Raw genomic sequence first — 230,686 nt, 5'->3', positions numbered from 1 at the left:
TAGCATCCTGAAATTCATTACAGTTTCAGGATACTACATACTTAATGGGTGGATGGTGTGATGAGATAATTCGTGAAGCACTCAATGAAGCTACTGGAAGGTAGTTTTCAATACTCTGGTCGTGATTAGAAGATACAAGTACCCGAACAACAGCCATCTAAACTGCTTTCTTAGTACAGCTTTGCGTAAAATCGTGGCGAATTCAGAGGTGAAATTTAAATGCAAAGTAGCGCAGAGGTAAGCGCATATCTATATGGGTTTGAGGCTTTTTTATGCCTCAAGGTCAAACTATTAAGCATAAAATTGGGAGTGGATCATTCACCACTCCCTAATTTTTTTACGCTTCGATAACTACCCGAAGATTGCCCCGTTTTTTTGCAACGCGACAAGCAGTCGTAGTACCAGAACGCTCGAATTCTAAATCGAGGATGGTGGGGCCGACTCGCAAATTATGAAATGACAAGCGATTAATCGATTCTGGCAAAGCAGGGTCGATTATTCGCAGGCAGTTATTTTGAGCATCAGGTACCAAGTTAACCATCATTTGCAGTAGTTGGAAGACACTACCAGTAGCCCAAGCTTGGGGAGTACAAGCAACTGGATACTGCACGGGGGCATTATCACCGTTCCGTTCGTAGCCGCAGAATAGTTCTGGAGGACGTTGATAAGGCTGCTGACTAGTCATGTCGAATAAACCTTGGAAAATTTCTAGGGCTTGATCGATAAGACCCAGCGATCGCAATCCCATTGCAATCAGAGCGTTATCATGAGGCCAAACCGAACCAGTATGATACCCCATTGGATTATAAGCAGGTGACAAACTACTCAGGGTACGAATGCCCCAACCATTAAACATATCTGGTGCCCGCAATCGTTCTGCTACACTATAGGCTCTTTCGTGGGTGAAAAGACCCAAATGTAGACAATGACCAGGATTTGAGGTGATACTGTCTACTGGTTTGCCATCTCCATCCAAAGCCAAAGCGCAGAAATCTAGGTCTTCTACCCAAAAATCTCGATTAAAACGAACCTTGAGACTTCTAGCCTCTTCTTGCCAACGATCTGCCAAATCAAGCCGCTTTTTCATCCTAGCGATTTCTGCTAGACGCATTTTTGCAGCATAAACATAAGCTTGCACTTCACACAAGGCAATTGGGCCGTTGGCTAATTCTCCCTTGTGATTTACGATACAGTCATCAGAATCTTTCCAACCTTGGTTAGGAAGACCACGTTTGGATTTACGGAAGTAACTGAGGTAGCTGGTTTCTTTCGTATTGCGATCGATCCACTCCATTGCTGCTAGAGCATTTGGCCAAAGTTGCTCTAGGAGTTCGTGATCGTGAGTCCAAGCATAATGTTCGGCATACAGCATCAGCCACAGGGGAGTGGCATCAACTGTACCGTAGTAGGGTGTATGGGGAATTTCTTGACAACGAGCCATTTCTCCCAAACGTAACTCGTGCAAAATCTTACCCGGTTCTTCTTCGCGCCATTCGTCGTCGATTTTACCTTGGTATGCCGCAAGTAATATCAGGGTTTCTTTGGCGATTTGCGAGTTTAACATCAGGGTTTGAGAAGCTGTAATCAGCGAATCCCGCCCAAATAGTGTCGAAAACCACGGCACTCCAGCCGAAACTGTCTTATGCTTACCAAAAGACTGGCGCAACAAATACATATCCTGCTCGGCCCGCTCAATGACTCGATTGAAGGTGTTCTTATCTGAGCTAATGCGTGTAATTTGCTGTACCCAGTTTTGCTCCTCCATCAACTCAGCAGCTTTCGCCTGTCCTAAAGTGAAGGCGGCGCTGACGGTTGAACTGGACTGATTGTTTTTCAACATGTTCAGCCGATAGCCCAGCTTGTGGGTTTCGTGAGAAGCCAACTCTAGCTGCCAAACCGCAGTGTAACCCTTGAAATAGTCTGGTTGGCGATGCTGGAATAAAATCCGGGATTCCATTACTGAGCCATCCAGACCTTGATAGGCGAGTGTTAAGGATTCTTCTCTAAAAGTTGGTGGTTCTTTGGATATAGGCGAAACACCATCGGCTAGAGAAATTCCTTCTTCAGCCGTTGGTTCTACTAGACGTAAAAGCCTACCTCGCTTTTCTCTGTCATAGCCCCGGACTTCAAATAAATCAACAAAATCCGCATCAAAGCTGATGGTTAGTTCAAAATTGACAGTGGTTGTGCTGTAATTAGATACTTCTATTTCTTCAAATAGTGCCCCATTCAGCACCATTTCCCGGCGAATTCCCACAGTTTCGGCTCTTAGGCGTTCGTCGATTCTGGGGTTGGTACACAAAGCTGAGAGTGAAAACCCTTTTTCAGCAGTACTACTGAGAAGTACAGGCGATCGCCCTTCAATTTGCAACTCCAAGCGATTGAGAAATCTCGTATCACAACAAAACAATCCCATGCTGGGATTGCCATCGTTGAGGGAACAGCCAGAAATATTCCCGATAGTATCCGTCACGAAAAATAAATCATCATCTTTAACCGTCAGTGTCGGTTGTGGTCTTTCACTCACAACACAAGGCCACTCCGGGATAGGTAATTGTTCGGCAGGAATAAAAGTTTTTCCATCTAGGAAAATTTTTTCCGTGGTCATTAGCGTATCCGGTGTCATTAGCAAAAGTTCCGTGTACAGGTCTTCTGAGTTGAGATTTCCGAACCCTCACAACTTTCAAAAAAAAAAGACGCTTTCTAAAACTTGCTTGAGCCATTGGAGCCAAAATAATACTTACCTACTGCTGACAACATAGCAGCGCTCAAACTTGTATAAGTAGATATCTATAAACTTATATTTTATAACTCTAAAGTCAAGGCTGAAAACTGAGGATTTTTAGATAATTGATCTAAAGCTCCCATTCCTCCCGCCACTATATCGATATTCCGATTATTGGCGGGAGGAATGGGAGAGAAATTAAGAAACGTTTCCTGAACATTTTTCTGTATAGCAGAAACCGTGAGGGAATTTGCTCTCTACTTTTATACGATTTTGTCTTAAATAGCTATGATATTTGATTAGACTAATTTATGATAATTAATTGATTATATTATGTGAATGTATCAGTAATGGTTTTTGGGTAAGAAAATTTATTTAGTCGGCATAAATCAACGTCAGCGATGTCTATTGAGAGGCTACACCAATGCCTAGACTATCAATCACTGATCAGTGGTTATTAGTAAATATGACAATCAAAACTATACAGCGCTTAGTTATTTGGTACTTAGTCTGGAAATATTTTAGTTGTGCAAGCATATTTCAAAGTTGGTCGAGAATGTATATTGGGCGTAGTAGGTTGTCAATCAACAAATCAAGTTGTACTCCTCCTAATTGGTAACGAAGTGTTGCGCCTGCTTTGGCAGAAAGTGCTTAAGCGCGTTCTTTACATATTGCAACTCTCTATTTAACTTGAGAGTCCCTTGGAATTTGTACAATGCAGCTGTGACTTTTGATCTTGTCGAGGTTGAGCGTTTAACAATAATTCATGAGCATTTCGACTTCTGTGCTGAGTGATCTGCTAAAGTCCCTAGCATACTTGCGGCCCCAGCTATATTTTAAGGCTTCACTAACGGCGCTCTCCCATGCGATGGAAGATCAAGTTTTGGCTGCGACTTTAGCACAACCCCTTGTAATTGCTAGTTTCCAGCGAGAGCGATTCTACCGCCAAGAAGCTCATCGCTACCAGCGACTTGCGTTGCGGAGTAACCAAATATACGTATTAGCTGCCCCTGAAACGGATTTCGTCAACAGTTCAGAATACTACGAAAAGGTCGCTTTTGAGCCAACGGATGGCTTAAGTCAAGAGTGGCATTTGGTAGTGATTGCAGACAATTATGCTACTTGTCTAGTTTGCCGGGAAAACCTTGGTTCTATTGCCAAAAACAAGCAAGTACCGGAACTAAGCCCTAATCTGGATATAGACACAGCGCGAAGATTTGAGGGAGTTTGGACATCGGAAAGGGGAGTTAGTCTCAAAGCAGCCGAATTGCTGTTAGACAGGATTTTAGTTTACAGACCAGAACTGGCAAGTAAAATTGAGGAGGCACGTCAGAGGTTTGGTATAGGAGAGCCGCGAAGCCACTCTGGAGCAGAACAAATCAACGAATATGCTTGTGACATCGATACAGATCCCTTTGTGCAGCGCTTAGTAACTTACTTGCAAGCTAGTCAGTACAAATTGCACAAAGCCTACCGTTCAATTGCTGCCAAAGCACGAAAAGAACGATTAGTCAACTCCATTAGCACAGCCATTCGGCGATCGCTCGATCCACACGAAGTTCTCCAGGTGGCAGCACAAGAATTAGGGCAACACCTAGAAGCTTGTCGCTGTCTAATTTACCGCGCTCAAGCCACAGATAGCCAAGCCATAATTGAACACGAGTTTTTGAATCCCGGCATTTTATCGCTTCGTGGGCAAACCTGGGAGTTAGAGAAAAATTCTCTATTTCGGGACATAGTGCAACAACGCGAAGGGGTTTGTATTAGCGATACGTTAAATGACCCTCGTATTAATAATTCGCCAGCCCTCTCCTTGATCGCCAAAAAGTTTGCCATTCGTTCTTGGTTGATGGAACCAGTATTCTATCAGGGGCGATTATTGGGCATCGTAGAGTTGCACTATTGCCGAATGCCACCACACGAGTGCCAACCTGGGGAATTGGATTTGGTAGAAGCGATCGCCACCCAAGTGGGAGCAGCTCTCATCCAAGCGGAAGCTTACGCCAACCTAGAAGAACTTAACCAGCAGTTAGAAGCCCTAGACCGCACCCGCAGCAACCTCATAGCCATCACGGGGCATGAACTGCGTACCCCCCTATCTACCATTCAAGTGTGCCTAGAAAGCCTTGCGAGTGAGCCTGATATGCCTTTAGAGTTGCAGCAAATCATGCTCAACACTGCTCTTTCCGACTCAGAACGGATGCGAAAATTGGTACAAGATTTCCTCACACTTTCCAACTTGGAAAGCGGTCGGGTGGAATGGCATCCAGAATCCCTCACCTTACAAGAGTGTATAGATTTATCACTCAGCCGCAATCGCACGCGTTCTTCAACGGAAAAGCCGCCGAAAATCAAGACCGAAATTGCCGAAAACCTACCTTTGGTTAGAGCTGACGGTGATTGGCTAGTAGAGGTACTGGCAAAACTGATGGACAACGCCTATAAATTTACGCCACCCCAAGGAGAAATCACCATTAAAGCGATTTACAACAGCCATCAAATGGTCGAGGTTACCGTGGCTGACACTGGACGCGGCATTGAACCAAATCGTTTAGAAGTAGTTTTTGACCGCTTCTATCAAGAAGAGGGAGCGCTGCGCCGCACCACCGGCGGGACTGGACTTGGTTTAGCAATTTGCCGTCAAATTGTTAATGGCTGGGGTGGGGAAATTTGGGCAGAGTCAACTGGCAAAGACCAGGGTAGTCAGTTTCACTTCACCATCCCGATTGTTCAAGGTAGCCAAGAGGAAAAGCGGACAAAAGTCAAGAGTAAATAGGTATTAGTCCTTTGTCATCAGTCATTAGACATTGAGCATGGGGCATTGGTTTTTAACAAATGACAAAGAACAAAGGACAAATGACTAAAAACTGTTACAGTCTATGACGCGATCGCAATATGATCCTGGTTGCGGTGTTAGGATTCCCTAAAAACGTTGAGAGAACAACCTATGGCAGAAACACTCTCTGGACAAACCCCACTATACGGTGGCAGCACCGGTGGCTTGCTCACAAAAGCAAACGTAGAAGAAAAGTACGCTATTACTTGGACTAGCCCGAAAGAGCAAGTTTTTGAATTGCCTACAGGTGGTGCTGCTACTATGCGGCAAGGTGAAAACCTGCTGTATATAGCTCGTAAAGAATATGGAATCTTTTTGGGCGGTCAGCAACTCCGGAAACTCAAAATTACAGATTACAAAGTTTACCGGATTCTACCCAACGGAGAAACTACTTTACTTCACCCAGCTGATGGTGTATTCCCTGAAAAGGTTAACCCAGGTCGTGACAAAGTGCGTTATGTAGACCGTCGTATCGGACAAAACCCCAGCCCCTCTAAAGTTAAGTTTAGCGGTGTTACTACCTACGACGCTCCGTAACTAGCTTTTAGTAGCTAATGGGTAATTAGTAATGGGTAATTGGTAACTAAAAACCCATTACCCATTACCAATTACCAATTACTTTTAAAAAATAATGATGTTTCCGGATTTCTCCCAGTTTTCCACCCTAGCGCAACAAGGCAATTTCGTCCCGGTATATCAAGAATGGGTGGCAGACCTAGATACGCCCGTATCTGCTTGGTATAAAGTCTGTGCAGATCAGCCCTATAGCTTTTTGTTGGAATCGATCGAAGGTGGGGAAAAACTGGGACGCTATAGTTTAGTAGGTTGCGATCCTCTGTGGGTTTTGGAAGCAAGGGGCGATCGCACAACCCAAAAAAACCGTGATGGTTCACAGGTAGTTTTTGCAGGCGACCCTTTTACAGCTTTAGCCGAATGTTTATCACCTTTTCAGCCAGTTAAATTACCACAGCTACCGCCAGGAATTGGCGGTTTGTTTGGGTTTTGGGGCTATGAATTAATTCGCTGGATTGAGCCGCGTGTACCAATTTATCCACCAGATGAGCGAAATATCCCTGATGGGTTGTGGATGCAGGTAGACCACCTATTGATTTTTGACCAAGTGAAGCGGAAAATTTGGGCGATCGCTTATGCTGATTTACGTAATGTAGAGACGTTAGATGTAACGTCTTTACACGCAGCATATCAACAAGCGTGCGATCGCGTCACCCAAATGCTCGAAAAGCTATCTCTGCCTCTATCGCCAGAAAAAACTCGCTTGGAATGGAAACCGCCAGGGAGCAGGGGAGCAGAGGAGCCAGGCCGCAAAGCAGCAGAGGAGTATCAGAGTAACTTTACCCGCCCTGATTTTTGTGCCAGCGTCCAAAAGGCCAAAGACTACATCAAAGCAGGCGATATCTTCCAAGTAGTAATTTCCCAGCGACTATCAACAGCATACACAGGCGACCCCTTTGCCCTTTATCGCTCCCTACGTCAGATAAATCCTTCGCCTTACATGGCTTACTTTAACTTCCAAAATTGGCAAATCATCGGTTCCAGCCCTGAAGTGATGGTGAAAGCCGAAACCGATTCAGATGGTGGAGTCATAGCAACAGTACGCCCAATTGCCGGGACGCGTCCACGGGGTAAAACTACTCAAGAAGATGCAGCTTATGCGAAAGATTTACTTGAAGATCCCAAAGAAGTTGCCGAACATGTGATGCTTGTAGATTTAGGGCGCAATGATTTGGGGCGTGTTTGTGAAAATGGTAGCGTCAAAGTTGATGAATTAATGGTAGTTGAGCGCTACTCTCATGTGATGCACATAGTCAGCAATGTTGTAGGTAAATTAGCACTTGGTAAAACAGCATGGGATTTATTGAAAGCTAGCTTCCCAGCAGGTACGGTAAGCGGCGCACCCAAAATTCGGGCGATGGAAATTATCCACGAGTTAGAGTCTAGCCGTCGGGGTGTTTATTCTGGTGTGTATGGATATTACGATTTTGAAGGGCAATTAAATACTGCGATCGCAATTCGTACAATGGTAGTACATGATAATACGGTAAGCGTGCAAGCCGGTGCAGGTATGGTGGCTGATTCTGAGCCAGAAAAAGAATACGAAGAGACGCTGAATAAAGCTAGAGGTCTATTAGAGGCGATTCGTTGTTTGCGTTGAACTCGGCCTTGAAGACTAATAGCCCAATTCAGTTATTCTGCAAGAACCTCTCCCCCAACCCGACAACGGTTGGGGTCTGGAAACTACTGGTCTGTCCCATTAATTTTGCTGGGTTGTAGAGACGCGAAATTTCGCGTCTTTACAGGGTTTTGGTAACAAACTAATCAATCAGAATTAATGAGACAGAGCACTAGTAGTCTGTCCCATTAATTTTGCTGGGTTGTAGAGACGCAAAATTTCGCGTCTTTACAGGGTTTTGGTAACAAACTAATCAATCAGAATTAATGAGACAGAGCACTAGTGGTCTGTCCCATTAATTTTGCTGGGTAATACTAAATCGTGATTAAATAGCAATGTTAGTATATCCGTACCCACAAGCTTACAGGCGATCGCGTGCATAATGGGATTTCGCCCCTTGTCTGCCTGTATAGTTACTTTCGCTAATTAATTGCACACTGGTTTTTATTCGTTAATTGTAAAACCGGGCTTGATATAAGTACAGTAACAGTTCGACTTGCTGTATGAGAATCTAGACCAGACTTTAAAAGTTGATTTATCAATATCCTTCTATTTTGGATTACATAGGTTTTACTTTGAACTGCAAGATGTTTAGAAACAATTTGTGCTACTTCTAAACCTACATATCCACAATACCGTGACAAATTAGGAAGCTTCATAAATCCAATCAACATCAAACTTTTTCCAAAGCTAAAGAAAGTTTTTTATACGTATCGAAAATAAGTCCTGGTATTCAAATCCAAGACCCCAGTTTAAGTTACTACACACTAAAAATAAACAAACTTGATCGTCCCAATTGGCTGAGTAAATCGCCCAAAGAATTCCAGTTACCGCAATAGCGATTCAGAGGTTAGTGAAAACCAGCCCTTTGTCGTCTTGATCGGCAGTGAGAAACAATGACCAGGCTTGATTTCCATTAATGGTATCAAAGTTGTTTAAATCAGGTCTAAAAACGACTAATCCAATCAAATTTTTTCTGGGGTAATCAAAATCAGTTTTCATAAGTTTGCCTCTAAATTGTTTTATTTGTCAACTGAAGAAAATTCGTAAATCTAAAGTGTCTCTCTACAGGCTGGTTAGCCATCCAATCAAACCCTGTCCGGTGAAAACTTCCAAAGCTATAAATGAGACAAAACCAATCATTATTGCCAAACGCCCATTGAGTTTTTCGGTCTATTCGGTGAAGCCTGTCCGTGGGGTTTGATCAACAGAAACCTTGTATCATTTTTTATTATTTTTAAATTGATAAAAATTATTGTAAATAATTATTACAAATAATTGACATAAAAAAAGTAGTGATATCCGTACTAAGCAAGTAGGGTATTTTGGGTTTGTGCGAGAAGTAGGCAATGTCTAAGGGACTTCCAAGTAAAAAAATATTCCATTGCTATTGTTCACTGTTGACCGTTGACGGTTCACGAGTTTTCAGTCAACAGTCAACAGTCATCAGTCAACGACTTTAAGTGGAATAATTTATTTTTTGGAGTTCCCTAAAAAGGGCTGTGATGCTCGAACACGCACAGGGGCGATCGCACAAGAAGACTAGATTTAGCTTCTCCAAAAGACGCGATCGCTTCAGTTAAGGGACTTCCAAGTAAAAAAATATTCCATTGCTATTGTTCACTGTTGACCGTTGACGGTTCACGAGTTTTCAGTCAACAGTCAACGACTTTAATGTGGAATAATTTATTTTTTGGAGTTCCCTAAAGATTGTTTATCAAAATTTCATGCATCTAGAGACGTGCAATGTCTACGACGGGCTACGCCTACACTTTTGGAAGTGAATATGCACAATTGCTGGCTTTGTGCATATTCTGTTTTAAGCAAAACTTATATTTCTATAAGCAGAATTTATTAACTTATAACTGAGGAAGTCTTGCTTATTTGTAACGAACTTGTTATGTTTCTTTACATATAGATACAAAAGCAACCTAAATGCGTTAAACCACTGTTGATCAAGGTTTTCTAGATAACTATGCAGTTGAGCCTGCAATCTGCTTTGCTGAGTATCTAAACTCATAGGCAAGATGAATCGCTATGCCTTTGGTAAAGCGATGTCTACGCCAAGACTGCTGAGTGCCTTTGTTAACAGCTAAACGCATTTCGCTTCCGTATTTGCACATTTGATTTTCACATACGATAGAACTGTAATTTTCTTTTGGGAACATCTGCTATGTCTTTTACCATCCAGTCGGCTCAAAGTATTTTTCCAGGCACCCTAGTTGCTGACATTGTTCCAACTGTTGTCGAATCATTCTCTCAGCTCAATGCTGAAGATCAACTAGCATTACTCTGGTTTGCCTATACCGAGATGGGTAGAAGTATTACGGTTGCTGCTCCAGGCGCAGCTAACATGATCCTTGCACAAGGCTTACTTGAACAAATAAAGCAGATGCCTTTTGAGGCTCAAACGCAAGTCATGTACGATCTGGCTAACCGTGCTGACACTCCCCTTTGCCGTTCCTATGCATCCTTCACCGTAAACATCAAATTGGGCTTCTGGTATCAGTTAGGAGAATGGATGGCGCAGGGAATCGTTGCTCCGATCCCAGAAGGCTACAAGCTTTCTTCTAAGGCTGCTGATGTGTTGCAAGCCATCCGAAATGCTGATTCAGGTCAACAAATCACAATTTTACGCAATACCGTAATTAGCATGGGATTTGACCCGAACGCTCCCGGTAGTTACAAAAAAGTCTCAGAACCTGTGGCTCCTCCCACTGCACCAGCATTTCGGACTAAAGTCACCATTGAGGGTATCAACAACGCTACGGTGTTGGGCTATATCAACAACATGAATGCCAATGACTTTGATGCTGCGGTTGCTCTGTTTCGCTCTGAAGGTGCCTTGCAACCCCCCTTTGAAAGACCGATTGTTGGTCAAGATGCAATCCGCGCTTATATGCGTGAAGAATGCCAGGGATTGAAAATGATACCAGAGCGTGGTATATCTGAGCCAGTAGAAGATGGCTATACACAAGTTAAAGTCACAGGTAAAGTCCAAACCCCTTGGTTCGGTGCCAGTGTTGGGATGAATATTGCATGGCGGTTTTTGATAGATCCCCAAGGCAAAATCTTTTTTGTAGCAATTGACTTGCTCGCTTCTCCGAAAGAACTGCTCAACCTAGTACGTAAATAAACCACTCTTTTAAGGGCACGGCACTGCCGTGCCCCTACGAAAAACTGTGATTCAATTAACTGAAAATAGCTGTGAACGTGGATGAGGGAAGGAGCGACGCCGAATAGCGCATCGTAGACATCGCCACCTGGGTATGCTTAAACAAAAGAAACTTATTGACACTCTCCGACCTAAAGGTACGGAGATTATTAAGAGATTGCGCTCTTAATATCCTGTTTACACAGGTTCCCAGGCTCACCACGTTTGCACACAAGGTGCGTAGTGATATCTCCTCAAGGAATTTCTAGCGTAGACTTTCCCCCAGTCCGGGGGTAGGTTTTTAAATCTTGTACTGATTAGACTATTTTAACATGACTTAAGCCTAAAGCTTTCATCCCTTGCCTGAAGTACGGAATACGGCGCTATGCGCCTGTTCCTCAAGGGTTTTCAGCATTTTCCTTATAAGGGCTTATTTGGTATTTTCATTGTGCGATCGCTGTTGAAAGCAACCGATTCATTGGCAATATTGTAAAAGATTGTTAAATAGTTTTAAGGTTGGCGCAGAGTTTTTAAAAGTCTCTGAATTAGAGCTATTTACAGCAATTATCGATTAGATACTGTAATTTTCAAATGATAAATGGAGATTTGGGAGGCGGGCTGTATGGATGCTGATGAACTTCTCAAACGCTATTGTGCAGGAGAGAGAAATTTCCCTCAAGTAAGCCTGCACTTAGTTAACCTCAGCGAGATGTGTTTAGCTAGAATCAATTTGAATCGAGCTAACTTGGCTAATGCGACTTTATCACAGTCCAACCTAAGCAAAGCAAACCTGAGCGAAGCAAATTTGACTGCGGCGGTTCTCTGGAGAACTGACTTCAGTGAAGCAAATCTAATTTTGGCAAACCTCAAGGCTGCTAATCTGATACGGGCAACTCTTAGGAAGGTGGACTTGCGTAAGGCTTCCCTAATAAAATCAGACCTACGTTTAGCAGACTTGCATGATGCTGACCTCAGTAATGCAAACTTGGCTGGGGCAGATTTGCGCTATGCTAACCTTAGTGGTGCTTTTTTGACTGGGGCAAATCTCAATGGTGCAAACCTGACTGGCGCAAAGTTGAGCAATACAGACCTGAGTCATGCTAGTCTTGTCAAAGCTATTTTGTACAAAACTGATCTAAGTTACGTTGATTTGACGGAAGTAGATTTAACTGGGGTCGATTTGCACCACTGCTTAATTAACGGAGTCACCCTACCTGAACGAAGCTTAATTGAAGTGGGTTGAGCGTCGCTGCGGTCTAATTGAAAATTCAGTCTTTAATTTAGAATCACAACTTGAGATATTAGCAAAGAGCGATCGCAGATGAATAATATCTGTTGAAAGCTTCGGTCGAAGGAAGGGTTTTGAAATCTGCCAAACTTTCAGTTACTCTAAATAGGGTGTATTTAAATCTGTAACAAATATTTATGCCTCCTCGTTGGCCTCGCAAACCCGATCGCAAAGACCCTGATTACCGCAAGATCGATGACAGAATGAATTTTGCTGTGCATGTAGCGATCGCTGCTACGATTAATTCTGGCTTGTGGTTTTTCCACATCTTGAAAGGCACTACCTGGGAGTGGCTGCCTTTGGTGACTTTAAGTTGGACAGGAATAGTGTTGGTGCATCTGATTTATATTAGTGCGATCGCTAACTACACCGAAACTCCACCAAAATCCACCTGAAGATGGATTACTCATGCTGGGGCGATTGTAACCTCTGGTAGTAGGATTAGGCTGTTAATTGAGCCATAATGTAAAAAAGGCTGAAATTTAGCACTTTTTCTTCTTAATGTAGGGTTATTTTTATGGCTAAGACTAACACCACAGAACTACTAGAAGCCCTAGCAGCTGAAATTGGCGAGAGCGTCTACATAGACGTTGCCAAATGGCATCTTTATTTATCTAATGCCAAACTGCATACAGTTGTTGCCGAGCAACTGTATCCCCTAATTACTTCCAACGCTGTAAATGAAGACCGAGTTTTACAAGTCTTGGGATCGATTCCAATAAAAATTGGCGGCGGGAAACGTGAAGTTCCTTTAATCGATTTTCTACCCCTGCAATGCCAAGTGAATTTAGTACATATTTTGGAAAAATATCAACGTGATTTCTAATCGCTAAAACTAAAATTATCTTAGTTGGACAATTTTATTAATCAGCATTACCTGATTCTATTTTAGCTTCTGGATTAGGTATCTATTTGCAGTGCCTATTTTATAAAAATGAACTCCACAGATACACACAAATCAATCTCGTGTAACTTATGTGTGGATATCTGATAAAAATTTCCTTTAACAATTAAGGAATCTCCGCGTTCAAAATCGGTTTAGATTTGAGCGAGTTTATCTTGAAACTCGCTTTGAACTTCCATGCAAACTCATTGAGGCAATTTCTATGCTTTTACAAGTCAAAGATAGTGGCGAATTGGTAAAGATTGTTGAAATTCAAGAACTACTTGATCCGAATAGTGATGTTGTTCACGGAAAAGACCAAGAAGGTCAAGAAGAACAGCAACCTGAAAGTTTTAAAAAAGAAAATCTCGTTTTTCCTTCAGGTGAAGTTCTACCACGCTGTTGGTTAGATGCTGACTATAGACACGACAACGGTTAATTATTTTCAAGTCACTTGAGTTCGACGGTTCATGTAGTAATTTTCAGAGTGATTTGTTTGTAGCAAGCGGCTCCAGCCCTGCTTTTGTGCAACTTGAATGCTAATTAGCTTAAAAGCAAACTGATTTCCTAATTATCAATCTACAGATCCCCGGCTTCTTTAATAAGCCGGGGATCTGGCTTTTCACAAAGAATTTATGATTGCTATATATAACTCAATACAGTTCAGTTAAGGATAATTGTAGGTTGGGTTGAACTTTAGTGTTACCCAACAAATGCCCGAAAATGTTGGGTTTTGTTCCTCAACCCAACCTACGCAAATTTATTTTTCTGGCTTAACCCAAGCGTATTGATATATAACTATGTTCCAGATGATGATGCAGCTTTTTCTCCTACCGTCACCGTTTCATTCTGCTGAAATTGAGGGAAAAATGTCTTAGTAATCCAGTCAGTCAAGATGTGAGACAGTAATCCCATAGGGCCAGCAAACAAACACAGTGCAAGGGAGTGAATTGTCCAAATACCTGTTTTTTGTCCTTCCCAATAAATCCATCGCCCGACGAATAAATCCATCACTAAAAAATGAATCCAACCCGTTGCAGCAGCCGTTTCATCTGTAAAAAATTTAGCGATATCGGCTAATTGGGGATTCGATAAAGCTTGGGCATTTTCTGGTGTAATGCTGTTGATAAACAAATACACATACGCCCCAGCTAAAATCACAAAGGGCAGATATGATGACATAATCTGCCGTGTAACTTTCCAATTTGGCAATAAAATCATCAACGCCCAAAAAGGCAATACGAAAAGATTGGCAACGTTAAATAGTTGAGAGATGGTCATAGTTTTATCAAATGAAGATTGAGGGTTTAAGGAGAGACGCGATTAATCGCGTCTGTACAATAGAGAGGCGATTAATGGCGTCTGTACAATAGTTAGGAGTTATTAAAAGTAAAAAATTAGGAACTTTAAGTTATTAGTATTGTTTTTATTTTAAATCAACTAATACATAATAGGGGAATAAATTTACCATTATAAGTTGCTCTAAGCCTCGTAATAATCGATAGATAGGCAAAGGGCAAAATTCCCTTGTTAAAGGTAGGCAAACTTCCCCCACAGTGTACTAATTATTCCTAACTCCTAACTCCTAACTCCTAACTCATAAAGCTACAAGTTGTGATTCGATTTCTGAAGACTTCAAATCACGTCCTATGAAAACTAAACGCGTTTGTCGGGACTCTTCGGGTTTCCAGGGGCGATCGTAAAATTTATCAAATCGGGTTCCCACGCCTTGCATCACTAGGCGCATGGATTTATTTGGCACTGCCACAAAGCCTTTAATCCGGTAAATTTCTTGTTGTTGTGCTAATTTCTCTAACTGCTGTTGCAGCTTTTCTGGGTCAAAGGTACGATCCAAAATTAAATTAGTTGAGGTAATTTCTTCGTCGTGATTGTGGTCTTCTTCGGTATCGTGATGACTAGGACGAGAATCTAAATTATCTTCGACTGCGGCTTGGAATCCTAATAATATAGATGCGTCTAGTTGAGAACCATTGCTCTCAACAATCTTCACCACTCTGGGCAATTCTTGCTTAATCAATTCCTCAACTCTGGCTTTTGTCTCGGCATCTACCAAATCAATTTTATTTAACACCACTAAGTCTGCACAAGCAAGTTGGTCTTCAAACAGTTCTTGTAAAGGTGTTTCGTGTTCTAGACTATCATCTGCTTGGCGCTGGGCTGCGATCGCCTCTAGATCACTAGCAAATGTCCCCGCCGCTACCGCCGCACAATCTACCACGGTAATTACAGCATCCACAGTAGCCGCATTGCGAATTTCTTGCCAACGAAAAGCCTTTATTAGTGGTTTTGGCAAGGCTAAACCAGAGGTTTCAATCAAAATGCAGTCGATGCTATCCCGCCGCTTGATTAACTCTTGCATCATCGGGTAAAACTCTTCCTGCACGGTGCAGCATAAGCAGCCGTTAGTTAATTCAAAGATATTAGTGTCGCCCTCGCCATCTTCGGGACAAATTTGACAGGATTTTAACAATTCGCCATCAATACCGAGTTCGCCAAATTCATTGACTAAAACGGCAATGCGGCGTCCTTGATTGTTTTGTAGCAGGTGGCGAATTAGGCTGGTTTTTCCACTACCTAAGAAGCCTGTAATTACTGTGACAGGAATTTTCGTAGCCATATTTTTGCCTGATTTACTCAGTATGGTAAGTTTTACGGGTTACAAACTTAAATACTGAGATTAAGCTTGGTTTGAAGATTGACTTAGTTATTTTACAGCTATTTTCAGGTAAATAGACCCGCGGCGTAGGGGCACAGCAATAGCCTATTTGATACAGCAATTTAATCCGGTACAACAAGGGTTTGAAGTCCTTAAATTTCAAGAACTTCAATTGATATAGTTCCAATTAGTCAGAATTTGCTTGACCGAGGAAGGGCGAGTGTGGAAAAGACATGACGGGCAAAATTTAACCCATCTCATCAGAGATGGGTTAAGAAGATAGGTGATGCTGAATTATGCCTACATTGCATCCACCAATTCAAAACGTATCCGTTTACCAACCACTCTGGCAGCACGATCAATGGTGTCTAAGGATACAGATGAGTTATTGGGGTCTAACAGCCGATTCAAGAGATGATCTGCTAGTATTCATCTCTTTTGCCATTGCTGCCTTATTCAACTTTTTTTCTTCCATTGCTTTGCTAATCTGCCATGCAATAACACGTTTAGCAGCAATCAGGTTAATTTCTTCAAGTGTCCCTTCTTCTTCAAGAAGGTCATCAAGAGAAGAACCAATATGTGGATTTTTGTTCATCTTTGCGCCTCCAGTTTTTGCTTGCGTTCTAAGGCTAACTCCAATTCTTTTTGTGGAGTTTTCTGAGTTTTTTTGATAAACCCATTGAGAAGAATCATTTTTTCGTCATAAATGCAAAACAACACACGAGCTTTTCGACCTTGAGGTAAATTTGTACGTACCTCAAATAGACCTTTACCCATTGGACGGCAAGTTGGCATCCCAATTGGCCATCCAATTTCTACTGTTTTAATATCAGCACCAATTAATTTTCGGTCTTCTTTGTCTAAGTCCTTTAACCAATCACGAACAGGTTCTGTACCATTTTCGTTTTGATAGAACTGTGCAGGAATTCGTTTTTCTTCCATCTATATCAAATTTCTCTAAAAACACATAAACCTGCAAAAGCACATATTGTAGCTTTACAGAGCTATGTTTAATTAGATCAATTTGATATTAATTTGACATCACATTACTTTTGTACCTTTTTTGGTACTAATAGTCAACAGTAGACATAAGTTACTTTTCACCTATTTACTCTAAGGGCGATCGCCCCAATCCCCAACACCCAATGCGGTCAAGCCAGGGTCGATGGAGTCAGCAGTGGGAAAGTAGGAAAGATCACTCAGTTGCCTACCTCAGATAAACCCATAAGTGCGATCGCGTGCATTCGCCCTCTTTAACTCTGCTGTAAGTTAAAAATTTATGCAAAACCTCAAAACATTGATATTAATAACTAACTGCTAACTATTAACAATAATTGAGGGGCAATCTCCCCATGCTTGCTTTCACGAATAAAAAGCAGTCACAAGGCTATTGCCCCTAAATATTTTGAGCATCAATCGCTCTTTCCCCAGAAACAGCTATGAATTATCCTTCATCAGCCTATCTGAACTTATGACTCCACACACCATACTCCGCAATCCAATACAGTTCAGTTAAGCAATTTTTTCCTTCTCTTTCTTCTCTCTGCGTCCTCTGCGTCTTGGCGGTTCGTTAAAAAATTGACTTGGATAACAGAGTTTTAGCCTTAACCCAAGCGTATTGCTCCGCAATCTCAACACAGTTACTCAGCAGTAACGAGTTCAGTACTGCCGCGTGTCCGTCGGCGTGTGAGGCTGTTGAACACCATTACCCCGATCGCCTTGATCAAATTGCCTTCCAATTCCTGAAACATCTTCATATTTACGCCAAAAGCAGCGTTAGCTTCATCAACGATGCGATCGCTGGTAGCATCATCAAGAGGTAATTCATCCACAATTTGCCGATATTTGGCTTTGAATGCCTTCTCATCAGGAATCTCAGGAAACTCATAAAAGGCTGTTCCTTGCCCATCAGACAAATTCATTGCCGTTACAGCAATATTTTTGAGAATTTGTCCCCCAGATAAGTCACCCAAGTAACGAGTATATGAATGAGCGATTAACAGTTCCGGTTCTGTGGCAGATATTTCTCGGATGCGCTGTACATAAGCTTCACCTGCGGGAGATAGCTTGATTTGCTCTCTCCAGTTAGCACCAAAGTAATAACTCAGGTCTTGCTCTAAGGTATACTTGCGGTTTAGCTGCGGAAAGTTAATTTTAGAAACAATTGGGTGCTGGCGATGTTTTTCGATTTCCTCTTCCATCGCTGAGTAAACGAAGTAGAAATTAGCAACAAGTTTCCGGTAAGAGTTTTTCTCGACTACTCCTCTTAAAAAGCACTTGACAAAACCTACATTTTCTGCCATCGTGTGGGCTTTCTTAGTGCCTACACGTAATTTGGTTGCTAAATTGCTGCTCATGCTAAATTTCTCAACTTTTAATAAAGTTAACTGCCGAAGTTTTAATTCACTAACGGCTAAAAAAGCCATTAAAACGTTACCTTAAAACTATTTGATGAGAATTTATATTAAAATTTTTTAAGCTATGAGAATTTTGTAATTTTTTACACAAAAAACATAGTCAGTAAATATAATTTTATATTCTAGCATTTTGAGATTTTTGTTCGTATTAGCTAAATTTCGCTTTCATCCTCAGCTTTCCTGAAAAAGAATTTTCATAAAATACGGGTAGTATTTATTATAAGTAGTTCTTGGTTAGTAGCATTGCAAAGTGTGAACTAATACAGATAAAAATCAAACCTAAAGTTAAAGGCATAAAAGGAATAATCAGCTAAAATATGGAGACTTTACTGATAACGTAAAAATCAATACTGACTTCATGAAAGATTTACAATAACAGAGGCATAAATTACGTAATACTACGTAATAGGAGCTTGATTTAGAATGAATTTCTAAAGATAAAAAGCATGTCGAAATTGCTTAATAAAGTCTTAAGTGCTATTTTTCTGTGTGATTGTGTGGAGTGTTTAAAAATATGGTTTCATCTATAACTCGGACACCAGGCATTCCTGGCGGTTCTGCTTCGGAAGTTGATGCATTGGGCAAAGGGATTGAGAGCAGTTTTGCACTGAATTTAATTCCATTACCAGCAAATCCCTTATTTGGTACAGATGGGATTCGCGGACGAGTCGGAGAATTACTAAGTGCGCCCCTAGCATTACAAGTTGGTTTTTGGACGGGGATTGTTTTACGTAACCATGCTACTCAAGTCGGGCCAATCATTCTCGGACAGGACTCTAGAAACTCCAGTGATATGCTGGCAATGGCTTTGAGTGCAGGGTTAACAGCAGCAGGATTAGAGGTTTGGTATTTGGGATTATGTCCCACTCCTTGCATAGCCTATCTCACCAGCATCAGTGATGCCATCGGTGGAGTGATGATTTCTGCCAGCCACAATCCCCCAGAAGACAACGGGATTAAGATTTTTGGTGCCAATGGTGGCAAGTTACCGCAAATATTGCAGGCAGAAATTGAAGCGGGACTGCGTGGCAAGATATCACCGATCGCTAAAGTTAGTAATTGTGGACGGCATTACTCACGTTTGGAGTTAGTGGGGCATTATGGCGAGGCGCTGAAAAAACCCTTAAACGGTGCCCTCAATCTTCAGGGAATGAAGATTGTTTTAGACTTGGCATGGGGAGCAGCAGTAGGATTAGCACCATCAGTATTTACAGAAATGGGGGCAGAGGTAATCTGCTTACATAATGAAGCAGATGGCGATCGCATTAACGTTAATTGCGGTTCCACCCACCTAGATATTCTTGCCGCCACAGTCCAAGAACACAACGCCGACATTGGCTTTGCCTTCGATGGTGATGCCGATCGCGTCTTAGCAGTAGACAATACAGGCAGGCAAGTTAACGGCGATTACATTCTCTACCTATGGGGACGCCACTTACAACAAAACCACCAACTGCCAGACAACCTGATTGTATCTACAGTCATGGCTAACTTAGGCTTTGAGAAAGCTTGGCAAAAAATTGGGGGTAACTTAATTCGTACCGCAGTCGGCGACCAATATGTGCAAGCCGAAATGCAGCGAACTGGGGGAATGCTAGGCGGCGAACAATCAGGTCATATCCTTTGCCGTCATTATGCTGTTACTGGAGATGGCTTGTTAACAGCATTACATATAGCAGCTTTGGTGAGAGAGGCGGGTGTTTCCCTTAGCGAATTAGTAGATCAAAGCTTCCAGACCTATCCACAATTATTGCGGAACGTGCGAGTTGTAGATCGCGATCGCCGTTTAGGATGGCAAGATTGCCAACCTGTGCAACAAGCGAATCGCTCTTGCTGAAGCTGCAATGGGTGATTCCGGCAGAATTTTGGTTCGCGCCTCTGGTACAGAACCAGTGATCAGGGTTATGGTAGAAGCTGCCAATGCTGAACTCACCAGCTACTGGACAAATGAATTAGTTTCAAAAGTCCAGCAACACATAGCAGTCTAAGTTACTCTCCTCACCGTGTAAGATTACTTAATTTTCTGTTCTTCGTGTCTTCATGGTTCATTAAATTAAGTAGTCTTTGCCAGAAAGGGATTAGCTACTATCTCACCTTTCAAAAGTGCAACTTTTTCGTCATCACAGCTTCTGCAAATTAACCAGCCTTGGCCATTTGCGGAAAATTTAGTATTTGCAATTGCACTTTTAGGTACTATTGTAAACCTCCTTATATAGCAATACGGTTCAGCTAAGGATTTTTGGTACTAATTTTAGACCTGTAGAGACGCGAAATTTCGCGTCTTTACCAAGGTTTTTGGGCTTAACTGAACTGTATTGCCTTATATAGCAGTCCTATTTGATTGGTGAAAAATATAAAATTTTAAAACGAACGCAAAGTACGCTAAGGGCGCAAAGGGAAGAAAAAAAAGAGGTATATAATTTTCAGTTATCAGTTATCACGGTTTCAGTGCGGGGATTTAAAATCAGTGAACAGTGAACAGTGAACAGTGAACAGTTATGAATTTTTAACTGATAACTGATAACTGTTAAATCTTACTCCCCTTCCCTTGCAGGGAAGGGGCTGGGGGTTAGGTCTGTATTACACTCAACAGAGAAGCACTATATCTTCTATAAGGTAATAAAATGCTTGTTTTTGTTATCCCACTGAAAAGTCCGCAAGTTTCCAACTCCTGGGAGCGTGTCACCCAATCATTTGAAAGATGCATCAAATCAATTTGCAATCAAATCTCTCCTGATTTTCACGCTATTGTCGTTTGCCATGAACAGCCAAAAATAGAATTTAATCATCCCCAAATTACGTACATTACAGTTGATTTTCCTCCCCCCAACGAGACAAACCCTATAGCTAGAGGAGACACAGATAAAGGGCGAAAAATATTGAAGGGATTAATGTATGCTCATCAATTTTCTCCAACTCACACTATGGCAGTTGATGCAGATGATTGCATCAGTAAAAACTTAGCCGCATTTATTAAGCAACATCCTAACTCTAATGGATGGTTTATCAATAAAGGTTATAAATATAAAGAAGGTAGTAAATATATATATATTAAAAGAAAAAATTTCTATTCAATGTGCGGCACATCCAATATTATCCGATATGACTTAAATTTCTTACCAGAAAACGCCGAATATAATCGGGGCTATGGATACTACAAATATTATATAGACCACGGTAAAGTTAGAGGCGTATTAGAAAACAAAGCTAAACCTATTGAACCATTACCATTTCCCGGAGCAGTTTACATTGTAGAAACAGGAGAAAATCTTTTTTACGGTTCAATGAAGTTAAACTTTAATATTTTTGATCGAAAATCTCTAACTCAATCAGTTAAAGATGAATTTGGCTTGTACACGCTATAGCCATTTTAATCCATTTGTATGTAAGCTATAGATTGTTTTTTAAGGCTGATAGGCTACAGCGCCACTATGCCGAAATCCAAGTCAAAAAATAAAAAATCAAAAAAACAGGCTGAAAAAGAAACTCCTACTCTTAGCCTCAAAGAACAGTTAGCCCAAAAGCGCAAAGCAGCCCAAGCACGTAAAGAACTCATTAGCTTACTTACCACCGCCACCTTTGGTAGTGTTTTAGTCGGCATTATACTTTTTTTCGTAGGTGGAATTAAAGTAGCAGTCCCTGGCGTCTTAGGGATATTCATCATATCCCTTTCCTACAAATACCCGCGCCAAGCGCTATATGCCTTCATCATCTACGTACCTATTGGGGGTACTATCACTTACTACTTGGGCAATAGTCCCATACTCCAATTAGCTAAAGATGCCTTTTATGTTCCAGCCCTAATTGGACTTTGGCAGACTTGCCGTAAACAGGGGCTACCTATAATTATCCCCCAAGGCATTAAAACCCCACTTTATATTGTCTTGGGTTGTAGTCTGCTAACGCTGTTATTTATTAATGGTGGACAGCAGTTTAACCCGCCTAGCGTCGGATTATTGGAAAAAGCAACCAAAGAAATACCATTAGCTATGGGAATTCTGGGACTGAAAGTATTTTTAGGCTATGTCCCCTTGATTGGTTGTGCCTACTATCTAATTCGAGATAAGCGAGATTTTCTATTTTTATCGCGCCTCCAGATTGTCCTAATACTGATTTGCTGTGTGCTGGGATTTATTCAATACCTGTTACTACTAACTGGTGTATGTCAAGGCACCAGAGGTCTTGAAGGAAATGCCCTATTTGTCACATCACTAGAAGCCCGGTGTTATTTTGGTGGAGCGCTCTTATATAGTCCCGAAGAAGGAGTCATTCGGCTACCAGGGACATTTGTAGCCCCTTGGCAGTGGGCATGGTTCTTAATTTCCAGCACCTTTTTTACCTTTGCCACCGGCTTCACTGATCCTTCCCCAATATGGCGACTCATCGGTTTAGGTTCTTTAGTAACAGTCTTTATCAATGCTGTCATCTCTGGACAAAGAATCGCCTTAGCTTTGGTACCAACCTGCTTCGGAATTTTGCTATTGCTTACTGGTCAAATTGGCAACCTGAAACGATTTATTCCCATAGGGATAGGACTTGCCCTAGTTCTGGGAATAGCAATGGTGACTAACCCAGATGTCGTGCAACAGAGAACCGAGAGTTTTACAGGTCGATGGGAGGCTTCACCACCTCAAGATTTTATCGTCCAGCAATTTGAAGAAAATTGGAAAAACGTAGACGGCCCACTGGGAAGTGGCTTAGGTCGAGCAACTAACTCTGCCCGCGTCATGGGTAAAACTAAGCTGGTGGAAACCTACTACCCCAAAGTACTTTTTGAAGTTGGAATTTTTGGAGTGCTAGCTTTTCTGGCTTTGGTAACAAGTTTAACAATTATTGGCTTTAAAACCTATCGCTCCATAAAGAACCGTAATTTCCGCAGTTACGGAGCAGCTTTGTGGGTGTTTATATTGTTTATTAGCTATAACACCTACTACTATCCTTTGGATGTTGATCCAGTTGCTGTCTATTATTGGTTTTATGCAGGAGTTCTTTTTAAATTGCCAGAACTGGAGAAACAAGATATAGAAGATGCCAATCCTCAGCTAAAAAACCAGAAAAAACGTCTAAAAACAATTTAAATGAAATAAAAATGGCAAAAGTTATCATAGGAGGTCAAAAACACCTCAGCATTCCAAACCTACCTCGAAATTCACGGCATACACTTATCCGCCCCAAGCCTTTCCCCGCAGGTAGATATCCTATAGAAAAAATTTGGTATCCTTTAGGCAGCTTTATGGCCTGGCAACCTATATGGGGAGGATACCAAGCTATTCATTCTTTCAACAAAATTTTATATACAAACAAACCTTGGTTTATCACCTTTGAGGATCATCGTGTTTTATATAGAAATCCTCAAAATCAAGGTGAAGCTGCAATTTTTGATTTATTAAATAATCGTTTAGCCCTAGATAATTGCCAAAAAATTATTGCTATTTCTGATTATGCAAAATTGAGATTAATTAACCGGATCAAAGGTTGGCATATAGAACCACAATTAAGTAAGAAATTAGATGTAATTCATCCAAATTTTCCAGTCAGGGTTAACCAATCAAAGCTTTATCAGCAACAGCAAAATCTCCAGCTTGTATTTATAGGAAATCACATTGCCCGCAAAGGCGGAATTGTTGCTTTAAGACTCGCTAAAAAAGCCGAAAAATTAGGTTTACCTATTACTTTACATATAATTTCAGAACTGGCGCATGGTTCAGGAGTTCCGACTGATTTCCCCGATCGCACCAACTATATAGAGGATTTAAAGTTATTGAATTTAAATAACGTTGTCTTTCATAAAAGTATTCCTAATGAAAAAGTGATTGAGTTATTATCGCAAAGTCATTTTCAATTAATGGCGACATTACATGATACTTATGGCTATAGTATCATCGAAGGTTTTTCAGTTGCAACTCCTGCAATTACAACAAATGTATGCGCCTTACCAGAGTTTATTCGTCATGGCGAAAATGGCTATATTTTAGAGTTACCAATTAATGAAGTTAGACACTGGAGTAATTGGTTGCATGGAGAGAAAACTAAAACTAATGAATATTGGAAAATTTTAAATAGCACTTATGATGATTTGGCAGAGCAAGCATTGCAACAAATCATTCAATTTCTTGATAGAAGTGATAAACGAGAACATTACGAATTTTTAAGTGCAGGAGCGTTAGCTCAAGCGCAAATTGTGCATAACTCTGAAAAGCAAAATGAGTTATTTGATGATCTTTATGCAGCAGCTGCGGGAGTTTGAAGAAAAATTCAGAAGTCAGAAGTCAAAATTTGAGGACTAAAGTCCTCACTACGAACCTTTAATTATTTACGCTGCTCTACTTAAATCTGCATATTTAGTGGGGGTGCAAAAACGCCGCTTATTCATCCGCCAGCGATGCACTGAGCCTGTCGAAGTGTCATACAGAATATCGAACTCTATTGTGACTACTGACTTCTGAATTCTGTTTCGATAAGGTTATTATCGAAGTAGCAAAATTACTTAATAAAAATCATGAATAATTGGCCATTAATTACTGTGGTTATCCCGACCTATGGTCGAGAGGAAGCCCTACGGGATAGCATTGTAGATATCCTGAAACAAGACTATCCAAATTTTGAAGTTTTAGTGGTAGACCAAACCCCAAAACACCAACCAGAAATTCAAGCCTACTTAGAAGAGATGGCGGGGGCAGGTAAAATTAAATGGTTGCGCTTGGATTGGGCAAGTTTGCCAGGGGCGCGAAATTATGCTGTGCGGCGGTCATCTGGTGAAATAATATTATTTATTGATGATGATGTTCAGCTAACCCCAGAATTGTTAACAGCCCATGCGAAAAATTATTTACAAAACCCAGAAGTGGGGGCTGTAGCCGGTCGGGTATTTGACAGAATGAAATTAGGTGATTCTGGAGGAGATTTACAGATTGAATATTTGCCTCCCCAAGCTATGGATCCAGGAATTGCTTGGTATCATATTGATTTAGTACATACCATCAAACCTCAGCAAGTACTGACAGCGAGGGGTTGCAATATGTCATTTCGCCGCGAAATTTTTACTAAGTACGGACTGAGGTTTGATGAGAGGTTTCGCGGTAGTGCTGTGCGCGAAGAGTCAGATTTTTGTTTGCGGGTGCGACAGACGGGGTATAAAATTTGGTACGACCCAGAGGCCCATTTAGTGCATTTAGGCGAAGAAACAGGGGGTTGTCATGATATTAGTATGCGATCGCTCAAATATCAACTCACCTTCTACCACAACCATTTCCTACTAGGGCTGAAAAACCTCACTGCTACTCAAGCTTTACGCTTATACGCCCGTTTATTTGACTGTCACGTTCTCGGACACCCACCTTGTAACAAAAGTGGTTCCCCTATCAAAATTGCTACTCGCGCTATTTTCTACACTTTGGGTTTTTTCAAAGCCTTGGGTACTGTCATTCAATCACTTTGGAACGATGGTCAAATTTACAGCCGATTGGATGAACTGGTTTAGTTATTAGTCATTTGTCATTGGTCATTAGTCATTAGTGAATAACAAAGGATAGATGAAAATCTTAGTTGCTAGTCACACTTATATCGTAGACCTCAACTGTGAAAAACTACGTGCTTTATCTCAACTAGAAGCCGACATTGAAGTGACAGTTGTAGTCCCAAAGCGTTGGAAACCAGGCGGTGTACAAAATAGAATTATTGAAACTGAATACCGCGATGAAGGCAGATTTAGAATAGTTCCAGTTTCTAATTTCAGTCAAAATCATCAGGGACTCCTTACTTTTGGTGCTGATTTGATATCTTTGTTAAAAGAATTTCGTCCCCAAATCATCCAAGTGGAACAAGGGTCTAGGGGGCTAGCTTATACTCAGATGATTGCCTTAAATCAGCTATTAGGACTCAAGGCAAAAAATGTATTTTTTACCTGGTGGAATTTACCATATCATCTGAAATTACCAGTTGCTTTATTAGAAACATATAACCTCAATCACAGCCACGGCATTATTTCTGGCAATCAAGATGGAGCAGAAGTTTTACGGCAACGGGGATATAAAGGAGCAATTAAAGTTATGCCGCAACTGGGTGTAGATGAAAGTTTATTTACTCCCAAAGCCCAACCAGAGTTAGCGGCTAAGTTGGATCTTAAAAAAGAAGATTTTGTTGTAGGTTTTGTTGGACGATTTGTGCCAGAAAAAGGTTTATTAACGCTTTTGCAAGCCTTAATCACTTTGAAAGATAAACCTTGGAAATTACTGCTGCTGGGACGAGGAGAGTTGCAAAGTCAATTAATCAAAATCGCGGCAGAAAACAATATTGAAGAACGATTAATTTTGGTAGAGAGTGTTCCCCATAACGAAGTTGCAAACTATATCAATTTAATGAGTACCTTAGTACTGCCTTCAGAAACAACTTACAAATTTAAAACTTTAACTTCTGTAGGCTGGAAAGAACAATTTGGTCATGTGCTAATTGAGGCGATGGCCTGCCAAGTACCTGTGATTGGTTCTGATTCTGGTGAAATTCCCTATGTAATTGGCGATGCTGGTTTAGTATTTCCTGAAGGTGATGTTCCAGCCCTTGCTAATTGCTTAGTCCAATTAATGGATAAACCAGATTTTGCTCATACTTTGGGTGAAATGGGTTATCAAAAAGCAATGATTAAATATACAAATAAAGCTTTGGCTAAAGAGCAATTAGAGTTTTATCAAGAATTGCTTAAGAGTCATTAGTCATTAGTCATTGGTCATTAGTGAGTAACAAAAAAAATGACAAGAAAATGAAAATATTACAAATAGTTCCCTCAATTTCTCTGATTTACGGCGGCCCCAGTCAAATGGTACTAGGATTAGCTCCAGCTTTGGTAAAAGAGGGAGTGGAAGTTACAATTCTCACAACTGATAGTAATGGTGATAATGGTCAAACACCTCTGGATGTTCCTTTAAATCGCCCAATTAAACAAGATGGCTATGAAATAATTTACTTTCGGTGCGCCCCATTTCGTCGCTACAAATTTTCTCTAGATTTATTAAACTGGCTAAAACGTCATGCTCATGAGTTTGACATAGCACATATTCATGCTCTATTCTCTCCCATAAGTAGTGCTGCTGCTATTGTGTGTCGTCAGCAAAAACTACCTTATATTTTCCGTCCTTTGGGTACTCTCGATCCGGCTGATTTACAGAAGAAAAAACAATTAAAACAGCTTTATGTCGCAATTATAGAACGTCAAAATTTAGCTGGTGCAGCAGCAATTCATTTCACCAGCAATCAAGAAGCTAAAGTATCAGAACGATTTGGAGTATCTACGCCAGATTTGGTAATTCCGTTGGGTGTGATTCCCCCTCAATCCCCCCTTAAAAATGGATGTAGTCAGTTAGGAATACCAGAGGATGTACCTTTAATATTGTTTATGTCACGAATTGACCCGAAAAAGGGGTTAAATTTGTTGATTCCGGCGTTAGAGAAGCTGTTAGCGGTTGGTTATAAGTTTCATTTTGTCTTAGCTGGGACAAATCCCCAAGATCCAGATTACGAAAAAAAGATAATATCCCAAATTCAAAATTCACCACTGCGATCGCACACTACAATTACTGGCTTTGTCACTGGTGAACTCAAAGTTAGTTTACTACAAGCTGCTGATTTATTTGTCTTGCCTTCTTACTACGAAAATTTTGGGATTGCTGTAGCTGAAGCAATGGTAGCAGGTGTACCCGTAGTAATTTCTGACCAAGTGCATATTTGGCAACAGATACGTGATAGTCTGTCGGGTTGGGTGGGTGCAACAGATGTTCAAGAACTGTTAGAGTTACTGCAAGAAGCTTTGCAAAATCCCGCAGAACGCCAACGACGGGGATTAAACGCCCAAAAATATGCATTGGAAAATTTTAGCTGGGATGCGATCGCAAAGCAAACAATCCAAGCCTACCAAAAAATTCTGGCAAACAAATGAATTTAACCCAACGCAGACAACAGCAGTTTTTGCCAAATAGGTGCTAGAACCGCTTTGACAACGATATCCGCAATCACAAAACCAATCCCAATCAACATATAAGTTTTTGGAAAGGGAGACTTAGGAACTTCGCCTCTGATGCGAGTTACTAGATTTAATCCTAAAGCTGCTAAAGCCACCCCAGTTGCAATAAACCCGATTATCCGCATAAGTGACCAAGGATACCACCCCAGAATAGCTGCTAACCAAGGTTTAGCACTAACTTTCACTAATTCTGCAACATAAAAATTCATGTAATTCAGCATCCAAGTGCCGAATATTAATGCCATGCTACTAATAGTTACAACGCAGAGAATACAAAAAATCCCGTAGTGCAATAAATGGTCTGGTAAAAATAAATTGAGTGAACCTTCCATACCTTCTCCCGTGCGAATCCAGTGCAACATCTCTGTAGTGTATGACTGTCCACGGAGGATGAGTTTTGCTGCTGTTTCTGGTGCGATCGCAGTTGCTACAATTACGGCAATACTCTGCAACACTCCCCACAATAACATCCACCAAAAAGCACTTTTATACTGTTGACGACGTACTTGTAAAAAGAAAATGGGATAAGGGACAGCAGCACCTAAAATCGGCATCAACCAGGGAACTCCAAAAATAAAACTCGCAGTTGTGCTGAGGATAACACCAATAACTAAAAAGATTAATATCATCATTAGTAAAAGGGGCTGGGGAATGGGGAATGGGGAAGGAAAAAAGTTTTATAAATATCTAATATGCGATTTTCAATACCTGATATTTAGTCTTTTTTACTAATTTTTACCTCCCGCATAAGTAGGACGGCGTAAATAATTTGCATGTTTCTAGTGAGGGCTTTAGCCCTACTTTGAGGGCTAAAGCCCTTACTACAAACTAATTCCCAAATTTTTTACATTAATTAATATAGTTTGAATTATTCTCACCGACTTACTTACTTATATCCGAGAGTACTGACAACCTAAAATTTTGTTTCAAACCGCTAAACTCCGATTGGGGAATAGGGGTTTTATGTCATGATGGCAAAGTATAATACGTATGATCTTCTAACTACAGGGAATCTCTCATGGCTCTCCGTCTAGGTGACACAGTACCCAATTTTACGCAAGCCTCAACACACGGCGACATTGATTTTTACGAATGGGCAGGTGACAGCTGGGTTGTGCTGTTTTCTCACCCTGCTGATTTTACACCTGTTTGCACAACAGAACTTGGCACAGTTGCCAAGCTAAAACCAGAATTTGACAAGCGCAATGTCAAAGCGATCGCACTCAGCGTTGATGATGTAGAATCTCACAAAGGCTGGGTGGGAGACATTGAAGAAACTCAAAGCACCACTCTCAACTACCCAATTTTGGCAGATGGCGATCGCAAGGTTTCTGAGCTTTACGACATGATCCACCCCAATGCTAATGCGACTGTGACAGTGCGATCGGTGTTCGTGATTGATCCTAATAAAAAACTCCGCCTAAGTTTCACCTATCCTCCCAGCACGGGACGTAACTTTGATGAAATTTTGCGGGTGATTGATTCTCTGCAATTGACTGATAATTACAGCGTGGCGACACCAGCTGATTGGAAAGATGGAGAGGATGTTGTAATTGTCCCCTCACTGAAAGATCCAGAAGTACTCAAAGAAAAATTCCCCAAAGGTTACGAGGAAATCAAACCCTATCTGCGGATAACTCCTCAGCCTAATAAGTAAATCTGAAAATGATTTCAGATAAAAAAGCAAAGACGCAAAGATATAACTTAGCGTCTTTGCTTTTTTGCGTGAGAATATAGTCAGTGAGCTAGGCATCATAACCTGGAGGAAATCTCGATGTTTTCATCCCCTTTGCTTTTACAAATTCCGTCATCAATGCAAATGACAGACGAACAATTTTTTGAGTTCTGTCAGGTGAATCGTGATTTACGCATTGAGCGAAATAAATTCGGAGAATTGCTAATTATGCCTCCTACTGGTTCAGAGACAGGAAACCGAGCAGGTAATATCTCAGGACAGCTATGGGTGTGGTCGCAATACTGCTCGGATAAGCAGGGGAGGCAGGGGAAGCTCTTGAGGCAGGGGAGGCAAAAACTCAACGCCAGCCTCCATTTCTCCCCCAGCTATTGAACAGCTTGCCTCAACCAAGAAATTCCTTAACCGAGCAGTATTGGGTGTGGTCGGAACAAGACGGTACAGGTATAACTTTTAGCTCTAGTACCGGATTTAAGTTATCAACAGGTGCAGAGCGATCGCCTGACGCTTCCTGGATTAAACTAGAACGGTGGAATGCTCTATCTCCAGAACAACAGCGAAAGTTTGCTCCCATTTGTCCAGATTTTGTAGTCGAACTCAAATCTCCTAGTGACAACCTCCAGACTTTGAAGGAAAAAATGGAGGAATATATGAATGAACCAGGAATACAGTTAGGCTGGTTAATTGACCGTAAGCTGCGTAAAGTTTATATTTATCGTCCTGGATTGCCAGAAGAATGTTTAGATAATCCTGATAGTGTAAGCGGCGAGTTGGTATTGCCTGGGTTTATTTTAAATATGAGTAAAGTTTGGTAAGAAAATTTTATTTAAATTTAGGCTGGCGACGATACAGCAATTTAAACTGGGAAATTGGTGTGACATCTAAAGGTAATTGAATAGTAAAAGTGCTACCTTTATCTAATTGGCTCTGCACATTTAAACTACCTTGGTGTGACTGAATAATTGCCTTAGCGATCGCTAATCCTAATCCAGAACCGCCAGTTTTACGAGAGCGATCGCTATTCACTCGGTAAAAGCGATCAAAAATTCGAGTCAGTTCCTGGTGGGGAATGCCAATACCTGTATCTTGAACCTGAATCACAGCATAATTTTCATTGCGATCTAAGACAACAATCACCTTTCCCGATTGTGGCGTGTATTGAATTGCATTGATAATTAAATTAGAAACCAGACGATAGAGTTGGTCAGAATCTCCTACGATCTTTAGAGGTTGCTCGACTCGGATTGCAGATGTCAGCGTTACTTTAGCAGAAAATGCGATCGCTGCAAATTCCTCTATTAAGTCATTGACAATATCATTTAAGCAACATACTTCATGTCGTAATGGCATGGGTTGCCGATCTAGACGAGCTAAGAGGAGTAAATCAACAACTAAAGAAGTAAGTCGATGATTCTGACGGTTTATAGTTTGTAGAATGTCCCGCGCTTCGATTTCATCCAATTTCGGCATCAACAACGCTGATTCCACCGTTGCTTGTGTTGCAGCTAAAGGGGTTCGCAATTCATGTGCGACATCTGCTGTAAATTGTTGGATTTGTCTATAAGATTGATAAATAGGTTGCATTGCTAATCCTGCTAACCACCAGCTAGCAACACTAACCACAATCATCGTTGTAGGCAATCCTACGACTAAAATTAATTTCACAGCATCCAGATAACTGTTGAAATCTTCCAGACTTCGCCCCACTTGGATGTATCCCCAATCATGATTTTCTTGAGTGTGCAGTACAAAGGAAATTTGGTGGTATGGGTTGCCTTTGCTGTCTTTGAGAGTTTGCCAAAGTTCCTTGTTAAAGACTAAAGAAAGTCCCTCTGGATGAGAACCTGCGATCGCAATCAAGCGTCCTGAATTATCAAAAAAACGTACATAGTAGTAGCCTTGATGGATGGCGCTGAGAATATGCCGTTTAGAACTTGACTGCTGTTGAATACATCTTTCCCCAAGTACACAAATATTTGGTAAAAGCTGTTGTACAACTGGTTCAATGCGTCCAGGTTGCTTTAGTTTCAGTTCGATACTGTCGTGTATCGTTCCGGCGACAGATTCCAATTCTCGGTCTAATGCTACCCAATGAGCATGGGATACGGCTTTGTATACGCCGAATCCGCACAGGCTTAAAATCACAGCCATGACAAGCGCATACCATAGCGCCAAACGTACCCGCGTTAAGTTAAAGAGTTTATTTTGATTCATAATCCACGTAGTTGATAGCCATGCAGCTTGAGCCTGACAAGGAAAACAGTTAGATGGAATTTATAGCGGTGTGCAGTTCAGTGAGATACAAAAAAAATGCTGGAATGATTTGACAGCAAGGATTTTGGTGTTCTCATCCAATCGATAACCGCTATATAAATCCTAAAAATGGTCGAGTCAAGATATTGCTGCGTGGTCGAAGGCGCGACCCTAGCGGATGGATAAACTCATACTGGGTCGAGATATTAAGCGAAATAGCCTACTAACTACAATAAGCCAGACTACTGAATCTAGGAGTATTTACTAAGTCGGTATTGGCTATCCAACCATTACCGGATAACTCTCCAGGGAAACTTCTGGAAAGGTCAATTTCTACCCAAATGTAATTTTCAGATTTGTATGATTTAACTACATTACCTGTAACCAAGTTCACAAACACGATTGCATTTGGATAAAGTGTTGTAATATAATCTCCTTTTAGACTTGGTTGGCGACGTAGAGTTTCAGTTTGCACAATTTGCCGACATACACTGCCAATAATAGGCTTACTCCACAGATTTTGAGTGTTGTTATTTGTCTGACAAAATTTCAGCGTAGCAGTTTGAATAAACCCTGAACTCGGAGATTTAATTCTGACAAATTTATCTCCACTAACTGGTATATATGCTAAAGTAATTCTTGTTTGTGCCGACAATATTCTGATAGCATTGGATGATGTTGAAGGTTCTTTAAAAATTGGAGTATCTACTTTAGTTGCACGACAACTCGACTGTGAAGAATTAGAGGGAATCTGGGTGATTTGAGCAAATACAGGTACACTCAGAGCGAACGTAGCAATCTTTACTAAAGTAAAAATAGACAATAACTTCTGAAATTCCACGTTTTTTCCTCAATATCACTTACGTGAAGACTGTACATTATATTCGGTAGCCAGAATTGTTATAGCACGTATAAAGGTCGCTAGAGTTCACGAAGAAATTAGTGACGCTCGAAAAGATTTCCTTCACAAGTTGACAACTCGGTTGGTGAGAGAAAACCAAACCATCGCCGTAGAAGATTTGGCTGTGAAGAATATGATTAAGAACCAGAAACTCTCTCTTGCTATCAGTGATGCTAGTTGGGGTGAATTGGTGAGGCAGCTTGAATACAAGTGCGGATGGTATGGTCGCACTCTGGTCAAGATTGACCGATGGTTTCCGAGTTCTAAACGATGTGGTAATTGTGGACATATCGTTGATAAATTGCCGTTAAATGTACGAGAGTGGGATTGCCCTGAGTGTGGCGCACACCACGACCGGGACATCAACGCAAGTAAGAATATTTTGGCTGCGGGACTCGCAGTTTCAGTCTGTGGAGCGAACATAAGACCCGAAAGAAATATTTCTGAAGGGCAGTTGCGAAAACCCATTAGTGGGAAGAAACAGAAACCTAAGTCGTGAGTCTTAGGAATCCCCGCCGTTCACGGTGGGGAGGATGTCAACGGTGAGATTGAGACGATATCCCACACCATGCATAGTTTCAATGGGGTTTCCACAACCACTACTGGCTAATCTGCGGCGCAGCAAACGTATTTGAGCCGCCACCACATTACTAACGGGTTCTGCACTCACCTCCCAAAGCTGATTGCGAATCTGTTCAGTTGTGACAATTTGGTGCGGATGCTTCATAAAATACTCCAGTAGTTGGAATTCTTTATTAGTTAAAGAAATTATCTGTTTATCCCCTTGATGGTTCTGACTGACAACCATACTGTTGCTGTAATCGAGAGTCAGGTTGCCAACAGTTAACTCCTTGGATTGAAATTGGGGCGATCGCCTCTGCAAAGCACGTAACCGCGCCAACAATTCCGCCATACCAAAGGGCTTCACTAAATAATCATCAGCACCTGCATCCAACCCACCAACTTTATCTTCCATCCGATCTTTGGCTGTCAACATCAAAATTGGTAGAGGATTACGTCGTGTTCGTAGCCGACTACAGAGTTCTAACCCAGACAATCCTGGCAACATCCAATCGATAATAGCCAAAGTGTACTGCGTCCACTGGTTTTCTAGATAATCCCATGCCTCATTACCATCTAAAACCCAGTCAACTATATACTTTTCCAGGTTCAAGGTACGCTTAATTGCCGAACCCAAATCTGGCTCATCTTCGACTAGTAACACTCTCATATTATTTATTAAAGCTAAAACGACCATCTACTTTTTTGCCATCAACATCTACAAGCATCTTCACTTGATATTGACCAGAAGATTTTTCTGGGAGCAAAACAGTATAGTGTTTACCTTCTTTATCGTAAGCTAGGTTTAAAGTTTTCTGCCTTCCATCAGGTGTCTGAACTTGAGCCTTTACTTTGGCATTAGATATTGCCTCGTGATTGTCCCCTTTTTGTAAGTAAAAATCTATATGAGTTCCATTAGCTTCTTTCTCAGCTACAAACTCTAAATGATAAGCTCCTGTTTCTACAACTTGACCTCCTTTAGATTCACCATGCTGGCTAGATGTTTTGGCAGCAGGTGAGGCTGGAGTTGAGGTAGAAATAGCTGGGCTTTTTTCGTTAGTGGCTACTTGATTACTGTTACTACAAGCTCCTAAAAAAAGCAGACCTACACTTCCTATAACAATCAAACTTGATTTTAGTGAAATCATTAATTTACTCCAACTCATAAATAATAAACAAATCTAAAAGCCAAATTATAATACTGGATTTTTGGCAATATCAATATTTTGTAAGAATATAGTATTTTTAGGAGCCAAAAACTTCCTAAACTGAGAATATAAAGCTGGAATAACTAATAGGGTTAATGCTGTAGAGGTAAACAAGCCACCCAACACTACTATTGAAAGGGGTTGCAAAATTTCTTTACCAGGCCCACTGTTAACTACTAATGGTGCTAACCCTAAAGCTGAAGTAAAAGCTGTCATCAAAATAGCGTTAAGCCGTTCCATTGAGCCTTTAATAAGCACTTCTTTAAGAGGCATCCCTTGAGCAAATTTGGTGTTGTAATTATCTACTAATAGCAAACCGTTACGAGTGGCAACTCCAAAGAGAGTGATAAAGCCAACTAAGGAAGCAATAGAAATAACGCCGTTTGTTAAAGCTACTGAAAATACTCCTCCCACCAATGCTAAAGGTAAGTTAATCATAATCATGATGGTAGAAGGAATAGATTTGACTGAGAGATACATAATTACTGTGATGACGACAAAGGCGATCGCACTGGAAATTAAGATATTCTGAGTGGCTCTTTCTTGCGCCTCAAATTGCCCTGCATATTGAATATAGTAACCAGAGGGAGGATGCACTTGTTGGTTAACTTTGTCCCGAATTTCATTGACAATAGAACGCAAATCTCTACCGCTAGCGTTAGCAGAAACAACAATCAAGCGGGAAACATTTTCCCGGTTAATCGTATTTGGCCCTGTACCATTGTTAATTATGGCAACTTGTGATAAGGGAATTTTTTGACCGTCAGAAGTATCAACTAATAAATTGCCAATGGTATCCAAATTTTGACGTGCATCTGGTTTTAACCACACAACTAAGTCAAAAGTTTGTTGTTTCTCCAAAACTTGGGAAACTACTTTACCATTGAGAGCGGTTTCAACAATTTTAGAAAGTTTTCCTGCTGTTAAACCATATCGAGAAGCAGCTTGACGGTTGAATTTAATTTGTATCTGTTCGACTGGTACTTGAGGCTCAAGTTGTAAATCAACAATCCCATTAACGGTTTTCATTACTTCATTTACTTGGCTTCCAATGATGCGGAGTTCTTCTAATTCTGAACCAAAGATTTTGATAGCGATCGCACTTCTCACACCAGACAAAACCTCATCCATCCGATGAGAGATAAAACCACCAATATTTGGTGCTACCCCTGGTAATTTAGCAAACTCTTCCCGCAGCTTTTTAATACTCTCTTCTCTGTCTTCCATCGCCGCTTTACTCAACTCAATATCCAAATGTCCCAAATTCACCCCAGCTGCATCTGCATCACCAGGCGCACGTCCAGAACGCAACTGTACATAAGGAAATCTAGAGTCTCCCTTCAGCGCGTCTTGAAGTGCTTCTCCAGCTACATTAGTAGCTTCCAAAGATACACCAGGATAAAGAGTGAGGGTATTCACCAAAGTTTGCTCTTGAAATTCTGGTAAAAAGACTCTCCCAAAGGAGGGAGCAATCACAGCAGATGCTACTAAACTAGCAGCAGCTAATATTAAAATAATTCCAGAATGCCGCAGAGAAAATCCTAATAGAGGATGATAAAGCTTCTTAAAAAATCTTGCTATCCAAGGCTCGGTTTCTGGCAAATTACCGTAAGGTAATAAGATTGCACATAATGCCGGAGTCACCGTCAAAGCTGTAATACTAGAAGCGATAACTGCCGCCATATAGCCTAATCCCATTGGGATAAAAATACTACCTTCTACACCAGCCAAAGCAAAAACTGGAGAGAAGACAACTATGGTAATTATAGTGGCTCCAAATACTGAATCGCGTACCTCTTGACAACCATCAAATACTATATCTAAAACTGGGAGCGGATTGGGAGAGTATTTATTTTCTCGCAGGTTACGATAGACGTTTTCAGCATCCACAATTGCATCATCAACTGCTGAACCAATCGCTACTGCTAACCCTCCCAAGGTCATAGTATTTAAACCTTGTCCTAGCAAATTTAGTAATAGTACTCCTATTAGTAAGGATAATGGGAGAGCCGTTAGACAAATAGCTAAATTACGCCAATTCATCAAAAACGGAATCAGGATAAGTGCAACAATAATACTGCCTTCAATTAAAGCTTCTCTAACATTGGCAATAGAAGAATCAATATAGTTTTCTTGGCGGAAGGTAGGAGTTATATTAATATCTTTGGGTAAAGCAGCTTTTATTTCCGACATTGCCGCTTCTATGGCACGGGTAACAGTAGGAGTATCGGCTTGAGGCTGTTTATTAATCATCACAATAATTGCCTTTTGACCGTTAAAACTGCCATCACCTCGTTTAATAGCTGCACCAATTTTTACATCAGCGACATCGGATATTTTTACAGGTGTACCGTTACGGGCAGTTATTACTGACTGCTGTAAGTCTTCAATAGATTCAATCCGTCCAATACCTCGAATTAATTTTTCGCGATCGCGGGTAATTAAATAACCGCCCGGTGCATTAACATTGGCAGCAGATACAGCTTCCTGCACATCTGCTAAAGTGACATTAAATGCTTGTAACTTCTCTGGGTCAATTAATACTTGATATTGGCGAGTATCACCGCCATACGCTATAACCTGACTAACACCTGGAACAGCTAAAAGGCGATTTGTTACTTGCCAATCGACAATGCGTCGCACTTCCATCAAAGGAGTATTTTTAGAAGTAAAAGCGTATTGCAGTACAGTACCGATGGGGGAAGTGGTGGGGGAAATTTGTGGCGTTTCCACTCCTTCAGGAAGCTTACTAGAACTCTGTTGTAATCGCTCTGTTACCAATTGGCGAGCTTGATAAATATCGCTTCCCCAGTTAAAAATTACTTTGACAACGGAGACTCCCGACGCGCTAGAAGAACGTACTGCTGTGACTCCTGGAGTACCGTTAATCGCACTTTCAATTGGCAAAGTTACCAGAGATTCAACTTCTTCTGGTGCTAGTCCTGGTGCTTCAGTTTGAATTTCAATTTGGGGTGGTGCAAAGCTGGGCAAAACATCCAACGGCATTTGGATAATTGTCCGAAATATCCAAAGCGTTACGACAATTGTACCCAGGATAACTAACCAACGGCGGGCGATCGCCCATTTAATAATCGCACTCAGCATTATTTGTAATTCGTAATTCGTAATTCGTAATTAAGATGGTGTAAGGGTTTTAGACATTTCAAATGGGTGGTTTATTTACGTTGTGGTGTGCTAGTTGAAGTTGATTGGTGCGACGATTAGACCAAAAAGCACCTGCAATGAAAGCGATCGGAGCTAATGCTACTCCCAGTAACCACAGTGGTGCTGGCTCTCTTGTAGTCTGTATAGGGGTTTCCGGGTGTTCGTCTACTTTTGGCTTCGTATCACCACGCAAAGACTGAGCATAAAGCTGAGGCGATCGCACAGTAACTATCAAATCCTCCTCGAATAAGCCAGTTTTGACTTCAACCATATCCCCAGAGGTTCGACCTAAAGTAACTTCAACAGGCTGATAGGCGTTACCATTTTTTACATAAACCTGTTTTTTGCCATTGCCTTCAACTACAGCCGCGCTCTTAATTGCTAATATGGCTGGTAATGTTTGGTTTGTAACAACTTCTAATTCTGCAAACATCCCTGGTTTTAGCACTCCACCAGAATTTTCCAGTTCAGCTTGCACTGGTACTACTCGCGTTTCTCCTTCCACAACAGAACCCATGCGGGTAATTCGTCCAATAAAGGTACGCTTAGATATAGAAGCAACTTTGACTCTTACTTGTTGACCACTTCTTACCTGATTCAAATCTTTTTCATAAATATTTGCGGTGGCAAAAACGCGACTGTCATTGATAATTGTCATCAACTTCCCACCCGCATCCTCGAATGATTGACCAAGGGTAACTTCCCTGTCGGCAACTTTGCCAGAAATTGGAGATGTCACGGTAACAAGTCCTTGAGCATTGGCGCGGGTTCCCAATTGAGAAAGCCGAGTTTGATAAATCCTATTACTTAGTTGGATACGAGACTTTGCTACCTGAACGGCGGAATCAGCGCGTTTTAGCTGATTTTCTGCCTCAATAACGTCCCGACGACTGGCGGCTTTCGCAAGTTCGGCTTTGGCTTGAGCTAACTGAGTTTCAGATTCTAGAGCATTACGACGTGGTAAAGCGCCAGCATCAACTAACCGTTGATCTTGGTTAAACTTTTCTTGAGCAAAAGCCACCTGGCTCTGTGCTTGAGCTATTTCAGCTGCGGCTATTTGTTGATAGCGATCGCGGTTTTGTTGAGCTAGTCTTAAATCAGCCTGTGCTTGCTGTAAATCAGCTTGACCTTGAGCAAGCTTTTCCTGAGAATTAACCCGCATTTCCACCAGTTCAGGACTGAATAAAACGGCAACTGGTTGACCTTTTTTCACCATGACACCAGGTTCCACCAATAACTCAACCACTTTTGCTTTAGAAATGGGAGTATTTACTTCCACTTTTTGGCTGGGTAGAGTTTCAATCTGTCCAGTAGTTTTAATCCCTACACCTAGCCTCTGGCGTTTGACAGGTTCAACTTTAATTCCTAGCCGTTTGGCTGTTTGGGCATCAACTTGAATAGAACCAGTTGTTTCACTTCCCCCTTGAAATTCATTTCCGTGTCCAGCGTGAGCTAAAACAACTGCGGGACTAGTAAGTAACAAAAGGTTGAAAAGTGTCCCATAAACACAGCGAACAATTGTAAGTGATTGGGAATAGGATTTAGGCATCGCTATCAAAAGTCTTTGGATACAGAGGCAGAGAAAATACAGTGATTCAGTCTCACTACCCAGTCTTCCATTGAGAAATGAAATTAGGATGAAATTGGGCTGCATAGGCGTAACCCATTGTAGACAGCGCTCCTGAAATAACCAAACACCCACCCCAAATTCTCAACTGCAAATACATATAGCAGTCCTAAATAATTTGCGAAAATTATCCATTTATTTCTTCTTTCTTCCCTTTGCGTCCTTGGCGTTCTTGGCGGTTCGTTTCCTTGTCTATATTTTTCACGAATCAAATAAGACTGCTATATTACTTGTTCGCATATCCACGCAAAGACTTAGATTTACTTGTTGTACCAAGCTTTTCGCCACTGCTGCATTTCTTTAATCTCTATCTCTTGGGCTTTAACAATTTCTTGGGCTAATTTCTTGATTTCAGGGCGCTTAGACTTACTCAAGGCATCTTGCCCCATTGTTACAGCCCCTTCATGGTGAGGAATCATCGCATTGATAAAGCGCAGATCAAATTCAGCATCGGCTGCACCTAAATCCTGACTCATCATCATGCTTTTCATTTGATCAGACGACATTTCCATCATGTGGCCCATTTGGCTGTTGTAAGCCATTGGTTTATCTCCCGCCTTGGGATACCAAGCTTGTCGCCACTGCTTCATCTGAGTGATTTCTTGGTTTTGCGATTTAATGATATTATCTGCTAACTTTTTGATTTCAGGACGTTTTGATTTCTGCTGCGCAACTTTCGCCATTTCTACAGCGCCTTGATGGTGCGGTATCATCGCGTCGATAAATCGTAAATCAAAATTAGCATCGGCTGGGCCTAAATCCATTCCCATGCTGTGGTTCATCATGCCACCACCGTGATTCATCATCTGCTTGTCGTTAGCATTGGTGGCGGTTGCATTTGGCGCTTGGCTTTGGTTCTGGGAAGCAGTACCAGCACAACCTGTGATTAACCCACCAGCAGAAGCGATCGCACTGAAGGTTAACGCCAAAAACCCATTCCTCAAAGATAGCATCTGCATAAGTCTCACCTCATAGTTTCCTAATTTTATATTTACTTATTAGCTTGGCAGGCAGAAATGAAATTAGGATGAAATGTAACTTATTAAACAAGTCCAGTATATTGTTGTTTATTTATCACTCAAAATTGTGTAAGCTTCATTAACTAAGTGCATTTTCTCTTGTGCTTGTTTTAGCATTTGTGGCTGATTAACAAATAAATCTGGATGCCATTTTTTTACTAAAGTTCGATAAGCCTGCTTTACCTCAGCCAAAGAAGCATTTGCTTGCAATCCTAAAATGCTGTAGGCGCGAGTAATCTTATCTTTTTCCGTCTGGGTTTTGGGTTGATTGGGTGCTTTGTTGCTTTGAGTTGTATTTTGCTGTTTGTTAGTTTGAGAACCAGGCGATGTCTGACGACAAGCCTTAGGGCTACGCATTTCTGCTTTCATTCGCGCTATTTCCTCATTGAGTTCCCAATCACGAAATTTCGCCTCCACTTCTTCTTTCCGTGGAGAGGGAGAAACTTTTGGCGGTGGTGGAGAAACAGATTTTACCCTTGTCTGAGTATTCTTCGCAGTATTTTCCTGTTGTTGCTTAACACCAATATCTTTTTTAGGATAAGTTTGAACTCTCTCTGGCTGTGGCGAATATTTTCTATTAGTGTTATTGGGTTTGGGTATTTCTTTATAAGGTTGATGATTTGAGGATATTTTGACTTTTTCTAACTCTCGTAGCAACTGATTAAAACCGTTTTGTAACTGCTGCAAACTTTCACGTTTTTTAGTAACTTCTAGTGGTTCTTGACTAACTTCAAAACAAATTACTTTTTCGGCTTGCTGTTCATATTCAGCCAAAATAGATAACCCTTGACTACTGAAGCCAGATAAATAATCTTCAATTGCAGTTATACAAAGTTTAGCAACTTCCTGATGATAAGATTCCTTTGCTAATTGATCGTCTTGTTTTTGGATATTCTTGTTTAGCAAATAAGAAATACTCCCGACGACAGCAGCACCAACTGGGCCACCTAACAACCAACCAATACCACCACCAACAGCAATAGAACCAGGTTCACTCAAATCATCAGTATTGCTTGGCTTTGAGGGTAATATTACTTGTGGTTCGCTAGGAAAGGGAATTATTAAATCTTGCGGTCGTTCTTCTTGAAAAAATTCGTAAGCTTGATAAAGCCATTTTATCACAGCAAATTGTAACTGAGTCAGGTCTTTTTTAAAAGTATTTGTTTGCCAATCTTTAAAGTTATTTTCAGCCAATGCAACTGCTGCATCAGCTTGATATTTTGTAAGTAGCTTGGGTAATACTAGCCAATCGCGTAACTCTCCTACGCTAGTAGTAAAACCTTTATAAATTAAGTCGGCTGCTTTTCGTTTAATTTCAATTTTGCTATTTTCTTTCTCATCAAAGGATTTGATTTCAATAGCAATCGGGTCAATTTTAGCTTTTAATGAGTATTGGATTTGAGAAGCGATCGCTTGCACTCTTGGCAAACGCACACTACCACGATCTGGTTGCAAAATCCCCACAATATTTTGCAAAGCTGTTTCAAAAGCTGCTAACCCGCTACTATTGGCAGCAGCAACATCGCCTTTTAACCTGGCTCTTAAAGCAGGTAAAGCATCAACGCGATATAAATTACTAAAACCTGGAGGTAATTCGGCTCGAAAGCTTTCTGCAACAAACCGCAAGCGATTTTGGACTTGTTTTTGCTCGTCGGGTTCGAGTAAATTAATAAAATTAGCAACAAATATAACTGTTTTAATACCGCGATCTAATAGCCAATCTCGTAAGTTTTCTCGCTCACCTAAAGTCATTAACTTACGTGCATCTAATAATTGGATAACTAAATCTGCACTTAAAAGTTGTTCTCGGATTAAATTATCTTGTTCATCTCTATCATTTGTTCCCGGTAAATCGAGAAATTCTACACCCGTTTCTAAAAATGGATGGGGACAAAAAACTTCCACAGATGCTACATCTTTTCGCATCTGCCTATTACCATCAAGAATTGCAAATTGTTGTAAAACTTCTGTGCCACTGCGATAGATTTCTGTCCCATCTACCAACATGATGCGAGTTCGCACATCAGAACCATAGCTGACAGTAATCGCTGCGCCTGTAGTAGGAATTAAATCAATTGGTAAAGTACGATTCCCTAACATGGCATTTAGTAAGGTAGATTTGCCATGATTAAAGGGGCCAAATACCGCAATCCGAAAGCTAGGATTAACTAAATGATTGCAAATAGTAATTATATCTTGATGCAGTTGCGATTTACGTTCTAAATTCAGTAACGCAGATGCAGATTTAAGAGAATCTGCTAAATCTTTATAACCTTCATACTGTTGTTGCATAATTCCCCTATCTTCCTCGTTCCCAGGCTCCGCCTGGGAATGCAATTCATTGAGGCTCCGCCTAGGCTGTTGACTCTGTACCCTTTAGCCCACAAGACTTCATGCAAAAACTGTGTTTTTTATTTTGGCGTAAAGATGGCTGTTACAGGCGCTTTCACACAAGCAAAAACCAGCACAAATAATTTTTCGGGAAATTACCGAAAAATAGCCAAAGTCAACAGCCTAGGCTCCGCCTCACATTTTTATAGTTATGGGAGGCGGCAGCCCTCCAAGTAGGCATTCCCAGCTAGAAGCTGGGAACGAGAGTAATGAGATTTATCAACTATAATAAGCTAATAAATTGCTATACGCCGCCTCAATTTTTTGCAACTGAGCTATTACATCTTCCTGTAATTTTTTTAATCGGTTGAACTCACCCTCACGATTTATTTCGCGGGTTTGTTTCTGCTTGACTAGATTATCTAATTCAGATTTACGAGATACAATATCATCGTTAATCCGCTTACTTACTTCTCTTTCATAAGAGTCAAAACACTCTTTCACAGCATTGTATACAACCTGAGATTGCTCGTATGCCACTTGGGGTAGATGTTTAACTAACTCTTTCTTCGCTGTTTTAACTAACTCTTTACGCGCTTGATCTGCTTGCAAAAATCCGACTCCTAAACCTAGCAGTGCAAACCCGATGGGGCCAAGAAAAATACCTGTCACTGCTGTAATTATCCCGCCAATGCCAATTACAGTAAAGTAGTTTAACAAGATATTTTTCCAATCAAATCCGGCTCCAGCTAGTGCGAAACCAGCAAGATTTCCCTTAGACAGTGATAACAAGCCCATTGCCCATTTTGCCCAAGCGGGAGAGTTATCTTCTTCAGGTGTAGTAGTATTTACCTTTACATCTTGCCCAGTTAGCTTTTCTGTAATTTCCTCTGTGACTTGATTATAAGACGCACCATATTGTGCAGCACTGTGAGAAAGTTCTTTAAAAGCGGCATTGATATCTTTTTCAGCAGTTAATGTCCAAGCAGCAGATTTGTCAGTGATATATTGCTCAAAAGCTTTTTGCAATGCGGTGTTAAATGCTTCTCGTTTACCACTACTGAGAAAATCAAACAAATTTAATTCCGGCTGATAGCGCAAGAAATCGGTTTCAAAAGTATCACCTAAATTTAAAACGTAGCTGCGAAAAGATTCGGAAATTGTTCTTGCTTGAGTGTCTCTGGTATTGATAATTTCTTTTTGAAATTTATCTCGAATACTTGTGAGTTTGTTAAACTCTGGTTCTACTGAATCAATTCGTTTTTTTAATTCATTTACATCTTGATCAAGTAATGGTATACGTCTAGCAACTGCTTCGCGGGTATGATTGCAGGCAAGTCTAGCCAAGGTTCTGACTTGACGGAGTTCTGCGATCGCACGTTCTCTGGTAAGAAAAGTATTAAGCGAATCCATAAACTTCGGAAAGCCAGTCCCCTCTAAATCAGCTTGGGGATTTTTTAACCGTCGTCTAAGTGCTTGAATTGACGAAAGCTCAAACACTCTTTCGTCATAAATATTTTGACCTTCTATAGTACAATATTCTGCTAAATTTGCGTTAAATACTTGCCGTAATCTATTCTCAGATGCTTGTAATTCTTCGACATCATCAGGATCAATCAATGATTCCCGCACCTGATCCCAAGCATTAACTAAGAAGAAAACTGTCAATCCTCTACCTTTGATATAATTTTCTAGATAGCGACGCTCACCCAAGGTACAAGGTTGAGAAGCTCTCATCACAAACAAAATTGCATGGCAGTTGTTTACATAACCCAAAGATAATTCGTTTCGCGCTTCTGTATCATTCAATCCTGGGCTATCAACAATTTCAATTCCCTTTTCTAGTAGCGTTAAGGGATACTCAACTACTGCATAATCAACATCGGGAAAGGCTTGTTTTTTCTCCTGCTCTAGTTTTTTCGCTTCAGCCGGATCAATGGTATATTTATATTTAAAGTTCTGAAAGTCTAGCTGTTGCGGGTTTTTTCCATCATTAAAATGAATGGTAACTTTCTTTTCTGGCCCATAGCGTAAAACTGTTAACACTGCGGTACAAGGGTTAACATCGCTCGGTAATAAGTTTTCTCCAATTAAGGCGTTGAGAAAAGTACTTTTTCCGCGTTTCATATCGCCCAATACCAAAAGGCGAAATACACCTTGGCGGAGGTTTTTACTAGCTACTGTAATATCTTCAATGTCTCGCTCTAAACTGAGTTTTCCTGATGAAGAGTCTCCAGCTAACTCAGCTTGATTAATTGTTTCGGCAAGTTTACTCAAACATACAGACATCTGCGATCGCACTTGAGCAACACGCTCTAAATCTTGGATAAATCTGTCAGTTGCTACCTGATCACTCATCATAATTACACCTTAATTAAAGATTGGTTTTTTTAGATTCCAAAAATAATTTGTAAGACATCCACCCCAGTGCAGCAACAATAATAAACCCAGCCAGCACTGAGGCTATTCTCACCGCAACCAGCGCTACCACACCAAGAACAAAGAGCTTCCCACCGAGAATTACTTTTTTCATCCAAGGTTTCTGGGAATTTTCTGGTTGATGCTTCACAGTTTGGTGAAAAGCCGCATCGGTAGCATGGATGTTACTTTCCATTTCTCGGAGTCGCAATTCAACTTCTCGTTCTCGTAATATACGTTCTCGCTGTTCAAGTTCTTTTTCGCGATCGCTTTCAGATGTCATCGGTATCTATCCCGTCTAAGACAATGAAAAGATGTCAGCATTTACTCGTCAATCATACTGTATTTTAACTTACGTAAATATTTAAAAACCCCAGTAAAATTACTATTTAAATTTTGATTATACTGGTCACCATTCAGATACGGTACAATGTTACATCACGATTGTAGGGGCACGGCAATGCCCATTGGTGTCAACTTAAGCTAGAAATCGCTTGTTGACTTCCACGCCCGCCCAGAAATAAATTTCAGGGCTAATAGCCCAAGTCTACTGAAGTAGACTAAAGATTTTTCAGATTATTTAGTCATCTTCAGATGACTTTAGCTATTATTCTTGGAACTTCAGTTCCTTGCGGGACATGGCTTTTACGTTAAGTTGACACGTATGGGCAATGCCGTGCCCCTACGGGTGTACAACTATAGGACTTACGCAAAATATAATTTTTGCCAGTTACGCCGTCTGTTTAGAAGTTGCTTTTAAGTCTGCGGTCGATTTTAACCGGGTGATGGTGGCTTTACGAATGCGATCGCTTTTGCGTACTCCGCCTATCATCTCGTATTCCCGGCTGTCTTTGCCATACTTCAATACTACACCACTGACTAAGCGTTCTGAAGTTTCCCGAATGGTCTTTTCCAGGGTTTCTATTTCTGCCTTTGCCGAGTCAAGGGCAGTTAGCATCATATTATAGTGGTCAATCTGGTTGCGGAGTTGCCCGATTAACTGGGTTAAATTCTTTAAACTGATAGAATCACCAAAGTCAAGGCCCGAATCAATCGATTTAAATCCGATTACTCTCTGTTCAGTTTTTTCTAGCACAGGAGAGGTTCTTTTTTGGCGTGGCATCAATGCATACCTTTTACTAAACTTTACCTTTCTAGAGTGGCTCAATAGAAGAATGTAGTGGTTCAGTAAAGCTTGCAAAAAAAAGGTATTTTTTTTAATAAGATTGGATTAGTAGCTCAGTAATTACACGAGAACAGACAACAAATTGTTGAGAAAAGACTTGTGTTCTGAACGAACGGACTTGTGTTCTGAACGAACGGACTTGTGTTCTGAACGAACGGACTTGTGTTCTGAACGAACGGACTTGTGTTCTGAACGAACGGACTTGTGTTCTGAATGAACGGACTTGTGTTCTGAACGAACGGACTTGTGTTCTGAACGAATGGGCTTGTGTTCTGAACGAATGGGCTTGTGTTCTGAACTAATATCAAGTCTGGGTAATTAGCTGAAACAGCAAGAAGCCTCTCACCTACCCGCAAGGGAGGTGATGAGATGAATTGCGCGTGAAAGCTCAGTTAATGTCCGACGGGATACCGGGAGTCCCTGAGAAGCCCACACTGTACGCTTGCGTCAGTGTGGGAGTATGTCACTTATTATAATTCCCACAGTCATTGCACCCCTCCTCAAAGCATCGGCTACGGTGTACACACAAGTTTTGCCGCAGCCATATCTTTATTGATAAATCTCGCACTGCATTTCTATCCCGCCTCGGAATGAATTCCGAGTCTCATATAGGACGAATGGCACACTCTACGAATTCTTCTCTACGAGACGCTACGCGATGGCGTCAACTCTTGGAGACGCGAAGCGCGATAGCGAAGCGGTAGCGAGTCATCGAGTGTCTGGCGGTTCGATAAATTAAGCTTTTCGGCAATTTTTGCGTAAGTCCTAGCGATCGCCCCTAATAAAACAGATATTGTAAACAGTATGGATATGCGTAGGCGTAGCCCGCCGCAGGCATCGTTTTTTTGATCGCCCCTTGTAGAGACGCGATTCATCGCGTCTTTAATCTTTAATTATTTTATTTTCCCTCAGAGGAAAGCGATCGCATATTGGATTTTAGGCTAATCAGTTTTAAATTATGCGATCGCTTCGCTATAAGCCAAAATTTTTATAGATACTCACACAGGTACAATCAAAATGGATATTAAGAATGGCTTCGTCGGCGCTGTTGGCAACACGCCCCTAATTCGCTTAAACAGTTTCAGTGAAGAAACAGGATGTGAAATCCTCGCTAAAGCGGAATTCCTCAATCCTGGCGGTTCCGTCAAAGACCGCGCCGCACTGTATATTATCAAAGACGCAGAAGAGAAAGGTTTACTCAAACCCGGTGGCACAGTTGTAGAAGGAACTGCTGGTAATACTGGCATTGGGCTGGCGCATATTTGCAACGCCAAAGGCTACAAATGCTTAATTATTATTCCCGATACTCAGTCACAAGAAAAAATAGACGCACTAACAGCACTAGGCGCAGAAGTTCGTCCCATCCCTGCTGTACCCTACAAAGACCCAAATAACTACGTCAAACTATCTGGCAGAGTTGCTGCTGAGTTGGAAAACGCTATTTGGGCGAATCAGTTCGATAACTTAGCCAACCGTCGCGCCCACTACGAAACCACAGGGCCGGAAATTTGGAAACAGACAGATGGTAAAATAGATGCATGGACAACTGCAACTGGTACTGGTGGTACTTATGCTGGTGTGGCGTTGTACTTGAAAGAACAAAATCCGGCAATTAAATGCGTTGTTGCCGATCCTTTGGGTAGCGCACTTTATAGCTATGTCAAAACCGGCGAACTCAATACAGAAGGAAGTTCTATCACCGAAGGCATCGGTAACGGTCGTGTCACAGCCAATATGGCAGGCGCACCTGCTGATGATGCCATTCAAATCGATGACGAAGAAGCTTTACGGGTAGTTTACCAACTCCTGAGGAAAGATGGGCTGTTAATGGGCGGCTCAACGGGTATTAATGTGGGCGCAGCTGTTGCCCTAGCGAAGCAGTTGGGGCCAGGACATACCATTGTTACCATCTTATGTGATAGTGGTTCCCGCTATCAGTCGCGGATATTTAACCCTGAATGGCTAGCCTCAAAAGGACTTTCAATAGATTAGGTAGGAGTTAATAGTTAGGAGTTAGGAGTTAGGAGTTAGGAATTAGGAGTTAGGAGTTATTTCTTTCCTATCTTCCTGATTTCTTCTTCTGTGTCCTCTGCGTTTGGAGCGGTTCGTTAAAAAATGTCAAACATAACTCAACCATCAAACTTCCCTACAATAGACCAACCTTCTCCTAAATGTGTGCGGGTTTGTCAAAATCGCACTTGCAAAAAGCAAGGCGCAGTTAAGGTTTTAGCAGCTTTTGCAGCTTTGCCAATCCCTGGTGTAACGGTAACGGCTAGCAGCTGTTTAGGACAATGCGGCAATGGGCCGATGGTGCTGGTATTACCCGATATGGTCTGGTATAGCGGCGTTCAACCCAATGAAGTATCTCTACTGATAGAAAATCATTTGCTAGGTGGTGAAAGAGTTAAACAGATGCTCTATTATCGGTTTCATCCCCAGAAATAAAGCTAAATTTTCAATATCAATGTCTGCAATATTGTTGACTGAAGTGAGGCATCCCATGAATATCCAACAGCTGCGTCAATCCTTAAAACAAAAATGGCTGAGTTACTATAAGCAAAATATTTCGTGGCTGGTCAAAATGCGAATTTGGGGCACTTATGATGGTCTGCGTCGTCCTTTGTCCGGTTTTATTTTGGGAACACTCTCTGTTTTAGAACCCCAATTTGATGAAATACTTGCTTTTATGCTGGATCTGAATAACGATCCAGATAAAATAGTCGCCGCTTTAGGACTTAACTTCAATCCTGATGAAGAGTTACGTTTAATAAAATTAGACTATTCCATGCCTATAAGCCAAGTTGAAAGCGAGTTGCCAGATGAGAAACATTCTGAAGATAAACATCTGTCATCTGCTGTAACTGCCAGCAAGATAGCGCTTCATTCTCTTGCCAAGACTCTAGATTCCAACTTGTCACACGGCGATGAAGTTGTGCCATTAATTACAGCTATATCTGAGGTAGTTCGCACACGCAAACCTGAATTGATAGTAGCAAATGCAACTAAAATTGCTCCAGATACTCCGGTAAAAATGCCATCCTCCGATTTGCTAAGGGAATATCAACCAGTACGCTGGCACTCTGGTCAGTTACCTTCACGAGGATCGGCGACAATCACCAGTGAGGTTAACAGTAAAGCCAAAACTATGCCATCTGTGGCATTAGCTACTGAGGTTAAGAGCAACGCGCCATCTAGTCGAATCCCTGTGGCCACATCATTGGCTGAGATTAACAGTAATGGTAAACCAGTGCGATCGCCCCTTGGGCGGCTCCCTTCAGGAGCATCGCTAGCAATTACTACTGAGGTTAAAAGCAACGGCAAACATCCGAATATTCAACCACAAGATATTAAAAGCAAAGTGAATTTACCAACCACTAATGCCCGTAGTCTAGCTTCTTGGGTAGATGAATTTTGTTACGGCGCTAGGGATAAAGAAGATGTTTTGACTTGAATTAGGGATTTCCAAGAAATAAATTATCCAAATAAACGAACCACAGAGACGCAGAGAACACAGAGAGAGGAGAAATAGAGAGGTTTTGTGCCCGTTTTGGGATATTTTTTTATTTGGAAGTCCCTTACTTATGGGTAATCGTGAGAAACAAACGGGATTTCTATGACTTCACCCTCAGTTTCTCCCACTTTGACTTTCAACCCCACGCCACCAGCTTTAGTGCGAATGTAACCTAGTCCAAAGTAACCATCAGTGGTTTGGGTGTAGCTGGTAAGTTTGCCGACCTTTTCATCTCCAACTGCGATCGCACTTCCAACTTCAGCAGGGGCACTGAGTCTTATACCCAAAAGGTGTTGTTTTACACCTTTGTATGTATTTAACCGAGCAATAGTTTCTTGCCCAATATAGCAACCTTTAGTAAAAGAAATTGTTTGCCACAAACCAACTTCCAGAGGATTGTAATCATCTGTGAGTTCGGCATCTGGGGCGGGGCGGCCTTGTAAGATTCGCAAAGCATCCCAGGCGCGATCGCTCATTTCTACCGCCCCAGCTTCTAACAATTTATTCCACACCGAATATTTATCAGTATAGGGGAAAGTAAAGGTGTATCCGGGAGCAGCTAACCCACTACCCACAGCAATCCGCACACCCTCGGCAGAAGCAATTGTGTATACTTTGTGACTTCCGTAAGCTTGTCCAATGAGTTCGCCAATACCCAACTTTTCTAAAACAGCGTCACTTCCTGGGCCAATAAGGCTGAAAGTGTTGGTGTATTGGGTGATATCAGATAATTCCACCTTATCGGCATAGAAAATATATTTATCGAGCCATTCCATGAGATATTGGCGGCGGTTGGGTGAAACTAGCAAGATTACCGCATCTTCTCTAACGTAGGCGGTTGCTAAATCAATTGTTCTGGCTGTGGAAGTGACAAAAACTGTATCACAACCTTGTCCTGGCTTGAGTATTTGGAAATTGTTAGTACTTTGGTTGTGTAAGAAATTGAGGCGATCGTCGCCAGCTACTTTGATGCGTCCCCAGGCGGTGCGATCGCATATTGCAACCCCAACTCTGGCTGCTTGGATAGCTGCTGCGTCTTGATCGTCAAGTGTAGATGTTGGCATGGTGATGAGAAGTTGCCCTGTTTCAATGTTGTCGCACTGGAAATCTTAGCAAATAAGCGTTTGCGGCTTCAATGCATCTCCGATTCCACCTCAGCTTGTTTACATCACTTAATCATGAAATTAGCGATCGCCATAATGGTATCGCGCCTGAATAAACTCAACTCGGTCATCACTTACTACGTAAACAATCCGGTCAGTTTGAGTGATTCGGCGCGACCATATATTTGCATCATAGTATCTCAATCTTTCAGGATTGCCTGTCCCTTGAAAGGGATTCCGCCTAATCTCTTCAACTAAAGATAAGACGCGGAGTGCAGTTTTTCTATTTGTCTCTACCCAGTAGGTAAGGTCTTCCAGAAATCTCCGGTCAAAAACGAGGTTACGTTCTAAATTATCCTCTTGAGAAACTTCAGATTGGGGAAGTGCTTCTGGTTCTAAATTATCCGACATTGAATTTATTTACTCTTCTTCGTAGAGCGAGAACTCTTTACGCAACTCGTCTATAGTTTGGGGCACATTAGTCTTAGCCTTAACACGTTGTAAAGCATCTAAAAGACGTGCTGCATTCTCAGGTGATTGAAATAAGTATGCTGTCTCTATGATACTGTTAAGTTCCGCAGTAGGTATGACAGATACACTTTCTGCACCTTCACGATTAACAACTACAGGTTCACGAGTGCTAATTGCCTCTTCGTAAATTTTTTCAAAATTATTGCAAGCTTCGGTGTAGTTTGTTTTATTAGACATTTTTTGTTCCTCAATATATTTGGTACTTTTTGCTGGCAGATAACTAAAGAGTTGCTTCAGCTTGAATTTTTTGAATTATGGTTAAATTTTTCTCTTTCAATTCGATGTGCCTTGCTAGAACTTGAGCAGTTTATTCCAGTACCTACTCAGATCATAACTTGGCTAAATCTTGCCGCAAACCCTGCCCAATATATAACTTGAGCAAGGCTTCAGGTGATATATCTCGACTAGCTGCTACTTTTTCGAGTGATCGCAATGTATCTGTTGGTATCTTTATTGATACTGTTTCTGTAGTACGGGGTCTTAAGTGTAATTCTTCTTGAGGCTTGTTCATATAACTTTCTTTCTGTGCGAGTAGTGTGATGATTGGTTGATTAGGATGGGGTGCGATCGCCTTTAGTGTGACAGTGCAATTATTGAGACGAATATTTTCATTAGTAATTTAAGCTGTACGTACTTTAGCTAAACTTTCCTTCACATAATTAATTATGTCCTCTGAACAGTTCCAAGCAGCACACGACAGGATATACAACACTGGCACACGCCTTTTACAGTACCTTCAAGAAATTCGCCAAGGTCGCCTCAGCGAAGGAGACGATACCAAAGGTTTGCAGAGTGTTGAGGATGAGATCAACAAAGCCCTACACGCATTGAAAGAGCAGAAGTATCAGGTGGCTGTAATTGCAGCGATGAAAGCTGGCAAAAGTACCTTTTTGAATGCCGTGATTGGTGCTGATGTTCTGGCAAGTGAGACAGCAGCATGTACAATTTGCCGTACAGACGTTCGACATATTCCATCTGGGCAAATCCCCAGACTTTTGGAATATCGAGATGGACAAAGACGACCTATTGTTCTTGCTGAAGGTGATGCTGGAGAAATTCAACAGAAATTTCTGGTACGTACCCGTGAGATTCGGGAGAAAGGCAATCCTGATAAAACTATACGCTTTGAGATAGAACATTCTATCGAAGCTATTAGCAAACTTTCTTCCTTAGCTGGTTTTACTTTGGTTGACACTCCTGGCCCGAATGAATGGGAGTCTGGCAATTTCAACACAGCACTGAAACAAACTGCTCTGGAGGCGCTACGAACTTGCAATGCAATTCTATTTGTTTTAAATTACGCCTCTTACAAAGATAATGCTATTTCAGATATGTTTAAGGACATTATAGAAAATCGTAAGGAAATTTTATCCGAAAATACAGGTAAAATTTACTTCATACTTAATAAAGTAGATCAGAAAACAGAAAAAGACAGAGAAATTCCTGATGTTATAGAAGACTTGAAACGAGAGTTAACTAGCTTTGGTTTCTCAAATCCAATTATCTATCCTGCGAGTTCTAGACAAGGAGTTTTAGCGAAATTAATTCAACAAGGTAAGGCAACAGACAGCCAAATCAAAGACTTCAAAAAGTTTTTCAGTGCCAGGTATGCTATAGAAGATGAAGAAGGTAATCAAATTATACCTGCACCACATAAAATTGCGCCGCAAGCGTTAGAAGACAGTGGCTTACTTACTATTCAAGAAACAGTGATTCAAACCATTACTCAAAATTCAGGTTGGAATCTTTTGAGTGATGTTTTGCTAAAAATTGAGAAAATGGCTAAAGCATCTGAAGATTCTCTTAACTTACAAATTAATGGTTGGGAACTTGAAATCCATTTACTTAAAAATAAGGTCGAAGAATATCATATTAGGGCAGAATCATCTAAAAAAAAGGTTGAAAAGGTAAATGAATCAGTAAAAGCACAAGAAAAAATATTAACCACTCAATTTAGCCAAGCAATGATCTCATTTGCTAGTGGTGCAAAAAATAAGATACAAGAGGAAATTGATCGAATTGCCAAGTCTAGTTCTACTGAATACTCGAAACCTAAGACTCAGGATATTACTGAAGTGCTTCCAAAGGCAGAGATTCCCAGTAATAATATAAGTATGGGGCTTACTTTACCTAATGCTATTCCTATCTTTGGTGGTTTGGCGTTATCTTTTGGAGTGCAGCGTCCTTTAGTAGAAGTATTAAGTAAAGTTAATCCACCACCATTTAATAACAACCGTTATACTCAGGTGAAAAATGCTGATCCATACAAAATTAGAGTAGATACTGAAAAAGAGGCTCAAGAGATTGGTCGTACTATCAATGAGTTTTGTAGTCCACTTATTCAAAATTGGTGGATAGATACACAAGATCAGCTTGTCAGAAACGGAACTTTAATTAGAGAAAAGTTAGTTAGGGAAATTCAAGCAGATATTCAGCAAATATCTAATGAACTATCTAAATATGTTGGAGAGTCCTTACAGGTTAAGCTAAATATCAATCCTATTCAGTTTCCCGCATTTGAATTTAAAGGAATAGATGCACAAGTTAAACATCAGATTGAAGTATTTACAAGGAGTGAAACGGAAACTAAGTTCCGCTCAGAATCTAAAACCGAAAAATCAGGTAGCCTATGTAAAAGTGATAAAAGTTACACAGAGCAAGTTCCATATCAAGCTACTATTCAAGTTGAAGATAAACTTTCCTTTTACGAAGTTGATTTGCACGAAACAACCAAACTAATCAAGCATAAAATAGACACTCAGGTATCAGGAAGTCAAGTAGCTTTACAAAAAATCATTCACAAGCAAGTTCGAGACGACTTTAAGAATGCGGAGCAACAGATTAATGCCTACATCAAAAGGTTTCAAGATGAGTTTGACCGCTTGTTGAAAGAACGGGAGATGAGAGAAGCCGAAGCTGAACAAATTCGTGAAACTCTTAATGTTCAAAAAGTAAAGTTGAATAAATACTTGGATGAACTAACTGCTATTCGAGCATCCTTGGATAATTGGAAGCCATTGTAAAAAATCAGATAAGTGATAGACCATTCACGCATTCCAGATAGGTTGAAAAAGCGATCGCATTACCCCATAAGCCCACCCGCGTGGGCTTTATTCGTGTATTCTATTTTGAGGGATTTAACCTTCTGGTAATTTAGCAAACGCTTGCTCAACTAACTCCTTTGCTTTAGCATCCAAACGCAGCCAATCTACTTCACCGAATTCATCGATTAAACCAGTATCAATATCAGCAACTTCCAACTCTTGGCTGTATTCAATAAAACACACTTCGTAACACAGTTCCCACAAATCGATACTCGCTTCTTGCTGTTGACGCTGCAAACGTAGATGATATCCTGGATGGGGCATCGGCAGACGAGCCAGAGTCTCTCTGATTTCATCTGCTTCTTCGGGTGTTGCAGTTTCCATTGCTTGCAACAGTTCAGTCACCAATGCTTTTATTTCATCAGTGGTGCTAGGGGGCCAAATCAAGACATCGTGGTAAGTTCCCGTCCAGGAAGATTCATCAAGCTGCTTGCGGATATTGTCGATAACGCGAATGAAAGCAGGTTGCATGAGGATTTCAGCCTGCTGCCATGCAGCTGAGTTTGTTATTTTAGGTGGCATTGGTAATAAACAGGGGCACTAAAAGAAAAATAAACAGTCTGCGTTTATTAAAAAGCTGCGTTTTTAATCTAAATCTTTTCTCAAGATAGCGGATTTCATTGAAGAAAATTTGGAGATATTTATTACCAGCTGGAAAATTAGGTAATAACTCTGGGGAGGGAATATGATAGGCAAGCTACTAGACCATCGTTACCAAGTAATTCGAGTCCTCGCAATGGGAGGATTTGGTCAAACCTACATTGCCCAAGATACTAGGCGGCCCGGTAACCCCATTTGCGTTGTCAAGCACCTCAAACCCGGAACTGACCCCAGAGTTTTTGATACTGCTAAACGCCTGTTTAACAGCGAAGCCGAAACTTTAGAAAAACTGGGCAATCATGACCAAATACCCAGGCTGTTAGCGTATTTTGACGAAAACCAAGAATTTTATTTAGTACAAGAATATATTGAAGGACATACCCTAGCTGAGGAACTTATACCTGGTAAGGGCTGGAGTGAAAGCCAAGTAATTCAACTATTGCAAGAAGTTCTACAAATTCTCGAATTTGTCCACCGCCAAGGCGTGATTCACCGCGACATCAAACCGGATAATATCATCCGCCGTGCCTCAGATAATAAGTTAGTTTTAGTGGACTTTGGGGCAGTGAAACAACTGCGTACACAACTGGTAACAGTGGGCAGACAACCCTCTGCCACAGTAGTTATTGGTACTCCTGGCTATATGCCGACAGAACAAGGACAAGGTAAACCCCGCCCCAACAGTGATATCTATTCCCTTGGCATTATCGCCATTCAAGCATTAACAGGATTACAGGCAACAGAATTGCAAGAGAACCCGGATACGGGTGAAATCATCTGGCAGCAATCAGTAACCGTGAACTCTCGACTGGCGGCGGTATTATCTAAAATGGTGAGTTATCACTTCAAAGACCGCTACCAAAACGCCACCGAAGCCCTGCAAGCATGTTTTGAGGCGATTAATCCAGTACCAGCACTTTCCAAACCTCAAGAATCTGCCAAAAATTCTAGTTACCAAGCAGCCAAATCCCAGCCTCAAGTATCTCGGCTGCAAACTGTTGCAGTTGCACCAGCAAATCCTGTTCCCGCAAAACCTGCCCGTAAAAATTCTGACAAATCCGACCCATGGCCGATATTAATTGGCATATTATTGGCGGGTGGTACGGCTGCTTTGGTAGCAAATATATCTCCAAATGTGAAAAATTTAGCTTTTAACCTTACAGGTAAGGATACTGCCTTAGCAAACAAATGCTCGGCTGTTGTCGTCGGAAATTCTAATATTCGTTCTGAACCTAGTTCGATAAATTCTGGTAATGTTGTGCAAACAGTTGCCGATAACACCAATTTCGAGGTGACTGGCAAACGGACAAAACGAGGTTGGATAGAAGTTAAACTTAAATCTGGCCGTTTGGCTTGGGCACACTCGGATGTGATAACCAATAATCAAGAATGGGGTTCTTGCCTGCGTGAAAAAGGCATTGCAACTAAGATTGTAGATGATAGTAGCTTGATTGCAACTCGACCGACTCCCAAGCCACAATCAAAATCTAGGGATGTAGTAACTCCATTACCAGAAAAGCCGAAGGGGTCTACTGATGACGCTGGGAAAACAGAGCGATCGCAGCCTACTGATAACAGTACCAATATTATAGAACAAGCCAAAAAGAAGTATGATTCAGGGGATATAGTTGGAGCGATCGCACTCTTAAAATCGGTTCCGGCAAATGCTGCTTCTGGTATCCAAGAGACAGGTAAAATGATTGCTCAGTGGCAGGAAGATTGGGCGAAAGCTGAGGCGTTATCTAATGAAATCAACAAAGCAATAGATGATGGTAAATGGGATAAAGTTTTAGATTACAGAAACCATCCAGAAAAGTTACCTAATACTAAATATTGGCGAAACAGAATAGAACCATTATTTAAACAAGCAGCCGAAAATCTGGCAAAACAGGCACTAACTAAACTAGGAAATCAAGGGAATCAAAAGACTACCCAACAGAAACTTCCCAATACTAACCAACCTGCTACTACAGAGAGTCCTAATGCTACAGAAACTCCGCAAGGCGGTTTGTAATATCAAGGTTGATTAAGGGAAATCCAAGAAATAAATTATCCAATATTGTGGGGTGGGCAAGATGAGCGCCATATAAACTGGGCGCTCATCTTGCCCACCCCACAAGAGTTAATTGAATATTTTTTTATTTGGAAGTCCCTAACCATCCAGTTTAAGCATCTATTGATAATGAATAATAGATAATTTTATTACCTTTATTTATTACCAATAGACACGAAGATAAGGAAACTGTGAAAGCTATACTAACGTTGTTGGTTTACACTTTCGCTCTGACTTTGTACTGCTGTTTGCGCTTGAGTAGTGAACCGGCACCTAAAGCGCCAAACGCTAATAAACCTAATCCAGAAGCAGGTTCAGGTATAGTTCGTCCCTTAGATATAGCCCCAGTCACGTTATCCAATCCGAAACCTTCTCCTCTTTCTCCTAAATCCTCAATTCGTGATATGAAAGTCACCTTACGAATGTCTTCTACAGGATTAGTAACAAACCCAAAGAAGCCATCGTTGACTGTTACTGGAATGGTGTCTAAAACTCCACCTATATCCAACACAAGGTCTAAATTCAGCCCTTCTCCACTATTTGCTTCAAAGAAATCTGCTCCCCATCCAAAAACTGGAGTATTTAAAGTTAAGTCTACATTGGTAGCCCCAAAATCAGTGAATACTGAGGCATGATTTGTACCATTATTGTCGTCGTACTCGAAAGGTGACACCTCAATCAAGTTACGAAACGCACGAGCATTTCCTACTTGAAGGAGTGTGAACTCTCCAACGTCAACAGGGGTGGTTCGGAATTCTGTATCAGAAGTAAAACTTTCAAAATCTTCACTGAATGTGTCACTTCCTGATACAGCAGTGTTCCAATCAGTACGTGAGGTGAAAATTGTAATAGCCTTTGCCTGTTGCGTGTCAAGGCTTAACAAAGCAAGGATTGCTGCTGTGGCAGCAGCCAGATGTAATCTTTTCATACAAACTAAGTGTTGTTACCAACGTAGATTTCCATCGATATATTAGTAACTTTTGCAACATTTATATCTACTCTTCATACAAACCATAAAAATTTTCCAAAAAATTCATCCCAGCTTTAAGATTGACAATTTTGGTAATCTCTCTGAACTTAAAACGACTGTTTTTGAATAATTATAGGACTTACGCATTGACAGAAAAGCCAAAATAGCAGGTATAATTTTCAAGGCTTATAGCTAGATTTTTCAATGATATTTTGGCGATCGCGCCCAATCAAGGGTGATAGACAAAAGCCTGAAACAACGTATTTACGTTGGTACACAAGATAGTTATTTTGTACAGTGCGTAAGTCCTGAATTAATAATTTACATAAAAGCAAAATAAAACATCTAGGTAAGAATTTAACAGTGCTACCCTGTATACTTTTCACCTAAATGCTTTTGTCCAACATTTTTTACTTACACTTACTCACGATTGTAGTAGTTGCTACTTCTACTAACAAATATTTCCCTGTTACTGCATTTCGTCGTATTCTGGGGCTTCAACTCGTCTTGTTTCCATCCGCGAAGCAGGCAAAAACTCAGCGCGACGGACTGGAACCAAAGGCGGTGTATTTCCTTGGTAAGGGTGAATCACTTGTACAGTCCGGGCTGGACGCTGCCGTGGTGAGAATAAAGCTAATACCCCAGCGACGACAACACCACCACCAATAGTCAGAGTTGCGCCTCCTACAGCCCAAAGCACGGGTGAAGACCACCAAGAACTTTGCGGCTGGAGTGCTGTTACTTTTTGTTGGTTATACTGCTGGGCTTGTTGCCACTGCTGCTGAGTATTGAAATTTTGAACTTGGCCTTGGAGTTGTTGATTTTGCAACTTCAGCTGTTCATTGTCGTTTTTTAAACGCTCCAACTGCATCTGCGTGTTCAGTTTCTCCATCTCCAAACGCTGGTCAGCATTGGCCGCAGTGGGTGGCTGAACCTGACCGGGATAAATTGGTTGCCCATAAGGGCCATAAGGATACATTTGTGGCTGTATTCCCGGCGCTACTACAGTCCCTGGCATTTGCGGAGCAACAGCAAAGTTAGGCTGTAGGGGGGTATTTGTCCCTTTGAGCAATACGAGAGCCGCCAGCCCAGCTACAGCAACCCCACCGATAAACGCCATACTCTCACTCATCGCCTTTGCTCCTCAATTGCGACCTAATTATAACAATTTGTGACTGACTCACTCTCACACTCATAAATTATGCCTATTTGACTTCACATAATACTCAAACTATAAGCGACCGGATCAGCTAGTTTTTTTACATCATAATATCTGATGTTAATATTCAAAACCATAACGGTCAAATTGTCTACCAAACAAGCATAGAAAAACTGCGCTGTTATACTTTTTTTAATCTACTTTCCCCGTCTAATCAAGAGGAGTATTTGTGCTGGTGCTGTTGGTCTTGATGGCAGCCTTGAGACTTTGGCAGAATTGGGCGATCGCCGAAAGTCCTTCCTCTGGGGTGCCTTGGGCTAACCGTTTCACAAAAGCACTACCCACGATCGCAGCATCCGCGCCCCATTCCTTTACCTGACGGGCTTGTGCAGGTTCGGAGATGCCAAAGCCTACACCGATGGGTTTATCAGTAACACTACGAATTTGTTGGAGTAAATCGGATACGCGGTTTTCCAGTTGCGATCGCACTCCTGTAACCCCTGTGACGCTGACTAAATAAATAAATCCAAGAGATGAACGAGCGAATCGCTTCTATCCGTTGGGCAGAACTGGTGGGCGCTACCAACAAGATTACGTCAATTCCCATCTCACTAGCTGCTTGGAGCAATCCTGCTGCTTCTTCTAACGGTAAGTCTGGTACTACCAATCCCGCTACGCCAGCCGCCGCAATTTCCTGGAGAAATTTGTCAATTCCCCGGTGCAGAATTGGGTTGTAATAGGTAAATAGGATAATAGGCGATCGCAATTTGGGAGTAATCCCTTGCAACATTTCTAGCACCTGCTCTAATTTCGTACCCCTTTGCAAGGCGCGGGTAGCAGCAGCTTGAATTACTGGCCCATCAGCCAGAGGATCGGAATAGGGTATACCCAGTTCTATAATGTCGGCTCCACTACGATCTAGAACCTGCAAGGCTTTTGCTGTTGTTTCTAAATCTGGATCGCCAGCAGTAATAAACGGAATTAGAGCGCACTCACCATTTTGCCCAAGGGTTTTAAAGCAATCAGAAATCGCAGTCATTTTTAGTCAAGTGTTAATAGCCAGTGGTCATCGGTCATTGGTCATTGGTCATTAGTCATTGGTCATTAGTAAAGGACAAATGACTAATGACAAAGGACAAATGAGACAACTGACCAATGATAACTTTACACCTGAGATTGTTCTTCTTGTTCTATTTCGGCTTGAATTCGTGCTATTTCTTCGGGAGTAAGCTCATCTAACCGCTTTTGCAGAAAGTCTTGCTCGTACTGTTCCCGTTGTTGGTGGTAGGTCATTTTTTGTCCCACCGCGCGGAAAAAATAGGTGGCTAACCAGCCAACTAACCCACTGATTAGTAAGACTTGGCTCCATATACCAGCTTTTTGATTATCCAAACCGACTAGCTGCAATCCTACATAAGCCAAGCCGCCAGCAATAAAAACACCCAAGCCAATTCCAATAGCGTCAATCCGTCGCATGAGAGTTATGACCTACCAATTTAGTTAAACTTCAATTTGTCGCCGTTGGGGTCGAAAATTTAGAAACGGCGATAAAACCAACAAACCTGGAAAGAAGAAGAACACCAAAAAGTACATAAAGGTACGCTCAATGGAGGTAGCTACATACCAACGCTGCTTCAGGTACAGCAAAATAGCAATTGGGATTACCAGAAGGTAAGCTCCAGCCAAAATCAGATACAGCAGGGCGACAATCATAAACTTTCAAGTCTTAAGCTTCTGTTTTCCATCATAGGCTGAAGAGCGAAACTGAGGAAACTATAGTCATGACCCTTTCAACATAACCACCCCAGAATTCCTGCTTTATGTCCAGATTGATTGACAATAGGTATTATTATGCTATTGTAGTAAATCTGCTAACAAAAAAGGCTCTAGTCAGACAAGATGAAAAACTCATCCAGATTGATTACGAGGAAACAAGGAAAACTTGCAACTCTAGAAAGCGATCGCCCAATCTGGAAAAAATATTTTCAATCTAGTTGGACAAAAGACACAATTGATGGTGGAATAGATGAGGAGGTATTTGCTGCCTCGAAAGAATAACTAGTTATGCTAGTTGCAAAACACCTGCGGGGGTGTGGCGGAATGGTAGACGCTACGGACTTAGATAACTGAGCCTTGAAGGAGAAATCCCTCAAGTGGAAGCTCTCAAACTCAGGGAAACCTAAATCTGGTGACAGACATGGCAATCCTGAGCCAAGCCGAAAAAAGTCCTGAGTCATGAGTGTTGAGTGGTGAGTAAATTTAAAACTCTTAACTCCTAACTCTTAACTCATAACTGTTCGGAAGGTGCAGAGACCCGACGGGAGCTACCCTAACGTTAAGTCGAGGGTAAAGGGAGAGTCCAATTCTCAAAACTTGATGCTAAAGCCATCAGGTAGCAGTGAAAACTGCGGGAGGATGAAAATCCGTTGACCGTAATAGGTCGTGTGGGTTCAAGTCCCTCCACCCCCATTAGATATGTAAAAAGACTCCTATACAAGGTATGGGGGTCTTTTCGCATTATGTATAGATGAACACGGTAATGCCCATTGGTGTCAAAACAATTCAAAATTCAAAATTATTAATTCAAAATTGCAATCAGTGGGGGCTTGAAACCCACCACTGATTGTAGACCACTGATTTTAAAAATCAGTGGGGGCTTGTACCCAGAATTAATTAATTCAAAATTATTCTTATTCTTCATTTTGAATTTTAAATTTTGAATTTTGAATTCAAAAAACGGTCAACTTAAGGTAAAAGTCATATCCAGCAAAGGAACTTCAGTTCCTTGCTAATAGCAAAAGTCTTCTGTTGATGACTAAGTATATACCTAAGAATCTTTAGTCTAGTTCAGTAGACTAGGAGGATGTTTTAAAAGTCCTCTAATCAGTAGCAAAACGTTTTAGATCCCCCTAAATCCCCCGATGAATTGGGGGACTTTGATTCCGGTTCCCCCCAATTTATCGGGGGGTTAGGGGGGATCAATAAGTGCAAAGATACAGCCAACCACTTTTAAAACATCCTCTAAAGCTTGTAGCCTTGAACTTTCTCGTTTATCTCGTTATCTCGTTCCCAGTCTCCGACTGGGAATGCCAATTAGAGGCTCCGCCTCAAAACTAGCGATACCGCAATCATTCGTGACAGGTTAAGACTAAATTACTTTTGTCAATTAGTAGTTACGCTGAAAAATAACTTAAATATAGGGTATTAAACTAACTTATGTACTGACTTTTTCGGACAATAATGAGTGATCCATTTAGAGATTAAGCGTAGGCGCAGCCCGCCGTAGGCATCGCATCCCCAAAAATAATGTTTTTTACCCCTATTTTGGCAAAATTTTAAGCACTATTACTTATTGACAAATTGTTTAAAACCTTAACCTGTCAAGAATGCACCGCAATAGAATAGCATTTCCAGTCAGAGCCTAAAAACTAGGTTTGAAAAGGGTTTGGGCAAAAGTAGACACCTATGGGCGAATGGCACTAAGAAAAGCCCAAAGGCTTGTTTAGCCTCGTTCCCAGCCTCAGGCTGGGAATGTATTCTCATGGGCTGCTACCTCTGGTCAAGCTACTGGAGGCGGAGCCTAAGAGAATGGGTTCCCAGCCTAAAGCCTGGGAACCATTCAGGGTAAGGGCTGTATCTTTTCTTAGTGCCATTCACCTATGGGCAATGCCCTATTCCTACCCGTATGGCTTATGTAAACGATAATTCCTATAAGACTAAGCAATTCCACTGGAGCATTTGATAAAGGATTAGACAATTTATGTTTAATCCTTTATCTATAGCCGGAGTTTATCAAATTTGTGTAAAAAAATTACTGAATCTCTGAACAATAGATTGATACTACTCTTCACCAAGGTTAAGCTGGTAATAATATGAACATTAAACCTTTTTATCCTGATAACTCAAATGACCGCTAATAGTTTGTCAATTAGTCAGGAATATCCCCATTGTATTACGTCCAACTCTAGACAGGTAAATGTGCAAATTGCACAAGAAGAGGTTTATACCTTCTTCATAGGAATTGTCAATACAATGTCGCCAGGGGAAGTTTTACGCGAATTTAAAACTTTTTTTATAGACGGTCTTGATTTACAATATTCTCATTTTATACCTGGGATATATAAGATTTTTTTAAATGATAAAGAAGATGATTTTCATAATACACTTAAGCGATGTGTATATATAATAATTAATACTTGGAAAACTCAGAGAAAAGATAAATATATCCAAGAGCTAGTTGAACTATTTGCTATTAAAAATCTACAAGTAAAAGCCAATTATTTCCCAGCGATAAATATCTGTAAAAGCTGGCTAGAGAATTTTATAAACAGCAAAGACTATCAAGAGATAAAACTATTTGCTGCTAAACATGACGAATTACATAAAGGTCATTGGGCTAATCGCTATACTTCCTATTTATTAGTTGCTCAATCTGTTAATGAGAATAATCCAAGAGAGCAACAAGAGGCTGCGAAAAAGCTTTATAGACAGATAAAAGAGAAATATAAGTTTGAACTGGCAATATATATTGCTCGTTCTCAATCTGCCGTTTCAAGCACAACACGCTACAAAAATCCCAGTGGATTGGGAGATAATGTTCTGCGTTTAATAAAAGCAATTGTTTTAAAAAAGGGTGCGTTTAGCCATGAGAATATTGCCAATATATTTATCAAGCAAACTCAAGGGCAAACCCTTGAAGAATTTAAAATAAGTATAGAAAAATATCTATTTTTTTCTGTAGATAATCAAGAATTAGTTAAGACCTTGCGGCAGCAGTTCGCAGAAATTTTATCTTTATGGAAGAAAGATTATAATCAAGAAATTCTCACGAAAGAATTATTCTTGAGAACCTGTAATCGAGTCATTGATTGTTTCACAACAGAAAATGGAAAAGAACCTTCGTTATTATTTATACTATTGCTTACCCAAGGTCACTCTTTAACGTTGGTTATTATCCTCTTAAAGACTATTTTGATTTCTAGAAATTCCCGTAAGCATTTAGAGATTAAAATTGCTCATCTGATTCGCTATTACGAAAAATATCCTGAAGATGAGTGTCAGTGGGTAATCAATTTTATGGAAATTTTTAATATAACTTTTGCAATTTACGCAGAAAATGTAGAATACAACTTGATTAAGATGGAAGAAGACCAAAGCAGTAATCCGCAGTTAAATCTGGATGCTTATCGGGTGTTTTCACAGATGAAGGTAGATAGACAAAAATGAGTGTCGTCTGATTCATGATTTAGCAAGACGTTCGTCTAACCAAGCCAAAGCAGCACCCGCAGTTTCAGCTAGAATACTAATGAGGCGATATAAAGCGATCGCACTAAATACTAAAGCAGAGGGAAAGTGGTGGCGTAAAAGTTCATACGCAGTCGCTTCAAATACACCTAACCCACCAGGCGCACCCGGAATCACAAGCCCCAATAACCAAGCGCAGCTAAAAGCCCCTAATAACAAAGGAATTTGATTCACATTCAACGAACCCAAGGCGAACATAGTTAATATAAACCCAGTGGCGCGTAGTCCCATAAAGCCCAATTCTCCTAACAAAGGGCGTAGGGGATAGCTTTTAAGACTGAAAGGAACAGTTGTCTCAGTGGTGACAGCAGACTTTTTTGCTTTCAATTTGTCCAAAAAGCGAATAACTGGGTTTAAAAACCAAGGATGAATCGCACAAAGGACTACAGCTAAACTCAGCAATTGGAGTATTTGCAGAACAAAAGTACTATTAGCCGCTGCAAATTGGCTACTGCATAAAACAATGATAATTAAAGCAGCCGCTAGCATGAGTAGGGGTTCTAGTAAAACGCTTAAAGTGGCTGCACCAGCAGAAACATTGGCATTTTTGGCGGCGACAATTCGCCCGTAGTAATGCCAGATATTACCTGGTAAATACTTAGCGATGTTCGTTTTTAGGTAAACCTGGATGAACTGGCGAGGCGATACAGGTTGATTTAACTCTTGCAAAATCCAAGTCCAGATCCAGCCAGCCCAAGTATGTGCTAGTAAAGTGACACCTGTAGCGATCGCTATAATTGCCCATCCTACCCCATCAATGCGGATAGCAGTCACTCCAATCCAATTATCCTTCAGAGCTTTCGCTAAAAAAAACAGCGTTCCGCCCAAAATTATCCAACGTAAAAATTGCTTCATGAATTTAGTAATTTAACGGTTAGAGCAGGGCCCAATGCCTCAACTATTACAGTACATCAGCTCCCTATCCAAAGCTTTTCAAGTATCAAATAGATTGATGTAGTTCTTTTTACGGAAATTATATTACTTTATTTTATATCTCTCTAGAGTTAGATAAAAATCTGATTTTTGTAGTAATTAAAATGTAGCCTGCGCTAGAGGTAAAGAGCATTTTATTATTCATATCCTTAAAAGAGGTTATCAAAGCAGTAGGCAGATGAAACTTTTATTTTTTCGGAATGCTTTGGATGTAAAATTAATTCCAAATGCCATTTTGGTTGAAGTTTAACTTAGTCACAAAAATGCAAGGAGTATAAGTATGAAAAAAGCAATGAATTGGCTCAGAAGCATTCGTCCTTTGAAAGTTTTAACTGTTTTTTTTGCAGGAATATTCTTATTTCTGACACAAGCTTGTGGTGATCCAGGAGTAGCATCACAGCCACCACAGCCTAAAGATCAACCACCTTATTCTAAACGATACGATTCCACAAAAGATTATCCACTCTCCTCTCCGGCTGGTGGGATAAATAACTTTAGTGATGTAGATCCAAGAGGGAAATTAGATGAAAAGGGAGCTAATGACAGAGCTGATGCACTGGTGAAAAATGCTCAAAAAAATATTGACCAGAAGGGAATTGACAGCCCAGAACAATATGGTCAAAATTTCAAACAAGGTACACCCTTGGGTGAAAGAGTGAAGAACTTTGGTGAAGATATCGGCAGTTCAGCTAATGAATTGGGAGAAGGCGTAGTTAAGGGTACTCAGCGAGGAATTGAAAATCTCAAGGGAAATACCCAAAATGCAGCCGAAGACCTGGCAAAGAATGTTCAGCGTGGGGCTGAAGATGCTAGTAAAAATGTTCAGCGCACAGCTGAGGATGCTGGTAATGCAGTGAAGGGAGCAGTTGATTGAAATTAGTTGTTCAATCTGCTGCAAAAATATGAAAGCGCCCACAGAGCTTTAGTCTGGGGTTATCTAAACAAAGCCTGCATAAGCAGGCTTGTTTGATGTGCGCTTGATTGCTTATTAAACCCTTCCTTGCAAGCGGGACTACGGTGTACATACAAGTCTGAAATAGCTGAAAAACCCAAGGTTTTACCCCACCCTAACCCTCCCCTTATAAAGGGGAGGGAACAAGATTTCTTATTTTCCGCCTTTATAAGGGGGGATTACAAGATTTCTTTTTCCCCCCTTTATAAGGGGGGATTACAAGATTTCTTTTTCCCCCCTTTATAAGGGGGGATTAAGGGGGGTAATTTGACTCGTGTGTACACCGTAGCTTATAAAGGGGAGGGAACTAGATTTGACATTGGTCTACGATCGCACCCTTGAACTAACAGGCGATCGCTATTTAACGTGAGTTCGATGAACCTCTGGCTGACTGGATGATTTGCTCCTCTTGCCTCCTTCAACGATTTGGTAGAGTTTATCTTCAAGTTTTTGCATACATGCCGACCAATCAAATTCGAGTATGGAGGGGCGAGCGTGCCGAGTCATATCTGCTTTCAAATCGGGATTTTCTAGAATCGCAATCACCCTTTGAGCGAAGTCTGTAGGGTTGTTGGGTTGGGCAAGAAAGCCGTTACGACCAGGAAATACCTGTTCTGAGGTTGAGGGTGCAATAACTGCAACCAGAGGGGTTCCAGACGCTAGTGCTTCGTTATTTGTAGTGCAGAAGTTTTCCGTAATGGAGGGATTGACAAAGACATCCGCTCTGGCAAACCAGCCTAAAAGTTCTGTACCGTGAGACTCGCCCCATACAGTAATACCCGATCCAAATTTTTCGGCACGCTGACGAATTTCCTCATCTAGTGGGCCACTACCAACAATCACCAGATGAACATCAGGGATTTTGGCAGCGATGAGCGGAAATATATCAAGTAGTTGGTTGACATTCTTTTCCGGGGTGATGCGTCCGACAAATAAGAGAGTTGGTCGGTTGTCGTTAGGAATTGGGTTATAACAAATGTTTCGCGGGTGAAATTTTTCGCAATCGATGCCTTGATAAGGAACGTATTCGGCGCGTTGACATTTCAGTTCTTCGTATTTAGTGAGTTGTTCTTTAGAAGAAAAGTAATTGAAGTCATAAGACTCACTAAATTGCTTGACTAAAATGGGAATTATCGGACGAACCAAGTTAAAGAACCTATCACCAAAGTAATATTTGATATATGCAACGATATCTGTATGGAAGAGTGATATTATTGGTGTGCCTGTTCGTCTTGCGTATTCGATGCCAATCGGGCGACCATAACCTTGCAAGAAAAATGAGTATAAACCTCTCATTTGCGCGGCTTCTTCAACTATGATAATATCGGGCTGGAATTTCTCCAGCAACTTGGTATCGCTCCAATATCGATAGTTCAATGGTTGAGGAAGAGACTTATAAAATAGCAGTGGTTGTGTGGGGAATGCGTAAGCAGAGAAGTTGGGGAAAGACTGGATTTCATTTAAACCGGGCATGGGGCGATCGCCAACATTTTTGGGGTAGCGATCGTTGATTTGCGGATGGACTAGAAAAACCTCATGTCCCTGCTCTAGCAACCACCGAACCCGTTGGTGAACTGCGACGGAAACTCCAGTTAAGAAAGGAGCGTACAATCCTGTAAACAGTGCAATCCGAAGTGATTTCTTAGTCATAAAAAAGGGGAATATTTCACGAAAATGCTGGTTTTGAATTTAGGACTTACGCAGCAAATGTTTCATGAACATCCTGATTCTTTGGCTCAGAAATTCCCGCTAATATAGTTAGACTAAGGATTTACGCATTTTCAAATAGTTGAAATTGTCGATTGTGAAGCGGATGTTTATAGGGAGCATCCCAATCTTGCTTAAATCTTTTCCCTCACCCCCAGCCCCTCTCCCAAAGATGGGAGAGGGGAGACATAATTCTAGTTCCCCTTCTCCCATTTTTGGGAGAAGGGGTTAGGGGATGAGGGCGATCAAGGTTTTTGCACATTTGGGATGCTCCCTGTTTATAAACCTGGATTAAAAACTATCAAAACATCCAAAATACTAAGTCAAAATTCCCCTTAATATATTTGTCTAAACCCTTGCCATTAATGCAAATACATTTTGGTAATTCACAACCAAAAACGGGTATTTTGACAAGGATTATAGCTAATATAGTTCTACTAAATATAAGATAATATAATTTGAAGACTAGGGAATGTTTAGTGTAATAACTTTCATGCCCTAGTTCATATTTAGCGATTTAATTCAAAGAGAAACCTTGCTATCAATAGGCTGATCCAACCATTGATAAGGGCGATATTCCACTAGTCGAACATTCCAGGGGCCTTGAACGCGATAGGAAACACCGCGCCAAGTAACTGTTGAAACCCACAAGGTTGATAGCATCGCTAACCCATAAACCCACTGTGTTAAGGGAATCGCAATCAACATTTTGATGATTGTAGCAGCTGATAATTTTGCGATCGCCTGGTCATTAGAGCGAACCACTCGCTGTATCTCTAATTCCAACACGAGCATTATCAAGAGTAATCCAACAGTATAGACTCCATAGCAGCCTAATAAGAGAGCCGCAGCTTCCCATTTTGCCTCTAAGAACGACTCAAGAATTAAAATAATCAGTGCAGTAGGAAACAAAATGCTAGAAACAGCTTCACTAACTAAAGCTAACCAACGTGGGTGATACAGTCGAGAAAAAAGGATAAGGCGCTTGAGATAATCTATTAAGTTGAATAAATTAGTCTCTTCACGATTTACAATCATCAGCGAAGGCACAAACTTTACCTGCAACCCCTGTTTTTTGAGGATGTCGTGCATCATAAAATCTTCGCCTAAAGCTTGTCCCCACTTATCAAGTAGTTCTGTTTGGCGAAGTACTTCTGTTTTCACAGCCAAAGTCCCGCCCCAAGGAATTTGGAAGAGAAACATTTGCACAACTGTGGCTACATTGCCGGCGTAGCGCACTAAAGATCCCCAATATTTACCTGTAGGTACATACCAACGATTACCTGTTGTTGCTCCTACTTTCGCATCCCCCAAAGGGCTGACTAATTCTCGCAGCCAATTTACATGCACTATCGTATCAGCATCTACTAAAGCAACCACTTTGTAGGAATCATCCAACTCACGGACAGCTTGGATTAAAGAACTGCATTTGAGACTACAATTGTTGCGTACTATTCTTAAAGGGCTGATTTGAACATTAGTCGCTTCTTGCTCTGTGATAGTTTCACTAGCAATTTTCCAAGCGGGATCTTCATGGCTATCAACAATCAATTTTAAATCATACTGGGGATAGTTTTGATTTAGGAGCGATCGCAAACATCTAGGCAAAAACGGATCGGCTCCGCGTAAGCAAAGAATCACTGCTGTTTTGGGTAACTGATCATCTGGTAATAATTTTTTTTTAGATGAGCGCAGATACCATATAAAGACAAGCGTTAAACACACCTGAATAACCAGCCAACCTGTCAAAGACTTAGACAGAAATATCGCCAAATCTTCCATTAAATTTTTAGTCTCCGACAGAATAAGGGATTGGGGATTAGGGATTAGGGATTAGGGATTAGGGATTGGGGATTAGGGATTGGGAATCAGAAATATCTTTCTTGTAGAGAGTCAGTCCCCAGTTCCGAGTCCCCAGTCCCCAGTCCCCAGTTCCGAGTCCCCAGTTCCGAGTCCCCAGTCCCCAGTCCCAGTTCCGAGTCCCCAGTCCCCAGTCCCAGTTCCGAGTCCCCACTCCCCACTCCCTTTACGAATCCAGCGAATATTTCATGATGATGTTGACAGTTGTATTTTTGTTGACAACAAAGCTAGCATCACGAAACTTTGGCGAACCTGTTTGGATGGACACAGTTGGATTTTTGGAAATCCCAAAACCTTCTTTGGGAATACCGAAAAAGTCTTTATTGAGTTTGCGATCGCCATTCTGATCGTCAACTACGGCGACAGCATAAGTTCCAGGTTTCAAACCGGTAAATTGTTTTTTTACAGAATTGCCAGTAATCTTAGCGCAGCCACTTTGAGATCCACTAGAATTACTCATCGGAAATCCTTGTTCACTTGCGTAAACTCTGAAGCAAATTTCACCTTTTTGGTGATGTATTCCATTTACCACAACATTTAGTGTTGCAGTTGGTTCTGCATTCACTGTTTTAGCAAAGCTGATGCTCACTAAAGTAGCAAGCAAAACATGACAAACTTGAGATAGTTTCAACATAGTTTTGTAGCGAATAATAGGTGATTTGTTCAAAGTCTGACTGGCTGTTTTTTAGTTAATGCACCTTGCCAACGTTTCCACAGTATTTGCAGCACCCTTAGCAAATCTTTCAGCAAAAGATATTCTGCTCCTTCTAACTGCTGATGTAAACTTCTATAACAATACAGCTGCTCATGCAAGCTCAAGCGACTACGCCATATAGAGAGTAGATACTCCCAAAATATTCTCCAATGTGGCAATAAAATTTGTCCTTTCTTTGCTGAATCGAACCACACTGCATAAGCGTAAAAATCAGGCAGCATCCTCAATGAGTGTTTTTTTCTGTTGTTAGTAAACAATAAATAATTAGGGAAATACATACTCATTGATTGTTGCGGATGGCTTCTGGCAAAAAATAGGTATTCAGGAATTTCATAAAACCTACCGAGAATACCAAGTCTTAACAAGAGAATTCCATCTGCATTTCCATAACCACCCATAGGTGGTATCATTCTCAGGGCACTGGCGCGAATTACACCGTAACATTGATAACATAAATGCTTGGTCAGCAATTCGTTAAAACGCTCGTGTGGTTTTAGTGCATCTGCCTTGAGTTTGATATCGTAGTTTTGGATAAAACTCCCCTTTTCATCAATGAAATATGTCTGGGAGTGACACAAGATTATAGTAGGATCTTGGTCAAGCACCTCAACACACTTCTTGATAAAATCTGGAGCATGTAGATCATCATAGGCTGCCCACTTAAAGTACTCACCCGAAGACAATTTAAAAACGCGATCGAAGTTACGGGCGCAACCGATATTATTGTCATTGCGGTAGTAACAAATACGTTGGTCTTGCTCAGTATAAGCTCTACAGATTTCTTCAGTTTTATCTGTAGATGCATTATCTAAAATAATTAGTTCAAAATCTTCAAAGGTCTGAGCCAAGAGGGAATCTATAGCTTCGTTGAGAAATTTTTCACCATTGTATACAGGTAAGCCGATGCTCAATCGTGGCTGATTGCTACTCATATAAAATAAGTATTCTAAAAACCTGTGGATTATTGCTTAATTGCAGATAATTGTCAGGCAGATGCAACGTAATAATTCAGAATCCAGAATAATTTGTGGTGTCTAGATCCCCGACTTCTTAAAGAAGTCGGGGATCTAAATTTTTACGTTGTTACAATTCAACAACAATTGCAAAAATCTGTGGACTATTTCATCAAGCTTTGAATATCTGTTTTTTGCAGCCATTCGTGTGTTCGCTGCATTCCTGATTCCAGGTCAATTGTTGGTTTATAATTTAACAGATTTTGGGCTTTGACAATAGAACAAGCATAGGGACGAGTCATGAAATCTATAGACTCTGGTAAGATATCAACTTTTTTCCGAAAAAGTTTTTGCCCTTGAACACGTAGCTTTAGAAACAACTTGATTTCATCTTTCGATAATGAAAGGGGTGCTTGTAAACCTTCCATTGCTGCTAAACGCATAAAATATTCTTTCCACGAAGTTTCTTGTCCGTCGGTGATATTGAATATTTCACCATAGGTTTCTTTTTCTATCGCTAGAAAGATGCCATCAATCAGGTTATCTATATATACATGATTAATCACTCCTTTAGCATCGTTGGCACAGGCAAATAATTTTTGACGCATCATCAGAATTGGTCTGACTATCCAGGGGATACTTCCTGGGCCATAAATATCTCCAGCCCTAATGACGATGATGCCAAAATCTGAGGGATTATTCAGTTCTAAAACTGCTGTTTCAGCTTCTATTTTCGTTTGACAGTAGGGATTATTTTCGCCAGAGAGTGGCCCGGATTCTGTAACACCATCAGGATAGTTGAAACCGTAAACCATCACACTGGATAGATGCACAAATGTTTTTACACCAGCCTGTTTAGCGGCTTTAGCCATGTTGACAGTACCGCCAACATTAATATCACGAAAATTGCTAATTGAGCCAGCTTCTTCGGCAATTTGCTCTGTATGTAAAACGATATCTACTCCCTGACAAGCCTTTTGGGCAATAGTAGAATCAGTGATATTACCAATGATTATCTCAACACCTAAATGCTCTAATTGTTTGTTCTTTGCTGTAGAACTTTGTAGTCCACGAACCTTCATTCCTTGGGCTATTGCTAACTCGGCTGTACGCAAACCGACAAATTCATCAATTGCAGTAATTAGGAGAGTTTTGTTGTTGAGATTCATAAAAATTCTGGATTTTGGATTTTGGATTTTGGATTAAAACAAAAGCTTAGTAGCCCATCACACCAAGGTTGATGGGTGAATAAGTTCGTCGTCAGGACTTTAGTCCTTGATTTGAGCGGCTCTTGCGCTCACTACAAACCTAGTATTGTTGACTTGATAGATAGTAGACTGTAGCGATTGACCTAGCTTTAAAAAGTTGCTCAAAGCAACTTGTCTTATTTAGAAAATATCTCCCGGATCTGCGGAGCGGAGTTTATTGATAGCAAGCGCTCCTGAAGTTATACACATGAGAACTGTTGAAGTTAAGACAATCAGTGCATTATTAGTGGTCATAAGTATTGGTAATTTAGTTGCTTCTGCTGCAAAGCTATATAACAAAACAGAAGTAATAAATCCGGGGATATAACCTAAAATTGACAAAATCAAAGCTTGCTGAAATACTACGTTCAACAAATATCTATTGGCATAACCTATGGCTTTTAAAGTTGCATAAGCAACAAACTGGGTAGCAATATTGCTGTAAAGAATTTGATAAACAATAACTACACCAACAACCGCAGCCATTGTCAACATCAAGTTAAGTATAAAACCAATGGGTGTTCTAACAGCCCAATATTTTTTCTCAAAATCAATGAAGCCTTGGCGTGTAAAAACTTGGACATCATTAGGCAAACTTGCTTGCAAATTTTTTACTACTGTTTCTGCATTAGTACCAGGTTTGAGGGAAATCAAACCGATATCGATCATATCTGCTGGACGAGTATTGGGATTTATCCTTAAGAAAGTTGAGTCACTGACAAGTAAATTTCCGTCTACCCCAAAGGAAGGCCCTAAGGTGAATAAGCCACCAATTCTAACTCTATAGCCAATTAATGAATTGAAGGGAAATATTTCAACTGTTTGTGTAGTATCTCCCGCATTAAATTTTTCAGCTATTGGGCCAAACTCTGGGCGAGAACCCCGATCAAAAAGCATGACATCGGGAATTTTTAGTTTATCTAAATTTTTCTCAACTTCTGGGAGATTTATCACAGGTCTACCTGGATCGAAACCAATAACGTATATTGAATATTTCTCACCAGTTGCTGGATTTTTCAGTTTGGCAAATTGCAAATACATGGGGCTAACTGACTCTACGCCATCAAACCCCAGAGATTGGTACAAACGAGTCCGCGAAAAACTTTGATTTGAGGTCAAAGATTTATATTGAGAGCTAACTAAAAATAAATCGCCTTTGAGATTCTGATGTACTGCGGTCGCACTTGAATAGAGAGCATCTTGAAAACCAAGTTGCACAAACATTAGCAGCACAATAAAACCAATCCCGGCTACAGCTACTAGTAAACGAACTTTTTGCTGCGCTAGCTGTAGCCATGCTAAAGGAATTTTGAAAATCATGGATTTATTTGTTATTTGTCAGAGACGCGATGAATCGCGTCTGTACAAGAGACGCGATGAATCGCGTCTGTACAAGAGACGCGATGAATCGCGTCTGTACAATGGTCATTTGTGAATGCCCAATGACTAAATATGAATGGCGACATCCACTTGTAAGTTGGTTAAACGAGCAACCTTTTGACTATCTGCGGGATTATCGATGGAGATTTTCACTTCAATTATTCTGCGGTCTGTATCGGAGCCAGGGTTTAGACTGAAGATGTTTTGCTTGTCAACTTGCCAACCAATCTCTTTTACAGTTCCTTTTATTGTTCCATTAAATGCAGTGCTGGTAATGGTGGCTTTTTGTCCTACACGCACTTTTTTAACATCGGTTTGATACACCTCTGCAATCACATACATTTGAGATGTCTTACCTATTTCAGCAAATCCTCGGCTGGCGCTAATTACTTCTCCGGTTTTGGCGTGAATTTTCAAAATTTTGCCATTTATGGGAGATTTAATGTAACTTAAATCCAAGTCGGCTTTTGCTTGTTGAACAGATGTTGTTGCACTATTGACTTCGGTTTGTGCTACCTGAACATCTACACTACGCACTTCACTAATACTGGTGAGTTGCGCTTGTGCTTGCTTGCGTTGTTCCTGGAATGTATCTTGAGTCCGCTTGAGGGTGGCTTGGGCTTCTGTTAGCTGCTGTTGTGTAGTCTTTAGTTGCAATGCTTTGGTATCTGCTACAGAAGCCGCGATCGCACCTTGTTTATATAATTGCTGGTAGCGATTATTCTCGGCTTGAGCATTGTCTACTTCCGCCTGGATTCGGGCGATTGTCGCCTGTTGTGTAGCAACGTCCCCTTTATATTGTGGCTCTAAACGAGCGATCGCTGCCTTTTGAGCTTCGATATCTCCGGTTTTTGCTCCAGATTTAACCTGCGCTAGTTTAGCTTTGGCAACTTGCAGTTGGTCTAAAGCCTGTTGCAATGCGGTTCTAGAACGACCATAATTTTCTAGATATGCCAGTACTTGCCCTGTTTTAACTGTCTCGCCTTCTTTGATTAACAGTCTGTCTACTCGCACGCCATTATTAGAAGTAGGAGCAGTCAAAGTAGTAACTTCGCCTTCTGGTTCTAAACGTCCCAAGGCTGTCACAGCAAGTTTCACAGGAGTGACAGCTTTTGGAGGATTCGCTTGCGGTGTTACAACTTTAGGTTTAGACCAAAACGGTACCAAACTATAAAAAGCGATTAATCCCGCCGCTAAGGTGAGAGAAGCTGCTAAAATTACTTGCGATCGCCCTACGGGTTTTGTGAATAATCGGCTTTCTTTATTTACTGCCATATTTTCATTCCAATTCTGTTTTCTAGGGGATAGCCTGGTTATATTTAGTCGATTAGATATAGACTCACCCGCAAATTACCAAGAGGGCTTTTCCTCTAGGGTTTCTACCTTAATCAAGTGGATGGTTCTAAATTGGTTTTATATGAATTGTTGTACGCTTTTGCCGCCCAAACTCACTATTATGGCGTGGAAATTAATGGTGATGTTACTTCAAAGCTTCCTAAGTTATATCCTAATTTGACATCTAATCCAGTAGCGTAAAATACAATAGCTAAACCAGAAAACTTAAATCTCAAGAATAACGAAGCCTTAGTAAAAATGAACTCAAACTTGGGATAAACTTGTTAGTAATGATGGCATAAAAATTGAATTTTGTCAACCGATTATCTTTGCATAAGTCCTGATTCTCTCACTAAAATACTTCATCACAGTCAGATTATAAACTGAAAAAATTTACTCATCAATAATCGCTTATCTGCTAATTGAATACCAAAAGATGGTTCGTTATTAAGCAGATTTGATATTACTAAGCTGTTACGCATTTAACTTGTAAATTTACCCGATGACTGTTGACCGTTGACTGATGACTGATGACCGTCAACCGTAAACCGTTAACGATTATAAAGAATGTTTATATAATTTAGACGCATATCAGCTTAACAGATTATTGTTAGCAAGGTTGTGTAGTATTAGACATTCTCATCGGCTTTGTTTATAGTAATTAAAGGCATGAAGCGATACCTTTAGTGCGTTACGTCAACGCATATCTAAAAATACACGAGTATACTATACTGTGGCGGAAGTTTGTTTACCTTGAACAAGGGCTGTAATCATAATTATGTTTATCAAGCAACATACTAAAAATTAACATTTGCTTTATAAATAACCGCTTTGCGTCTTAACTTGACTTATATTGAAAAATAACCCAAAACTTTGACTCAATTATGATGTTTCTCTGAGAAAACATACTCATGGTTAGGGACTTCCAAGTAAAAAAATATTCCATTGCTATTGTTCACTGTTGACCGTTGACGGTTCACGAGTTTTCAGTCAACAGTCAACAGTCAACGACTTGAATGTGGAATAATTTATTTTTTGGAGTTCCCTTATTCAATTTATCTATGTATTCATAGAATTGTTACTTACTAGACAACAGATTTGCATTGTTAACTTAATCCAGCACAAATTTTTGGCTAACCCGTAGATAAAAAAATATCTCAGACATTTATATAGTCATAAATTATACGTTAATGCTGAATTTTATTCAAAAGTTACATCAGCAATAGTGGAGGTTTATTTATAAAATAACTTTAAAGGAATGATTTAGTTTATGTAAAGTGTGTTATTGTTTTTATTAATTCAATGCTTAAAAGCAGTTAAGCAAACTAGTTATTTAATTAGAATTTTAAAATTAAAAATAACTAAACATAACTGCTTATCCATCACCTTGTGATCGTTTAATTACTTTTTAAACTTGCATAAACTCGGATTAAAGGTGGTGTCTTTTCTGTAACGAACTTGTCAACTTTACTGGGTTAAATACCATAAAATATATTATCCTGGACGTTGAAACTGGCTATGACGTTGATCGAGATACAGAACGTTGTCATTAATAACAGCTATGTTGCTGTAGTTAGGCTAGATAATCAAAAGGTTTCGGGTGAGAAAAGCGTTTCTGTTCCTTTAGCTACTCCTCATTTTTCATCGTTTAAGTGCGATACCATTGCTCAAAATATCTACTATTACAAACGTATTGGATTTACTGGTCAAGCAGGTATTACACTCCAAGACTATTTTATGAGTTTTAACAACGTCATCGACCTATTGCCACAACATCAAGAGTCTAGCGTTGGATAAGATTTTTTCGCGATCGCACGCCTGGAAACATAAGGCTTTACCCCGGCAGTATGTATCGTGTGGTGTTGATTTAAAGACAAGCTTTTAGCAAAGATAAGATAGCTAATTGCTTAGGAAATGAGAGTTTTTGATTAATTAGTAGGCAACAGAATTACTGTAGCTACACAATCCACAGTACTAACTATGCCCTATGTCTGCTTATTCGATTGATACTGCATTAGCGGAGTTAGAAAGCCTTATCAATAATTGTGAAAAGGCTGTGATGAAGTCTATAGAGGAAAAAAACATGAAGTCAGATAAATCAGATAAATCAGTGTCAATCAACAAAATTAACAGACAATTACAACACAATCCTATAGCCATTGTTGGGATGGCTTCTCTATTGCCTCAAGCCAGAAATTTGCGGGAATACTGGCAAAATATAGTAAACAAAATTGACTGTATTACTGATGTTCCTTCGACTCACTGGAGCGTCGAAGATTATTACGATCCCAATCCCAGAACTACTGAAGATAAAACCTACTGTAAAAGAGGCGGGTTTCTTCCAGAGGTAGATTTTAACCCGATGGAATTCGGCATACCACCGAGCATTTTAGAAGTCACAGATGTATCGCAACTATTAAGTTTAGTAGTTGCAAAAGAGGCGATGGAAGATGCAGGTTATGGCGAAAAACGTGAGTTTAGCCGCGAAACTGTTGGCGTAATCTTAGGCGTGGCGATGGCCAAGCAATTAGGAATGCCACTTTCTGCCAGGTTGGAATATCCGATTTGGGAAAAAGTTCTCAAAAGCAGTGGTTTATCTGATGAAGATACCCAAAAAATAGTTGAGAAAATCAAAAGCGCTTATGTGAAGTGGGATGAGAACGCTTTCCCTGGAATGCTAGCTAACGTAGTCGCGGGTAGAATTGCCAATCGCCTGAATTTTGGCGGGATGAATTGTGTAGTTGACGCGGCTTGCGCTAGTTCTTTCGGTGCTTTAAAAATGGCAATTAGTGAGCTAGTTGAGCATCGTTCTGATATGATGCTGACTGGTGGTGTTGATACCGATAACACCATCATGGCTTACATCTCATTCAGCAAAACACCGGCGGTTTCTCCTAGTGAAAATGTCAAACCTTTTGATGCTAAATCTGATGGGATGATGCTGGGTGAAGGTATCGGGATGATTGTCCTGAAACGGTTAGAAGATGCTGAACGGGACAACGATAAAATATATGCCGTAATTAAAGGTATTGGTACTTCCAGCGATGGGCGTTACAAGAGCATTTATGCTCCGCGCAAAGAAGGCCAAGTTAAAGCTTTAGAACGTGCTTATGAAGATGCCGGTTTTTCTCCCGCTACCGTTGGTTTGATGGAAGCACATGGCACTGGTACAATGGCTGGAGATCCGACAGAATTCGGTTCTTTAAAAGACTTCTTTGATGTACACGATCACAAAAAGCAGCACATTGCTTTGGGTAGTGTGAAATCACAAATCGGACACACAAAAGCGGCTGCGGGTGCGGCGAGTTTGATTAAAACTGCTTTGGCTTTACATCACAAAGTATTACCGCCGACAATTAACATCACTGAGCCAAATCCCAAACTCAACATTAAAAATTCATCCTTTTATTTGAATACTGAAACTAGACCTTGGATTCGTCCAGAAGGGGAAGCGCCAAGACGTGCGGGTGTAAGTTCCTTTGGATTTGGTGGAACCAACTATCACGTTGTTTTGGAAGAATATGAAGCTGAACAAAACCACGCTTACCGCTTACACAGTGGTGCTAATGAAATATTGTTGTTTGCTCCCACAGTAGAGCAATTGTTGAGCAAGTCGGAAGAGATTTTAGGTAAGTTGCGTTCACCAGATGCCTCTACACATTACGCACAATTAGTCAATGAGTGCAAATCACAACAAATTCCGCTTTCTGCTCCCCGATTTGGATTTGTAGCTGAAAATCTCGAAGAAGCTTGCAAGTTCCTGCAAACTAGCATTGACTGGCTAAAACTTAAAGGAACAGCCGCATCTTGGGAACATCCCCAAGGGATTTATTACCGCGCCTCTGGTATGGAGTTGGGCGGAAAAGTTGTCTCTCTATTTTCTGGACAAGGTTCGCAATACTTGGAGATGGGACGCGAACTGGTGATGAATTTTCCTTTGATGCGCCGTCTTCATGGTTATATGGATAGCCTGTTGCTCAAAGATAATTTGCAGCCGTTGTCAGAAATCGTTTTTCCTCATCCTGTGTTTGGAGAGGCAGAAAAAAATGTCCAAATTGCTGCCTTGCAACGCACAGAATACGCTCAACCAGCCATCGGGGTGTTGAGTGCAGGGATGTACAGCATACTGCAACAAGCTGGATTTAAGTCAGATTTTGTTGCCGGTCACAGCTTTGGGGAACTAACAGCTTTGTGGGCTGCGGGAGTTTTGAGTACCGAAGATTACTTGTTCTTAGTGAAAGCTAGGGGTCAAGCAATGGCTGCACCCGAAGATCCAGATCATGATGCGGGAAGTATGCTGGCTGTCAAAGAAGACATCAGCAAAGTTGAAGCAGTAATCAGACATTTTCCCCAAGTTGCGATCGCTAATCAAAATTCTCCAACTCAATTTGTCTTGGCTGGCCCCACCGCAGAAATAGCGAAAGTCAGAGAGATTTTACACGAGAAAGGATATACAGCTGTATTGTTACCTGTTTCAGCAGCGTTCCATACACCGCTAATTGCCTTTGCTCAGAAATCCTTTGCGATCGCTACCAAGTCTGTCAAATTCCAAAGTCCCAAAATCCCTGTTTACAGCAACGTTACCAGTAAGCAGTATCCCAAGGAAGCTCAAGGTATTCAAAAGATTCTGGAAACGCACCTTTCTAACTCAGTGCTGTTTAAACAGGAAATTGAAAATATCTATGCGGCGGGTGGTACTTGCTTTGTGGAATTTGGGCCGAGGAGAATTCTTAGCAACTTGGTAAAAGAGATTCTTGGCGATCGCCCTCACATCACCGTATCTTTGAACCCCAGCACTCAAAAGAATAGCGATCGCTCTTTGCGAGAAGCAGTTGTGCAATTACGTGTGATTGGTTTGGCTTTGAATAACCTCGATCCTTACCAACTTCCCCAAACTATCCCCCCAATTGAGACGAAGAAGACATTAAATGTGCGTTTAAACGGGATAAACTACAGATCCGAAAAAACGAAAAATGCCTTCGCTCTAGCTTTGCAGGATGGGCATAAAGTCACATTACCCACCCCCGAATATTCTGATGCGGTTCCTTTATTTAGCAGCCCAGGTGTGACTCCAACTCTTGCAGCGATCGAGACTAACGGACATAAGAAATCCACCGCAACAATGAACGGTGTCATCACCCAAACAGAGCAACAAATGAATCCTGTTACCCTGTCACAACCAGTCCAGGAATCTAAGATGCAACCAACACCAGAAAAACTTACAAATTACGAACAACTTTTAGCAAGTTTAGAATATCTCCTGACACAGTTCCAGGAAAATCAAGCCGAGAATTTACAAGTTCACGGTACTTATCTCAACCATCAAATGGAATACGCTAAAGCGTTTTTCCAACTGATGCAGCAGCAGAATTCCTTGTTGAGTGAAAGTAAATCAACAGCCGAAACTGCCAAAATGAAGCTAGTTGTCATGGAAAGCTTAGAGCGTAGCATGATGCAGTTTCATTCCCAACAAGGTGAAACTCTACGCATCCATGAGCAATATCTTCAAGAGCAGTTGGAATATACTAAAAGCTTTTTCCAACTCATCCAGCAAGAATATTCTCAAATCATCTCTGGTGATGGAGCAACCCAACTAACAGAGATAAGCAATTTCATCCCATTCACAACAGAAACAACTGTTAGTGATGCACCATTACCCGCTACTACCAAGATAGTAGAAAGCCAGCCTTTGCCTGTAACTGAGCCTGTAGCTAAAAACGGCTTAAATGTTACTCAAGAACCTCTCCCGTCTGCTGTAGAGCCTGTAGTTGAAACTCCTGTATCCCCAGAGACGCGAGCGATCGAGACGCGATCAATCGCCTCTCTACTTCCCACTCCGCACTTCGCCACTGTAGAGCCTGTAGTCGCGCCACCTGTCCCAGTTGTAGAACCTCAAGCTGAGGTTGTAGTCAAAATTAGCTCACCCCCAGTTGAGGAAGTTGTTGCATTTACCCCAGAACCAGCACCCGTATCTAATGCAACCATCGATATTGTTGACTTGGATAAAAACCTGTTAGCCATCACCAGCGACAAGACCGGCTACCCAGTCGAAATGCTGGAAATGGACATGGACATGGAGGCGGATTTAGGAATTGACTCCATCAAACGGGTGGAAATCTTAGGGGCGCTACAAGAAATGTACCCCAACCTACCCAAGCCCAATTTAGAAGAACTGTCAGAAAAACGCACCATCGGTCAAGTTGTAGAGTATCTGCAATCGCACGCTTCCAAAAGTATTACTGTAGAAATTGCAGTTCACGAAGTACAACAAGCAACGGAGATTTCAGTAGAGGCTGCACCTGTAGTTGAGGTAGTCATTGCACCTGAACCAAGCGTAGTTGTCGCATTCACCCCAGAACCAGAACCTGCTACAAGTGATGAATTTGCAAACTTAGGCGAAACCCTGTTAGCCATCACCAGCGATAAGACCGGCTATCCAGTGGAGATGCTGGAACTGGAAATGGACATGGAAGCCGACTTGGGGATTGACTCGATTAAACGGGTAGAAATCTTAGGGGCGATGCAAGAAATGTACCCCAACTTACCCAAACCGAATATCGAAGAACTCGGCGACCTCCGCACCATCGGTCAAATAGTCGATTACCTACAGCAGTTAGCTGGAGGTGAAAAAAAAAAGTCTGAGCCTGAGTTTGTCCAACAGCAGCCACCCCAATTAGAACATGAATTAGAGCATAATATCCAGCGCCATCTCGTCAAACTCAGAAGTCTACCACAGCCCGATTACTTGGATTTCACATTACCAGAGGGACACATCGGTTTAATTACCGATGATGGTTCCCTCACCACTTATAAATTAACTGAATCCCTAATCGAGAAAGGCTGGAAAGTAGTAGTTATCAGCTTTCCCCAATCGCTCATCGCCCAGCAAGCGCCCTTACCCACAGGAGTAACCCGCGTCACCTTAGCAAATTTGAGTGAAGAACATCTTCAACAACAATTGCAAGCGATCGCATCTCACTGCGGAGCGATTGGGGCCTTCATCCACCTCCATCCAATGTTTGTAGGAAATCACACCGGGAGTATTTCTTATAACGCATCAGAAAAGGCGATCGTCAAGCACGTATTTTTGATGGCAAAACACCTGAAACCCTCTCTCAACGAAGCCGCAAAGCATGGACGTAGTTGTTTCTGCACAGTTGCTCACCTTGATGGAGCCTTCGGTTTAGAGTACAAAGTTAACTTTGGTGCGATCGGCGCTGGTTTATTTGGATTAACCAAAACCCTGAGATGGGAATGGCCCAAAGTTTTCACTCGTGCGATCGACCTAAGCCCCAGACTTGACGCTAAACAGTCAGTACAAAACATCATCGCCGAACTTCACGATCCCAACCTTTATATAAGTGAAGTTGGCTACGGCTCACAAGGGCGAGTCACCATTATCGCCGATTAAACTCGTTCCGGCTAAAAAACTCATTTTTTAACGAACCGCCAAGGCGCAGAGGACGCAGAGAGAACAAAGAAATACTTAACCGAGCAGTATTGCAAAACTACCTCTTCCTCCTCCTTGGCGTTCTTGGCGTCTTGGCGGTTCGTAAAAAGAATTAAATCTTCTCCCCCAAATCATGCAGTTATTCACGAGGATTTATGACACAAACAGCCCAGCTTAGTCCATCATCTGTCTTTGTCGTGAGCGGCGGTGCAAAAGGGATTACGGCTGAGTGTACTATCAGATTAGCCCAACAGCAACCCTGCAAATTCATCCTCCTTGGTCGCTCCGAACTATTAAAAACCGAGCCAGATTATGCTCAAAATTCCGATGAATCAGCATTGAAAAAATGCATCATGGAAAATCTTCTTTCTCAAGGAGAGAAGCCCACACCCATGAATGTACAAAAAATATATAACAAAATTACCTCCAGCCGCGAGATTAAAAAGACCCTAGCAGCAATTGAAAAAACCGGAGCTAAAGCAGAATATATCAGTGTTGATGTTACAGATACGCCAGCTTTACAAGAAAAACTTGCCACTGCTGTACAACATCAGGGCCCAATTACCGGAATCATCCACGGCGCGGGAAACTTAGCTGATAAGTTAATTGAAAAGAAAACAGAAGAGGATTTTGAAAAGGTTTACACCGCCAAAGTTCAAGGTTTAGAAAACCTGCTAACTTGCGTCAATCCTAATCAACTTCAGCATTTAGTTTTGTTTTCTTCCGTAACAGGCTTTTACGGAAATCCCGGACAATCTGATTATGCGATCGCAAATGAAATTCTGAACAAATCAGCCCATATTTTTAAGCAACAATATCCCTCATGTCACGTAGTCGCTATCAACTGGGGTGCTTGGGATAGTGGGATGGTGACAGCAGAATTAAAGAAGATTTTTCAAGAACGGAAAATCGATATAATTCCCATTGCAGTCGGGGCAAAAATGCTGGTTAAAGAAATGGATAACGCCAATCATGCAACCGCACAAGTTGTTATTGGTAGCCCATTAGTTCCACTGGGGGCGGAGTTAGATTCAGAACTACGAACCCATCGTATTCGTCGCCAAATGACATTGGAGGCTAATCCATTTTTGCACGATCATACTATTGCTGGTTCTCCAGTTTTACCAGCAACTTGTGCAATGACTTGGATTATCAATGCTTGTGAACAATTATGTCCAGGTTACAGATTGTTCAATTACCAAGATTTTAAAGTTTTGAAGGGGATTACTTTCAATGAAACATTAGCTAAGGAACATCTTTTAGAAATAGAAGAAGTTTCTAAAGTTAATCTTGAAAGAATCGAACTTAAAGCCAGAATCTCAAGTAAAAACCCAGAAGGAAGAATCCATTTTCATTTTAGCGCTCAACTAAATCTCCAGCGAGAAATCCCAGATATACCCACTTATGAATCTCTCAATCTCGAAGAAGATAATATCATCACCGCTACAGGAAAAGATTTTTACCAAAATGGTGGGGCTACATTATTTCACGGCCCCGGTTTTCAAGAAGTTAAGAGAGTTTTAAACATCAGCCCTGAAAAAATCACTACAGAATGTCTGTGGCCAGAACTTAGCGCACAGCAACAAGGACAATTCCCGGTGCAATGGGTTAATCCTTACACAACTGACTTGAGTATGCACGCCTTATGGATTTGGACACAACACTTTCATGAAGAAGGTTGTTTACCAGGAAAAGTCGAAAAATTTGAACAGTTTGCAATGATACCACATAACGAAACATTTTACGTTTCGTGTGAAGTACTATCTAAGACACCAAGTAGTGCGATCGCAAACTTTATCATACACGACCGCCAGGGAAAAATCTATTCACGAATGCTCGGCGCTCATGCCATTATTTGGTCAATGAAAATGCTTAGAAGCTAATAATCTTCCTTTACCACTCAACATCCATATAGCAGTCCTAAATCAGTTGTAAAAGCTCTCTTTATTCTTCTCTCTGCGCTCTCTGCGCCTCTGTGGTTCGATTAAAAACAGCAAATTTCGCAACTAAAATAGGATTGCTATAACTTGCCACTTCAAAGTTTGGGGAACAGCGTAAATCCTGCCTTTTAATTATCTCTTGCTAAATACCCAAACTCGGAGCATATAAATCGTGGAAAAAATAGCCATCATCGCATTATCATGCCTATTCCCCGATGCAAAGAATCCTGAAGAATACTGGCAAAACATCGTTAATCAAAAAGATTCGACATCCTCTGCAACCGTCGAAGAAATCGGAGTAGATCCGACAATCTTTCACAATCCAGTTAAAGGTACACCAGACAAAACCTATTCCCTCAAAGGCGGTTACATCCGCAACTTTCAATTTAATCCTAGCGAATACAATCTACCATCAGAATTTGTTGATGGCTTAGATAACACCTTCAAATGGTCATTGTATGCCGCCAAACAAGCAATTTTACAGAGTGGTTATTGGGGTAATCAAACTGTTCTGGCAAAATGCGGCGTAATTTTAGGTAATTTGTCATTCCCAACAAAATTATCTAATCAATTATTCTCTCCAATTTACCAGAAAGCTATTAATCCTGCTGTCAGAGAACTTTTGCAGTATGAAGATTTTGATTTAGCTGTCCCAAGTGCAACTAAAGCGTCTTTATACAATGCGATGATATCTGGCTTGCCAGCATCTATCGTTGCTCAAGCTTTATCTCTATCCCAGATTAATTTATGTCTGGATGCCGCTTGCTCTTCATCATTTTATGCTATTAAATTAGCATCTCATTATTTATGGTCACATAAAGCTGATGTCATGTTAGCTGGAGCCATCAGTTGTGCTGATTCCTTATTCGTGCGGATGTTATTTTCCGGTGTTCAAGGGTATGCAGAAAACGGTATTAGCCGTCCCTTAGATAAGTCTTCTAGAGGGCTAATTCCCGCCGATGGTGTTGGGATGGTGATGCTGAAGAGATATTCTGATGCCGTTAGAGATGGCGATAATATTCTTGCTACCATCTGCGGTAATGGACTCTCGAATGATGGCAAAGGGAAGCATTTATTAAGTCCGAATCCTAAAGGACAAACCTTAGCTTTTGAACGAGCCTATAATGAGGCAAATTTTAGTCCAAAAAGCATCGATTATCTAGAGTGTCACGCCACTGGCACATTGCTAGGAGATACAACCGAATTCAACTCTATCGAAACATTCTTTGGTCAACATCAAGCTGCGCCTCTAGTGGGTTCTGCTAAGGCAAATACTGGTCACTTGCTAACTGCTGCTGGTATGGTTGGCTTGACTAAAGTGATTTTGAGTATGTCTCATGGTGTAATTCCAGCAACCATGAATGTTTCGGAACCTTTAACATCAGAAAAAGGTACAATCTCCGCCGATAAGATTGTTAGAACAGCTACGACATGGCCTAATAATAATGCACCAATTAAACGGGCAGCTATTAGCGCTTTTGGTTTTGGTGGCACTAATTCTCATCTGATTTTAGAACAAGGAACTACAGCAGAATCAGTTGAATCAACTCCACCTGTTCCACCTACCAAAGTCGCCATTGTTGGCATGGATGCCTTTTTTGGTAACTGCAATGGTTTAGATGCTTTTGAACGCAGCATTTATGATGGAACACAACATTTTACTTCTCTACCGCCTCAAAGATGGCATGGTATAGAAAATCAAGAAAATGTCCTGAAAGAGTATGGTTTAGCAGACGGTAAAGCACCAGTAGGGGCATATATCAAGGATTTTGAAATCGATACTTTATCGTGCAAAATCCCACCGAATGAGATAGAGAAATTAAACCCACAACAATTGTTACTCTTGAAAGTTAGCGATCGCGCCGTGAAAGATGCGAAACTACAGGAGGGTGGCAATGTGGCTGTGATTGTTGCCGCCGAGACAGAATTCTCTGTGCATCAGCTACAGCAAAGATGGAATTTATCTTGGCAAGTTAAGGACGGCTTACTCAACCAAGGAATTTCTCTACCTGCCCAACAGCTGGCGCAACTAGAAACCATTGTCAAAGATAGCATTCACCAACCAGTAGAAATCGGTGAATATGTAAGTCACATCGCCAATATCATGGCGAGTCGGATTTCTGCTTTGTGGAATTTCACTGGCCCTGCATTCACCGTCAGCGCTGGCGAAAATTCCGCCCTCAAAGCGTTGGAAGTTGCCCAAATGCTACTCGCTACTGGAGAAGTAGACGCGGTGGTTGTTGGTGCGGTAGATTTAGCCGGTGGTGTGGAAAATGTCTTATTCCGCAGCCAATTTGCCCCAATTAATACGGGTGTCAATACGTTGGGTTATGACCAGCAAGCCAATGGCTGGACAGTTGGCGAGGGTGCGGGTGCTGTCGTTCTCAAGCGCTACGAAGCTGCTAAGGAAGACAACGAACGCATCTATGCAGTAATTGATGCCATGAGTTTTGCACAAGGTAATTCTACTTTGAGTGACGCTTTGGTAAAACCTGATGCTTCAGCTATCAGCAATGTCTGCAAACAAGCTTTCGAGATGGCGGAGATTCAACCCACAGAGGTTAACTATGTGGAAGTCTTCGGTAGTGGCGTTCCCCAGGAGGATGAAGCCGAAATCACAGGTTTACTCCAAGCATATCCGAAAGTGGGCAATGGTCTGCACTGTGCATTAGGCAGCGTCAAAGCCAATATCGGCCACACCTATACAGCATCGGGAATTGCTAGCTTAATCAAAACTGCTCTCTGTCTTTATTACAGGTATATTCCCGCCACACCAAAATGGTCTGGTGTCAAAACACCGCAAGTATGGGAAGGTAGCCCTTTCTATGTGGCGATGGAATCAAGACCTTGGTTTGTCGATAAAGGCGGTACACGCAGAATAGCAGCAATTAATAGCATGGGTATAGATGGCAGTTACGCCCATTTAATCTTATCGGAAGAACCCAGCCAAGAGGAGCGCGACAACAGATATTTGCAGCAAATGCCTTTTCATCTGTTTCCCATCGCAGTTAGCGATCGCTCCACCATACCAGATTTACTTAACCATCTCCAAAAATCTATTGAAGCCAGTTCTTCTTTATCAGCTACCGCCAGCCAAACATTCGCTACCTTTGAGCAGCAACCTAATGCCAAATACGTCTTATCAATCACAGGACGTAACACAAAAGATTTACTAAAAGAAATTGAATCTGCCCGCAAAGGTGTAAATAATGCTTTTGAGAACGGCACAGATTGGCAAACACCAATAGGAAGTTATTTCACAGCAAAACCATTGGGTAAAACTGGAGCAGTTGCTTACGTTTACCCCGCAGCAGTCAATTCTTATATTGGCATTGGTCGGACTGTTTTTCGCTTATTTCCGAAAGTCTTCGAGGATTTAAAAAGTAACAATCTCTACAACCGGGCTGCCGATGTTGAAAAACTGGTTTATCCCAGAAGTTTACCTAAATTGACAACTAGACAACTAGAAACACTCGAAAAGCAATTGTTAGATGATTCACTGGCAATGTTTGAAAGTGAAATCGCCTTTGCTAGATACATGACGGCAATTTTCCGAGATGATTTTCAAGTCAAGCCACAATCTGTATTTGGGTATAGTTTGGGTGAAACTAGTATGATGGTTGCCCAAGGAGTTTGGAGTGATTTTGAGGGTGGAAGTAATACCTTAAACTCATCACCTTTATTTGGCGATAAGTTATCTGGGCCAAAAAATGCTGTGCGTGAATATTGGGGATTAACCGATTCACCAAACAACAATTTTTGGAATACCTATGTTCTCATGGCGACTCCATCGCAAGTTAGAGAATGCCTGAAACAAGAGAATCGCGTCTACTTAACTCAAATCAACACACCAGAAGAAGTATTAATTGCTGGTGAAGATGCTGCCTGTAAGCGAGTGATTACAACTTTAGGTTGCAATTATTTCCCCGCTCCCTTCGACCATGTGATACATTGTGAAGCGATGCGATCGCAGTTCGAGGAAATCAAGAAGGTAAACAGCTTACCATCACAAAATCTTCCTGGAATTGTGTTTTATTCTGCCGCCGATTATCAACCAGTTGCACTCGAAAGAGATGCGATCGCACATAACATCGCCAAAGGATTGTGCCAAGAACTTGATTTTCCACAATTAGTGAATCGTGTATACGGTGATGGAGTCAGAATATTTTTAGAAGCGGGTGCTGGTAGTGTCTGTTCACGATGGATTGATAAAATTCTCGGCAACAAAGAACATATTACAGTTTCTCTGAATCGTAGGGGGATGGATGACCATGCTGCAATGGTCAAAGCATTAGCAAAATTACTCAGTCATCAGGTGAATGTGGATTTATCACCGTTGTATAGCAAAGCCCAAGACACTGCTAATTCAAATAAAGCAACATTGAGAACAGTTACCTTGGGTGGAAAAGCGATCGCTGCTACAATTCTGAGTGATGAAAATCGCAAAATTGTTGAAAATTTGGTTGAGGATATTAAGTGCGATCGCTTCAAAATACAGCATCCAGATATACCTAATGTCCAACAATCTGAAATCACAGATTTTCTTAACACTTCCAACCAAATAACCCAAGAAGAAAATTACTCCCCTAACATCTTGCCTCAGCCAGAAGAAGTAAAACCGAAAAATATCATTGATAACGTTTTTGAACCGAGAGAACAATTACAATCTTCTGAGTCAAGCGCAATTAAACAGCCAATTCCTGTTTCTTTCCCACCCGTCAGAACTCAAAAAATTAGTAGCATCATCAGCATGTTCGATTTAAATAAGACCCAGTATCAAAAGCTCAATGCTAATAATTCAAAGATAACTAAAGCACACACTGCCTTCTTACAAGCTAGACAAGATTACAGTCAGCAAATGAGCGAAATAATTCAATTACAACTAGCTTGCGCCCAAAACTTGCTTAACGACGAATCTTAATATCTCATACCAAATCTCTCTCAACTCGCACCGCCTAATTCTTAACTCCTCTCTTCCTTGGTGTCCTTGGCGTCTTGGCGGTTCGTTTAAAAATTATTACGTGCATCTTCATGGGAAATTGGTATGAAAATTTAGATTTATATCGCAATCTTATCTAAGTTTTGAAAATGAACGAACCGCCAAGACGCCAAGAGCGCCAAGGAAGAGAGGAGTTTTCACTTACGATTTAGGATTGCTATATAAAGAGTCTACACTCTTCAACTTTATCATCCATTGTTTGTAATCCGAGGGATAACTACCGTGACAACCGTAGATACGGTACTAAGTAAACACGATAATGGTCTTAACTTCTCCACCTGGTCTTATAACAAAAACCAAGTTTGGAAAGGTTCTTTAGAAACAGTATCTTTTGAGAAACAAACCATCAAAGATAAATTGATGGTATTAAATAAACCCTGCTACATCGTGAAAGTTGCCGGAAAAATCGGTGTCACCAACGAGGGGTATTTATCCCCTGGTGATAATGGCACAACAGCACAAGTAGAACTGCTAACATTTGCCGCCCCAATCCGAATTCAACAATTTGGAGATCCGAATTTTCTCTCCTCTCATGGAGTAAAATATGCCTACGTTACCGGTGCAATGGCTGGCGGAATTGCTTCCGAAGAAATGGTCATTGCACTCGGAAAAGAACAAATTTTGAGTTCCTTTGGTGCAGGTGGTTTAACTCCAGAACGTTTGGAAGCAGCCATCAATCGCATTCAACAAGCCTTACCTCAAGGGCCCTACGCATTTAATCTAATCCACAGCCCCAACGAACCTGCGATTGAACGCCGGGCTGTAGATTTATATCTCAAATATCAAGTGAGAACAGTAGAAGCATCTGCATTTCTCGACTTGACTCCCAACATTGTTTATTACCGTGTTGCGGGATTGGGGTTGAATAGCGCCAATCAAATTGAAATCAAAAATAAAATCATTGCGAAAATTTCTCGCCGAGAAGTTGCGACTAAATTTCTGCAACCAGCACCAGCCAGAATAATCAAAGAACTTCTTGAACAAGGGCTAATTACTGAGTTACAAGCAACTCTTGCAGCCAAAGTTCCAATGGCTGATGATATTACCGTCGAAGCTGATTCTGGAGGACATACAGATAACCGTCCCCTGGTTTGTGTTTTACCTTCTATTATTGCCTTGCGAGATGAAATTCAAGCCCAATATCATTACCAAACACCCATTAGAATCGGTGTTGCAGGGGGAATTGGTACACCACAATCAGCATTAGCAGCTTTCATGATGGGTGCTGCTTATATAATGACCGGTTCCATTAATCAGTCATGTGTTGAATCTGGGGCTTGTGAACATACCAAAAAGTTACTAGCCCAAGCTGAAATGGCTGATATGATTATGGCCCCAGCAGCAGATATGTTTGAAATGGGAGTCAAATTGCAAGTTCTCAAACGGGGTACAATGTTCCCCATGCGAGCGCAGAAATTATTTGAACTCTACCGCGCTTATGATTCCATTGAAGAGATTCCTTTGGCAGAAAGGCAGAAATTAGAAAAACAAGTTTTTCGCAAAACTATTGCTGAAGTATGGGAAGGAACTGCGGCTTATTTATCCCAAAAGAATCCTGAAAAACTTGGGAAAGCAGTTAATAATCCTAAACTGAAAATGGCCTTGATTTTCCGTTGGTATTTAGGATTATCTTCTCGCTGGTCGAGTTCTGGTGAAAAAGGTAGAGAAGTCGATTATCAAATTTGGTGTGGCCCGGCAATGGGCGGTTTCAATGACTGGGTACGCGGTTCCTACCTGTCTGAACCGAATAATCGTGGTGTAGTTGATGTTGCTAATCAAATTATGACTGGTGCAGCCTTTTTGTACCGTGTTCAAAATTTGAAAATTCAAGGGCTGCAAGCTTCCGATTATTACAGTCAGTATCACCCTGTTCGTTCTACATCATTGTTGGAGATTTAAAAATGACTATAAAACAGTCTTTCACCGCAGACGATATTCAAATATTTTTGGTATCTAACTTAGCTAAATTGCTAGACGTAGCAACTGATGAAATAGATGTCAAAGAACATTTAGAAAACTACGGTTTGGATTCAGCCCAAGCAATGATTCTAGTAAGTAACTTAGAAAAGTTGCTCGGATTTCAACCCTCTCCATTGCTGCTATGGCATTACCCAAATATTGAGGCTCTTTCACAGCGTTTAGCTGAAGAAGTGCAAGAAGGTTCACCCGTTCAAGATACAAAGGTAGTAGCCTCTAATGCCAACGCTGCACCCTCTGTTCTAGATTTAGGTGCTGAGGCTGTTCTTGACCCCACCATCCATCCCGGTGCGGCATCTAATGTAGCTATAAGTGAACCCAAGAATATCTTTTTAACTGGAGGAACAGGCTTTTTAGGAGCTTTTATCATCCGGGAATTGCTACAAGAAACCAATGCGGATATCTATTGTTTAGTGCGTGCTGCTAATGCCGAAGAAGGCAAAAGCAAACTCCAAAAGAATCTAGAACAGTATGCTATTTGGCAGGAAGAATTTACATCCAGAATTATTCCGATTGTCGGCGATTTATCTCAACCATTGTTAGGTATTGGTTCAGAACAGTTTCAAATCTTAGCTGCAAATATTGATACTATATATCATAGTGCTGCTTTGTTGAATTATGTTTTCCCATACTCAGCATTGAAGGCAGCCAATGTTTTAGGCACTCAAGAAGTTTTGAGATTGGCTTGTCAAGTTAAAGTCAAGCCTGTACATTACGTTTCTAGTGTGGCTGTTTTTGAATCGACTGCTTATGCTGGCAAGGTTGTCAAAGAACAGGATGAATTCAATCATTGGGAAGGTATTTATCTTGGTTATTCACAAACTAAATGGGTAGCTGAAAAGTTAGTTAAAATTGCTCGTGACCGTGGGCTTCCTGTAACTATCCACAGACCACCACTGATTTCAGGTGATAGCAAGACAGGCATTTGTAACACACATGACTTTATCAACTTGATGACCAAGGGCTGTCTACAAATGGGATATTTCCCTGATGTAGATTATATGTTGGATATGTCACCTGTGGACTATGTAAGTAAAGCGATCGTTTATCTATCACGCCAAAAAGAATCCATCGGTAAGGCTTTCAATTTACAACATCCCCAACCCGCCGCTTTGAAAATGCTAGTTGAGTGGATACGCTCTTTTGGTTATTCAGTTGAGATGATTCCCTATGAAAAATGGCAATCTGAGTTAATCAATAATGTGACTTCTGCTGACAACCCTTTGTACACTCTGCGACCATTTTTGCTAGAACGTTGGTCTGATGAACAACTAACTATTCCTGATTTGTACTTACAAGCTAGAAGACCCCATATTAGCTGCCAAGATACTCTTCATGCATTGGCAGGCAGTTCTATTGCTTGTCCTCCCATTGACTCTCAATTGTTTATGACTTATACAGCTTACTTGATTCAAAGCGGTTTCTTAAATATCGCTTAGAAGTTCACAACTTGCGTAGGATGTGTTAGGAACGTAACGCACTATCCCGAATACTTTCGGTGCGTTACGGAAGCCGTAACACACCCTACAACTACAACAAAACAAGTTTATCTAGTCGATGTTTTTTAAAACTCAGTACTGCTAAATATTTAATATTTGAGATGCCAGCAACAACTTATATACCAACAGCGGCAATATAATTGCCCTGTTTTTTTATGCTCAATCATGTAAATTTTTAGTATTCACCCCTTGACAGAAGCAATTGAGGATAGAATGGTTAATGTCGAGCATAAAAGTTTGATTTTACCCGCTGGCTTTTGTGAGTGATCAAAAGCCAAATGCTAGCAGTCTGAAATAACCGAACTCCTTTAAGTCCTAACTTCTTCGATGCATAAGTCCTAAATTTGCGTTTGGACTGCTACATTTATCCAATGCATCACATAAGCATTTGAAAGGGTAATAACTCAAGATATTTCTTGTAGGTTCAGATATTACGCATACTAAATTGTAGAACAAGAACCACTGTAAATGCAACGCAGCTTCATCAAATTGAATTCACCAACATTCTTACATGAACAAAACACATCAAAGACAGAGCAGACAAACTGCTCTTATTACTGGCGCAGCCGGTGGAATTGGCTACGAATTAGCGTGTATTTTTGCTGCTCATGATTACAATCTGGTCTTAGTAGACAGAAACGGGTCAAAGCTAGTAGAAATTGCAGCCAAATTCCAAGAAAAATTTGGAATTTTTGTCAAAACTATTGTTAAGGATTTATCTATATCAACGGCTCCTGAAGAAATTTTCACGGAGTTGCAACTCGCCGATATTAATGTTGATGTGCTAGTAAATAATGCTGGATTTGGTATCTATGGATTATTTCACGAAACAGACCTAGCTACTGAATTGGAAATGCTACAGGTAAATTTGGTGTGTCTCACCCATTTAACCAAGCTATTCCTGAAGCACATGGTAAAGCAAGGTGAAGGTAAGATATTAAACGTCTCCTCGGCTGCTGCTTTTCAACCCGGGCCTTTAATGGCGGTTTATTTTGCTACTAAGGCTTATATCTTATCGTTTTCAGAAGCGATCGCTAATGAATTAGAAGGTACTGGTGTCACTGTGACAGTTCTTTGCCCAGGCTCAACCGCATCTGCTTTTCATGAAAGAACCGGAATGGCTGACTCTAAGTTGCTCAAGGGTAAGAGAATGATGGATGCACGAACAGTAGCTGAAGTTGGTTTTCGTGCCTTAATGAAGGGTCAAACCATTGTCATTCCTGGTTTACTCAATGCAATACTTGCAAAAAGCGTCAGATTTGTACCTAGAAACTTGGTAACAAAAATTGTGAGAAATATGCAGGAGGATAAGTAGGCTGGTTGTCATTGGTCATTTGTCATTTGTCCACAATATCTCTCTTGTTTCATCCAGGAGATGAGCTTAGTCTACATCAGTACTGCCATGACTTTAAATTCCAGCCTAAATTTGCCACTGCAACAGCAGCAACATAATTGTTAGCAGGTACTAGTTCAAAAAGACTCCAGTCTTCAGTTATCCGTAACTTGGCTGGTTCTGTGGGAGTCAAAGATACTTCAATTTGCTCTAACTGGGATAGTCCGTCTCCAGTTGCTTTTAAATAAGCTTCCTTACAAGTCCAGTAACGGAAAAATACTTCTTGCTGTTGATTGGGAGATAGCGATCGCAACATTTCATATTCTCTCGGTAAAAAGAACCGTTTGGCAAGAGCTTCAATATCAGACATCGGGCGAATATATTCTAGGTCTACACCAATTGGGCTAGTGCAATTCACCGCACACAAACCCAAGCCTTGGGAATGAGACAAGTTAAACGCCAGCCCACTATCGGCAAATGTATCTGCTAATACTGGTTTGCCACGCTGTTGATAATTAAACTGTACTTGTAAAGGCTGGATACCTAAATAGCGGCCTAATATAGCTCGCAGGATGCCGCGACCAGCAATGAAACGCTGTCGATGTTCCTGAAAATAGAACCGTTCAGCACGAGCCGTTTCGTCACTGGAAAGAGTTGCTGCTAAATTTTGCAGTTGTATTTCTGGTTGCTCAAGGTTTATACGCCAGACATGAATCTCATCCGGTAGCAAAGTTAAATCCGTCGGTGCAGGTAGCCAGAAATGATTCATTATAATTCTTAATTCGCAATTAGTAATTCTTATCTTTGCCATTGATTGAGCCACCGCACTTGACCAATCCAGTCAGCAGCTTGTGTCTCTACAAGCAGACAATTTAAAGCAGCAATCAAACTAGATAAATTCCAACTATTTTGGGCAGCTAAAATAATACCATTATGGTTAGGATAGCTTTGTGCCAAAACTAAAAAATCGCGGATATTGAAAGTAAAAATACACCTTCCTTTAGCAGTAGCCCCTAACAACTGGGTTTCATCAGTTGCATCTAAGGGCATCCAGTCTGTGGGAGTTCGGGTGATATCATGACCTTGATTAAGCAAAGCTAAATTTGACATCTACCCCAGCCATAAATGGCGGGGATTCTAAGAAGTTGCCTTCTTAGGTTTTCTCTTTCCACGACTCGGCTTATCCAGAGGAGTTTCCCCACCTGTGCTCTTGTCGATGTCTCCAGAGACGATTAACGTTCCCGTGTGCCCCACGGTACGGAGTCCGATCTCAAGTATGTTCCGCGCCGCGTTCCAATCCCGATCTTGGGTGTGCCTACAATGAGGACAAGAATGAGTTCTAGTGCTAAGGGATTTTTTGACAATCTCGCCACAGTTAGAACAATTTTGACTTGTATTGTGGGGTGGAACTGCAACAGTTGCCACACCAAACACTTTGCCAAAATATTCAACCCATTGCCGAAATTGTGTCCACGCTGCGTCATTAATTGACTTGGCTAAGTGATGATTCCTCACCATATTTCGCACCTTCAAGTCCTCGTATGCCACGATGTCGTTAGACATCACTACGCACCTTGCCGTCTTAACAGCAAAGTCTTTACGCTGGCGACTTACCTTGAGGTGCTTACGGGCTAATTTATTTCTAAACTTAGTCCGGTTCTGAGAACCTTTTTTAGTTTTAGAGAAACGACGTTGCAACCGTTTAAGCGATTTTTCCGACTTTCTTAAATGTCTGGGATTCTCAACTTGGTTTCCATCACTATCAGTTAAGAAATAGTTTAAACCAACATCTAACCCAACTGTTTTATTAGTTGGCTGTCGTTTTTCTATTCGATCTTGGTCGATGCAAAACTGGCAATAATAACCATCTGCACGACGCACAACGCGAATGCGCTTAAACTGCTTCAACTGATAAAAATGCAGGTCACGAGTTCCCCAAAGCTTAAAAGTTCCTGCTTGAAAACCATCCGAAAAAGTGATGTATCTACGGTCTTCAGAGAGCCGCCACCCACTGGTCTTGTACTCAACAGATCCATTTGTCTGTTCTTTCCTGAATCGTGGATAACCTTTTTTCCCTGGTTTGCTTTTCTTGCAGTTCTCAAAAAATCGAGCAATAGCAGACCACGCTCTTTCAGCGCTAGCTTGCCTTGCCATCGAGTTCAGCTTGGCGACCCAAGGAAACTCGGTGTTAGCAGCAAGAACAGCGCAAAATTTACTCAGGTCATATCGCCCAATGCCCTTGTTATCCATCCAGTACCGAAGACAAGCATTGCGAACAAAACGGGCAGTTCTAATCGCTTGATCAAGCGATTGGTACTGTTCTTTTGTTCCTTCCAATTTTGCCTCAAATACTAGCATCATTACGTTGAATACACTAACGTAATTATATCACAATAGAGAAGTATCACTGCGAATAAATTCGCCCCTGATGTGCCCCCATAAATAGAATTTAGGGGCTTTCCCGGCACGGATAACTCGGTAAAGCTTTAATTGATGTATCAGCATCTAAATGTAATAGAGGCTTAGACATTGTGAATTGATTCGAGAGCTACTTCAGACGCGATCGCCTCATCTATTTCTTGCTTATGGGCAGCATAGAAAGCCAGGGCTGCATTTACCTGAGTTTCACTCAAATCATACTCAGCAGCAATTTGCTCGGCAGATAATCCCCATTTTTGAGCTGCGATCGCCAAAGTCTGCACCCGCAAGCCAGTTCCATGCAGTATTGGCACTGCTAAACCACCTGCACCCCGACGATAAGTAAGTTCAGTAAATACAGGATTGTCATGATGTTCAGCTAAAATCTCGACCTTTTCAGCTACAGCTGAGATAATAAATTGCTCAAGAGAAACGCCAAGCTTTACAGCACATCTTTGAGCTTCTTGTTGTAATAGAGGGGGCAAATTAAAAGAGTCAGATATCATCAATATATTCTTCCTAGTCAGATGACAATTCCATATTATTGCTACACAAATTCCATCTTAACCTTATACCAATTTTTGATTTGAGATTTTGTGAAAACTAATGACAAATGACAAATGACAAATTACGAATTACGCTGTTTCTCTAACCATTGTAAAACCCGATTCCATGCCCACCAAAGATCAGAATCGTTGACTTGGCGCTGACAATCTTTACTACTCAAATAGCCAACATGACCGCCGTATTGAGTGAGTAACAAATCTATTGCAGGATTGCGATCGCAAGCTTCTTCTAATTCCGGTATGATGGCTGGGTCAAAAAGTGGGTCATCAGCAGCATATAAAATCAAAGTCGGTTTTGAGATTTGCGGCAATATTTGTAAAGCACTACTAGCTTGGTAATATGCTTCCACAGAAGAAAAACCTAGTCGCTTAATTACCAGTTCATTGTCAAAACCCCAAATACTGTTCGCCCGTTCAATCGCTGCTGGGTCAATGCTTCCAGGATGAGCATCATGAATTCGCCATGCCAGTTTTTTTAAATTCTGGGCAATCCCCGCTTCCAAATATCTGCCGAAGGGCTTCGTAACTAGATAAGATAGCGATCGCTGTGAATCCAAACTCGGACAAATCACCATACCACCACCAATATCGCTATCTTCCAGTCCTAAATCTCTATACTCCCTAATCACCTGACCGGCAACCTTCACCGCCCATAATGCCAATTGCCCTCCTAAAGAATATCCTGTAAACCAAAATTTCCCAGGACATCCCATTTCCTTAGCAGCCGCCGCAATGCGAACAAAATCCTCCCCCTCATACAAACCATCAGAGGTGAGAGTTGGGGACAATTCGGCCGTTTTGCCGTGGGCCCGCCAATCAAATAACACCACAGCGTATCCTTGAGCGTAGGCTTTACGTGCTAGCACTCTCAAATACCATTCCGTCTCTAACTCTCCAGTAATGCCATAAGTACCGATAATCGTGCTATGAGCATTTTCTGGGATGGCAACCAAGCCAAAAATTGGCACACCTTGGCCACCAACAAAGATTTTTTCGTGATAAGACGGTTCTGGGTCTTTAGTAGTGCTTTGCCAGTTACGTTTTCCCCACAAGGCGGTGTATACAGTCATCATTAGACCGTTTTGTAAAAACCAAGACGGATTGTAGGGGGGGGTATAACACATCATAGACTATAAGATTTCATGTAGTTGAGTCTTGATTTCACAGTCATTTAATCTTAATATTTATGTAAGATTTAAAAACTTTTTTAGAATCGTTTCAAAAATCTTTGTATCTATCAAAGGTTGTTAATTATCCTTAATAAGTAGTAATAATTTTTAAGAATGCCGAGGATTCTTGTCATAGACGATGACCCAGCGATTTCAGAACTAGTTGCCGTCAACTTGGAAATGGCTGGCTACGATGTTAGTCAAGCTGAAGACGGCATCAAAGGTCAAGCGCTGGCTCTCCAGCTTCAACCAGACTTGATCATGCTCGATTTAATGTTGCCCAGAGTAGATGGGTTTACCGTTTGCCAACGCCTGCGCCGCGACGATCGCACCTCTGAGATTCCCGTGTTAATGTTGACGGCTTTGAGCCAAACTCAGGACAAGGTGGAAGGCTTCAATGCTGGCGCAGATGACTACCTCACCAAGCCTTTTGAAGTTGAAGAACTGCTAGCGCGGGTGCGGGCACTTTTGCGGCGGACTGACCGGATTCCCCAAGCCGCAAAGCACAGTGAGATTCTCAACTATGGCTCATTAACCCTCGTTCCCGAAAGATTTGAGGCAATATGGTTCAATGAGACGGTGAAATTAACTCACTTGGAATTTGAGTTACTTCACTGCTTATTGCAACGCCACGGTCAAACGGTTTCTCCTAGCGAAATCCTCAGAGAAGTTTGGGGCTACGATCCTGATGATGACATAGAAACGATTCGAGTCCATATTCGCCACTTGAGAACCAAGCTAGAACCAGATCCTCGCCATCCCCGCTATATCAAGACAGTCTATGGTGCTGGATACTGTCTTGAATTACCCGGTGTACCTCCAGCAAATGAAGGGGCTTCAGTAACAGTCGTTGAATGAAATCACCCAAGCACTACTGAGTGGTGAGTGTCCACGTTTGTAGGCAGATATGCTAGCCTACAAATTTTATCAAACAGAATTCAGGAGTCAGTCGTCAGAATACAGGAAAGCTATTCTGTATGACACAACGACTGCGCGGTAGTTGAATCTCGACTTCGCTCGATTACCGCGCAGTCGAAACTCAGTGCAGCGCTATCGAGCGTCTTGATTCTGACTCCTGAATTCTACATTTCTATTTCAGATTTATCAAATCGCTGTAATACCCCTGCCTCAACGCTTCGTAGTTCGTGGATGTAAAGCGGTCAAAAACGAAACACCTTCTGACCAAAATTGAGCGTAAGCGAAATTAGGGAAGAAGGTAGTTGAGTTTTTGACAATCATGATCTACTATTTATGTAGCAAGAATAGACATAAATGATCGTATTTGAGGCAAAACTTGAAGGACAAAACGAGCAGTATCGAGCGCTTGATGAAGCGATTCGTACTGCTCGTTTTGTGCGTAATAGCTGCCTGAGATACTGGATGGACAATAAGGGCATTGGACGCTATGACCTAAATAAATTTTGCGCTGTACTTGCAGCCAGTATTGAGTTTCCTTGGGTTGACAAGCTGAACTCAATGGCAAGACAAGCCAGTGCTGAAAGGGCGTGGTCTGCAATCGCTCGGTTCTTTGATAACTGCAAAAAAGGTAAACCAGGGAAAAAGGGATTTCCAAAGTTTAAGAAAGAACAAACGCATGGTTCTGTTGAGTACAAAACCTGTGGATGGAAACTTTCTGATGACCGCAGGTATATCACTTTCTCGGATGGATTTAAGGCAGGAACCTTTAAACTCTGGGGAACTCGTGACCTGCATTTCTACCAGCTTAAACAGTTTAAAAGGGTGCGGGTTGTACGTCGTGCAGATGGCTATTATTGCCAATTTTGCATTGACCAAGAGCGAGTTGAAAGACGAGAACCAACAGGAAAAACTATTGGTATTGATGTTGGACTGAACCATTTCTACACCGATAGTAACGGAGAGACAGTCCCCAATCCTAGACATCTTCGCAAGAGTGAGAAGTCTTTGAGGCGGTTGCAACGCCGGATGTCTAAGACTAAAAAAGGTTCTCAAAACAGAATTAAGTTTAGAAATAAACTTGCACGGAAACACCTCAAAGTAAGTCGCCAGCGTAAAGACTTTGCCGTTAAGACAGCAAGGTGCGTGGTGAGGTCTAACGACCTTGTGGCGTATGAAGATTTGATGGTGCGGAATATGGTGAAAAATCACCCCTTGGCTAAGTCTATTAGTGATGCTTCGTGGTCGTTGTTTCGTGATTGGGTTGAGTATTTCGGTAAGGTGTTTGGTGTGGTCACGGTTGCCGTTCCACCTCACTACACCAGTCAGAATTGCTCTAACTGTGGCGAGGTTGTCAAAAAGACGTTCTTAACCAGAACTCATGTTTGTCCTCATTGTGGGCATACCCAAGACAGGGATTGGAACGCAGCGCGGAACATATTAGAAAAAGGATTGAGTACGGCAGGTCACGTCGGAACTAACGCCTCTGGAGAGACTGACCAATACTTGAGTGAGGAAACTCCTTCAAGCAAGTCAACTCGTGGAAAGAGGAAACCCAGAGAGCGATCTTTGGAATCCCCACCCTCAACGAAGTAGGGTGGGGAGGATGTCAATCAAACCTGTTAACCTAGCTACCTGTTCCACTGTCATCCCAGACTCAAGTAAGTTGCGTGCAGTTTGTAATAACTGTGATTCTGCCTTGTCTGCCCTTTGGCGTTCTTGTTCTGCCCTTTGGCGTTCCTTTTCTTCAGGAGTTGGCAGTAATTCCCCTAACGACATTGCCCAGCGTAACCAAGTAGCATTAATACCTTTATAATTTCCCTGCCAAAGCTGCAATGCTAACCCTAAAGATTGACTCACCAACTGATTTTGAGCATTTGCGGCAATGGGTTGATAAACTCCTTTGTCATTAGAGAAACCAGCCAAATCATCAGGGTTAAAAGGGTCGTACCAAAAATATTCCGGTACACGCATTTGATTTTGGTAAATTAGCTTTTTGAAGTTTTTGTCTGCTTGGGCTGTGCTGTCAGAAAGTAACTCAATAACTATATCTGGTGCTTTTCCCTCTTCCCACACTACCCAACTGCGCCGTTCTCCTTTAGGGACTCCCAACACAGCAAAAAAGTCTGGCCCTTTAAAGTCTTTGTTTCGCACCTGCGCCAGACTGTAGTAAACGAACATATTACCCCCAATAAACCCATCTTCTCGTTCTGACAACCAAGGTATCAGAGCATCGATGAGCAAGTCCATCTGGGCTTTATGGCGTGCGCTTTCCATTGGAATACCGTCATCGTAGGGTAATTCTGCTTGGGTGGGTGGGAGTTGAATATCTGGTGCAGCTAGGATAGTTTCTGACATAGCTTTTCACCTGTTGGCTGGGCGTTGCGGATATTTTTATATTAAGCGATCGCACCATTTTTCCGAGTGTCTCGCTTTACGCTAAAATATTATGATCGCTTTTACGAGAACCACTATATTTTCGTCAAAGAATTTTTGAAATAATAATTAATATAAATTTTACATATTTTATTGATTAATACAAACAAAGCTAGTCGTCAACAAGCATAGTCTTTTATCTATGAAAGCAATTTAAGATTTTTTTAATATTAAGGCTTGTGAATGAACAAAATTGACATATAACGTTGTAAGCTATTGTTGTTCGCATTACAGTTGGCGATAAAAAAAAACTTGCAATTTATGTAAGTTTTTTTTAGTCTAATTTTTGAAATATCTTTGGACACAGTACTTTTTATTGGAGATTCGTATTTAACGAGTCGCCATGTAGAAAAATGCTAGAGTCTGCTTCTTTGCAAAGGATTAAAGTTTTCTTTGTCTAATTTTTCATGCCAATAAAACACCAAACTTACTCAAAGTAGCTGGCAATTTTGACAAACACAATTTTTGCATTTTTTGTAACCAAAACCCCAGTATGTCATTGACTAATACAATCCATTTTAGAAATTTACAAGGAGATTTATTCGGTGGTTTAACTGCTGCGATGGTTTCGTTACCTCTAGCGCTGGCATTTGGTGTTGCTTCCGGTGCTGGGCCTGTAGCCGGTCTTTATGGTGCAGTTTGCGTCGGCTTTTTTGCCGCCCTGTTTAGCGGTACGCCAACGTTGATCTCTGAACTGACCGGGCCAATGACCGTAAGCCCTCTCTACAGGTTGTTGTACAGCACCTGTGCTGTAGGAGTCAAGCGCATCAGTCTTTTTTAAAGTTCATTTACTGTAATACTCCTCATCAGAGGAAGCGTAAGGAGGTATTCGTGGATTTTTTGTCCCTTTTTCTAATGGACTTCGTTAAACAGTTGCAGTCTCCAACGCTTGCGTTTTTGATTGGTGGGATGGTCATTGCCGCCCTTGGGAGCGAATTGGTAATTCCAGAGGCGATTTGTACGATCATCGTCTTCATGCTGCTCACCAAAATCGGTCTGACCGGTGGAATTGCGATCCGCAATTCCAACCTGGCGGATATGGTGTTACCCGCAGCTTTTGCTGTAGTGACAGGGATTGTTGTTGTATTCATCGCACGCTATACATTAGCCAAGCTGCCGAAGGTCAAAACCGTGGATGCGATCGCGACAGGGGGGTTGTTTGGTGCGGTGAGTGGCTCTACTATGGCTGCCGCCCTGACACTACTGGAAGAAGAAAAAATTCCATACGAAGCATGGGCTGGCGCACTCTATCCCTTCATGGATATCCCCGCCCTCGTAACTGCGATTGTTGTGGCTAACATTTACATCAACAAGAAGAAGCGTAAAGAAGTAGCCTACTCTATTGGGCAGGAGTCTTTCAGCGAGCAGCTCGTTGCGGCTGGCGATTATCCCGATCAAAAAGATTATCCCAGCAGCCGACAGGAGTATCTCAGCCAGCAGAAAGGAGATGGGGATAATCGCGTCAAGATATGGCCGATCATCGAGGAAAGCCTCCGGGGCCCTGCCCTATCGGCAATGTTGTTAGGCCTCGCTCTTGGCCTGTTCACCCGCCCGGAAAGTGTCTATAAAAGCTTCTACGATCCCGCCTTTCGTGGCTTGCTTTCGATCTTGATGCTGGTCATGGGTATGGAAGCTTGGTCAAGGGTTGGCGAACTGCGTAAGGTAGCCCAGTGGTACGTTGTGTATAGTGTGATAGCACCGTTTGTGCATGGGCTAATCGCCTTCGGTCTCGGCATGATTGCCCACTACACCATGAACTTCAGCATGGGCGGTGTCGTGGTTCTGGCTGTCATCGCTTCCTCTAGTTCGGACATTTCAGGGCCGCCCACGTTGCGAGCCGGTATCCCGTCAGCTAATCCCTCCGCCTATATAGGCGCGTCCACAGCCGTCGGTACGCCAGTTGCGATCGGCTTGTGTATACCGTTCTTCCTTGGACTTGCTCAGGCGCTCGGCGGCTAATCCCAGACGGTCGCGGTCTGTCAGCGCTCCCTTGACCCGGCAGACCAAGTAAATCAATGTACATAATTTAAGGAATGTAAGGAAGTAACCAACATGTCCAAGCGTGCCAACAAGCTCGTCATCGTCACGGAAAAGATTCTGCTGAAAAAGGTCGCCAAGATCATTGATGAAGCCGGGGCGACTGGTTATACGGTGGTGGATACTGGCGGTAAAGGCAGTCGCAACGTGCGCTCTACGGGTAAACCCAACACTGCCGACACCGATTCAAATGTAAAGTTCGAGGTACTCACCGAAAATCGGGAGATGGCAGAGAAGATTGCGGATCAGGTCGCAATCAAGTTTTTTACCGATTATGCGGGCATTATCTATATCTGTGAAGCAGAGGTACTGTACGGGAGAACTTTCTGTGGTCCAGAGGGCTGTTGAATTGAGACGACGCGCCACCAAATCTTTTTTGGGATATTTAAGTTGGGTAAATACATTACCCTCATGCCTTACAGCGTGATCTCTGGGTTTATGTCTGGGATTGGCGTGATTCTGATTATTTTGCAGATTGCTCCTTTTCTCGGACAGGCAAACCCTACAAGTTTGGCATTTCGAGGTTTGTACCAGAGCATTACATGTTTGTAGATCGTATAGATGCACTTAAACAAGCCGTTGCTTTAGTTAATCCTCATGCAACTTATGCTAATAATCCTGGCGTTGGTACTTACACTGACACCTATTCGTAATTCGTAATTAGTAATTCGTAATTCGTAATTTAATTATTAATTACGAACTAGGAATTACAAATTATTTTGGAATGAATCAGAAACACAAGCAAAAACATGATTTTTTCAGAACCAATACTTAATTCGTTTACCTGGTTCAATTTTCTTAACGCAGGTTTACAGTCTCCTTTACTAGCAACAACTAACGAGGCGGAATACGCTCCTATTGTGCTGACTGGAGTATTGCTAAGTTTAGTAGTCATTTATCTAGCTAGTAAAATTGGTGGCGAATTATTTAGAATGATGGACTTGCCCCCTGTATTAGGAGAATTAGTTGGTGGGGTGCTTGTGGGTGCTTCTGCTCTCCATTTGGTAGTATTTCCTGACAGTGGAGCAGCTGGTAGCGACTCCATTATCATGACTATCCTGCAATTCATTAACAACCTCAGTCCTGATGCCGTCACATCAATCTTCCAAAGCCAGAGCGAAGTTGTTTCTGTGCTTGCCGAACTAGGTGTGATCATTCTGTTATTTGAAATTGGTCTAGAATCAGACTTAAAAGAATTACAGAAAGTCGGTTATCAAGCGACAATTGTTGCTTGTGTTGGGGTAGCTGTTCCTTTTGCGGCTGGTACGGCGGGGCTGATTTTACTGTTTCATGCGCCAGTAATTCCAGCAATTTTTGCAGGGGCAGCGCTGACAGCTACTAGTATTGGGATTACCTCCAAAGTTTTGTCAGAAATTGGGCAGTTAAAATCTCGTGAAGGTCAGATTATTGTCGGTGCAGCTGTAATTGATGACATTTTAGGCATCATAGTGTTGGCAGTGGTTGCGAGTCTTGCTAAAACTGGTGAGGTTGATATTTTCAACGTCATTTATCTAATTGTCAGCGCTACAGTTTTTCTCATTGGCTCAATTCTTCTCGGCAAATATTTCAATCAAAGTTTTGTTGCCATTGCTGATAAATTGCAAACGCGAGGCAACTTAATTATCCCAGCATTTATCTTTGCCTTTTTCATGGCTTTTCTGGGTAGTGCCATTCATTTAGAAGCTATCTTAGGCGCATTTGCGGCTGGCTTAGTTTTAGATGAAACTGATAAACGCAAAGAGTTAGATGAGCAGGTTAAACCGGTTGCTGATATGCTAGTGCCAGTTTTCTTCGTTACCGTTGGCGCGAAAGTTGATTTAGGCGTTCTTAATCCTTTAGTTCCAGGAAATCGAGAAGGATTAATTATTGCTACCTTCTTAATTGCGATCGCAATTATCGGTAAAGTTGTCACAGGTTGGGCGGTTTTTGGTCAACCTGGAATTAATCGGTTAGCGGTTGGTGTGGGGATGATTCCCCGTGGCGAAGTTGGGTTAGTGTTTGCCGCCATTGGTGCAGCTAGTGGTACCCTTGATAAACCATTGCAAGCTGCGATCGTTATTATGGTGATTTTGACAACCTTCTTAGCACCGCCTTTATTGCGCTTTGCATTCAAACAATCGCCAGAAGAAAAAGAATCTTTAGAGAAAGCCAATGTAATAGGCTAGCGCTGCAAATGAAGAGGCAGGGGGAAGGGGGCAGGGAGCAAGGGGAAATGACCCCACCCCTTCTCTACTAGTGGTTCTCGTACCCCTGCGGGGAAGCAAGCTACAGGTGAAGTGGTCACTGAGCGTAGCCGAAATGTCAAATCCCAATTCTGTTTTATCCCCCCTGCTCCCTGCCCCTTTTCCTCTTTTTTAATCCTTATCCAACAGGTAATTTCCGTGTTAGAAGCGTGTATATTCGCAACAATATTTTGCGGATTTTTCGGCATCATCCTTAAAAAAAACCTTGTTATGAAGATCATCTCTATGGATGTCATGAGTACCGGGGTTATCGCCTATTACGTGCTAATTGCATCACGAAATGGCTTATTCACACCAATTATTTCCAACGTCAAAAATATCAGATACGCCGACCCGGTTCCCCAGGCGGTCATATTGACGGCGATTGTGATCGGTTTTTCGATTCAGGCATTAATGCTAGTCGGCGTTATGAAGTTGGCACGAGATAATCCGACTTTGGAAAGCAACGAAATCGAGAAGAATAACACGCCATGAGTAATATTACGATCGCATGGATTGCACTACCGTTGTTTTTGGGGTTCGTCATTTATCTCCTCCCCAAACTTGACAAATACCTCGCACTGTTTGTAGCTTTCGCTTCCGCAGGATATGCGTTGCAACTATTTCTCACTCAGTCGCCACTGACACTACAGTTACTAGATAATTTTGGCGTTATTTTAACAGTCGATCAATTAAGCGCCTACTTTATCTTAACTAATGCGCTGGTGACGGCAGCAGTCATCCTCTACTGTTGGCACAGCGAGAAGACAGCTTTTTTTTACGCGCAACTGATCATTTTGCATGGCAGTATCAATGCCGCGTTTGCTTGTGCGGATTTGATCAGTTTATACGTGGCGTTAGAGGTGAGTGGTATTGCTGCGTTTCTGTTGATTGCCTATCCCCGGACTGACCGATCAATTTGGGTTGGCTTACGCTATCTGTTTATCAGCAACGTGGCAATGCTTTTTTATCTGGTTGGCGCGGTGCTGGTCTATCAGGCGCATCATTCCTTTAGTTTTGAAGGTTTGCGCGTAGCACCTCCAGAAGCCCTTGCCCTGATTTTTTTAGGACTCTTGACAAAAGGAGGAATTTTTGTATCAGGATTATGGTTGCCCTTGACTCACTCCGAATCGGAAACGCCAGTGTCGGCGATGCTGTCGGGAGTTGTGGTAAAAGCTGGTGTCTATCCATTGGTGCGGTGTGCGCTAATGGTGGCAGAGGTTGATCCGATAGTAAGAACCTTTGGAGTTGGGACGGCGCTTTTGGGAGTTTTTTATGCAGTCTTTGAAAAAGATACCAAGCGGATGCTGGCGTTTCACACAGTTTCGCAGTTGGGCTTTATCCTCGCTGCGCCGTCCGTGGGTGGTTTTTATGCGCTGACACACGGATTGGTAAAATCGGCGCTTTTTCTAATTACCGGGGCTTTACCAAGTCGCAATTTCAAGGAACTGCAACATCAAGCGATCGCTGCCCCAGTTTGGATTGCCTTAGTTATAGCCAGCTTCTCAATATCCGGTTTTCCCTTGCTGTCCGGCTTTGGGGCGAAGGTGTTGACAACGAAGAATTTGCTGCCTTGGCAAGCGATCGCTATGAATATTGCCGCCCTTGGAACAGCAATATCCTTTGCCAAATTCATATTTCTGCCGCGTGGGGGAAAAGCAGAGGTAAAGCCTGGTTTTTGGGCAGCCATCATTCTGTTAATCGGTGGGCTGTTCCTAGCTAATATTGCGTATTACGAGGCGTATACCGTTGAGAATATCATTAAACCCCTCGCAACCATCGGCATTGGATGGTTGGCGTATTTACTAATTTTTAAACACTCAATACTCAAGCTGCCGCGTGTGCTTGAACAATTTGACCATTTAATCGGTGTCATGAGTCTGATTTTAATCCTATTGTTCTGGAAGGGATTTGCATGGTTGGGTATTTAAATCTAATATTGCGGCTGACTATCTGGTTTTTGCTCACTGCCGATTTCAGTGTGGCAAATATCATCATTGGCATCACCATCGCACTTCTATTACCGGGTGGTAAAACAGCAAGGGAATCATTAAAAGATTGGCTGCGTGTGCTGGGTGAAATTATAGTAGCGATTCCACAGGCGTATATGGAGGCATTTCAAATCATCCTCCGCCCCCATAAATACGAAGAGATAACGATGGAACGAGTTAAACCAGGACGTACACCAGGGCTTGTATTCCTAGATATATTTTTAATTACCTTTACACCAAAAACCATTGTTTTGAAATACCACGAAGCCGGCTGGTACGAAGTACATTGGGTGCGACGGAGGAGAAAAGTATGATGCTGAATCTAGTATTGATTGCCATGATTCTGGCAATGCTCATCCCCATGTATGAGGCATGGCAAGATGATGATATTTGGCAAAAAATGCTCGCATTTGCTAGTTTTGCCACCAAAACTTCAATCATGATCCTGGTGGTATCCGTCTTCCGTGATGATTGGATGATTGGTGTTGTCGGAGTCATTATCCTAAGTGTGGGAAATGCTGGCTTAATGTTGCTTGCTCATGTTATCAAACGAATGAATGAAGTATGATTGACTTTTTTAGTTATATCTGCATAAGTTTAGGACTTTTTTTCTGGTTTTGGGGAACCTTTCCTCTGTTGGGCAAGCGATCGCTATTATTCAAACTCCATAGTCTTTCGGTTGCAGACACCCTTGGCTCGATGAGTATCATTATCGGGCTGCTCTTAAAGATACCCAGTAGATGGCCGCTGCTCATCCTCGCTCTCATCTCCTTAGCCATCTGGAATACAGTGCTGGGGTATGTATTGGCTTACTGTTCTAGTAGCGAGGGTAACTATGAACGATAGCTATCTCTATATCATCATTGCCCTGTTGCCGTTGGCTGCATGTATGGTGGTATTTCAGGTCAATCCATACCATGCGCTGGTAATTCGCGGCATATTGGGAGCGGTGGCGGCAATGGTATATGCGGTTTTAGGAGCGCCAGATGTTGCTTTAACCGAAGCATTGGTGGGTACTATGCTGGCAATTACCCTTTATGCGGTGGCAGTGCGTTCATCCTTAGTAATGCGTCTTGGGTTGGTCAAAGACGAGGGAGATAACGAACAGCATTTTGGGCAACTGATGGATGACTTACGCACAATTTTTCGCAAACGCCAGATGCGTCTAGAACTGGTTCCCTACCCAAATACCCAAGCTTTGGAACGGGCGCTGATGGATAAAGAAGTCCATGCAACTTGTGTCAGACGAGAACAAGGCCACGCAACCAGTGAGGACGAGAAACAGTTTTATCACACCGCCATTAGGGTAAAACGCATCTATGAGATTATGCAAACCGAACTTGCATCACCAGCGACAATCCTGAGTTATGTAAATACACCAGCTGAAGGGGAGAAGCATAAATGAAATGGATCTACATTGCAGCAGGGATAGCGCTGTTTATAAAAATGCTCGTCTTGCCGAATTCAGCGCCAGTTGTACCGGATTTCTCGATCGTTGAATCGATTGTTAAAGATGGTGGTATGCCCAATGCGGTAACAGTGATCATTCTCAGGAATCGGTTGTATGACACGATCTTCGAGGTGGTGGTATTTACGATCGCAATTATGGGTGCATACTTTTTGCTAGCCAATGAACAGCCGTCCTGCGCGATCTATCGTTTCACCGATCAACCATCCATTGTGCTGGCGCGTCTGGGAGCAACTATTGCTGCGATGGTAAGTATTGAACTAGCTATTAGGGGGCATCTCAGCCCTGGCGGTGGTTTTGCGGCTGGGGTAGCGGGCGGAACTGCGATCGGGTTGATTGCCATTACCTCCTCACCGGAGTGGATGCAAGAGATTTACCAGCGCTACCACGCCGCTACATGGGAGAAGGTTTCGGTTCTTGTTTTCATTGTACTGGCGGCTATAACTCTGGCTGGAGTGGAGTTACCACACGGGGAAATGGGCGCACTTTTGAGTGGGGGGATTGTCCCTTTGCTGAATATTTTGGTTGCAGTCAAAGTCGCGTTGGGTTCGTGGGCGGTGATTTTGGTTTTTATTCGCTATCGGGGATTATTGTGAGAGTTACTCAATACCTAAGCTAAATTTTTTAACGAACCGCCAAGAACGCCAAGCACGCCAAGGAAGAGAAGAGAAGAAAGAGAAGGAAGAAATGCTTAAATAAACTGTGTTGTCAGATAAGGGACTTCAAGTTAAAAAAATATCCCATCCCTGCGGGACGCTGCGCGTTCGCGTAAGCGTCCCGGTTACGTAAGGGTGCAAGGCCTTGTGCCCCTACAAATGTAGCGAATTTATTTTTCTCTCTCTTCCTTGGCGTTCTTGGCGTTCTTGGCGGTTCGTTAAAAGAATTAACTTTAACAAAAAGTTAAGCCTTAACTGAACCGTATTACCTTATCTGACAACACACTCCCGTATTCGCTAGTTAACCTTCAGGTAAGCGCAGATAGTTCAAGCAATTCGAGTTACTTGCTGATTCACACGGGGACGACCAAAGCGTTCCCAAGCACTCCCTCCTCGCAGAAACAATTCTAAAAAGCGCAATGGTTCTCCTGAATCGCCTCTTGACCAACCGGAACTACCAGGAGCAAAAGCTAAAGTCCCTTCAGACACTTTGAAGCTGCCATCAGAATACACTGCATCACTGACTACATCTCCAATTCGGATTACGATCTTGCTTTGAGGCTCCAAGTTCAGTGTATGCGCCCCAATAGTTGTTTTAATGTTGCCGTAGCCATCAATCCAGGCAATTCGATCTGGTGGAACATCTGGGATTTGCTCACTCTTGAGATTATCTCCCAGAAGGCTAAAATCTTCATTCATAATGGCCGCCGCCGCCGGAGGAAAGACATCCCGTGAGCGAAACTGCGAACCACCACGAGAAACGTTGACTACTCGCAACTCCTTTGTATGGTCTTTGATAAAGGAGAGGGTGTAGCCTGCATTCACACCCACTACTTTTACACCATTGGATAAAAGAGCATAAGTTAGTCCTTCACCTTCATTGTCTCGACGGGCTTCAGGATCATCTTGACGAGGCGCACAGTTATGATAAATTAGGCGATCGCTAGGGCCTGGGTTGAGTCCTAGTTGGGCAATCCAAAATCCCGTTGCTAAGGTACTGAATGCTGGAACCGAAAGCAAATGAATTTGGGCATGGGGAGAAGCCATCAGCAGACGTTGTGTGACTTCTGTAAATGCCGGATCTCCTGTACCGTAGTCTGCAATGACGCAGATAAACATTCTGCTCCTCCTTCTGATGGGTGTAATTTGCAATCAATGGTTAGACAATGGTTAGCCTTCAAAGGCTCCAGTGAAACTGCCTCATCAGCAGTCTACGTGTGATCTCAACTATATGCAAGATTTCTAGATAACATTGAGCGCAATTTTCCAGCCAAAAAATACTGGAACTACACAACTTAGATTAATTACATCAGTCATCATGTAGATTACAGGTTTAAATAAGCAGTTGTCTGCTCATTTCACCTTATTAGTAACTTTAAAGTCTTAGTCAACGCAATGAAAACTATCAGTTCACTTTTTAGCGAAGAACGCAACCAACTTCAGACAGATATTGATAACACAACCAATATTGAGGAGATAGTTAAGTTGGTTCAAAATCGACTTGATAATCTCGAAAGAATTTACATTGAAAAACTTAATCTGGCTCAAATTCGTCTGGCTTCCTTTTTCTTAGATACGCTGCGGCAGTCCATCGCTACTCTTGCTGCGGCTAACTATTCTCAAATTGATCCAACAGAGCAAAAGCAATTTACTAACCCAAGTACAAACCTTTTTTCCAGCAGATTAATCCTAAAACTGCTAAAGGGACTAATTTATATAGGCATCTTAGGTTCGTTGTTCTCTTTAATTAAAACTAGCCCAGGTGCATGGATGGCTATCTTACTAACATCTCTACTTCTAGGGGTAGAAGTTGTGCTTCAACTTGAGTTAAAAAGCCAGCAAAATTCTATATCTTCAGAGCTATTGGAATTACCTAAACATCTGCTCCGGGTTGATAGCAAAGTATTTTTAGATCATCTTGGCGATGCTCTCAACACTATCGACCTAGCAGTAGCTAGAGTAGAAGAATGGAATAAACATGAAGGCGACTTAGCAATAGAAGAACTGCCAGAGTTATTAAATTTTCTGCAAAGGCTAATGGGCGCATCAAAACTTGATAAACCCCAAATGGCTTATGAACTTGCAAAACTTCTACCACAGATTTTAATGTCTCAGGGAATTAACGCTCAAATTTATCGGCCAAATGACCCGCACAGCGATCGCAATTATTTTGACTTTGAGCCAAGTATCGACCCCGATACCAAAGATCATGTAACTTTAACTCCGGCTTTGTTAAAAGGCGATCGCTTAATTCGGCGCGGTAGGGTAATTGAACCAGCGTATTCCTCTGCTAGAGAATAATAGACAATAAGGGTATGGAAATTTTAGAAACAATCGGTTTTGATTTGGGGCACGGTGAAACGGCTGTAGCTAAAGCGATCGTGGAAAGCATCGACCCCCCCCAGATGTTGGAGATTAATAACAAGAAGAACCAAATTACAGCCCTTGGTTGGCATCCTAAATTAGGTTATCTTGTCGGCGAACAAGCATTAATTCAAGCTGGCGTTACCCAACTAACAATTTCTTTCAAGCAAAAACCTAACAACGATCCCAAATATCGGGAAACAATTAGCACTTTTGTAGCAACCTACTACCGCCTTTTGAAAGAAAGCAAACAACTTGAAGGTGGAGAAAGTAGCTATTTTTACATAGGTTGCCCTTCAGGATGGTCAATTAGCGATCGCATAGAATACCAAAAGCTACTTCAAGAAGCTGGTATTCCCCAAATAAATGTTGTACCCGAATCGCGGGCTGCTTTCATGCAAGCCAAAGAAGCCGGGAAGTTGGAGTATGACAAACTTGTTGCATCGGTGTTAATTGTCGATATTGGTTCTTCAACCACAGATTTTACTCTGGTTAAGAGCTTAGAAGAGATACCCATAGATTTCGGGAGTAATACTTTAGGTGCATCCCTAATTGACAAAGCTATTTTTGCCCGGACTCTCGCCAACCACGAACAAAAAGCATTACTCGAAAAAGTATTTCAGGAATATCCCCATCACCAAGCTCGTTGTGAACTTGCTTGTCGCAAAGCTAAAGAAGATTACTTTTCAAATGAACAGCTATACAGCGATCCTGAATCCTTTGCGCGTGGCTTCGAGTCGATTAACGAACAGATTTATTTTATTCCCCAAGTCAATAAATTGATGATGGAGGAAATTTTAAACCAGCCTTTACCAGAACTAGGGCATCATAGTTGGGTGCGATCGTTTAGCGACTCTTTAACCGAGGCGAAAGAAAAGCTAGAAAAACTTGGAATTGTACCGAAACTTTTGCTGATGACTGGCGGTGCATCTCGCATGAAGTTTACGCACTTGCTTTGTCAAGAAATGTTTCCCGAACCAGAAACGCTGCTTCGCCCCGATCCAGAACCGGAACGGTGCATTGCACTGGGTTTAGCACGAGTAGGAAGATGGGATCTGCGTGCTGCTGCTTTTAAGGAAGAAGTCAACAAACTATTTAGCTCGAATACGCTTAAAGGTTTGATTCAAAGGCATATCCCGGAGTTAATCGAATCATTAACTAACCCTTTGACAGATGGCTTGATTGTCAACGCAGTTAAACCAGCTTTAAAAGATTGGCAAAAAAACAAAATACGAACTTTAGCCGATTTGGAAACAGCTTTGATCAGTCGGGCAGAACAGTGGCTCAAAAGCGAACGCGCCGTGCAGATAATTAATAATCAATGTGCTTCTTGGTTTAGCAATAAAATCCAACCAGATTTAGCCGCACAAACCGATCCAATCTGTCGAAAGTTTCAGATACCTAGAAGCAGCTTAAGGTTCCAGGATAGTATTGACCCAAATTTTGTTAACCCAGAGCTACGAATTGGAGATGCTATTCTGGCTGAGACAGTGGGCTTTATTGTCAATGTAGTAATTGGTGGAGGTACTGTAGCTAGCATCATCACTCTAATATTAACTGGACATTTAACCTGGCCTATCGCCCTAGTATATGGCGCTTCGGTTATGGCGGCAGGAATGGAGCTAAATCGTAAGAGTGTTCAAGAAGTAATCAAGACAAATGTGGATGTACCTAGTTGGGTTCGTTCTAGTTTTTTGAGTGACAAAAAAATCGATGATATGTGTGAGCAAATAAAACCTGAGTTAGAAAAAGTTCTTCAAGAACAATTGACAGCAGATCAAGAGGCTTTTGATAAACTGATTAGCAAAGTTGAGCAAGGGCTTCAAAAAACCCTTTCTACCAAAGTTCAATCTTGCATAATTTTGATCCAATAGCGGTAATATATAGCAGTAAATATAGTTTTTATAATCTCAGCGCTCTCTGTGGTTTGAAATTTATTTAACCGCAGAGGCACAGAGAACACAGAGATAAGAGATTAAAAACCCTGGTGATGGTCGTCCGTGTGCGTCATCTTAAATGCGTGATGGTGTCAAAAAACTAATTGTTTGTGGTTTGAAACTCGATGCACTATCCCAATAATTAACCTGGCTAATATTCACCTGAAGCAAAGCAATATCGGGTTCGTCCAGTCCTTTAGGAAACCAGGTTTGAAGTTCCGGCTTCCATAGCTCTCGCATCTTGTTGCGGTCTTTTACGAGTTCTGCTGAACCTGAGATAGAAACGTATCGCTGCTGTTCGGGTGACGAAAAACTAATATTTACCTGCTTATAGTGTTCAATCTCAGTCACCTTATGAGAACCAGCATAAGTAAAGAACCAGAGTGTAGCTTCAGAGTTAATCTCACCACTTTTTGACATGGGGTAACTATGCAAACTGCCATCATCATCGACTGTGGTAAACATACCATAATCAATATTTTTGATTAGTTCATGCAGCTTTTGAATCTGTTGATCGCGGTCTGTAAAAGTTGCCATTGTTTGTACTATTTTTTCTATTTGCTTTTCCTAAACTGTAATTTTTGATTACAATCATGTTTCATGGTGGTAAAGTTATTTTTCAGTATTAACCTTTTTTGTTTAAATTGCGTGAGCCTACAGACGGAGTTATCCTAAAATTAGGTTTTTTAGTTATATCCATAGAGATATTGGTTAAGAGTGAATGTTGTGTATGTATACTACTTTTAGGCATAGTAAGGTGAATTGTGTATTTATTTCTTTAGACATAAATTTTAGAAATCAGGAGTGAGAATTCAGAACTCTCTACCCATAAAGACATAAAGTTTTAAGTAAGACAAATTTAGCTAAAAGCAGAAGAAGCCCCACGTCTCACCCTGTACTCAGGGGAGCGTGGGATGAATTCTGGGCAATAAGGAATACACAGGCATAGCGGTATTAAACGCAGTTTAATCAGCAATGTTGGTCGATGACGAATTGCCTCTCTCTAGGATTTTTAACGAGTCAATAAATTCTTCAACAACGCGAGTCATTGTTGTATCCTTCGCTGCTGCATATAGCCTTAACTTATTTAATCTGCGTTCACTCATTCGCATTTTAAACCATTCTGTTTTCATTTTTGTACCCACATATTACCTACTTTATGATATTATCAGATAACAAGGAGGTGATGAAAAGTGTTGAAAGCAGTTAAGATCAGGCTATACCCAACAACCGAGCAAAAGGAAAGTCTAGCTAAATCGTTTGGTTGTGCAAGATGGTATTGGAACTATGCACTCAATGCTTGCGTTCAACACTATGAAGAAACTGGGAAGTCATTAAAAATGACTGTATACAAGGGTTTACTACCTCAATTAAAAGTGGAGTACCCGTAGGTTTTAGCAAGACTGCTATTCGTCAGTTTTGCAGTGCGTAGCTATTAATCTAGATAAGGCTTACAAAAACTTTTTTGAAGGACGGGCTAAGTTTCCCAAGTTTAAATCAAAATTTGATAAGCAGTCTATTCAGTATCCGCAAAGCATTACCGTTGTAGGTGATAAATTAAAGATTCCTAAGATTGGTGAAGTTAAGGCAGTCTTTCACAGAAAAGTTTCGGGAATAATTAAAACTGTCACCATTAGCAAAACTGCTACTGATAAGTACTTTGCCTCAATTTTGTGTGAGGTAGAGGTTGAATTAAATCCTACGTGTGGAGATAAAATACTCGGTATTGATCTTGGGCTAAAGGACTTTGCAATTGTCCATGATGGAGAGGCATTTACCAAGTATTCCAACCCTAAACACCTGAAGCGACACGAAAAAAATCTAGCCCGGAAGCAGAAAAAATTTGCCCGTAAAGTTAAAGGGAGTAAAGCAAGACACAAACACAAAAAACTAGTAGCGAAGGTTCACGAACGAGTATCAAATTCCCGCCAAGATTTTCTGCATAAACTCAGTAGAAAGTTGGTTAATGAAAGTCAAGTTATTGTCGTTGAAAACCTCAACGTCAAGGGAATGATACGGAACCGGAAGCTATCGAAAAGTATATCCGACGTAGGTTGGGGGATGTTTGTTAACTTCATTGATTACAAGTTGGAAGCGACTGATGGACAACTTGTAGAGATTGGAAGATTTTTCCCCAGTTCAAAAACTTGTTCATGTTGTGGTCATGTTGTTGATGAGTTGCCGCTAGATATCAGAGAGTGGGATTGCCCGAAGTGTGAATCTCATCATGATAGGGACGGAAACGCCAGCCAGAACATCAGAGCAGAAGGCATTCGGATATTATCTCTGGACGGAGGGAACCCCGTTCTTGCCGAGTCGAGGCGGAGTAAGACCACGAACCCGCAAGGGGGAAAGGCATTTGTCAATGAAACCGGAAGCCCACACCCTATCTGTACTCAGATGGGTGTTGGGTAGTTCACTACTCTGTCAAGCCAACAACGCTTGGTGAGACACTTCTTAAACATCTCTTTTTTTTCTAACTCTGTGCCCTCTGCGCCTCTGTGGTTTGTTAATGAGTAAGCAAACTGGGGTTTGAGAAAGTCAAATGCCATTTTGCTTGCGGAAAACACTGAAATGAGTAAGCAAACTGGGGTTTGAGAAAGCAAAAGCTTCTTTTACTTGCGGAAAACACTAAAATGATTAAGCAAACTGGGGTTTGAGAAAGCAAAAGCTTCTTTTACTTGCGGAAAACACTAAAATGATTAAGCAAACTGGGGTTTGAGAAAGCAAAAGCTTCTTTTACTTGCGGAAAACACTAAAATGATTAAGCAAACTGGGGTTTGAGAAAGCAAAAGCTTCTTTTGAGAAAGCATTTAAGTATTTTGAGAAAGTAAACAGGCTTTTTGATAAAGCAATCAGCAAATATACCTGACGATTAAAAATCACAGTTGCACATAGCTTGCATCCCGTTCGCCCTTGGCGTCTCGTAGGGAAGGGTACAAAGCCGACGCTGAGATATTCTGCAACCATGAAACCAGTCCAAGTTAGTTAAAGACTTGATAAACTACAGGCTTGAGTCTTGTATAATCTCAATAATTTTATTAATAACCTCTGTTAATTTTTCAAGTTTTATTTGACCTACTTGATATAAAATAATTTGTTTATCGGCAGTAAAAATCCGATTTGGTCTGATATTACTTAGCTGATTTAATCTACCGGAGCTAAAATCACTGTAATCCAGTTGAATAGCATAGATATCGCCAACAGATTGGCTAGTAATTTGGCAAAGAATCAGGTCATTACCCTGAAGAGTAGCAATAACTAAGGGACTTCCAAGTAAAAAATATTCCATTGCTATTGTTCACTGTTGACCGTTGACGGTTCACGATTTTTCAGTCAACAGTCAACAGCCAACAGTCAACGACTTTAATGTGGAATAATTTATTTTTTGGAGTTCCCTAAAGCAGGTCTGCGTTTTGTTTCAGTTAAGTCTGAAAAGGGAAATGGAACAATAACAACATCTCCTTTTACAAATCCTGCCATGCTGAATCTTCCTCTGGTCTTAACCAATCTTTTTGCAGTGATGATTCACTCATAATGGTGATTTCTAAAGTTTTCTCTTTATGGTATTTTGCTTGTAAGAACTGAACAAAATCTAAAATTTCCTGTAACAGAGGTTCAGGTAATTTTTCTAGTTCTTGTGTAATCTGTTCTTTAAGCATAATTGTCTTGTGTTTCGTCAATATCTAAAATAATATTTATCATATCGGTTGTTGAATAAAAATATAAAATCAAACAAATTCTACAACTGTAAAATTTTATATAACACCCAGCAGCGATCGCCACTCATGACTTGTCTTAGCGTACTAATCTATCAAGTCCTGCTCAATAGAGTATTATTACTCAAAAACTCTGTTAAATTTGCACCCTCTGAATGAGCCTCTTCAACCCATAGCAGGAGTGTGATGTTCCATTAACCGCCTACTATGAAGAACTAGGTAATCAAATCGCAGTATATCTGCCTTTCAAATTATGGACTGGAAGTACAGGTGGAAAAATGGCTATAAACCAAGCCGAGATGAAGCGGCAAAAAATCCTCATTTGTTAGATGAGAGTCAGTTTGATAACGAGCAAGACCGAAAGTTAGCTGAAGAATCTGCAAGAAAGCATTTAGGTATACCAGCACCAACCTTAGACGAAGATAAGCCAATACTACCTCATTAGCTTTGCCTAACGAAAAGGCTTAATAACACTATTTCCAATAATCTTTGCAACAAATTGGCTGTAGGGGCGTCTAGTTGTACATCCCTAATCATGTATTTGTAGCAGGAATTTCGTGAAATAATATAACGCTTGGGCACTTTGTGCCTATGTACACTCCGCACCATTCTTAAAGTTAGACAAAATGCAGATTTATCAACTTATCAATCGATTAAACAATAGTAAATTCGGTAAGTTAGTCACTCAAACAGTAGCTTTAGGCGTAGGTGCTATTGTTCTACTTTCAAGTGCTAATGCTAATGCTGCCGAGCAAGTTGTTTTAAAGTATGGTACTTTTCAGGGGCAAATATCTGTTCAAGAATTAACTCAGTTTACAGAAACTGGCAAGACTACCCCGACATTAAGAGCTTATTTACAGGCGGCGCAACAAGACCCCGCAGTAGCTCGTAAGGCACTGAAAGCCCCAATAAAAGCTGATGCTGGCTTTTTAAATAGTTTACTGTCTAGCTGGGCAGGGCCAGTTTTGGTTAACCAAATTGGTGAGGTAGTTCATCCTCCCGGAGGACAACTAAATCAGGAGGCGCTGCGAAGTGCTTTAAGTGCATCTATTCAACAAAATGGCGAAGTTACACTACTTGGAGCCATTCAGAATTATCCAAATACTTCTGTTGAACTTGAAGGAGATCGTCTCATCGGTGTTTATGAAAACCTCAGCAAGCTTGCAGAAATCCTATGAGGCTTATGTCATAAGATGATTGGTTTAGTGTTTCAATAGTCGTGAATTTTAGTAGCGATCGCAATAAAGTTAATACTAATGAGTCTATCTTAGGGTTCATACCTTGTTACTTAGAAATTCTCTAACCTAAATGTAGAGTTTAGTCTAAGAATAGGGAGAATATTTGTATGACAACCGATGTTTCTAGAGATATTAAGAAGGATGTTAATGGGTCACTCATAAGTGGTGTTCTACTGAGTATTTTAGGGGTTATTGCGATCGCAGCCCCTAATTTCACCACCTTATTCGCCGAGACTTGGATTGCCGTAATTTTAATTTTCGCCGGATTTACAAAAATAGTTTATGCCACTCAAACCCGCCACGAAGGAGGTTTTATTTGGAAACTTCTATTGAGCGGACTTTATATTGCAACGGGTGTAATGCTGTTTGTTTATCCTTTTACAGGTATTCTCACACTAACTCTATTGCTTGGTACCTTTTTGCTGACTGAAGGTACATTCGAGTTAATTCTGGCATTTAAGTTACGTCCGCAAGAGAACTGGACGTGGATACTAGGTAATGGGATTATTACACTGGTCTTAGGCGCAATGATTTGGTTTCAGTGGCCCTTTAATGCGCCCTGGCTTTTGGGTACACTAGTTGGTGTCAGCATTATTTTCACTGGCATTTCCCGCGTAATGTTGTCATTGAATGCGCGTTCTACCTCGAATCCTAGTAATGAAGCTACAAATCCTACTTAGTAGATGGGGAATGGGGAATGAGGGAGCAGGGGGAGCAATGGAAGAATAACTATTAAGTAGTAGTGCAAAATTAAATATACATTGTGATTGCTTCGTTTCGCTGCGCTACACTCGCAATGACCAATTATTCCTTGATGGTACAGAGCAACTAAATTTATTTATGGATAGATAAATTTTAAACAATGCAGGGTTCAGAGCAAGCGGATAAATCCTGGGGCTTTAATTGCGAATGGGCGAATGGGCGAAAAAGCGAATTGTGCTGACAAGGTTTTGGGATTGCTTCACTTTGTTCGCAATGACATAAATAATTTTGCATAACCATTTAATTATTGACCAATGCCCACTTGCCCTGAGCGTTCGCGCAGCGTCTCGTAGAGAAGGGATGCCCCATCTTGAGTAGTGACAGTTTACTAAATATTGCTAAATTAGCTAAGGAAATCAAAATCAAGGCCAGCTAGCTGCTTTTCAACAATGGTATCTATTGCTACTCCCTTCTCGGATATTCAAAACCATTGGGCACGCTTATTTATTACAGCCTTAGCCCAACGTCGTATTGTCAATGGGTTGCCTAACGGTACTTATCGCCCCGATAACTCTGTTACCCGCGCTGAATTTGCCGCCATCATCGCCAATGCATTCGGGACAGTTTCCAAGAAGCGGCAGTATGTCCCCTTTGTTGATGTCCCCACTAATTATTGGGCAGCAGCCGCCATTCAAGCAGCTTACGAAAAAGCATTTCTTAGCGGGTTTCCTGATAAAACTTTCCGTTTTGCTAACCGAATTACTAGGGTGGAAGTTTTAGTTGCTTTAGTAGGAGGTTTAGAAATTGCCACCAAAGTAAAACCTGACCTCCTCTTACAACTCCCACAAATTTATCAAGATTCTGTTCAGATTCCTGGGTATGGTAGAAATCAGGTAGCTATTGCCACCAGCGCTGGATTAGTAGTTAGTTTCCCAAATATCAAATTACTCAATCCCAATCTTGCAGCCACCCGTGCAGATGTGGCAGTAATTATTTATCAAGCTTTGGTGTATTTAGGTCAGGCAGAAAAAATTGCCTCTAGTTACTTAGTGCAGCCGCCAGCACCGACACCAACACCGATACCCATACCAACGCCAATACCCACACCAACGCCGACACCGACACCCGCACCTGTCGGTAGCGTTAGGGTAAATCATAGTCGGGAATTTCGGGGAGCGTGGGTAGCATCTGTGTGGAATAGTAATTGGCCTTCTAAGGCGGGACTTTCTGTTGCCGAACAAAAAGCTGAACTCAGCGAGATTATTAGTAAATTACAAGCGCTAAACTTCAATGCCCTTATCTTCCAGGTGCGACCGGAGGGAGACGCTTTATATGAATCTCAATTAGAGCCTTGGAGTGCTTGGATTACAGGAACTCAGGGTCAAGCACCAGAACCATTTTATGATCCTTTAGCGTTTGCGATCGCAGAATGTCACAAACGCAATATTGAACTCCATGCTTGGTTCAACCCCTACCGCGCTAGCACTTCCACCAACCCAGCTAAAACAGTCCGTCCCCACATCGCAGCTACCAATCCAGAAAGCGTTTATTTGTGGAAAACTCAACGCTGGATGGATCCAGGACTGAAAATAGTTCAAGATAGAGCTTACAATGTAATTCTCGATGTAGTGAAGCGCTACGATGTTGATGGCATTCACTTAGATGATTATTTTTATCCATATCCTATTGAGGGACAACCTTTCCCCGATGATAAAACCTACGCTGCATATAAAGCAGCCGGTGGTACACTCAGCCTTGGCGACTGGCGACGAGATAATGTTAACAGAATGGTACAGCGCCTCTGGCTGGGAATTAAAACAACTAAACCTGACGTTAAATTTGGTATTAGTCCCTTTGGGATTTATCGCCCCGGACAACCCACTGGTATTACTGGGTTAGATGCTTACAACGTGCTGTATGCCGACGCGAAGAAATGGCTCGCAGAAGGCTGGATTGATTATATCGCGCCTCAACTTTACTGGCGCACAGACCAACCACAACAAAGTTATTCAGCGTTGCTAAAGTGGTGGACAGAGGTAAACACAAAGCAAAGACACGTTTACGCTGGTAACAATCTGACAGAACCAAGCAACAAGAGTCGGGAGAGTGATGAGATTGAAAAGCAGGTGAAAATTAGTCGTAGCCAAGCTGGAAATTTATCATTAGGGAATATCTTCTTTAATGTCGGTGTTTTGACAGAAAATAGTCAGGGCATTGCTGATAAATTCCAAAGTCTGCTTTATAACAAACCTGCGTTAGCTCCAACTTTGTCTTGGCAGGATACAACACCCCCGCCTCCACCTATTCAACTACAAGTCAATAACCGCAAACTGAGTTGGCAGCCTGGAGATAATCAGCCAGTTCGTTCTTGGACACTTTATCGGCAAACCGGCGATACTTGGACAATTCAACGAATTTTGTCTGCTGGCACAACCTTCGCTACCGTCCAACAAGCGGGAACTTATGCAGTGTGTGCAGTGGATAGATTGGCGAATGAGAGTGTGGGAACAGTTATTACAGTTAGTTGAATAAATGTTCTGTCTATGAGTGCGATCGGCTTTGGCGTTGGCAACGCCATCGCTGTTATGCTCTTGTGTAGTATGAGTGCGTAGGCGTAGCCCGTAGACATCGTATCTTTAAAGAATAGTGCAAAGTAATCAACCTGAACCAGTTAAAGCCGATTGGATAGTCAACCTTTTAGGAAGAGTGAAAGCTCTGGAAGTAAATCCCCATGAAGAAGCATTAACCTCCATTCTGGTTGAACAAGCTTTGGAAAATGCCAAACGCACTGCTACCAATCCTGGTATATCAAGAGATGACTGGATTTCAGAAAATTTCCAATTTTAATAGTCCGTGCAAATTGGTTGCAAATCACATTGCTAGACGGGTTGGTTCCGATGTACAAAGGCGCATTGATGCCTTAAAAATTGGGCAAAAAATGCAGGACTTGCCTGAAGAACTTTGGCACGATAGCTTTAAATTTTATCTCAAGGACGATCCAAATCGTCAAGGTGGGCCAAATTTAAGAATAATTCGTATTGATCCAGATAAACCCTCATTAACAGTGACAGGGTACATTTTCAATAAATTTGTCCATCCCTATGAAAATCGATTTATTACTGTGCGAGAGGCAGCTCGTTTACAAGGGTTTCCTGACAATATTAAATTCGAGGGAACGCTAACAAGTACTCAGCTTCAGGTAGGTAATGCTGTACCTGTACCGCTTGCAGAAACTGTGTTTAAATCTTTAGTTCAGCAAGCAAAGTCGCTAGGATTTGAAAATCGCTCCCTCAAAGCTTTCAGCCTATTTAGCGGCGCAGGAGGTATGGATATTGGTGCTTATCTTACAGGTAGTATAGAAACTAAGGTAGCTCTCGATAGTTGGTCAGATGCTTGTGCAACATTGCGTGGTTTTTTTGGTGGGGATATTTGCGTTTTGGAAAATGATATTTCCACTGTAGAAAACCCATTAAGTCTATGGCAAAAGTTTTCCGGTGAAGTTGAAAAACCAGATATTGTCTTTGGAGGGCCACCCTGCCAAGCTTTCAGTCAGGCAGGTAAACAAAAAGGTTTTCAGGATAATCGAGGTGGTATGATTTATGAATTTTTACGTTTTGTCGAGTACTTGTACCCACCCTTTTTCGTTATGGAAAATGTATCTAATCTCAAAGGGATTGCAGGTGGCACACTATACCAGCAAATTTGGGACAAGATGGCGAATTTGGGTTACAACATCTCAGTCGGTGTACTTTTAGCTGCTGATTTTGGTACTCCCCAGTTAAGGCGGCGATTATTTTTTCTTGGTTGCCGAAAGGACATTGGTAGTATTCGCTTACCTTTATCTACTCATAGTCCTGAACTTGAATTGTTCGGATTACTACCCTACGTAACTGTTGGTAAGGCTTTTGTTGACTTGCCAGAAGCAGAGTTCAGCCGTTAATTTTCTAATCGGAAGCTTGACCAGAAAGCCTCTAAAGGGATTGAGCTACAGTCAGCACAATTCGCAATTCGCTTTTTCGCCCATTCGCAATTAAAGCCCACGGATAAATCGGGGGGCTTGAACCCTGCATTGTTTAAAATTTATCTATCCATAAATAAATTTAGTTGCTCTGTACCATCAAGGAATAATTGGTCAACTAGCTATATGATTAACTAACTTATATATTTATTGATTCAGCTAGATCGCCGACTTTTTACAGTGCAATCATGGGTATGCCATCACCAGCAAACCCTGCTCACGATAACTTGATGGAAAATTAGGGATTGACCTTTGGGTAGATTTAGACAGAATCATCAAAACTGTATATTTGGATGATATAACACATAATTTGCCACAAAACCTCATGCTAAATCAGTAATTTCCATATCAACAGATGAAATATTGATTTAATTCTAGTTAATTTGTTCCTTAAGTTCCTCAAAAGCCATGACATCCCCTGAGCCTCAAACCGATTTTGGAGAAAAAGCTCCACAAACCTCATTTGAGCCACCTTCTGGAAAACGGCGGTGGCTTTGGGTTTTAGTTGGACTACTATTGTTAGGGGGCACAGCAACTCTAGTTTGGCGTTTGCTCACTCCGCAAAATTCAGCACCTTCAACTGCTAATTCTCAACCTCAAGGGGTAAGAGTCAAAATATCGACAGTACAAAGCGGCATTATTGAGGAAAGTTCAGATTTTATTGCTAGCCTAAAATCCCAGCGCTCAGTCACGCTCCAGCCAAGGATTCAGGGCCAAGTTACTCAAATATTTGTCAAATCGGGAGATCCAATCGCACCAGGAGCAGCAATTCTCCAAGTAGATCCTACATCACAAGCAGGTGTCAATGAAAGCAATGCTGTGCCTCAAGGATTTTTAGTGCAACTGGAAAATGCCCGCGCTACACTCAAATCTCTGGAAGCACAACGACCATCCTATGTTGCAAATGTGCAATTGTACCAGCAGAATTACGAAAAGTTTGTCACCCTAGCCCAGGAAGGAGCCGTGTCTCGACAAACTCGCAATCAGTTTGGCGATCGCCTCGCCAATGCTAAAACTAATCTTGATGCAATTGATTCTAGAATTCAAGCACAAAGAGCCAACATATTGCAGGCTGAAAGAACTTTGCAGCAAGCTAATGTAAATATTCCACAACAAGGGAATCTCCAGTCTGACAAAATTACCGCTCCCTTTAGTGGCACAGTTGGCAACATGGCTGTGAAAGTAGGTGATTTAGTTAATACTTCTACACAATTAGTTAATATCACCCAAAATCGACCTTTAGAAGTTAACATCTCTGTGCCATTACAGCAAGGGCCCCAACTGCGTAAGGGAATGCCAGTGGAGGTTATGAACACACAAGGTCAAAAACTTGGTAGAAGTAGGGTATTTTTCATTGCACCTACTGCTAGTAATGAAACCCAAGGAATACTGATCAAAGCACTTTTTGACAACCCTAACGGGCAGTTACGTGCAGATCAATTGGTAAGGGCTAGAGTGTTCTGGAATCAGCGCCCCGGAGTTTTAATTCCCACAACAGCAATGACTCGTGTAGGTGGAGACACTTTTGTTTATGTAGTTGAAACAGAAACATCTCCCCAAGGTGTATCTCAACAAGTAGCTCGGCAAAAGCCAGTAAAGCTAGGCGAGATCAAAGATAATAATTACCAAGTTATTGAAGGATTGCAGCCAGAAGATAAAGTTATTATCTCAGGGTTGCTCAATCTTAGGGATGGTGTTGCGATCGTTCCAGAATCTTAATTAAGGGGAGTGAGGAGTCGGGGGATGAGGGAGATGAGGGAGCAGGGGAGGCAGGGGGAGAATAGCTAATGACTAATGACTAATGACTAAATTTAACCTTGCTAGAGTACTTTAACAGCAGATAATCACTTTGGTGAACCAAAATAAAACTAGATTAATTTATGGCATCAATAGCCGGGAAAGTTGCAATTATCACTGGGGCATCGCGGGGAATTGGACGAGCGATCGCACTAAAATTAGCTGGTAACGGCGCATCTATTGTCGTCAACTATGCGGGGAATACAGGCAAAGCAGAACAAGTTGTTGCAGAAATAGAAAAGCTGGGAGTAGAGGCGATCGCCGTACAAGCTGATGTTAGCAAAATACCTGACATCCAACGGTTATTTGAGCAAACGCTTGAGCGCTTCGGTAAAGTGGATATTTTGGTCAACAATGCCGGAATTGCCTTCTATAAACCAATTAATCAGGTGAGTGAAGAAGATTTTGACGCGATTTTTGCTATTAACGTCAAAGGCACTTTTTTTACTTGTCAACAAGCCGCGCAACACATGGCAGAAGGCGGACGGATTATCAACTTTTCCTCATCAACTACGGCGATGATGCTGCCAACTTATAGTGCCTATGTAGGAACCAAGGGTGCTGTTGAACAAATCACGCGGGTACTAGCTAAAGAATTAGGTGCAAAAGCGATCGTAGTTAATGCTATTTCTCCTGGCCCCACCGATACAGAACTGTTTCGAGAAGGCAAAACACAAGAACAAATAGACCGTTTGGCCCAAATGGCTGCCTTTGGCAAACTGGGAGATGTGCAAGAAATTGCCGATGTAGTAGCATTCCTCGCTAGCGATGAAGCTAGGTGGATCACTGGGCAAAATATTCGTGTAAACGGTGGAATCGCTTGAGACGATCAAAGCTTTCCTCTTGACATCCTCACCGCACTTTTAGGGCGGTGATTCCTAAGACTCAGACTTAGCTCAAGAAAATCCGAAAAGCTAATGTTGTCAAAAACTCAACTGCTCCATCACCTGATTTTACCGTAGTAGTACTTACGCATTGACAGGAAAGCCGAAATGACAGGTATGCTTTTCAAGGCTTTTAACCAGATTTTTCAACTATCTTTTTGCGATCGCGGCTAACAAAGGATAGTTTGTAAATGCCTGAAACAACCTATTTACGTTAATACATAAGATAATTCATTTGTACAGTGCGTAAGTCCTACGTAGGTAAAATTCAACAACCTTTGGCGTTTCGTTTTCGACTCTCTTACATCCCCTCCCTACCTTGTCTACGACACGCTACGCGAACGGCTGAGGAAGGGGAATTACGCGAAACTGTTAAACTGCTTCTGTGTTCTTTTCCCCGGTGCGAATCCGAATCACTTGCTCAACAGGCGAGATAAAAATTTTACCATCGCCGATTTCACCAGTGCGGGCAGCAGCAATAATTTTGTCCACCACCATATCAACTTGATTGTCATCAACGACGATTTCCACTTTGAGTTTTTGTAGAAACTCAACGGTGTACTCAGAACCGCGATACCGTTCAGTTTGGCCTTTCTGCCGTCCGAACCCCCGGACTTCAGAAACAGTCATGCCGACAATACCAGCGTTAACCAAGGCAATTTTTACCTCATCTAGCTTAAATGGGCGGATAATAGCTTCTACTTTTTTCATCTTTTTAACTCCTGACTTCTACTAGCTTCGTTTATATATCTAACCAGATCCGCAGTCTGAAGCTGTAACTAGCAGTGCTTTTCCTAAAAGATATGTAATAATTACCACTTTTTTAAAGTGTAGATGTTTTGTCTGAGGGTTTGGGATATGAAAAGCGCCAAGGATTTAATTGGATAATCTTTGAGCTTTTAACATAAATAAAGTTGCTATCAATTTAGCATTTTATGTCGCTTTTAGAAGCTAAAATAAGCAAATTTCGCCATCTGGCAGATATACTCAAATATTTTAGAGAGTGATTGCACAGAAATTGCTTGGTAGCACGAAAGCTTGGTGCTGCTGTCAACTAACGTTTCTGATGTTCAAACAAGGGACGCACAACGAAATATCCAGCACTAAAGGCAGTAAGCATGATTAACAATATGGTGATAATTAACCACCAGCCATTGAGTCCCTTGGCATCTGGCTCAGTAGTGGAATAATAACTTACTTGTTGCTCTTCTATAAAAACTGGTTCTGGTATCGAGAAATTCATTTCCATTACAGGTGTAGAAAAGTCTTGGCGGTGGCTTTTTTCGGGTGGCGTTTTGGGGATAACAGGTGGGCGAGAAACCTGCTGACGTGGACGCGCTTGTGCTGGGGGCATAGCGGCATTTTTAACGCCACCAGAAGCTTGGGGGACTTGGTGATAACTAGGCGTAGTATGGGAATCCACAAACTTTTGCAAATGAGAAAAAGACTCAACGACTTTGGTAATTTCTTGGCGTAGTAGTTGATTTTCTTGTGCTAATTCCTGATTTTTGGTAGTAAGTGCCTGTAGCTTCACCTGCGCTGCTTGCAACTCTGTTGACAATTCCCTATATACAGATAGTGGTACAGAGGGAGGGTAGGCTTGAGTAGTGGGTGTTGGCGAATTTGTGTGAACTGAACCTATGGTTGTTCGCATCGGGGGCTTGGTATTAAAAATCAAGGTAAGTAGGTTGTACAGAGATGCTAACAGAGATAGTCAGCCCTGAAACTATGCCCAAGAATAATAGAAAAATGGCGAAAGGGCAAAGATTTATTATTTGTCATTAGTCATTGGTCATTTGTCATTTGTCATTAGTCATTGGTCATTGGTCATTGGTCATTTGTCATTTGTCATTAGTTATTCTTTCTCCCCTTGCCTCCCCACTCCCCACTCCCCACTCCCCTTGATAGCGGTTAATTTCGTAACAATGGGAAGAAATGTCCTACAGGGCCTTGCCCTTCGCCAATATCTAGGGCGTAAGTGAGTGCAGTAGTCACATACTCTTTTGCCTGTTGCACTGCCTGCCACAAGTCTTTTCCCTTAGCCAGATTAGCAGCGATCGCAGCCGATAGTGTACAACCAGTACCGTGGGTATTTTTTGTCTCTACTTGCTGGCCAGTCAAAACTTCCAACTTGTCCCCATCAAACCAGATATCAACACCACGTAAATCTCCCTGCATACCTCCGCCCTTGACTAAAACAGCTTTCGTCCGTAAAGTCTTGTGAATAATTTCAGCTGCGGCTTGCATATCCTCCAAAGAATTAATTTGTAAACCGCTTAAAATCTGGGCTTCGTAGCGATTTGGCGTGATTACAACCGCCTTGGGAATCAGGGCATGGCATAGAGTCTTCACAGCATCATCATCAATCAATTGTGCCCCTGTACGTGACACCATTACCGGATCAACTACTAAATTATCGATTTGTAAAGCTTCCACCTGCTGGGCAACAGCAAAGATAATTTCCTGATTAAGCAACATTCCCGTTTTGGCAGCTTGTACGCCAATATCTTCAACTACTGCCTGAATTTGCGCCACAACAGCCTCTGTTGGTATGGCGTCAACCCTCTTCACTCCTAACGTGTTTTGTGCCGTGACGCAGGTTATAGCGCTAGTACCGTGGACACAGTGAAAAGCAAAGGTACGTAAATCAGCTTGAATTCCTGCACCGCCACCGCTATCTGAACCAGCAATGGTTAAAGCAACGGGTATTCTGGAGTTTATTTTAGTGTTCATAGTATATGAAGATTAAGTTTAAAAATTTTTAGAGAAACTTCATCAAATCCTTGCACAAAGACCTCTCTATTCCCATATCACTCTGGAAATTAACAGGACTTCAGCAGCAAACCTCCATATATTTTTCGCTATTGTTGTAAAAAAACGAACTATATTCAGCGCATTCACTGATGGAAACCCTTTTTGTAAAGGTTAGCTTTAATACATGAGTTCACCAGGCTCAGTTACACAGCTTACAACAGGTTCGACTAAGTTCTTACATTGGTTCCCTTAACTTAAGGGATCAACCTACAAAAGTTTCAAGCAATTTAACTTTGACCACTATAACTTTAAGTCTCCAGTTATCAGCGAGGGGTGCATTTTACCATGCCGATTTGGCAACCTCCTGACCTAAGACAACGGACAAAGTTCAGAGGAATTACTATGCCAATTTATGATCATCGTATCGAAATAGAGCAGATAGTAAAGCTGGTTTGCCCATAGCAGCGATGTCTACGACGGGCTATGACGATCGCGGCTGTCACAAATGAAGATATGAGTATTCAACTTCAGCTTTGGTAATCACAGAATGTCTAACAACGAACGCAGATAAGACAGATAAACGTCTTTGGCTTTGCGCTACCTTGTCTGCGTGCAATCGTCCGTTCACCCTTAATAAAACACTGATGATCGACGATATCGACATCTCTGCTTTAACAATCAAGGGTTGATAGAAGAGAAATTTTAATTACAAAATTTTTCTACAAACGACGCAATTTAAAGTTGCGATCGCACAACTGCGACTGTCCTGAAAAGTCCAGATAAATGACCCATTCAAATAACTACTTAGCAACATAGTTTGTTGCTGAGAAAGTAAGACCAATTCACCTTATAAACATTCGGAGTTAATCTCATGGCTGGCAAAACATATTACGTTTCTGGAACAGGCAATGATAAAAATGATGGTTTGAAACAAGGATCTGCATTTCGCACCCTCCAACAAGCCGCAGATTTGGTGAAGGCAGGTGATACCGTCTACGTCATGAATGGTACTTACACAAATATTTACCCTAATATCCTGAATATTGAAGATAAGCACGGTACCGTTAATGCGCCGATCACATTTACTGCTTATCCTGGACACACTCCTGTTATAGAAGCACACGATAAAAATTGGAATGCTATCTCAATTACAGGCTCTTCTTATATAGTCATTAATGGGCTAAAGCTGGTGGGGGCAAGAGATGATACTACATTAGAATATGCCCTCGAACATAAAGATAATTTGAATAACCCAGCAACATCTGGAAATGGCATCAGCGTTACATATATCGATGGCAGCGAAAAGCAACGTTCACATCACATCACAATTAGCAATAACAACGTTTCTAAGTTTCCAGGCGGTGGGATTGGAGCAACTCAAGCAGATTACATTACAATAGAAAACAATATTGTTTCTGGAAATGGTTGGTACTCGCCTTTCGGTGTTCAAGGAATTGGTTTACTTAATTTGTGGAACTCTGACAAAAGCAACACAGATTACAAAGTAATTATTCGAGGTAACATTGTCTTTGATAATAAACAATTAGTTCCTTGGATTAATGCAGGAACAGTAACCGAGGGTCATGGAATAATGTTTGACAGTTCTTATATTGGAAATGTTGCATACCAGGGCAAAGCCTTAATTAGTAAAAACGTAATTTACAACAATGGTGGCGCAGGTATTCAGATTTTCAAAGGAGAAAACCCTATAGACATTGTGAATAATACAACTTACAAAAATTCCCTTGAACTGTCGGTTGGAGAAATCTTTATCAACATTGCTAAAAATGTTCATGCCTCTAACAATATTATGTATGCAAACGACGGAAATTCTGCTAATTCTATTGTTAATTCGAGTAATGTTTCATTTGACAATAACCTTGCTTACAACGGAGCTTTGAAAGGCACAGGATCAGGAAATGTATTAAACAAAGACCCGTTGTTTGTTAATGCAGCGAATCATGACTTTAGGCTCAAACCTGGAAGTCCTGCGATCGATGGTGGTTCCAATGCTTTCAATAGTGTCACTAAGATTACTCCCCTAGATGGCGATGGTGACGGCAGTGTATTGACTGATATTGGCGTATCCGAAGCCCCCACCAATAAGACTCCTAACCCCGAAATTCAAGTTCTTGATGGCACAGTTGACATTGCAGATAAAAGCACTACCGCCATTAACTTTGGCGAGGTCATTGCTGGCAGCACCGTAACCAAAACTTTTACCATTAAAAATACAGGTATAGCTCCACTCAACCTGAGTAATCTCAAACTCCCCGACGGCTTTAGTTTGGTAGGAACTCTTCCATCTACTGTGGCTGCCAAGACTTCGGCGAATATAACAGTGGCACTAAATACCACCACTGGCGGAACCTACAGTGGCAGCTTCAGTTTAACCAACAACGATAGTAACGAAAGCCCCTTTAACTTTGTTATTAGTGGTAAAGTTAATGCTCCCGAAATTGAAGTTGTCAATAACAAAGTTGACATTATAGATGGCAGCACCACTCCCATTGACTTTGGCGATGCCGCTTTCGGCAGCACCGTATTTCAAACTTTTACCATTAAGAACACCGGTAAAGCTCCACTCAACCTGACTAATCTTACACTCCCCAACGGCTTTAGTTTGGTAGGAACTCTTCCAGCTACCTTGGCAGTCAATAATTGGGCGAGTCTAACGGTGGAACTCAATACAAAAACATCTGGAACATACGGTGGCAGGTTCAGTTTGAGTAATAACGATCCTAACGAAAGCCCCTTTGATTTTGCCATTAGGGGTAAAGTTCAGCCCGCTCCTGCCCCCGAAATTCAAGTTCTCAATAGCACAGTTAACATTGCAGATGGTAGCACTACTCCCATTGACTTTGGCAACGTCACTTTCGGCAGCACCGCTACCAAAACTTTCACCATCAAAAACATCGGTACAGCTACGCTAAACTTAGGTAATCTTACACTTCCCGACGGCTTTAGTTTGGTAGGAACTCGTCCATATAGCTTGGCTGCCAAGGCTTCGACGAATATAACAGTGGCACTCAATACAAATATACCTACACCTGGAACATATTCTGGCAGTTTCAGTTTGATCAACAACGATAGTGACGAAAGCCCTTTTAACTTTGCCATCAAAGGCACAGTTAAACCCGCTCTTGCTACTGAAACTTATCTTCTCAATGGCACTGATAGCTCTGAGTACTTAAAAGGCCATGCCCCATCTAACAAGATTTATGGGTTTGGCGGTAACGACAACATTGTAGGTAATCTAAGAAATGACCAAATTTTTGGAGGCGACGGAAACGATAGTCTCTGGGGAGGTGATGGTGATGACCTGCTCTATGGCGATAGCGGCAATGACAAGCTTGCGGGTGATAACGGTAACGATAGGTTATTTGGTGGTATCGGTGATGACCAACTATTAGGGGGCACAGGCAATGACTGGCTTTATGGAGATGCAGGCAAAGATGTACTTACAGGGGATTATGGCACTGACACCTTTGTATTGGCTTCTGGAGAGGGTACAGACTCCATTACTGACTTTGAAATAGGTAAGGACAAGCTTGCGTTGTCAGGTGGTCTCAAGTTCGGTCAATTATCGATATATCAACAAGGAAGTCAAGCCTTTATTATGGATAGTTCTGATAATCAAGTGTTGGCGAAGTTGGATAATGTCACTGCAAGTATACTTTTGGCTCAACCTTCCACTTTTATCACAGTTTAGCTGTGTTTTTTGATCAGAGGCAGGGGGCAGGAGGCAGGGGGTAGGGTACAAACCTGGCCCTGTAGGCGAAAGCACAGATGCTCTTTTGGATAGTTTTTCTTCATTGCTCTCCTGCTCAAGAACTTTTTCACTTCACTATGATGCCTACTTCGATAGATAATTCGCCAGACTCAATATAACTACTGATTCGCTTGCGATCGCAAACTTTCTAACGCCCCCTGCAAAAATTTACCCCATTCTCCTGCTAAAGGGATTTCTGTAAACGGAACCCGCACTGAATCAGGAGATTCGGAAAATAGAAATTCTAACTCTATAGAACGACCTTTCTCCGGTAGATTTTTTAAATCTACTTTTTTTTCATCTACCAAAAGACATATTTCCTTTACATCAAGCAAAGAGAATGTTTCTAGTTTAATAGGCCCTTTAGGCGTGGGTTTTCCCCATGTTAAATTGTTGCCTTTTTGACCTAATACTGAATAGATATCATACTTAGCCCGTTCAAATTGCTCTGCCCAAGCGCGATAGGCTTCAACTTTTTGATACTCCTTCGAGCCTTGCCAAGCCAACCAGAAAAACATTACTAATAAGGGCAACCACAAAAGACCACGTTCCATCGTTTAAAAAAGTCCTGTCTTGACTGAAACTTGTAACTAAAAGTGCAAAATCCACCACTAAAGGATGGAGATAAGTTATGGTAGTGAGCAAACTGGCAAAAAGCGGTGATGAGTTAATATGAGAAAGCTTATATTATTGTGCTTGTTTGTCATTGGGCTAGGATCTGCCATATTTGGTTTCCTGAATTTTCAGGGATTGGCAGCTAAAGGAGAGTTTGAGACGATTTTGCTTGATTTTCGAGAAGATATTCCATCACTGGTGGTGGAACAGGATCTGCAAGCGATCGCCAAACAATACAACGTTACACCCCAATTAGACAACAAGTTTTCCAAAAAAGATCATGTCTATATTATCAAAGGCGATCGGCAACGGCTCAAAGAACTGAAAAAATCTCAGTTTGCCCAAGCTACAGAATTCATTGAACCAAACTATATCTACAGCAAGATTCCCCAACCCGGTCAAGCAGCTTGGCTTGGAGAATTTTTAAGACCCCAAGAAGATGATGATGAGACAAGCCCCTCATTAACTGGCCCCAATGACCAATATTACAGCAAGCAGTGGAACTTGCACAAAATCGGCATTGAAGGCGCATGGAGTCAAACTAAAGGCAGTGGCATCACAGTTGCAGTAATAGACACCGGTATTACTAAGGTGCGCGACTTGTATGAGACAAAATTCGTCAAAGGCTATGATTTCGTTAACGACCGAGAAGAAGCCACAGACGATAATGGTCACGGTACTCATGTTGCCGGAACTATAGCCCAAGCCACAAATAATAAATATGGCGTAGCTGGAATTGCTTATGAAGCCAGTTTGATGCCTCTGAAGGTACTCAGTTCTTATGGTGGCGGTACTGTGGCCGATATTGCCGAAGCGATTAAATTTGCCGCCGATAAAGGCGCAGATGTGATTAATATGAGCTTGGGCGGTGGTGGTGAAAGCCAGTTGATGAAAGAAGCGATCGAGTATGCCCATAGAAAAGGCGTAGTTATCATTGCCGCAGCCGGGAATGAAAACGCCAATGGGGCAAGCTATCCAGCCCGCTATCCCTACGTAATCGGCGTTTCCGCAATTGGCCCAGATGGCGAAAGAGCGCCCTATTCTAACTTTGGTGCTGGGGTAGATATCTCTGCTCCTGGTGGTAGTGAAGCTGGTAAGATTCTGCAAGAAACTATCGACGAAAAGGGCGAAGGGGTATTTCTGGGTTTCCAGGGTACAAGCATGGCTTCTCCCCACGTTGCGGGTGTTGCGGCATTAATCAAAGCTGCTGGCATCAAAGAACCAGATGAAGTGTTAAAAGTCCTCAAACAGTCAGCGCGAGTTATCCAGGATGATGGCTTGAACTATTATGGCGCTGGACAACTCAATGCAGAAGCAGCAGTCAAACTAGCCTTTAGCGGACAAATCAGTTTTCCTGATTTCTTTAGGTGGTTAAGGGATAGCGGCTATCTTAACCCCGGCTTTTGGATTGATGGTGGTGCGATCGCACTGTTACCCAAGATTTTAATGGTAGTTGGTTCCTATCTACTAGCTTGGTTTTTACGGGTTTACTTCCCCTTTACTTGGAGTTGGTCTTTATCTAGTGGACTAATCGCTGGTAGTTCTGGGTTATTCTTCCTCAAAGGAATCTATATTTTTGATCTTCCCCAGTGGCCTTTCCGGGTTTTGGGGAGTTCAATTCCCGAACTTGGCAATACTCTCCAGGGAACCGATGCATTGAATCCCCTATTTGCTAGCGTACTGATTCCCATTGTGTTAATGGCATTGCTGCTGGGACATCCTAGTTGGAGATGGTTTGCCATTGGTTCAACCTTAGGTGTAGCAGCCTGCTTGACAGTAAGTGCGTTTTTCGATCCAGCAGTTATGGGTTTGGGAAGTGGTCACCTAGCAAGCCTCTTCCTCATTGCTAATGCCCTAATCTGTTATGGACTAGCTCGTTTAGCATTGAAAAACGAAGAAAAAATTGCATAAATGCAAAGTAAGGAATTGGGAATGGGGCATTGGGCATGGGGAAAAATTTTTATAACTCCTAACTCCTAACTCCTAACTCCTAACTCCTAACTCCTAACTCCTAACTCCCCCACTCAGCACTCAGCAATATTTATGAGCATTACACTTACAGGTACGATCGAACGCCGTGATATTGGCACAGGCGCATGGGCCTTAGTCACAGAAGAGGGCGTTACTTACGAAATCCTCAGAGGGGCTGACAAAGACTTACTCAAAGCCGGACAAAAAGCAAAAGTTAAAGGACAGGTACGTGAAGATATCATGACAGCTGCCATGATTGGCCCTGTCCTAGAGGTTAAATCTTTTGAGGTAATTTAGTTCTGACTAGCTGGGGAATTTAGAACCTCTTGAAGACGACTTCTAAACTCCCCTTTGGGATGGCCTCCTTTTACTTCACCCACAATCTGAAATTCCCCTTCTGGAGAATTACAGATGATGTAAGTAGGCCATCCCATTTCTGATTTATCGGGATACTGAGTTAATAAAATCTTGCGATACTTGCGGTAAGCAGCCGTATCCTGCATTTTTACATCTATAAATTCTAAACCCAGTTCTTCTGCCACCTTTTTGTCATAAAAAGACATTTTGTGGCAAATGCCGCACTCTTCTGAAGAGAACTTAATTACAGCTAAACTCATGGGTTGACGACTCTTTGGTTCTAAGCAAAGTTTTTTAACATAACGCCATGAAATATTACCATATAGGTGGTCATTCTTGGCAATTTTTTGGGAGTGAGGGTTAAAATGTAGAAAAAAAATTAAGAATATGATTAAATATCATAGCAATCATTTTGGTATGGCATCTGTAGCTCATAATAAAAAGAAAGCGATTCAGAGACGGGGCGATCGCATTATGCTTTATCCTAGCAACATCAGGATACTCAAGCTCTACCAGCAGTAGCAACAAGTATAGTGATGCACTCTAGTTATGTGGGCAATGTCTAACGACAAGAGCCGCTACGCATCTAAGCCAAAAAAAACCCCCAGTGGGTGTTAGCCAACCAGGGGAGTTAGTTATCAGGGTGCATCTACCAATTAAATGTTCTCAGGTTGAACACCATACTCCGGATAAATTTGGACAAAGGTCATTTATTTTTTTAAATAAAAAAACCCCCAGTTGGTGTTAACCTAACTAGGGGAGTGAGTTATCAGGGTGCATCTACCAGTAATCGTTTTCTAGGGGTAGCCAGTATCTTCCGGAGAAAATCGTCAAAATCAGGGTTGATGGCAATGTCTACGACGGGCGTAGCTGCGGCAACTAGAAAAAAACCCCTAATGGGTGTTAGCCAACTAGGGGAGTGAGTTATCAGGGTGCATCTACCAATAATCTTTTCTACAGTAAATGGGTCGCTACCGGATAAATTAGCAGAAGTTGAATTTATTACTGTTTGTTTCTCAAAGAAAAACCTCAGAGGGGTTAGTTATCAGGACTAATTTGCCAATTAAATGACTGGTGCGCTGCCTTAAATAATGGGTGTGTTAGGGATGATTGTTGCTTTAGGGCTTACTTACGCACAAAAGATCCTCAAACCCCTGAAAAAGTTAGCTCTTAGAGTTCCCCCTTTTTCGGGGGAGCCAGTACGTTGCTCTTAGCGTAGTCCTAGCAACGCAGGAATGCGTAGGTGTGGAACTACTCAAAGGGTTCCTGGGCTTGTCCCCCGACTCTTATATCAATTCACGAAAATCCTGATACGTATAGATTTCTCGTAAGGGCATGGCAATGCCATGCCCCAAAAGAGTGTATTTGTATCATTTAGGACTTACGCACGATTTACGGAATAACGAACCGCAGAGGCACAGTATTTCGACTTCGCTCAATAACCGAGCACGGAGAAATCAGAGTTTGAGAGATATTTTGCGTAAGTCCTATCATTATTAAAGTGAAATGGTATTAAAGCTTGCTAGCAAGAGCGTCTTGGAACAGGAGAAGCAACTGGCGTAAGCTCATTTAGATATGTTTCAGGCTTTTAGTGTGTAAGTTTTGTGCTTATTGAGTAATAAAAAACCCCCCAGTGGGCGTTAGCCAACCAGGGGAGCTAGTTATCAGGGTGCATCTACCAATTAAATGTTCTAGGTTTAACCACCATCCTCCGGATAAATTTCTGAGAAAATTGATTCTTCTCTTGTGTCAAAAAAACAAGAGCGGATATTAACTAAATTAGGGGAGTTAAAAATCAAGGTACATCCTATCTACTAATCAAGTATTCTAGGGTTAAGCACTATTTTCTGGTAGAGAATATCTGCGTCAAAAGTTGCTGTTGTTTGCCAAAATTAAAAAAAACCCCCAGTGGGTTTTAGCCAACTAGGGGAGTTGAAGATCAAGGTGCATCTACCAATTAAGTGTTCTAGTCGCAAGTAATCCAATCCGGATAAAGTTGTAAAGGCAGAAAAAGCAAAACAACTAAGCTGTTACGCAAATAATATTGTACATTTACCTGATGACTGATGACTGATGACTGAAAACCCGTCAACAGTCAACAGTCAACAGTCAACAGTTAACGACATCGTGTTTATATAGTTTAGACGCGCATCAGCTTAGAATCAGAAACATTCAGGGGTGGGATGCATCTAATTTATCAGAGGAAGCGAAAAATCGACTTGAAACTTTCGCGTTTCAAACCAGATTTAGGAGGCAGACAGGAGAAACTGTGACCCAGGAATTCCACATTTCGGTAACTCCTGTAGGGCGAAATGACTACTTGGTGCGGACGGAACAAGTCGCGCCTGGAGTACCATTGGCAGAAGAATTGGTGACTTGGCCTGTAGCTGATTGGTTGATAACTGCTGGGCATTTGATGAATGATCCGTTGAAGTCGGTGTTGCAGGGAGATCCATTCGCCTCTGGCGGACACGAAAGCGATATCGCCAGAAACTCTGTTAATTTGGTGGCGTTGGGTCAACAATTTTATAACGCCCTATTTCAAGGCACTCTCAGGGATAGTTGGATTACTGCCCAAGGTATTGCTCAGAACCATCAACAAGTATTACGCTTGCGCTTGGGGCTAAAAGACACTAGATTAGCTCGTCTGCCTTGGGAAGTGATGCACGCTGGCGATCGCCCTCTGGCTACCGGGCCTTATGTCGCTTTTTCTCGCTTTCAAAGTGGAATTTTGGGGGCTTCGCCAATGCGATCCCAAAATATGCCCACACCACTACAACAAGGTGGTGTCAAAGTATTGATGGTAATCGCTTCTCCCTCAGATCAAGTCCGCCTTGACTTACAAAAACAGGAAGCTATCAAACTGCAAGCGGAACTTCACCGTATACCACGAATTGCTGAAAATAGCAATTGGTTACCAGAAATTGAACTAACTGTGTTAGATCAACCAGGGCGGGAAGAACTGACACAAGCTCTAGAACAAGGCAGATACCATGTTCTCCACTACTCTGGTCATAGTAACTTAGGTTCCAATGGCGGAGAAATTTATCTTGCTAGTCGCAGAACTGGCTTAACGGAAATCTTGACTGGGGACGATCTAGCTGGTTTGCTCGTCAACAATAACATCCAAATGGCAGTGTTTAACTCCTGCTTGGGGGCGTACACAGCCGCATCAGATTCCTCTGGAGATACTGGGGAACGAAATCTGGCAGAAAGTCTGGTGAAGCGCGGAATTAGAAGCGTTTTGGCGATGTCAGAACGGATTCCTGATGAAGTGGCGTTGACGCTCACGCAATTATTTTACCGCAACTTGAGTCAGGGATATCCAGTAGATTTATGTGTCAGTCGGGTGCGCCAAGGATTAATTTCTGCTTATGGTTCTCACCAGATGTATTGGGCATTACCGATTTTGTATCTCCAGCCAGAATTTGACGGTTTTCTGAGCCAGGAAACTGAGTTATCGGAAAGTGCAAAGTCGCCCAACCAGTATGGTTCGCCTTTAGGTATAACTTCCACAATGTACTCTGCTATGGCAGACGATAGCGAGATGCCTTTAGGAATGGAAGATATGATTCCTTCTGGTTTGGCGCGTGATTCTGGGTTGGACTGGCTAGGTGAAGATACTTGGGGCGATCTTGTTGATGAAATTGAGTATGATGACCCAAGCTATGCAGAAGATTGTGCGATCGTTTCGGATTTATTTCGTCAGCTAGATAACCAAAAAGCTCCAACTGAACTGGATCAACAAATTTCAGAAAATAGTCTTCAGCAAAGCCACGTTTCCGAAGAAAGGACTTCTTCGCAAGAGGAAACAGATTTGTGGGGAGAAGCGCCAACACCGCCGCCTCAAACTGCTGGGAACGTTGAGGGAAATAGGGAAAATTCTGCTGATTTTTTGCGTTCGCAACCACCGCCACCAAGAAATCGTACCCGTCGCCGCCAGCTGTGGCCGATTGTGGGTATTGTGGGGATCAGTGCGTTAGCAGCTGCGATCGCTTTAAATTGGTGGTGGCATCGAACCCAGCAGCCAATTCTGCCTAACATCCCAGTAATTCCCACCCAGTCTTTACCCATTAAAAAGCAGCAAAATCCCGACTTACAGGTAGCAGAGACTGGAATTGTCACCGCCACCGCTACAGAAAAATTGAGCCAGGGCGACTTGCGAAGTGGGTTATTGGCTGTAGAAGAACTACTCAATCGTGGCGCATTGACTGCGGCTGAAGCTTCCCTGAAACTGATTTCAAGTAAACAAGCTGACGATCCATCGGTGAACTTTTACAAGGGACGATTAGCTTGGCAGTCTATCCAAGCGGGAAACAATAACTATAGCGTCGATGATGCCCGCCGTTACTGGGAAACTGCTGCAAAAGCTAATCCCGAATCGCTTTTATACAATAACGCTTTGGGATTTGCTTACTACACTGAAGGTAATCTGAATCGAGGTAATGATTCTTGGTTTAAGGCTTTGAATTTAGCTCTTAAAGAACAGAAAACAGGCTCAACATCTACAGTCCCTCAAGATGCTTTAACTTCTTATGCTGGTTTAGCTCTGGGACTGTATAAATCTGCACTGAGCCAATCTAATGGTAAGCAGACACAATATCTAAATGAAGCGATCAAGTTGCGACAATTGGTAATTAAGTCTGATCCAGTAAATTTCCAGGTAGATAAATTAGCTAAAAATTGGTTGTGGACAGAGAAGGCGATCGCAGATTGGCGATCGCTCCTTCAGGAGAAAGGTGAAGAACAGTAATCGTAATTTGTTGTAAGGGAAAAGGACGGTTATACCAATTCACGAAAATCCTGATACATATAGATTTCTCGTAGGGGCATGGCATTGCCCATAGGTGTCAACTTCACAAACGCTTATCCCACAGGCGTTTTACCCCCCTTAATCCCCCCTTGTAAAGGGGGGAAACAAGAAAATCCAGTTCCCTCCCCTTTCCAAGGGGAGGGTTAGGGTGGGGTAACGCGGATCGTGATCAGAAGCCAAAGAACTGAATATCACGTTTTGACAAGGGTTTCACATTAAGTTGACACCAATGGGCAAAGACAAGCCCCAAAAGAGCGTATTTGTATCATTATTAAAGTGAAAAGGGCGGGTAGAAACATCCTCTTAGTCCGCGCAGGCGGACTTTGTTTGTATAGCCGGGAATTCCATTCGCTGGGGCTTTTATTTGTTGCCTTGAAACTGCTTAATAATATTGCTAATTAAAGGCAACTGTTCTAGTACCATTTTTGTTAAATCTACAAAAGATTTCTCAGAAAGGCGGTTATCTTGACGAAGTTGCAGAACGCCGATTAAGACGATAAATATTGCTGTCCCAATAATTGCTAAAGCTAGATAATGAAATGGTAACGAACCACCAAAAAATGCAATTAAACAAAATACAACTACAAAGACAAATAAATAGAACATTCCATTGCGAAAAGCAAATGGAAGCGTAACCTGCACTTCTGGTTTAGAATTATTTTCCTGTTTAGATGGTTCTGTCATAAAATTATTCTCTTGCTTTGATGGCTGAATTACATTATTAATTGTTACAACGACATTTTCCCTTCTTGTTTCAGAAGGATTAGGCAGAAAATCACCACCCATCTGCTGTTCTGCTTTCAGTAACTCTCTTCTATTCATCACATCATCAATTAAGCCCAAGACATCAACCATTTGATAGCTTTTTTGACATTGAATGCCTTCTTGCTTATCAGCTACAAACTGTCGCAATATCTCAAAAAAGTAAAAGTGTGGTTCTTGGCTATCTTTGCAGGTGTGGCAATTACAGGGGATTAACTTGTTGTACTTCAGTCGCTGGTACGAGTCATGAATTTTATCGAATTCATGTGTAACTATGGTCATCAAATCTCTTTTGTGACGACCTGAGAATCGAATCTTAATCTCCCGCTTACCGTAATATTCAATCACCTCTGCCTTCGTCTGGTCTTTGCTGAGAACGACGCCGCTTTTCCAGACACATTGTTGTTCATTTATCAACTCATGGATGGCGACGATGAATTGGCTGATGATGCCCTTGGGCATGAACTCGTAAGTGTAACGCAGAATCAAGTTGTTGGTTTGATTCCAGTCATAGGAGGGTTGATTTGCAGATAGCAGTTGTGGGGCAATATACTTTCCTTTGCTTTTAGGAATTTCGTAGCATAGCTTGAAGTTGATCATCAGGCGCAATAGTTCATCGTGCATGGTGGCGTATTCGTCTTCACACCAGATGTTTGCCAAATCAGACCGTGTGAAACTGCCCAAGTTGCCAATCACCTTTTCATTATCCAGCAACTTGTAGACTGCATCAGTTCCCCACTTTGGCTTGAGGATGACGGTCTTGTTCAAAAGTGCGTCTTCCTGGAAGTGCAAGGATACTCCCAAATCGTGCAGATAGCTGCTCAACTGCAACTTGTCATTTCGTTGGGTGAACCCATTTTGTTGGCAGATGTTCAGGTATTCATCCAAGCCGATGTAATTGCGTACGTCACTCTCCATAGCTTCCCGGACTCTAACCCAGGTTTTTGGGAGCGGACTGCCAATATGGGGTAGGTTTTTAACGTAATGCTTGATTTGTTCTAAAACTTGTTCTAAACCTCTGTTGGTAGCAAGGTTTGTTGGTAAAGTCTCCTTCAAATTAGTAAACTGCCCTCGTAACTGGAGTTCATTAATCTCTCGGTGGCGGTCTTGCTTCTCATTTTTGATGATTAACAGCGGACTGTTATCACTCAACAGTTCCACTACATTCAACCAGTAATAAAAATCTGTGTCTTGCTTGCGGGTATCTGCCACTAAAACGTAGAGGGAACGCTTGGTGAGGAAAAACTGGTGAGTAGCATGGTAAATCTCTTGCCCCCCAAAGTCCCAGATGTTGACTCGAAACTCTCGCCCATTTTCCATTGGGAAACGCCACTGGATAACCTCAATTCCCTTCGTAGAGTCTTCCTCTCGGAGTTGATAATTTTGGTTTTCAATTTTCTTCGCCTGTGTTGTCTTCCCTGCTCCTGCTTCGCCGACAATTAGTAACTTTGCTTCATACAGATAATCTTTGCCTTCTGCTTCTAGTTGTCGGAAATAATCTTTAATTGCCTCAATACCTTGTTCAACAATTTCTGGTGGCGGCTTTTCGATGGGGTTGTGGGTTAAATTCAGGGAAGCGAGTTGTTGCAGGCGGGCGATCGCTTCTGGCAGCGTCGTTAATTGGTTGCTGCTTAAATCTAGGGAAGTGAGTTGTTGCAGGCGGGTGATTGCTTCTGGCAGTGTCCTTAATCGGTTGTGGGTTAAATATAGGGAAGTGAGTTGTTGCAGGCGGGTGATCGCTTCTGGCAGTGTCCTTAATTCGTTGACGCTTAAATTCAGAGAAGTGAGTTGTTGCAGGCGGGTGATCGCTTCTGGCAGTGTCCTTAATCGGTTGCCGCTTAAATTCAAGGAAGTGAGTTTTTGCAGGCGGGCGATCGCTTTTGGCAGTGTCGTTAATTCGTTGCCCCTTAAATTCAAGGAAGTGAGTTGTTGCAGGCGGGCGATCGCTTCTGGCAGTGTCGTTAATTTGTTGCGGATTAAATCCAGGGTAGTGAGTTGTTGCAGTTTGGCGATCGCTTCTGGCAGAGTGGTTAATTGGTTGCGGCTTAAATCCAGGGTGGTGAGTTGTTGCAGGTGGGCGATCGCTTCTGGCAACGTCGTTAATTGGTTTTCGCTTAAATCCAGGGAAGTGAGTTGTTCCAGTTTGGCGATCGCATCTGGCAGCGTCGTTAATTTGTTGTCGCTTAAATTCAGGGAAGTGAGTTGTTGCAGTTTGGCGATCGCATCTGGCAGCGTCGTTAATTTGTTGTCGCTTAAATTCAGGGAAGTGAGTTGTTGCAGTTTGGCGATCGCTTCTGGCAGCGTCGTTAATTGGTTGCCCCTTAAATTTAAAACCTCCAACCATTCCAGTTCAAACACCTCAGCAGGAATCTCTGTTAATGTTTCGTCGAAATGAGCATCCCAATTACCGCTTAAATCTAATTCTTTAAGCTTTTTCTCTTTCGCTTCTCGGATTTTTTCAAGGAAACGTTGAGGCGTGTTAGCCATACTGAGGTTCCCCTGTCAACGAAAATTATATATAATGCCCCTGATTCGCTGGAAAATCTCGCAACTACTAATATTTTGCACTAATCCGAACAACTGCCACAGGTTAGAAACCTCTGGCTAATAGCGAAAGTCCTCTTCAGAGGACTAAATTCTTTCCAGACTTGGGTTTTAGTCCACATTAATGAGGTTCGGAACTCCGTTAATGAGTCTTTGATACTCGCTGATGAGCCTTTAATACTCGTGAATGAGTCTTTGATACTCGCGGACGAGTCTTTGATACTCGTGAATGAGTCTTTGATACTCGCCGATGAGTCTTTGATACTCGTGAATGAGTCTTTGATACTCGTGAATGAGTCTTTGATACTCGTGGACGAGTCTTTGATACTCGTGGACGAGTCTTTGATACTCGCCGATGAGTCTTTGATGGTTATTTTACTTCTTTAGCTGTTTTTTACGCGACTTCTCCAGCCCGAAAAATATGTTCAGCAGTTAAATTCAACTCTGGGAATGCTAGCGAGTCAATGCGATCGCTTTCCCGAAATTGTCTAACTTGATACTCACCTTCAATTAGTTGGTAAATCGAGATAGTTGGTTGTTTCGGATTGCCAATAAACCGCCTACCACCTAAACCTAAATAGTCTACAATCCAATACTCAGGTATTCCAACCTCTTCATATTTACCTGCTTTGGTAAAATAATCGTCTCGCCAGTTAGTACTTACCACCTCAATTACTAAAGGAATTGATGCCGCTTGGCTTACAGTAGATTCTTTTTTCCACAGAGGTTCATTTACTAAGTTAGAGTTATTCAACAACAGTACATCTGGTGAGTAAGCCGCTTCGCTCTGAGTCGGTTTAATGAATGCTGTTTTGGGAATAAAATAAGGTAGTTTTAAACGTTTGTATTCTGTAACTATTTCCCCAACTAAAAATCCAACAATCTGTTCATGATCACCTGTGGGAGGAGCCATTTCAACAATTACTCCGTCATGCAGTTCATAGCGTCGTTGTGAGTTTTCTGGATACCAAGCAATAAATTCATCAAATGTTATTAGTTTGCGTAAGGTTTGAGTCATACTTTCCTCTTACTTTATCAGATAAAAATTTAAACCTTAGCTACGTAATTTACGCGACTTCTCCAGAGCGAAAAATCTGTTCAGCAGTTAAATTAAACTCTGGAAATGCTAACGACTGAATGCGGTCATTTCCCCTAAATTGCCTAACTTGATACTCACCTTCAATCAGTTGGTAAATTGAGATAGTTGGTTGTTTAGGATTGCCAATAAACCGCCTACCACCTAAACCTAGATAGTCTACAATCCAATATTCAGGAATCCCCAAAGACTCGTAGTCTTCTAGCTTCAAAGCATAATCATCACTCCAGTTGGTTGAAACAACTTCTACAACCAACTTGACGGAACTACCCCGCGTAATGATAGATTCTTTTTTCCAGCGTGGTTCGTTGCTGAGAGCTTGTCTATCAAGAACGATAACATCTGGTTCATAACCTGAATCAGTGTTAATTGACTTGATAACGCATTCTTTAGGGATAAAGCAAGGGATGGACAAACGGGTGATTTCAATAAACAAAGAACCATTGATGAATCCGGCTATCTCTGAGTGCTTCCCTGTTAGCTTAGGCATTTCAACAATTACCCCATCATGTAGTTCATAATGCCTGTCTGAAGATTCGGGATACCAGGCGATAAATTCGTCAAAGGTTAGTTGTTTAGTTAAGGCTTGAGTCATACTTTGCCCTCTTTATGTCAAATTTGACGCCTCTCCAAACCTCTCCCTGATACGGCTATGCTGTAAACACAAGTCCTTTTCACCCCCTCTAACTCCCCCTTATAAAGGGGGAGAACCGGATATTTCCCCCCTTTATAAGGGGGGATTAAGGGGGGTAAATCCAGGGTTTGGGTTTCATTTACCAAGATGTGTGTACACCGTAGCCCCGGCACGGGGAGAGGCTTAATCAGCGAACTGAGATTAAACTTTCGCCGCAGCCGCAGCAGGTAAACTCACTTTCAATCGCTTAAACATCGCTTCTCGTGCTTGTGCAGCAAGGCTATCGTCAAAAGGTTTTAAGCTAATTTCTTGCTGATACTTTAGCCGCAATGCTGTTTGAATTAACCAATCGGCGACAAAAGGATTTTTCGGTAATAAAGGGCCGTGAGAATAAGTAGCGATCGCATTCTGATAAAATGCTCCTTCTGTACCATCTTCACCATTATTTCCCAAACCGTACACTACTCGCCCCAGCGCTTCCACTTTCCCCAACTTGGTACGTCCGCCGTGATTTTCAAAGCCTACCAAATATGGTGTGCTACCTGTCATCTCTTTTAAATCTCGCGCTAGGCGTGAAGCTGTCACTTCAATTACCAAGTTACCAATACAGCGCTTAGTATTTTCACCAGGATGGACGGAAACTAAATCGAGTATTCCTAAACCATCAATCCGTTGTCCCAAGCCTGGTTCATAATAATGTCCCAGTAATTGGGGTGAACCACAAGTAAATACTCCTGGTGTTCCATTTTCGATTTTCTCGCGCATCGCGTCAGCTTTCGCACCTTGCAAATCACGCATGACAATTTCTTGCTGACGATCTTGTGCGCCACCACCAACAATTACATCTACAGTTTTTATATCTGCGGCTGTGGCATTTTGATCTAGGGGTAACACTTTAACATCATATCCCCGCCACTCGGCGCGACGTTCTATAGTAATTACATTACCGCGATCGCCATAGGTACTCATCAGCGTCGGATAAAGCCAACCTATTGTTAATTCCAAATTTTGAGAACTCATAAATTTAGGGAATGGGGAGTTAGGAGTTAGGAGTTAGGAGTTAGGAGTTAGGAATTATAAGAATTCTTTCCCCAATGCCCTATGACAAATGACAAATTTAAAGAATTTTCCGCCCAGTTAAGACTTCTCGGACTTCTAGCATGGCTGAGTAGGTGGGCAGAATATGCAAAGTTTCATTCTCTGGTGTATGCTCTAATGCAGTTGCGATCGCTTGTCGCAAATCTTCTTCGACAATCAAATTTAAGTTACTCTCAGGGGACTTTTGGCTGTAACGTAGACGTAGTGCCATATCGTAGACGCGATCGCCACTCACTACTAGAGTCCCGCCGCGTTCGACTAATTTCTCAGTATCTACGTCCCAAATCCAGGATACATCAGTGCCATCGGGTGTGCGATCGTTTAAGACTAGCAGTGTGGTTTTATCTGTGCTTTGAGTAACTACGCGAATGGTTTCATTCGTTCCCACAGGATTTTTTGATAATAATATCCGCACTCGTTTACCGTTAATTACTAAATCTTCCGCCCGACCGAAGGCAGCTTGGAAGGTATTAATAGTATCTCTAATTGTTACTTCATCAACTCCTAACTCAATAGCCGCAGTTGCAGCAGCTAAAGTATTATATTTGTTGTACAAACCAACTAGAATTTGCGACCATTCACTACTTTCTAAAGTCGGTTTACTTTTACTAAAACCACACTGGGGACAAGTAAAATCTCCCAAATGAGACAAATAAACACCCTTATAATCTAGAGAATGCCCACATTTGGGACAATAAATAGAATCAACGGCGTGAGGAATTGCTTCTAAATAATGTTCTGGTTCATTCAACCCAAAAAATAATACCCGTTGGGGTAACTGCTGACCGAGGTTAGATAAAGTTGGGTCATCAGCATTGGGAATTACTACTGTTTCTGGTGGTAGGGTAGAAATAACTTTTGTCCAACGCTTACTAATTGTATCTACTTCGCCGTACCTATCGAGTTGGTCGCGGAACAAGTTTAAACAGAGAATAATTCGCGGCTGGAGTGGTGCTAATACTCTTGGGACAATATTTTCGTCAACTTCCAAAATCGCGTAATCAGTATTTAGCGTACCTAGTAAGTTGGTGCTTTCTAACAGCGCCGTCATCAAGCCATTTTCCAGATTTGCACCTGTAGAATTATGAGTGACGCGAAAACCCTTGCGTTCTAGGATTGTGCATAAAAGTAGCGCTGTAGTGGTTTTGCCATTAGTACCAGCAATTAAAATCACTCCATTTTTAACTTGCTGACTCAATAATTGTAAAAGTCGGGGTTCAATGCGACGAGCAATCGAGCCTGGTAATACACTAGCAGCACCCAGACGGAGCGATCGCACTATAAATGTTACACTCTTTGCCACTGACACCGCGAAACCCAATCGCAGCCTATCTATGAATTGTATTTTGTTTCCCACATTCGTATCCTAGTCTTCTGGCGGTTGCTAACTAAAAGTGCAAATTTAATATGCGTGAGTTTAGCGAATCCTGGCTGAAAAAGCCAGCCTTGACATTACGAAAAAGAAGATTGCCTCGTTCCCAGTCTCTGACTGGGAATGCCCGTCCTTGGGGCTGCTGCCTCAAGACTTGCGGCAGCAGCCCAATTGAAGAGCATTTCCAGCCAGAGGCTGGAAACGAGATTTGAAAAGGGTTTTACCTTAAGTTGACACGTATGGTTAGAATCTAGTTCATCCACCTGGGTACTGGATTTATCCACCTCAGAACCTCGTTTATCTCCATCATCCACTTACAAGAGATAATCTCAGTAGGCGTTATCTTAAAAAAATAGTGCGTGGGCGTAATTACATATCCAGCCCAGTTTGCCGAATTCAGCACAAACTCACGACAAGTAGTAGCTTGCAAGGTTCCTTTTGATGAATAGCACAAAGTTTCTTTTTTTACATAAACAAATTACTGGCTGGCGAAGGTGGTTGTCCAAAGGTCTGTTGTTGCTTGCAAGTCTTTTCATTATAAGTATTCAACCTGCATCTGCTGGTCTTAATAATGATTTATATGATGGCAACATTTTTGTAGTTTATGCTGGCAATGGTTCATTGGTTCCTCCCAGACAGACACTAGCACAGACTTTAGCGGAACATAAACCCATCTTTTTGGCCTTTTATTTGGATGACAGCAGCGATTCCAAAAGATATGCTATTTCCATTTCACGGGTACAGGAATTCTATGGTCGAGTAGCAGAAATTATGCCGATTAATGTAGATTCTATCCCACTGAAACAGACCTATGAGCCTACAGAACCAGGATATTACTATTCTGGGGCTGTTCCTCAAGTGGTGGTGTTTAATAAATCAGGCGAGGTAGTTTTAAATAAAAAAGGTCAAGTACCTTTTGAAGAGATAGACGATCAATTTCGTAAAATCTTTGATTTAGTACCACGCACTGAAACAGCACAGCTAAAACGGCGAGCCTTTAATGAGTTTAGTAGTGAGTTAGCTAAGTAACTTATGGGGTGGGCCAAATTGGTCTGCCCTAATTTTTAGTCATATCTGTTACTACATTGCCGCCGATGTCAAAGCATAATATTGAAATATCTGTGTTAACAGATTAGAAAGTTCATTCATAGTCTATAGTCCATAACAAATGACTAATACTTCTCTTACGAGAGGCTGCGCCAACGGCTACCCTCAGTACAAGTGACTAATGACTAATGACTAATGACTAATGACTAATGACTAATGACTAACTAGAGTGTATTCTAATGTCAAAGGTTTACACGACCCAGGAGCTAATTCAAATTTTGGCAGCCGAACGCCAAGCCTGCCTCAAGGGAAAACGCCTAAAATTAGAAATACCAGTCTCTGGCAATCCTGTAATTGACCAGTTTCTCATGACTGATGGGCTGCAACAGTTCACTGCCTATCAAGATTTCAAAGCTGCAATTCATGAATATCAGAGAGAAAACCAAGTTTCAGGTATTATTTGGCGTGAGGTAACAGTCAAAGGTAAAAATTTGAACTATCCCGAAGTAGACAGCGAGTTAATAGCCCTCACCAGTGACTTAGAGATATTAAAAACTGCTAAAAATTCTCTCGTAGAATTTTGGTATGAAGTCTCTATGGGGATGGATTTATACTTGAGTTTCAATAATAATAAACAGTACCAACAAATTGTCACATCTGATGTAGAAAGAATTGTTCAAAGAACAGAATGGGCAGGTTTGTGCAAGTGGGAAAATTCTAGCTTTTTGGAAATGATTTTGCAGCTAGGATGGGGTAAACCAGAAGAAGCTTGTTATAAGCGAGGAAGACCGCAATCGGGTAGTGAATATATTCATGCTGTCAATCCTGGTAATCGCCCTATTGGTTGAGCCGAAAAACCTTGCTAGAGACGCGAAATTTCGCGTCTCTACAGTTCCCTTAACCGATTCTGTCCGATGAGATTAACGATCGCACTAGCTAAATCTACTGGATCGACGGGTTTAGGTAGGTGTTTTTGAAATCCTGCTGCCATTGCTTGGTTGTAGTTAATTTCTCCAGCATAAGCAGTTAAAGCGATCGCAGGAATTTGTCCGCCTTGTTCTGGCGGTAATTTTCTCACCTCGCGCAGCAGCATATAGCCGTCCATCACAGGCATTCCTATATCGCTTAACAAGATATCTGGCTTTGATTGCATTAGTATTTCTAGCGCTTCACTTGCTGATTCAGCTAGTGTTACAGTTGCGCCATATTGTTCTAGGGCAAAGCTAAAAAACTCTCGCACATCAGCTTGATCGTCTACAAGCAGAATTTCTACTCCAGCAAGTAAGGTGTCGTCGGTACTAACTTCTGCTTGAGAAGCTTCACCACTGCTGACTCGCAACTCAGAATTTTTCAGCAAAGGTAGTCTAACTGTAAAGGTAGCCCCAAGTCCTTCTCCCAGACTCTCTGCCTGAACTGTACCACCATGAAGTTCTACTAGATGACGCACAATTGCTAGTCCTAATCCTAGCCCGCCAAATATCCTGGTTGTCTTGGCATCTGCTTGTCGGAAGTAATCAAAAACGTAGGGCAAAAATTCCAGCATGATTCCCTTACCTGTATCAATCACCTGGATTTGAGCTTCTAACCCAATTTGCTCTAAACGTACTTCTACTCGTCCTTCTGTGGGTGTGAATTTAACGGCATTGGAGAGGAGATTCCACATTACTTGTTGCAAGCGATCGCTATCACCCAAAACTTTGCCGATATCATTACTTAATACCGTTTTTATTTCAATTGATTTGGCTTCGGCTGCTAAACGCACCGTTTCTAGTGCAGCTGCGATCGCTACTTTCAAATCCACTGCATAAAGATTTAACCTAACTTTCCCTTGTAAAATCCGCGAAACATCAAGTAAATCTCCAATCAGTTGGGTTTGTAACTTGGCATTACGCTCGATTGTTTCTAATGCCCGGATTCTTGTGGCTTCATCAAACTTGCGGGTTCTGAGTAACTTCGCCCATCCTAAAATCGGATTCAGGGGAGTTCTGAGTTCATGGGAAAGGACAGCGAGGAATTCATCTTTAATTCGGTTGGCTGTCTCGGCTTGTGCCCTGGCAGTTTTTTCGGCTTCGTAAAGTTGAGCGCGGGCGATCGCTTGCGCACACTGTTGTCCCAGTGTCAACATAAAGCCCCGATCTTCTTCGTTAAATATTTGTTCAGTGGTAAAGCTTAATCCCAGTGCCCCAATTACTTTGCCTTCTGCTACCAAGGGAATGGAAGCCCAGGCATGATTCCCTGTAAGAGCCACAATATCTGCTAAGTTCGGATATTTAGCAATCAAGGCTGCTAAATTTTCTAAAAAAATCGGCTGCCTAGTTCTGACTGTTTCCGCTATTTGGTTAGGTGCGTTGATGGGAAAATTTGCCCAAGCATCTATGAGTGATTGTGGATAGCCAGTTGCTTGCACAATTTTTAGGGTAGTACCTCCCTCAGTAAGTAAGACAACAGAACCAGCAGTGGCTTGCAAGGCGGCAATCCCTTGATTTACTACTACATCGGCTACCTGTTGGGGAGTTAAGGCTTCCGAGAAGGCAGCAGTTATTCTTTGTAAAAGTAGTGTGCGATTGACAGAGCGTTCAGTTTCCTGGTACAGTCTAGCGTTGTCTATGGCTATTGCTGCCCGACGAGCAATATCCTCTGCTAAAGCCAAGTCTGTTTGTTGATAGTGCCGACCTGACTCGGCTGTAAAAAAAGAGATTGCTCCAAATAATTGCCCACGGGAACGAACTGGAATCACCATTAAAGAAGAAATATCCAGCCTTCGCAGCAATTGCAGATGTTCCTCATTTTGAGCCATCTGGACAAAATTAGAGTCAGATAATTCGGGACAAAAGATAGAGATTCCTAATCCTAGCTGCTCTACAAGCTGTTTTGTTCCAGTTTTGGGTGGATAACGCAGGCGAATTTCGTCTAATATATTTTGTTTTGTGGGATCGGCTATTGCGATCGCAATTTGTTTACTTGACCAATCTTTCTGGAAAACATCTACAATACACCAGTCAGCGAGGGTAGGAACTGCTAGATTAGCCACATTTTTTAAGGCGACTTCATAATCCAATGAGGCAGCTAGTAAGGTGCTGGCTTCGACTAAAAAGTTTTGTGTGGCTTCAACTCGTTTGCGTTCGCTGATATCCTCAACAATACCTAATGCATACTTTGGAAATCCCTTATCATCCCAAACTGCTGATGAAGTTAGGTTTACCCAAACAATGGAACCATCTTTGCGGATGTAGCGCTTCTCTAGGGAATAACCACTAATTTCTTTTGTTAAAACTCGCCGAGCATTTTCCCAATCAATTTCTAAATCGTCAGGGTGGGTAATATCCTGAAAGTTTAATTGGATTAACTCTTCATGGCTGTATCCAGTAATTTCGCACAGAGCAGGATTAACTTGAAGAAATCGTCCATCCAAGGCTACTAAAGTAATACCGACAGCTGCTTGGTTGAACATTGCCCGGAACCTTTCTTCGCTTTCCCGTAAGGCAACTTCTGTTTGCTTTGCTGCTGTCACCTCTGCCAAAATAATCCCAATACCTATGGTTTCTCCCATTGCGTTGTTGACTGGGTAATAGTTCCCCAGCCAGTAGCCGTAACGTTCTGGTTGTTCCTTTGTCTTACCACTGATTTCTACATTCAGCAGGGGTTCTCCAGTATCCAACACGCGCTGTAACTGTTGCTCCAACTCAGCCGCCATCGCTGGTAAAACTTCGCTAAATTTGCGTCCTAGATGTTCTTCTATGGTTAAACCATTAATGTCAGCGAAAACTTGATTAATTCGGATATATCGCAGTTCCCGATCTAAAAAGCATACGGCAACGGGAGCAGCTGCTAAAAGCGCATCTAGAAGAGATAGAGATTCGGCATAATGAACTAAAGCCTGGTGGATATCTCGATAAAGTCGGGCATTTTCCACTGCTAAGGCAGCCCGATGGCTAATATCTGTTGCTAAAGTTAGGTCAGTGCGATCGTAGCGACGGTTTGATTGAGTGCTAACAAAGCTAATAGTGCCAAGGACTCGCCCTTGTGCGATTAATGGCACAATCATCACAGATTTCATCCCCAATTGCCGAACAAGTTCTAAGTGCTCCTGATTCTGAGTACTTGCCACTAATAGCGAGTCAGTTATTTCTGAGATTAATTCACTTTGACCGGTTTGCAGTACTCTAGTAATTGCACTTGCACCCTTATAATCTGTGGCATACTCCTGAAGTTTACGCGCCAACTCCGCTTTAGATGGGTCTGCATGGGCAATTGGTAGGCGGCGAATAGAACCATCTTCATTTAAAATATCAACGCTACACCAATCAGCTAGCTGAGGAACTGAGATTTTGGCGATTTGTTCTAAAGTTTCTTCATAATCTAGCGAAGTAGAGAGTACACTACTAACTTGAGCAATATAGCGGAGTCTTTCTTCAGCCTGTTTACGCTCTGTAATATCAAGAACAAAAAAAGCTCCTCGATCTACAGTCTCTTCAAAGTGGCTACCACCCGCCAAAATTGGGAAGCGGGAACCGTCTTTACGAATATATTCTTTTTCAAAGGGGGTGCAAAATAATTTGTCTTGAAATTGAGTTAGTGCTTGCTTATCGAGTGGTAGGTATTCTTTAGGAGTTAGGTCTTGCCAACGAAGTTTTCCGGCAAATAATTCTTCACGGGTATAACCCACCATATTCAGCAAGGCATCGTTAGCATCTGTAATCCTGCCGTCTCTGTGCCAGAAGCCAATACCAATCATATTTGACTCAACCACACTGCAAAACTTTGCTTCGCTTTCGCGCAGTGCTTTTTTAGCAGACTTTAATCCCTCACATAAAATACTAAAGAGCAATCCTTGTAATGCAAACAACCCAATTTGCAGAAAATTTGATAAGTCAAAACTTAAATCATAAGCTGGGGGTAGAAAGAAGTAATCGATCACTAACGCAGACAAGCCGATAGCTAACAGCCCTGATTTCAAACCACCATACCAAGCACTCACCATTACAGCGCTAAAAAACAGCATGAAAGGAGTTCCACTCATGGTTAACCAAGGGTCTAACATTAACATTAGCACTAATGCGAGTGTGACAATTAATACAGCAATGCCATAACGCAGTAAGTGGGAATAACGAATATGGGGCATGAAAATGTTTTGGAATAACCAATACTTATTGCAAAGGCTCTATACACCCTAAGCTAGTTTGTAATTTTTAGTAATTTATCTCCAGATAGATTTTTATTTATTTAAAAAACCTCTTTTGTGAGAGGTTAATTAGGCGATAATATAGTATGTAAAGCCAGAACTTATTACTAATTTTATATCTTACTTTTCACGTTATGTGGAAAAGCTAACCATTGACCTAACCCCCTTCCCTACAAGGGAAGGGGGAAAATTCAAAGTATCTCTCCTTAAAGGATGAGACAAATAGAAGTGAGGTTTTTTAGATATCGTGAAAAGTCAGATTTTCTATATCTAATTCCAAGAAATACTGTTACCCAAGTTTATAATAAATGTCAAAATAAATAATTGAAACCGCTACTTTTGTCAACAAAATCAAAAGTTTATGATTAATTGACTTTTTTAGTTGATTACTTTGTCCTCCTGTCACAGACTCGATTGCGAGATTGATGGTATTTTATTTTTGCACAAACTCTTTTATCCCAATCGCCATACAAGCTATGACACTCAATTTATATTTTCTGCGACATGGAGAAACTACTTTTAGTCAAAGTGGTAATTTCTGCGGTGAAACTGATGCGGAATTGACGACAGAGGGGATGCAGATGGCATCCGGTTTTGCCGATGTTTATCAACAATTGAAGTGGGAGGCGGTTTATGCTAGCCCGATGAAGCGCACAGTTGCAACTGCCAAGCCATTTTGTGATGCTATCGGTATGGATATGCAGTTGCGTGACGGACTTAGAGAAGGTAGTTACGGCGAGTGGGAAGGGAAGAGTAAATCGTTTGCCCAAGAGAATTACGCCCAAAACTATGTAAAATGGTTGACAGAACCGGCTTGGAATGCACCCATTGGTGGAGAAACTGCGGTAGATATTGCTAACCGTTCTATGCCTGTAATTGCTGAAATTCAAGAAAAACATCACCAAGGTAATGTTTTAGTAGTTTCCCATAAAGCTACGATTCGGATTATGCTTTGCAGTTTACTGGGAATTGATTTAGGACGCTATCGCTATCGGGTGAATATTTTGGTCGCGTCGGTAAGTATGGTTAAATTTGATGTTCATGGGCCTTTGTTAGAAATATTAGGCGATCGCCATCATATACCCGATCATATTCGCGATCGTCCGGGAACATAACAGTCAATTTTTTTAACGACATCTTTCGTAGGGTTTAGCGAACGTAGGGGCGCAATGCCTAGATAATTAGTTCGGCATCAATAAAACTATCTTCAATTAATGCCTAACCCTAGTGGTCTGTCCCAAAAATTCTGATTGATTAGTTTGTTACCAAAACCCTGTAGAGACGCGCCATGGCGCGTCTCTACAACCCATCATATTTAATGGGACAGACTACTACCAGTGTGATCTAATAAAATTCGTTTTAATTTATATCCTTTAGCACTGTTACCAATTTTTCAATATGTGCTGCTTCATGAGTTGCCATTAAAGATATTCTAATCCGACTTGTGGGGACTGTGGGGGGACGAATTGCTGGGGCAAAAATGCCAGCATCTCTTAGCTGTTTTCCAGCAATGAGTGCATCTGTTGCACTGGACAATTGAAAACATAATATAGGTGATTCCGAAGGTAATAATTTTAAATTAGGTAACTGTTCTTGCAGCAAATTTTTTAAGTGATGTACATTTTGCCATAATTGGGCACGGCGTTGCGGTTCTTGTTGCACTATCTTGATGGCTGCTAAAGCCGCCGCCGTGTCAGCCGGTGAAAGCCCAGTTGTGTAAATCCAAGTGGGGGCGCGGTTTTGCAAAAAATCAATTAAAGTGCTACTTCCTGCTACATACCCGCCTAAACTACCTAAAGCTTTACTCAAAGTGCCAACTTGAATTAACTGCTTTCCCGTACATCCAAAATGTTCCACACACCCAGCGCCAGTTTTTCCTAGTACCCCTGTGGCATGAGCTTCATCAATTAGCAGCATACAGTTAAATTCATCAGCAACATCCAACAGTGCGGGCATTGGACATAAATCGCCATCCATGCTAAAGACGCTATCAGTAAGAATCAAACAGCGTCGGTAGTTTTGTCGCTGTTGACTCAACTGAGTTTTTAAGACTGCAATATCACAATGCGGATATTCTACAAATGCTGCACCACTGAGAATCGCTCCATTTTTCAGACTGGAATGATTGTACTGGTCAGAGAATATTAAATCACGTTTGCCAACAAGGGCGGTAATTGTACCCAAATTGGCTAGATACCCGGAACTAAATACCAAGGCATCTTCTGTTTGTTTGGTAGATGCGATCGCCTCCTCTAATTCTCTGTGCAATTGCCGATGCCCACTGAGTAATCTAGAACCAGTGCTACCAGTTCCAAATTGTGCGATCGCAGCAGTCGCGGCTGCCATCAATCGCTCATCCCCAGCCAATCCTAAATAGTCATTACTGGCAAAATTAATTACCTCTTGCCCAGCTAAAATCATCGTTGCACCCGGACGACCGTTGATAGGTTGTACTGAACGATACCAGTCAGCCCGATGAATTGTTGCTAAGGAATGTTCTAGCCAAGCATAAGGATCGGTCATTGGGGAGTGGGGAGTGGGGAGTGGGGAGTTAGGAGTTAGGAGTTAGGAGTTAGGAGTGGGGAGACAGAGGAGAATAATTAATGACAAATGACAATTAAACTTGTTCGCTACTGAGATGAGCGATCGCTTGTTTAATCCAGTCTTCGACGTAGGCATCTTTGGGTAGTCCGATGTCTTCGCTTACCACATGCAGGGCGTGACTGACTTCATGGGCTGTGTATCCCAAGGCGAAGAGGGTCATTTGCACCTCTTCGAGAATTCCTGGTGCTGGCCCACCTGTGGCGACGAAGAACCCGGCTGATTTGCGCCACTCGACTAATTTGCTTTTCAGTTCCAAACAGATGCGTTCAGCGATTTTTTTACCGACACCAGGAGCCTGAATTAAGATTTGTGTATTGCCAGCGATAATTGCTTGGACTAAATCTGGTAGTTCCAGAGTGTCCAAGAGGGCGATCGCTAAGGCTGCACCAATACCGGTCACAGTCAGCAAGTGACGAAATAAATCGCGTTCGGCTGGTGAAGCAAAGCCATATAAAAAGGGCACTTCTTCACGAATTTGCAAATGGGTAAAAATTTGCGTTACTCCTCCCGACTCTGGTAAGTGGTTTGCTAGTCGTTGGGGAACTTGCAAATCATACCCTAAGCCATTGACTTCCAGAGTCAGAATCACGCGATTAGCGCCAATTGTTTGGATACCAGCGACTATACCTTTTAGATAACTAATCATTACAAAAAACCAAAATAATTTAAGCCTTCGATAATTCCACCTGCACAAAAGCTTTTTGCCAGGTAGCGGTAGTCTGCGGGATACTCATTGTGCCATTGGAGTAACTCTTTTCGGGCATTCCCCACAATGATTCCCCGTTCGTTGCCTACAGCAAATAAAGCAATATCATTACCTGAATCACCACAGACAACTGTTTGTTCTGCTGCAAATTTCCACTTCTGGCGTAAAAACTGCATTGCCTGACCTTTATCGCTGCTATGGGGTACAATGTCAAGGTCAATACCGCTACTGTAGATTAACTTTACATTTAATTTAGATTTCTGCAACTCTGCTTCAAGTTGTGGTAGAACATTTGCAGATGCATCTTGTTCTAGGAAAAAGCTCACTTTAAAGGGACGCTGTTCTGAATCTGGTTGGCGAACTAACCCACGGAATTTTTTACTAATCGATAATACAGTTTCCCGTTCCCATCCCGGAGAGAGGATTTCTGACCAATCGGAGTCTGGAGTATCAGTACCATCAAGGTAAATCTCTGTACCCACAGAAAGAACAAGGGCATCTGGTTGCAAAAGATTTTTTTGAGCTTGGAGTTCTTTGTAAAGTACAGGCGATCGCCCGGTAGAATAAACGATTTTAGTGCCATATTCTTGGCGATGTCTCTTCAGCAGTTGATTGAGTTCTGGCAAAGCGCTGTCATCGCCCACGGTGCGATACACAAGGGTGTCATCTAAGTCAGTGACAAAAAGAAATTTAGCCATAACCACTTTTTAATGCTTCGTTTTACATCAAAAAGTTTATGTCCTTTTTGCACTTATCTAAAGAAAACATAGATGTAGTCTGGTTTAACAAAAAACTCAGGAGACAGAGAGAACAGTATTCCTCTTGCAAAAACTACCTTTGTTGTTAAATTTCTGGCAATAAATAGATTTATAAGTTCATTACAATGATTGTTGCAAATACTTAAGCCTTTCTTATACATGGAAGAGCAATTGTTGCAAAGTATTAAGCGTTTGCAACAACTAATTATACCTTTGCTGCAAATACTTAAGCCTTTCTTATACATGGAAGAGCAATTGTTGCAAAGTATTAAGCGTTTGCAACAACTAATTATACCTTTGCTGCAAATGCTTAAGCCTTTCTTATATATGGAAGAACATTAGCTGCAAACGTTCAAACTTTGACAACTAATGTTTAAATTTGAGCGATGTCTATAGAGACGTAACACTAAAAAACAATGTAGAGACGTAGCAATACTGTTCGGTTAAGCAAGAGACGCGATGAATCGCCGTCTCTACAAGACTACAATCAATTTAACGAACTTTGGGGGTTTAAGTCCCCAGCAAGACAGGCAGCGCGTGAAAGTGTCGGGGTATAAATCCCCGTCACAAAACGTAATTGCGAATTGCGAACTTGTGCCGAGCGACTTGTGCCGAGCGACTTGTGCCGAGCGAAGCCGAGGTAAGCCGAGGTAAGTCGAGGTATTGCGAAAAAGCGAATTGTTTTAACCACCTCTATCGGCTGCTTTCGTGGTCAACACCTCTCGATCACATCCAACTCCAACTGATTCTACCTCCGACATTCCGCCTCTTGAGAGTGGCGATCGCCTTATTCGTCCAGAGTTTGAACGTCGCTATAATGCCATGCCCAACCTCAAAAAAGCTGAATTGATTGAAGGAGTCGTTTACGTGGCATCACCTTTGCGCTTTTCTTAGTGCCATTCGGCTAAGTTCAGTGGAGCATCAGATGTTTATTCAGCAAATAAGTACTTAGGGAACTCCAAAAAATAAATTATTCCACATTAAAGTCGTTGACTGTTGACTGTTGACTGTTGACTGAAAACTCGTGAACCGTCAACGGTCAACAGTGAACAATAGCAATGGAATATTTTTTTACTTGGAAGTCCCTTAAACGGAATTATTTTAAGAAAAAAGATGGTTTACTGTGTACCAGTGCCACCACAGCTTGAACTAACTCTTCTGGATCAAGGGGCTTGGTAACGTGCCGTTGATAACCACTGCTTATAGATCGTTGGTAATCATCAACTCTGGCATAGGCAGTCAAAGCGATCGCAGGAATTTCCCCGCATTTTTCCGGGGTTAAAGTGCGGATTTGTTGAATCAGAGAATAACCATCAACTTCGGGCATTCCAATATCACTGACTAAGACATCGGGTTGAAAGGACTCCAGATTTGCCAACACTTCTGCCGCAGAGGCAACAGTCAGGACTGTAGCTCCGTATTCAGCAAGCAATACTGTTAATAACTCACGGGCATCAGGATCATCATCAACTGTGAGAACTCGAATACCCGTGAGTTCGAGTGCTGGTTGTGGTAACTCATCTGTCTGCGGGGTTTCCGGTTCAACATTCAGCAGTGGCAACTGGACTGTAAAGGTAGCTCCCAAGCCTTCACCTGGGCTATCAGCCGCGATCGTGCCGCCGTGAGCCTCAACCAACTGCCGGACGATCGCTAACCCCAATCCTAACCCCCCATACTTGCGAGTAACTGAGACATCTTCTTGACGGAATGATTCAAAAATATACGGGAGAAACTCATGGTTAATGCCTTTGCCAGTGTCACTAACGATAATCTGTGTCTGCTGATCTACTCGCTCTAATCGGATTTCAACCCGTCCTCCGTTGGGGGTAAACTTAATAGCATTGGAAAGTAAATTCCAAATAATCTGTTGCAGGCGGTTGGAATCTCCAGAGACTTGCCCAATATTCGGCAGTACCGGATGTAACAAAATTGATTTGGCAACGGCTGCTGTAGTTACCGTGTCGATCGCAGATTCAATGACAGATGCCAGATTCACAGGAGTAGCCTGGATGCTGAGTTTGCCGCGTAGAATCTTGGCTACATCCAGCAAGTCATCAATCAGTTGAGTTTGCAGTTTAGCGTTGCGTTCAATGGTGGCCAAAGCTTCGGCTGTTTTGGTTTCATTAAATTTGCGGGTTTGTAGCAGTTTTGTCCAGCCGAGAATTGGGTTAAGAGGCGATCGCAATTCGTGGGAGAGAACCGCCAAAAACTCATCTTTGATCCGATTGGCGCGTTCGGCTTCTGCTCTGGCTGCTTGCTCTTGGGCAAGTAGGCGATTGCGTTCAACTTCTAGTTCCTTTTGATCGTGAATATCTGTGCAGGTGCCAAACCATTTCACTACCTGTCCCTGTTGGTCTTTTAGCGGCAGTCCCAGTACCAGATGCCAACGGTAGCTGCTATCAGCAGCTCTTTTAAAGCGGTATTCGTGGCGATAGCTACTGCCACAATCCACAGCATTATTCCACATAGATTGAGCCGTTTGTCTATCCTCTGGATGAACGGCTGATATCCAACCATGCCCTAAAATCTGTTCAAAGGTCAATCCGGTATAGTCACACAATCGTTGATTTGCGTAATCGCACGAACCACTGGCATTGCAAGTCCAAACAAGTTGCGGAATCGCCTCTGCTAGGTAGCGGTAGCGTTCTTCACTTTGCCGTAATTCTTCCTCTACTTGTTTGCGATCGGTGATATCTTGCACGTTGCCCAGCATCCGTACCCCATTGCCTGCGGCATCGTAGAAAACCTTAGCTCTAGCTGCTAACCAGCGAATCCCATTAGGGTGTAAAATGCGGTAATCAGTTTCATAATACTCTTGCTGTTCCTCGATGGTGCGACTCACCACTTCACTGGCGAAGGTGCGATCGTCTGGGTGCAAGCGGCTTAACCACTCTTCAAAGCTTATTTCCTGTGTGGTTGGGTCAAACCCCAAGAGATTGCAGTATTCTTCAGATACATGAGCGATGTTGTGGGTAATGTCCCAATCCCATACTCCCGATCGCGTGGCTTTGTACGCTAGTTTCAATCGGGCTTCGCTCTCTTGCAATAGGAGTTCTGTCTTTTTACGCTCGGTGATATCTCGTGAAATCAATAAGATTCGTTCTACTTGCCCGAAAGCGTCCAGAATCGGGCTAACGACCACTTCCCACCATTTGGGAGTGCCTTTTACCGTTAAGCAGTATCCGCGAAAAATGCTGATTTCACCTGTTTTAGCGGCGGCAATTGCCTCCTCTGCTTGTTGCCGATAGCTGCCTTCCCAGAAACAAACCCATTCAGTATTGAGGTAGGAATTTAAGTCGTCAATTTCCATTAAGCAAAGTCCACCTGTATTCATGTACAGGAGCCGCCCATCAAGGCTTAATACCTTGATGCAGTCAGAACTACTCTCTAAAATGCGGTTCTTAAATTCTTCACTCTTTCGCAAAGCAAGCTCTGCCTGTTTGCGATCTGTGACATCATGATGGATGCCTGCCATTCGCAGGGGATTGCCCTGTTGATCGCGCGAAACTACTTTTCCGTGGTTGGCAATCCATTTGCACTCCCCAGACTTGGTTAACATCTGATATTCAAATTTGTAAGACACCGAATCGTCCTGAAGATGGGCATTCAACCGTTCCATCACCCAAACTTTATCGTCAGGATGAATTAGTCGCTCCCAACTGCTAAAATCATTCGGTAACTCTCCTTTTTCATATCCCAGCATTTCTAGCCATCTGGAACTGAAATAATCTTCATTAGTAATAATATTCCAATCCCATAGACCGCCACCAGAACCTTCCAGCGCCATTTGCAGGCGTTCTTCACTCTTTCGCAAAGCTTGCTCTGCCTGTTTGCGATCGCTGATATCTTCGGCAATCCCGGCAAACCGATAAATTTCTCCTGCTTCATCTCGCAGGGGAAAGCAGCGATCGTGAACCCAGCGAATACTACCATCGAGCAAAATAATCCGATATTCTTCATCAAATTTACCGGCGGCAGCTTTTTCCTGAAACGCTCTGTCTGTCGATTCTCGATCCTCTGGGTGGATACGCTCGATCCATGCTTGTTGTCCTTGATACAAGTCCTGCGGGTTCAATCCCCACAGTTTTTTATATGCAGGACTGACATAGCTGACTCGATTTTCAGACACCTCTTTGATCCTTGGACTTTGGACAAAAAAGAAGTGTTCGCGTAGATTACACGCGAACTTAAAATCTAGGCATCATAAATTACCCCAGTTATTTTTCAAACTGAGTACAACTGAGTTAAACGCCTAAAGCCTAAGAAAATTTACGCGGCTTTTTGTTTATTAGGTGTTGATTTTGACTGCTTCTTGACAACAGGATGCTTAGTGCGTTGCGTTTGAGCCTGACCTTGAACTCGACCGATTGAATTTCCTCGGGTTTTGGGAGAACGAGCGGGTGTACCAATCTCTGAAATAATTCTCGGAAAATCGCGTTGCACGGTACTGGGAGTCATGATTGTATCACTTTGAGGTTTTAAATAACGCTCCCACGGTCTAGGTAAGTGTGTTGCTAAATCTTTTGCCGCCCAGAGTTGTGCGTAAGCAAGCATTACTAAACGTATCCAATTTTCCTCATGCAAGACGTCTGGAGTTTGAAACTCCGTCATCAACAAATGCTGCTTGCTAAATCGCAACATGTGTTCAATATCAAACCTTTGTCTATAGCAATGGTTTGCAACTGTAGGTGAGATTTCTCCACGTTGCTCACCTATGACAATTAACCACATTGGTTTCCAGAGAGATTGATTAGTATCATCAGTCACATGAATCCTAATCAGAGTAAAAGGATGACGGTACATTTTTTGGTGCTTGGTTCCCCTCATCAACATTTGATGCCAAGCGAGTATGGTGATGTTTAAAAGACGACCCTTACGGGTTGTCTGCTGAATTTGTGTTGTCTCGTCGGGAGAGTGCCAAGTTTCAACATCAGCTAAATTAAACCGTTCACCGTATTTTTTTGGACAACCACGTTTTTTCTTTGAGGAGTCAACGGGTGGAGATTGGTAGAAAATTCGATTACTACGAACTCTGGCTATCACTACCAAATTTTTGTGTTTGGACTGTTCAAACAGAAATGAACGCTGACTATAGGCGCTATCTGCTACTAAGACACACAATTTTTCCTGCCAGGGCAGTGATGAATCAGACATCACTTCGGAAATTTGTTCACTACCCACATCAACACCAGTTTTATCAAGTGATACCCTTTCTCCTGATATTGGTATTGACCAAGGGGCTGCATTCACAGTTTCTTTCTCTGGTAAGATAGAAAGTATCGAATAAGAATGACCAATATTAATAGGTTTGTTACCCTTGATAGTATTTGGCTGGTAAATATACCCACGTTCAGCTAAAGTCCTCGCGTAAGGACGCGGATGTGGTGTTGTATCTATTGCAAATAAGTAAAAAGGGCGTTGTTGTGGTTGCCTAATTAACTCAGACACCACCCTAATTAAGTTATTTGGTTTTTCTTCTTTTTCTTCTTCTTCTTTTCCTCCTTCTTGTTCTTCATTGTTCATCTCCTGACTAGTTGTATTAAATGATGCAATTATAGCTTTATAAATAGAGTTATAGGTTCTTGGAAACAAAGGACTTAAAGATAACTCAGCAATTGAATTGGCTCCCGTATTCCCCGCAAGCGCATCCAACAAATTCATACAGGCATCACTACATGATTCAAAACAGTTGTAAATTTTTTGTCTAAAATCTTGAAATTGCGCTATTAATTGATTGTTATTAAATTTTGGCATAGCCATCAGTATTTACCCAAAGATACTTTGTCGTTGATATTACTATTTGTTGGGGGTCTGGTGGCTATCCTTTTTTTCTGCCCACGCTAAAGCAAGCGAAATTAATACGCTTTGCTTACAATTTTTGTCCCAAATCAAATAAGTAATATCACCAAAGAACTAGGACTTACGCACTGTACAAAATAACTATCTTGTGCATCAACCTAAATACGTTGTTTCAGGCTTTTATCAATCACCTTTGATTGAGTGCGATCGCTAAAATCTCATTGAAAAATCTAGCTATCAGCCTTGAAAACTCTACCTGTTATTTTGGCTTTTCTGTCAATGCGTAAGTCCTAAGAACATAAATTTTTATATTACTTTAGCTACTTGAGTCTCTAGTAGGGTCAGCAGATTTGATCAAAGAGGCGAAAAACTATAAACAAGATTAATCATTTCCTGTTCGCGGTTAATACCCGCGAACAAATCTTTTTTGTCCAAAGTCCAATTCTAGGATAGTGTAAGAAAATTCGCGATCGCGCAACAAATATCGCCGATAAAGTTCTCGATCTTCTGGGGAATCATCGACAATTAAGAGGGTGCGCTGTAGCTGATACATCGTGAATTAAGCGGATAGAGTTCAAGCCCACATCCCGCAGATTATCATAGAGAGATTACTATTTTCAAAATAGCGCTAAAATCCTCATCCAGATAAAGATTTTACCATATAGCAGATTGCCGTCTAATATAATACATGTAGAGACATAGCACTGCTACGTCAAAACAATTCTTTTTCACTCAAATCTCTAATTGCTAATTATCAGTTTTTGAGAGTTGCTGGGCGATCGTCTCCAATAACTGCTTGAGTTTTATCGGCTTGGCTAAATAGTGGTTTGCGCCCGCTTCTAGACACCGTTCTAAATCTCCCGGCATGACCAAAGCTGTCAGGGCAATGATTGGAATTGAGTGGGTTTTGATATCGGCACGAATTTGACGGGTTGCTTCTAATCCATCCATCTGTGGCATTTGAATATCCATTAAGATCAGATCAGGCTGATGCTGTTTGGCCATTTCCACAGCTTCTAAGCCATTGCGGGCAAGCATAACCTCAAAATTATATGCTTCCAGGTAATTCATGATCGTAGTGATGTTAGCTTCATTGTCTTCTGCTAACAAAATTTTGGGGTTTTGGGCTGATTCTGCCGCCGCCATGTCAATGGCAGCTTGTGGGTTGGGCGATTGAACCTTTGCAAAAATCCGGTTCAATGATTGATAAAACTTTTGCCGCGAGAGAGGTTTTAAAAGATATTCAGCAGCTCCTAATTCTAAGCTGCGCGATCGCTCATCTATCACTGAAATAATAATAATTGGAATATTCTGAATTTGGGGATGTGCTTTTAACTCTCTTAACACTTCCCACCCAGAACTATTAGGTAGCAAGATATCTAGCACAATCACATCCGGCTTGACTTTTAACGCAACTTTCAATACACCTTCGCCAACTGGGTGAATTACACTGGTTACGCCTAATTCTGCAAAATATCGTTTAATTTGGTTGGCAGCCACACCCGAATCTTCCACCACTAAAGCTTTTTCGATTTCAGCTTCGTTCAATAGGGCTTCAGGTAATGGTGAGTCATCTTGTTTAAATAAGGGATGCCACGGCAACATCACACTAAAGCTACTCCCTCGTCCTACTTCGCTCTCGACGTAGACGCTGCCACCATGTAGATCAACGATCCGTTGGATGATCGATAATCCGAGTCCCGTTCCTGCGTAACGTCTTGATAGGGAACTGTCTAACTGAATAAACGGCTGAAATATCAGGTCGAGATTTTCTGGAGCAATGCCAATTCCGTTATCAGTTACCCGAAATTCAACGGCTTGCTGTAACGAGTTCATCCTGATTTGAAACTTGACGCAACCTCCATCGGGCGTAAATTTAACCGCGTTTGTCAGCAAATTGACCAACACCTGAAGTAATCTCCGTTCATCAGCTTCGATCTCGGTGATAGTTTCATCTATTTCACAGGTTAGCTGAATTTGTTTTTGTCGAGCTTGTTCTTTAACAAAATTGAGGCTAGACTGACAAACCGAATGAAGCGACACTGGACGCAATTCAATCTCCATCTTGCCTGATTCAATTTTAGATAGGTCTAAAATATCGTTAATCAATTCAAGTAAGTGTTGCCCACTCTGTTGGATGGTCTGGATAAACTGGCTTTGTTTGGCCGTTAAGCTACCAAATACTTCCTCTAATAAAGCTTCAGATAATCCGAGAATTGAGTTGAGAGGGGTACGCAACTCATGACTCATGTTTGCCAGAAATTCGTCTTTGAGTCGGGCGGCTCTGGCTAATTCGGCATTGGCTAAACTGATATGCTCACTACTAAGACGCAGTTGGGTTTCTGCCTCCTTCAGCTTGGTAATATCTCGTCCCACAGATTGAAATTCTGTACATTCCCCTTGCTGATTAAATATCATCCGGTTAATCCACTGAGTCCAGCGAATTTCCCCATTGATAATGACTCGGTTCTCAATTGTGATAGTGGGATTTTCGGCACTCATGGAATTTACCAAGCGAGCAACCATTTCTCGATCTTCTGGAAAAATTACTGGTTGAAAACTCTTACCAATAATTTCCTCTGGTTTGATCCCAAAGTAACGACAATAGGCACTATTAACAAACTGAATGGTGGTATCAGGTAAATACCGAACAATCAAGTCTGTTTGATCTTCAACAATGGCGCGATAACGGGCTTCACTTTGCTGCTCTAATTGGGCATAAGCATTGGCTTGCTGGAGGGCAATTCCCAGGTGAACTGCAAGTTGTTGCAATAATTCAATTTCCATCAACTGCCACGATCGCGGGGCGGTACAATGATGGGCAATCAAAAGTCCCCACAAATCGTCATCTCGCAGAATCGGGACAACCAAATTTGCCTGTACCTGAAACTGCGCCAGAAATTCCACATGACAGGGGGCAAGACTGCCGTCATAGATATCAGATTTTGCCATCACCCGCCCTTGCTGATAGTGTTCTATACAACTTTCGGCAAAGCAAGGGTCATACATTTTGGCAGACAGGACTGCTCGCCATTCTCCGATAACAGATTCGGCGACAACGATGCCATTGACATCAGAATCTAACTGAAAAACGATGACGCGATCGGTCTGGAGAAACTGGCGCACCTCAGTTACAGTGGTTTGGAGAATTTGATCTAGTTCGAGTGATTGGTGAATTTGCTGGCTGATTTGTCTAGTCAACCGTTCTCGTTCAATTTGCTGTTGCAGTTGGGTACGGATCTGCACACTGGCGATCGCTCGATTCATTGCCAGGTGTAACCCTTGCGTGGTAATTTGCCCTTTGACTAGATAATCTTGGGCGCCGGCTTGCATCGCCTGAACTGCGATCGCCTCGTTGCCCTGTCCCGTTACCATAATTACTGGGAAACAGGGCTGTTGCAGGGAGGGTTGTAACCGAGCCAGAAATTCTAATCCATCTAGATCGGGCAGTCGATAATCAAGTAAAACCACATCTGGCTGGTGTTCCTGCCATAGCTCCAGTCCTTGTTTACCCAATGTCGCCTCTAAAAAGGTATGGGAATACTCCTGGTCACGCAGTAAATACCGCCGATAAAGTTCTCGGTCTTCTGGGGAATCATCGACAATTAACACAATCCGTGAACTCTGACTCATGACTAATCCTGGGGATAAGGCAGCGTCGTCACTTCAAACCAATATTCCACAAGCATTTGAATATCTCGTTTCAGTTGAACAAAATTGATTGGCTTAACGATGTAGCTGTTGACACCGTATTGATAGCATACTTCAATATCTTTGGGATTGTTAGAGGTAGTAAACACTACCACCGGAATCATTTTCAAATTGTCATCTTGTTTAATCCGGCGTAACACTTCTCGTCCATCGGTTCCGGGTAGGTTCAAGTCAAGCACAATCAAGCCAGGACGGGGCGCATGGCGCTCCACATAATTGCCAGTGCGATAAAGAAAGGCTAACGCTTGTTCCCCACTTACACACCTCTGAATAGCGATCGCAATGGTAGAACGCCCTAAAAATCGTTGCAGTGCCTCAAAGTCTTCGTTGCTATCCTCGACAATTAAAAGTAGTGGCGTTTCCTGCATCGGGGAAGCTGAAATTCGATTCATGTATTTGCCTCCGCCGACAGAGTGAAGTAAAACGTACTGCCTTGAGTGGGGGTTGATTCCACCCAAATTCTACCACCGTGACGTTCCACAATTTTGCGGGCAATGGTTAACCCTACCCCAGTCCCACCGCCAAATTCGTCTCGTCCATGTAAGCGGCGAAAGATTTGAAAGATTTTGTCGAGATGCTCTTGAGAGATGCCGATGCCGTTATCACGAACATAAAAAATCAGAGAAGTTGAAGCAACTTTTCTTTGCCCATTTCCTTTAATGAAACCAATTTCTACCCACTTATCAGGTTTATCATTGTACTTAATGGCGTTGCTGATGAGGTTGGTGAAGAGTTCATTAATTTGAGCGCGATCGCATTCAACGCTCTCAAGAGGTTGAGGAATGCGAAACTCTACTTCGCTTTGTGGTCGGGCAATGGTCAAAGTGGTAATTACCTGCTGTACTAACTCATTCAGATTCACTGGTTGCCTGATCAATTCGGCGCGTCCCAAACGGGAGAAATGCAGGAGGGAATTAATCAGGTCTTCCATTCGCTGCGTCAGCCGTACCAGGGTTTGCAGTTTCCCAATCCCATCATTATCTAGTACATCTGCATAGTCTTCCATTAAGAAGTTTGCATAGTTGTGAATGCCCCGAAGCGGTTCTTTCAGGTCATGGGAGGCAACGTAGGCAAAAGAATCAAGTTCTTCGTTACTCCGTTGTAATTCAAAATTCATCGATGCCAGCTTGTCTGCTTGCCGCAACACAACGCCTACAACCAGGCTTCGCAGTTCAGTAACCGCTTCAACTTCGCAAGGTTTCCAGGGTAGGGCAGACCCTTGCACCGTTTCTTGCCATAGTTGAAAAGATTTGCGAGGAGACATTCTTAAACTGCCATCTGAGAAAACTTCTACAGGTTTGTTGGGGTTACCGCCCCACTTCACCGTTTGAATTACCTCTGGACGAAACCAGAGAATGTAATTGTGGTGAACTTTAGAAATTTCTAGGGCTAATACGCCACTAGCGATCGCTTTATATGACTCGGCAGCAGGGTAATTTTTCGAGAGCGATCGCGTCTCAAACAAGTTATGATGTAGTTGGGGTTTAATCCAATCAAGTAAGGCGTGAACCTCTGCTTCCGATGGCGTTTTACCCACTCGAATACACTGGTCGCCACTACATATCACCGCTCCGGTGGCATTAACCAGATTGAGTAATTGAGATTTCAGTTGCACCATCCCATCCAGAAAATACTCAGCCTGAGACAACCCTTCCACAAATTGAGTTTGTAATGACTTCAATTGTCTTTTATAATCGATATCTTCAGTAGCTTCTTTGTTTGCCAGTTCTACAGACATCACCTGTCCAATAAACTCGCACATAGTGCGGATATTGTAAGGAACATATTTAGGCGACGAATCGTGACAGGCAATTAATCCCCAAAGCTTTTGATCCTGTATCAGAGAAATAGACATAGAGGCAGTCACGCCCATATTTTGTAGGTATTCTAGATGTAATGGAGAAACACTCCGCAACACCGAGAGACTGAGATCCAACGGTTGATTTGTCAAAGGATTGTTCGCTGGAATTAAGGTGACAGGCTGGTAGTTAGCATCTGGAATCAGCCGCAGCCAGTTGAGGGTATATAGCTGTCGGGCTTGCTTGGGAATATCAGAGGGCGGATAATGTAAATCTAGATAGGGCGTTTCCTGATTGGTATCTTCAGCGATGACACTCCCTGCCCCATCAGTATCAAATCGATAGACCATGACGCGTTCAAAGCCAGTGATTCGCCGGACTTCTGTAACCACAATCTGGCACATTTCCAGCAGCGTTGGTGCTTTTTGAATGCGGGTAATAGTTCCTCTTACCTGTTGATAGAAGTCAAAAAAGCCTGTTTGACCCTTCGCTTTTTTCGGCTCTAATTCCAGAATAATGGTAGTATTGAAACGATGTACAATGCCATCAAAATCAATTAATTTATTTTGATGTTTAATGGACAGATTTAAGGGATTGACACTATCAAAATCCTCCGCCAGACATTTTTGAATCAGCTTCATCTGCTTGGCATCGAGTAAATCTAACAGCCGCTTGCCCAGCAATTCTTCAGGTTGACGGCCAACAACTTCCTGGGTGTTGCTACTCACCTGAACAATTTCCAGGTTAGGATCTTGCAAAACCAGTAAAACCCCGTGAGGCTGGATCAGACTGGGAATGTGGATTGGTTCGCGATCGCAGTTTGTCAAATCAATGATCTCATCAGTCATTATCAGTTTCTTAAACTCCTCATTAGAACTTTTGCTTGAAGGAGGTAAGAAGCAGAAACTCTTGATCTCTGAGATTTTGAGTCTTGCATTTTCTATCTCACTTAAAAAGCAAACTGCTGTATTACCACTAGTACCGCAAGGCGGAATTCAAAATTAAAATAGGTATACAGCGTAAGCGTTTCATTGATTTGGAATGGGTGGTTTATTTATGTCGTACTGTACTAGTGGTCTGTCCCATTAATTTTGCTGGGTTGTAGAGACGCGAAATTTCACGTCTTTACAGGGTTTTGGTAACAAACTAATCAATCAGAATTAATGAGACAGAGCACTAGTGGTCTATCAAATTCATTTTGACGGCTAGAAAGACGCGATAAATCGCCGTCTCTACAGGAAATTTATCCGTCAATTAGTTCTTGACATACTACTAGCTTATACTGACATTAGAGACTCTGGTTCTACTCTTGGCTTAATGTTTCAATCAACAAATCTACCTGCTGTTGTCGCTCCTGCAAAAAACCTTCGCACTGACGCAAATACTCAACAGCACTTGCAAATTGTTCAAACACAGCTTCCAATTCCAACTCACCCGCCTCAATTCGAGCGATAATTCCCTCTATCTCAGCAACCTTCGCCTCATAATTCCAACCCTCCTCAGAACTAGAAGCACTCTTACGTTTAACCATTCAACTCTTGGCGTCCTTGGCGTCTTGGCGGTTCGTTAATTCCATAACCTTCACTTTAACCCCACCCTGCCCCAACTGAATCATTAACTCTTCTCCCACAGCCAACTCCATCGCCGAACGAGCGATCGCCCCATCTTCCCTTCTCACCACCGCATAACCACGCTGTAACACCGCTTTCGGGTCAAGACTAGCCAACTTTTGCCGCAATAATTCTAAATGCTGCATTGCTTGCTGCGATCGCCCCGTCGTAATTTGCACCAAATGCTGACGCTTCCAACCTAACTTGTCCACCTCCAACTGCACCTGCCGATCTAACCGCAAACGTCGCAAACGATTTCGCAATACTTGCAGTTTATTCTTAGCATTTTCTCTAAAGTCATGCACTGCTTCATGTAAAGCGACAACTCGCCCCCGATGCTCAGTATACAACTCTGAAAGTGATGGCACAACCATTTCCGCCGCCGCAGTGGGTGTATGCACACAAGCATCTGCAACTAAATCTGCTAAAGATTCATCTCGTTGATGTCCGATACCAGTAATTACAGGAATCGAACAATTAGCCAGCGATCGCACCACACGTTCATCATTAAAGCAAGCCAACTCTTCCACCGCACCACCACCCCGCGATAAAATTAGCACTTCGGCACGACCATCTCTTTCTACCCGCTCAATTGCTTTAACGATAGATTCAGGCGCTTGCTCACCTTGTACTGTAGCCGGAGAAAACAAAACGTGTAAACCTGGATACCTTTGCTTGAGAGTTTTTTGAATATCACCCCAAGCAGCCGCCGTTGGTGAAGTGACAACAGCGATCGTTTGGGGATGAGTTGGGAGCGATCGCTTTCTTTGCGCGTCGAACAATCCCTCAGCCAGCAAGCGATTTTTGAGTTGTTGATAGCGCAACGCCTGTAAACCAACACCAGCAGGTAGAGTCTGCCAAACTGATAACTGATACTCTCCCCGTTGCGGATACAGGCGAATACTGCCCAAAATGATTATCTGCTCACCAGGAACGGGTATCTGGGCGAGTTTTGGCAATTGGCTATTCCATACCACACATTTAATTCCGGCGGTGCGATCGGTATCTTGCAGCGTAAAAAATAAACCACTGCGATGATGGTTAGCACTGGAGACTTCGCCAGTTACCCAAACTTGGCGTAATTGTTCATCTTGCTCTAACAGCAAGCGGATATAGTCAGTTAATCCAGATACCGAAAGCGCTGTATCGAGAATCAGAGAGTCGGAAAGGTCGAAAGTCATCAAAGATATACGAAAGCAAAAGCCTAATTAAATCTTAGCAAATAACGTTAATTGATAGCTATTGTGTTGAATAATCAAACTGAAAAATATCCAAAAAATCTATTAGACTTAAATTAATCACTAAATACAGTTTAAAACCATAATGGAAAAAATAGAACTTGAACTAGACAGACTCACCTTTGAACGAGCAAAAACTCTGGCAATAGTAAATCAATCAACTTTATCAGAATTGATTAGTCACGTAATTGAACGTTTAGCAGAAGTTCAGGAGAAAAACGATCCCTTAATGGGGTTATATGCTGATATTCCAGAAATTGTTGATGAAATTGTTGCTGAGGCGATGGAAAAAAGAGGATATACTGGAACAGATGAATGAAGTAGAAAAGTCCCTACTTGATACGGATATTCTTTCAGAAATTATTAAACGAGTAAATCCTCGTATTATTGTCAAAGCCAATAGTTACTTAAATCAGTTTGATAAATATACAATTTCTGCAATTACAGTCATGGAAATTGTAGAAGGTTGGCAAAAACGTAAGCAAGAAAAACGTCTTCAGCAATTTTTAACTATACTGGCTTCACAGGAAATATTATCCTTTGATTTGACAGAAGCAATATTAGCAGGGAAAATCTACGCTGATTTAGAGACAACCGGAAAAAGAATTGGTTATCCTGATTGTATGATTGCTGCAATTGCTATCCGTCATAATCTAACTTTAGTTACTGGTAATTTATCTCATTATCAAAGGATTCAGGATCTAAATTATTCACTAAGATTAGATAACTGGCGTTTATAGTAATGATGATGCATGAAGTGGCATCAAGCTTCGCCATTAGCTAAATGTTCTAATGCAGATGTATTTGATCACTTAATTTTTATATCCTGTATTACAATATGGATGCGTTATCTGTCCGTTATCTACACTCGCTAATCCGCCATCTTCTTTACGTTGGATATGATCAATCGAAATTGAGTTTCTATGGATAAGACCCTGACAAATTTTACATTTTTGTGCATTTTGTAATGCATCTTTTATATAAATCTCACTTTTTTTATTTGTATTAAAGTCTTGTGTAGATGAATGAGTCTCTTGATTTATTGTACGAATAGTCAAGTACTGAAAATCATTGCTAGATATAATCTCATTTAGAATATTGTGAATTGTTTTTTCGATTTGTAAATTAGTTACAAGTTTCTGAAATAACTTTGATACATCTTTGTAGCTTTTTTGAACAGACCTATATTTTAAATAAATTTGCTGAATCAAGTAATCATATTTTATGAGGCATTCTTCAAACTGTTCTCGTACTTTAATGAAGTCATTGATTTTTTGCCTTTTATCAAGTTCCATTACAAAATCAGCTACAGCAAGTAAGGATACAGTTCTATGTCGTCCCTCTTTTGAGTAAAAGTATATAACTGGATGTAACCCCAAAGATGAGGAATGATTACTATTTAATCTATACACAATCTTTCTGGTCTTCTTTAAAATCTGTATTGTTGCTTCACCAGTTAAGTCATCGTTAATTCCCTTATTATTAAAATCTAGATTGTTAACAACATTAAAAAAATCTAAAATTAGTGGTAATGTTTGCGATGAATATAGTTTTCCTCCAACTGGTATGTCCAGAGTTTTTATAGGAGTCTTTAACTTAGGCGCAAAAAGTATTTCATTAATCTCTTTAGCTATTTCTTGTATTTGATATTGTGTTTCATTTGAAAAAGATGACCAATATTTATGCCCTTTGCCGCTTCTTATAATTGCACGCGCCGCAATACTGTTAGGCTTTTTTCTAGATTCAAGGAGTTTTAGCTCAGTTTTATCAATTGGTGCAGCTTGTTGATTAATTTTGAAGAATGAACTTTCTGCTTTAGTTGCATCACCTTCAACCCATTGAAGTTGAATTGCCAGGGCTGCTAGATTTTTAGCATATTTGACAACTTCGGGTTTAAGTTTATCAGGGTATGTGGAAGCCAACCTAAAATCATCATAAGAGCCGACTGTTTTGTTTACTAATTTTCGTGTTTCTTGAGCAATTTCTAGTTGTTCATCAGAAATTACCCCATCATAAAAAAGTTTTGAAATTTTACCATCACCATAATCATCATTTACCCAAGCAGATAAAGCGCTCAATCTATGGCTACCATCAATTACAAACAAGTAGCCACCTGTACTTCGCCATAAAATAATTGCTGGTATTAAATCGCCCTCAAGAAAACTCTTGATAAATTCACAAATTCTATTTTTGTCCCATTCGTTAGTTTCTCTTTGAAAATCAGGTTTTCTGATGTTTGAAAAGAAGAATGAGTCTATTTTAAGGTCTTCAATAGAAATTGTTTCTTTTTTCTTACCTAGATTAATATTTTCTTCCACATCAAAATCTTCTCGTGGAATCAGAGCATCTAGATTAACTTTAGCCATAATGTTTTTCCCTGTATTGGTACAATTATACGTCAAGCTCATAGGCAGCAAGTACGACTGAGCATCATAGCTTCTCAAAGCTGAAAGTTACCTAAAGCATTGAAAATCCCTTTACTACTACCCTAGAAGCTTTCTACATCAATCCCGACCCAATGAAGTCGCTATAGATGATATGCTGATTTGCATAGCGATCGCTCCTAATTTAGCAACCTCCGCAAATGCTCACTAGTCCGGCTTCTACTGACAGTGTTGTTTAGGTAATTTATTTTTTCTTTAAAACCCCTTGCTTACCCAGCGAAAAAAAGCTATCTCTGAATGCAAGTTGGTATCATTGTGCAAAACTACCCTAATCTGGTAGCGATCGAGTTACGATCTTGTTACACCCCTTTTTTGATTTGAGAACTCCTATTCCAGAATTTTCTGGTTAAAATAGTATATCTGTTCTACTCAAAGTCCCAGAGCAACACTCCTTAAAACCATATATTTAGAGGCATTAGAGACAAGAATGGCTATCAACACCGATACTTCAGGCAAGCAAAAAGCGCTGACTATGGTGCTTAACCAGATTGAGCGCAGCTTTGGTAAAGGAGCAATCATGCGCCTGGGCGATGCCACCCGGATGCGGGTGGAGACAATTTCTAGTGGGGCGCTCACCCTAGATTTAGCATTGGGTGGTGGTTTACCCAAGGGGCGGGTAATTGAAATTTACGGCCCGGAAAGTTCCGGTAAGACTACAGTAGCGCTACATGCGCTCGCCGAAGTGCAAAGAAATGGCGGTATTGCTGCCTTTGTTGATGCTGAACACGCCCTTGATCCTACTTATGCTGCGGCATTGGGTGTAGATATTGACAATTTGCTGATTTCCCAACCTGACACAGGCGAATCAGCTTTAGAAATTGTCGATCAGCTGGTTCGCTCTGCTGCGGTTGATATTGTAGTCATTGACTCAGTAGCAGCACTGGTTCCCCGCGCTGAAATTGAAGGCGATATGGGTGACACCCACGTTGGTTTGCAAGCGCGATTAATGAGCCAAGCCCTACGTAAAATTACTGGCAACATTGGTAAATCTGGTTGTACAGTAATTTTCATCAACCAGTTGCGGCAAAAAATCGGTGTTACCTACGGTAGTCCAGAAACTACTACTGGCGGTAACGCATTGAAATTTTACGCTTCGGTGCGTTTGGATATTCGCCGAATTCAAACCTTGAAAAAAGGTACAGATGAATATGGTAATCGCGTTAAAGTCAAAGTCGCCAAAAATAAAGTAGCGCCGCCCTTTAGAATAGCGGAATTTGACATTATTTTTGGCAAAGGTATTTCTACCTTGGGTTGTGTTGTTGACTTAGCAGAAGAAACTGGCATTATTGTCCGCAAAGGAGCTTGGTATAGTTACAACGGCGATAATATCTCTCAAGGACGAGACAACGCCATTAAGTATCTAGAAGAAAAGCCTGAATTCGCTGACGAAATTAAGAAACTGGTGCGGGAAAAACTAGATAAAGGTGCTGTTGTTTCTGCTAACTCTGTAGCTAAAGCCAGTGAAGAAGATGAAGAGGAAGAAGTCGATTTAGAACCAGAAGAATAAGGAATGCAGATTTATCTGCAACTTTTAATATGTAGTGGGTTACATAGATAGCTAACCCACCTTTTCCAAAGTATTGATAAGTTATAGCAAGCCTAAAAAAATGATTGCCACTATATGACGAGCAATCATTTTATTTTTATGGTGTTTGTCGTTGGAATCAGTTAAATTAACTGTGAAGCTTGTTAGAAATCGTGTTGCAGCCAAAGCAGCGCGGCTCTTATTCAAAGAATTAGTAAAATTATGTCCAGTGGACGCGATCGCAAATCCACCGGACGATAAATTACTAGAGTGAACGAGTACCTGTTGCTTCATTAGGATCGTTATAAGCCCGGCCTTTTTCCCGATTACGAGCTAAACCTGCTAAACCGGCTAGACCAAGTAAACCTAGCCAACCCCAATCGAAACCGCGATCGCTAGTTCTTTCGGAAGCTGCGACGCCTGCATTCCTATTAGTACCTGTAGTCTCAGTGCCTGTTGTACCACTACCTGTAGTGTCAGTGCCTGTTGTACCACTACCTGTAGTGCCAGTGCCTGTTGAATCACTACCTGTAGTGCCAGTGCCTGTTGAATCACTACCTGTAGTGCCAGTGCCTGTTGAATCACTACCTGTAGTGCCAGTTCCTGTTGAATCACTACCTGTAGTGCCAGTTCCTGTACCTGTACTACCACCTGTAGTGCCAGCACCTATACCACTAGTACCTGTACCACTAGTACCTGTACCACTACCTGTAGTGCCAGTACCTGTACCACTACCTGTAGTGCCAGTACCTGTACCACCACCTATACCACCAGTACCTGTACCACTACCTGTAGTGCCAGTACCTGTACCACCAGTACCTATACCACCAGTACCTGTACCACCAGTACCTGTACCACTACCTGTAGTGCCAGTACCTGTACCACTAGTACCTGTACCACTACCTGTAGTGCCAGTACCTGTACCACCACTACCTGAGCTACTGCCAGCACTGGAGCCTCCACTACCTGAGCCTCCACCACCGGAGCCTCCACTTTGGGCATAAACAGAAGGAGGTAAGGACAAAGAAGCGAAACTGATGGCAAAGACAGTAGCCAAAACAGCTTTAGATAAATCAAAAGGTTTCATAGTTACGGTTCCTTTTATGTTCTAGATTTCTGTGGTCGATTGATTTTCAAAACCGATATTGTCTACTCAATCCACTGCTAAATTAGGGTAATTTTCACAAGACAGATTGAGGAGTCTTTAGGGAACTCCAAAAAATAAATTATTCCACATTAAAGTCGTTGACTGTTGACTGAAAACTCGTGAACCGTCAACGGTCAACAGTGAACAATGGCAATGGAATATTTTTTTACTTGGAAGTCCCTTAACCAAGTTTCTTTTGACAGATTTGAAAGCATTTTTAGCTCCCACACACAACAACTTAACTATTCTTCAGCTTCAAATTAATTCATAATCAGTAATTACTAATTTATGATATTATTGTGAATCCAGTAATAAAGTCGCTGGTTCACAACTGCAAAGAATAACAATATTTATTCGTAATAAAATTACATTCACTTGCATGATAATTTTTAATTACTTATTGTGAATTATTTTGTTATTCCTATTCAGGATAGCTGCTAGTTTTTTGCTGGGCTTCTACCATAAGAGTAAAATTAATTCTATCGCCTGAAAAAATCTAATGACTTTAATGACTTTACCTACATTAATTTTTGTTAGTTGGGTATAGATAGAACAACTATAAATTTTGAGCAGCCAGATGCTGCTAACAGTTGAGACTATATTAAGAATGCTCTACAATCCTATTTCACCTGATAACTTATAACTTCATACTCCAGGCGTGTCTTACATTAGACTTAAGGAATATGTTTATTCTCGTTAGTTTTTTACGGCAATTCTCATTTTAATGGCTACTGGTTAGGAACACGGCAATGCTGTATCCCTACAAATAAGCTGTTACGTATACAACTTGCATTATCAGGGCGGGCAGGATACCCACCCCACAAAGCGATCGCCTGTTGTAAGTGCTGGGTTATCATTGTTTCTCATTATACTGAGTAGTTCTATGCGTATTATCTCTTAGTTTTTTCAAAAATCAAATATTATTCCTATATTACACCGAAAATATACTTAAAAATTCCGTACTAACTAGTTATTTTAGATAAGCGAAATATTACTGTGATTTCGTGAAGGCATCTATATATATAAGGAATTCATTTCAGAGAATCTACGGTAACAAAAAGCAAAGCGATCGCAGTACCTTTATTTCAATAAACCTCACATTATCAGCTTAAAAAACTCAGAAAGGATGATCGATACAGGATATAGAAGCCCCAACTGCTATTCTCTACTAGCCTAATGCTAGTACGGGAAAGCTCTGACAAACCCCGAACGTGTTCTCATGAAGAGTATCAGAAGCCACTCTCTAGGCGTCTGCGCGTCTACAGAGGTCTTAGGCTCAAAACCTCTTCCTTCACACTTCCGGCTTTGGTGAAGACTTGTGCAGTGTATTAGGTTTTGATGATGGAATTTTTAAATAATTTTTTCTCTACTAGCCAGTTTATTCCTCACGGACATTGCTACCTCTGGAAACCAGGATTGGTATGGTTGCATCTGGTTTCAGATGTGTTAACTGGACTTGCTTATTATTCAATTCCAGTGATGTTGGTTTATTTTGTCCGTAAACGGCGAGATATGCCTTTCGGCTGGATTTTCCTAATGTTTGGCACATTCATTATTGCTTGTGGCACAACCCATTTAATGGATGTGTGGACTCTTTGGCATCCTACCTATTGGCTATCAGGGTTACTCAAAGCTATCACTGCTTTTGTATCCGTATTGACAGCCATACAACTTGTGCCATTAATACCCCAGGCACTGGCTCTACCGAGTCATGCCCAACTAGAGGCTGCAAACTCCCAACTAGCAAAGGAAATTGCTGAACGCATACGAACTGAGAAGGTGCTGAGGGAAAGTGAACAACGTTGGCAATTAGCTTTGCGCGGCAATAATGATGGAATTTGGGACTGGAATGTTAAAACCAATGAAATGTTCTTTTCGGTTCGCTGGAATCAAATGCTCGGTTACGAAGACGAGGAAATTTCTAACTATTTAGATGAATACCTCACACGAGTGCATCCTGATGATCTTGACTGGGTGACACAAGCAGTTCAAGACCATTTTGCTCATAAAACACCGTTTTACACTACCGAGTATCGAGTTTTATGTAAAGATGGCACTTACAAATGGATTTTGGATCGAGGTCAAGCACTGTGGGATGATGATGATAACGTAGTGCGGATGGTAGGCTCACATACTGACATCACTGAGCGCAAGCAAGCAGAGGAAGAACTAAGTAGCCTACTTAACCAACTAGAAAGCAACGTTGAGCTACGGACAGCAGAGCTAACAAGAATTAATCAATCACTACAGGCAGAAATTACTGAGCGCCAGCGAATAGAACAAGCATTGCGAGAAAGCGAACAGCGATTCCGTGCTGCATTCCATCAAGCTGCTGTTGGCATCGCCCATGTAGCTATAGATGGAAGGTGGTTGTTAGTTAACCAGAGGCTTTGCGATATTGTCGGTTACACATCCGAAGAACTACAATTGCTGACTTTCCAAGATATTACTCACCCAGATGATCTTAACACCGATCTTAAATATATTGATGATATTTTAGCAGATAATATTCAAACTTATTCGATGGAAAAGCGCTATTTCTGCAAAGATAGCTCCATAGTTTGGGTTAATCTCACCGTATCTTTAATGCGCGAACCTAGTGGGGAGCCAAAGTATTTTATTTCTGTGGTCGAAGATATTAGCGAACGAATTGCCGCACTGCGCGATCGCCAGCAGTGGGAGCAGCAAATTCAAGCATCACTTTTAGAAAAAGAGGTGTTATTAAAAGAAATTTATCATCGGGTCAAAAATAATTTACAGGTTATTTCTAGTTTGTTAAGCTTGCAATCTGCTTATATCAAAGATCAAGACGATTTGGTAATATTCAAACAAAGCCAGCAGCGAATTGCATCAATGGCTTTAGTTCACGAAAAATTATATGAGTCTCAAGACTTGGCAAGGATTAACTTTGGTGAATATATTCGAGATTTGGTAGCAAGTTTATTTAGTGCTTATGAAGTTAACGAAGATGCGATCGCTCTGAGAATAAATATCGATGAGCAAGTATTTCTCGGCTTGGATACAGCCATTCCTTGTAGCTTAATTATCCATGAGCTTGTATCTAATTCTTTAAAATATGCATTTCCAACAGGTAGAAATGGTACGATTTATATCGAAATCAACAAAGATACTGACCATCAGGTTACACTTATAGTTAGTGATAATGGAATTGGTTTACCATCAAATTTCAATTTTAAAAATATGGCATCTCTAGGCTGGCAGTTAGTAGATGCGTTAACCAATCAACTCGCAGGTAATATCGATATCCAAGGTGCTATTGGAGTAAAATGCCAAGTAAAATTTACATTAATATAAAATGACTAAAATATGAGAAAGGCAAAAATTTTAGTTGTGGAAGATGAAGCGATTGTTGGTAAAGATTTGCAGTATCGACTGATAAAATTTGGTTACACGGTTCCTGTTATTGCTTCTTCAGGAGAAGAAGCAATCAATAAAGCAATAGAAATATCCCCCGATTTAGTGCTAATGGATATTAAGCTAAAAGGGTCAATGGATGGGATAGAAGCTGCCGAAGAAATCTATAAGCGTTTGGATATTCCAGTAATTTATTTGACTGCTTATGCAGATGAAAAAACATTGGAGCGAGCTAAAATAACTGAGCCTTTTGCTTACCTAATTAAACCTTTTAAAGAAAGAGAACTACAAACAAATATTGAAATAACTCTGATTAAACATGGTTTAGAAAGGCAATTAAAGGTAAATAAAAAATGGTTGGATGCACTTTTAAAAAGTATCAGCGATGGTGTGATTGCTAGCGACATGCAAGAATTGATAACTTTTATGAATCCGGTTGCTGAAAATCTAACCGGATGGAAACAGGAAGAAGCTTGTGGCAGAAATTCATCAGAAATATTCAAGATTGCTAATGCAAAAACTCATAATTATATTGAAAGTCCGATCATAAAAGTCCTTCAAGATGGTATTATCGTCAGTCTCTCAGAAGAAACTATTCTGATTACTAAAGACGGTGGAGAAATACCAATTGATGACAGTGTTGCACCAATTAAAGACGATCAAGATAATATTACAGGTGCTGTATTAGTTTTTCGAGATATTACTGAGCGCAAACGAGCGATAGAAGCGCGTCAAAAGCAAATTGAGCAAGAGCAACTTGTGGTGCAATGGGAGGAGATAAATAAACTCAAAAATGACTTTTTGAGTTTAGTTTCTCATGAACTGCGATCGCCCCTGAGTAATATAAAGTTAATGGTTCAAATGATCCAATTATCTCCTGTTACTGAGGAAGCTCAACGCTATCTAGAACTGATGGAAAATGAGTGCGATCGCGAGCTAGGATTAATTAACGATTTACTAGACTTACAACGCCTGGAAAGCTCATCCTATCCAGTTATTACACCTGATGCGTTGCTATTACAACAGTGGTTACCTTGGGTTATTGAGCCGTTTCAAATCCGTGTTCAAGAACATCAGCAAACTCTACAGCTGAATCTCCCTTCAAATCTCCCGCCGTTGTTCTCAGATGGCATTAGCTTGGAACGAATCTTAGTAGAATTGCTCAATAATGCCTGTAAATACACACCTGCGGGTGGTGAAATTGTCTTAAGTGTACGTTCCAATTCCTTGGAAGCGCCTACAAAAACTATTATTACTATCAGTAATTCAGCAGAAATTTTGTTAGCAGAGTTACCACGAATCTTTGAGAAATTTTATCGCATTCCCAATGCAGATATCTGGAACCAAGGTGGTTCGGGATTAGGTTTACCTATAGTACAGAAATTAGTCGAACAACTGCAAGGAAACATTCAAGTAGAAAGCGGTAACGGATGGACAACATTTACTATCACATTAACTGATTTATAGGTCAATACAGTTCAGTTAAGCATTTCTTCCTTCTCTCTGTGTTCTCTGCGCCTCTGCGGTTCATTAAAAAAATTGACTTTCACAAAGAGTTTTAGCCTTAACCCAAGCGTATTGATTTATAGGTGCTGCACATAATATTGTGATAGCTTCTACAGGTTTAATTGGCAGACATTACCCAATTGAAAAAATTCGGGCAGGTTTATTAGGATTGGGCAAAAATTTGACTCCTGCTGAATTTCATGCCGCAGCCCGTGGTATTATGACCACCGATACAGTACCAAAACTAGTTGACTTTTGACTTCCGCCTTGTGGTACTAGTTATTGACACCTGACATTTGTCTTTTAACAAGAGCATGTCCAGATTGAACATCAAACCAGTGAATATCCTCAGGGCGCAATGCTAATGTAATATCCTCGCCACTCCAATTTTGGTCTGTTGGCAACAAAGCACGTACCGTAATCGCTCCAGTTTGTGAACCCTCAATCCTGACACTGACTAAATAGTGCATACCCAAGTTTTCCACTAAAAACACTCGCCCTTGGATAGTCTGAGTATCACCTGGTTGAGCAATGCGGACATCTTCTGGGCGGATTCCCAGAACAATCTGCGGTGGTACAGTTGGTATATCTGGAAGAAGCACTTGGAAGTTACCCGCGATCGCATATTGTCCCTTACAAGGTAAAGTTAGTAAATTCATTTGCGGGCTACCAACAAATCCAGCCACAAATAGATTAGCTGGATGGTTATAGATGCGATCAGGCGGGTCAAGTTGCTGCACATAGCCATCGTTGAGCAATGCAACTTTTGTAGAGAGCGTCATTGCTTCGGTTTGGTCGTGGGTGACGTAGACAACTGGCACTTTTTGGGCTGCAAAAATTTGCTTGATATCGGCTCGAACTCTTTCCCGCAGTAGTGCATCCAGGTTACTTAAAGGTTCATCTAGCAGGTACACATCGGCATTACGCACCAAAGCACGACCGACGGCAACCCTCTGCCGTTGACCTCCAGACATTTGACCAGGCTTGCGGTTCATTAACTCTGCTAATCCTAAAACGTCTGCCACTTCTGCCACTCGCTGTTTAATTTCTGTAGGTGGTACTTTTTTCAGCTTGAGTCCAGAAGCAAGGTTTTCGTACACCGTCATGTGAGGATAGAGTGCATAGCTTTGAAATACCATTGCAATGTTGCGATCGGCTGCTCGTTTATAGGTAACATCCACTTCCCCAATCTTAATTTGACCACGAGTCGGTTCTTCAAGACCCGCAATCATTCGTAGAACGGTAGATTTGCCACAGCCAGAAGGGCCAAGTAAAGTAAGAAACTCATGGTTATCTACAGTTAAACTAACGTCTTTGACAGGGACGACTTTAGGATTATAGGTTTTGTTTAAGTTTGTGAGTTCAAGTTTAGCCATTTTTCATTTGTTATTTGTCATTGGTCATTGGTCATTTGTCAGAAATTATTATTCTCCCCTCTGCTTCCCCTGCTCCCCCTGCTCCCCCTGCTTCCCCTTATCCTTTCACAGCACCAGAGGTAAGACCTTGGACAATCCGGCGCTGGAAAAACAAAACTAGTAAAATCAGGGGTAATGTGCCCACAACAGTTGCAGCAGCGATCGGCCCGTAGGGAATTTCATATATTGTCGCACCACCCAACTGAGCAGCAGCAACGGGAATTGTCTTCAACTCTTCACGGGTCATAAACGTCAGAGCGAAAATAAACTCGTTCCAAGCAAAAATAAAGGTGAGGATTCCAGTAGTCACCAAGGCCGGAAGGGTCATAGGTAGCACGATTTGCCATAGTAGTTGAAATGTGTTGTAGCCATCGACCCTAGCGGAATCTTCCAAATCTTTTGGCAATTGTTGAAAAAAGCTTCTAAGTACTAAAATTGTTAGCGGCAAATTGATGGCAGTATATGGTATTATTAGCGCCAGATAATTGTTGCCGAGTTTAAGCGCCTGGATAATTTCTAACAGTCCTAAAAACAAGAGAATTCCAGGAAATAAGGTAACAATTAGAACGCTGGCGAGGATAGCTCTTTCACCCCAAGGGCGTAACCGTGCGAGGGCATAAGCCGCAGGTGCGCCGATCGCTAAAGCTACAGCTGTAGAAGTAATCGACACAAAGGCACTGTTGAAGATGTAGCGCCAAAATGGACGACGAGTAAATAACTCAATGTAGTGATTGAAAGTGAATCTTGTGGGAAAATAGACAGTAGGAACGGCGGCAATATCTTCATTGACTTTAAAGGAGGTCAGTAATTGCCATAAGGCTGGCGCTAGGCTGAATATTACTATTAATACAACTATTATGGGCAGTAAGATTTTTTTCAGAGAAAACTTGGTTTCTCCTTTTCGTTTTGGAGTCGTTGGAACTGCTTGGGGAGTTACACTCATGGGTTAAATGGCTCCTGATGTTTTTGCACGGTATTTGTTCAGCAAGAAACTAGCGATCGCTACCGCAGCAATCAATATTAAAAATGTCACTACTACCAGGGCTGCTCCATAACCAAAATCCAAGTAGCGCATCACCGTAGAATAAATATACAATGACACCACTTCTGTAGCACCACCAGGGCCACCCCCAGTCATCACAGCAATCAAGTCGAAAATCCCGAAAGCTTGAGCAAACCGAAATAGCACTGCAATTAAAATTTGCGGCAGCAGTAGTGGTAGGGTAATATTGCGGAAGCTTTGCCAAGCAGTTGCCCCATCGACCGAGTAAGCTTCATAAAGGTCTTGTGATATCGACTGCAACCCAGCTAGCAAGAGGATACTGATAAACGGCGTAGTTTTCCAAACATCAGCAAAAACCACTGCTATCATTGCCAGCGTTGGATCTCCTAACCAGTTAATCCCAGTCTCAATCAGCCCCAATCGCCGCAGAATATCGTTTACAACCCCAAACTGGTCGTTAAAAATCCAAGCCCACGCCAGACCAATCAGAGAAGTAGGCAAAGCCCAAGGTATAATCGCGGTTGTACGCACTATACCCCGCCCAAAAAACGCCTGGTTGAGAACTAGGGCAACCCCCAGTCCTAGCAGTAGTTCTGAGATTACTGATGCTGTTGTGAACACCGTGGTCGCCCACAAACTCTGCCAGAAACGACCATCCCCCGCCATCCGCACATAATTGTCTAAACCAGAGAATACAGGTTGTAGTTCTGTTCCCAGATTTCTAGTAAATACACTTAACCAAAATGCTCGTAAAATCGGGTAGGCAAATACAAACAACAGCAGCAGCAATGCCGGTGTTAATAAAATCCAGGCTGTCTGTTGTTCTCGACTTCTAAGTGAATGTAAATTTGTCATTTGTCATTTGTCATTTGTCATTTTTTATGAGGCATTGAGAATAGGGCATTGGGGATTTTGAACTCCATTAATGAGTCTTTGCACTCCATTAATGAGTCTTTGAACTCCATTAATGAGTCTTTGAACTCCATTAATGAGTCTTTGAACTCCATTAATGAGTCTTTGAACTCCATTAATGAGTCTTTGAACTCCATTAATGAGTCTTTGAACTCCATTAATGAGTCTTTGAACTCCATTAATGAGTCTTTGAACTCCATTAATGAGTCTTTGAACTCCATTAATGAGTCTTTGAACTCCATTAATGAGTCTTTGAACTCCATTAATGAGGCTTTGAACTCCATTAATGAGTTTTTGATACTCGTGAACAAGCAAATTTACTTTGTCCCCTTGTCCCCCTGCCCCCTGCTCCCCTGCCCCCCTGCCCCTAGCAATCGCCGCGTTTCCGCAGCAGCAGCTTGCATTGCTCGTTCAGAATTCATCCGACCGGATAAGGCAGCGCTGAGATAACGCTGTAAAATATCTGATGTCTGAGCATATTGCGCGATGGGCGGACGTAAAACTGCATTGTCCACGACCTCCAATAATTGCGGATAGTGGGGGTATTTAGCAACAATCTCTGGGTCTGTAAACAGTTCCCGGCGACTTGGCACATAGCCTGCACTGAAAATAAATCGGCGCTGTGCTTCTCGACTGGTAAAATACTGAATTGCTTTCCAAGCTTCTTCAGGATGTCTAGAGGTTTTAGCAATCCCTAAACCCCAGCCCCCAAGACAAGCCGCTCCCGTCTTCCCAGGAGCATGAACCATTGGTTTAATTGCTATTTTGCCCCGGATTGGCGAATTTTCTGCCTGAGCTAAAGGCCACGCATAAGGCCAACTGCGTAAAAACGCTACTTGACCACTTTGAAACAAGCGCCGGGTGTCTTCTTCCTGGTAGGTCGTCACTCCAGGAGGAGAAACGCCCTCTTTTACGGTACTACGCAGAAACTCAATAGCTCGTAATGTTTCTGGTCGATCTAGTCCAACTTCGAGGGTGTCGGGATTAACCCAGAAGCCACCAAAGCCATCGAGAACTTCTGCAAACATTGCCACAAGTCCTTCATATTGACGACCCTGCCAAACATAGCCCCAATTCACCTGCTTTTTCTTCTGCAAAACTTGGGAAATTCGGATCAAATCATCAAAGGTTTCTGGCGGTTGCAATCCCGCTTGTTTGATTAAATCTTCCCGATAGTAGAGCATTCCCACGTCGGAACGCACTGGAATGCGGTACAGTTTGTCTTGGTAACGTCCCCCTTCTACATCCTGGGATGAAAATGCCCCCAACTCCTCTTTAGATATGCGATCGCCTAAAGGTAGCAACCATCCAGCAGCAGCAAACTTGGATGTCCAGATCACATCCATATTAATCAGGTCATAAGGGGATTCACCCAAGATAAAAGATGAGGTGTACAGGTCTTCGAGTAAATTTGTGGCATTCGGCCCTTCAACTAGGTTAATGCGAATACCTGGGTTCTCAGCCTCGAAGTCTCTAATTAAACCCTGCCTCCAAGGTTCGGCATCAGGGGCAGTCATTAACACATTGAGGATAACTGGTTGCTGTGAGAGTGCTACCCAACTGAACAATATGATGCTCAATAGAGTTGCCAGAAAAACCCCTATATGTAAATAACTCTGTTTTTGGATAAGTTTTTGCAACTTGTTTATTGGCTTTCGGTACAACATTATTCATGTAGCGATCGCTAGTAGGAATTATTAGGAAATCAAAACAGAAAATGTCTGAAAAAAATAATTATTTTATATAACTTTTTTATCAAATTCTTATGTTTAATAAACAAGCTAGTTAATAAACTTAACATCAGGTAGGCTTCAAAATATACAATTTGATTGTAAATAAACGTAAATTTTGCTAACAAACCGTAAATATACAGTAGCCCATTTCAGGAAAAAAACTGTTTAATTAGACAGTTAAATACTACTATAGATGTAAATTAGTTTCTTTTTAATTGATTAAGCAACCTTCTAAAGGTAGAGTTAGTTAGAAGAGGGAGCAATGCCAGGGCAGACGCATCTAAATATTGAAAAAGAGACAAGGTAGCTCTTAGCAAAAAATAACTGAGGGTGAAGTTGTTGCTATAGATGGAAAAACCTTATCTTCTGTGGTTATTATGATATAACTAGCAACCAAAGTGAAATCCAAATGGTAAGTGCCTAGTCAACTAGAACAACTAGAAATAGATTGGTGCTAGAACAAATTAAAGCGAATGAAAAATCGAATGAAATAACAGCGATTCCAGAAATTTTATAGGTATTAAAGTTTTATGTCGTTGATGTAATAATTAATGCTATCCTTTGGTAATTCCACGGCGATAATATTAGTCCTCATTTAGAGATGGATAAACGCAGGTACATTAAGAACTAATTGCTTTGTCAAAAAAGTTGACGTAGGTAGTTAATATGTACTATAGTATGTTACATAGAGAATGAGTTAGATTAAAAAGGTTTCTTAGCAAGTACAGCACGATGAAAAGAAAATTACCATTTGTACGCAATTAGTTAATATTACAAGAAAAATTTTTCAAAATATCATACTTAACCAAAAAATAACTCGATTAACGCTGCATAACTAATAAATATGGATTTTGACTATTTTAGAAGTAATGAAGGCACTCCGACAAATAATACCCGACAAAGCTTGCTTGCTAGCGGTTGGCGACCGTTTAACCGAGAATTAGACTGGGGGTTTTTGTGGCAACTGTTGTATAGTGACTCCCGCGAATTAACTCAAAAAAGTTTGAATTTAGCGAGTAATCTTGCTGATGTTTTGGGACGAAATAATTATGCTTGGTGGGCTAATATTTTAAATGTTGTATCTGATAATACCCGCTACGAAGTTGAAAAGTTTTGGAATTACATCACGCCAGATCCTCAATCACCAGATCATCGCTACAAAGATGTTTTGAGTACGGAAACGCCCATCGTCCAATTTGTCAGTCGTAGTAGCATTCCCATTGATTATGTTCTTAATCGACTGCAAGAAATTACTGTACTGCGAGTTTTAGGAGTGTTGGGTAATCCTGACATTATTACCCAGTATTACTCAGAAAGAGATTTTTATTTTCCTATAGATAAATTTGTTAGCTGGGAACGTTTAGACGTGATCAATACTGTTTATGCTTACTGGGCGAAGCATGACGTTTGGTTGCAAATTGATCCCTACGATCGCGGGCGACGACAATATACTTTAATGGCGAAAAATATCGCGCCACTAATTAACAAAGCGACTTACGACTTAGCGGTGATGCTGAGTGGATATCAAAGTCGTGTAGGCAAGGTTCACAGTCAATTTAATATTCGGACATTTCCAGCAGATATCCAAAACTTTACTGATTCTGTACAACAAGCGATTCTGAATCAAAACCAGTTAGCGGTTGTTGTACATGGGCAACCAGGTACTGGTAAGACAGTGTGGACACAGGCAGTAGCAAAAGAAATTCTTGTACCTTTGGGGTATGTAGTTTTTATTTTAGATCATGATGCGATCGCTAACTTTGTCCCACCGACTTACATAGAGCGTATATGTATCGTTATTAACGAAGCTGATAATCTAGCGCAAAATCGTGCTTCCGAGGTAGCGCAATACAATAACAAAACCGAACACATTCTGAGTTTGCTGGATGGCACTTTGTATCAGAGTGTAATTGATGAGTCTGGTATTCAGATGCAGCAACGGTTGGTTGTCTTGATGACTTGTAACACTACTGAAAGATTAGATCCAGCCATGTTACGTAAGGGCAGGGTGGATTTAATATATGAGTTCACGCAACTATTTATTTGAAGTTTCAGCAATTTTGCCAAAGTTTTACCTGTTTTTGTGATACAAGTTGATGCTCTTTGCGCCAAGCTTGGGGAGGTAAACCGTGATGTTGGCGAAACTGGCGGGAGAAATGAGACACATCCTGATAGCCCAATGCTTTCGCTATCTTCTCGACTGTCTGATCGTTATTTTGGAGTAGAAAACGTGCTCCTGCCATCCGGCGTTTGACAATCCAACAGTTTACAGTCTCGCCTGTCTGCTTTGCTACTCTGTTAGTTAAATAGGCAGGTGAGTAACCAACAGCAAGAGCCACGTCACACAAAGTAATTCCTTGATGATAATTAGCCTCGATAAAGTCGAAAACTTCTTTTAATTGGGGAATGTAGGGAAAAATTGACTTGGGAGGCATCATGATTTCTGTATCAGGGGCTTCTTTACCAGAGGGTGACGCTCCTAACGTCGCTACCGCTTCGCTATCTCTAATGCCAACACCAACAGCGATCGCTGTGGTATTATCTGCAAATCCTGATTGTGGAGCTTTTTCTAATTTCATCGCCCACCAGTATTGGAGAGTAGCTTGCTTTTGCAAACGAATAGCGATCGCTCTGAGTAATTCGTCAAGTGTAGAGGGTTTGGTAAGATAGTCATCTGCTCCCAATTCCATAGCTTTGCGAACATCTGCTTTGGTACTACTACCAGTCAGAAAAATGAAAGGAATAATTGCTGTAACAGGATCTTGGCGTAGCGTATTTAAAACGCTATAACCATCCATATCAGGCATTGTGATATCGCAAATTACTAAATCGGGTATATGCTCTTGTGCTTGTTGGATACCAGCAAGACCGTTGTCAGCACCTATCGTATCAAAACCTTTAGCCTTAAGACCCATTAAATAAAGATTGCGGGTAACGTTATCATCTTCAATAACGAGAATTTTCTTTGGTGATTCTTGCATAACTTTGTATTCCCATAACTTTTTACAGAAGCTGCTTACTATACTCTTTGGTGAATATGTAAATAGGCATGAGATTAATTACTTCGTTCCGAGAGTTATGATTGTTAAGTTGTTCATTAAGAATTCTCTTAATTTCAACATTCATAACTCGGAACTATAAACTCTGATTTGATTAATGGCAACATCACAGTAAACGTAGTGCCCACACCCACTTTACTTTCTACAAAGACTTGACCGTGATGTAAATCTACAAGGGTTTTAAGAATTGATAACCCTAATCCAGTACCAGGTATACTATCAATATTAGTCCCACGGTAAAATGGCTCAAATATTCGTTGTTGATCTGCTACTGAAATCCCAATGCCCCGATCTTTGACCTGAAAAATTACTTTCTCATTTTTGCAAGAAAATTTCAAATCAATTGCAATCTTTGATGGAGAATACTTGATTGCATTGTCGAGTAAATTCTTCAAAATCGGCTCTAACAGTTTTTTATCTATGCAGGCTGTTAAAGAGTTATCTTTACTGACAAAATTAATCGGAATTTGGCTAACGCTCATCTGCATTTGGGCAACTAAATCTTTACAGAACTCAACTAACTCCAGTGGTTTGGGTTCACAGTTTATTTTTGCTGCTTCTGCCTTAGAGAAGAACAAAATATCATCCAACATTTGACTAAGTTGTTCGGTAGCTTTTTGAATGTGATCTAGTAGTGGTTGTATTTTCTTCTGTGTACGTTTGTCTACTTCTTCCTTTAGTAAGCTATTAGAAAATGAAACAATATTCAGAGGTGTACGGAATTGATGACAAACCATAGAAAGAAAACGCGCTCTAAGTTCGCTAAGTTGTTTTGCTTGTTCTAAAGCTTGGTTAAGACCAAATTCTGCGTATTTGTAATCAGTAATATCGATGCCTGCAATCAGTTCTACTGGTTTTCCCCCAAAATCTAGCACTCCTTCCAACATGGCAACCGCGCAAGCTAGCCAGCGCTCTGTGCCGTTTTTTGTCAAAATATTTATCTCCTGGTATTCAAAATTAGCTGCTTCGTCCTGGTTGCGTACCTGCCTGCGTTTTTTGCTTTTAATCAGTCGCCGCAGTTCAAAACCTGTTAGCAGTTCCTCTTCTGTGTAACCTGTGAGTTTCTCCACTGCTGGATTTATGTAGCAAAGTCGCGTCCCTTGAATCAAAAAAGTGCTAACATCTGTTGTTTCGGCTATTGTCCGAAATCTAGCTGCATTCAACCGCAATGCTTCTTCAGTCTGTTTCGATTCAGTAATGTCCCAAATACTCCACACTCTACCAACAATTTTACCTTCGAGCCACTGAGGCTTAGAGTAGTGTGCAAAAACTCTTCCATCATTCAATTCCAAAATGTCGTAGCTCTCGAAATCTGATTGGCTAGACACTTCCCAAATCAGCCGACTAAAAGCTTGGGGATCTTTAAGTTGGTTCTCAAAAAATGCTTTGCATCGAGGGCATTTTTTAGATAGTATTAGGGACTCTGGGATCTGCCACATCTCCACAAATTTCTGATTCAAGCTCAGAATATCTCCCTCAAAGTTAACTGCAACAATACCAATGGCAGTAGATTCGAGAGTAGAACGAAGTAAAGAAAGAGATGTTTCTAATTCTACTTCTTTTGCCTTGAGTTGAGAAAATTCCTGTTGTAAATTGTCTTTAGCATCCCTTAATTCATCAGTCCACTTTTGCACGCTCAGTTCTACTATTTCATCACTTATCTCACGAGCAAAAGCACAGCCAAATTCCATATCTTGTTGTTTTACATAGCTAATCGATATTTCTACCAAAATATCCGACCTCTTTTTGTCCGGTAGCGAGATTTAAAGGTAAGGGAATTTTGTGAGCTAATATCTGACCAATTGTGTAGAGAAAAATCTACATCTATATTATGCAACCTCATGGAAAGTAATTCCTCACGGGAATACTCCGTCATCCGGCAAGTGGCATCGTTGACGTAGAGAAACTGGGCGTTTTCTCCTAAACAGAAGGCTGCATCTACAGCGTGATTTATTAGGAAGTGAGCAAACTTCATCTCTACCTGTGGTTGTAGCGCCCATTGATTGTTTGATCTAGCTAATGTATAATCGCCAGAATTCATATTCCTACTTCCTCCTGGTAATCAATCAGTACCATAGCCATTAATGAGTTAATAATCATAACTTACTAAAATCTTTGGGTCACCCTCAGCTGTTCAAAAATAAGATTAGTTAGTGCATTAAAAAATATTACTAATCCTGTTAACAAAACTTATTATACCAATAAAAAGCGAATTATTAAACCAAGTTTTTCTAAAAAAACTAAATATTTAAAATTTATTTTTCTTGTTCCAAACAGCTTTTTATCGCAAAACAAAATTTAGACTAATCCAATCCAGGATAGTCAATAAACCTTCTAGATTAAGAGTTCAAAACCGTTAATCTATAAGCATATCTGACAATTCAGGTTATGTGGAAAAGTCCACCAAAAACCTAACCCCCTTCCCGACACTCTAAGGGGGAAAATTCAAAGTCTCTGACGCCACGTGCAACAAGAGTGGCTCGCCGCCCAACGCATTGGCTCCTCCTTAAAGGATGAGAGAAATAGAAGTGAGGTTTTCCAGATAAGAGTGAAAAGTCACATAAACACAGGTTTGCCCACTTTTAACAAGTTGTTCGAGCAACTTGTCTGGTTAATTGAGATGGTAGCTGGATTTACGCCGTGTTGTACTAGTCTAGAGTCGTTTGATTTTCAAAATAAACCCTATGTGCATTGCTGGGTCTGGCTTAAATGAACAAATTTCAATCATCAAGTTATTTGCTTAATTTATCTTAACTTATTCTCTCATGTATCTAACTATAGAAGAATATTCTTGTTCATCTGCCCCAAGAAGTACATTTGATGGTAGGAATACGTATACTTATACGTATATTATTGTGTATTTTTTTTTCATTGAGAAACGCTGTATTGGTATACTAAGTACATAAAACTAAATTAAAGTAGTAAGAAATACATTTTTTATTTAATTACGTACTAAAGGCTTAGTCATCTCTCAAAGTAAATATAAAAAGTTAAGAAATGATGTCTTTCTCGTTACAAGTAATTGACCCAAAGAGTTTTTAGTGGCAATATAAAAACCGCTAAATCGGCTCATGCTTTAATTTGGATAAAATGTATCGGTTCTGCGATGCTTAGGTTGGGCTACGCCTACGCAGTACATCAATCTTTCAGAGTGACTAAGTTGGTAATGTCGAAATCACGATAAAAGCGAAAGAATTGACAGCTTTATCAAAAGATTTTTCATTGCAGATACCTTTTTCTCATAGTAGCCATCCCAAGGTAAGCACCTCTTTAAGCCGCTCATTAATAAGAGCAGCGTTATTAAACTTAACTATATGAAGTTTTGTAAAATTTATGAGAAGCGCTTGAATCAAGCTTATTTGCTGGCTTATAGACCTTTATATGGTTTAGTTTTTCCCCACCAACCTACTTAAGCGCTGTAGGAATCATAGTAAAAACGAAAGATTTGACATCCCCATCAAAGGATTTTTGATTGCACAACAGTCTTTATGTCCCTTATTCTGGTTACAAGAAGCACAGTATTGATTGCTGTATGCTTTTGGTAAAAATTTTGGTAGTGCTATCACAAGCATCAATCAGCAGCGATTAACCGTTTCTACGAACGACCAAGCTAGGTCATAGCTGTGAAAGCAACAGAGTCGTTTGTATCAAATATTTCTATCCCTGTGATTGTAAACTAGAAAGCCTTTGTGTAATTTTATGTAATTGCGTGAAAATAATGAGTCAAAACTATACTGGTTCAAACTCTCCTCTAATCACCACTGAGCCATACAGGGAACTTCCAGCAAACAGATATGTAGAGTCTGTGTCTGACGTTTCTCGTCAGGTTGACGAATCGGAGAATAATCGGGGAATTCAGCCTTTTTTAAACGATGAAACACCCGCAGCGCTTTCAGTTGCCGATGCGATCGCTCAGATGTTGGTAAATTTGGGAGTAAGCTATGCTTTTGGTGTCGCAGGTGGTGCGATGGCAAGCCTTTGGGGGGCGCTGTCGAATAGCAGCATCGACGTATTGAACTTCCGCCATGAAGCAGGAGCAGCATTTGCAGCTACCGAAGCATACTTTGCCAATAATCGCCCCACTGTAGTTTTTACCACAGCAGGGCCGGGGATCACTAACGCCCTTACCGGCTTATTTGCGGCTCGTGGTGAAGGTGCAAAGGTGATTTTATTGTCAGCTTGCACCTCAGCACCGCAGCGTGGACGTTGGGCAATTCAAGAAACCAGCACTTACACATTACCAAGTGGGGGAATTTTTACCCCAGGAGCGTTATTCAACTATGCAATCACCATTGAATCTGCGGCTCAACTACCGCAGATTTTCCGCAAACTTGCTTTAGCTATGGCGCAACCAGGCGGATTTGTCGCCCATTTGAGCATTCCTACGGCAGTGCAGACAAGTTTAGTTGATGAGAGTATATCCTTGCCTCAACTAGATGTTACTCCATTTCCGATGACTGCTTCCAAACAAGCGATCGCTAAATCTGTAGAGTTATTATCATCTGGCCCCTTTGCCATCTGGGTTGGTTTCGGTGCGCGTGACGCAGCAGAGGAAATCATTGAACTCGCTGAAAGAACGGGAGCAGCCGTCATGTGTTCACCCCGTGCTAAAGGTATCTTCCCTGAAGATCATCCCCAATTTGTGGGTGTTACAGGTTTAGGGGGTCATGCTTCGGTCTTAACTTATATGGAACAGCAACCTCCACTACGCACACTCGTATTAGGAACCCGCCTTGGTGAACCGACTTCCTTCTGGAGTTCGGCACTAGTTCCAAAAGAAGGTTTTATCCATGTAGATATTGATCCCGAAGTGCCAGGTGTAGCCTATCCCCACGTTGAAACTTTTGCAGTTCGGTCTGATATCAAAGCTTTTGTGGAAGAGTTATTGCAGCAATTACCAGATGCACCTGATTCCACAATGCCGCTACCTCGTCCAGAACGCAAAGCAATCGAACCGGCTTCAGAGGTAGATTATCCAGTGCGGCCAGAAGTATTGATGGCAGCAATTCAAAAGATCATTGTTGAAGATACCGATGCCATAGTAATGGCGGAGTGTGGTAACTCCTTTACTTGGTCAACTCATCTACTGCAATTTTCCGAAGCCAATCGTTACCGAGTCAGCACCGGAGTTGGCGCAATGGGTCACGCCGTTACCGGAGTATTGGGTGCAGCACTGGCGAGCAAGAGCAAAGCTGTAGGAATTGTTGGTGATGGAGCAATGCTGATGAATAACGAAATCAGCACAGCCGTGAAATACAAAATTCCGGCAATCTGGATTGTACTCAACGATGCGCGTTACAACATGTGCCATCAAGGGATGAAAATCTTGGGATTAAAGGGCGCAGATGCAACACTTCCACCGACAAACTTCGCCATGATTGCTCGTGGTATGGGAGCAGAAGCGATCGTAGTCCTCAGAGAGTCAGAGATCGAAGCAGCATTACAACAAGCGATCGCATCAAATGCTCCTTTTCTGCTCGATGTCGTCATTGACGCCGATCGCCCAGCACCTTCTGGTGGACGTAATAAAAGTTTGGCAGCACAAGGAGTCAAATCAAGTCCTGCGAGTGCAGCCAAGCAAGTTTCATTTCCAATGGTTTGATTTCAAAACCTGATAATTTCCTTCAATTGTTATAGACACTAAAACATCTCAACTATTCAACAAAAGACAAAGGATCAATTTAGAAGCAGTAAAAACTTTATTCCAGCCAAAAAACTACACCCAATCAACTGGAATTTTTCTTTTTTAGAACATTACTGTTTGCTTACTTTATCCTATCTTAATATTCCAGAGCGTTTTTGTGTCTATATCTTTACATTTTGTAATGGTCATTACTTTCTCTAGCCAATCCCAAACAATATCGAGAGGTCAAGATGCTGCTATTTGAAACTGTTAGAGAAATGGGTCACGAACAAGTTCTGTTTTGTCATGGTAAAAATCCTGAAATTAAGGCGATTATTGCTATCCATGACACGACCTTGGGCCCAGCGATGGGAGCTACAAGACTCTTACCTTATGTCAACGAAGAAGCTGCTTTAAAAGACGCACTTCGTCTGAGTCGTGGGATGACATATAAAGCCGCATGTGCCAACATCCCTGCTGGTGGCGGAAAAGCAGTTATTATCGCTAATCCTGAAAATAAAACAGATGATCTGTTGAGAGCTTACGGACGTTTTGTTGATAGTTTGAATGGGCGTTTTATTACCGGACAAGATGTTAATATCACCCCTGGCGATGTGCGGACAATCAGTCAAGAAACGAAACATGTTGTTGGGGTATCAGAAAAATCAGGCGGGCCTGCTCCTATAACATCACTAGGAGTTTTTCTCGGAATTAAAGCTGCTGTAGAATCTCGTTGGCAGAGCAAAAGACTTGATGGCATGAAAGTTGCAGTTCAAGGTCTAGGAAACGTAGGTAAAAACCTCTGCCGTCATTTACATGAGCATGATGTCAAGCTTTTTGTTAGTGATGTAGATCCAGTAAAAGCGGAAGAGATAAAACGGCTTTTTGGCGCAACTATTGTAGAACCCAGCGAAATTTACTCTCTTGATGTAGACATATTTTCTCCTTGTGCTTTAGGAGGAATTCTTAATAGTCATACAATTCCTTTCTTAAAAGCTTCTATTATTGCTGGCGCAGCTAATAATCAGTTAGAGAATGAGCAACTACATAGTCAAATGCTTGCCAAGAAAGGGATACTTTACAGCCCTGATTATGTAATTAATGCTGGAGGGCTAATCAACGTTTACAACGAAATGATTGGCTATGACGAAGAAAAAGCTTTTAAGCAAGTGCATAACATTTATGACACCCTACTAGCAATTTTTAATATTTCTCAACAGCAGGGAATTACTACCAACGATGCTGCCAAACGATTGGCAGAAGACCGCATTAACAGCGTTAAACGAAACCAGACTACTAAAGCGATCGCAGCTTGATTGTTATTATTTTAAGGAGTAAAAAGTGGAAAAAAATACCTTTGCAACATCAGCTTACATTGCTACTTCACCAGAGAGCGCCTTTGAGTATCTTTGTAGTTTAAAAAACTTAGACGAATGGACACTTTATAGCCGGATGAAAGAGCAAGTTGACGAAGATACCTGGCTCGGAACTGCATCCGGTTATCACAAAAACCTCTATTATCACGTTAAAAAATTAGAAAATCCGCTTTTTTACGGCATTGAGTGGCACTGCGGGTTAGAGTATCAGAAATATTTTCAGGTTTACCCAGTTTTGCTGTTTCCTACAGATTATATTGAGCCGGGAACAGATGAAAAAGGTGTATACTTTCATTGGTTGAGTTTTGTCGATCCCAAACGGCAAACTCAGATGATTATGCAGGGAATTCACACGGTACATACTTCCGAGTGTCGTTCTCTCAAAGGTAATTTGGAACGCAAAGCTGGTCTGACCTCAGCAGCCAAAGGTCGCCACTTTATCGATACAGATACCATCTATGTTGATGCCCCAATTGAAATCGGCATTGAATACCTACAAAACCTACAGAACATAGATGAATGGGCACATTTACTGCGTCCAAATGGTGATATTACCTCTGATTCAGGTGAATTCAAAGATGAATATGACCAGAAAGTAAAAGTTTCCGTGCGGGTTCATAGTCTGAGCAAATACTACTTGCTTGAACAAGAACACTTTTATCCAGACTACGAATATTATCAGCGTTCTGTAGCGTTGCTCATCCCAACCGCTTATGCATTCGCCGATCCTGAAGCTTCAGGTTTTATCCTGCATCGAATCACATTCTGGAAAACAGATGGAACCGTCACCCACGGCAAACTTCAAATTGAAGACTTTGGCGCTGAGAGCATGAACATCAAACGTTTACTAGAAGCCAAAGCTGGCAACCTCAAATCATTTGACCGAGGAATGAGCTACCTCCCAAAAACTCCAGAATCACTAATAAATAGTCATTAGTCATTGGTCATTGGTCATTGGTCAACTAACAAATGACAAATGACAAAGGACAAAATATGAAACAACTTACCATTACCATCCTAACTTTTTGTGTTGCCGCTTTTTCTGGAATCAAAGCTGCCTCAGCTGCATCCTTTTCAGTAATCGCCGACGGTCTATATAACGCCGGTGGACTGAGCTTTAGCCTTGATGGAAATCTCTATGTTACAGAGGCGGGAATAGGGGGAAGTGGAGCTTGTGTTCCACCGTCAAGCGGTCAAGGCGATTCATTATGCTATGGCACAAGTGGAGCAGTTACCAAAATAGAGAATGGTAAAACCGAACGCATACTTACAGGACTTCCTTCCTTAGCATTACCAGATGGGACTGGAGCGGCTGGCCCTCGTGATATCAAATTTGATACTCAAGGTAAACCTTATGTTCTGATTGGGTATGGCGCTAATCCAGCCTTTCGCGATCGCAATTTAGGTAACACCGACCTCGCTAAAATCATCGCTCCCGACTTTAATACCAATACCTGGACGAGTATTGCCGATTTAGGTAACTATGAACTCGCCAATAATCCCGATGGTGGTGATGTCGGTAGCAATCCCTTGGGTTTTGTAATAGATGGCAATAATTTAATTGCAGTTGATGCAGGCGCAAATGACTTACTCAGTGTTAATACTGATGGCAATAATTTGCAGGCGATAGTTGCGTTTCCCCAAGATATATTAGCTAATCCCGTCTTTCCACCCTCCGGTACACCATCCAATGAACCTGCACAAGTGCCATCTCAAGGTGAAGAGGTGCGACCCCCATCGCAGTTTGCAAGCCAACCAGTACCCTCAAGTGTGACCAAAGGCCCTGATGGCGCTTATTACATCAGCCAATTTACAGGTTTTCCCTTCCCAGAAGGAGGGGCAAAAATCTATCGAGTTGGTGCTGATGGTAAGCCAACAGTATATGCCGATGGTTTTACCCAACTGACAGACTTGGAATTTGATCCTGAGGGCAATTTGTATGCTTTGCAGTACGCCAATCAATCAGCTTGGAAGGGTGATTTTGATGGTTCTGTGATCAAAATAGCTGCCGATGGGACACGCACAACTCTTCTGAGTGGGAATGGATTAGAGTCGCCTAGCGCCTTGACTATTGGCGCTGATGGTGCGATATACGTCACAAACCGAGGCGATCGCCCAGGAAGGGGACAAGTTCTCAGAATTGAAAATATCAAATCTGTCCCTGAACCTGATTCTATTTTGGGCATATTAGCGATCGCTGCTTTCGGCGTTGGTTGCTTGCACAAGAAGAGAACTATCAAACCTCCCATAAATGGAGCCGTGGCGCTCAAGTAAAGAGTTTCAAACCAATCCTGCGTTCCTCAAAAACTGGGATTACTTGTCTTTAAAACCATAAAAGTTTCCACTTATTTAAATCTCAATCTCTAAAGGTATGAAACTCAGATCATTTGCTCTTACATCTGTTACATTTTGTTTTGCTGCTATTTGTGGAACGCCATCTGTACAAGCTGCAACACTAACGACAATTGTTGATGGAGTCAGTAATGCACGGGCTGTTAGCTTTGGCCCTGACGGCAGTCTCTACGTAGCAGAGCCAGGTATCGGAGGAAACGGAAATTGCCAACCATCTCCGAGTACACTGTTTCAGCCTATCTGTGCTGGTAATAGTGGTTCGCTGGTCAAAGTTGCATCAGATGGCACCACACAGCGTCTATTCAATAACTTTGAATCTATAGCAGAACAACCCAGTGGCAACCAAGGCGCTGGTATTCAAGACATACAATTCGACTCTCAGGGGAATGCTTATCTTCTAACTGGGTTTGCTGGTTATCCAGGAAATCGTGATCTAGAATCACTTAACCTTGGTGCTAATTTCCCGATCCCAGAGCAGCAACTTGTTACTTTCCCGCCATCTACACCGGATAAAGTACTGAATACCCCGCTTTTAGCACAACTTTTTAAAGCTGACTTGAACACCGGAGAACTGGAAAGTATTTTCGACTTCGGCAAGTATGAAATTACTAATAACCCAGACGGTGGGGATGTAGTTACCAATCCCTTTGATTTGACCGTTAGTGGTGATACTGCTTATGTCGTTGACGGAGGTGGAAACGCCGCTTACAAAATCAAACTTGACGGAAGTGAGTCTGAGGCGATCGCAATTCCCAAGAAAGTCCTTAGTGCTTCAACATTGCCACCTTTACCACCAGGACAAGAACTGCCTCCAGGCTTAATAGAAATACTTCCAGGAGGAAACATCGCAATTCAAGCAGTACCTACAGGTGGCACAATTGGGCCAGATGGAGCCTTGTACGTTGCCGAATATTCAGGTTTTCCATATCCAGAAAATGAATCGCGGATCTTCCGCATCGGCGAAGATGGCAACCCAGAGGTTTTTCTGGATGGTTTTACGCAAATCACTGACTTAACCTTTGATGATCAAGGCAATTTGCTGGTGTTACAGTTCGGCGACGAGTCTCAGTTGAAGGGTGACTTGCGGTTCCTTCCCGGTTCTCTGATTAAAGTTGCTCCCGATCTAACTCGCACAATCCTGGTTGCTGCCGGTGAAGGGTTGGAATCGTCTGCTGGAATCGATATTGGCCCTGATGGGCAAATATACATCACCAAACGCGGTGTTGGGCCAGAACTAGGGTCGGTTGTTCGGGTGGATGGTATCGTTGCCGAAAAAGTCCCCGAACCTACTTCAATACTTGGCTTATTAGCACTTGCTAGTGTAGGCGCAACTGGTGCGATCGCCAAGCGCAAACGCCAAGACAAGTTGGGTGAATTGTTACCCAAAGCAGAGATAGTCTAATTCCTCATTCCCTGGTGTCAGGTAATGGTTAGAAAATAGGCTGCTGCCTCACACAGAAAGTTGCATTTCAAACAAGAGGCAGCAGCCCAAATATTAGGGTTCCCGAACTAGGGCTGGGAACAAATATTAGTCTAGGAAAGAGTATACACTCATACAACCAGGACTTCAAACTCATGGGATTAGTCAAAAATTTCTCAATCGGCATTCTCGGTACTGGATTCATGGTGTTGGCAACAGTAGCCCAAGCCAAGGCTGTAACATTAACTTTCGACAGAAGTATCGGCGAACCTGGTTTCGGGCCTGGGCAACTGTTTGTTCCCCAAGGGATAGCGGTGGATAGCCAAGGGAATACCCTCATAGCTAACGGACGCGGTATTAACCCGGCGGATGGTACTCCTAACTATAACCTTGGTAACAAAATTGAAATATTTAATCCTAGCGGTCAGTATATTGGAGCAATTGGCTCCGGTGGCACAGGGCCCGGACAGTTTGACGAACCAACAACTGTAGACTTTAATCCCGTAACAGGGGATCTGTATTCAGGTGATGTTTACAACAACCGCATCAATCAATTTGATTCTCAGGGGAACTTTATTAGATCCTTTGCAAATGGAGAATTTACCCCTCTGGTAGAAGATAGATTGTTCTTTGGGCCATCTGGTTTGACATTTGACAAGGATGGCAACGTCTACGTTGGTGATTTTAACGGCGAAAGGATTCTTAAATATACATCAGACGGACAGCAACTTGGTGTCATTGGTGGTACCAGAGGCTCTGCACCTGGGGAATTCCAAGGTGTAGCAGGTGTAAGAATTTCCCCAGTTAGTGGAAATATCTTTGTAGCTGACCAGTATAACAACCGCGTTCAAGTACTCGATCCAACTGGTAGCCCTCTGTTGGCATTTGGTTCAGCAGGTAGCGAACCTGGACAGCTTCTTCAGCCAATTGGCATCGAAGTGGACGACCAAGAGAATGTTTATGTAGCTGATTCTATCAACAGCCGCGTTCAGGTGTTTGATAAAAACGGTAACTTCTTGACTTCCTTCGGTGAACCAGCCCTAGATGCATCGGGTAATCCTGTACCACCTCCAGCATTCACTGGCCCTCCTTTTGGCAACCCCCTCGACCTCACTCCCGGCAGATTTAACTGGACGGGTGGCACAACCCTCAAAGATGACAAGCTTTATGTGGGCGATTTCTTCCAAGGTCGCGTCCAAGTGCTAAACGTAGAAGGCAGAAAGCAAGTACCGGAGCCAAGTTCAGCACTGAGTTTAGCATTGCTTGGACTTGGGGCTGCTACCATCACATTGCGGAAACGTGGACAACAAAAGCCAGTCTTCAGTTTAGAGAAGACGTTGCAAAAACAGTCCTGAGTTCTCATGCTTGAGTAGCTGTAAAGTCTGACTTTTCATGTGATGTGGAAAAGCTAACGATTCACCTAACCCCCAACTCGTCGCTCTAAGGGTGAAAACTCAAAGTCTCTCTCCTCTTAGGAGAGAGAAATAGAAGTGAGGTTTTCCAGATACCGTGAAAAGTCAGCTGTAAAGTGACCGAATCCGAGTTCAGAGGCTGAAGTTCCGAGTTCAGAGGTCGATGTTCCGAGTTCAGAGGCTGAAGTTCCGAGTTCAGAGGCTGAAGTTCCGAGTTCAGAGGCTGAAGTTCCGAGTTCAGAGGCTGAAGTTCCGAGTTCAAAGGCTGAAGTTCCGAGTTCAAAGGCTGAAGTTCCGAGTTCAAAGGCTGAAGTTCCGAGTTCAGAGGCTGAAGTTCCGAGTTCAGAGGCTGAAGTTCCGAGTTCAGAGGCTGAAGTTCCGAGTTCAGAGGTCGAAGTTCCGAGTTCAGAGGCTAAAGTGGATTAAACAAAATATAAAACTTCTGTTTCGTGAGGTGCGTTATGCCCTTGGTAACACGCCCTACGAAAATTTCAGGTCATTAAATCTGGAATAAGGGAGATAAAAACTGGATAACACTAAATAAAGACAACATTATTAAGGTGCTTTTAGGACATTAAGAGTTCATGCAAATTCTGATTTATTCATACAATTATCATCCAGAGCCAATTGGTATTGCACCTTTAATGACTGAACTAGCAGAAGGGCTGGTAAAGCGAGGGCATCAAGTGCGAGTAATCACAGGTATGCCTAACTATCCTCAGCGTCAGATTTACGATCGCTATCAAGGTAAGCTATACGTTACTGAACATAAAAATGGTGTCAAAATTCAGCGTAGTTACTTACGAATTAAGTCTAAACCTAACCTTGTAGACAGACTACTGCTAGAGTTGAGCTTTGTTTTTACGAGTTTGCCACAAGCCCTCAAGGGCGAACGACCTGATGTAATTCTTTTAACAGTACCGCCGCTACTAGTTTGCTTACCTGCAACCTTAATAGCTTGGCTATACAATTGCCCAGTAGTGCTGAACGTGCAAGATATCCTCCCGGAAGCTGCTGTGCGTGTTGGGCTAATTAAAAATAAGTTGATGATTCAAGCTCTGGAAGCTTTAGAAAAATTTGCCTACCGAACTGCACATACCATTAGCGTAATTGCCGATGGCTTTGTAGATAATTTAATAAATAAAGGTGTACCCGCTAATAAAATTGCCTGCATTCCCAATTGGGTGAATCTAAATTTTATCCGCCCTTTACCGAAAGAGAATAACTCTTGGAGAGCTACCCATCAACTCGATGATAAATTTGTAGTACTTTATTCAGGTAATATTGCTCTGACACAAGGTTTAGAGACAGTAATCGAAGCAGCATCTCGATTGCGTCATATTAATGATATTGTCTTTGCGATCGCAGGTGAATCTCAAGCTCTCGAAAGGTTACAAAAACATTGTCTTGCTTGTGGTGCAGATAACGTTTTGCTGCTACCACTGCAACCGCGAGAAAAACTCCCGCAAATGTTAGCAGCCGCAGATGTCGGCTTGATTGTGCAAAAGAGCAATGTGATTTCCTTCAATATGCCTTCTAAAATACCATTGCTGTTAGCCAGTGGCCGCCCAATTGTCGGTTCAGTTCCCGCAACTGGGACTGCTGCCAAAGCCATCAAAGAAAGTGGTGGCGGCGTTATCGTTGAGCCAGAGTCAGCAGATGCTTTAGCAAGTGCAGTATTAGATTTATATAATCAGCCAGAATTAGCAGCACAATTAGGGCGCAAAGGAAGAAAATTTGCAGTAGAAAACTATTCCTTTGAGCAAGCGCTAGATCGGTATGAAGAGTTATTTTATGATGCGATCGCCAAAAAAGCAACCACTTTCGATATCTTACCCGAATTTAATTCTAAGAAATCACTTGTTGATCAAGACTTTTTAGTACATACCTCGCCCATTGTACGCGTGGTATCACAAAGACTAATGACAAATGACAAATGACAAATAACAATCTGATTTCTAAATCTGCAACAAATCATGTCAGTCCCCGACAAATTACCATCATCGGTGGACGCGGCAGGATGGGAAAATTATTTAAAGAGCAGCTTTCCCTAGTAGGTCACAATGTTAGCATTCTCGAACATGAAGATTGGGAATACGCCGATAAACTGTTAACTCAGGCAGAATTAGTATTAGTAAGTGTTCCCATTGAATATACAGTTGATGTTATCAAACGAGCGGCGAAATACCTGAGCTACAATACAGCTTTGTGTGACATCACGAGTGTAAAAACTCAGCCAACTCAGGCGATGCTCGAACATCATTCCGGCCCAGTCATGGGTTTACATCCAATGTTTGGGCCAAATATCAAATCGTTTTTGGGACAAAAAGTGGTAATATGTCCAGGTCGAAACGATGATTCATTTCAGTGGTTATTAGACTTTCTCAAAAGTCAAGGTGGAGAATTAATTGTTTGCACACCTGAAGAACACGATCAAATGATGGTGATCGTTCAAGCAACGCAGCATTTTTGTAGATTTAGTCTTGGTGTTTTCTTAGCACAAGTAAAAGTGGATATAGAGCAGAGCTTAACAATGTCAACACCTAACTATCGTCAAGAAATTGACATTGTTAAACGTTTGTTTTCTCAAAATCCTAATTTATGTGTTGATATTATGCTAGCTACAGAAGAAAGATGTAATGCAATTAGCTTTTTGGCTGATACTTACAGCCGTTTAGCGAAACTAGTAGCAACGAAAGATAGAGACGCATTAATTCAAGAATTTGAAAATACTCAAATATTTTTTGAAGAAAAAATCAACACTTTTATCCAGCCCTTAAATACAACGCCTCGCCAACGAGATTTTAAACCCCAGATGCACACAAATATGAGCATTTGAAGGATAAAAACTATGCTGATAGACATATTTCACGATCCCGTTTGCCCCTGGTGTAGAATAGGGAAAAAGCATCTGTTTGATGCACTGGCACAATGGCCAGAAAAAGAAGTAGATATCCGGTGGCATCCCTTTATTCTCGACAATACCGTTCCTGCTGACGGGTACGAACTTCGCAGCTTTATGCGGAATAGAAAAGGCATAAAATCTCATAGTCTACAACATTTGTTTGATTCTACGCAATATGCAGGTGAGGCGGCTGGTGTCAAGCTAAATTTTGACAAAATCCGTTTAGCTGTCAATACTAAACTTTCGCACCGACTGATTGCACTTGCACCAGCAAAGGTAAAAAACGATGTAGTAGAAGCCATTTATAAAGCTTACTTTGAAGACGGTTTGAATATCGGAGATATTGAAGTTCTGATTGCCATAGGTAGAACTTACCAAATGGATTCTAGCGAATTACGGCTACAATTGAGTGATGATGCTGCGATTAAAGCCTTTGTGGCTGAATCAATATTTACTTGCCCAAATGGCATCAAGAGTGTACCATTCTTCATAATCAATAATAAAGTCAAGATCAATGGTTCTCACTCGGTAGAAATGTTTCTTAAAGCTTTGAATCGTGCCGCATTTATAGATATATAAGTAAAAACATGGTAGTTGACATTAAGCAAAAAAGTAAATTCAATCTGCAACCAATTCATCAACGTGTTTCGGTTACTTTCAACTATGAGGTTTACTTTACCCAAAACTTATTTGAGTTGAAAAACCCCACCTTAGCCCAAGTGATTACAGCAGATGGGGAGACAAAGCCGAAGAAAGTTGTAGCAGTAGTAGACGCAGGAATATTGCAGCATCACCCGGAATTGGTTAAGCAATTAGTAGCGTATACCAAGTTTTATGCAGAGATAGTAGCGATCGCAGCCGAACCGATGATAATTTCGGGAGGAGAAGCCGCCAAAAACGATCGCACTTTAGTAGATCAAATCCAGCAACAGATTGAAGCAGCCGGATTATGTCGCCATTGTTACGTGTTAGCGATCGGGGGCGGGGCTGTGTTGGATTTGGTAGGATATGCAGCCGCAACTGCTCACCGGGGTATTCGTCTAATTCGGATTCCGACGACTGTGTTAGCACAAAATGATTCCGGGGTTGGCGTAAAAAACGGCATCAACGCCTTTGGTAAAAAGAACTTTCTCGGCACATTTGCGCCACCTTATGCAGTTATCAATGATTCTGCCTTTTTGACAACCTTAGACGATCGCGATTGGCGTTCTGGAATCGCAGAAGCAATCAAAGTGGCGCTGATTAAGGATGCTAGCTTTTTTGATTATATCCACTCTCACAGCGCAGCCCTGGCACGGCGAGACATGGATACCATGCAACAAGTTATCTATCGTTGCGCCCAATTGCATCTAGAACATATTGCCAATAGCGGCGATCCTTTTGAAATGGGTTCGTCTCGTCCCCTCGATTTTGGACATTGGGCGGCTCATAAACTGGAGCATTTGACAAATTATCGCTTGCGTCATGGTGAAGCAGTTGCGATCGGTATTGCTTTGGATTGTACTTATTCCTATTTGGTAGGATTGCTGGATTGTTCACAGTGGCAACGGGTATTAAGTACTTTGTCGGCGTTGGGTTTCACGTTGTATGTGCCAGAAATGGTGGAGAAGTTATCACAGATGGAAGATCCTGATTGTTTGTTTCGGGGTTTAACTGAGTTCCGGGAACATTTGGGGGGAGAGTTAACTTTGATGCTGTTACAAAGGATTGGGAAAGGAGTTGAGGTTCATGAGGTGGATTTGTTTCTGTATAGGCAGGCAATATCGCTGTTGAGGGAGTTTTAGGGTTAAGTTTTAAACGCAGAGGAACGCTGAGGTTTGAGGGGAGGTTGTGGGAGGATCTACTACTTTTGAGGGAGGCAGAGATTTTTAAATGGGGTTGTTAGGAAATGTATTAGAAAGACAGGATGAAAAGCGAATAAATTGACATCTAATCGAAAAATTGTTCAATGTCTATCTGCTTGATATCTAGTATTCTTAAATAAGAAGCAAAAAAGTTTTTCATTACATCTTTTAAAAGAATACGCAGATTTAGATAGTTTGAATTAAATTGACATCGGATTATCTGGATTTGTTTTTAATTTGAAGATAGTTATCAATAATGATTAGCTTTTGACTAATAACTCTTCCAGAAAATTTTCCTATGATTTTTGATTCCCGTTCCTACAAAACCCTTGGCGGTGTACTTGTTTCTCGCTCCATCACAGAAGTGAAGATGGACATTGCTCTCGAAGACATTCTATTCCACTTAAATTCTCAGCGTGGAGGTTTGTTAAGGAGCAGCTACGAATATCCAGGTAGATACAAAAGATGGGCGATCGGATTTGTCAATCCACCATTGGAATTGACTACACAGGGAAATGCTTTTACTTTGATAGCGTTAAATGAACGCGGCCGGGTACTTTTACCATTACTCTTAGAGCGCTTATCTAATTCAATACAACTTGAGAAAGTTACCCTAAATAATAACAATGTTGTAGGCTTTGTTAAAACTATAAAAAAACTATTTGCTGAAGAAGAACGCAGTAAACAACCTTCAGCTTTTACAGTTGTCCGCGAAATTCTATACACTTTTTCGAGTCAAGAAGACGAGCATTTAGGATTGTATGGTGCATTTGGTTATGATTTAGTTTTGCAGTTTGAACCAATTACCCAACGTCTAGAACGTCCTCCAGATCAACGGGATTTAGTTCTTTATCTGCCTGATGATTTGATAGTTGTTGACTACTATCAGCAACGCGCATTTCGATTACAATATGAATTTGAAACAGCGCATGGTAGCACTAATGATCTTCCTCGAACAGGTGAATCTGTAGACTATCGCGGAAAACATCTTCTCCCAAATCAAACTGCTGATCATAAAGTAGGCGAGTATGCCAAAAAAGTTGAGGGTGCGCTCGATTATTTCCGCCGAGGCGATTTATTTGAAGTAGTTCCTAGTCAAAACTTTTTCGAGGGTTATGAAGATGAACCCAGCAAACTATTTAACACCTTAAAAGAAATAAATCCTAGCCCTTATGGGTTTATTTTTAATCTAGGTGGAGAATATCTAATTGGCGCATCTCCAGAAATGTTTGTGCGGGTTGAAGGTAGAAGGGTTGAAACCTGTCCCATTAGTGGCACTATTAGCCGGGGACAAGATGCTCTCGACGATGCCGTGCAAATTCGTCAGTTACTCAACTCTCACAAAGATGAAGCTGAGTTAACCATGTGTACTGATGTCGATCGCAATGACAAATCCCGAATCTGCGAACCTGGTTCAGTACAAGTGATTGGTCGTCGTCAAATAGAATTATACAGCCACCTGATACATACAGTAGATCATGTAGAGGGGACACTGCGATCGCAATTTGATGCCTTAGATGCCTTTCTTTCGCATACATGGGCGGTTACAGTCACCGGCGCACCCAAAAAAGCCGCAATAGATTTTATTGAACAGCATGAACGTAGCGCCCGACGTTGGTATGGTGGAGCAGTTGGCTATTTAAATTTCAATGGGAATTTAAATACTGGATTAATTCTGCGGACAATCCGGTTAAAAGACTGCATCGCCGAAGTACGAGTTGGTGCTACAGTCCTTTATGACTCCATACCCGAAGCAGAAGAACAAGAAACAATTACCAAAGCTGCTGCTTTATTTGAAACGATTCGGCGTGTAAAGCAAACCAGTCAGAAAATTGGTGAATCCAGTTCCATAAAATTAACTAAAATCCTTCCAAACGGGGCAGATGGCAAACGCATCTTACTAATAGACTATGAAGATTCATTTGTTCATACCCTAGCCAATTACATTCGCCAAACTGGTGCAAGCGTTACGACACTCCGTCATGGTTTCTCAGAATCGCTATTCGATACAGAACGCCCTGACTTAGTTGTTTTATCTCCTGGCCCTGGTAGACCAAGTGATTTTCGGGTTCCTCAGACAGTCGGTGCCCTTCTTGATCGCAAAATTCCTATTTTCGGAGTTTGTCTAGGGCTGCAAGGCATCGTTGAAGCATTTGATGGACAATTGGGAGTCCTCAACTATCCCCAACATGGTAAATCCTCAAGGATTTTCGTCACCGATCCTAATTCCATAACCTTCAAAAATTTACCACAATCTTTTCCAGTGGGTAGATATCACTCATTGTTTGCCCTACCGCAACATTTGCCAAAAGAACTCAAAGTAACCGCGATTTCTGATGACGACGTAATTATGGGCATTGAACATCAGACACTTCCCATCGCCGCCGTTCAGTTTCATCCAGAATCAATCATGACTCTAGCGGGAGAAGTCGGTCTGGAAATCATAAAAAATGTGGTGCGTGCATATACGCAATCATTAGTTAAGAGTTAGGAGTTAGGAGTTAGGAGTTAGGAGTTAGGAGTTAGGAGTTAGGAGTTAGGAGTTAGGAGTTAGGAGTTAGAAGTTGAGAATATGGAATTTGGAGAACTGAAATTCTTAACTCAAAAACTCTCATAATTAATCAGGACTTATGCAAAATACTTCTCAAACTCTTATTTCTCCGTGTTCTCTGTGCCTTTGTGCTTCGATTTTCCGTTACCTGTTCCTAAATCCTATTAATAACTCATAACTCATAACTCATAACTCATAACTCCTAACTCCTAACTCCTAACTATTAACCTCCCCACTCCCCTAAAAGATTATGACTAATCAAGTTGCCACTTCCCGCCATATTCTCGAAGAAATTGTGTTGCATAAAAGGCAAGAAGTTGCACAAATGCAGCAAGAACTGCCTTTAACCTCCTTGCGACAACAGTTAAATACAGCCCCGACTGTGCGAAATTTCTTGACTGCTTTGCAAGAAAACCGCAACCAACCTAGCTTAATTGCCGAGGTAAAAAAGGCATCACCTAGCCGTGGCATTATCCGCGCAGATTTTGATGCAGTAGCTGTTGCTCAAGCTTATGAACGAGGTGGTGCAGCTTGTTTATCAGTCTTAACTGATCATAAGTTTTTTCAAGGCAGTTTTGATAATCTGCGAAGGGTGCGATCGCAAGTTGCATTACCCCTACTGTGCAAAGAGTTTATCATTGACCGCTATCAAATTTATTTAGCACGAAGAGCAGGTGCAGATGCAGTCTTGTTGATTGCTGCCATTTTATCAGATCAAGAACTTCAGGCTTTTTTGCAACTAATTCATGATTTAGGCATGAATGCACTGGTAGAAGTTCATACCCTGGCTGAACTGGATCGAGTGCTAAAGCTTGATAACCTAAGTTTAGTAGGAATCAACAATCGCAATCTAGAAGATTTTACCCTTGATATAGGCACAACACAGCAACTTTTAGCACAGCGTCAACAACAATTACAAAGTTTGGATATCACCGTCGTCAGCGAGTCTGGACTGTATACATCTGCTGATTTATCTCTTGTAGCTGTTGCTGGTGCGCGTGCGGTTTTAATTGGAGAGTCTTTAGTTAAACAAAGCGATGTAGAACAAGCTGTGCGTAGTTTGCTAAGACTTGATTCTCCCTAACCCTCCTTCAAAATTGAAGCAAGCCTTTCTAAGGCGGTTGGGTCGATTTTGAAAAAATAAGTTTCTTGCGGAATCTGGGTAAAGGGGACACTTAAAGGGCAAAATTCCCTTTTCCCTTCCCCCTTAACCCTTTCTTTATTCCCTAACGGAGATAAAAGCCTCATTAACGGAGATAAAAGCCTCATTAACGGAGCTAAAAGCCTCATTAACGGAGCTAAAAGCCTCATTAATGGAGATAAAAGCCTCATTAACGGAGCTAAAAGCCTCATTAATGGAGATAAAAGACTCATTAATGGAGCTAAAAGTCTCATTAATGGAGATAAAAGACTCATTAATGGAGATAAAAGACTCATTCACGAGTATCAAAGACTCGACGACAAAAAATCTAGCGTGGGCATCGCTAATTGCTAAGTGTAAGGGACTTCCAAGTAAAAAAATATTCCATTGCTATTGTTGACAGTCAACAGCCAACAGTCAACAGTCAACAGTCAACAGTCAACAGTCAACGACTTGAATGTGGAATAATTTATTTTTTGGAGTTCCCTAAATTATCCCAAAACTATTAACCAATCATTAACTAATTTTCAGCATGACTTCTATCTCAGCTTCCTTTCAAACTTTACGCGATCGCCAACAGTGTGCTTTAATCCCCTTTATCACAGCAGGCGATCCTAACTTAGAAACCACTGCCAAGGCAATACGTATCTTAGATCGCAACGGTGCAGACTTCATCGAGTTGGGTGTTCCCTACTCCGATCCTCTAGCAGATGGGCCTGTTATTCAAGCAGCAGCAACCCGCGCTTTGCAAAAAGGCACGAAATTAGAGCAAGTGCTAGAAATGTTACAGGTGGTGATTCCTAACCTAAAAGCGCCGATAATTCTATTTACTTACTACAATCCCATTTTACACCGAGGTATTAAACCATTTTTAGGAAAAATTGCTGCTGTTGGCGTGCGAGGCTTGGTAGTGCCAGACTTACCCTTAGAAGAAGCAGAAGAATTAATCCAAACTGCTGCATCTTTCGGAATTGAAGTAATTTTACTCGTAGCTCCTACCAGTTCTCTTGATAGAATTGAAGCGATCGCTCATCAATCTCAGGGTTTTATCTACCTGGTGAGTGTTACAGGCGTTACAGGTATCCGCGCTCAAATCCAAGACCGGGTAAAGTATTTATTAAAAGATTTGCGAAGCGTCACCGATAAACCCATCGGCGTTGGTTTTGGCATCTCAGAAGCAAAACAGGCCCATCAAGTAATGGAATGGGGAGCAGACGCAGTGATTGTTGGTAGTGCCTTTGTGAAACGTTTAGCTGAAAATAGCCCAGCAGAAGGATTGCAAGCTGTAGAAGAATTTTGTCAAGAACTGAAAGCAGCAATTACCTCAGCATCCCTGCAACAAGCTGGTTCGGCAAAGTAAAAAAGCTCTTTCTTCTCTCTGCGTCCTTGGCGTCTTGGCGGTTCGATAAAGAGTAACGAACCGCCAAGACGCCAAGGACGCCAAAAAGAAAATACAAAGGAAATCTTGGCTGTAATATCAGTTCTCAAAAATATATTTGAACGTAAAAGGATTTTAACCAGTGGTAAGCATACAAGACATTAAGACTGCAACTGTCCAACCAGATTCTTTAGGCAGATTTGGAAAATTCGGCGGTAAGTACGTCCCCGAAACCTTAATGCCTGCATTAACTGAATTGGAAGCGGCATTTCATCAATATTGCAACGAGCCGAGTTTCCAAGCAGAACTGCAAAATCTACTGCGCGATTATGTAGGACGACCCAGCCCATTATATTTTGCTGAACGCTTGACAACAAACTACGCTCGACCAGATGGCACAGGGCCGCAAATTTATTTAAAGCGCGAAGATTTAAATCATACAGGCGCTCACAAAATTAATAATGCTTTGGCTCAGGTATTGCTAGCTAAACGCATGGGTAAGCAACGGGTGATTGCAGAGACGGGTGCAGGACAACACGGTGTAGCTACTGCAACTGTATGTGCTAGGTTTGGTTTGAAATGTGTAATTTACATGGGCGTCCACGATATGGAACGCCAAGCCCTGAACGTCTTCCGCATGAAGTTAATGGGTGCAGAAGTTCGCCCAGTGGAGGCAGGTACGGGAACTCTCAAGGATGCAACTTCCGAAGCAATTCGAGATTGGGTGACGAATGTAGAAACAACCCATTACATCCTGGGTTCTGTTGCTGGCCCTCATCCCTACCCAATGATTGTCCGTGACTTCCACGCGATAATTGGTGTAGAAACTCGCACTCAAGCTCAGGATAAATGGGGAGGATTACCAGATATTCTACTGGCTTGCGTGGGTGGAGGTTCCAATGCGATCGGCTTATTCAATGAGTTTATGCATGAACCTTCGGTGCGCCTAATCGGAGTCGAAGCGGCGGGTGAAGGTGTAAATACAGAAAAACATGCTGCTACCTTGACAAAAGGAAAAATAGGTGTGTTGCACGGTGCAATGAGCTATTTGCTGCAAGATGATGATGGTCAAGTCATCGAAGCCCATTCAATTAGTGCCGGATTAGATTATCCCGGCGTTGGGCCTGAGCATAGTTATTTAAAGGATCTTGGTCGCGCTGAATATTACAGTGTTACCGATAAACAGGCTCTAGATGCATTTCAAAGGCTTTCGCAATTGGAAGGGATTATTCCAGCCTTAGAAACTGCTCATGCGATCGCATATCTCGAAACCCTTTGTCCTCAATTAGAAGGCAACCCCCGCATCGTCATCAATTGTTCCGGCAGAGGTGACAAGGACGTGCAAACCGTCGCCAAAGTCTTGATTCCTTAATTTTCTTGTCATTTGTCCTTTGTCATTTGTCCTTCGTGAATGACTAATGACCAATGACTAATGACCAATGACTAATGACCAATGACTAATGATCAATGACTAACGACAAGTATGATAGCTGTAACTAAAACTCCACTAGACAACATCCCCGTCACTTCTGAGTTATACAACTGGCCAGGTTTATTGCAACAGTTGTTTGCTCGGCAGTCTTTAACAGTTTCCCAAGCTGCGGATTTGATGCAAGGTTGGCTCACAGATGCCATTCCCGATGTCCTATCAGGAGCGATTTTAGCCGCAATCCAAGCTAAAGGCGTATCCGCCCAAGAATTAGTAGGCATGGCCAGTGTCTTACAATCTCAATCCCCACCCCTTATACAGACGCGATTAATCGCGTCTCCCCTAATTGACACCTGCGGAACTGGTGGAGATGGCGCTTCAACCTTTAATATTTCCACTGCTGTTGCCTTTGTCGCTGCCGCCGCCGGGGTAAAAGTTGCCAAACATGGCAATCGTTCGGCATCTAGCAAGACTGGTTCGGCTGATGTGTTGGAAGCTTTGGGTATAAATCTCAACGCCATTCCAGAAAAAGTGCAAGCCGCAGTGGGTGAAGTCGGAATCACCTTTTTGTTTGCTCCCGGCTGGCATCCTGCACTTAAAGCGATCGCTACTTTGCGAAAAACGTTGAAGGTGCGGACTGTCTTTAACTTGCTCGGCCCTCTAGTAAATCCTATGCGACCGACAGGGCAAATTATTGGTGTAAATGACCCGCTTTTACTAGAGGAGATTGTTCAAGCTTTATCCCAATTAGGATGTCAGCAAGCGATCGCCCTCCACGGACGCGAACGTTTAGATGAAGCTGGTTTAGCAGATGTCACTGACTTAGCTGTACTCCAAGATAAAAAAGTCCGTTCTCTAACGCTGAATCCTCAAGAACTTGGTTTGAGTTTTGCACCCACTGCGGCGTTGTGCGGTGGAGATGTCGAAGAAAATGCCGAAATCTTGAAAGCAGTTTTGCAAGGTAAAGGCACGCAAGCGCAGCAAGATGTAGTCGCTTTAAATACAGCTTTAGCACTCCAAGTTGGTGAAGCCATTCACGGGGAAACGGATATTTTAGGCGGTTGTGTTAAAGGTATTGCCCTTGCTAAAGATATCCTGCAAAGCGGCGCGGCTTGGACAAAACTTGAAGAACTTGCTGAATTTTTGCGCTAATTGCCAAGGTAATTTTGAGGGTTCGTAGTAAGCACTTTAGTGCTTAGAAAATAAGGACTAAAGTCCTTACTACGAACTTACTTACCCTACTTTTATTACACCCAAAAACTAACTATACACAAGGAAAAACAGATGATTATCATACTTAAGAGCGGTACACCTGGTGAAGAAATTACTCGCATCAGCCAAGAAGTGAGTGAGACTTGGGGAGTCACGGTAGAAAAAAGCGTTGGCACTCATAAAGCTGTTTTAGGGCTAATTGGTGATACGACTAGCATCGATAAATTACAGGTTCAAGAGTTTAGCCCTTGGATTGAGCAAGTATTACGAGTGCAACAACCTTTCAAGCGGGTAAGTCGAGAATTCCGACATGGAGAAGCCAGCGAGGTTGTTGTACCTACACCTAACGGTGATATCTATTTCGGCGAACTTCACCCGATCGTAGTAGTAGCAGGGCCTTGTTCCGTTGAAAATGAAGCGATGATTGTCGAAACCGCAAAGCGGGTGAAGGCAGCAGGAGCGCAATTTCTGCGTGGTGGAGCTTACAAACCCCGCACTTCACCTTATGCCTTTCAAGGTTATGGTGAAAGCGCTTTAGATTTGTTAGCAGCAGCGCGGGAAGCTACTGGTTTGGGTATCGTCACAGAACTCATGGATGCTGCCGATTTATCCGCAGTGGCGAGAGTCGCTGACATAATCCAAATTGGGGCGCGAAATATGCACAACTTTTCGCTGTTGAAAAAGGTAGGCGCTCAAGATAAACCCGTGTTACTGAAGCGGGGGATGTCTGCCACAATTGACGAGTGGCTGATGGCGGCAGAATATATTTTGGCATCAGGAAATCCCAATGTGATTTTGTGTGAGCGCGGAATCAGAACCTTTGATGGCAAATATGCCCGGAATACTTTAGATTTATCGGTGCTTCCGGTGTTGCGATCGCTCACCCATTTACCGATTATGATTGATCCTAGTCATGGTACTGGTCGGTCTGAATATGTGCCATCGATGGCTATGGCTGCGATCGCCGCTGGTACAGATGCCTTAATGATTGAAGTTCACCCCAATCCAGCAAAAGCTTTATCCGATGGCCCCCAATCTCTCACCCCTGATAAATTTGACCGCTTAGTTCAAGAAATGTCAATTCTGGGCAAAGTAGTCGATCGCTGGCCTACACCTGCATTTGATCGGGTTGGTGAAAACCGCATTCTCTTCACACCCGAACTATCAAAGTAGATAAGTAACTAAGCACGAATTGCCCTCATCCCCTAACCCCTTCTCCCAAGTTGGGAGAAGGGGAACTAGAGAATTTGCTCCCCTCTCCCAAAATTGGGAGAGGGGTTGGGGGTGAGGGTAAAACCTGGAAAGCTTACCAATGCTAGCTTATACGTTAAGTTGACACCAATGATTCCCTACTCCCTGCCTATCGCGCTTGCGCTGCGCTTCGCGCACCACGCAAATAAGTTCAGAAATCAAATATGATTCCTATATAACCCTGTAGGTGTGCAGAGAGAAAGAGGTTTATCTACACTAGGAAGACACCCCCAAGATCGTTCTCCCCTTCGTAGTCTGTCTTAAAGAAATTTAGGTTGTTGCTACTTCCAAAATCTTGAATAATAACTTGAGACAAATTGCCCGCATATATTATCAGATCAGGAGATGAGGTTCCAACATTTGCAACAGATTTAGCCACGAACTTTAACTCTCTATTACCATTTATAACGATAGTTTCTGACGAGTTGTAGTCTGTTATTATGGCATCTCCAGCAGGATCGTTGTAGTAGTTGCCGTCACCGTCGCCAGCCACATATATATCAACTCCTCTGCCTCCTGTTAAAACATCTCTGTCTGTTCCGCTATATGCATATAAGCCTATTAAGATATCATTTCCATTACCACCAATAAGCGTGTCGTTTCCCCCATATCCATAGATAAGGTCGCTAGAATTAGTACCTTGCAAACGATTATTGAACTTTGTACCCGTTATCTTAGTATCGTATTGAAAGACTGCTAGAGGATCATTGGGATCAGAAGCATAAATTCGATAGTCAGCCATTTTACACCTCTTCAATAAAAGGGACTAAGCTAATCGTTATTCAAAATTCTGGCTTGAGTGACATAGGATTAGGGTTTAGCGCACAGTTAGTACAATTTGAAGGCAGATTTAGCTTTATTTGTTTAGGAAGTATAGTGATAAACAAAATGCAGTTGAGCAAAACGCAACATAAATTTACCGCTCGGTTTCAGGAAACTTTCGCTGGTCTACACCTGCATTTGATAGCGTTGGTGAAAGCCACATTCTTTTCACACCAGAACTATCAAAGAAGATAGACGTAATCTGAGACGATTTTTTGCAAACGGCTAAACCCGATCAACAGATTTTGATCGGGTTTTCGTAAACTACCCGCGCTTTAATTAATAATACTCAGCCTGGAAACCGGGCGAATATATGACTAAGCAATTGTGCTGGCTAAATTACTTCATCTAAATCTCTTCAGAAATTTAGAAATGTGATTAATAGCCCTCGATAGTATAACCAGCAGATTGAACTATCTGTTTAATTGTCTCTTCAGAAGCCGCACCTTCTACAACTACGGTTTTTGCCTTAACGTCTACATCTACTTTGGCATCAGCTACCATAGTTTGAATAGATTTAGTTATTTTATTGGCACACTCATCACCTTTGATATCTGTAACTTTCAATTTAATTGCCATTACTTACCTCTTTCCTTCAACTGTAATTTCTCTTTAATAAATATATTAACTGTTGAGATAGTCAGCGCACATCCTACTATAGTTTATTACCAAAACCCTGTAAAGACGCGAAATTTCGCGTCTCTACAACCCAGCAAAATTAATGGGACAGACTACTAGTACAACGCGGCGTAAATAAACCTACCATTTCAAACAGGCACAAGCCTTCATATATCAATCTTTTGACTTTTGAATGAGTGACTTTTGACTTCCGCCTTGCGGTACTAGCAATTTCTAAAATGCCCCCCTGCTGCAAGGCTACCTATTTTTTTTGAGTTCGTGCATACTTCTCACAACCTTTGTTACTAAATTTCTGGGTGTAAATCTGACGCTTTCAGTCAATAGCTTATTTCTCATCCCAGGAACGACAACAGTTTTATTTTTCATTAAGGCGCGATAACCAATCTTAGCAACGGTTTCTGTATCCATCATTCTGTTAACGTTAGCAATCTTTGAATCTTCCATTGCAGCAGTTTGTTGAAATTCCGATGCTGTTGGCCCTGGACAAAGAACAGTCACGCTGACACCTGTGCCCTCTAATTCATTAGCGATCGCTTCTGAAAATGATAATACATAGGCTTTAGTAGCAAAATAAACTGCCATTAGAGGCCCTGGTTGAAAAGCCGCCGCAGAAGCCACATTTAATATTTTTCCATAGTCTTGCTCGACCATATCTTTGAGAAATAACTTAGTCAAATGAGTCAGACTGACCATATTTACCTGAAGCATTTGCAGTTCAATAGTGAGGTCTGTTTCACTAAATGCTCCATAAGTACCAAAGCCAGCATTATTAACTAGCACATCAATCTTAATAGATGCTTGCTGTAGTTCTGTGAAAATTTCTTCTGGGGATGTTGGGATAGATAAATCCTTAACAAAAATTTTGACAGAAATGCTAAATTTTTCGGGAAATTCATCTATAATTTCAGTAAGTTTTTTTTCATTCTTATCTACTAACACCAGATTATAACTATGACGAGCAAAAATCTGGGTTAATTGATAGCCTATTCCACTCGCCGCTCCTGTAATTAGAGCAGTTTTTTTTTGCCGACTTTCAGATGTTTTATTCATGCTAGAAAAATGGCGAAGGTGAGTTAATTAATTTAAGTTTTATAAATTTAACTACAGCAATATATATATAATGTTTGCTGTAGCTATTTTTATGCAGACAAGAAATGATGCTATCCACCTGAAATGAGTATGCTTCAATCAAGGATATTAGGCGCAAATATAAAAATCTGTATCTATATAAACAAGAGCAAGAATATTTAAGATTGTCATCAATGCCACAGCATAATTCTGTTACTATAACTGATGTGCAAGCAGCACAAGAGCGAATTTTGGGGATTGCCCATCGCACGCCTGTACTGACTTCTAGAATCGTTAACGATCGCACCAATAGCCAAGTATTTTTTAAGTGCGAAAATTTTCAACGCACAGGGGCATTTAAATTTAGAGGTGCATACAACGCCCTAGCCCAACTATCGGCAGCACAAAAACAAACAGGCGTTCTCACCTATTCATCGGGAAATCATGCCCAAGCGATCGCTTTAGCTGGACGATTACTAAATATTCCCACCACCATTGTCATGCCTGATGATGCACCCGTTGTCAAACAAACTGCGACTCGTGGCTATGGTGCAGAGATAATTTTATACAATCGCCAAGAAACAAACCGGGAAGAATTAGCCCAAAATTTAGCAGATAATCGCTCTTTGACACTCATTCCCCCTTACGATCATCCCCATGTAGTCGCCGGACAGGGGACAACTGCTTTAGAACTAATCCAAGAAGTTGGTGAATTGGACAAATTATTAGTTTGTTGTGGCGGTGGCGGATTACTTTCCGGGTGTGCGATCGCAGCCAAGTCACTTTTACCCAATTGTAAAGTAATCGGGGTAGAACCAGCACTTGCTGACGATGCTACCCGCTCTTTTCACACCAAAACCCTGCAAACTGTCAAAAATCCTAATACCATCGCTGATGGTGCGCGAACTCCTAGCCTTGGTAAAATTACTTTCCCCTTAGTGCTGGATTACGTCGATGATATGGTGACGGTATCTGAAGAAGCGATTCTTCGCACCATGTTTTTTTTGTGGGAACGTCTGAAAATTGTCGTTGAACCTACCGGAGTGCTTGCAGCAGCAGCCTTACTCGAAGGTGTGGTGACAGCACCAGAGGCGAGAGTTGGTGTCATCATCAGCGGTGGAAATGTAGATTTGGCGCAAGTTGGTAAATTGTTTGCTGTGGGATTGGATTGAAAAGTTAAATTTTCAATTGACAAAGTGCGACGCACTCGCGATCGCACCTCAACGTATTAATACATTTAACGAGGAAGAATATCATCTAAGCGAAGTTGAATATGGGGAAAAAGCGGTGATTTTATTAATTGATTTAATCGATATTGTTTTTGAGTATAAGTGTCTTCAACTAGTTGACAAACAGTGAAAGTAGGTTGTTTCGGTTTACCAATAAATGCGACTCCACCCAATCCTCGATAATCTACAATCCAATATTCGGGAATGCCTAAAATTGCATACTCTTCTACTTTGCGAGCATAGTCAGTTTCCCAGTTGCTACTAACAACTTCAACCACCAGTTTAATTGAGCGTCCCAGCGTAATTACGGGTTCTGGCTCCCAAAGTGGTTCACGGTCGAGAACGGTTTCATCAAGAACCACAACGTCAGGACGACGAACTGTAGCTGCATCCGCGAAGGGATAAATTAAACAAGTGCGAGGAGTAAACCAGGGGAGTTGTTCTGCAACAAGGTGTATACCAATTTGGGTTGCAACTTTCCCACTCACCGTTTCGTGGGGGCCAGTGGGTTCCATGTCAATTATTTCTCCGTCTGCTAATTCATGGTGGGGTTTATCTTGATATTGGGAGAGAAAATCTTCTTTAGTGAGCGTTTTTTGGGAGATATATGTCATTGAGCTAATCTCCTGAGAGGATGTTGGTAGGCGATGTCTGGTGACAAGAAGCGTAGTTCTCTACGCACTTTTGATAATGGGGCTCATGTGGGCGATCGCCTCCGGTTAGTGTTTGCATAATCGCCCTACAAGCTCTATTCTGTCAGAGCAGCAAGTTTAGCCAGTATTCTTAAGCCTTCTTGTGGGTTGCCAGTTGCAGCCATTGCTTTAAATCTTGTATGGGCATCAAATTCTGCTAGAGCTATGGTAGAAAGTTCTTCAATCAATTTATTGACACTGATGCCTTTGGCTTGAGCAAGTTCTTTCAATCTATTATGCTTATCGTCTGGTAAACGAATAGTTAAAGTTGCCATTTTTGTTTAACTCCTAATAAGTTCTTCAGGTTTGAATATTGATAAGTTAGGAAATAACAATTCAGCATTTTGGAAATCTTTGACATTGTGAGTGGCAATATCAATCGAACTGAGAAATCACAACCTCTTGATCGGGAAAACGCGCTATGATTGTCAGACTTCCGCCAAGAGATTTAATGTATCGAGAGAGCGTGGATATTTGAATATCATCCTGATGCTCAATTTTTGAAAGTGCCGATTGTACCACTCCCATATTCTTTGCGACATCGCTTTGTGTATGTCCAAGGGACTCTCGAAGCTCAGAAAGTGTCAATTTGAGCAATGCAAGGTTTGCTTGCATCTCGCTTTCTGCCTGTTGTTCAGGAGTCATTTTTTTACGAAGTTCTTTAAATGGCTTCGTCTTCATAGGAACCCTTGTGTTTTTAATTCTTCTAAATGTTCGTCATATAACGTATCCGTTTTTGGTACATTCTCCTCATACCAGCGATCGTCTCCTCCTTTGTTTCCTCCAAAAAGAAGAATGGCGACTCTCCTTGGATCAAATGCATAGAGTATTCGGTACGGTTCTCCTCTGTGCTGTACCCTCAATTCTCTCATGTGGGAATGACGTGAGCCGTTTATTTTTGAACTGTAGGGAAAAGGAAGCTCCGGCCCCCGTGCCTCAAGTAGTCGCACTACTGTATCGATCGCAACTTGGGTGCTGTCGTCTAGCTCAACCCACCACATTTCAAACTCGTTTGTGAATTCTACCTCCCACGTCATTATTACTTACACATATTTTCACGAGAATATCACCTTTAACTCATATTATGACTACATCTGTGTAGAACCAAGTAAAGAAAGAATATTCTTAAACTTAGCGATGTCTACGACGGGCTATTCAGCGATCGCACTTTTGGTGATGGGGTTGGTGTAGGCGATGTCTACGACGGGCTATTCGGCGTCGCACTTTTGGTGATGGGTTTGATTTGGGCGATCGCACTCTGAGCAACTGTGTCCAATGAGCGATCGCACTTTTGGTGATGGGATTGATGTGGCAATACGCTTGGGTTGAACTTTAGTGTTACCCAACAAAACACCGAAAATGTTGGGTTTCGTTCCTCAACCCAACCTACGCAGTTTAAGGTTCTTGGCGCTAACCCAAGGGTATTGGTTTATGTGGGCGATCGCACTCTGAGCAACTGTGTCCAATGAGCGATCGCACTTGTGATGATGAGGTTGATGTGGGCGATCGCTCTCTTAGCCATTGTCTCAAAGAAGCGATCGCAAACAATAAAACTTACACCTGTCAGAGATTAGGGAGTGGGAGTTTGGGTATTTTGGATTCCTCTGTCTTTAATTTTTTGACAAACCTGTTCAAACCATCGCTGCCTGGTATATTGCATGACTACTGGTAGCCGAAAGAAACGATCGCCGCTTTTATTTAAACTACATCTGTATATAAAGACAATGTTTTTTCGTGCGTGATCTATTTAATTAATAAAGTGCTATAAGTAACATTCATATTCTTAAAGTTGTGTTGATAATGAACTAGCGATGTCTACGACGGGCTACGCATACGCTTCTTGTCCACGAAAATTTGCCCGAAAAAGCCGGAACATCAGGATTTTTGTCAAGAATATTTACACATGTTAATATTGTCTTTCTGGTTTAAGTACAGATATTCAGTATGGTTCCCATAAAGACTTTTTCCGAAGATTCAGAGCAAGTCACTCGGTTGTTTTCTCATCTCGAATTTGATGGAAAAAAGCTGAATCATCAACCGGGTAGTGTATTGGGAAGTACTGCATTGATTGCGGGAACCACCGTTGGGGCTGGAATTCTCGCTCTACCAGCCGTTACCCTACCGTCTGGGATTGTGCCCTCCACATCTGGGTTGATTGCTGTTTGGCTCTACGCTTTAGTTTCAGGGTTACTGGTTGCAGAAGTAACTTTAAACATAATGCGAACAGAAGGGCATCCGAGTATAGGTTTTTTGGCAGTTGTTGAGAAAATCCTTGGTAAGGTGGGAGGGCGACTTGCAGGCGGCGCATATTTATTCATGCACTATGCTCTCTTGGTAGCATACATCGCCCAAGGTGGAGAGATTTTAGGATCTGCCGCAGCAAAAGTCTGGGCTTTGCAGATATTGCCTACGTGGGTGGGTACAACGACTTTCACGCTGTTATTTGGTGGCATTATGTATCTTGGGCGAGAAAAGTTTATTGAGAAATTAAACAGCGCCTTTGTCGGAATTGTCATCGTTTCCTTTTTGGGACTATTGTTGTTAGCAGGAGGACACATTCAGAGTACGCAATTGTTATTTCAGAACTGGAGTGCCCTTGGTAGTGCCATTTCAGTGATGTCTGTGGCGCTATTTTTCCAAAACGTTGTGCCGTTGGTTGTGACGCAACTCGAAGGAGATGCCCGCAAAATTCGTCAGTCTATCTTTATTGGTTCTGTGATTCCTCTAATTATGTTCTTGGCGTGGAATGCCGTAATTTTAGGAAGCATAAGTCCCGATATGCTACATGGCACATCTAATGGTAGAACTGTTTTTGACCCACTGCAAATTCTCCGAGCAGGTGGCGCTGGGGAATGGTTAGCAGTGTTAGTATCCATTTTTTCAGAGTTTGCGATCGCTACATCATTCATTGGATTTGTGTACGGATTGCTGGATTTGCTCAAAGATATTTTCCTAATTGCACAGGGCAAACTTTCTAGTCGCCTACCCCTCTATTCGCTAGTTCTTTTCCCTCCAATGACTCTCGGAACACTCAATCCCAGCATCTTTTTTACTGCCCTAGATTACACTGGAACATTTAGTATTTCAGTTCTAGGTGGAATTATTCCAGCGTTAATGAGTTGGAAGCAACGTCAAGAACAAGAAAATTCAGATAGCATAAATCAACCACTCGTTCCTGGTGGAAAGGTGACACTCATTGTCATGGTTGGGATAGCATTAGCCATGATAGGCAGAGAAATTCTGTCAATTTACACAAACTAAAACCATCAATGAAAATTGTGATGTAACATTAAAAATATATTTTTGTAGTATGTTTTATGCCAACCACAATCTTAGAGGATGTTTGAAAAGTCATCTAAGGTATGTTTGACTACTCTGGCTATCGAGAAGTTGAACGAGATAATGAGGGTTATGGGAATTGCGATCGCTTCTCGGAGTTGCATTTAAGGCTCAAACTGACACTTTTCAAACATCCTCTTATGAGTGATTCTCGCCTCGTCAAAATCAGCAAATATCTCAGCAAATATTTGCGACATACACCGGATGCAATTGGAATAAAACTTGCTCCCAGTGGTTGGGTTGTTGTTGATGAACTACTTACTGCTTGTGCTAAAAACAAGTTTCCGATTACCCGTCACAATAATTCGTAATTGTTAATTCGTAATTCGTAATTATTACCCAATACAGTTCAGTTAAGCCCAAAAACCTTGGTAAAGACGCGAAATTTCGCGTCTCTACAGGTCTAAAATTAGTACCAAAAATCCTTAACTGAACCGTATTGAATTATTACCCCATGCATTTTAGGCTGGGGCTTGTAGTAAATATGCTACGCATTTTTTTCTTTTTCATAATTAAAATTAGGTGGCTCTGTACCCAGAATGAATTAATTAATAATTAATTTAGTAATTTTTAATTACGAATTACGAATTACGAATTACGAATTATTCGGTCACGCCATCATGTCCATTTATCGAAGGATATTGTAACAGCACAAACTGTTGGTGCAAGATATGGAAAAGCAGTAGTTTTTGCTGTATATGCTGCGGCAATGCATCAAGCTGGTTACATCTTTTATTGTTCTGCTAATGGTGTTTGGTTAGTGGATCATGTGCCACCAGAGTATCTACAAAAAATTTGAATAGAAAATTGGCTCTAATTTCTCCAAAACACCGTAGAGGCAATTCATGAATTGCCCCTACTCCAATCACAGGCAAATTGCCTCGCTGTTAGCTTTGCCCAAACCTTTACTAGCAGCAGTCAGCCCCTTCCCTACGGGACGCTGCGCGAACGGGGAAGTCAAAAGTCACGCATTCAAAAGTCAAAAGTTTTGAACCCCATAAATAAATTTATTTGCTCTGTAGTAAGGATGTAATATTTCTTGCGCTATGCCACTCGTTATACATTTTTTTTCTTCTCCATAAATAAATTTAGTTGCTCTGTACCTTTTTATTTTTGGTCACTAAAGCGACTTTGCCACGGAGTTGCAAATCCATAATCTTGATTCTTCTTATTTACAGTTAAGGATAATTGTAGGTTGGGTTGAACTTTAGTGTTACCCAACAAATGCCCGAAAATGTTGGATTTCGTTCCTCAACCCAACCTACGCAAATTTTTTTTCTGGCTTAACCCAAGCGTATTGATCCATAATCTTGATTCTTCTTATTTACAGTAACTTGAAGCCAAGATGATTGAGAACTTCCCGCAAGCGATCGCGTCCTCTCAGTGATTCTACGGTTGCAATCCTTTGGGCTGAGTGTTCTGACCAATCGCCAGGGACATTCATCTTTTGTTCAGTATAGAATTCTTTGATGATCTCGTTGTAATGAGCGATCGCTTCTTCTTGATCTGCCAATTTATAAGTTTCGCGGTGCAGCACAGCTGATTGTGGCAATCGTGGCTTAATCGCTGCTTCTACCTCTGGATTTGGATAGCCTACACACAGCCCAAATACAGCATACACAGAGGAAGGCAAATTCAATATCTCTGCTACCTCTTGCGGGTGGTTGCGAATTCCACCGATATATACTGTTCCTAAACCGAGTGACTCGGCTGCTACTGTTGCGTTTTGCGCCGCCAAAGTTGCATCAATTGTTGCCATCACAAACATTTCCAAGTATTCCAGCGCATCATGAGATATGCCACGACTCTCAGCAACGTAATTTAGACGCGCCAAGTCTGCTAACCAAACCAAAAATAAAGGAACCTGCTTAATATGTGCTTGGTTCCCCGCTAACTTAGATAACTCCGCTTTGCGCTGTTCGTCTTCCACTGCTACCACACTCCAGGTTTGCAAATTAGAGGAAGTAGATGCAGATTGGGCGGCTGCAATTAGTAACTCCAGAGTTCCCGGTGGTAGAGGATCGGATAAATAAGACCGAATTGAACGGTGAGATAGTAGTGCTGTTAGCGAATCATTCCATTTAATTTCGGGATTAAAGGGAATTTCACCGTAGCGCGATCGCAATAGTTCTGTAGGATTAGTCATAATCAATTTCAAGATTCACACTTCAAAAATTTTCAGTTGTTTTATTATTAACACCAATTCCATTTGTCAGGTCATACATCTGTCATTGGTGTCAACTTAAGCTAAAAATGGCAAAACTTTCGGCTTGACTCACCCGCCTGGAACTTTACTTCAAGTCTACTTCAGTAGACTTTTGCTAAAAGCCAAGGAACTTCAGTTCCTTGCGGGACATGACTTTTACGTTCAGTTAACACCAATTTACATCTATACGCCCTACAGCAAATTCATTGCACTAGTTTAAGTTTTTGGTGAAAATGCAGCGTATTGTTCTTTTGTCAATACTGCATCCCTCACACTTACCTTTTTGGGAATTAACTTTAATTTATAATATGTATCCGCAACACCTTGTTGTAGATTTATTAGATTGTCGTCAATTGGTACAAGACCAAAAGTCCGCCTGTTAGTTGCTTTTCTCATCGTTTCTAGGTCAATTCCTAACACAGGTGCTAGAGTTTTTGCTACTTCTTCTCGATTCTGTTTAGACCATTCTTCTAGATTTTGAATTTCCTCTAGTATTGCCTTCACAGTTTGGGGATTTTCAGTGACAAACTTGCGAGTTGCTAAATAATATCCTCCCTGCTTATTAATTCCTGTCCCATCAATCAAAACTCTGGCTTTAGTTGCCTCTTGAGCCGCAGCATAGAACGGGTCCCAAATTACCCAGGCATCTACACTACCTTTAACAAATGCAGCACGGGCATCAGCCGGTGCTAAATATTTAGGTTCAATGTCAGTATATTTTAATCCAGCTTTTTCTAAAGCTTGGACTAACAATAAGTGGGCGCTAGACCCTTTTTGAAAAGCAACTTTTTTGCCTTTCAAGTCAGTAAGTTTTTGAATTGAAGAATTCTGGGGAATAAGAATTGCTGAACCAGCAGGACTAGAAGCAATACCAGCCACGTAAGTTAATGATGCTCCTGCGGCTTGGGCAAAAATTGGCGGTGATTCTCCTACGTGTCCGAAGTCAATACTACCCACATTCATGGCTTCTAGCAATTGTGGCCCCGCAGCAAATTCAATCCATTGTACAGATATATCATTTGGTGACAGACGCTTTTCTAAGACACCTTTGGTTCTCAGCAAAATATTCGATTTTTGATAGCCAAATCTGACTACTGTTGCTTTATTGGAAGCAGAATTACTAACAGATGTAGCACTGGGGTTAGAAGAATTAACAATCGATGTCGATGAACAGGCAGCAAATAGCAAGCTCAGACAAAGACCTGTAACAAAAGCCCCCATTATTGGCAAAACAGAAGAAAAGAATAATTTATGTTGATTGTTAAAGAGGATATTCCTGAACTTGACGGGCGATATCCCCTTGGCAATGAAACGGCGAAAGATTAGGTTAATCATCAAAATGATTTCTCTGAGCTATATAAATACTATAAATCTATAGTGTTACCGGAGTATATAAATAAATTTAGGAAAATTTGACATAAAAAATAGAGATAAGTGGCGAAAATTGTTACTTCTTTGCCTATTATCCAAGTGTCAAGTCGCTTCTCGAAATTAAAAATTATTACTGATGAGCTAACGCAACTCTACCAGACGCACTCCCGTTCGCTATCAGTGTGGGCTGCCCAAGCCAAAACTGATTGTATATCTGACTTTTCACAGTATGTGGAAAACCTCACTTCTATTTCTCTCTTCCTTTGAGGAGAGAGACTTTGAATTTTCCCCTTTAGAGCGACGAGTTGGGGGTTAGGGGGTTAGGTCAATCGTTGGCTTTTCCACATAACCTGAATTGTCAGATTGTAGACCACTGAAATCTTTGATTCATTGTTAGCTCTGTACCCAAAATTAATTAATTAAAAATTAAAAATTAAAAAAAGCTCAAAAAATACAGCACTAATTTAGTAAATCAGGTTCTTCGCGCACAATTCTGTCGTAAAGGGGCTGGAAGCCGAACCACCCACTTGTATGTGACCCCACTTGAGTTTGTGTTAAACGGGCTGTTTCGTGTTTGATAGTAGTAGGTCTACCCGCAGCTTCTGCTAATAGTTGGGCTTGGCACGATCGCTCTAAGCTAATGTACCAAAAGGCAGCTTCATCTACTGTATGTCCCACAGTTAAAATGCTGTGATTACGCAGGATTATAGCTTTGTTTGACCCCAAGGCTTGCGCCAGTCGCTGACCTTCAGAAGTTTCTAAAACCACACCTGTGAAATCGTCAAATAGCGCATGGTCTTCGTAAAAAGCACAAGAATCTTGAGTCAAAGGGTCAAGAAGCCGCCCCAAACTAGACCAGGCTTTACCATAAAGTGAATGGGCGTGAGCCGCCGCAATCACATCAGGTCGAGCTTCATGAATCTGAGAATGGATGGCGAAAGCAGCTCGATTTACTTCAGCATCGCCTTTAACCACCTCACCTTCTCTGTTAACTAACACCAGGTCAGAAACTCGGATATGACCGAAGTATGTTCCAAACGGATTCACCCAAAAATGGTCTGTAAATTCTGGGTCACGAGCCGTAATATGGCCTGCGATTCCCTCACTGAAACCGAACTTACCAAACAGGCGAAAGGCAGCAGCTAGGCGTTGTTTGCGGTGCAGACGTTCGTCTTCAACTCGCTCGAATACGGGGGGTTGTGGTCTAGGGTAGGGCATGTTCTTTTTCCTCTTCCTCTTTACAAGGAGCGTTAGAATATCCAGAGCGAAATGATTTGACACTGTGAGATTCTGGGATGAACTGGTGACGCAAGATGCAACCAGTATCATTACCCAGAATATGGATAGATACAGATGCGCTCTGGGATG

The 230,686-nt window shown here is 41.7% G+C and carries 191 protein-coding genes and 11 pseudogenes (1 of these 202 only partly in view); 103 read left to right on the top strand and 99 right to left on the bottom strand.

Translation table 11 applies throughout. The annotated features are described in order from the left end of the window. Positions 1-337: 337 nt before the first annotated feature. Positions 338-2,626, bottom strand: a complete 2,289-nt coding sequence (locus D1367_RS28655; protein WP_118170598.1) for an amylo-alpha-1,6-glucosidase — start codon at positions 2,624-2,626, stop codon at positions 338-340. An 865-nt stretch (positions 2,627-3,491) separates the two neighbouring features. Between D1367_RS28655 and D1367_RS28650 the strand changes: the two genes are divergently transcribed. The 3 genes from D1367_RS28650 (at position 3,492) to trpE (ending at position 7,734) form a co-directional block, all read left to right on the top strand. Then, complete coding sequence (locus D1367_RS28650; protein ID WP_118170594.1) at positions 3,492-5,501, top strand: DICT sensory domain-containing protein; 2,010 nt, start codon at positions 3,492-3,494, stop codon at positions 5,499-5,501. 171 nt (positions 5,502-5,672) lie between these two features. Next, positions 5,673-6,098, top strand: coding sequence for a photosystem I reaction center subunit II PsaD (locus D1367_RS28645; protein ID WP_118170590.1), 426 nt, complete (start codon positions 5,673-5,675; stop codon positions 6,096-6,098). Positions 6,099-6,192: 94 nt separating this feature from the next. Further along, positions 6,193-7,734, top strand: coding sequence for an anthranilate synthase component I (gene trpE, locus D1367_RS28640; protein ID WP_118170586.1), 1,542 nt, complete (start codon positions 6,193-6,195; stop codon positions 7,732-7,734). Positions 7,735-8,595: 861 nt separating this feature from the next. Here the strand turns inward: trpE and D1367_RS31440 are convergent. From D1367_RS31440 to D1367_RS31935, 3 genes and pseudogenes are all read right to left on the bottom strand, one after another. Then, positions 8,596-8,754, bottom strand: a complete 159-nt coding sequence (locus tag D1367_RS31440; RefSeq protein ID WP_181984994.1) for a hypothetical protein — start codon at positions 8,752-8,754, stop codon at positions 8,596-8,598. 63 nt (positions 8,755-8,817) lie between these two features. Next, positions 8,818-8,970: pseudogene (locus tag D1367_RS32520) on the bottom strand (high light inducible protein); the annotation flags it as partial. Between the two features lie 755 nt (positions 8,971-9,725). Then, positions 9,726-9,875 (bottom strand): hypothetical protein, encoded by a 150-nt coding sequence (locus tag D1367_RS31935; protein ID WP_220450988.1) that lies wholly within the window; start codon positions 9,873-9,875, stop codon positions 9,726-9,728. A gap of 50 nt (positions 9,876-9,925) precedes the next feature. On the opposite strand from D1367_RS31935, the gene D1367_RS28620 reads away from it, so the two are divergent. The 5 genes from D1367_RS28620 to D1367_RS28600 all read left to right on the top strand — a co-directional run bounded on the left by D1367_RS28620 (position 9,926) and on the right by D1367_RS28600 (position 13,516). Continuing rightward, positions 9,926-10,888, top strand: coding sequence for an orange carotenoid protein N-terminal domain-containing protein (locus D1367_RS28620; RefSeq protein ID WP_118170575.1), 963 nt, complete (start codon positions 9,926-9,928; stop codon positions 10,886-10,888). 640 nt (positions 10,889-11,528) lie between these two features. Continuing rightward, entirely contained in the window at positions 11,529-12,149 is a 621-nt protein-coding gene (locus tag D1367_RS28615; protein WP_118170573.1) for a pentapeptide repeat-containing protein, read from the top strand. Between the two features lie 182 nt (positions 12,150-12,331). Beyond that, positions 12,332-12,589: a hypothetical protein gene (locus tag D1367_RS28610; protein ID WP_118170570.1), complete on the top strand. Its 258-nt coding sequence runs from the start codon at positions 12,332-12,334 to the stop codon at positions 12,587-12,589. Between the two features lie 122 nt (positions 12,590-12,711). Further along, positions 12,712-13,020, top strand: coding sequence for a DUF3181 family protein (locus D1367_RS28605; RefSeq protein WP_118170567.1), 309 nt, complete (start codon positions 12,712-12,714; stop codon positions 13,018-13,020). A gap of 280 nt (positions 13,021-13,300) precedes the next feature. Then, positions 13,301-13,516 carry an acetyltransferase gene (locus D1367_RS28600; protein WP_118170564.1) on the top strand — a complete coding sequence of 72 codons (216 nt, stop codon included), beginning with the start codon at positions 13,301-13,303 and terminating at the stop codon, positions 13,514-13,516. Positions 13,517-13,875: 359 nt separating this feature from the next. On the opposite strand, the gene D1367_RS28595 is transcribed toward D1367_RS28600, so the two are convergent. The 5 genes from D1367_RS28595 to D1367_RS28575 form a co-directional block, all read right to left on the bottom strand. Then, the gene (locus tag D1367_RS28595; protein ID WP_118170561.1) at positions 13,876-14,358 is read right to left on the bottom strand and encodes an ABA4-like family protein; all 483 of its coding nucleotides are present in this window, start codon (positions 14,356-14,358) and stop codon (positions 13,876-13,878) included. Between the two features lie 316 nt (positions 14,359-14,674). After that, positions 14,675-15,715 carry a cobalamin biosynthesis protein CobW gene (gene cobW, locus D1367_RS28590; protein ID WP_118170558.1) on the bottom strand — a complete coding sequence of 347 codons (1,041 nt, stop codon included), beginning with the start codon at positions 15,713-15,715 and terminating at the stop codon, positions 14,675-14,677. Positions 15,716-16,139: 424 nt separating this feature from the next. After that, positions 16,140-16,349 carry a hypothetical protein gene (locus D1367_RS28585; protein WP_244944971.1) on the bottom strand — a complete coding sequence of 70 codons (210 nt, stop codon included), beginning with the start codon at positions 16,347-16,349 and terminating at the stop codon, positions 16,140-16,142. Then, the gene (locus D1367_RS28580; protein WP_118170555.1) at positions 16,346-16,696 is read right to left on the bottom strand and encodes a type II toxin-antitoxin system RelE/ParE family toxin; all 351 of its coding nucleotides are present in this window, start codon (positions 16,694-16,696) and stop codon (positions 16,346-16,348) included. Before D1367_RS28580 ends, D1367_RS28585 begins: the two co-directional genes overlap by 4 nt. A gap of 698 nt (positions 16,697-17,394) precedes the next feature. After that, positions 17,395-18,111, bottom strand: a complete 717-nt coding sequence (locus tag D1367_RS28575; RefSeq protein WP_118171682.1) for a biliverdin-producing heme oxygenase — start codon at positions 18,109-18,111, stop codon at positions 17,395-17,397. Between the two features lie 574 nt (positions 18,112-18,685). Here D1367_RS28575 and glmM point away from each other — a divergent pair. The 7 genes and pseudogenes from glmM to hpsP all read left to right on the top strand — a co-directional run bounded on the left by glmM (position 18,686) and on the right by hpsP (position 28,099). Continuing rightward, a pseudogene (gene glmM, locus D1367_RS28570) lies at positions 18,686-20,159 on the top strand (phosphoglucosamine mutase). A 636-nt stretch (positions 20,160-20,795) separates the two neighbouring features. Then, positions 20,796-21,536, top strand: a complete 741-nt coding sequence (locus D1367_RS28565) for a glycosyltransferase family 2 protein (RefSeq protein WP_118170552.1) — start codon at positions 20,796-20,798, stop codon at positions 21,534-21,536. A gap of 66 nt (positions 21,537-21,602) precedes the next feature. Next, complete coding sequence (gene hpsL / locus D1367_RS28560) at positions 21,603-23,249, top strand: hormogonium polysaccharide biosynthesis protein HpsL (RefSeq protein ID WP_118170549.1); 1,647 nt, start codon at positions 21,603-21,605, stop codon at positions 23,247-23,249. 11 nt (positions 23,250-23,260) lie between these two features. Beyond that, a complete protein-coding gene (locus D1367_RS28555; protein ID WP_118170546.1) occupies positions 23,261-24,418 on the top strand; it encodes a glycosyltransferase family 4 protein in 1,158 nt (385 codons plus the stop codon). 252 nt (positions 24,419-24,670) lie between these two features. Next, positions 24,671-25,651 (top strand): hormogonium polysaccharide biosynthesis glycosyltransferase HpsN, encoded by a 981-nt coding sequence (gene hpsN, locus D1367_RS28550; RefSeq protein WP_118170543.1) that lies wholly within the window; start codon positions 24,671-24,673, stop codon positions 25,649-25,651. Positions 25,652-25,703: 52 nt separating this feature from the next. Continuing rightward, positions 25,704-26,879, top strand: coding sequence for a hormogonium polysaccharide biosynthesis glycosyltransferase HpsO (gene hpsO / locus D1367_RS28545; RefSeq protein WP_118170539.1), 1,176 nt, complete (start codon positions 25,704-25,706; stop codon positions 26,877-26,879). A 47-nt stretch (positions 26,880-26,926) separates the two neighbouring features. Further along, complete coding sequence (hpsP, locus tag D1367_RS28540) at positions 26,927-28,099, top strand: hormogonium polysaccharide biosynthesis glycosyltransferase HpsP (RefSeq protein ID WP_118170536.1); 1,173 nt, start codon at positions 26,927-26,929, stop codon at positions 28,097-28,099. Positions 28,100-28,101: 2 nt separating this feature from the next. On the opposite strand, the gene D1367_RS28535 is transcribed toward hpsP, so the two are convergent. Then, on the bottom strand, positions 28,102-28,815 hold the full coding sequence (locus D1367_RS28535; RefSeq protein ID WP_147337404.1) for a hypothetical protein: 714 nt from the start codon (positions 28,813-28,815) through the stop codon (positions 28,102-28,104). 386 nt (positions 28,816-29,201) lie between these two features. Here D1367_RS28535 and D1367_RS28530 point away from each other — a divergent pair, with 386 nt between their 5' ends. Together D1367_RS28530 and D1367_RS33405 are read left to right on the top strand one after the other, a co-directional pair. Next, positions 29,202-29,840, top strand: coding sequence for a peroxiredoxin (locus tag D1367_RS28530; protein WP_118170530.1), 639 nt, complete (start codon positions 29,202-29,204; stop codon positions 29,838-29,840). A 117-nt stretch (positions 29,841-29,957) separates the two neighbouring features. Then, positions 29,958-30,691, top strand: a pseudogene (locus D1367_RS33405) (Uma2 family endonuclease). 7 nt (positions 30,692-30,698) lie between these two features. Here the strand turns inward: D1367_RS33405 and rppB are convergent. Then, positions 30,699-32,090 (bottom strand): two-component system sensor histidine kinase RppB, encoded by a 1,392-nt coding sequence (rppB, locus tag D1367_RS28515; RefSeq protein ID WP_118170524.1) that lies wholly within the window; start codon positions 32,088-32,090, stop codon positions 30,699-30,701. Between the two features lie 262 nt (positions 32,091-32,352). Then, positions 32,353-32,970 carry a hypothetical protein gene (locus D1367_RS28510; RefSeq protein ID WP_118170521.1) on the bottom strand — a complete coding sequence of 206 codons (618 nt, stop codon included), beginning with the start codon at positions 32,968-32,970 and terminating at the stop codon, positions 32,353-32,355. Positions 32,971-33,025: 55 nt separating this feature from the next. Here D1367_RS28510 and D1367_RS28505 point away from each other — a divergent pair, with 55 nt between their 5' ends. Continuing rightward, positions 33,026-33,529, top strand: coding sequence for an RNA-guided endonuclease TnpB family protein (locus D1367_RS28505; protein ID WP_338042152.1), 504 nt, complete (start codon positions 33,026-33,028; stop codon positions 33,527-33,529). 3 nt (positions 33,530-33,532) lie between these two features. Here the strand turns inward: D1367_RS28505 and rppA are convergent, their stop codons facing one another. The 10 genes from rppA to D1367_RS30230 form a co-directional block, all read right to left on the bottom strand. Beyond that, positions 33,533-34,261, bottom strand: coding sequence for a two-component system response regulator RppA (gene rppA / locus D1367_RS28500; RefSeq protein ID WP_118171681.1), 729 nt, complete (start codon positions 34,259-34,261; stop codon positions 33,533-33,535). Between the two features lies 1 nt (position 34,262). Beyond that, positions 34,263-34,739 carry a copper resistance CopC family protein gene (locus D1367_RS28495; protein ID WP_118170518.1) on the bottom strand — a complete coding sequence of 159 codons (477 nt, stop codon included), beginning with the start codon at positions 34,737-34,739 and terminating at the stop codon, positions 34,263-34,265. A 45-nt stretch (positions 34,740-34,784) separates the two neighbouring features. Further along, a complete protein-coding gene (locus tag D1367_RS28490; protein ID WP_118170515.1) occupies positions 34,785-37,904 on the bottom strand; it encodes an efflux RND transporter permease subunit in 3,120 nt (1,039 codons plus the stop codon). 58 nt (positions 37,905-37,962) lie between these two features. Then, positions 37,963-39,513, bottom strand: a complete 1,551-nt coding sequence (locus D1367_RS28485; protein ID WP_118170512.1) for an efflux RND transporter periplasmic adaptor subunit — start codon at positions 39,511-39,513, stop codon at positions 37,963-37,965. Between the two features lie 338 nt (positions 39,514-39,851). Next, complete coding sequence (locus D1367_RS28480) at positions 39,852-40,550, bottom strand: DUF305 domain-containing protein (RefSeq protein WP_118170507.1); 699 nt, start codon at positions 40,548-40,550, stop codon at positions 39,852-39,854. Between the two features lie 108 nt (positions 40,551-40,658). Next, the gene (locus D1367_RS28475) at positions 40,659-42,902 is read right to left on the bottom strand and encodes a dynamin family protein (RefSeq protein ID WP_118170504.1); all 2,244 of its coding nucleotides are present in this window, start codon (positions 42,900-42,902) and stop codon (positions 40,659-40,661) included. A 318-nt stretch (positions 42,903-43,220) separates the two neighbouring features. After that, positions 43,221-45,299 (bottom strand): dynamin family protein, encoded by a 2,079-nt coding sequence (locus D1367_RS28470; RefSeq protein ID WP_118170501.1) that lies wholly within the window; start codon positions 45,297-45,299, stop codon positions 43,221-43,223. Positions 45,300-45,315: 16 nt separating this feature from the next. Then, positions 45,316-45,642 carry a DUF3040 domain-containing protein gene (locus D1367_RS28465; protein ID WP_118170498.1) on the bottom strand — a complete coding sequence of 109 codons (327 nt, stop codon included), beginning with the start codon at positions 45,640-45,642 and terminating at the stop codon, positions 45,316-45,318. A 447-nt stretch (positions 45,643-46,089) separates the two neighbouring features. Then, positions 46,090-46,482, bottom strand: a complete 393-nt coding sequence (locus tag D1367_RS28460; protein WP_118170493.1) for a hypothetical protein — start codon at positions 46,480-46,482, stop codon at positions 46,090-46,092. A 704-nt stretch (positions 46,483-47,186) separates the two neighbouring features. Further along, on the bottom strand, positions 47,187-47,420 hold the full coding sequence (locus tag D1367_RS30230) for a hypothetical protein (RefSeq protein WP_147337403.1): 234 nt from the start codon (positions 47,418-47,420) through the stop codon (positions 47,187-47,189). Between the two features lie 142 nt (positions 47,421-47,562). On the opposite strand from D1367_RS30230, the gene D1367_RS28455 reads away from it, so the two are divergent. The 3 genes from D1367_RS28455 (at position 47,563) to D1367_RS28445 (ending at position 49,996) form a co-directional block, all read left to right on the top strand. Continuing rightward, a complete protein-coding gene (locus tag D1367_RS28455; RefSeq protein WP_118170489.1) occupies positions 47,563-48,537 on the top strand; it encodes a cysteine synthase A in 975 nt (324 codons plus the stop codon). Between the two features lie 123 nt (positions 48,538-48,660). Next, the gene (locus tag D1367_RS28450; RefSeq protein ID WP_118170484.1) at positions 48,661-48,990 is read left to right on the top strand and encodes a (2Fe-2S) ferredoxin domain-containing protein; all 330 of its coding nucleotides are present in this window, start codon (positions 48,661-48,663) and stop codon (positions 48,988-48,990) included. Between the two features lie 55 nt (positions 48,991-49,045). Beyond that, positions 49,046-49,996 carry a DUF5331 domain-containing protein gene (locus D1367_RS28445; protein WP_118170480.1) on the top strand — a complete coding sequence of 317 codons (951 nt, stop codon included), beginning with the start codon at positions 49,046-49,048 and terminating at the stop codon, positions 49,994-49,996. A 128-nt stretch (positions 49,997-50,124) separates the two neighbouring features. Here D1367_RS28445 and ygfZ read toward each other — a convergent pair whose 3' ends face one another. The 4 genes from ygfZ to D1367_RS32515 form a co-directional block, all read right to left on the bottom strand. After that, positions 50,125-51,120, bottom strand: coding sequence for a CAF17-like 4Fe-4S cluster assembly/insertion protein YgfZ (ygfZ, locus tag D1367_RS28440; RefSeq protein ID WP_118170477.1), 996 nt, complete (start codon positions 51,118-51,120; stop codon positions 50,125-50,127). 120 nt (positions 51,121-51,240) lie between these two features. Further along, on the bottom strand, positions 51,241-51,570 hold the full coding sequence (locus D1367_RS28435) for a Txe/YoeB family addiction module toxin (RefSeq protein WP_118170472.1): 330 nt from the start codon (positions 51,568-51,570) through the stop codon (positions 51,241-51,243). A 9-nt stretch (positions 51,571-51,579) separates the two neighbouring features. Beyond that, positions 51,580-51,867: a type II toxin-antitoxin system Phd/YefM family antitoxin gene (locus D1367_RS28430; protein WP_118170467.1), complete on the bottom strand. Its 288-nt coding sequence runs from the start codon at positions 51,865-51,867 to the stop codon at positions 51,580-51,582. A 151-nt stretch (positions 51,868-52,018) separates the two neighbouring features. Then, on the bottom strand, positions 52,019-52,201 hold the full coding sequence (locus D1367_RS32515; RefSeq protein ID WP_228674706.1) for a hypothetical protein: 183 nt from the start codon (positions 52,199-52,201) through the stop codon (positions 52,019-52,021). 274 nt (positions 52,202-52,475) lie between these two features. On the opposite strand from D1367_RS32515, the gene D1367_RS28420 reads away from it, so the two are divergent. Beyond that, complete coding sequence (locus tag D1367_RS28420; RefSeq protein ID WP_244944970.1) at positions 52,476-54,713, top strand: dynamin family protein; 2,238 nt, start codon at positions 52,476-52,478, stop codon at positions 54,711-54,713. Positions 54,714-54,827: 114 nt separating this feature from the next. Here the strand turns inward: D1367_RS28420 and D1367_RS28415 are convergent, their stop codons facing one another. Next, positions 54,828-55,316, bottom strand: coding sequence for a hypothetical protein (locus D1367_RS28415; RefSeq protein ID WP_118170459.1), 489 nt, complete (start codon positions 55,314-55,316; stop codon positions 54,828-54,830). 163 nt (positions 55,317-55,479) lie between these two features. Here D1367_RS28415 and D1367_RS28410 point away from each other — a divergent pair, with 163 nt between their 5' ends. Next, a complete protein-coding gene (locus tag D1367_RS28410) occupies positions 55,480-57,408 on the top strand; it encodes a serine/threonine protein kinase (RefSeq protein WP_118170454.1) in 1,929 nt (642 codons plus the stop codon). Between the two features lie 256 nt (positions 57,409-57,664). On the opposite strand, the gene D1367_RS31930 is transcribed toward D1367_RS28410, so the two are convergent. The 5 genes and pseudogenes from D1367_RS31930 to ndhL form a co-directional block, all read right to left on the bottom strand. Continuing rightward, positions 57,665-58,375 carry a PEP-CTERM sorting domain-containing protein gene (locus D1367_RS31930; protein ID WP_220450987.1) on the bottom strand — a complete coding sequence of 237 codons (711 nt, stop codon included), beginning with the start codon at positions 58,373-58,375 and terminating at the stop codon, positions 57,665-57,667. 511 nt (positions 58,376-58,886) lie between these two features. Continuing rightward, a complete protein-coding gene (locus D1367_RS28400; protein ID WP_118170449.1) occupies positions 58,887-59,549 on the bottom strand; it encodes a heterocyst differentiation related protein in 663 nt (220 codons plus the stop codon). 237 nt (positions 59,550-59,786) lie between these two features. Next, positions 59,787-60,615, bottom strand: a pseudogene (gene trpA, locus D1367_RS28395) (tryptophan synthase subunit alpha). Between the two features lie 125 nt (positions 60,616-60,740). Next, positions 60,741-61,052 (bottom strand): DUF3007 family protein, encoded by a 312-nt coding sequence (locus D1367_RS28390; protein WP_118170445.1) that lies wholly within the window; start codon positions 61,050-61,052, stop codon positions 60,741-60,743. A 24-nt stretch (positions 61,053-61,076) separates the two neighbouring features. Next, the gene (gene ndhL, locus D1367_RS28385; RefSeq protein WP_100900242.1) at positions 61,077-61,289 is read right to left on the bottom strand and encodes an NAD(P)H-quinone oxidoreductase subunit L; all 213 of its coding nucleotides are present in this window, start codon (positions 61,287-61,289) and stop codon (positions 61,077-61,079) included. A gap of 186 nt (positions 61,290-61,475) precedes the next feature. Here ndhL and D1367_RS31435 point away from each other — a divergent pair, with 186 nt between their 5' ends. Then, positions 61,476-61,634, top strand: coding sequence for a hypothetical protein (locus tag D1367_RS31435; RefSeq protein WP_157816578.1), 159 nt, complete (start codon positions 61,476-61,478; stop codon positions 61,632-61,634). A 1,848-nt stretch (positions 61,635-63,482) separates the two neighbouring features. Continuing rightward, positions 63,483-64,802 carry a hypothetical protein gene (locus tag D1367_RS28380; protein ID WP_118170442.1) on the top strand — a complete coding sequence of 440 codons (1,320 nt, stop codon included), beginning with the start codon at positions 63,483-63,485 and terminating at the stop codon, positions 64,800-64,802. A gap of 12 nt (positions 64,803-64,814) precedes the next feature. Here the strand turns inward: D1367_RS28380 and D1367_RS28375 are convergent, their stop codons facing one another. After that, positions 64,815-65,735, bottom strand: coding sequence for a lysylphosphatidylglycerol synthase domain-containing protein (locus D1367_RS28375; RefSeq protein ID WP_118170437.1), 921 nt, complete (start codon positions 65,733-65,735; stop codon positions 64,815-64,817). A gap of 358 nt (positions 65,736-66,093) precedes the next feature. Between D1367_RS28375 and D1367_RS28370 the strand changes: the two genes are divergently transcribed. Further along, entirely contained in the window at positions 66,094-66,687 is a 594-nt protein-coding gene (locus D1367_RS28370; protein ID WP_118170433.1) for a hypothetical protein, read from the top strand. A 435-nt stretch (positions 66,688-67,122) separates the two neighbouring features. Here the strand turns inward: D1367_RS28370 and D1367_RS28365 are convergent, their stop codons facing one another. The 8 genes from D1367_RS28365 to D1367_RS28335 all read right to left on the bottom strand — a co-directional run bounded on the left by D1367_RS28365 (position 67,123) and on the right by D1367_RS28335 (position 75,902). Further along, positions 67,123-68,415 (bottom strand): glycosyltransferase, encoded by a 1,293-nt coding sequence (locus tag D1367_RS28365; protein ID WP_118170428.1) that lies wholly within the window; start codon positions 68,413-68,415, stop codon positions 67,123-67,125. A 579-nt stretch (positions 68,416-68,994) separates the two neighbouring features. Beyond that, on the bottom strand, positions 68,995-70,254 hold the full coding sequence (locus tag D1367_RS28360; RefSeq protein WP_118170424.1) for a glycosyltransferase family 2 protein: 1,260 nt from the start codon (positions 70,252-70,254) through the stop codon (positions 68,995-68,997). Between the two features lie 244 nt (positions 70,255-70,498). Next, the gene (locus D1367_RS28355; RefSeq protein ID WP_118170420.1) at positions 70,499-70,966 is read right to left on the bottom strand and encodes a DUF2141 domain-containing protein; all 468 of its coding nucleotides are present in this window, start codon (positions 70,964-70,966) and stop codon (positions 70,499-70,501) included. Between the two features lie 29 nt (positions 70,967-70,995). Then, a complete protein-coding gene (locus D1367_RS28350) occupies positions 70,996-71,979 on the bottom strand; it encodes a glycosyltransferase family 2 protein (RefSeq protein WP_118170415.1) in 984 nt (327 codons plus the stop codon). 185 nt (positions 71,980-72,164) lie between these two features. Further along, positions 72,165-73,169 carry an NAD-dependent epimerase/dehydratase family protein gene (locus D1367_RS28345; protein WP_118170410.1) on the bottom strand — a complete coding sequence of 335 codons (1,005 nt, stop codon included), beginning with the start codon at positions 73,167-73,169 and terminating at the stop codon, positions 72,165-72,167. Between the two features lie 219 nt (positions 73,170-73,388). After that, positions 73,389-74,567: an ABC transporter permease DevC gene (devC, locus tag D1367_RS28340; RefSeq protein ID WP_118170406.1), complete on the bottom strand. Its 1,179-nt coding sequence runs from the start codon at positions 74,565-74,567 to the stop codon at positions 73,389-73,391. A gap of 11 nt (positions 74,568-74,578) precedes the next feature. After that, the gene (locus D1367_RS33015; protein ID WP_267255592.1) at positions 74,579-74,713 is read right to left on the bottom strand and encodes a hypothetical protein; all 135 of its coding nucleotides are present in this window, start codon (positions 74,711-74,713) and stop codon (positions 74,579-74,581) included. Further along, on the bottom strand, positions 74,694-75,902 hold the full coding sequence (locus D1367_RS28335) for an ABC exporter membrane fusion protein (protein WP_118170402.1): 1,209 nt from the start codon (positions 75,900-75,902) through the stop codon (positions 74,694-74,696). Before D1367_RS28335 ends, D1367_RS33015 begins: the two co-directional genes overlap by 20 nt. A 117-nt stretch (positions 75,903-76,019) precedes the next feature. Between D1367_RS28335 and D1367_RS31430 the strand changes: the two genes are divergently transcribed. The 8 genes from D1367_RS31430 (at position 76,020) to D1367_RS28300 (ending at position 95,142) form a co-directional block, all read left to right on the top strand. After that, positions 76,020-76,163, top strand: coding sequence for a hypothetical protein (locus D1367_RS31430; protein WP_181984993.1), 144 nt, complete (start codon positions 76,020-76,022; stop codon positions 76,161-76,163). 1,317 nt (positions 76,164-77,480) lie between these two features. After that, the gene (locus D1367_RS28330) at positions 77,481-77,759 is read left to right on the top strand and encodes a hypothetical protein (RefSeq protein WP_118170397.1); all 279 of its coding nucleotides are present in this window, start codon (positions 77,481-77,483) and stop codon (positions 77,757-77,759) included. Between the two features lie 190 nt (positions 77,760-77,949). Beyond that, the gene (locus D1367_RS28325) at positions 77,950-83,373 is read left to right on the top strand and encodes a type I polyketide synthase (RefSeq protein WP_118170392.1); all 5,424 of its coding nucleotides are present in this window, start codon (positions 77,950-77,952) and stop codon (positions 83,371-83,373) included. Between the two features lie 194 nt (positions 83,374-83,567). Continuing rightward, positions 83,568-85,295: an SDR family NAD(P)-dependent oxidoreductase gene (locus tag D1367_RS28320; protein ID WP_118170389.1), complete on the top strand. Its 1,728-nt coding sequence runs from the start codon at positions 83,568-83,570 to the stop codon at positions 85,293-85,295. Between the two features lie 229 nt (positions 85,296-85,524). Beyond that, positions 85,525-90,273 carry a PfaB family protein gene (locus D1367_RS28315; RefSeq protein WP_118170384.1) on the top strand — a complete coding sequence of 1,583 codons (4,749 nt, stop codon included), beginning with the start codon at positions 85,525-85,527 and terminating at the stop codon, positions 90,271-90,273. 300 nt (positions 90,274-90,573) lie between these two features. Then, a complete protein-coding gene (locus D1367_RS28310) occupies positions 90,574-92,250 on the top strand; it encodes a PfaD family polyunsaturated fatty acid/polyketide biosynthesis protein (protein WP_118170379.1) in 1,677 nt (558 codons plus the stop codon). A 2-nt stretch (positions 92,251-92,252) separates the two neighbouring features. Further along, the gene (locus D1367_RS28305) at positions 92,253-93,767 is read left to right on the top strand and encodes a thioester reductase domain-containing protein (RefSeq protein ID WP_118170375.1); all 1,515 of its coding nucleotides are present in this window, start codon (positions 92,253-92,255) and stop codon (positions 93,765-93,767) included. Positions 93,768-94,338: 571 nt separating this feature from the next. Further along, a complete protein-coding gene (locus D1367_RS28300; RefSeq protein WP_118170371.1) occupies positions 94,339-95,142 on the top strand; it encodes an SDR family NAD(P)-dependent oxidoreductase in 804 nt (267 codons plus the stop codon). A 76-nt stretch (positions 95,143-95,218) separates the two neighbouring features. On the opposite strand, the gene hetI is transcribed toward D1367_RS28300, so the two are convergent. From hetI to D1367_RS28275, 5 genes are all read right to left on the bottom strand, one after another. Next, positions 95,219-95,929, bottom strand: coding sequence for a 4'-phosphopantetheinyl transferase HetI (gene hetI, locus D1367_RS28295; RefSeq protein ID WP_118170366.1), 711 nt, complete (start codon positions 95,927-95,929; stop codon positions 95,219-95,221). Between the two features lie 29 nt (positions 95,930-95,958). Then, positions 95,959-96,270: a DUF5615 family PIN-like protein gene (locus tag D1367_RS28290; RefSeq protein WP_118170361.1), complete on the bottom strand. Its 312-nt coding sequence runs from the start codon at positions 96,268-96,270 to the stop codon at positions 95,959-95,961. A 27-nt stretch (positions 96,271-96,297) separates the two neighbouring features. Beyond that, positions 96,298-97,518: an RNA-guided endonuclease InsQ/TnpB family protein gene (locus D1367_RS28285; RefSeq protein ID WP_118165656.1), complete on the bottom strand. Its 1,221-nt coding sequence runs from the start codon at positions 97,516-97,518 to the stop codon at positions 96,298-96,300. 164 nt (positions 97,519-97,682) lie between these two features. Further along, positions 97,683-98,084 carry a DUF433 domain-containing protein gene (locus D1367_RS28280; RefSeq protein WP_118170357.1) on the bottom strand — a complete coding sequence of 134 codons (402 nt, stop codon included), beginning with the start codon at positions 98,082-98,084 and terminating at the stop codon, positions 97,683-97,685. A 122-nt stretch (positions 98,085-98,206) separates the two neighbouring features. After that, a complete protein-coding gene (locus tag D1367_RS28275) occupies positions 98,207-99,271 on the bottom strand; it encodes a YheT family hydrolase (protein WP_118170353.1) in 1,065 nt (354 codons plus the stop codon). Between the two features lie 156 nt (positions 99,272-99,427). Here D1367_RS28275 and D1367_RS28270 point away from each other — a divergent pair, with 156 nt between their 5' ends. Next, positions 99,428-100,171, top strand: a complete 744-nt coding sequence (locus tag D1367_RS28270) for a response regulator transcription factor (RefSeq protein WP_118170349.1) — start codon at positions 99,428-99,430, stop codon at positions 100,169-100,171. Positions 100,172-100,585: 414 nt separating this feature from the next. After that, complete coding sequence (locus D1367_RS28265; RefSeq protein WP_118164787.1) at positions 100,586-101,824, top strand: RNA-guided endonuclease InsQ/TnpB family protein; 1,239 nt, start codon at positions 100,586-100,588, stop codon at positions 101,822-101,824. Here D1367_RS28265 and D1367_RS28260 read toward each other — a convergent pair. Further along, positions 101,813-102,586, bottom strand: coding sequence for a Uma2 family endonuclease (locus D1367_RS28260; RefSeq protein WP_118170346.1), 774 nt, complete (start codon positions 102,584-102,586; stop codon positions 101,813-101,815). The genes D1367_RS28265 and D1367_RS28260 overlap by 12 nt on opposite strands. A 571-nt stretch (positions 102,587-103,157) precedes the next feature. On the opposite strand from D1367_RS28260, the pseudogene D1367_RS28255 reads away from it, so the two are divergent. From D1367_RS28255 to D1367_RS28200, 12 genes and pseudogenes are all read left to right on the top strand, one after another. After that, positions 103,158-103,379: pseudogene (locus tag D1367_RS28255) on the top strand (SulP family inorganic anion transporter); the annotation flags it as partial. A 116-nt stretch (positions 103,380-103,495) separates the two neighbouring features. Beyond that, positions 103,496-104,623: a sodium-dependent bicarbonate transport family permease gene (locus D1367_RS28250; protein WP_118170342.1), complete on the top strand. Its 1,128-nt coding sequence runs from the start codon at positions 103,496-103,498 to the stop codon at positions 104,621-104,623. Positions 104,624-104,716: 93 nt separating this feature from the next. Continuing rightward, positions 104,717-105,049: a P-II family nitrogen regulator gene (locus tag D1367_RS28245; RefSeq protein WP_109011849.1), complete on the top strand. Its 333-nt coding sequence runs from the start codon at positions 104,717-104,719 to the stop codon at positions 105,047-105,049. 18 nt (positions 105,050-105,067) lie between these two features. Then, a pseudogene (locus D1367_RS28240) lies at positions 105,068-105,205 on the top strand (SulP family inorganic anion transporter); the annotation flags it as partial. A gap of 245 nt (positions 105,206-105,450) precedes the next feature. Beyond that, positions 105,451-106,866 (top strand): cation:proton antiporter, encoded by a 1,416-nt coding sequence (locus tag D1367_RS28235; protein WP_118170337.1) that lies wholly within the window; start codon positions 105,451-105,453, stop codon positions 106,864-106,866. A 216-nt stretch (positions 106,867-107,082) separates the two neighbouring features. After that, positions 107,083-107,418, top strand: coding sequence for a cation:proton antiporter subunit C (locus tag D1367_RS28230; RefSeq protein WP_069073515.1), 336 nt, complete (start codon positions 107,083-107,085; stop codon positions 107,416-107,418). Continuing rightward, the gene (locus D1367_RS28225) at positions 107,415-108,854 is read left to right on the top strand and encodes a cation:proton antiporter (RefSeq protein WP_118170333.1); all 1,440 of its coding nucleotides are present in this window, start codon (positions 107,415-107,417) and stop codon (positions 108,852-108,854) included. Before D1367_RS28230 ends, D1367_RS28225 begins: the two co-directional genes overlap by 4 nt. Next, positions 108,839-109,228, top strand: a complete 390-nt coding sequence (locus tag D1367_RS28220) for a Na+/H+ antiporter subunit E (protein ID WP_118170329.1) — start codon at positions 108,839-108,841, stop codon at positions 109,226-109,228. Before D1367_RS28225 ends, D1367_RS28220 begins: the two co-directional genes overlap by 16 nt. After that, complete coding sequence (locus D1367_RS28215) at positions 109,225-109,482, top strand: hypothetical protein (protein ID WP_118170325.1); 258 nt, start codon at positions 109,225-109,227, stop codon at positions 109,480-109,482. Before D1367_RS28220 ends, D1367_RS28215 begins: the two co-directional genes overlap by 4 nt. Further along, positions 109,479-109,760, top strand: coding sequence for a monovalent cation/H(+) antiporter subunit G (locus D1367_RS28210; protein WP_118170321.1), 282 nt, complete (start codon positions 109,479-109,481; stop codon positions 109,758-109,760). Before D1367_RS28215 ends, D1367_RS28210 begins: the two co-directional genes overlap by 4 nt. Then, the gene (locus D1367_RS28205) at positions 109,750-110,319 is read left to right on the top strand and encodes a DUF4040 domain-containing protein (protein ID WP_118170316.1); all 570 of its coding nucleotides are present in this window, start codon (positions 109,750-109,752) and stop codon (positions 110,317-110,319) included. The genes D1367_RS28210 and D1367_RS28205 overlap by 11 nt, the downstream gene beginning before the upstream one ends. Next, the gene (locus tag D1367_RS28200) at positions 110,316-110,978 is read left to right on the top strand and encodes a Na(+)/H(+) antiporter subunit B (protein ID WP_118170312.1); all 663 of its coding nucleotides are present in this window, start codon (positions 110,316-110,318) and stop codon (positions 110,976-110,978) included. Before D1367_RS28205 ends, D1367_RS28200 begins: the two co-directional genes overlap by 4 nt. 387 nt (positions 110,979-111,365) lie before the next feature. Here D1367_RS28200 and D1367_RS28195 read toward each other — a convergent pair whose 3' ends face one another. Continuing rightward, on the bottom strand, positions 111,366-112,157 hold the full coding sequence (locus tag D1367_RS28195; RefSeq protein ID WP_118170307.1) for an SAM hydrolase/SAM-dependent halogenase family protein: 792 nt from the start codon (positions 112,155-112,157) through the stop codon (positions 111,366-111,368). A gap of 276 nt (positions 112,158-112,433) precedes the next feature. On the opposite strand from D1367_RS28195, the gene D1367_RS28190 reads away from it, so the two are divergent. Together D1367_RS28190 and D1367_RS28185 are read left to right on the top strand one after the other, a co-directional pair. Then, positions 112,434-113,339 carry a hypothetical protein gene (locus D1367_RS28190; RefSeq protein ID WP_118170302.1) on the top strand — a complete coding sequence of 302 codons (906 nt, stop codon included), beginning with the start codon at positions 112,434-112,436 and terminating at the stop codon, positions 113,337-113,339. A gap of 14 nt (positions 113,340-113,353) precedes the next feature. Further along, entirely contained in the window at positions 113,354-115,276 is a 1,923-nt protein-coding gene (locus tag D1367_RS28185; protein WP_118170298.1) for an Hsp70 family protein, read from the top strand. Between the two features lie 138 nt (positions 115,277-115,414). Here D1367_RS28185 and D1367_RS28180 read toward each other — a convergent pair whose 3' ends face one another. Further along, a complete protein-coding gene (locus D1367_RS28180) occupies positions 115,415-115,876 on the bottom strand; it encodes a pyridoxamine 5'-phosphate oxidase family protein (protein ID WP_118170293.1) in 462 nt (153 codons plus the stop codon). 656 nt (positions 115,877-116,532) lie between these two features. On the opposite strand from D1367_RS28180, the gene D1367_RS32510 reads away from it, so the two are divergent. Both D1367_RS32510 and D1367_RS28175 read left to right on the top strand, forming a co-directional pair. Then, positions 116,533-116,730 carry a helix-turn-helix domain-containing protein gene (locus D1367_RS32510; protein ID WP_228674707.1) on the top strand — a complete coding sequence of 66 codons (198 nt, stop codon included), beginning with the start codon at positions 116,533-116,535 and terminating at the stop codon, positions 116,728-116,730. A 28-nt stretch (positions 116,731-116,758) separates the two neighbouring features. After that, positions 116,759-117,754 carry an RNA-guided endonuclease InsQ/TnpB family protein gene (locus D1367_RS28175; protein WP_228674708.1) on the top strand — a complete coding sequence of 332 codons (996 nt, stop codon included), beginning with the start codon at positions 116,759-116,761 and terminating at the stop codon, positions 117,752-117,754. A gap of 324 nt (positions 117,755-118,078) precedes the next feature. Here D1367_RS28175 and D1367_RS30225 read toward each other — a convergent pair whose 3' ends face one another. The 3 genes from D1367_RS30225 to D1367_RS28160 all read right to left on the bottom strand — a co-directional run bounded on the left by D1367_RS30225 (position 118,079) and on the right by D1367_RS28160 (position 119,001). Further along, the gene (locus D1367_RS30225) at positions 118,079-118,309 is read right to left on the bottom strand and encodes a hypothetical protein (protein WP_147337402.1); all 231 of its coding nucleotides are present in this window, start codon (positions 118,307-118,309) and stop codon (positions 118,079-118,081) included. A gap of 34 nt (positions 118,310-118,343) precedes the next feature. Further along, on the bottom strand, positions 118,344-118,631 hold the full coding sequence (locus tag D1367_RS28170; RefSeq protein ID WP_118170290.1) for a type II toxin-antitoxin system PemK/MazF family toxin: 288 nt from the start codon (positions 118,629-118,631) through the stop codon (positions 118,344-118,346). Between the two features lie 175 nt (positions 118,632-118,806). Beyond that, positions 118,807-119,001, bottom strand: coding sequence for a DUF2281 domain-containing protein (locus D1367_RS28160; RefSeq protein ID WP_228674709.1), 195 nt, complete (start codon positions 118,999-119,001; stop codon positions 118,807-118,809). Positions 119,002-119,311: 310 nt separating this feature from the next. On the opposite strand from D1367_RS28160, the gene D1367_RS28155 reads away from it, so the two are divergent. The 8 genes from D1367_RS28155 (at position 119,312) to D1367_RS28120 (ending at position 127,637) form a co-directional block, all read left to right on the top strand. Next, a complete protein-coding gene (locus tag D1367_RS28155) occupies positions 119,312-119,503 on the top strand; it encodes a bromodomain-containing protein (RefSeq protein ID WP_118170286.1) in 192 nt (63 codons plus the stop codon). Positions 119,504-119,684: 181 nt separating this feature from the next. Continuing rightward, positions 119,685-120,236 carry an alpha/beta hydrolase gene (locus D1367_RS28150; protein WP_118170283.1) on the top strand — a complete coding sequence of 184 codons (552 nt, stop codon included), beginning with the start codon at positions 119,685-119,687 and terminating at the stop codon, positions 120,234-120,236. 167 nt (positions 120,237-120,403) lie between these two features. Further along, positions 120,404-120,976 (top strand): HdeD family acid-resistance protein, encoded by a 573-nt coding sequence (locus tag D1367_RS28145; RefSeq protein WP_118170279.1) that lies wholly within the window; start codon positions 120,404-120,406, stop codon positions 120,974-120,976. A 471-nt stretch (positions 120,977-121,447) separates the two neighbouring features. Next, the gene (locus D1367_RS28140; protein WP_118170274.1) at positions 121,448-123,526 is read left to right on the top strand and encodes a glycoside hydrolase family 10-like protein; all 2,079 of its coding nucleotides are present in this window, start codon (positions 121,448-121,450) and stop codon (positions 123,524-123,526) included. A gap of 118 nt (positions 123,527-123,644) precedes the next feature. After that, positions 123,645-123,845 carry a hypothetical protein gene (locus tag D1367_RS28135; RefSeq protein WP_118170270.1) on the top strand — a complete coding sequence of 67 codons (201 nt, stop codon included), beginning with the start codon at positions 123,645-123,647 and terminating at the stop codon, positions 123,843-123,845. A gap of 13 nt (positions 123,846-123,858) precedes the next feature. Then, on the top strand, positions 123,859-124,938 hold the full coding sequence (locus D1367_RS28130; RefSeq protein WP_228674711.1) for a DNA cytosine methyltransferase: 1,080 nt from the start codon (positions 123,859-123,861) through the stop codon (positions 124,936-124,938). A 486-nt stretch (positions 124,939-125,424) separates the two neighbouring features. After that, on the top strand, positions 125,425-126,735 hold the full coding sequence (locus tag D1367_RS28125; RefSeq protein WP_118170259.1) for an efflux RND transporter periplasmic adaptor subunit: 1,311 nt from the start codon (positions 125,425-125,427) through the stop codon (positions 126,733-126,735). 161 nt (positions 126,736-126,896) lie between these two features. Next, positions 126,897-127,637 (top strand): SDR family oxidoreductase, encoded by a 741-nt coding sequence (locus D1367_RS28120; protein ID WP_118170255.1) that lies wholly within the window; start codon positions 126,897-126,899, stop codon positions 127,635-127,637. 432 nt (positions 127,638-128,069) lie between these two features. Here the strand turns inward: D1367_RS28120 and D1367_RS28115 are convergent, their stop codons facing one another. From D1367_RS28115 to thiD, 3 genes are all read right to left on the bottom strand, one after another. Further along, positions 128,070-128,408, bottom strand: coding sequence for a P-II family nitrogen regulator (locus D1367_RS28115; RefSeq protein ID WP_012410794.1), 339 nt, complete (start codon positions 128,406-128,408; stop codon positions 128,070-128,072). Between the two features lie 343 nt (positions 128,409-128,751). After that, positions 128,752-129,351, bottom strand: a complete 600-nt coding sequence (locus tag D1367_RS28110; RefSeq protein ID WP_118170251.1) for a hypothetical protein — start codon at positions 129,349-129,351, stop codon at positions 128,752-128,754. A 257-nt stretch (positions 129,352-129,608) separates the two neighbouring features. Then, the gene (gene thiD, locus D1367_RS28105) at positions 129,609-130,430 is read right to left on the bottom strand and encodes a bifunctional hydroxymethylpyrimidine kinase/phosphomethylpyrimidine kinase (RefSeq protein ID WP_118170246.1); all 822 of its coding nucleotides are present in this window, start codon (positions 130,428-130,430) and stop codon (positions 129,609-129,611) included. 892 nt (positions 130,431-131,322) lie between these two features. On the opposite strand from thiD, the gene D1367_RS28100 reads away from it, so the two are divergent. Further along, positions 131,323-134,163, top strand: a complete 2,841-nt coding sequence (locus D1367_RS28100; RefSeq protein ID WP_118170242.1) for a choice-of-anchor D domain-containing protein — start codon at positions 131,323-131,325, stop codon at positions 134,161-134,163. 179 nt (positions 134,164-134,342) lie between these two features. On the opposite strand, the gene D1367_RS28095 is transcribed toward D1367_RS28100, so the two are convergent. Then, positions 134,343-134,777, bottom strand: a complete 435-nt coding sequence (locus D1367_RS28095) for a hypothetical protein (RefSeq protein ID WP_118170238.1) — start codon at positions 134,775-134,777, stop codon at positions 134,343-134,345. Positions 134,778-134,895: 118 nt separating this feature from the next. Between D1367_RS28095 and D1367_RS28090 the strand changes: the two genes are divergently transcribed. Together D1367_RS28090 and D1367_RS28085 are read left to right on the top strand one after the other, a co-directional pair. Further along, entirely contained in the window at positions 134,896-136,749 is a 1,854-nt protein-coding gene (locus tag D1367_RS28090) for a S8 family peptidase (protein WP_118170233.1), read from the top strand. Between the two features lie 132 nt (positions 136,750-136,881). Beyond that, positions 136,882-137,106: a hypothetical protein gene (locus tag D1367_RS28085; RefSeq protein WP_109008009.1), complete on the top strand. Its 225-nt coding sequence runs from the start codon at positions 136,882-136,884 to the stop codon at positions 137,104-137,106. Here the strand turns inward: D1367_RS28085 and D1367_RS28080 are convergent. Then, complete coding sequence (locus D1367_RS28080) at positions 137,103-137,426, bottom strand: thioredoxin family protein (protein ID WP_118170230.1); 324 nt, start codon at positions 137,424-137,426, stop codon at positions 137,103-137,105. The genes D1367_RS28085 and D1367_RS28080 overlap by 4 nt on opposite strands. A 127-nt stretch (positions 137,427-137,553) precedes the next feature. Here D1367_RS28080 and D1367_RS33010 point away from each other — a divergent pair, with 127 nt between their 5' ends. Further along, complete coding sequence (locus D1367_RS33010) at positions 137,554-137,688, top strand: hypothetical protein (RefSeq protein WP_267255595.1); 135 nt, start codon at positions 137,554-137,556, stop codon at positions 137,686-137,688. 1,747 nt (positions 137,689-139,435) lie between these two features. Beyond that, positions 139,436-141,919 carry a cell division protein HetF gene (hetF, locus tag D1367_RS28075; RefSeq protein ID WP_118170227.1) on the top strand — a complete coding sequence of 828 codons (2,484 nt, stop codon included), beginning with the start codon at positions 139,436-139,438 and terminating at the stop codon, positions 141,917-141,919. A 420-nt stretch (positions 141,920-142,339) separates the two neighbouring features. On the opposite strand, the gene D1367_RS28070 is transcribed toward hetF, so the two are convergent. Beyond that, positions 142,340-145,228: a COR domain-containing protein gene (locus D1367_RS28070; RefSeq protein WP_118170224.1), complete on the bottom strand. Its 2,889-nt coding sequence runs from the start codon at positions 145,226-145,228 to the stop codon at positions 142,340-142,342. A 210-nt stretch (positions 145,229-145,438) separates the two neighbouring features. Between D1367_RS28070 and D1367_RS28065 the strand changes: the two genes are divergently transcribed. Beyond that, on the top strand, positions 145,439-145,672 hold the full coding sequence (locus tag D1367_RS28065; RefSeq protein WP_228674714.1) for a hypothetical protein: 234 nt from the start codon (positions 145,439-145,441) through the stop codon (positions 145,670-145,672). Between the two features lie 7 nt (positions 145,673-145,679). Here the strand turns inward: D1367_RS28065 and D1367_RS28060 are convergent, their stop codons facing one another. The 4 genes from D1367_RS28060 to D1367_RS28045 all read right to left on the bottom strand — a co-directional run bounded on the left by D1367_RS28060 (position 145,680) and on the right by D1367_RS28045 (position 149,470). After that, positions 145,680-146,303 (bottom strand): Uma2 family endonuclease, encoded by a 624-nt coding sequence (locus D1367_RS28060; RefSeq protein WP_118170214.1) that lies wholly within the window; start codon positions 146,301-146,303, stop codon positions 145,680-145,682. A gap of 49 nt (positions 146,304-146,352) precedes the next feature. Further along, complete coding sequence (locus D1367_RS28055) at positions 146,353-146,976, bottom strand: Uma2 family endonuclease (RefSeq protein WP_118170209.1); 624 nt, start codon at positions 146,974-146,976, stop codon at positions 146,353-146,355. Between the two features lie 240 nt (positions 146,977-147,216). Next, entirely contained in the window at positions 147,217-148,035 is an 819-nt protein-coding gene (locus tag D1367_RS28050; RefSeq protein WP_118170205.1) for a type 1 glutamine amidotransferase, read from the bottom strand. A 97-nt stretch (positions 148,036-148,132) separates the two neighbouring features. After that, a complete protein-coding gene (locus D1367_RS28045; protein WP_118170201.1) occupies positions 148,133-149,470 on the bottom strand; it encodes a Mur ligase family protein in 1,338 nt (445 codons plus the stop codon). A 50-nt stretch (positions 149,471-149,520) separates the two neighbouring features. Here D1367_RS28045 and D1367_RS31420 point away from each other — a divergent pair, with 50 nt between their 5' ends. The 3 genes from D1367_RS31420 (at position 149,521) to D1367_RS28030 (ending at position 151,380) form a co-directional block, all read left to right on the top strand. After that, positions 149,521-149,697 (top strand): hypothetical protein, encoded by a 177-nt coding sequence (locus D1367_RS31420; protein WP_181984991.1) that lies wholly within the window; start codon positions 149,521-149,523, stop codon positions 149,695-149,697. Between the two features lie 229 nt (positions 149,698-149,926). Next, positions 149,927-150,514 (top strand): thylakoid membrane photosystem I accumulation factor, encoded by a 588-nt coding sequence (locus D1367_RS28035; protein ID WP_118170195.1) that lies wholly within the window; start codon positions 149,927-149,929, stop codon positions 150,512-150,514. A 257-nt stretch (positions 150,515-150,771) separates the two neighbouring features. Then, the gene (locus tag D1367_RS28030) at positions 150,772-151,380 is read left to right on the top strand and encodes a hypothetical protein (RefSeq protein WP_118170192.1); all 609 of its coding nucleotides are present in this window, start codon (positions 150,772-150,774) and stop codon (positions 151,378-151,380) included. Positions 151,381-151,418: 38 nt separating this feature from the next. On the opposite strand, the gene D1367_RS28025 is transcribed toward D1367_RS28030, so the two are convergent. Further along, positions 151,419-155,654, bottom strand: coding sequence for a PAS domain S-box protein (locus tag D1367_RS28025; protein WP_118170190.1), 4,236 nt, complete (start codon positions 155,652-155,654; stop codon positions 151,419-151,421). 536 nt (positions 155,655-156,190) lie between these two features. Here D1367_RS28025 and D1367_RS28020 point away from each other — a divergent pair. Next, positions 156,191-156,829: a histidine phosphatase family protein gene (locus D1367_RS28020; protein WP_118171679.1), complete on the top strand. Its 639-nt coding sequence runs from the start codon at positions 156,191-156,193 to the stop codon at positions 156,827-156,829. A gap of 244 nt (positions 156,830-157,073) precedes the next feature. On the opposite strand, the gene bioF is transcribed toward D1367_RS28020, so the two are convergent. From bioF to D1367_RS28005, 3 genes are all read right to left on the bottom strand, one after another. Continuing rightward, a complete protein-coding gene (gene bioF / locus D1367_RS28015; RefSeq protein WP_118170188.1) occupies positions 157,074-158,237 on the bottom strand; it encodes an 8-amino-7-oxononanoate synthase in 1,164 nt (387 codons plus the stop codon). A gap of 94 nt (positions 158,238-158,331) precedes the next feature. Further along, positions 158,332-158,964: a Holliday junction branch migration protein RuvA gene (ruvA, locus tag D1367_RS28010; protein WP_118170185.1), complete on the bottom strand. Its 633-nt coding sequence runs from the start codon at positions 158,962-158,964 to the stop codon at positions 158,332-158,334. Beyond that, positions 158,964-159,722, bottom strand: coding sequence for a sucrose-phosphate phosphatase (locus D1367_RS28005; RefSeq protein WP_118170183.1), 759 nt, complete (start codon positions 159,720-159,722; stop codon positions 158,964-158,966). The genes ruvA and D1367_RS28005 overlap by 1 nt, the downstream gene beginning before the upstream one ends. Before the next feature lie 219 nt (positions 159,723-159,941). Between D1367_RS28005 and D1367_RS28000 the strand changes: the two genes are divergently transcribed. After that, positions 159,942-160,124 carry a hypothetical protein gene (locus D1367_RS28000; RefSeq protein ID WP_118170180.1) on the top strand — a complete coding sequence of 61 codons (183 nt, stop codon included), beginning with the start codon at positions 159,942-159,944 and terminating at the stop codon, positions 160,122-160,124. Positions 160,125-160,269: 145 nt separating this feature from the next. Here D1367_RS28000 and D1367_RS31925 read toward each other — a convergent pair whose 3' ends face one another. Continuing rightward, positions 160,270-160,473, bottom strand: a complete 204-nt coding sequence (locus tag D1367_RS31925; protein ID WP_220450986.1) for a hypothetical protein — start codon at positions 160,471-160,473, stop codon at positions 160,270-160,272. A 17-nt stretch (positions 160,474-160,490) separates the two neighbouring features. On the opposite strand from D1367_RS31925, the pseudogene D1367_RS27995 reads away from it, so the two are divergent. Further along, positions 160,491-160,670: pseudogene (locus D1367_RS27995) on the top strand (Uma2 family endonuclease); the annotation flags it as partial. Positions 160,671-160,878: 208 nt separating this feature from the next. Here the strand turns inward: D1367_RS27995 and D1367_RS27990 are convergent. The 8 genes and pseudogenes from D1367_RS27990 to xseA all read right to left on the bottom strand — a co-directional run. Then, positions 160,879-163,911: pseudogene (locus D1367_RS27990) on the bottom strand (PAS domain-containing protein); the annotation flags it as partial. A 140-nt stretch (positions 163,912-164,051) separates the two neighbouring features. After that, on the bottom strand, positions 164,052-165,542 hold the full coding sequence (locus D1367_RS27985) for an NF041680 family putative transposase (protein WP_228674553.1): 1,491 nt from the start codon (positions 165,540-165,542) through the stop codon (positions 164,052-164,054). 442 nt (positions 165,543-165,984) lie between these two features. Then, positions 165,985-166,134, bottom strand: a complete 150-nt coding sequence (locus D1367_RS31415) for a hypothetical protein (protein ID WP_181984990.1) — start codon at positions 166,132-166,134, stop codon at positions 165,985-165,987. A gap of 194 nt (positions 166,135-166,328) precedes the next feature. After that, positions 166,329-169,214: a response regulator gene (locus D1367_RS27980; protein WP_118170175.1), complete on the bottom strand. Its 2,886-nt coding sequence runs from the start codon at positions 169,212-169,214 to the stop codon at positions 166,329-166,331. A gap of 2 nt (positions 169,215-169,216) precedes the next feature. Beyond that, on the bottom strand, positions 169,217-169,684 hold the full coding sequence (locus D1367_RS27975) for a response regulator (RefSeq protein ID WP_118170172.1): 468 nt from the start codon (positions 169,682-169,684) through the stop codon (positions 169,217-169,219). Further along, entirely contained in the window at positions 169,681-171,939 is a 2,259-nt protein-coding gene (locus D1367_RS27970; protein ID WP_118170170.1) for an ATP-binding protein, read from the bottom strand. The genes D1367_RS27975 and D1367_RS27970 overlap by 4 nt, the downstream gene beginning before the upstream one ends. Before the next feature lie 455 nt (positions 171,940-172,394). Beyond that, the gene (xseB, locus tag D1367_RS27965) at positions 172,395-172,622 is read right to left on the bottom strand and encodes an exodeoxyribonuclease VII small subunit (protein ID WP_118170167.1); all 228 of its coding nucleotides are present in this window, start codon (positions 172,620-172,622) and stop codon (positions 172,395-172,397) included. Then, the gene (gene xseA / locus D1367_RS27960) at positions 172,623-173,882 is read right to left on the bottom strand and encodes an exodeoxyribonuclease VII large subunit (RefSeq protein ID WP_118170164.1); all 1,260 of its coding nucleotides are present in this window, start codon (positions 173,880-173,882) and stop codon (positions 172,623-172,625) included. It lies immediately after the preceding gene. Positions 173,883-174,024: 142 nt separating this feature from the next. Here xseA and D1367_RS27955 point away from each other — a divergent pair, with 142 nt between their 5' ends. Then, positions 174,025-174,258, top strand: a complete 234-nt coding sequence (locus tag D1367_RS27955; protein ID WP_118170162.1) for a hypothetical protein — start codon at positions 174,025-174,027, stop codon at positions 174,256-174,258. Beyond that, positions 174,251-174,679: a type II toxin-antitoxin system VapC family toxin gene (locus D1367_RS27950; protein WP_118170159.1), complete on the top strand. Its 429-nt coding sequence runs from the start codon at positions 174,251-174,253 to the stop codon at positions 174,677-174,679. Before D1367_RS27955 ends, D1367_RS27950 begins: the two co-directional genes overlap by 8 nt. Before the next feature lie 72 nt (positions 174,680-174,751). Here D1367_RS27950 and D1367_RS27945 read toward each other — a convergent pair whose 3' ends face one another. Further along, positions 174,752-176,305 carry an HNH endonuclease gene (locus D1367_RS27945; RefSeq protein ID WP_118170156.1) on the bottom strand — a complete coding sequence of 518 codons (1,554 nt, stop codon included), beginning with the start codon at positions 176,303-176,305 and terminating at the stop codon, positions 174,752-174,754. 505 nt (positions 176,306-176,810) lie between these two features. Between D1367_RS27945 and recA the strand changes: the two genes are divergently transcribed. Continuing rightward, positions 176,811-177,890: a recombinase RecA gene (gene recA, locus D1367_RS27940; protein ID WP_118170154.1), complete on the top strand. Its 1,080-nt coding sequence runs from the start codon at positions 176,811-176,813 to the stop codon at positions 177,888-177,890. A gap of 283 nt (positions 177,891-178,173) precedes the next feature. Here recA and D1367_RS33400 read toward each other — a convergent pair whose 3' ends face one another. Together D1367_RS33400 and D1367_RS33005 are read right to left on the bottom strand one after the other, a co-directional pair. Further along, positions 178,174-178,995: a WGxxGxxG-CTERM domain-containing protein gene (locus D1367_RS33400; protein ID WP_118170151.1), complete on the bottom strand. Its 822-nt coding sequence runs from the start codon at positions 178,993-178,995 to the stop codon at positions 178,174-178,176. Between the two features lie 788 nt (positions 178,996-179,783). Next, the gene (locus D1367_RS33005) at positions 179,784-179,912 is read right to left on the bottom strand and encodes a hypothetical protein (protein WP_267255596.1); all 129 of its coding nucleotides are present in this window, start codon (positions 179,910-179,912) and stop codon (positions 179,784-179,786) included. A 481-nt stretch (positions 179,913-180,393) separates the two neighbouring features. Between D1367_RS33005 and D1367_RS27930 the strand changes: the two genes are divergently transcribed. From D1367_RS27930 to D1367_RS27920, 3 genes and pseudogenes are all read left to right on the top strand, one after another. Then, positions 180,394-182,370: a sensor histidine kinase gene (locus D1367_RS27930; protein ID WP_118170149.1), complete on the top strand. Its 1,977-nt coding sequence runs from the start codon at positions 180,394-180,396 to the stop codon at positions 182,368-182,370. Positions 182,371-182,382: 12 nt separating this feature from the next. After that, positions 182,383-183,897, top strand: a complete 1,515-nt coding sequence (locus D1367_RS27925) for a hybrid sensor histidine kinase/response regulator (protein ID WP_118170147.1) — start codon at positions 182,383-182,385, stop codon at positions 183,895-183,897. Positions 183,898-184,021: 124 nt separating this feature from the next. Further along, positions 184,022-184,183: pseudogene (locus D1367_RS27920) on the top strand (bifunctional ornithine acetyltransferase/N-acetylglutamate synthase); the annotation flags it as partial. A gap of 28 nt (positions 184,184-184,211) precedes the next feature. Here the strand turns inward: D1367_RS27920 and D1367_RS27915 are convergent. The 5 genes from D1367_RS27915 to D1367_RS27895 all read right to left on the bottom strand — a co-directional run bounded on the left by D1367_RS27915 (position 184,212) and on the right by D1367_RS27895 (position 188,933). Then, positions 184,212-185,312, bottom strand: coding sequence for an ABC transporter ATP-binding protein (locus D1367_RS27915; RefSeq protein WP_118170141.1), 1,101 nt, complete (start codon positions 185,310-185,312; stop codon positions 184,212-184,214). Between the two features lie 97 nt (positions 185,313-185,409). Beyond that, complete coding sequence (locus D1367_RS27910) at positions 185,410-186,294, bottom strand: carbohydrate ABC transporter permease (RefSeq protein WP_118170139.1); 885 nt, start codon at positions 186,292-186,294, stop codon at positions 185,410-185,412. A gap of 3 nt (positions 186,295-186,297) precedes the next feature. Further along, entirely contained in the window at positions 186,298-187,209 is a 912-nt protein-coding gene (locus tag D1367_RS27905) for a carbohydrate ABC transporter permease (RefSeq protein ID WP_118170137.1), read from the bottom strand. Between the two features lie 17 nt (positions 187,210-187,226). Next, complete coding sequence (locus tag D1367_RS31410; RefSeq protein ID WP_244944968.1) at positions 187,227-187,550, bottom strand: hypothetical protein; 324 nt, start codon at positions 187,548-187,550, stop codon at positions 187,227-187,229. Positions 187,551-187,583: 33 nt separating this feature from the next. Continuing rightward, positions 187,584-188,933 (bottom strand): ABC transporter substrate-binding protein, encoded by a 1,350-nt coding sequence (locus D1367_RS27895; protein ID WP_118170134.1) that lies wholly within the window; start codon positions 188,931-188,933, stop codon positions 187,584-187,586. Positions 188,934-189,322: 389 nt separating this feature from the next. Between D1367_RS27895 and D1367_RS32500 the strand changes: the two are divergent. After that, positions 189,323-189,513: pseudogene (locus D1367_RS32500) on the top strand (ISAs1 family transposase); the annotation flags it as partial. 330 nt (positions 189,514-189,843) lie between these two features. Beyond that, complete coding sequence (locus tag D1367_RS27885) at positions 189,844-191,046, top strand: AAA family ATPase (RefSeq protein WP_118170132.1); 1,203 nt, start codon at positions 189,844-189,846, stop codon at positions 191,044-191,046. A gap of 4 nt (positions 191,047-191,050) precedes the next feature. On the opposite strand, the gene D1367_RS27880 is transcribed toward D1367_RS27885, so the two are convergent. The 3 genes from D1367_RS27880 to D1367_RS32495 form a co-directional block, all read right to left on the bottom strand. Further along, positions 191,051-191,980, bottom strand: coding sequence for a response regulator transcription factor (locus D1367_RS27880; protein ID WP_118170130.1), 930 nt, complete (start codon positions 191,978-191,980; stop codon positions 191,051-191,053). Positions 191,981-192,114: 134 nt separating this feature from the next. Next, positions 192,115-193,788, bottom strand: coding sequence for a scytonemin biosynthesis sensor histidine kinase (locus D1367_RS31405; RefSeq protein WP_244944967.1), 1,674 nt, complete (start codon positions 193,786-193,788; stop codon positions 192,115-192,117). Continuing rightward, positions 193,782-194,099 carry a PAS domain S-box protein gene (locus tag D1367_RS32495; RefSeq protein WP_244944966.1) on the bottom strand — a complete coding sequence of 106 codons (318 nt, stop codon included), beginning with the start codon at positions 194,097-194,099 and terminating at the stop codon, positions 193,782-193,784. The genes D1367_RS31405 and D1367_RS32495 overlap by 7 nt, the downstream gene beginning before the upstream one ends. Positions 194,100-195,776: 1,677 nt before the next feature. Between D1367_RS32495 and scyA the strand changes: the two genes are divergently transcribed. From scyA to scyF, 6 genes are all read left to right on the top strand, one after another. Further along, on the top strand, positions 195,777-197,660 hold the full coding sequence (gene scyA, locus D1367_RS27860) for a scytonemin biosynthesis protein ScyA (RefSeq protein WP_118170125.1): 1,884 nt from the start codon (positions 195,777-195,779) through the stop codon (positions 197,658-197,660). A 272-nt stretch (positions 197,661-197,932) separates the two neighbouring features. Continuing rightward, a complete protein-coding gene (gene scyB, locus D1367_RS27855; protein ID WP_118170122.1) occupies positions 197,933-198,997 on the top strand; it encodes a tryptophan dehydrogenase ScyB in 1,065 nt (354 codons plus the stop codon). A 25-nt stretch (positions 198,998-199,022) separates the two neighbouring features. Beyond that, the gene (scyC, locus tag D1367_RS27850) at positions 199,023-199,994 is read left to right on the top strand and encodes a scytonemin biosynthesis cyclase/decarboxylase ScyC (protein WP_118170120.1); all 972 of its coding nucleotides are present in this window, start codon (positions 199,023-199,025) and stop codon (positions 199,992-199,994) included. Positions 199,995-200,026: 32 nt separating this feature from the next. Next, entirely contained in the window at positions 200,027-201,331 is a 1,305-nt protein-coding gene (locus tag D1367_RS27845; protein WP_228674719.1) for a ScyD/ScyE family protein, read from the top strand. 97 nt (positions 201,332-201,428) lie between these two features. Then, complete coding sequence (locus D1367_RS27840; RefSeq protein ID WP_118170117.1) at positions 201,429-202,811, top strand: ScyD/ScyE family protein; 1,383 nt, start codon at positions 201,429-201,431, stop codon at positions 202,809-202,811. Positions 202,812-202,984: 173 nt separating this feature from the next. Then, a complete protein-coding gene (gene scyF / locus D1367_RS27835) occupies positions 202,985-204,184 on the top strand; it encodes a scytonemin biosynthesis PEP-CTERM protein ScyF (protein WP_118170115.1) in 1,200 nt (399 codons plus the stop codon). An 85-nt stretch (positions 204,185-204,269) separates the two neighbouring features. Here scyF and D1367_RS31400 read toward each other — a convergent pair whose 3' ends face one another. Next, entirely contained in the window at positions 204,270-204,545 is a 276-nt protein-coding gene (locus D1367_RS31400) for a hypothetical protein (RefSeq protein WP_181984989.1), read from the bottom strand. Between the two features lie 280 nt (positions 204,546-204,825). Here D1367_RS31400 and D1367_RS27825 point away from each other — a divergent pair, with 280 nt between their 5' ends. The 6 genes from D1367_RS27825 (at position 204,826) to trpC (ending at position 212,625) form a co-directional block, all read left to right on the top strand. Then, positions 204,826-206,181: a glycosyltransferase family 4 protein gene (locus D1367_RS27825; RefSeq protein WP_228674720.1), complete on the top strand. Its 1,356-nt coding sequence runs from the start codon at positions 204,826-204,828 to the stop codon at positions 206,179-206,181. Then, a complete protein-coding gene (gene tyrA / locus D1367_RS27820) occupies positions 206,178-207,080 on the top strand; it encodes a bifunctional chorismate mutase/prephenate dehydrogenase (protein WP_118170113.1) in 903 nt (300 codons plus the stop codon). Before D1367_RS27825 ends, tyrA begins: the two co-directional genes overlap by 4 nt. Positions 207,081-207,092: 12 nt before the next feature. Then, positions 207,093-207,725 carry a DsbA family oxidoreductase gene (locus D1367_RS27815; RefSeq protein ID WP_118170111.1) on the top strand — a complete coding sequence of 211 codons (633 nt, stop codon included), beginning with the start codon at positions 207,093-207,095 and terminating at the stop codon, positions 207,723-207,725. An 8-nt stretch (positions 207,726-207,733) separates the two neighbouring features. Further along, positions 207,734-208,930, top strand: a complete 1,197-nt coding sequence (locus D1367_RS27810; protein WP_118170108.1) for a 3-dehydroquinate synthase — start codon at positions 207,734-207,736, stop codon at positions 208,928-208,930. Between the two features lie 358 nt (positions 208,931-209,288). After that, positions 209,289-211,481: an anthranilate synthase gene (locus tag D1367_RS27805; protein WP_118170106.1), complete on the top strand. Its 2,193-nt coding sequence runs from the start codon at positions 209,289-209,291 to the stop codon at positions 211,479-211,481. Positions 211,482-211,791: 310 nt separating this feature from the next. Then, complete coding sequence (trpC, locus tag D1367_RS27800; protein ID WP_118170103.1) at positions 211,792-212,625, top strand: indole-3-glycerol phosphate synthase TrpC; 834 nt, start codon at positions 211,792-211,794, stop codon at positions 212,623-212,625. On the opposite strand, the gene D1367_RS31395 is transcribed toward trpC, so the two are convergent. Then, on the bottom strand, positions 212,622-212,978 hold the full coding sequence (locus D1367_RS31395; protein WP_181984988.1) for a hypothetical protein: 357 nt from the start codon (positions 212,976-212,978) through the stop codon (positions 212,622-212,624). The genes trpC and D1367_RS31395 overlap by 4 nt on opposite strands. 51 nt (positions 212,979-213,029) lie before the next feature. On the opposite strand from D1367_RS31395, the gene D1367_RS31920 reads away from it, so the two are divergent. The 5 genes from D1367_RS31920 to aroF all read left to right on the top strand — a co-directional run bounded on the left by D1367_RS31920 (position 213,030) and on the right by aroF (position 217,874). Then, positions 213,030-213,191 carry a hypothetical protein gene (locus D1367_RS31920; RefSeq protein ID WP_220450985.1) on the top strand — a complete coding sequence of 54 codons (162 nt, stop codon included), beginning with the start codon at positions 213,030-213,032 and terminating at the stop codon, positions 213,189-213,191. A gap of 23 nt (positions 213,192-213,214) precedes the next feature. Continuing rightward, positions 213,215-214,042 carry a tryptophan synthase subunit alpha gene (gene trpA / locus D1367_RS27785; RefSeq protein ID WP_118170099.1) on the top strand — a complete coding sequence of 276 codons (828 nt, stop codon included), beginning with the start codon at positions 213,215-213,217 and terminating at the stop codon, positions 214,040-214,042. A gap of 160 nt (positions 214,043-214,202) precedes the next feature. Then, the gene (gene trpB, locus D1367_RS27780) at positions 214,203-215,432 is read left to right on the top strand and encodes a tryptophan synthase subunit beta (protein ID WP_118170096.1); all 1,230 of its coding nucleotides are present in this window, start codon (positions 214,203-214,205) and stop codon (positions 215,430-215,432) included. 111 nt (positions 215,433-215,543) lie between these two features. Further along, positions 215,544-216,641, top strand: a complete 1,098-nt coding sequence (gene trpD / locus D1367_RS27775) for an anthranilate phosphoribosyltransferase (protein WP_118170094.1) — start codon at positions 215,544-215,546, stop codon at positions 216,639-216,641. Between the two features lie 132 nt (positions 216,642-216,773). Beyond that, a complete protein-coding gene (gene aroF, locus D1367_RS27770) occupies positions 216,774-217,874 on the top strand; it encodes a 3-deoxy-7-phosphoheptulonate synthase (protein ID WP_118170092.1) in 1,101 nt (366 codons plus the stop codon). Positions 217,875-218,163: 289 nt separating this feature from the next. Here the strand turns inward: aroF and D1367_RS27765 are convergent, their stop codons facing one another. The 3 genes from D1367_RS27765 to D1367_RS27755 all read right to left on the bottom strand — a co-directional run bounded on the left by D1367_RS27765 (position 218,164) and on the right by D1367_RS27755 (position 220,463). After that, a complete protein-coding gene (locus tag D1367_RS27765; protein ID WP_118170090.1) occupies positions 218,164-218,694 on the bottom strand; it encodes a calcium-binding protein in 531 nt (176 codons plus the stop codon). Between the two features lie 458 nt (positions 218,695-219,152). Further along, complete coding sequence (locus tag D1367_RS27760) at positions 219,153-219,353, bottom strand: heavy-metal-associated domain-containing protein (protein WP_118170087.1); 201 nt, start codon at positions 219,351-219,353, stop codon at positions 219,153-219,155. Positions 219,354-219,650: 297 nt separating this feature from the next. Then, on the bottom strand, positions 219,651-220,463 hold the full coding sequence (locus tag D1367_RS27755; protein WP_118170084.1) for an SDR family NAD(P)-dependent oxidoreductase: 813 nt from the start codon (positions 220,461-220,463) through the stop codon (positions 219,651-219,653). 212 nt (positions 220,464-220,675) lie between these two features. On the opposite strand from D1367_RS27755, the gene D1367_RS27750 reads away from it, so the two are divergent. After that, entirely contained in the window at positions 220,676-221,653 is a 978-nt protein-coding gene (locus D1367_RS27750) for a threo-3-hydroxy-L-aspartate ammonia-lyase (protein WP_118170082.1), read from the top strand. A gap of 65 nt (positions 221,654-221,718) precedes the next feature. Here D1367_RS27750 and D1367_RS27745 read toward each other — a convergent pair whose 3' ends face one another. The 4 genes from D1367_RS27745 to D1367_RS27730 all read right to left on the bottom strand — a co-directional run bounded on the left by D1367_RS27745 (position 221,719) and on the right by D1367_RS27730 (position 223,439). After that, entirely contained in the window at positions 221,719-222,324 is a 606-nt protein-coding gene (locus D1367_RS27745) for a Uma2 family endonuclease (protein ID WP_118170080.1), read from the bottom strand. A 134-nt stretch (positions 222,325-222,458) separates the two neighbouring features. Further along, positions 222,459-222,677: a toxin-antitoxin system HicB family antitoxin gene (locus D1367_RS27740; protein WP_118170078.1), complete on the bottom strand. Its 219-nt coding sequence runs from the start codon at positions 222,675-222,677 to the stop codon at positions 222,459-222,461. A gap of 100 nt (positions 222,678-222,777) precedes the next feature. After that, a complete protein-coding gene (locus D1367_RS27735; RefSeq protein WP_118170075.1) occupies positions 222,778-223,083 on the bottom strand; it encodes a helix-turn-helix domain-containing protein in 306 nt (101 codons plus the stop codon). Further along, the gene (locus D1367_RS27730; protein ID WP_118170072.1) at positions 223,080-223,439 is read right to left on the bottom strand and encodes a type II toxin-antitoxin system RelE/ParE family toxin; all 360 of its coding nucleotides are present in this window, start codon (positions 223,437-223,439) and stop codon (positions 223,080-223,082) included. The genes D1367_RS27735 and D1367_RS27730 overlap by 4 nt, the downstream gene beginning before the upstream one ends. On the opposite strand from D1367_RS27730, the gene D1367_RS31390 reads away from it, so the two are divergent. The 5 genes and pseudogenes from D1367_RS31390 to D1367_RS27710 form a co-directional block, all read left to right on the top strand. After that, positions 223,417-223,593 (top strand): hypothetical protein, encoded by a 177-nt coding sequence (locus tag D1367_RS31390; RefSeq protein WP_181984987.1) that lies wholly within the window; start codon positions 223,417-223,419, stop codon positions 223,591-223,593. The genes D1367_RS27730 and D1367_RS31390 overlap by 23 nt on opposite strands. A 274-nt stretch (positions 223,594-223,867) precedes the next feature. After that, positions 223,868-224,074, top strand: a complete 207-nt coding sequence (locus tag D1367_RS27725; protein WP_118170070.1) for a hypothetical protein — start codon at positions 223,868-223,870, stop codon at positions 224,072-224,074. Positions 224,075-224,346: 272 nt separating this feature from the next. Next, a complete protein-coding gene (locus tag D1367_RS27720; RefSeq protein WP_118170068.1) occupies positions 224,347-225,663 on the top strand; it encodes an amino acid permease in 1,317 nt (438 codons plus the stop codon). 101 nt (positions 225,664-225,764) lie between these two features. Continuing rightward, entirely contained in the window at positions 225,765-226,052 is a 288-nt protein-coding gene (locus tag D1367_RS33395) for an RNA 2'-phosphotransferase (RefSeq protein WP_410477553.1), read from the top strand. A gap of 299 nt (positions 226,053-226,351) precedes the next feature. After that, a pseudogene (locus D1367_RS27710) lies at positions 226,352-226,540 on the top strand (RNA 2'-phosphotransferase); the annotation flags it as partial. A gap of 525 nt (positions 226,541-227,065) precedes the next feature. Here D1367_RS27710 and D1367_RS27705 read toward each other — a convergent pair. The 4 genes from D1367_RS27705 to D1367_RS27690 form a co-directional block, all read right to left on the bottom strand. After that, positions 227,066-227,887: an NADPH-dependent oxidoreductase gene (locus D1367_RS27705; protein ID WP_118170065.1), complete on the bottom strand. Its 822-nt coding sequence runs from the start codon at positions 227,885-227,887 to the stop codon at positions 227,066-227,068. A 276-nt stretch (positions 227,888-228,163) separates the two neighbouring features. Continuing rightward, positions 228,164-229,282: a sulfonate ABC transporter substrate-binding protein gene (locus tag D1367_RS27700; protein ID WP_118170062.1), complete on the bottom strand. Its 1,119-nt coding sequence runs from the start codon at positions 229,280-229,282 to the stop codon at positions 228,164-228,166. 495 nt (positions 229,283-229,777) lie between these two features. Further along, complete coding sequence (locus D1367_RS27695) at positions 229,778-230,536, bottom strand: class II aldolase/adducin family protein (RefSeq protein ID WP_118170060.1); 759 nt, start codon at positions 230,534-230,536, stop codon at positions 229,778-229,780. Next, on the bottom strand, positions 230,523-230,686 hold the 3' end of the coding sequence (locus tag D1367_RS27690) for a cysteine dioxygenase family protein (RefSeq protein ID WP_118170057.1). 508 nt of this gene lie beyond the right edge of the window; the window shows 164 of its 672 coding nt (coding positions 509-672); its start codon lies off the right edge, out of view; its stop codon occupies positions 230,523-230,525. The genes D1367_RS27695 and D1367_RS27690 overlap by 14 nt, the downstream gene beginning before the upstream one ends.

This window comes from Nostoc sphaeroides (assembly GCF_003443655.1).
Taxonomy (GTDB): domain Bacteria; phylum Cyanobacteriota; class Cyanobacteriia; order Cyanobacteriales; family Nostocaceae; genus Nostoc; species Nostoc sphaeroides.
The sequence above is the reverse complement of the archived record's forward strand: the minus strand, read 5'-3'. Positions and strand labels throughout refer to the sequence as shown.

What these genes read in the sequence shown, in the direction of transcription:
- D1367_RS28265 (WP_118164787.1), top strand. Translation starts at nt 100,586, where the DNA reads ATGATCGTATTTGAGGCAAAACTTGAAGGACAAAACGAGCAGTATCGA.
- D1367_RS28430 (WP_118170467.1), bottom strand. Translation starts at nt 51,867, where the DNA reads ATGTCTAATAAAACAAACTACACCGAAGCTTGCAATAATTTTGAAAAA.
- trpD (WP_118170094.1), top strand. Translation starts at nt 215,544, where the DNA reads ATGATAGCTGTAACTAAAACTCCACTAGACAACATCCCCGTCACTTCT.
- ndhL (WP_100900242.1), bottom strand. Translation starts at nt 61,289, where the DNA reads ATGATTGTCGCCCTGCTGTATCTGATTTTGGCTGGAGCTTACCTTCTG.
- D1367_RS28215 (WP_118170325.1), top strand. Translation starts at nt 109,225, where the DNA reads ATGATGCTGAATCTAGTATTGATTGCCATGATTCTGGCAATGCTCATC.
- D1367_RS28645 (WP_118170590.1), top strand. Translation starts at nt 5,673, where the DNA reads ATGGCAGAAACACTCTCTGGACAAACCCCACTATACGGTGGCAGCACC.
- D1367_RS28270 (WP_118170349.1), top strand. Translation starts at nt 99,428, where the DNA reads ATGCCGAGGATTCTTGTCATAGACGATGACCCAGCGATTTCAGAACTA.
- D1367_RS28475 (WP_118170504.1), bottom strand. Translation starts at nt 42,902, where the DNA reads ATGCAACAACAGTATGAAGGTTATAAAGATTTAGCAGATTCTCTTAAA.
- D1367_RS33015 (WP_267255592.1), bottom strand. Translation starts at nt 74,713, where the DNA reads ATGTCGCCATTCATATTTAGTCATTGGGCATTCACAAATGACCATTGT.
- D1367_RS28285 (WP_118165656.1), bottom strand. Translation starts at nt 97,518, where the DNA reads ATGCTAGTATTTGAGGCAAAATTGGAAGGAACAAAAGAACAGTACCAA.
- D1367_RS28535 (WP_147337404.1), bottom strand. Translation starts at nt 28,815, where the DNA reads ATGATGATATTAATCTTTTTAGTTATTGGTGTTATCCTCAGCACAACT.
- D1367_RS28350 (WP_118170415.1), bottom strand. Translation starts at nt 71,979, where the DNA reads ATGAGTAGCAATCAGCCACGATTGAGCATCGGCTTACCTGTATACAAT.
- D1367_RS28275 (WP_118170353.1), bottom strand. Translation starts at nt 99,271, where the DNA reads ATGATGTGTTATACCCCCCCCTACAATCCGTCTTGGTTTTTACAAAAC.
- D1367_RS28600 (WP_118170564.1), top strand. Translation starts at nt 13,301, where the DNA reads ATGCTTTTACAAGTCAAAGATAGTGGCGAATTGGTAAAGATTGTTGAA.
- D1367_RS27735 (WP_118170075.1), bottom strand. Translation starts at nt 223,083, where the DNA reads ATGAAGACGAAGCCATTTAAAGAACTTCGTAAAAAAATGACTCCTGAA.
- D1367_RS28355 (WP_118170420.1), bottom strand. Translation starts at nt 70,966, where the DNA reads ATGTTGAAACTATCTCAAGTTTGTCATGTTTTGCTTGCTACTTTAGTG.
- D1367_RS27915 (WP_118170141.1), bottom strand. Translation starts at nt 185,312, where the DNA reads ATGGCTAAACTTGAACTCACAAACTTAAACAAAACCTATAATCCTAAA.
- D1367_RS27955 (WP_118170162.1), top strand. Translation starts at nt 174,025, where the DNA reads ATGGAAAAAATAGAACTTGAACTAGACAGACTCACCTTTGAACGAGCA.
- D1367_RS28565 (WP_118170552.1), top strand. Translation starts at nt 20,796, where the DNA reads ATGCTTGTTTTTGTTATCCCACTGAAAAGTCCGCAAGTTTCCAACTCC.
- D1367_RS30225 (WP_147337402.1), bottom strand. Translation starts at nt 118,309, where the DNA reads ATGGTTGCAGAATATCTCAGCGTCGGCTTTGTACCCTTCCCTACGAGA.
- D1367_RS28300 (WP_118170371.1), top strand. Translation starts at nt 94,339, where the DNA reads ATGAACAAAACACATCAAAGACAGAGCAGACAAACTGCTCTTATTACT.
- D1367_RS28605 (WP_118170567.1), top strand. Translation starts at nt 12,712, where the DNA reads ATGGCTAAGACTAACACCACAGAACTACTAGAAGCCCTAGCAGCTGAA.
- D1367_RS28235 (WP_118170337.1), top strand. Translation starts at nt 105,451, where the DNA reads ATGATTTTTTCAGAACCAATACTTAATTCGTTTACCTGGTTCAATTTT.
- D1367_RS27805 (WP_118170106.1), top strand. Translation starts at nt 209,289, where the DNA reads ATGATTTTTGATTCCCGTTCCTACAAAACCCTTGGCGGTGTACTTGTT.
- tyrA (WP_118170113.1), top strand. Translation starts at nt 206,178, where the DNA reads ATGACAAATAACAATCTGATTTCTAAATCTGCAACAAATCATGTCAGT.
- hetI (WP_118170366.1), bottom strand. Translation starts at nt 95,929, where the DNA reads ATGAATCATTTCTGGCTACCTGCACCGACGGATTTAACTTTGCTACCG.
- D1367_RS33400 (WP_118170151.1), bottom strand. Translation starts at nt 178,995, where the DNA reads ATGAAACCTTTTGATTTATCTAAAGCTGTTTTGGCTACTGTCTTTGCC.
- D1367_RS28020 (WP_118171679.1), top strand. Translation starts at nt 156,191, where the DNA reads ATGACACTCAATTTATATTTTCTGCGACATGGAGAAACTACTTTTAGT.
- D1367_RS27895 (WP_118170134.1), bottom strand. Translation starts at nt 188,933, where the DNA reads ATGTTGTACCGAAAGCCAATAAACAAGTTGCAAAAACTTATCCAAAAA.
- D1367_RS31440 (WP_181984994.1), bottom strand. Translation starts at nt 8,754, where the DNA reads ATGAAAACTGATTTTGATTACCCCAGAAAAAATTTGATTGGATTAGTC.
- D1367_RS31420 (WP_181984991.1), top strand. Translation starts at nt 149,521, where the DNA reads ATGCGTGAGTTTAGCGAATCCTGGCTGAAAAAGCCAGCCTTGACATTA.
- D1367_RS28655 (WP_118170598.1), bottom strand. Translation starts at nt 2,626, where the DNA reads ATGACACCGGATACGCTAATGACCACGGAAAAAATTTTCCTAGATGGA.
- D1367_RS27910 (WP_118170139.1), bottom strand. Translation starts at nt 186,294, where the DNA reads ATGAGTGTAACTCCCCAAGCAGTTCCAACGACTCCAAAACGAAAAGGA.
- D1367_RS27725 (WP_118170070.1), top strand. Translation starts at nt 223,868, where the DNA reads ATGAGCGATCGCACTTGTGATGATGAGGTTGATGTGGGCGATCGCTCT.
- D1367_RS27845 (WP_228674719.1), top strand. Translation starts at nt 200,027, where the DNA reads ATGACAAATGACAAAGGACAAAATATGAAACAACTTACCATTACCATC.
- D1367_RS28410 (WP_118170454.1), top strand. Translation starts at nt 55,480, where the DNA reads ATGATAGGCAAGCTACTAGACCATCGTTACCAAGTAATTCGAGTCCTC.
- D1367_RS27980 (WP_118170175.1), bottom strand. Translation starts at nt 169,214, where the DNA reads ATGAGTCAGAGTTCACGGATTGTGTTAATTGTCGATGATTCCCCAGAA.
- hpsO (WP_118170539.1), top strand. Translation starts at nt 25,704, where the DNA reads ATGAAAATCTTAGTTGCTAGTCACACTTATATCGTAGACCTCAACTGT.
- recA (WP_118170154.1), top strand. Translation starts at nt 176,811, where the DNA reads ATGGCTATCAACACCGATACTTCAGGCAAGCAAAAAGCGCTGACTATG.
- D1367_RS28320 (WP_118170389.1), top strand. Translation starts at nt 83,568, where the DNA reads ATGACACAAACAGCCCAGCTTAGTCCATCATCTGTCTTTGTCGTGAGC.
- D1367_RS31435 (WP_157816578.1), top strand. Translation starts at nt 61,476, where the DNA reads ATGAAAAACTCATCCAGATTGATTACGAGGAAACAAGGAAAACTTGCA.
- D1367_RS30230 (WP_147337403.1), bottom strand. Translation starts at nt 47,420, where the DNA reads ATGAATCGCGTCTCTACAAGGGGCGATCAAAAAAACGATGCCTGCGGC.
- aroF (WP_118170092.1), top strand. Translation starts at nt 216,774, where the DNA reads ATGATTATCATACTTAAGAGCGGTACACCTGGTGAAGAAATTACTCGC.
- D1367_RS27750 (WP_118170082.1), top strand. Translation starts at nt 220,676, where the DNA reads ATGCCACAGCATAATTCTGTTACTATAACTGATGTGCAAGCAGCACAA.
- D1367_RS28110 (WP_118170251.1), bottom strand. Translation starts at nt 129,351, where the DNA reads ATGCGAACAACCATAGGTTCAGTTCACACAAATTCGCCAACACCCACT.
- D1367_RS28555 (WP_118170546.1), top strand. Translation starts at nt 23,261, where the DNA reads ATGGCAAAAGTTATCATAGGAGGTCAAAAACACCTCAGCATTCCAAAC.
- D1367_RS28620 (WP_118170575.1), top strand. Translation starts at nt 9,926, where the DNA reads ATGTCTTTTACCATCCAGTCGGCTCAAAGTATTTTTCCAGGCACCCTA.
- D1367_RS31410 (WP_244944968.1), bottom strand. Translation starts at nt 187,550, where the DNA reads ATGGAGTTCAAAGCCTCATTAATGGAGTTCAAAGACTCATTAATGGAG.
- D1367_RS27950 (WP_118170159.1), top strand. Translation starts at nt 174,251, where the DNA reads ATGAATGAAGTAGAAAAGTCCCTACTTGATACGGATATTCTTTCAGAA.
- xseA (WP_118170164.1), bottom strand. Translation starts at nt 173,882, where the DNA reads ATGACTTTCGACCTTTCCGACTCTCTGATTCTCGATACAGCGCTTTCG.
- D1367_RS28000 (WP_118170180.1), top strand. Translation starts at nt 159,942, where the DNA reads ATGGAAGAGCAATTGTTGCAAAGTATTAAGCGTTTGCAACAACTAATT.
- D1367_RS28445 (WP_118170480.1), top strand. Translation starts at nt 49,046, where the DNA reads ATGAATATCCAACAGCTGCGTCAATCCTTAAAACAAAAATGGCTGAGT.
- D1367_RS28225 (WP_118170333.1), top strand. Translation starts at nt 107,415, where the DNA reads ATGAGTAATATTACGATCGCATGGATTGCACTACCGTTGTTTTTGGGG.
- D1367_RS28325 (WP_118170392.1), top strand. Translation starts at nt 77,950, where the DNA reads ATGTCTGCTTATTCGATTGATACTGCATTAGCGGAGTTAGAAAGCCTT.
- D1367_RS28160 (WP_228674709.1), bottom strand. Translation starts at nt 119,001, where the DNA reads ATGCTTAAAGAACAGATTACACAAGAACTAGAAAAATTACCTGAACCT.
- D1367_RS27705 (WP_118170065.1), bottom strand. Translation starts at nt 227,887, where the DNA reads ATGACTAATCCTACAGAACTATTGCGATCGCGCTACGGTGAAATTCCC.
- D1367_RS27905 (WP_118170137.1), bottom strand. Translation starts at nt 187,209, where the DNA reads ATGACAAATTTACATTCACTTAGAAGTCGAGAACAACAGACAGCCTGG.
- trpE (WP_118170586.1), top strand. Translation starts at nt 6,193, where the DNA reads ATGATGTTTCCGGATTTCTCCCAGTTTTCCACCCTAGCGCAACAAGGC.
- D1367_RS28485 (WP_118170512.1), bottom strand. Translation starts at nt 39,513, where the DNA reads ATGCCTAAATCCTATTCCCAATCACTTACAATTGTTCGCTGTGTTTAT.
- D1367_RS27825 (WP_228674720.1), top strand. Translation starts at nt 204,826, where the DNA reads ATGCAAATTCTGATTTATTCATACAATTATCATCCAGAGCCAATTGGT.
- D1367_RS28390 (WP_118170445.1), bottom strand. Translation starts at nt 61,052, where the DNA reads ATGCGACGGATTGACGCTATTGGAATTGGCTTGGGTGTTTTTATTGCT.
- D1367_RS27815 (WP_118170111.1), top strand. Translation starts at nt 207,093, where the DNA reads ATGCTGATAGACATATTTCACGATCCCGTTTGCCCCTGGTGTAGAATA.
- D1367_RS28220 (WP_118170329.1), top strand. Translation starts at nt 108,839, where the DNA reads ATGGTTGGGTATTTAAATCTAATATTGCGGCTGACTATCTGGTTTTTG.
- D1367_RS28575 (WP_118171682.1), bottom strand. Translation starts at nt 18,111, where the DNA reads ATGAGCAGCAATTTAGCAACCAAATTACGTGTAGGCACTAAGAAAGCC.
- D1367_RS28330 (WP_118170397.1), top strand. Translation starts at nt 77,481, where the DNA reads ATGACGTTGATCGAGATACAGAACGTTGTCATTAATAACAGCTATGTT.
- D1367_RS28280 (WP_118170357.1), bottom strand. Translation starts at nt 98,084, where the DNA reads ATGATATCTGACTCTTTTAATTTGCCCCCTCTATTACAACAAGAAGCT.
- hpsP (WP_118170536.1), top strand. Translation starts at nt 26,927, where the DNA reads ATGAAAATATTACAAATAGTTCCCTCAATTTCTCTGATTTACGGCGGC.
- D1367_RS27765 (WP_118170090.1), bottom strand. Translation starts at nt 218,694, where the DNA reads ATGGCTGACTATCGAATTTATGCTTCTGATCCCAATGATCCTCTAGCA.
- D1367_RS28585 (WP_244944971.1), bottom strand. Translation starts at nt 16,349, where the DNA reads ATGAACAAAAATCCACATATTGGTTCTTCTCTTGATGACCTTCTTGAA.
- D1367_RS28470 (WP_118170501.1), bottom strand. Translation starts at nt 45,299, where the DNA reads ATGAGTGATCAGGTAGCAACTGACAGATTTATCCAAGATTTAGAGCGT.
- D1367_RS33010 (WP_267255595.1), top strand. Translation starts at nt 137,554, where the DNA reads ATGATTAAATATCATAGCAATCATTTTGGTATGGCATCTGTAGCTCAT.
- D1367_RS27695 (WP_118170060.1), bottom strand. Translation starts at nt 230,536, where the DNA reads ATGCCCTACCCTAGACCACAACCCCCCGTATTCGAGCGAGTTGAAGAC.
- scyB (WP_118170122.1), top strand. Translation starts at nt 197,933, where the DNA reads ATGCTGCTATTTGAAACTGTTAGAGAAATGGGTCACGAACAAGTTCTG.
- D1367_RS27760 (WP_118170087.1), bottom strand. Translation starts at nt 219,353, where the DNA reads ATGGCAATTAAATTGAAAGTTACAGATATCAAAGGTGATGAGTGTGCC.
- D1367_RS31935 (WP_220450988.1), bottom strand. Translation starts at nt 9,875, where the DNA reads ATGTGCAAATACGGAAGCGAAATGCGTTTAGCTGTTAACAAAGGCACT.
- D1367_RS28435 (WP_118170472.1), bottom strand. Translation starts at nt 51,570, where the DNA reads ATGTCGGATAATTTAGAACCAGAAGCACTTCCCCAATCTGAAGTTTCT.
- D1367_RS28185 (WP_118170298.1), top strand. Translation starts at nt 113,354, where the DNA reads ATGGAAATTTTAGAAACAATCGGTTTTGATTTGGGGCACGGTGAAACG.
- D1367_RS28180 (WP_118170293.1), bottom strand. Translation starts at nt 115,876, where the DNA reads ATGGCAACTTTTACAGACCGCGATCAACAGATTCAAAAGCTGCATGAA.
- D1367_RS28400 (WP_118170449.1), bottom strand. Translation starts at nt 59,549, where the DNA reads ATGAGTGAGAGTATGGCGTTTATCGGTGGGGTTGCTGTAGCTGGGCTG.
- D1367_RS28360 (WP_118170424.1), bottom strand. Translation starts at nt 70,254, where the DNA reads ATGGAAGATTTGGCGATATTTCTGTCTAAGTCTTTGACAGGTTGGCTG.
- D1367_RS28290 (WP_118170361.1), bottom strand. Translation starts at nt 96,270, where the DNA reads ATGTCAAATTTAGCTTTGCTTAATCAAGGTCATGATATCACCCGAACT.
- D1367_RS28530 (WP_118170530.1), top strand. Translation starts at nt 29,202, where the DNA reads ATGGCTCTCCGTCTAGGTGACACAGTACCCAATTTTACGCAAGCCTCA.
- D1367_RS31395 (WP_181984988.1), bottom strand. Translation starts at nt 212,978, where the DNA reads ATGAGTCTTTTATCTCCATTAATGAGTCTTTTATCTCCATTAATGAGA.
- bioF (WP_118170188.1), bottom strand. Translation starts at nt 158,237, where the DNA reads ATGACCGATCCTTATGCTTGGCTAGAACATTCCTTAGCAACAATTCAT.
- cobW (WP_118170558.1), bottom strand. Translation starts at nt 15,715, where the DNA reads ATGGCTACGAAAATTCCTGTCACAGTAATTACAGGCTTCTTAGGTAGT.
- D1367_RS28210 (WP_118170321.1), top strand. Translation starts at nt 109,479, where the DNA reads ATGATTGACTTTTTTAGTTATATCTGCATAAGTTTAGGACTTTTTTTC.
- D1367_RS27885 (WP_118170132.1), top strand. Translation starts at nt 189,844, where the DNA reads ATGGATTTTGACTATTTTAGAAGTAATGAAGGCACTCCGACAAATAAT.
- D1367_RS28190 (WP_118170302.1), top strand. Translation starts at nt 112,434, where the DNA reads ATGAAAACTATCAGTTCACTTTTTAGCGAAGAACGCAACCAACTTCAG.
- ygfZ (WP_118170477.1), bottom strand. Translation starts at nt 51,120, where the DNA reads ATGCCAACATCTACACTTGACGATCAAGACGCAGCAGCTATCCAAGCA.
- D1367_RS27985 (WP_228674553.1), bottom strand. Translation starts at nt 165,542, where the DNA reads ATGGCTATGCCAAAATTTAATAACAATCAATTAATAGCGCAATTTCAA.
- D1367_RS32515 (WP_228674706.1), bottom strand. Translation starts at nt 52,201, where the DNA reads ATGAACAAGCCTCAAGAAGAATTACACTTAAGACCCCGTACTACAGAA.
- D1367_RS28305 (WP_118170375.1), top strand. Translation starts at nt 92,253, where the DNA reads ATGACTATAAAACAGTCTTTCACCGCAGACGATATTCAAATATTTTTG.
- D1367_RS28245 (WP_109011849.1), top strand. Translation starts at nt 104,717, where the DNA reads ATGTCCAAGCGTGCCAACAAGCTCGTCATCGTCACGGAAAAGATTCTG.
- D1367_RS27975 (WP_118170172.1), bottom strand. Translation starts at nt 169,684, where the DNA reads ATGAATCGAATTTCAGCTTCCCCGATGCAGGAAACGCCACTACTTTTA.
- D1367_RS28155 (WP_118170286.1), top strand. Translation starts at nt 119,312, where the DNA reads ATGGACTGGAAGTACAGGTGGAAAAATGGCTATAAACCAAGCCGAGAT.
- D1367_RS28005 (WP_118170183.1), bottom strand. Translation starts at nt 159,722, where the DNA reads ATGGCTAAATTTCTTTTTGTCACTGACTTAGATGACACCCTTGTGTAT.
- D1367_RS28595 (WP_118170561.1), bottom strand. Translation starts at nt 14,358, where the DNA reads ATGACCATCTCTCAACTATTTAACGTTGCCAATCTTTTCGTATTGCCT.
- hpsL (WP_118170549.1), top strand. Translation starts at nt 21,603, where the DNA reads ATGCCGAAATCCAAGTCAAAAAATAAAAAATCAAAAAAACAGGCTGAA.
- D1367_RS31930 (WP_220450987.1), bottom strand. Translation starts at nt 58,375, where the DNA reads ATGAAAAGATTACATCTGGCTGCTGCCACAGCAGCAATCCTTGCTTTG.
- D1367_RS28100 (WP_118170242.1), top strand. Translation starts at nt 131,323, where the DNA reads ATGGCTGGCAAAACATATTACGTTTCTGGAACAGGCAATGATAAAAAT.
- trpC (WP_118170103.1), top strand. Translation starts at nt 211,792, where the DNA reads ATGACTAATCAAGTTGCCACTTCCCGCCATATTCTCGAAGAAATTGTG.
- devC (WP_118170406.1), bottom strand. Translation starts at nt 74,567, where the DNA reads ATGATTTTCAAAATTCCTTTAGCATGGCTACAGCTAGCGCAGCAAAAA.
- D1367_RS27810 (WP_118170108.1), top strand. Translation starts at nt 207,734, where the DNA reads ATGGTAGTTGACATTAAGCAAAAAAGTAAATTCAATCTGCAACCAATT.
- D1367_RS28060 (WP_118170214.1), bottom strand. Translation starts at nt 146,303, where the DNA reads ATGACTCAAACCTTACGCAAACTAATAACATTTGATGAATTTATTGCT.
- D1367_RS28090 (WP_118170233.1), top strand. Translation starts at nt 134,896, where the DNA reads ATGAGAAAGCTTATATTATTGTGCTTGTTTGTCATTGGGCTAGGATCT.
- D1367_RS28415 (WP_118170459.1), bottom strand. Translation starts at nt 55,316, where the DNA reads ATGCCACCTAAAATAACAAACTCAGCTGCATGGCAGCAGGCTGAAATC.
- rppB (WP_118170524.1), bottom strand. Translation starts at nt 32,090, where the DNA reads ATGAATCAAAATAAACTCTTTAACTTAACGCGGGTACGTTTGGCGCTA.
- D1367_RS28365 (WP_118170428.1), bottom strand. Translation starts at nt 68,415, where the DNA reads ATGACTAAGAAATCACTTCGGATTGCACTGTTTACAGGATTGTACGCT.
- D1367_RS28460 (WP_118170493.1), bottom strand. Translation starts at nt 46,482, where the DNA reads ATGCCACGCCAAAAAAGAACCTCTCCTGTGCTAGAAAAAACTGAACAG.
- D1367_RS28615 (WP_118170573.1), top strand. Translation starts at nt 11,529, where the DNA reads ATGGATGCTGATGAACTTCTCAAACGCTATTGTGCAGGAGAGAGAAAT.
- D1367_RS28345 (WP_118170410.1), bottom strand. Translation starts at nt 73,169, where the DNA reads ATGAATCTCAACAACAAAACTCTCCTAATTACTGCAATTGATGAATTT.
- D1367_RS28610 (WP_118170570.1), top strand. Translation starts at nt 12,332, where the DNA reads ATGCCTCCTCGTTGGCCTCGCAAACCCGATCGCAAAGACCCTGATTAC.
- D1367_RS27945 (WP_118170156.1), bottom strand. Translation starts at nt 176,305, where the DNA reads ATGGCTAAAGTTAATCTAGATGCTCTGATTCCACGAGAAGATTTTGAT.
- D1367_RS28055 (WP_118170209.1), bottom strand. Translation starts at nt 146,976, where the DNA reads ATGACTCAAGCCTTAACTAAACAACTAACCTTTGACGAATTTATCGCC.
- thiD (WP_118170246.1), bottom strand. Translation starts at nt 130,430, where the DNA reads ATGAACACTAAAATAAACTCCAGAATACCCGTTGCTTTAACCATTGCT.
- D1367_RS28480 (WP_118170507.1), bottom strand. Translation starts at nt 40,550, where the DNA reads ATGCAGATGCTATCTTTGAGGAATGGGTTTTTGGCGTTAACCTTCAGT.
- D1367_RS27840 (WP_118170117.1), top strand. Translation starts at nt 201,429, where the DNA reads ATGAAACTCAGATCATTTGCTCTTACATCTGTTACATTTTGTTTTGCT.
- D1367_RS28035 (WP_118170195.1), top strand. Translation starts at nt 149,927, where the DNA reads ATGAATAGCACAAAGTTTCTTTTTTTACATAAACAAATTACTGGCTGG.
- D1367_RS28455 (WP_118170489.1), top strand. Translation starts at nt 47,563, where the DNA reads ATGGATATTAAGAATGGCTTCGTCGGCGCTGTTGGCAACACGCCCCTA.
- D1367_RS27700 (WP_118170062.1), bottom strand. Translation starts at nt 229,282, where the DNA reads ATGATTAACCTAATCTTTCGCCGTTTCATTGCCAAGGGGATATCGCCC.
- ruvA (WP_118170185.1), bottom strand. Translation starts at nt 158,964, where the DNA reads ATGATTAGTTATCTAAAAGGTATAGTCGCTGGTATCCAAACAATTGGC.
- scyF (WP_118170115.1), top strand. Translation starts at nt 202,985, where the DNA reads ATGGGATTAGTCAAAAATTTCTCAATCGGCATTCTCGGTACTGGATTC.
- rppA (WP_118171681.1), bottom strand. Translation starts at nt 34,261, where the DNA reads ATGAGAGTGTTACTAGTCGAAGATGAGCCAGATTTGGGTTCGGCAATT.
- D1367_RS28380 (WP_118170442.1), top strand. Translation starts at nt 63,483, where the DNA reads ATGACCGCTAATAGTTTGTCAATTAGTCAGGAATATCCCCATTGTATT.
- D1367_RS27730 (WP_118170072.1), bottom strand. Translation starts at nt 223,439, where the DNA reads ATGACGTGGGAGGTAGAATTCACAAACGAGTTTGAAATGTGGTGGGTT.
- xseB (WP_118170167.1), bottom strand. Translation starts at nt 172,622, where the DNA reads ATGGTTAAACGTAAGAGTGCTTCTAGTTCTGAGGAGGGTTGGAATTAT.
- D1367_RS28370 (WP_118170433.1), top strand. Translation starts at nt 66,094, where the DNA reads ATGAAAAAAGCAATGAATTGGCTCAGAAGCATTCGTCCTTTGAAAGTT.
- D1367_RS31415 (WP_181984990.1), bottom strand. Translation starts at nt 166,134, where the DNA reads ATGTATCAGCTACAGCGCACCCTCTTAATTGTCGATGATTCCCCAGAA.
- D1367_RS28050 (WP_118170205.1), bottom strand. Translation starts at nt 148,035, where the DNA reads ATGAGTTCTCAAAATTTGGAATTAACAATAGGTTGGCTTTATCCGACG.
- D1367_RS28095 (WP_118170238.1), bottom strand. Translation starts at nt 134,777, where the DNA reads ATGGAACGTGGTCTTTTGTGGTTGCCCTTATTAGTAATGTTTTTCTGG.
- D1367_RS28120 (WP_118170255.1), top strand. Translation starts at nt 126,897, where the DNA reads ATGGCATCAATAGCCGGGAAAGTTGCAATTATCACTGGGGCATCGCGG.
- D1367_RS28195 (WP_118170307.1), bottom strand. Translation starts at nt 112,157, where the DNA reads ATGTTTATCTGCGTCATTGCAGACTACGGTACAGGAGATCCGGCATTT.
- D1367_RS27720 (WP_118170068.1), top strand. Translation starts at nt 224,347, where the DNA reads ATGGTTCCCATAAAGACTTTTTCCGAAGATTCAGAGCAAGTCACTCGG.
- D1367_RS28495 (WP_118170518.1), bottom strand. Translation starts at nt 34,739, where the DNA reads ATGATTTCACTAAAATCAAGTTTGATTGTTATAGGAAGTGTAGGTCTG.
- D1367_RS28200 (WP_118170312.1), top strand. Translation starts at nt 110,316, where the DNA reads ATGAAATGGATCTACATTGCAGCAGGGATAGCGCTGTTTATAAAAATG.
- D1367_RS28085 (WP_109008009.1), top strand. Translation starts at nt 136,882, where the DNA reads ATGAGCATTACACTTACAGGTACGATCGAACGCCGTGATATTGGCACA.
- D1367_RS27930 (WP_118170149.1), top strand. Translation starts at nt 180,394, where the DNA reads ATGATGGAATTTTTAAATAATTTTTTCTCTACTAGCCAGTTTATTCCT.
- D1367_RS28030 (WP_118170192.1), top strand. Translation starts at nt 150,772, where the DNA reads ATGTCAAAGGTTTACACGACCCAGGAGCTAATTCAAATTTTGGCAGCC.
- D1367_RS27755 (WP_118170084.1), bottom strand. Translation starts at nt 220,463, where the DNA reads ATGAATAAAACATCTGAAAGTCGGCAAAAAAAAACTGCTCTAATTACA.
- D1367_RS28450 (WP_118170484.1), top strand. Translation starts at nt 48,661, where the DNA reads ATGTCAAACATAACTCAACCATCAAACTTCCCTACAATAGACCAACCT.
- D1367_RS33005 (WP_267255596.1), bottom strand. Translation starts at nt 179,912, where the DNA reads ATGATAACCCAGCACTTACAACAGGCGATCGCTTTGTGGGGTGGGTAT.
- D1367_RS28145 (WP_118170279.1), top strand. Translation starts at nt 120,404, where the DNA reads ATGACAACCGATGTTTCTAGAGATATTAAGAAGGATGTTAATGGGTCA.
- D1367_RS28140 (WP_118170274.1), top strand. Translation starts at nt 121,448, where the DNA reads ATGGTATCTATTGCTACTCCCTTCTCGGATATTCAAAACCATTGGGCA.
- hpsN (WP_118170543.1), top strand. Translation starts at nt 24,671, where the DNA reads ATGAATAATTGGCCATTAATTACTGTGGTTATCCCGACCTATGGTCGA.
- D1367_RS27970 (WP_118170170.1), bottom strand. Translation starts at nt 171,939, where the DNA reads ATGACTGATGAGATCATTGATTTGACAAACTGCGATCGCGAACCAATC.
- D1367_RS28170 (WP_118170290.1), bottom strand. Translation starts at nt 118,631, where the DNA reads ATGGAATATTTTTTACTTGGAAGTCCCTTAGTTATTGCTACTCTTCAG.
- D1367_RS28580 (WP_118170555.1), bottom strand. Translation starts at nt 16,696, where the DNA reads ATGGAAGAAAAACGAATTCCTGCACAGTTCTATCAAAACGAAAATGGT.
- D1367_RS32495 (WP_244944966.1), bottom strand. Translation starts at nt 194,099, where the DNA reads ATGAATTCTGGCGATTATACATTAGCTAGATCAAACAATCAATGGGCG.
- D1367_RS28375 (WP_118170437.1), bottom strand. Translation starts at nt 65,735, where the DNA reads ATGAAGCAATTTTTACGTTGGATAATTTTGGGCGGAACGCTGTTTTTT.
- D1367_RS28335 (WP_118170402.1), bottom strand. Translation starts at nt 75,902, where the DNA reads ATGGCAGTAAATAAAGAAAGCCGATTATTCACAAAACCCGTAGGGCGA.
- D1367_RS28650 (WP_118170594.1), top strand. Translation starts at nt 3,492, where the DNA reads ATGAGCATTTCGACTTCTGTGCTGAGTGATCTGCTAAAGTCCCTAGCA.
- D1367_RS28070 (WP_118170224.1), bottom strand. Translation starts at nt 145,228, where the DNA reads ATGGCTAACACGCCTCAACGTTTCCTTGAAAAAATCCGAGAAGCGAAA.
- D1367_RS33395 (WP_410477553.1), top strand. Translation starts at nt 225,765, where the DNA reads ATGTTTGACTACTCTGGCTATCGAGAAGTTGAACGAGATAATGAGGGT.
- D1367_RS27740 (WP_118170078.1), bottom strand. Translation starts at nt 222,677, where the DNA reads ATGGCAACTTTAACTATTCGTTTACCAGACGATAAGCATAATAGATTG.
- D1367_RS28465 (WP_118170498.1), bottom strand. Translation starts at nt 45,642, where the DNA reads ATGACATCTGAAAGCGATCGCGAAAAAGAACTTGAACAGCGAGAACGT.
- D1367_RS28260 (WP_118170346.1), bottom strand. Translation starts at nt 102,586, where the DNA reads ATGTCAGAAACTATCCTAGCTGCACCAGATATTCAACTCCCACCCACC.
- D1367_RS27925 (WP_118170147.1), top strand. Translation starts at nt 182,383, where the DNA reads ATGAGAAAGGCAAAAATTTTAGTTGTGGAAGATGAAGCGATTGTTGGT.
- D1367_RS28025 (WP_118170190.1), bottom strand. Translation starts at nt 155,654, where the DNA reads ATGCCCCATATTCGTTATTCCCACTTACTGCGTTATGGCATTGCTGTA.
- trpA (WP_118170099.1), top strand. Translation starts at nt 213,215, where the DNA reads ATGACTTCTATCTCAGCTTCCTTTCAAACTTTACGCGATCGCCAACAG.
- D1367_RS28150 (WP_118170283.1), top strand. Translation starts at nt 119,685, where the DNA reads ATGCAGATTTATCAACTTATCAATCGATTAAACAATAGTAAATTCGGT.
- D1367_RS28490 (WP_118170515.1), bottom strand. Translation starts at nt 37,904, where the DNA reads ATGCTGAGTGCGATTATTAAATGGGCGATCGCCCGCCGTTGGTTAGTT.
- D1367_RS28205 (WP_118170316.1), top strand. Translation starts at nt 109,750, where the DNA reads ATGAACGATAGCTATCTCTATATCATCATTGCCCTGTTGCCGTTGGCT.
- D1367_RS27745 (WP_118170080.1), bottom strand. Translation starts at nt 222,324, where the DNA reads ATGACATATATCTCCCAAAAAACGCTCACTAAAGAAGATTTTCTCTCC.
- D1367_RS28115 (WP_012410794.1), bottom strand. Translation starts at nt 128,408, where the DNA reads ATGAAAAAAGTAGAAGCTATTATCCGCCCATTTAAGCTAGATGAGGTA.
- D1367_RS28125 (WP_118170259.1), top strand. Translation starts at nt 125,425, where the DNA reads ATGACATCCCCTGAGCCTCAAACCGATTTTGGAGAAAAAGCTCCACAA.
- D1367_RS27880 (WP_118170130.1), bottom strand. Translation starts at nt 191,980, where the DNA reads ATGCAAGAATCACCAAAGAAAATTCTCGTTATTGAAGATGATAACGTT.
- scyA (WP_118170125.1), top strand. Translation starts at nt 195,777, where the DNA reads ATGAGTCAAAACTATACTGGTTCAAACTCTCCTCTAATCACCACTGAG.
- D1367_RS28080 (WP_118170230.1), bottom strand. Translation starts at nt 137,426, where the DNA reads ATGAGTTTAGCTGTAATTAAGTTCTCTTCAGAAGAGTGCGGCATTTGC.